This window comes from Phenylobacterium sp., from assembly GCF_036563385.1.
Lineage (GTDB): Bacteria > Pseudomonadota > Alphaproteobacteria > Caulobacterales > Caulobacteraceae > Phenylobacterium.
Map to the genome: position 1 here is coordinate 661,353 of NZ_DATCML010000004.1, position 220,752 is coordinate 882,104.

A 220,752-nucleotide genomic window follows, 5' to 3' on the forward strand; every position below is an offset into this window, starting at 1 on the left:
GAACAGCAGGACGGCGATCAGCAGGGCCAGCGGCATGGCCGCGCGGCGCCCGACCCCTGGCAGCCGGTGCTCGAGCACCCGGGCCAGGCCGTCGATCATCACCGCCAGGAACATGGCCAGCGCCAGCGGCGTGAGGATCGGCGCCAGCCACTTCAGCGCGGCGCCCACAACCACCGCGGCGATGATCGCCAGTGAGATGCGGACGAGGGGGGAGTCGACGGCGCGTTCGGGCATCAGGGAGGCTTTCGCGGAGGCGGAGGCGTGACTGTCCCCGGCGGGGGACCCGCCGTCAATGCAGGCGACCTCTACCCGGCTTCACCGTTGAGTGGGAGTTTTTTTGCCCTGCCGACCACAATTTTCAGCACGAACATGGCTTCCCCGGCCGGGCGAGTCGCCGCTGGCGCGCCACGCGGGGCCTCGCTAGCTTGCCGTTCCCCTGATCGCGAGGAGTCCCCGATGGGTGAGAACGGCGTCCTGATCGGCCTGGCCGACGAACCGCAGGCCCTGAGGCTCGACCGGGCCAACCGGCACGGCCTGGTGGCCGGCGCCACCGGCACCGGCAAGACCGTCACCCTGCAGGTGCTGGCCCAGGGTCTGTCCGACGCCGGCGTCCCGGTGTTCGCGGCCGACGTGAAGGGCGACCTGGCCGGCATCTCCCAGCCCGGCGCGCCGTCCGAGAAGATGCTGGCCCGGGCCGGAGCCATGGGCCTCACTCTGCAGCCCTTGGGGGCGCCCACCATCTTCTGGGACCTGTTCGGCGAGCAGGGCCACCCGATCCGCGCCACCGTCTCCGAGATGGGGCCCCTGCTGATCGCCCGAATGCTCGAGCTCAACGACGTGCAGGAGGGCGTGCTGACGGTTGTGTTCCGGGCCGCCGACGAGGAAGGCCTGCTGCTGCTCGACCTCAAGGACCTGCAGGCGGCGCTCACCTACGCCGCCGAGAACGCCAAGGCCCTGGGCGCCCGGTTCGGCAACATTTCGCCGGCCACCGTCGCCACCATCCAGCGCAAGCTCCTGGTGCTGGAGGAGCAGGGCGGCGCAAACCTCTTCGGCGAGCCGGCCCTGCAGCTCTCCGACCTCATGCGCACCGACGGCTCCGGCCGCGGCTACGTCTCCCTGCTGGCCGCCGACAAGCTGATCGCGGCGCCCCGGCTCTACGCCACCTTCCTGCTGTGGCTGCTCAGCGAGCTTTTCGAGGAGCTGCCCGAGGTGGGCGACCCCGAGAAGCCGCGGCTGGCCTTCTTCTTCGACGAGGCGCACCTGCTGTTCCGCGACGCGCCCAAGGCCCTGCTGGAGAAGGTGGAGCAGGTGGTCCGCCTCATCCGCTCCAAGGGCGTCGGCGTCTACTTCGTCACCCAGAACCCGGCGGACATTCCCGAGACGGTCCTGGGCCAGCTCGGCAACCGGGTGCAGCATGCGTTGCGCGCCTACACTCCGGTCGAGCAGCGCGGGCTGAGGGCGGCCGCCGAGAGCTTCCGGGCCAACCCGGCCTTCGACACCGCCGAGACCATCCAGCACCTCGGCGTGGGCGAGGCCCTGGTGTCGGTGCTCGACGAGCGCGGCGCGCCCACGGTCGTGGCCAAGACCACCGTGCGCCCGCCCGTGTCGCGCCTCGGCCCTGTCACGCCCGCCGAGCGCCAGGCCCTGATGGCCTCCAGCCCGGTGCGCGGCCTCTACGATCAGGCCCGCGACCGCGAGAGCGCCTATGAGATGCTGAGGGCCAAGGCCGAGGCGGCGGTAGCCGCCCCCGCGGCGCCGGCGGCCAAGCCCAAAGCCGCGGCCAAGGAGAAGCCGTCCGAGCTGCAGTCCATGGGCGGGGCCTTCGCCAAGTCCATGCTGCGCACCATCGGCAACCAGGTCGGCCGCGAGATCATGCGCGGCCTGCTGGGCGGCGTCCGCCGTCGCCGGTAGCGGCGCTCCCGCGCCACACGAAAAGGGGCCTCGCGGCGATGCCGGAGGCCCCTCGTCGATCTGCGCCGGACTGGCTTGTGCTTAGCGCGGGGCCATCCGGATCGAGCCGTCCAGGCGCACGTCCTCGCCGTTGAAATAGCCGCACTCGATCATGGTCATGGCGAGCTGGGCGTATTCCTGCGGCTTGCCGAGCCGCTTGGGGAACGGCACCGAAGCGGCCAGGCCCTGCTTCACCGCCTCCGGCGCGAACTGCATCAGCGGGGTGTCGAAGATCCCCGGCAGGATCGTGTTCACGCGGATGCCGTCGCCCGACAGGTCGCGGGCGATCGGCAGGGTCATGCCCACCACGCCGCCCTTCGACGCCGAGTAGGCCGCCTGGCCCATCTGGCCGTCCTCGGCCGCCACCGAGGCGGTGTTGATGATCACCCCGCGCTCGCCGTCTTCCAGCGGCTCGAGGTCCAGCATGCCCTTCGCCGACTTGGCGATGCAGCGGAAGGTGCCCACCAGGTTGATCTGGATGATGAAGTTGAACGCATCCAGCGGGAAGTGCTTGGTCTCGCCGGTGTTCTTGTCACGGCTGGCCGTCTTGATGGCGTTGCCGGTGCCGGCGCAGTTCACCAGGATCCGCTCCTGGCCGTGCGCCTCGCGCGCCCTCGCGAAGCCGGCGTCGACGTCTTCTTCCGAGGTGACGTTGACCTTGCAGAACACGCCCCCCACGTCGGCGGCGACCTTTTGGCCCTTCTCCTCGTTCATGTCGAAGATGGCGACCTTCACGCCCTTGGCGGCCAGGGCCCGCACCGTGGCCTCGCCCAGGCCGGAGGCTCCGCCCGTGACGACCGCTGCGACGGATGAATTGAGTTCCATGGACGCTTTGCTCCCGCTCCCGTTAGATGGTGGCTTCCAAAAGGCATTAGCCCGATGAGCGCAGGCGCAAAAGACTCACCCGACGTCACCTTCGATCCGCGCACGCCGATCGATCCCAGCCGGGCGCTGGTGCCCTCGGTCATCAAGCTGAACGAAGAGCGGGTGAACCGCGGCTTCTGGCCGAAGATCCGCCGCGTGGCCGCCAAGGTGCCGTTCGCCGCCGAGGCGCTCAGCGTCTGGTACTGCGCCAAGGACGACGAGACCCCCACCGCCGCGAAGGGGATGATGCTGGCGGCGCTCGCCTATTTCGTCCTGCCGACCGACGTCCTGCCCGACTTCATCGCGGGCCTCGGCTACACGGACGACGCGGCGGTGTTCGCGACGCTGATGTCCCTCGTCGGCAAGAACCTGAAGCCGCGCCATCGGGAAGCGGCGCGCCGCTCGATACGCCGGCTCAGGCTCGAGGACTGACCTTCGACATCTGGTGCTCGCGCCAGGTGATCAACAGGGTCGAGGCCACGACCACCGCGGCGCCCGCCAGCGTCCAGACCGTCGGGAGCTCAGCGAACAGTACGAAGCCGGCGGCCGCCGTGAACACCAGCCGGATGTAGTCGATGGGCGCCATCGCGGCCGCATCGCCCACCTGCATCCCCTTGATGTAGCAGGCCTGCGTGATGGTCCCGAGTACGCCCATCAGGCACAGCAGGACGAGGTCCACCGGCTCGGGCCAGCGCCACGTCAGGAAGGCGCCCGGCAGCGAGAAGATCAGCCCGAGCGTCATGGCCCAGACCAGCAGCACGGTGGGCGAGTGGTCGCGGGTCATCACCTTCATCCCGGTGATGGTCAGGGCGAACAGGAACGAGGCCGCCAGCATGGCCAGCGCCGGCAGGCCGAGCGCGAAGTCGCCCCCGGCGCCCGGCCGCAGCATCAGCAGCACGCCGCCGAACCCCACCACAGCCGCCGCGATCCGGAGCGGCCCCACCTTCTCGCGCACCACGAAGGCGGCGAGCGGCACCAGCCACAGGGTGCGGGTGAACGACAGTGCGTTGGCGTCGGCCAGCGGCATCTTCTGGAAGGCGTAGAACGACAGGATCATCGCCACCGTCCCGGCCGCCGAGCGGAAGAACAGGATGCCCGGCCGCGTGGTGGCGTAGGCCGCCCGGCCCTGCCGCAGGATCACCGGCAGCAGCACCGCGAACCCGGCCGCCTGGCGGTAGAAGGTCTGCAGCGCCGCCGGATAGTCGTCGCCGAGGAACTTGATCAGCGTCGTCATGGCCGTGAAGCCCAGCGCCGACCCCAGCATCCACAAGGCGCCGCGGACATTCGGCGTCAGCCCGCCGCGGGACTCCGGCCGGACGAGCGCCGGCTCGTCGGTCATGACCCCGCGCTGTCGGCGGGCGCTGCGAACATGTCGCCGAACATCTCGGTGAACGGGCTCGGCGCCGCCTGGTCCCAGGAATGCCGGCTGCCCACGGTGATCCCGCCATCAACCACCAGGTGCGTGCCGGTGACGAAGGCTGAGGCGTCCGAGGCCAGGTAGAGGGCCGCCTGGGCGATGTCCTCCGGCATGCCCGCCTTGGGGACCGGCTGCACCTTGTCGGCGTGGGTGGCGACCAGAGCCGCCAGCTGGTCGGCGCCCTGCCTGGGCATGCCCAGCGAGGCGCCGAAGATCGAGGTGGCGATCAGGCCGGGGCAGATGGCGTTCACCCGGATCCGCTGCGGCGACAGCTGGGCGGCGGCGACCTTGCTCATGTGGATCACCGCGGCCTTGGCCGAGGAGTAGGCGATCGGCCCCCAGCCCGCCTGCAGGCCAGCGATGGAGGCGGTGTTGACGATGGATCCGCCGCCGCGCTCCAGCATCAGCGGCACGGCGTGCTTCATTCCTAGCGCTGGCCCGCGCACCAGCACGTTGTAGATCCAGGCCCAGCGCTCGGCGTCGATCTCGGGGATGGTCCGCATGGCGTCGGAGATCCCGGCGTTGTTGAACAGGATGTCCAGCCCGCCGAACTCGCTCTTCGCCAGCTGCGCAGCGGCGGCGATCTCGTCCTCGAGCGTCACGTCGCAGTGGGCGTAGCGCACCGTGACTGGGAAGCGCTGCTCCAGCATCGCCCCCTTCTCGTCCTGGATGTCGGCGGCGACCACCTTCGCCCCCTCGGCGACGAACAGCTCAACGGTCCCCAGGCCGATGCCCGAAACCCCGCCGGTGATGACGGCGACCTTGCCTTCCAGACGTCCGGCCATGCGGCCCTCCCCGTGTTCTTGGTTATCAGCGATCAGATACACGGGTCCTCCCCCGTGGCAACCGGGGGAGGATCTGGGCTCCGTCAGTCGACCGTGACCACCACCTTGCCCATGGCCTTGCGGCTGGCCAGGTGCTTGATCGCGTCGGCGGCGCGCTCGAGCGGGAAGCGCTCGGAGACGTGCGGCTTGATCTTGCCCTCGGCGTACATCTGCAGGAGCTCCTGCACGCTCTGCTGGTGCCGCTGCGGGTTCTTGCCCACCCACGAGCCCCAGAACACGCCGACGATGTCGCAGCCCTTCAGCAGCGCCAGGTTCAGCGGGATCTTCGGGATCTCGCCCGCGGCGAAGCCCACCACGAGATACTTGCCCTCCCAGGCGATCGATCGCAGCGCCGGCTCGGCATAGGCGTCGCCGATGGCGTCGTAGATCACGTCGGCGCCGTTCGGCCCGGTGGCGTCCTTGAAGATCTGGCCCAGCGCCTTCTGGCCGTCGCGGTCGAACGGCCCCTTCGGATAGACCACGCCCGACGCCGCCCCGCGGCTCAGGCACAGGTCGACCTTCTCCTGGCTGGACGCTGCGGCGATCACCTTGGCGCCCATCACCTTGCCGAGCTCGACCGCGGCCAGGCCCACGCCGCCGGCGGCCCCCAGCACCAGTAGGCTCTGGCCGGGCTGCAGGTTCGCCCGGTCCTTCAGCGCGTGGTAGCTGGTGCCGTAGGTCATGATGAAGGCCGCCGCGTCGTCGAACGGCATGGCGTCGGGGATCTTCACCAGCCGGGCGGCTTCCAGGGCCAGCTCCTCGGCCATGCCGCCCCAGCCCGTGTTGCCCAGCACCCGGTCGCCCGGCTTCACGTGGGTGACGCCCTCGCCGACGCTCTTCACCACGCCGGCGATCTCGCCGCCCGGCGAGAACGGCCGCTGCGGCTTGAACTGGTACTTGTCCTCGATGATCAGCACGTCGGGGAAGTTCACCCCGATGGCCTTCACCTCGACCACGGCGAAGCCGGGCTTGGCTTCCGGCGAGGGCATGTCCTCCAGCACCAGGCTGTCGGGCCCTCCGACTTCCTTGCTGAGCAGCGCTTTCATGGGACGTCCCTCGTGGTCGTGTTGGATCAGAGGCGGCGACGCTAGCCCAGTCGAACAGCTGTTTGAAGAGGCTCCCCGACGACAGGGCGACGCGATTTGGTAACCGGCGGTCCGTCACCTATATTCCGCGGCCTCCTTGGAAGGACCTGCCACTTGGGCGTGACCCTCGACCTCAGCCGTGCGCCGGCGCAACCGCTCGCGACCCACGCGCTCGCGCCGGTGAAGCCGAACCTCTCGGGCCTGACCCGCGGGGAGCTGCAGGCTGCGCTGGTGGAGGCCGGCGTCGTCCGGCCCGAGAAGGCCCGCATGCGCGCCAGTCAGCTGTGGCGCTGGATCCACCACTACGGGGTCACCGACTTCGCCGCCATGAGCGACGTGGCCAAGGAGACCCGCGCCGCGCTGGCCGAGGCCTTCACCCTGGCCCGCCCCGAGGTGGTGGAGCGGCAGGTGTCCAAGGACGGCACCCGCAAGTGGCTGATCCGCATGGCCCCAGGGATCGAGGTGGAGACGGTCTACATCCCGGACGTCGGCCGCGCGGGCGCCCTGTGCGTGTCGAGCCAGGTCGGCTGCACCCTGAACTGCACCTTCTGCCACACCGGCACCCAGGCGCTGGTGCGCAACCTGACGACGGCCGAGATCGTCGCCCAGGTGCAGGTGGCCCGCGACGACCTCGCCGAGTGGCCCTCGCCCAAGGAAGACCGCCGGCTCTCGAACATCGTCTTCATGGGCATGGGCGAGCCGCTCTACAATCTCGACCACGTGGCCGCCGCCATGGACATCATCTCGGACAACGAGGGGATCGCCATCTCGCGCCGGCGGATCACCGTCTCCACGTCCGGCGTGGTCCCGCAACTGGCGGCGCTCGGCGAGCGCACCCAGGCCATGCTGGCCATCTCGCTGCACGCCACCAACGACGAGCTGCGCGACCGGCTGGTGCCGCTCAACAAGAAGTACCCGATCGCCGAGCTGATGGCCGCCATCCGCGCCTACCCCGGCCTGTCGAATTCCAAGCGGGTGACCTTCGAGTACGTGATGCTGAAGGGCGTCAACGACAGCCCCGCCGAGGCCAAGGCCCTGGTCCAGCTGCTCAAGGGGATCCCGGCCAAGATCAACCTGATCCCGTTCAACAAGTGGCCCGGCTCCGAGTACGAATGCTCGGACTGGAAGACCATCGAGGCCTTCGCCGCCATCCTGAACCGCGCCGGCTACGCCTCGCCCATCCGCACGCCGCGCGGCCGCGACATCCTCGCCGCCTGCGGCCAGCTGAAGAGCGAGAGCGAGAAGCTGCGCGCCAGCGCGCGGCGCAAGCTGGACGCTCCCCAAGCCTGACGACCGGGCGGCCCAGTGTGCGGCCGCCCGGCCCCCGTGCTATGTGACCGGCAGTTTCCGAGGGCCGGCGTCACACATGCCTACACCAGTCCAGTCGCCTGAGATCCAGGCGTTCGCCCAGGGCTTTCCGATCACCCTGCTGCACGGCGGGGTGACCGTCCTGATCCTGCTGGCGGCGGCGGCGCTCTACGTGCTGCTCACCCCGCACAAGGAGATCAGCCTGATCCGCGAGGGCAACACCGCGGCGGCCGTGTCGATGGGCGGCGTCCTCGTCGGCCTCGCCATTCCGCTCGCCGTCTCGCTGCACGCCTCCACGAACCTGATCGAGATCGGGCTCTGGGGCGCGGCTACGGTGGTGGTCCAGCTGCTCGTCTTCCGGCTGGTGGACATCGTGCTGCGCGGCCTGCCCCGGCGCATCCAGGACGGCGAGATGAGCGCCGCGGCCATGCTGGTGGGCGCCAAGCTTTCCACGGCCATCATCATCGGAGCGGCCGTCTCCGGCTGACCCATGCACTTCCCGCGGCTCCCGGACTGGCTGATCTACGCCTGCGTGGTGGTGGCCCTGCTGGTCGCCGCCATCGGCCGGCAGGAGCGCGCCGACGCGCCCGAGCCGCCGCCGCCCGCCCCGGAGGTGGAAGGCGAGGTGTTGGGCCCGTCATCCCCGTTCGATCCTTCGGTCGTTGTGGACGTGCCCGACGCCGCCGGGCCAGCCACCGGCACCGCCTTCTCGGTCGCCGAGAGCGGCGTGTGGCTGACCGCCCGCCACGTGGTCGACGGCTGCCGCACCGCGGCCATCGTGGTCGGCGCCGGCGAGGGGGTGGCCGCCCGCGTCACCATCGATCCGCGTGGCGAGGCGGCCATCCTGACCACCGACGGCGGCGCGCCGGCCCTGCCGCTTGCGCTGGCCGAGAACCTCCGCCGCGGCGAGCGGGCCTACCATCCGGGCTTCCCGCAGGGGGAGCCGGGGGAGGCGACGTCCAAGCTGATCGGCCGCGAGAACCTCGTGGTGCGGGGCCGTGGCGCGCGCAGCGAGCCGGTGCTGGTCTGGGCCGAGACCGGCCGCACCGAGGGGCTCGAGGGGTCCCTGGGCGGCCTCTCCGGCGCGCCGGCGCTCGACGACCAGGGTCGGGTCGTCGGCGTCACCATCGCAGAGAGCCCGCGCCGCGGCCGGATCTACACCACCGCGCCGGAGACGGTGCAGGCGACCCTGGCCTCGACCCGCCGTCGCTACGTGGCGCCGCCGCTCAACGCCAACCTCACTCCAGACAACTATTTCCGCGTCGCCGACAGCCTGCGCCGCGACCTGCGGGTCGCCCAGGTGGTCTGCCTGACCGCCTGATCCCCTCTACCGCAAGGCGGGTGAGGGCGGCGCCGGATCATCCCCACCGTTGGACCTGCGCGCCCGGGTCCAACCTCTTGCCCACCGTTCCCCCGGAGCCGCCCTCACCCAGCCTCTCCCGCGCCTACGGCGCTGGAGAGGAGCCTTCTCCCTCTCCCGCAAGGCGGGAGAGGGCCGGGGTGAGGGCGGCGCCGCGATCCGATCATCCGAGGCGTTGGACCCGTAGCTCTCGGCTAACCCGCGGGCGAGACGCTCTTCGGCTGCCGCGCCGCCACCACGAAGGCCAGCACGATGGCGACGATGCCCACCGCGGCCGAATAGAGGAAGAAGACGATGTAGCCCGAGCCCAGCGCGGCCGGCGTGACGCCGGACTTGGCCGCGCCGTCCACATAGGCGTCGGCCGGCAGCCGGCCGAACAGGCCCATCAGCGGGGCGAACGCGCCGCCCCCTTGCGCGGCGGCGGCCGAGCCTTCGACGATCCGCCCCGACTGCGAGGCGATCAGCTTGCCGGGCAGGGCGTAGAGCGAGGAGAAGAGCGCGTATTGCGTGGCCGTGAAGCCGGCCGAGGTCAGGCTCGACATGTAGGCGATCAGGCAGGTTCCGGAGAAGCCCGAGGCCACGTTGTCGACGCCGATGGCGATGAACAGCGCCGTCAGGTCCGACCCCTGCAGGGCCAGCCACGCGAACACCAGGTTCGACAGCGGTCCCGCGAAGGCGCCGATGACCAGGGCGCGCATCAGGCCCAGCTGCGCCACGGCCCAGCCGCCGAGCCCGACCCCGAACACGGTCATGATCACGCCGAACACCTTCCGCACCTCGGCGATCTCGGTCTTGGTGTAGCCGAGGTCCGCGTAGAACGGGTTCATGATGTTCAGGACGAAGTCCGACAGCCGGTAGACGCAGATCAGCGCCAGGATCAGGCCGGCGACGCCCCGATAGCGGACAAAGAAGTCCCGGAGCGGCTCACCCAGCGCGGCGCTCAGGTAGACGCCGGGTCGCGTCCGCACCCGCGGGATCGGACAGGCGGCCAGTACGATCACCGCCAGGCCGACAATCACCGCGGCGAGCTGGGCGTACACCCCTTCGGGCTTCTTTTCCCAGATGGCGGTTACGGCCTCGCCGGCGCCCGGCAGACCGATCCCGCTGAACGCGGAGGCGAGCAGCGAGGCGTTGGCCGCGAGGCCCGACCCCAGCACCACCGCGCCGAGCGCGAACAGCACGAGCCGCGCCAGCCACTCGGGAAATTCGAGCGCCGGGCGGGAGGGCGTCCCTTCGGCATGGATCGGCCGGATGACGTGCTCCTTCTCCTTCGGCGCAGCCAGCGCCCCGCCGATGCCGACCAACATCAGGGCGGCCATGACGGCGTAGGAGAGGTTCCAGTTGAACTGATCCGCCAGCACCAGCGGTGCGGCGCCGGCGGTGATCATCGCGATCCGATAGCCCCACTGATAGGCGGCCGCCATCGCGCCCTGCTTCTCCACCTCCGCCGCCTCGATCCTCCAGGCGTCGATGACGATGTCTTGGGTGGCGGCTGTGAAGCCGACGAACACCGCGAACGCCGCCATCAGCCCAAGGCTGGCGGCGGGGTTGGTCCCCGAGATCAGCCATAAGCCCAGCATCACCAGCAGTTGGGTTGCGACCATCCAGGACCGCCGATGGCCCAGCCAGCGCGTGAGCAGCGGCACGCGCGTGCGGTCCACCAGCGGCGCCCACAGGAACTTCATGGAGTAGGCGAGGGTCGCCAGGGCGAAGACCGAGATCACGCTGAGCGACAGCCCCGCGTCCCGCAGCCACAGCGACAGGGTGTCGAAGATCAGCAGGTTCGGAAGGCCCGAGGCGAAGCCCAGCGCCAGCATCACCAGGGCGCGTCGCTCGAAGAAGACCCGGACGCCCGCGAGGGCTCCGCGTCTCGGCTCGGCGGCGTCGGCGCTCATTCAGGTCTCCGCGGTTCGGGGGCCCCCCGGCCTCAGCGGACCTTGGCGCGCGCCGCGAATTCCGTCCAGTCGCCGCGGGTCCAGCGCGTCAAGGCGGCGCGCAGCGCGTCGGGCGAGAGCGGCTTGACCAGGAAGTCGTCCATGCCCGCGGCCAGGCACGCCTGGCGGTCGTCGTCGAAGGCGTTGGCGGTCAGCGCCACGATCGGGGTGCGCAGGCCCGCGGCCCGCAGCTCCCGCGCGGTGTCCTCGCCGGACAGGCCGGGCATGCGCATGTCCATGAGGATGAGGTCGTAGGCGGCCACCTTCACCGCGGCGATCGCCTCCCCGCCGTCGTTGGCGTGGTCCACCTCGCAGCCCTCCCGCGCGAGCAGAGCTTTGGCGAGCAGGGCGTTGATGGGGTTGTCCTCGACCAGCAGCACCCGGGCGCCCGGCGCGGCCGCCGCGGCGATGCGCTCGTCGTCGGGCGCGGCGGCGGACTCCGCGCCCGCCCCTGCGGCGATCAGCACCCGCTCGGCCAGGGAGGCGCGGCGCAGCGGCTTGATCAGGTAACCGGCGAAGCCAGCCCGCTTGTAGCGCTCCATCCGCTCGCGCTCCTCGGGGGCGAGCAGGATGATCGACGGGCGCTTGTCGCCCTTCCGGACGATGCCGCCTTCCGGCGCCAGGGCGTGGTCGAGCAGCAGCACGTCCCCCGGTCGCGTGCGGGCGATGACGCCATCGATATCGGGGGCGGTCACCGGCACGCCGCCACAGGCCTCGATCTGCCGCCGGGCGGCGTCACGAACGATCGGGTTGGGCGAGGCGACCGCAACGGTGCGTCCCTCGAGGGCTGCGCTGGTCGCCGGGGCGGGGAGCTGTGGGAACGCGGCTTCGAACCAGAACACCGCGCCCCCGGTGCGGCCGGCGTCGACGCCCACGTCACCGCTCATGGCTTGCGCCAGGCGGCGCGCGATGGCCAGGCCGAGGCCCGCGCCGCCCACGTCCGCGTGGCCGATCTCCGTCTGGGTGAAGGCCTCGAAGATGCGCTCCCGGTCGGCGGCCGGCACGCCCGGACCCGTATCCTCGACCGTGAAGCGCAGTCGACCCGGCTCGGTCTCGGCGACGCTCAGCAATACGCCGCCCGAGCGGGTGAACTTGACCGCGTTGCCGGCGAAATTGAGCAGCACCTGGCGCACGCGGCTCTCGTCGGCGCGGATGCGGCCGGCGCGCTGGGGCGCCGCCCAGGCGATCTCCAGCCCCTTCTCCCGGGCGCGAGGCGAGAGCAGTTCGCACACGCCCTGCAGCAGCGCCTCCACGTCGGTAGGCTGCGGGTGCAGCTCGATCGCCCCTTCGCCAAGCTTGGCGAAGTCGAGCACGTCGTTGACCAGGTTCAGCAGGTGTTCGCCGCTCTCGCGCAAGGCCAGGGCGTAGGCCCGCTGTTCGGCTGTGAGGCGCGTGCCCTCCAGCAGCCGGGCCATGCCCAGCACCCCGTTCAGGGGCGTGCGGAACTCGTGGCTCAGCGAGGCGAGCTGCTCGGCGCTGATCTGGGTCCGCTTGGGACGGCGGGTCGAGAGAGGTCGAGGCGGTCGGCGCATGGAGGCGCGATCATGCCGGGAACCCTTTAACGCGAGGTCAAACCGCCGCTCAACGTCCGGTAACCATCTCCTTGGCGAGGGCGACCAGGGCCGCCCGCGCCCGGCCGTCGGCGATCCCGTCGAACGCTTGCAGCAGCTCGAGGGCGCCCGGCTTGGCCAGGGCGCGGAAGATCTCGTCGTCCTCGGCGCGTCCGTTCGCCTCCTCCCCCACCAACGCGCCGACCGTGGTGCCGAGCGCCTGGGCGGTCATCACCAGAGTCGAGGCCGCGACCCGGTTCGCCCCGCGCTCGTATTTCTGCACCTGCTGAAACGAGACGCCGAGCTTCTCGGCCAGGTCGGACTGCGAGAGGCCGAGCTGGCGCCGGCGCGTGCGGATGCGGGCTCCGATCGCCAGCTCGAGCGAGACCGTCCGTCCAGCGTCCTTGGCCTGCATGGCGCATCTCCCTGCGCGGAGAATAACCTTAACGGCAAAAGGGTTTCGCCTTAAAGTAGACGAAGGGATCAACAGCACGTTTACTGCTTCAGCCATGCCGCCGCGCGCCGAAATCGCCAACGATCCGGTCGAGCTGCTCACCCAGCGTGAGCGCGAATGCCTGCGGCTGGTGGACCAGCACCCCAGCTCCAAGCAGATCGCGCGCGAGCTTGGGATGTCCAAGACGTCGGTCGACACCTACTGCGACCGCGCCCGCCGCAAGCTCGGCGTGCCCGACCGCTACGAGGCCGCGCGGCTGCTCCGTACGCGGGACGTTAACCCTGTCCCGATTGGATCAGGACACGACACGATCAGGACAGACGCCCGCCCCGCAGACTGGCTCGATGAGCCGGCAACTCGGGAGGAGCTGAGCCATGGGCGACTGGCAGAACTTCGACAACCGCGCGGTGATCGGCAGGGCGCTGCGCCTGCGCCGGGAGATCGACGACTTCGAGGCCCGCTGGCCGACCCCGGCCCAGAGGGACGAGGCGATCCCGCTTTTCACCTGGGATCAGCTCGAGCGGCAGCTGACCGACTTGGCGGCTACGCCCCAGCAGGCTTCGATGGCGAAGCACCTGGTTTCCGCGACCCGGAAGCTGGCGCCTTTCAAGCCTTCGGAAATGGTGCTCCGGGAAATCCTCTGCATGACCTGGGTGCTGCTGGACGAGAACTTCAAGCCCGATCCGGATGGCTCGGCCGAAATGATCTGAGCCCCGCCGCCCGGCTGGGGGCGATCGTGGGGGTCGCGATCATCACCGCCCTGGCGTTCGGGGCGATGCTGGCGGGCCTCCACGCGCTCCAGGACCTGGCGCGGAATTTCTCCGGGGCCTGAACGGTCCCGAAACCATAACCCTGATATCCAATCGGCAGGCGGCCCACAGAAGGCGCCTGCAGGAGAGACCTCATGCTCAAGCAACGTCGTATGGTGGCGGAACAAATCGCCGGGGCGCTGTTCGAGGCCGAAGCGGCCATCGACGCAGCCATCACCAAGACTGCGACCCTCACGGGGGTAATGCCGGCGCTTCGCAGGGAAGCCGGGGCCTCGGCCCTGATCGGCCAGGACGCCGTGGAGCGCGCCAGCCAGGCCATCATGGCCCTGGCCGAAGCCCGCCGGGCCATTGTCGAGACCCACAAGGAGCTCAGCGTCGCCCAGGAGCAGATCGGGCTCGGCGCGGTGATGGTGGGCGATCCGGGCGGCGACAAGCCTGCGCCTGTGGCGGCCTCCCTCACTCGCGGTCGCCGGCTCCGGGCGGTGAGCGCCGCCTGAGGCGACGTTGCACAACCAGGCAATCGTTCGGCATTGTAGGCCCCTGGTAAGACCGGGGGCCTTTTGCTTTGGAGCTGCCTGCCTTTCTCTGGCCTGCGACCGTACTGGTCGTCAGCGCGCTGGCTGTATGGCGAGGCGGCCCGGATGAGCGGCTGAGCGCAGGCGGACTGCTCGCCGGCTGGGCATTCACGATGGCCGTCTACCGCACCGGTTTCAGGGAGACGGAATGGGGCATCTTCGCGGTCGACGCGGCGCTCCTGGCTCTGCTTTGCTGGATCGCACTCAGGAGCCCGAGGTACTGGCCACTGCTCGCCGCCGGCTTCCATCTTCTCGCTGTCGTCACCCACCTGGCAAAGAGCGTCGATCGTCAGGTGGGGGCCTGGGCCTACATCACGGCAGAGATCATCTGGGGGTATCTCCTGGCGCTTACGATCGGCTACGCCGCGTGGACGGCCCCGCGTCAGCTGGCGTTGGCGAACGCCGACGCCGCAGCCACCCGCCGGTAGATCAGCGCCTCGGCCACATGCACCCGGCGCACGGCGTCCGCGCCTTCCAGGTCGGCGATCGTGCGGGCCAGCCGCAGCGTGCGCGTCCAGCCGCGCGCCGTCAGCCCGCCGGCCTCCGCGGCCCGTGACAGCAGGGCCCGCGCCGGGGCGTCCAGGGCGGCGATCTCCTCAAGCCAGTCGCCGTCAGCCTGGGCGTTGAGCACCGGTGCGTCACGACCCTGCGCCCGCTCCTGCTGGCGCTGGCGGGCGCGCAGCACCCGGGCCGAAGCCTCCGCGGTGCCCTCGGCTGGCGGCGGCAGCGCGAGGTCGGCGGGCGTCACCGGCGGGACCTCCACCTGCAGGTCGATGCGGTCCATCAGCGGTCCCGACACCTTGGCCTGGTAGTCGGTCTGGCACCGCGGCGCGCGACCGCAGGCGCCGCGGCCCGCGCCGCCGTGACCGCAACGGCAGGGGTTCATGGCCGCCACCAGCTGAACCCGGGCGGGATAGCGCACGTGGGCGTTGGCCCGGGCGACGATCACCTCGCCGGTCTCCAGCGGCTGGCGCAGGCTGTCCAGCGCCTGGGCGCCGAACTCCGGCAGCTCATCCAGGAACAGCACCCCGTTGTGCGCGAGGCTGACCTCGCCGGGCTTGGCCTTGTGGCCGCCGCCGGTCAGGGCCGCCATGCTGGCCGAGTGGTGCGGCGCGCGGAACGGCCGGGCCCGGCGCAGCTCGCCCCGGGCGATCAGCCCCGCCACTGAGTGAACCATCGAGGTCTCCAGCAGCTCCTCTGACGTGAGCGGCGGCAGCAGGCCCGGCAGCCGCTGGGCCATCATCGACTTGCCTGAGCCCGGCGGTCCGACGAACAGCAGGTTGTGGCCCCCGGCCGCCGCGATCTCCAGCGCCCGCTTGGCGTTCTCCTGCCCCTTCACGTCGCGCAGGTCGGGGACCCGCTCGCCGTCAAGCATGGGCCCCGGCTTGGGGGGCGACAGCATCTGCGTCCCGCGGAAGTGGTTCACCAGGGCGATCAGAGACGGGGCTGCGAGGATCCGCGTGTCGCCGGCCCAGGCCGCCTCGGCGCCGCAGGCTTCCGGGCAGATCAGGCCCAGCCCCAGGCCGCCCGCCGCCACGGCCGCCGGCAGGGCGCCCGCGACCGCGGTGATCCGCCCGTCCAGCGACAGTTCGCCCACCGCCGCCCAGTCCGCCAGCGCGTCGGGCGGGATCACCCCCATGCCGGCCATGATCGCCAGCGCGATCGGCAGGTCGTAGTGGCTGCCCTCCTTGGGCAGGTCGGCCGGGGCCAGGTTGGCGATGATCCGGCGGGCCGGCAGGGCCAGCCCCAACCCCGCGAACGCCGCCCGCACCCGCTCCCGGCTCTCCGAGATGGCCTTGTCGCCCATGCCGACCAGGAAGAACTTCGCCTCCCCGCCGGTGAACTGCACCTGGACGTCGACGCGCACCGCTTCCACGCCCCGGAACGCCACCGTCACCACCCGTGCGGACATGCTCAGCCCCTGGATAACGCCGTGATCCTGCGGCTAAGCCGTGGCACAAGCCGGACGGGCGATCAAGAACATTCCGGGAACGTGAGTGCGGCGGACAAGCCGCTACCCGGCGCGGATCGCCTCGATCCGGTCCCACAGCGCCTCGGTGGCGTCGATCCGGGTGAACGCCTTCAGCGCGACCGCTCCGGTCGGCGAGGTCACGTTGATCTCGGTCAGCCACTCGCCGATCACGTCGATGCCGACGAACAGCAGGCCGCGCGCCTTCAGCTCCGGCCCGATGGTGGCGCAGATCTCGCGGTCGCGGGCGGTCAGCTCCACCGGCTCGGCCTTGCCGCCCACCGCCAGGTTCGACCGGATCTGGCCCTTGGACGGCACCCGGTTGATGGCCCCCACCGGCTCGCCGTCCACCAGCAGGATGCGCTTGTCGCCCTTCACCACGCCCGGCAGGAACTTCTGGACGATCACCGGCTCGCGATCGATCTGGGCGTGCAGCTCCAGCATGGCGTCGATGTTGGGGTCGTCGGCCAGATGGCGGGTGACGCCGGAGCCGCCGCGGCCGTTCAGAGGCTTCATCACGATGTCCCCGTGCCGGGCCCTGAAGTCGTAGATCGCCTCGCGGTCGGCGGTGATCAGGGTCGGCGGCTGCAGGCCGGGGAAGCGGGTGACGAACAGCTTCTCGGGCGCATTGCGCACCTCGCGGGGGTTGTTCACCACGAGGGTCTGCGGATGCACCGCCTCCAGGAAGAAGGTGGTGTCGATGTAGTGCATGTCGAACGGCGGGTCCTGGCGCAGCAGGACCACGTCGAACGCGGTCAGCTCGGTCTTGCGGTAGTCCGACAGGGTGGCGTGGGCGCCCTTCACCCGCTGGACCGTGACGTCGCGGCCGCGGACGAAGACGCGGCCGTCCTCCATGGCCAGGGTGTCGGTGGTGTAGACGAAGAGGCTGTGGCCGCGGGCCTGGGCGCTCTCCATCATCAGGAAGGTGGTGTCGCCCTCGATGTTGATCCCCTCGATGGGATCCATCTGCACCGCGACCTTGAGGGCCATCCGTCCGCTCCCGACTGCTCAGTTGAGCGACATAGGCGACAGGAGAGGCCGGCGCTAGTTCAGGCGGAGTCGGACGCGTTCCCTCTGGGCGCGGGCGGCGAGCGCGGCGCCGCCGTCGAGCGTCGTCGCTCGCGCCAGGGCTTCGAGGGCGCCGGCGAGCGCGCCCTGGCCCTCGCGGGCGGCGGCGACGTCCAGCCAGGGGCGGTGGTCGGTGGGGTCCAGCAGGGCGCGGCGCAAGGCGGCGCGCTCGGCCCGGGGGAAGTCGCGGACGGCGGAGGCCCGGGCGTAGATGGTGTTCTGCAGGCGCACGAGCACCGCGCGGTCGCTGACCGGGGCCATCAGCCGGTCGAGGCGGTCGGCGACGTTGGGGGTGAGGCCGGCGTGCAGGGCGCGGCGGGTCAGCTCGGAGGGCAGCACCACCCGGCCTTCGGAGAACGGGTCGAGCGCCAGGGGCCCTTCCTCGGTCTCGATGCGCAGCAGGAAGTGGCCCGGGAAGTCGACGCCCTGGACGGTCAGGCCGCACTTGCGGGCCACGTGGAGGTAGTAGACGCCGAGCGCCACGGCGATGCCCTTGCGCCGCTCGCAGACGGAGATGACGTCGGCGTTCTCGGGATCCTCGTGGGTGAACAGGTCGCCCTGCAGGCGCAGGTCCCCGGCCAGGGCCTCGGCCAGGGCCTCCTCGGCGCTCTCGCGCTTCAGCCGCTGGGCCAGGCGCTCGACGCCGGCGGAGCCCAGGTCGCGCGCCACCTGCGGGTCGCGGCTGGGGTCCTCGTGGATGGCGCAGGCGATCGCCGCCTCGAGCAGCGGAAATTCGCCGTCCGTGGCCGACCCGGCCTCCAGCAGGAAATCCTCTGCGTCTTCGCGCGTCATCGAAGGTCCCAAACCGCGCGCCGTCAGGCGCCCTTCCAAGCGTCGGGAATATGCACAGGAAGCCTGCGGGGTGCGAGCGCCACCAGATCGAGGCGAACCGTCGCATCCCTCAGCGCCGGGCGGCGCGCCGCGAGCAGTGCGCCGGCGCGTCGCAGGCGATCGCGCTGGTCGAAGGTGACTGTCTCCAGCGCGTCGGCGAGGCTCGCCCGGCGCTTGACCTCGACCACCACGAGCGTCCGGCCGCGGAGCGCCACGAGGTCGATCTCGGCGATCCGGGTGCGCAGGCGGAAGCCGAGGATGCGGTAGCCCTTCAGCATCAGCCAGACGGCCGCCAGCACCTCGCTGCGCCGGCCCGCCCGCCGGGCGGCTGCGCCCCGCGCCGAGCGAGCCTGGCTCACTTGCCGGCCCTCAGCTCCATGGCCCGGCGGTAGAGGTCGCGGCGCGGCAGGCCGAGCGCCTTGGCCACCTCGGCCGCCGCGTCGGCCGGCTTCAGGCGGGTGAGCGCGTCGGCCAGGGCGGCGTCGACGTCGGCGGCGGTCGCCTCGGTCTCGCGGCCAGGGCCGACCAGCACCACCAACTCCCCCTTGGGGGCTTCAAACTGCGGGTCTGCGGCGAGCGCCGACAGCGGCCCGCGCACCACCGTCTCGTAGAGCTTGGTCAGCTCGCGGCAGACCACGGCCTCGCGGTCGCCGAGCACCGCGGCCATGTCGGCCAGGCTGTCGGCCAGCCGCGAGCCGCCCTCGAAGAACACCAGGGTGGCGCGGATGCCGGCCAGCTCCGCCAGGAAGGTGCGCCGCGCGGCGCCCTTCGGCGGCGGGAACCCCGCGAACAGGAACCGGTCGGTGGGCAGGCCGGCGACGGACAGGCCGGCCAGCAGGGCCGAAGCCCCTGGGATGGGGAAGACCGGATGCCCGAGCTGCGCGGCCTCGCGGACCAGCCGGTAGCCGGGATCCGACACCAGCGGAGTCCCGGCGTCCGAGATCAGCGCCACCCGCTGGCCCTCGGCGAGCGCCGCCATGACCCGCGGCCGGGTCTGCTCGGCGGCGTGCTCGTCGTACCGGGCCAGCTTGGCGGACAGGCCGTAGGCCGAGAGCAGCTTGCCGGCCACCCGCGTATCCTCGGCCAGCACCAGGTCGGCCGCGTTCAGGACGTCGAGGGCGCGCAGGGTGATGTCCCGCAGGTTGCCGATCGGGGTGGCCACCACATAGAGGCCCGGGGCCAGCGGCGCGTCGTCGAGGGCGGGGGTGGGCAGCAGCCGAGCCATGCGGCGAGGGTTCGCCGCTCGCGCGCCGAAAGGCAAGGCGCCAAGATCGGCGGCAAGGGAACGAGACGGAGGACGACATGCGCACGCCGCTGCCGCAGACGGGCCGGGACTGGCCGACCGTGAAGGGCGAGATGCTGGCCTATGCCGAGGGCGACGTGCGCTGGCGCGAGGGCAAGACCGCGGTCTACGTGTTCAACGCCGGGGCCGAGGTGGAGCAGGTGCAGAAGGAGGCCTACGCCCTCTTCATGTCCGAGAACGGCCTGGGGCCGGCGGCCTTCCCCAGCCTGAAGCGGATGGAAGACGAGGTGGTCGGATTCGGCCTGCAGCTGTTCAACGCGCCGGAGGGCGCGCGCGGCGCCATCACCTCGGGCGGCACGGACTCCATCACCATGGCCATTAAGGCGGCCCGCGACCACGCCCGGAAGGCAAGGGGCGTGACCGGGCCCCTGAACCTGGTCCTGCCGCGCTCGGCCCACCCCGCCTTCGACAAGGCCTGCGCGGTCATGGAGATCGAGGTCCGCCGCACGCCGCTGAAGGCGTTCCTGGCGGATCCCGAGGCCATGGCGGCTGCGGCCGACGCCGCTACCGTGATGATCGTCGGCTCGGCGCCGAACTTCCCCTACGGCCTGATCGACCCGATCGCGGCGCTGTCCGAGCTGGCGGTCGCGCGGGACCTTTGGCTGCATGTGGACGCCTGCGTGGGCGGCTACATCGCGCCCTTCGTGCGGATGAACGGCGTCGACATCCCGGCGTTCGACTTCAGCCTCCCCGGCGTGCGCTCGATGTCGGCCGACCTGCACAAGTACGGCTACTGCGCCAAGGGCGCCTCGACGGTGTTCTTCCGCTCGGAGGACCTGCACCAGCTGATGGCCTTCGACTTCCGCGACTGGCCGGGCGGGCGGATGGTGACGCCGACCCTCGCCGGGACCCGCCCGGGCGGCGCCATCGCCTCCGCCTGGGCGGTGATGAACTTCCTGGGCGTGGACGGCTACCGCCGCAAGCACGCCCAGGTGACCGAGGCGCGCGAGCGCATCGCCGAGGGCGCCACGCAGATGGGTTTCCGGGTGCTGGGCGACCCGCAGCTCGGCCTCTTGGCGTTCACCCGTGAAGACGTGGACTGCGTGGCCGTCTGGGCGAAGCTGCGCGAGCGCGGCTGGTTCACCGGCGTCACGACCGAGCCCAAGAGCCTGCACCTGATGCTGTCGCCCGTGCACGCGCAGGTCGCCGACCAGTATCTCGCGGACCTGGAATGGGCGCTGGGCGCCGCGGGCGGGCCGGCCACCGCCGAGCCTCGCTACGCCTAGGCGAGCAGCTCGCGGGTGACGGCGTCGAGCACCAGCCGGCCGGGCCGGGTGGCGCGAAGGCGCGCCGGGTCCTCGGCGAGCAGGCCGAGCTCCACGAGGCGGCCGACCCGGGCGGCGTCAATGGCCAGGGCGGCGATCTCGCGGTAGGCGACGCCCTCGTCGATGCGCAGCCCCGCCAGCAGCCGCTCCTCCGCGGCCTCGACGGGCGACAGGGTCTCGCGTGTCTCGAACCCGACGCCGGTCCGGTCCACGGCGGCGACGTAGTCGGACGGTCGCGGGGCTGCGAAGGTGGCCTCCCGGCCGGCGGCGGTGGTGATCCGGCCATGGGCCCCTGGGCCGACGCCCACGTAGTCCCAGCCCCGCCAGTAGACGAGGTTGTGGCGCGAGCGAGCCGCATCTCCGCGCGCATGGTTCGACACCTCGTAGGCCTCGAACCCCTCGCGCTCCAGGACGGCCTGGGTGGTCTCGAAGAGCGCGGCGCCGGCGTCGGGATCGACGGGGGTTATCCTGCCGCGACGGACCGCGCGGTCGAAGGCGGTGCCGCCCTCGATGGTCAGCTGGTACGGCGAGACGTGCTCGGCGCCGAGCGCCACCGCCTGCGACAGCTCCTGGCCCCAGAGCTGCGGCGTCTGCGCCGGCCGCGCGTAGATCATGTCCACGGAAAGCCGCGGGAAGACCCGGGCGGCGGTCTCCGCGGCCCGGATCGCCTGGGCCGCGTCGTGGTTGCGGCCGAGGAAGGCCAGGGCCGCATCGTCAAGCGCCTGCAGGCCCAGCGACAGGCGATCGACCCCGGCCTCGGCGAAGCCGGCGAACCGCGCGGCCTCCGCATCGGTCGGATTGGCCTCGAGGCTGACTTCCAGGTCGGGGGCCGCGGTCCAGAGGCGGCGGGCCGCCGCCACGACCTCGGCGGCCCAGGACGGGTCCATCAAGGACGGGGTGCCGCCGCCGAAGAACACCGAGACCAGGCCACGGGGCCCGGTCAGCGCCCGCTGCGCCTCCAGGTCCGCCACGATGGCCCGGGCGAGCGCCGCCTGCTCGTCCGTTCGGCCGCGGTCGCGGAAGACGTTGAAGTCGCAGTACGGGCAGATCCGCGCGCAGTAGGGCCAGTGGACGTAGACGCCCAGCGGCGGGAGGTCAGTCATGGCGCGGCAGGTGGGGAGGGCGCCGGCTCAGAGCAACGCCGCCTTCAGCTTGGCGAAGGCTCGGGCCCGGTGGCTCATGGCGTCCTTCTGCGCCGGGTCGAGCTCGCCGAAGGTGCGGTCGTGGCCCTCCGGCACGAAGATCGGGTCGTAGCCGAAGCCCCGGTCGCCACGCGGCGGGAAGGTCAGGGTCCCGTCGATACGCCCTTCGACCACCACGGCGGGTCCATTCGGCCAGGCCACGGCGAGCGCGCTGGTGAACCAGGCGGAGAAGTCCTCGGCGCCGGCCTCCTCCAGCCGCTGCTCCACCTTCCGCATGGCGACCATGAAGTCCTTGCCAGGACCCGCCCAGCGCGCCGAGTAGATGCCGGGTTGCCCGTCGAGCGCCGCCACCGACAGGCCGGAGTCGTCGGCGATGGCCACCAGGCCCGTGGCGTCGGCCGCCGCGCGGGCCTTCAGCAGGGCGTTGCCGACGAAGGTCGATTCGGTCTCGTCCGGTTCGCCCAGCCCCAGTTCGCCGGCGGTGACCAGCTCGAAGCGGTTCTCCAGGATCTCGGCGAGCTCGCGGGCCTTGCCGGGGTTGTGGGTGGCGACGACCAGCCGGGCGCCGGGCTCCAGGGTCAGGGGCATGGGTCACTCCTTCAGCGGCGGGCGACCATAGCGCCAGCGCGCGGTGTTGCATTGCGAAAGTTTAATATCGTTACTCGATATTAATTTGATCGACTTTCAATGCGGGCATATCGTTTTTCACATCGGGGAGGGGTTCGCCGCCCCACCAAACGCTGCAGTGCAGCAGACAAATGGAGATGTGAGATGTTCGCTTCGATGATGTCCGCCATGGACCGCTACGCCCTGGTCTTCTTCATGGCCCTGGCCGCGACCCCGCTCGCCGCGGTCGCCGCCGGCGTCGCGATCTAATAGGCTTCGCCTGTATGGGGGTCGCCCGACCCGCGCCGGCGCCTGCGGCCCGGCCGGGTCCAGGCGTCGGAGGGGTGAAGATGCGCGCGCTCGGGCCAGGCTCGGTTTCCAGCTTCCTGAAGGTCATCCTGGACGTCGTTTACTACGCGCTGTGGATCGGCCTCGCCGTCGTCGTGGTGCTGATCTTCCTGGCCCTGCTGATGGGCTTCAACCCCGAGTTCCTGCAGAGCCTCAAGCTGTCCGGCGACTTCGGCGAGATCCAGGAGCCGGTGCCTGTGGTGGCCGGCGGGCTGGCCGCCGGCGGGCTCTACCTGGGCGGCATCCTGGCGATCGTCTGGTCCCTGCGGCGCATCTTCGCGACGCTGACCGCCGGCGATCCCTTCCACCCGGACAATGTCCAGCGGCTGCGTTTCATCGGCCTGATCCTGGCCGGGCTGGAGCTCGGCCGCTACGCCGTGTGGGGCGCCTCCCAGTGGCTGCTGTCGGACGTGATCCGCAACGAACCCAATTTCAGCCTGACCGCCTGGTTCTCGGTCCTGGTGGTCTTCGTGCTCGCCGAGGTGTTCCGCGAGGGCGCGCGCCTGCGCCGCGAAGCCGAGCTGACGATCTAGGACCCCTGCATGCCGATCCGCGTACACCTGGACCGCGTCCTGCTCGAGCGGCGCATGTCGCTCACGGAGCTTGCCGACCGCGTCGGCGTGACCATCGCCAACCTGTCCATCCTGAAGACCGGCAAGGCCCGCGCCGTGCGTTTCACCACCCTGGCCGCCCTTTGCCGCGAACTCGACTGCCAGCCCGGCGACCTGCTGCTCTACGAGCCAGGTCCTGACGACGACGCGGCAGCGGACGAGGAGGAATAGGGCGCCCCAGCGGATGCGGTGATAGCTCAAAAGCGCCGCGCCGCCGCGTATGGTAACCGGTTGAACACCAGCTGCATGGCAACGCTTCGGCTGGAGGCGCCATGTCGGAATCCCTGTCAGCCAGCTCGCCAGCCGCCCTGCGCGGCCTGGTGGTCGACGACAACCAGGGGCATCGCCAGGCCTTGGGCGCCATCCTGACCGCCCTCGGGATCGAGGCCGAAACCGCCGAAGACGGGCTGGAGGCGTTCGAAAAGCTTCAGATCCGGGCCTACGACATCGTGCTGATGGACATCTCCATGCCCCGCATGGACGGGCTGACGGCGCTCAGGAACTTCCGCTCCTGGGAAACGGACCACGCCATCGTCCGGACGCCGGTGGTCATGGTGACCAGCCATGACAGCCTGGATGATCGACTGGCCTCGATCGGCGCAGGCGCCGACCAGCACATCGGCAAGCCGGTCGGCCTTGCGCCCATGCTGGCGGCCCTGGAGCAGGTCCTGAACGCCTGACGCCGGCGATGCGATTGGCGGCCAGCGCCTCCGTACGCCGCCGGGCTGATGGGCGACCGCGTTCAGGCGCCGGCCGGGACCCTGCGGATGTTGCGCTGCACACACACCGGTGCGCCATTGTGACGCCGTTGCAGCCCAAGGAGCTGCAATTCCTTGATCCGTGAATTCGGCGCTCCTATATGCGCTGCAGCAACGCGATGTTCGCAGTTGCAGCAGAGGAGTGTCGAGCCATGATGGCCAAGATCGAACGCTTCCTGGACGCCATGTTCGCGCCCCTGGCGCGCGAGCTCGGCCGCCTCCCGCCCCAGGCGGTCCGCGGCCTGTTCGGCGGCTTCTAAGGAACAGTTGGACGCGGGCGGCCTAATCCGCCGCCCGCCGCCCTGCTCCGCAGCTCGACGTCAGCCGCCCGCCGCCTGCCTCTGCAGGTCGCACAGCTCGCGGATGCCCTTGCGGGCCAGGCTGAACAGCGCCTCGAACTCGGCCTCGGAGAAGCCGCGCTTCTCGCCGGTGGCCTGGATCTCCACGATGTCGCCCTTGCCGGTCAGCACGAAGTTGGCGTCGGCCTCCGCGTTGGAGTCTTCCTCGTAGTCCAGGTCGAGCACCGGCGTGCCCGAGAACACCCCGCAGCTGATGGCGGCCACCTGGTCGAGGATCGGATCCTTGGCGATCACGCCTTCGTCCAGAAGGTAGCGCGTGGCCATGCGCAGGGCGACCCAGGCGCCGGTGATCGCCGCGGTGCGGGTGCCGCCGTCGGCCTGGATGACGTCGCAGTCGAGGGTGATCTGCCGCTCGCCCAGGGCCTTCATGTCGATGACGGCGCGCATGGAGCGGCCGATCAGCCGCTGGATCTCCTGGGTGCGCCCGGACTGCTTGCCTTGCGCGGCCTCCCGGCGGCCGCGGGTGTGGGTGGCGCGGGGCAGCATGCCGTACTCGGCGGTGACCCAGCCCTGGCCGCGGCCGCGCAGGAAGGGCGGCACGCTCTCTTCCACGCTGGCGGTGATCAGCACCCGGGTGTGGCCGAAGCTCGCCAGGCAGGAGCCCTCGGCGTAGCGGTTCACGCCAGTTTCGAGGCGGACGGGGCGGAGCAGGTCGGGGGTGCGTTCGGACGGCCGCATGGGTGGAACTCCAAGGTGCGTACGGGCGTCTTGCGCCAACGAAGGTCGCGCTTATCCTAGATCGAACAGGTCCAGTCCATGGGCGCAGTCAGAGCACAGCACGAAGCCCAAGTGAGCAGTCCCTTCCTGGCCCGCGGGCCGTCGCTCGCCGAACTCGACGAACGCGCGAGGGACATCTTCCGCCGCATCGTGGAAAGCTACCTCGAGACCGGCGAGCCGGTGGGGTCGCGCACGCTCTCCAAGAGCGGGATCACCCTGTCCCCGGCCTCCATCCGCAACACCATGCAGGACCTGACGCAGCTCGGCCTGTTGGGCGCGCCGCACGTCAGCGCCGGGCGGCTGCCGACGCACGCGGGGCTCAGGCTGTTCGTGGACGGCCTGCTGGAGGTGGGCGACGTGGGCGAGGACGAGCGGCGCTCCATCGAGGCCAGGCTCCGGGCCCACGGCCGCAACTTCGAGGAGGCGCTGAACGAGGCCACCGCCATCCTGTCGGGCCTGGCCGGCGGGGCGGGGGTGGTGGTCACCCCGATCCGCGACGCCGGCGTCAAGCACGTGGAGTTCGTCTCGCTGGGCGTGGAGCGGACCCTGGCGATCATGGTCTTCGAGGACGGCACGGTGGAGAACCGGCTGATCCGGCTGCCGGCCGGGGTCACGCCCTCGGCCCTGACCGAGGCGGCCAACTTCCTGAACGCGCGCCTGCGCGGCCGCACCCTGGCCGAGGCCAAGGCCGACCTGCGCTCGGACCTCGACCGCGCCAAGCGCGAGCTCGACGAGACCGCGGCGCGGCTGGTGGAGGACGGGCTGGCCGCCTGGGGCGGCGGCGGCGACGACGACCGGGCGCTGATCGTTCGCGGCCGGGCCAATCTGCTGGAGAGCCGCGAGGCGGTGGAGGACCTGGAGCGGGTCCGCTCCCTGTTCGAGGACCTTGAGCACAAGGAGCAGCTGATCCAGCTGCTCGACGGGGTCCGCGACGGCCAGGGGGTGCGGATCTTCATCGGGGCGGAGACCCGGCTGTTCTCGCTTTCGGGTTCCGCGGTGATCGCCGCACCCTATATGACGGGCTCGCAGCGGGTGCTGGGCGCCATCGGCGTGATCGGGCCCGCGCGACTGAACTATGCCCGGGTCATTCCGTTGGTGGACTACACCGCCCGCGTGCTTGGCCAGGTGATGAACGCTCAATAGGAAGCCGAAGAGACACATGTCCGAAGACAAGACGCCCGCCGACGACGCCGAGGCCTTCGACTTCGCCGACGAGGACGCCGGCCAGCTCGCCGCCCTGAAGGCCGAAGCCGCGGGCCTGCGCGAGCAGGTGCTCCGCTATGCGGCCGACATGGAGAACACCCGTCGCCGCGCCGAGCGCGAGGCGAACGACGCGCGCGCCTACGCCATCCAGAAGTTCGCCAAGGACCTGCTGGCGGCCGCCGACTACCTGGCCATGGCCACGGCGCACGCCCCGGCCGACCACCCGGACAGCGTGGTGAAGAACTTTGTCGTGGGCGTGCAGATGACCGAGAAGGAGCTGCAGACCGCCTTCGAGCGCAACGGGCTGAAGAAGATCGCCCCGAAGCCGGGCGACAAGTTCGACCCGCACCAGCACCAGGCCATGGCCGAGCAGCCGGCCGAGGGCGGCGTGGCGCCGGGCGCCGTGCTGCAGCTGATGCAGCCGGGCTACGAGCTGCTGGGCCGGCTGGTGCGGCCGGCCACCGTGGTCGTGGCGGCCAAGGCCGCCGGGGCCGCGCCGTCGCCCGCCGACGGGGCCGGAAACCCCTACGCCGCCAACGACGAGCAGCCCGCGGGCGGCGGCTCGGTGGACACCCGGGCCTAGGGCGGCGCGCGCCGTCGCTTCCTCTCCCACGCCTGCGGCGCGGGAGAGGAGTCGCCGAGCGGCGCTGCCTGTGGAGCAGATGGCGCAGAGCGGCTTCGCCTTACGTTCCGCCTCTTCCCCGGACACGGAAAATGGCTAATGTCGCAGGTCCCTTCCTGTCGGGGGCGCGAGGGCGGTTCGCCCCTGCGCATATGAGGTCCGGGACCAAGGTATGAAGCTGACGATCGAGCGCGCGGCGCTCCTGAAGGCGCTGGGGCACGTGCAGAGCGCCGTGGAGCGGCGCAACACCATCCCCATCCTGTCGAACGTCCTGCTGTCGGCCGAGCGCGACCGGCTGACTTTCTCGGCCACCGACCTCGACATGGAGATCATCGACGAGGCGATGGCCCAGGTGGACCAGCCGGGCCAGATCACCGCGCCCGCCCACACCCTCTACGAGATCGTCCGCAAGCTGCCGGAAGGCGCCGACGTGGTGCTGTCGTTCACCGGCGAGGACCCGCGGCTGACGGTGGCGGCCGGCCGCTCGCGCTTCAACCTGCCGGTGCTGCCGGCCGGCGACTTCCCGGTGATGAGCTCGGACGGCCTCTCCGGCCAGATGACTGTCGACGTCACCGATCTGATCCGGCTGATCGACAAGACCCGCTTCGCCATCTCGGCGGAGGAGACCCGCTACTACCTGAACGGCCTCTACCTGCACACGGTGAGCGACGGCGGAGCGCCGAAGCTGCGCGCCGTGGCCACCGACGGCTCGCGACTGGCGCTCGCCGAGATGCCGGCGCCGGAGGGCGCCGTGGGCGCGCCCGGCGTGATCGTGCCGCGCAAGACCATCAGCGAGGCGCGCCGCCTGCTGGATGACGCCGGCGAGAACGCTGAGCTGCAGATCAGCCCGCAGAAGATCCGCTTCGAGCTAAACGGCGCGGCGCTCACCTCCAAGGTGATCGACGGCAACTTCCCGGACTACGCCCGGGTCATCCCCAAGGGCAACGACCGCATCGTCATCGTCGACGCCCAGCTGTTCGCCAAGGCCGTCGACCGGGTGGCCACCATCTCGGCGGAGAAGAGCCGCTCGGTGCGGATGGCCATCGAGCCCGGCCGGGTGGTGCTGACCGTGCGCAACATGGAGGCCGGCCAGGCCGTCGAGGAGCTGGAGATCGAGTACGACGGCGAGCCCTTCGAGCTCTCCTTCAACGCCCGCTACCTGCTGGACATCACCGACCAGATCTCCGGCGACACCGCCGAGCTCCGGTTCGGCGGCCCCAACGACCCGGCCCTGGTGCTCGACCCGGCGGACGCCGACGTCCAGTACATCCTGATGCCGCTGCGCGTCTGACGCGGAGGGATCGGTGGCGAGCGTCCTGGTCGTCACCCACCCGGAGGTGAACATCGACCCCGCCACGCCGGTCCCGCAGTGGGGGCTGTCGGAGGTCGGCGCCGACCGCATGCAGACCTTCGCCGGCTCGCCGGCGGTGGCGAAGCTGGCGGCCATCTGGAGCAGCGCCGAGACCAAGGCCGTGGAGGCGGCGGGCATCCTGTCGGCGACGCTGTCGCTCTCCGCCCGCGTGGAGCCCGACCTGCACGAGAACGACCGCAGCGCCACCGGCTACCTGGTGGAGGCCGAGTTCCAGAAGATGGCCGACGCCTTCTTCGCCAATCCCGAGCAGAGCGTCCGCGGCTGGGAGCGGGCGGTGGACGCGCAGGCCCGCATGGCGGCGGCGGTGGACCGCTGCCTGGCCGCCTCGTCGCCCGGCGACGTGGCCATCGTCGGCCACGGCGGGGTCAGCGCGCTGCTGCTCTGCAAGCTGCTGGGCGAGCCGATCGCGCGCGCCTTCGACCAGCCCTTCGCCGGCTGCTACTGGACCTTCGACCGGGAGACCCGCGAGGTCACCGCGCGCTGGAAGCCGATCGCCCCGCGCTGAGGCCTAGTGCCCGTGCGGGCCTTCGTAGACGCCGGGAGCCAGGCGCTCGTCCTCGACGCCCTCGCCGGCGTCCTTGGCGAGGACGAAGCGGCGGTCGCAGTAGGGGCACTCCACGAAGCTGGCCTCGCCCATCTCCAGCCAGACGCGCGGGTGGCCGAGCGCGCCGCCGACGCCGTCGCAGGCCACCCGGCCCGAGCGGACGGTGATGACCTCGGGGGCCGGCAGGTCGGCGGCGATGGCCGGGCGGGCCGGCATCGGCTCGGGACGGGCCTGGGCTTCGACACCCTTGTTGCGGACGCGGCGGGCCATGGCTTCAGAAACCTCTTCATTGCCGCGGGCGCGGCGCGCGCCTAGGTACGGGATCGCGGCTTTCGCCGTCAACGACTGGACGGGGCATGGACCTACCCGAGTACGCGATCGAGGCCACGGGCCTCGTGAAGACCTACGCCGCTACCAAGACCACGCCCGAGATGCGGGCGCTGAAGGGCCTCGACCTGGCGATCCCGCGGGGCTCGATCTTCGGCCTGCTGGGGCCGAACGGGGCGGGGAAGTCCACGTTCATCAACATCCTGGCCGGACTGACCAAGAAGACCTCGGGCACCGTGCGCATCTGGGGCCGCGACATCGACGAGCGGCCGAGAGACGCCCGCGCCGCCATCGGGGTGGTGCCGCAGGAGATCGCCGCCGACCCGTTCTTCACGCCGCGTGAGGCGCTGGAGGTGGCCGCCGGCATGTACGCCGTGCCGCCGAAGGAGCGCCGGACCACCGAGCTGCTCACGGCGCTCGGCCTGGCCGACAAGGAGAAGGCCTATGTCCGCCAGCTGTCCGGCGGCATGAAGCGCCGGCTGATGGTCGCCAAGGCCATGGTCCACAACCCGCCGGTGCTGATCCTCGACGAGCCCACCGCCGGCGTCGACGTGGAGCTGCGCCGGCAGCTCTGGAACTACGTGGTCGAGCTGAACCGCAAGGGGGTGACCATCGTGCTCACCACCCACTACCTGGAAGAGGCCCAGGAGCTCTGCGACCAGATCGCCATCGTCAACCGCGGCCAGGTGGTGGCCTGCGAGCCCACCGCCACCCTGCTCAGCCGCATGGACACCCGCAACGTCCTGGTGACGCCGGAGGAGCCGCTCGCCGCCGCCCCCAGCCTGCCCGGCTTCGAGACCAAGCTGCTGAAGTCCGGCGGCTTCTCGGTGAGCTACCGAACCGGCCAGTCGAGCGTCGAGCAGGTGCTGGCGGCGATCCGCGCGTCCGGCCTGCACATCCGCGACATCTCCACCGAGGACCCCGACCTCGAGGACGTCTTCGTCAGCCTGACCTATGCGGCGCCGGAGGCGGCGGAGATCTAGGCGGCGCCTAGCCGCTCACGCGCCGGATGTCCGGCCAGCGGTAGGCCACCTCCCACAGCAGGCCGCCGCCCGGGCCGGGCTCGCGGCGGGCCGGCTCGGCGACGCCGCCCAGGCGCTCGTAGAAGCCCCGGGCGCGGGTGTTGTCGCGCAGGACGGAGATCACCAGCGAGCCGAAGCCCTGGTCGCGCAGGGCGCGCGCCGTGCGGGCGAGCAGCTGACGGCCGACGCCCTGGCCCTGCGCCCGCCTGAGCACATAGAGCACCGCGATCTCGGCCTCGTTGGGGAGGCCTCGGCGCGAGGGGCCGCCGCTGGCGTAGCCCACGAGCCCGCCGCGGTCCGCGGCGGCCAGGGTGACAGGGCCTTCAAGGCGCTGTAGTTCGCGGGCGAAGCGGCGGGCGAAGCCCGGCTCGCTCATCCGCGCCAGGAAGGCGTCCGGCAGCAGGCCCTGGTAGGTCTCGCGCCAGCTGGTCACGTGCACGTGGGCCAGGGCCTCCGCATCGGCGGGGCCGGGCGGGAAGATCACGGCGGCGGACGACGCTCCACGGGCCTGGGACATCCATCCACAGCTTGGGACCCTAGGGCGCAGGTTCAAGGCCTCCCGCGAAGCGATTCGTTAAGATAGCGTCGCCCGTTCCATGAACGCGCCGTCCCCCGCCGCCCAGCTCTCGGGCACGCCCGATCCCGCCGCCGGCGCCTCGCCGGTGATGGCGCAGTTCTTCGACGCCAAGGCCCGCCAGCCGGACGCGCTGATCTTCTTCCGGATGGGCGACTTCTACGAGCTGTTCTTCGAGGACGCCCAGAAGGGCGCCGCGGCGCTCGGCATCACGCTCACCGCCCGCGGCCAGCACCTGGGCCAGCCGATCCCCATGGCCGGCGTGCCGGTGCACGCCGCCGAGGCCTACATGGCCAAGCTCGTCCGCGCCGGCTTCAAGGTCGCCCTCTGTGAGCAGATGGAGGACCCCGCCGAGGCCAAGAAGCGCGGGTCGAAGTCGGTGGTGCGGCGCGACATCGTCCGGGTGGTCACCCCCGGCACCCTGACCGAGGACGGCCTGCTGGACGCCCGGGGCGCGAACCGCCTGGCCGCGGTGGCGATCCGGGCCGGCGCCGCAGCGGTGGCCTCCGTCGAGCTCTCCACCGGCGAGGTGGAGGTGCTGGCCACCTCGGTGTCCGGCCTCGCCTCGGCCCTGGCGGCGCTGGGCCCCTCCGAGGTGCTGGTCCCCGACCGCCTGTTCTCGGACGAGGCGGTCAACGCGGCCCTCAAGGTCTCCGGCGGCTTCGTCCAGCCCCTGCCGCAGGCGCTGGCCGAGCCCTCGGCCTCGGAAGCCAGGCTGAAGCGGCTTTACGGCGTCGACACCCTGGACGGCTTCGGCCAGCTGGGCGGCGCCGAGGTCTCGGCGCTCGGCCTGATCGCCGCCCACCTGGAGACCACCCAGGCCGGCCGCCTGCCGGCGCTGTCGCCGCCGCGCCGGGCGGGCGAGACCGACGTCATGGCCATCGATCCGGCCACGCGCGCCAGCCTGGAGATCGAGCGGTCCCAGGCGGGCGGCCGCGACGGCTCCCTGCTGGCCGCCATCGACCGCACCGTCACCGCGCCGGGCGCCCGCCTGCTGGCCGCCCGGCTGGCGCGCCCGCTGCTCGACCCAGCCGCCATCGACGCGCGGCTCGACGCAGTGGCCTGGTTCTGCGAGCAGCGCGGCCAGCGGCAGCGCCTGCGCGAGCAGCTGCGCAGCCTGGGCGACATGGCCCGCGCCCTGTCGCGCCTGGCGCTCGGCCGCGGCGGCCCGCGCGACCTCGGGACCCTGCGCGACGGCCTGGTGGCGGCCGAGGCGATCGTCGCCCTCTTCGCCCAGACCCGCGACCCGCTGGTCAACCCGCCGGCCGAGATCGCCCAGGCCCTGGCGGCCCTGAACCCCGACCTGCACGCCGACCTGCTGGCCTTCCGCGACCTGCTGGCGGCCGGCCTGGGCGCCGAGCTGCCGGCCCTGGCGCGCGACGGCGGCTATGTGGCCCCGGGCGTCCGGCCCGAGCTCGACCAGGCCCGGGCCCTGCGCGACGACAGCCGCCGGGTGGTCGCCCAGCTGGAGGCCCGGCTCGCCGAGGAAAGCGGCATCGCGCTGAAGGTCCGCCACAACGCGGTGCTGGGCTACTTCGTGGAGTGCACCGCCAAGGCGGCCGAGCCGCTGATGCAGGCGCCGCTGAACGCCACCTTCATCCACCGCCAGACGCTCGCCAACCAGGTGCGCTTCACGACGGTGGAGCTGGCCGAGCTGGACGCCAAGATCGCCCAGGCCGCCGAGCGGGCGCTGGCCATCGAGGTGGAGACCTTCGAGGCCTGGCGCGACGCCGCCTGCCGGATCGCCGCCGACATCCAGGCCGCCGCCGAGGCCGCCGCCCGGCTGGACGTGGCCGCAGCCATCGCCGAGTGGGCCGACGACGTGGGCGCCACCCGGCCGACGGTGGACCGCTCCACCGCCTTCGAGGCCGAGGCCGCGCGCCACCCGGTGGTGGAGACGGCGGTGCGCCGCGCCGGCGACGCCTTCACCCCCAACGACTGCCGGCTGGACGGGGCAGGGGCCGTGGCGCCCCGGCTGTCCATCGTCACCGGCCCGAACATGGCGGGTAAGTCGACCTTCCTGCGCCAGAACGCCATCCTGGCGGTGCTCGCCCAGGCCGGCTGCTTCGTGCCGGCCAAGCGGCTGCGGCTGGGCGTCGTGGACCGGCTGTTCAGCCGGGTGGGCGCGGGCGACGACCTGGCGCGCGGCCGCTCCACCTTCATGCTGGAGATGGTGGAGACCGCCGCCATCCTCACCCAGGCGACGCCGCGCAGCCTGGTGATCCTCGACGAGATCGGCCGCGGCACCGCCACCTACGACGGCCTGGCCATCGCCTGGGCCTGCGCCGAGGCCCTGCACGAGACCAACCGCTGCCGCGCCCTGTTCGCCACTCACTACCACGAGCTGGCGGTCCTCGAGGGCCGGCTGGCCTTCGTCTCCAACCTCAGCCTGAAGGCCAAGGAGTGGAACGGCGACCTGATCTTCCTGCACGAGGCCGGCCCTGGCCCGGCGGACCGCTCCTACGGGGTGCAGGTGGCCAAGCTGGCCGGGGTGCCGCCGACGGTGGTCGCCCGCGCGAAGGACGTGCTGGAGCGCCTCGAGCGCGAGGCCGCCGGCCCGGCCAAGCTCGACGACCTGCCGCTGTTCGCCGCCGTGGCGGAAGCGCCGGCCGACGGCCTGCGTGGCCCCAGCGAAGTGGAAGAGGCCCTCAAGACCCTCGACCTCGACGGCATGAGCCCCCGCGAAGCCATGGACGCCCTCTACCGCCTGAAGGGGATGCTGTAAGAGCTGGCGCGCTGTCCCCTTACTCCTCTTCCCGCTTGCGGGGAGAGGGTGGGGTGAGGGGCGGCTCGTGCAGGGGTGATCCGCCGTTGGCGGGCCAAGGGCCCTCGGCCTCGCCGCCGCAGGAGTCGAGGATGGCGTCACACACCGCGCCGCGATCCTCCAGCACCTGGAAGTTCCAGAACCGGATCACCCGCAGCCCCTGAGCCGCCAGCCACTCCGTCCGTCGCGCGTCGTACGCCTCGGTTTCGGAGTGGTGGCCGCCATCGAGCTCCACGACGAGCTGGGCCTCCGCACAATAGAAGTCGACGATGAACGGGCTGATCGGGACCTGTCGCTTCCACTTCCAGCCGCCGAGACGGCGATCCTGGAGCGCGCCCCAGAGCCGCGCCTCAGCCGAGGTGTCCTCGCGACGCAGCGCCCGGGCGCGGTCGCGTGGCGTCCTGTCCCTGAGGGTACGGATGCGGCCCATGGTGAGAGCTTAGCCGCAGGGGCTGCGGCGCCGGAAGAGGGCCCTCGGGCGGCCAGCGGCGGATCACGGTCGCACGCGCCGCCCCTCACCCAGCCTCTCCCCTCCCACTTCGTGTGGGGGGAGAGGAGTGGGTCCCAAAGGGAGAGGAGATGAGTGCGGAAATCGCGACACGCGTCCTATATGCTTCCCCCATGCCCCCCCGCCTTCGCCCGACCCGGATCGAGTACGTCGTCGACGGGGTGAAGCTCCGGTCGCAGCTGTCGGCGGCGGCGCTCGAGCAGCTGGGCAACGAGGCGGCGCAGCGCAAGGCGGCGCTGGAGATCCTGAAGGCGGCTCTGTTCCGTGGGCGGATGATCGCCAAGGAGCGGCTGGAGAACGGGGCGGGCGGCATCGAGACGGCGCGCCTGCTGTCCGGCGTCACCGACGAGGTGGTCTCCGCGCTGTGGGACTTCACCACCGTCCACGTGTTCCGGGCCCGCAACCCCACGGAGGGCGAGCGCCTGGCGCTGATGGCCGTGGGCGGCTACGGCCGGGGCACGCTCGCGCCCTTCTCCGACATCGATCTGCTGTTCGTGCGGCCCTACAAGCAGACGGCCCACGCCGAGAGCGTGATCGAGTACATGCTCTACGCCCTGTGGGACCTCGGCTTCAAAGTCGGCCACGCCTCGCGGACGATCGAGGAGTGCGTGCGGCTGGCGCGCGAGGATTTCACCATCCGCACCTCGATCCTCGAGGCCCGCCGCCTGGCCGGCGACGAGCAGCTGGCGGCCGAGCTGGTGCGGCGCTTCCAGGCCGACGTGGTTAAGGGCACGGGCGCCGAGTTCGTGGCCGCCAAGCTGAAGGAGCGGGACGACCGCCACGCCCGGGCCGGCGCCAGCCGCTACCTCGTCGAGCCGAACGTCAAGGAGGGCAAGGGCGGCCTCCGGGACCTCAACACCCTGTTCTGGATCGCCCAGTACCTGAACCCGGGCGAAAGCATCGAGCGCGTCCTGCAGCTGGAGATGTTCGAAGGCCGCGACGTGCGCACCTTCGTGCGGGCCTTCGACTTCCTGTGGGCGGTGCGCAGCCACATGCACTTCACCACCGGCCGGCCGGAAGAGCGGCTGACCTTCGACCTGCAGCCGGAGATCGCCCGGCGGATGGGCTATGGCGACCGCGGCGACAACCCCGCCGTGGAGCGCTTCATGCGGCGCTACTTCCTGATCGCCAAGGAGGTGGGGGCGCTGACCCGGGTGTTCGCCGCCAAGCTCGAGGCCGAGCAGGTGAAGAGCCGGCCCACCGGGATCTCGCGCCTGCTGCCGAACCGCAAGCCGAAGCGGAAGCCCCTCGACGAGCCGGGCTTCCACGAGGTCGGCGGGCGCCTGGCCATCGACGGGCCGGAAACCTTCGAGCGCGATCCGGTGAACCTGCTGCGGCTGTTCCGGATCGCCGACCAGCGCAACCTGGACCTCCACCCCGACGCCTTCACGGCCGCCTCCCGCTGCGCCGCCCTGATCACCTCGGCGGTGCGCCGCGACCGCCATGCCGCCAAGGTGTTCCTGGACATCCTCGCCCGCGGGCGTGACCCGCAGCGGACGCTCGGCCTGATGACCGAGGCCGGCGTGCTCGGCCGCTTCGTCCCGGAGTTCGGGCGCATCGTCGCCCAGATGCAGTTCAACATGTACCACTCGTACACGGTGGACGAGCACACCCTGCGCGCCGTGGGCGTGATCGCCGACATCGCCGACGGGCGCCTGGCCGACGACCATCCGCTGTCCGTCCAGGTGATGCCGCTGATCGCCGACCGCGAGGCGCTGTTCCTGGCCATGCTGCTGCACGACACCGGCAAGGGCGGGGTGGGCGGCCAGGAGAAGGCCGGCGCCCGGGCGGCGCGCCAGGCCTGCGAACGCCTGGGCCTGGAGCGCTCCAAGATCGAGCTGGTGGCCTGGCTGGTGGAGCATCACCTGGTGATGAGCGACTACGCCCAGAAGCGCGACGTCTCCGACCCGCGGACGGTGGCCGACTTCGCCCGCATCGTGGAGACGCCCGAGCGGCTGCGCCTTCTGCTGGTGCTGACCGTCGCCGACATCCGCGCCGTGGGCCCGGGCGTCTGGAACGGCTGGAAGGGCCAGCTGATGCGCGAGCTCTATGCGGCCACCGAGGCGGTCTTCCGCGGCGGCCGCGGCTCGGACGCCGCCGCCGCCCTGAAGCGCCACTACGAGAACGCCGCCTACGACGCCCGCGTGGCCCTGGCCAAGGACGATCCGCAGACCGAGCCCTGGGCCGACGCCATGGAGGACGCCTACTTCTCCGCCTTCGCCACCGAGGAGGTGCGGGCGCACGCGGCGCTGGCGCGGCGGGCGACCGGCGGGGCGGCGGCCGAGGGCCGGGTCCGCACCGACCGCAACGCCGCCGAGCTGGTGGTGGCCGCCGCCGACCGGCCCCGGCTGTTCGTCGACCTGGCCGAGGCGATCACCGCGGCGGGCGGCAATGTGGTGGGCGCCCGGGTCTTCACCTCGCGCACCGGCCAGGCGCTCGACGTCTTCTACATCCAGGACGTCACCGGCCAGCCGTTCGGCGACCAGAACCCCCGCGCCCTCGACCGCCTGGCCGACGCCCTGGCGGCGGCGGCGCGCGGCGAGCCGGTGCGCGGCGAGGCGGCGCGCAAGACCGACCTCGGCCGCACCGCGGCCTTCGCCATCACGCCGACGGTGATGCTCGACAACGAGGCCTCCGAGACCTCGACGGTGGTGGAGGCCTCCGGGCGCGACCGGCCGGGCCTGCTGGCGGCGCTCGCCCGCACCCTGGCGGACGCCGGCTGCTCGATCGTCTCGGCGCACATCGACAGCTACGGCGAGCGCGCGGTGGACGCCTTCTATGTGGTGGACGCCAACGGCCGGAAGCTCGCCGACGCCCGCAAGCGCAACGCCCTGAAGACCGCCCTGCTCGCCGCCCTGACCGCCGGCGAAGAGGACGGCGCCGGCCGCCGGGCCCACCTGCAGAAGGCCCGGGCGAGCGTCGCGCGCTAGGCCCTCTCCTTGCCCTCTCCGCCGAACCTCCACCCCCGCGGCGCCCGGGCCGCTTGACGCCGGCGGCCACTCAGCCGACCAACGGCGCCGTGACCGACAATCCCGCCACCAATCCCACGCCCAAGCGCGGCGGCCTGATCCGGTCCTCCGCCATCTTCGCGGCCCTGACCCTGGTCAGCCGGATCATGGGCCTGGCCCGCGACCTGGTGATCACCGCCCGGCTGGGCGCCAGCCAAACCATCGCGGCGGACGCCTACTACACGGCGCTCGCGTTCCCGAACCTGTTCCGGCGGATCTTCGCCGAGGGCGCCTTCGCGGCGGCCTTCGTGCCCAGCTACTCGCGCAGGCTGGCGGCCGACGGCGACGGCGACGCCAACCGCTACGCGGCCGACGCCCTGGCTACCGTCGCCGCGGCGACGGTGGCTCTGTGCATCGCCTGCCAGCTGGCCATGCCGTGGCTGATGTACCTGATCAATCCGGGCTTCGCCGACGATCCGGCCAAGTTCAAGCTGGCCATCATCCTCACCCAGATCACCATGCCCTACCTGCCGTGCATGGCCATCGCCGCCCTGTTCTCGGGCGTGCTGAACGCGCGGGGCCGGTTCATCGTCTCGGGCTTCTACCCGACGATCCTCAACGTGGTGATGCTGGCGGTCGTGATCCCGCAGAAGGATCCCGTCGACGCCGCCTACGCCGCGTCCTACGGGGTGATCATCGCCGGGATCGGCCAGGCGGCGCTTTGCTGGTGGGGGGCGCGCAAGGCCGGCGGCCGCATCCGCCTGGTCCGCCCGAAACTGACCCCCGAGATGAAGGCGATGATCCGGCTGGCGGTGCCCGCGGCCATCGCCAACAGCGCCACCCAGATCAACATCTTCATCTCCGGCATCCTGGCCTCGCAGGTGGACGGGCTGCGGGTGTGGATGAATGTCGCCGACCGGCTCTACCAGCTGCCTATGAGCCTGGTGGGCGTGGCGATCGGCGTCGCCCTGCTGCCGCGCCTGTCCGCCGCCCTCCAGAAGGACGACCACGGCGACGCCCAGCAGGCCATGGATCAGGGCCTCGTCTGGGCCCTCGCGCTCAGCCTGCCCGCGGCGGCGGCCCTGATGGCCATGCCCGTCTATCTGATCGACGGCTTCTTCACCCGGGCCGAGTTCGTCAAGGCCGACGCGGTGGCCACCGGCCAGCTGCTGTTCCACTACGGCTGGGGCGTGCCGGCCTTCGTCCTCCTGCGGATCCTCCAGCCCGCTTTCTTCGCGCGCCAGGACACCAAGACGCCGATGCGGTTCTCGCTGATCAGCGTGGCGGTAAACATCGTCCTCGGCGTCGCCCTGTTCTATCTGGTGGGCTTCTGGGGGATCGCCGCGGCGACCTCCATCGCCGCCTGGATCACCGTCGTCCAGATGTGGTTCGCGCTGCAGAAGCGCGGCGTCTACCGGCCTTCGGCCACGGCCCTGTTCAAGATCGGCCGCGTCGCCGCGGCCAGCCTGGTGCTGGGCGGCCTGCTGGCGCTGGCGAACCACTTCCGCCCTGAGCTGGAGGCGCCGGTGACGGCCGCCGGCCTGCCGGCCAAGGAGATCATGATCTTCGTGCTGAGCGGGATCGGGCTCGGCCTGTACCCGGTCCTGCTCTTCGCCTTCGGCGGCGTCACGCCGGCCGAAGCCAAGGCCCTGCTCCGCCGGCGTAAGGGCGACCCGGCCCCGCCCGTGGACATGCTTTGACCAATACCTCTCCCGCTTGCGGGAGAGGGTAGGGTGAGGGCCGGCTCGTGCGGCGCTCTCGCGCCGGATGGGGAGTCGAGGGCCCTCGGTCGGCATCCGGAGCGGCAGACCGATCCCAGCCGGCCCTCACCCTACCCTCTCCCACGCCTGCGGCGCGGGAGAGGGGGAGTTGCCCTAGGTAGCGCCACGCACTATCCACCCGCCTATGGCGACGAACACGGCCAAGATCGCTGGGCGATGGCGCTGACCCGCTGACCCGCTGACCCGCCGAACGCGGGCGCGACCCCTTGCGCCCCACCGTCCGTTCCGTCCAGAAGCCCACATCATGACCGATCAAGCTCCTGCCCCCTATGCGGGCCCCCAGCGCGTGCTCTCCGGCGTGCAGCCCTCCGGCGACCTGCACCTGGGCAACTACCTCGGCGCCCTGGTGAAGTTCGCGCGCCTGCAGCACGAGACGCCGACCTTCATCTTCGTGGCCGACATGCACGCGATCACCGTGTGGCAGGACCCGAAGAAGCTGAAGGACCAGGTGCGCGAGATCGCCGCCGCCTACCTGGCCACGGGCCTCGACCCGAAGGTCGCCACCATTTTCCCGCAGTCGGCGGTGCCCGAGCACGCCGACCTGGCCTGGGTGTTCAACTGCGTCGCGCGGGTCGGCTGGCTCGACCGGATGACCCAGTTCAAGGAGAAGAGCGGCAAGCACAAGGAGCGCGCCAGCGTCGGCCTCTACACCTACCCGGTGCTGCAGGCCGCCGACATCCTGCTCTACAAGGCCACCCGCGTGCCGGTGGGCGAGGACCAGAGGCAGCACCTGGAGCTGACCCGGGACATCGCCGGCAAGTTCAACCACGACTACGAGGCGCCGGGCTTCTTCCCCCTGCCCGAGCCGCTGACCCAGGGGCCCGGCGCGCGGGTCATGAGCCTGCGCGACGGGACGGCGAAGATGTCCAAGTCGGACCCGTCGGACAATTCGCGGATCAATCTGACCGACGACGCGGACGCCATCGCCCAGAAGATCCGCAAGGCGAAGACCGACCCCGAGCCCCTGCCGGAGACCCTGGACGAGCTGGCCGGCCGGCCCGAGGCGAAGAACCTGGTGGCGATCTATGCGGCCCTGGCCAACCGGCCGGAAACCGAGGTGCTGGCCGAGTTCGCCGGCCAGGGCTTCGGGGCCTTCAAGCCGAAGCTGGCCGACCTCGCCGTGGCGGTGATGGGCCCGATCGGCGGCGAGATGCGCCGGCTGCTGTCCGACCCGGCCGAGATCGACCGCATCCTGGCGGACGGCGCCGTCCGGGCGCGGGCGCTTGCCGCGCCGACGGTCGCCGAGGTCAAGGCGCTGGTCGGCTACTGGGCCGGCTGACGGGCTTGCGCGGCGGCCCCGGCCGCCGCACCGTCCTCGCATGAGCACCACCAGCCAGCGCAAGTTCCTGGTCGTCTCGGACGACACGCCGGAGTTCCAGGCGGCGCTCCGCTTCGCCTGCCGGCGCGCCCGTTCCACCGGCGGCCACGTGGCCATCCTGCGGGTGATCGAGCCGGCGGAGTTCGAGCACTGGAGCGGCGTGCGCGCCGAGATCCAGCGCCAGGCCCGCGACGAGGCCGAGGCCGTGCTGCAGGAGGCCGCCGGCCTGGTGCAGCAGGAGACCGGCTTCCCGCCCGAGTTCCTGATCGTCGACGCCGAGAACGTCCGCGCCGGGCTGAAGAAGGCCATCGCCCAGGACCCCGACATCAAGATCCTGGTGCTCGCCGCCGCCGTCGGCGGCCGCGGGCCCGGCCCCCTGGTGGCGGCTCTGGCCAAGGACGGCGTGAGGTGGGGCGACCGCAAGCTGCCGGTGACCCTGGTCCCTGGCGACCTCACCGACGCCGAGATCGCCGAACTGGCCTAGGGCTTGCCGCGGCCGGGGTTCAGCGCCACATCTGGCGCATGTTCATCCAGACCGAGCCCACCCCGAACCCCGAGGTGCTGAAGTTCCTCCCCGGCCGCACGGTGACAGGCGAGGGCACGCGCGACTTCCGCGACGCCGAGGAGGCGCAGGCCTCGCCGCTGGCCGCGGACCTGTTCGACATCGAGGGCGTCGCCCGGGTGTTCTTCGGGCCGGACTTCATCACGGTGGGCAAGCATCCGTCCTCGGACTGGCCGCACCTGAAGGCGCCGGTCCTGGCGGCCATCATGGACCACTTCACCTCCGGCCGGCCGCTGTTCGCCGGCGCGGGCGAGCAGGCGTCGGGCGGCCACGACGAGGGCGTCTACGAGGGCGAGACCGCCCAGATCGTCGCCGAGATCAAGGACCTGCTGGACACCCGCATCCGCCCGGCCGTGGCGCAGGACGGCGGCGACATCCTGTTCGCCAGGTTCGAGCCCGACACCGGCGTGGTCTGGCTGAACATGCGCGGCGCCTGTTCGGGCTGCCCGTCCTCCACCGCCACCCTCAAGGCCGGGGTGGAGAACATGCTGAAGCACTACGTCCCCGAGGTGACCCGCGTCGAGCAGACGCTGGGCTGACCCTTTCCGCGGCGCGCCGGATCGTCTAACCGCGGCCGGTGATCGTCCTTGGCCTCGACACCTGCCTGAACGCCTGCTCCGTCGCCGTGCTCGATGGCGGCCGCGTCCGGGCGCATGCGTCCGAGCTGATGGCCCGCGGCCACCAGGAGCGGCTGGCGCCCATGACGCAGCGGGTGATGGCCGAAGCCGGCCTGCCGTTTTCGGCGCTGCAGCGGATCGGGGTGACGGTGGGCCCGGGCTCGTTCACCGGCCTGCGGGTCGGCGTCGCCTTCGCCAAGGGTCTGTCCGCGGCGCTGGCGATCCCCGCCGCGGGGGTCGGCGCGCTGGAGGCCCTGGCCGCCGAGGCCCAGGGCCTGGTGTTCGCCGCCATCGACGCCCGCCGCGACCAGCTCTACCTGCAGGCCTTCGAGGACGGCCGGCCGCTGATGGCGGCCGCCGTCCTGCCGCTGGGCGTCGCCGCCGCCCGGCTGGCCGAGCTGGCCCAAGGGCGGCCGCTGACCCTGGTGGGCTCGGGCGGGCCGCTGCTGGCCGACGCCGCGCCCGGCGCCCGGCTGGTGGCCGCCGAGGGCTGCGACGCCCGCCAGGTCGCCCGCCTGGCCGCCGCCCGCGACCCCGCCCCCCTTCGGCCGCTCTACCTGCGCGCCCCCGACGCGCGCCTGCCGTCGTGACCCTCAGCTGGGCCACGGCCGGGGACGCCGAGGCGCTGGCGCAGGTCCACGCCGCCGGCTTCGACCCGCCCTGGGACGCCGCCGCCTTCCGTGACCTGTTCGCCGGCCCGGGCGTGTTCGGCCTGCTGGCGCGCGACGGCGACCGGCCGGCGGGCATGGGCCTGTTCCGGGTCGTCGCCGGCGAGATGGAGGTGCTGACGCTGGCCGTCGATCCCGCCGCCCGCCGGCAGGGGCTGGCCCGCGCCGTGATGACCGCGGCGCTGGGCGCGGCGCGCGCGGCCGGGGCCGAGGCCGCCTTCCTGGAGGTGGCCGCCGACAACGCCCCCGCCGCCGCCCTCTACGCCGCCCTGGGCTTCCGGCGCGAAGGCCTGCGCCGCGGCTACTACGACCGGGGGCCGGCCGGGCGGATGGACGCCGTCGTCATGCGCCTCGACCTTACATCTCGCGCCCCTTAGACCTATCCTCCACCACGAACGGGAGAGCTGGAGCCTTGGACGTGCCCGACCGCATCGAGAAGCTGTGCATCGACAAGGGCATGCGCATGACCGAGCAGCGCCGGATCATCGCGCGCGTGCTGTCCCAGGCGCATGACCACCCCGACGTGGAGGAGCTGCACCGGCGGGCCCACGCCATCGACCCGCACATCTCCATCGCCACCGTCTACCGCACCGTCCGCCTGTTCGAGGAAGCCGGCATCATCCAGCGCCACGACTTCCGCGACGGCCGCTCCCGCTACGAGGAGCACCAGGACGAGCACCACGACCACCTGATCGACATGAAGACCGGCAAGGTGGTGGAGTTCATGGACCCGGAGATCGAGGCCCTGCAGGAGGCCATCGCCCGCAAGCTCGGCTACAAGCTCGTCGCCCACCGCCTCGAACTCTACGGCATGCCGATCGAGGAGTAGCCGGGCCGCGCTTGCACCGCGCCGTCGCGAGCACCATAACCCCCGCATGACCGGGACCGCGCCGCTCAAGCGCCTCTACATCAAGACCTACGGCTGTCAGATGAACGTCTACGACAGCGAGCGCATGGCCGACGTGCTGGCGCCGCTGGGCTATGGCGTCACCGACCAGCCCGAGGGCGCCGATCTGGTGGTGCTGAACACCTGCCACATCCGCGAGAAGGCCACCGAGAAGGTCTATTCCGAGCTCGGCCAGATCAAGCGCCTGAAGCAGGAGAAGGCCAGCGCCGGGGGCCAGATGACCATCGCCGTGGCCGGCTGCGTCGCCCAGGCCGAGGGCGAGGAGATCATGCGCCGGCAGCCGGCGGTGGACCTGGTGGTCGGGCCGCAGGCCTACCACCAGCTGCCCGAGCTGATCGCCCGCGCCCACCGCGCCCGCGGCGAGCGGCTGGCCGCCGACTTCGCCCCCGACGAGAAGTTCGACCGCCTGTCCACGGAGCGCCGGCCGTCCGGCGTCACCGCCTTCCTCACCGTCCAGGAGGGCTGCGACAAGTTCTGCACCTTCTGCGTGGTGCCCTACACCCGCGGCGGCGAGTGGAGCCGCCCCGCCGAGGCCATCGAGGCCGAGGCCCGGGCGCTCGCCGAAAAGGGCGTGCGCGAGGTCACCCTGCTGGGCCAGAACGTCAACGCCTACGCCGATCCCAAGGGCGAGCTGGCGGGCGGGCTGGCGGGCCTGGTGCGGCGGCTGGCGAAGATCCCCGGCCTTGACCGCATCCGCTACACCACCAGCCACCCGCGCGACATGGACGAGGCCCTGATCGCCGCCCACGGCGAGGTGCCGGAGCTGATGCCCTACCTGCACCTGCCGGTGCAGGCGGGCTCGGACAAGGTGCTGAAGGCCATGAACCGGGCCCACACCGCCGAAAGCTACCTGCGGCTGATCGAGAGGATCCGCCAGGCCCGCCCCGACATCGCCATCAGCGGCGACTTCATCGTCGGCTTCCCCGGCGAGCGCGACGCCGACTTCGAGGCCACCCTGCAGCTGGTCCGCGAGGTGGGCTACGCCAGCGCCTTCTCGTTCAAGTACTCCCGCCGGCCGGGCACGCCGGCCTCGGCCATGCCCGGCCAGGTCGCGGAAGAGGTGAAGGACGAGCGGCTGGCCCGCCTGCAGGCCCTGCTGGACGCCCAGCAGCGGGCCTTCAACGCCGCCCAGTGCGGCCGCGAGCTGCCGGTGCTGTTCGAGAAGCCCGGCCGCCATCCCGGCCAGCTGATCGGCCGCAGCCCCTATCTCCAGGGCGTGCACGTGAGCGCGCCGGATCGTCTGCTCGGCCAGATCGTTACGGTGAAGATCGGGGACGCCAGCCGCAACAGCCTGGCCGGCGTCCTGACGTCTGGGGAACTGGAGCCCGTTTGAGCCGCGCGCCTGAATTCATCACCCTGTCCGACATCGCCTCCCGGGCGGTGGCGGGCGCCAACTCACGCCACGCGGCCCTGATCGAGGACGCCTTCGGGGTGCTGGTCGAGACCCCCGGCGGCGGGGTCCAGCTGTCCGGCGACGCCAAGGGCCGCGCCCAGGCCAAGAAGGCGGTGCAGGCGATCGCCGCGCGCGCCGACCAGGGCCTGGAGATCTCGGAGGCCGACGTCCGCGTGGCCATCGGCCAGGCGCGCACCGGCGCCGGCGGCGCCCCGGGCTCGCTGCCCGTGGGCCGACGCGGCCAGGTGGCGCCCAAGACCGCGACCCAGGCCGAGTACCTGCAGGCCCTGGGCAGCTGCGAACTGGTCTTCGGCCTGGGCCCCGCCGGCACGGGCAAGACCTTCCTGGCCGTGGCGCACGGCGCGGGCCTGCTGCTGCGCGGCGAGGTGGACCGGCTGATCGTCTCGCGCCCGGCCGTCGAGGCCGGCGAGCGCCTGGGCTTCCTGCCCGGCGACATGAACGAGAAGGTCGACCCCTACATGGCGCCGGTCTGGGAGGCCCTGACCGACATCCTCGGCGCCGAGCAGCTGCGCCGCCGCCGCGAGAAGGGCGAGATCGAGGTTGCGCCCATCGCCTTCCTGCGCGGCCGCACGCTGTCCCACGCCTACGTCATCGTCGACGAGGCGCAGAACGCCACCCGCCTGCAGATGAAGATGGTGCTGACCCGCCTGGGCGAAGGCGCCCGGATGGTGGTCACTGGCGACCCCTCCCAGGTGGACCTGGTCAACGCCCGCGACAGCGGCCTGGCCCATGCGGTCAGCCTGCTGGACGGGGTGAAGGGCATCGGGGTGGTGCGCTTCTCCACGGCCGACGTGGTGCGCCATCCGCTGGTGGAGCGGATCGTGCGCGCCTACGACGCCGACGCCGCCCGCAGCCGCGGGGATCGGGGCGCCGACGACCGGTGATCGATATCGAGGTCGAGGATCCGGCCTGGACGGCGGCGCAGGCCGACGTCGAGGCCCTGGCCCTGCGCGCGGCCGAGGCGGTGTTGCTGTCCGAGGGCGCGGACGGCGAACACGTCACCCTGCTGCTCACCGACGATGAGGCCGTGCGCGAGCTGAACGCCCGCTTCCGGCGCAAGGACAGCGCCACCAACGTGCTCAGCTTTCCGGCGCCGCCGAACCCCGAGAAGCACCTGGGCGACGTGGCCCTGGCCTATGGCGTCTGCGCGCGCGAGGCTGTCGAACAGGGCAAGCCGCTGTCGCACCACCTGCAGCATCTGGTGGCGCACGGCGTCCTGCACCTACTAGGATACGACCACATGACCGACGAAGAGGCCGAAGCCATGGAAGGCCTCGAGCGCGTCGTCCTGGCCGGATTGGGGATCCCCGATCCCTATGCGGCCGGCGAGGGAGACCATGACCGACCCTGACCCTCCGAGTAGTCCCGCGCCCGGCGCCCACGGCCTGTTCGGATTCCTCAATCTGTTCCGCAAGCCGCAACCGGCCGCCGAGGCGGCGCCCTCCCAGGTCGCGGAGGCCACCGGGGAGCTGGTCAGCCAGGCCCGCGCCTTCCAGGATCTTCGGGTCGAAGACGTGATGAAGCCGCGGGCCGACATCATCGCCATCGACCGCGAGTGCACCTTCGCAGAGCTCGTCGCCCGCTTCGTCGAGGCCGAGCACAGCCGCATGCCGGTCTACAAGGAGACGCTGGACGAGCCGGCGGGCGTCGTCCACGTGAAGGACGTCTTCAAGCTGCTGGCTCGCAAGACCCGCAAGCCCAAGCCCGAGGACCAGATCCTCATGGGCCGCTACAACCTGGTCCGCCCGGCGCTCTACGTGCCCGCCTCCATGCGCGCGGCCGAGCTGCTCACCCTCATGCGCGCCCGGCACAGCCACATGGCCCTGGTGATCGACGAATTCGGCGGCACCGACGGCCTGGTCACCCTCGAGGACCTGCTGGAGACCCTGGTCGGCGAGATCGAGGACGAGCACGACGAGGAGGGCGACGAAGGCTTCGCCCCCATCGTCCATGACGAGCAGGGCTGGGTCGTCGACGCCCGCACGCCCCTCGAGGAGCTGGAGGCGGCCATCGGCGACGGCGTGGACCTGGCCCCCGAGGAGGTGGACGAGGAGATCGACACCGTGGCCGGCCTGGTGAACACCCTCACCGGGCGGGTGCCGCAACGGGGCGAGCGGATCGAGCATCCCGGCGGCTTCCTCATCGACGTGCTCTCGGCCGATCCCCGCCGGGTGAAGCGCCTGCGCGTGCGCCGCGCCGCCGCGCCAACGGCGCCCGAGACGGAGTCCCCGTGATCGGCCGGGGCGCCTGGGCGCTGCGGCTTTGGGCGCTCTGCGCGGGCCTGGCCGCCGGCCTCGCCCATCCGCCCTTCGGCGTGCTCCCGGGTCTCCTGGGCTACGCCCTGCTGCTGGCGCTGCTGGACCGGCCGTCCGAGCGGCCCCTGCGCTCGGCCTTCCTGCGCGGCTGGCTGGCCGGGCTCGGCTACTTCGCGATCGGCGTCTGGTGGGTGGTCGAGGCCTTCTTGGTGGACGTCGCCGCCCACGGCTGGATGGCGCCCTTCGCCCTGGTCCTGCTGGCCGGCGGCTTGGCCCTGTTCTGGGGGCTGGCCGCCGTGCTCTATCGGCTGGCCGGCGTCTCCAACATGGCCCGGGTGCTGGTGTTCGCCGGCGCCTTCGGGCTCCTGGAGTGGATCCGCGGGCACATCTTCACCGGCTTCCCCTGGAACCTGCCGGGCGAGACCTGGGCGGCCGGCTCGGCCCCCTCGCAGGCGGCCGCCGTGCTGGGCTCCTACGGCCTCACCTGGGTGACCCTGGCGCTGGCCGCGGGGCCGGCGGTCCTGTTCGACCCGGTGGACCGGCGCTACCGGGCCCTGGCCGCGGCGCTCGGGGTGGGCGCGCTGGCCAGCCTCTACGCCTTCGGACTGGGACGGCTGTCGCACGCGGCGCGGCCCGCCCCCGACGCGCCCAGCCTGCGCATCGTCCAGGCGATGATCGACCAGAAGGAGAAATGGCGGCCCGAGAACCTGCGCCTGATCTTCCAGACCTATGTGGGCCTCTCCCAGCGCCCCAGCAGCAAGCCGCCGAGCCTGGTGATCTGGCCGGAGGGGGCCCTGCCGGCCGTCATCGACGACCTGCTGGGCCCGGGATCGCCCTACGGCCCAGCCCTGGTGGCCGCCCTCGTGGACGGCCAGACCCTGCTGATGGGGGCCAACCGTGTCGAGCTCGCCCCCTCCGGCGACGTCCGCTACTTCAACAGCCTGGTGGCCATGCGCCGCGAGGCCGAGGGCCTGCGGGTCACCGGAGTCTACGACAAGCACCGGCTGGTGCCGTTCGGCGAGTTCCTGCCGTTCGGCAAGGTGGCGACGAAGATCGGGGTGCGCAGCCTGGTCCACATGCCGGAGGACTTCACCGCCGGCCCCCCGCCCGCCGCCATCGCGCCCTGGGGCGTCCCGGCCGTCCAGCCGCTGATCTGCTACGAGGCCCTGTTCCCCGGCTTCACCCGCGCGGCGGTGAAGCGCACGGGCATCCGGCCGGCCTGGATCCTCAATGTCTCGAACGACGCCTGGTTCGGGCAAACCAGCGGCCCGTTGCAGCACCTTAACCTCGCCAGCTACCGGGCGATCGAGGAGGGTCTGCCCATCGTCCGCTCGACGCCGACCGGCGTGTCCGCGGTGATCGACGCCTATGGGCGGGTGCTTCCGGAGGCCCGGCTCGGCCTCGGCCAGCTGGGCGTGATCGACGCGGTCCTGCCCCCGGCCCTGAAACCAACCGTCTACGGAAGGGTTGGAGACTTGCCTTTCGGCCTGCTGTTGTTAGCTTCCGCGCTCCCGGCTTTGGCGTATCGCGTTCGTCGAACCCGGTAGAGTTGCGGTCCCTGCGTTCCCCGTCAGCAACCCGGGTATGAAGCCTTGATGGACAAGCTCGCTGATCTCGACCGCGACGGCCCCAATCCGATCGACCGGCATGTGGGCCTTCGCATCCGGCTCCGGCGCAAGGAGCTGGGGGTCAGCCAGGAGCGGCTGGCGGAGTCCATCGGCCTCACCTTCCAGCAGGTCCAGAAATACGAGCGGGCGGCCAACCGGGTCAGCGCGTCCAAGCTGTGGGAGATGGCGAAGGCCCTGAACACGTCCGTCGCCTACTTCTACGAAGGGCTCGGCGGCGCCGGTGCGGCGGCCTCCAACCTCCCCAAGGAGACGGTGCAGGACTTCCTGCTGACCCCGGAGGGCCTCGAGCTCGCCTCCTCCTTCCCGCGCATCCGCGAGCCGCGCGTGCGGCGCAAGATCCTGGAGCTCGTCCGCGCCATGGGCGGCGACGACTCCGGGACGTGACGCCGCGCCCGCGACGGCGCGCTTGGCGGGACATAAAGATTTCTTTATAGGCTTCCGGACTTTCAGAGCCGGGCGCCTGCCGGGGGGCGGCGCCTTCAGTCCATCCGGAGCCCGCCCTTGAGCCGTTCCAACTACATCTTCACGTCCGAAAGCGTCTCCGAAGGCCATCCGGACAAGGTCGCGGACCGGATCTCCGACACCGTCGTCGACGCCTTCCTGAGCGTGGAGCCGGAGGCGCGCGTCGCCTGCGAGACCCTGGTCACCACCAACCGCATCGTGCTGGCCGGCGAAGTGCGCGCCGGGCGTCCGGGCGGCTCCAAGGTCGAGAACAAGGCCCTGACCAAGGAGATCGTCCGCAGCCTCGAGCCCAAGGTGCGCCAGGCGGTGAAGGACATTGGCTACGAGCAGAAGGGCTTCCACTGGCAGAAGGCGAAGTTCGCCTGCCACCTGCACGAACAGTCGGCCCACATCGCCCAGGGCGTGGACGCCTCCGAGAAGAAGGAGGAAGGCGCCGGCGACCAGGGCATCATGTTCGGCTACGCCTGCGACGAGACGCCGGAGCTGATGCCGGCCACCCTGCAGTTTTCGCACAACATCCTGCGCCGCCTGGCCGAGGTCCGCCATTCGGGCGAGTGCCCGGTGCTGGAGCCGGACGCCAAGAGCCAGGTGACCCTGCGCTACGAGAACGGGCGTCCGGTCGAGGTGCTGAAGATCGTCGTCTCCACCCAGCACAAGAAGCGCCTGGGGCTGCAGTCGGCGACGCCGAAGCGCATCCAGGACGCCATCAAGCCCTACATCGACAGCGTCTTCCCGGAAGGCCTGCTGACCAAGAAAACCAAGTACCTGGTGAACCCCACCGGCCGCTTTGAGATCGGCGGGCCGGACGGAGACGCGGGCCTCACCGGCCGCAAGATCATCGTCGACACCTACGGCGGCGCGGCCCCGCACGGCGGCGGCGCCTTCTCCGGCAAGGATCCCACCAAGGTGGACCGGTCGGCGGCCTACGCCTGCCGCTACCTGGCCAAGAACGTGGTGGCCGCGGGCCTGGCGCGCCGGTGCACCATCCAGATCAGCTACGCCATCGGCGTGGCCGAGCCGCTCAGCTTCTACGTGGACCTGCACGAGACCGGGGAAATCGATCCGGCCAAGCTGGAGCTCGCCCTACCCGAGCTGATCGGCGGCGCCACCCCGCGTGCGATCCGCGAGCACCTGGGCCTCAACAAGCCGATCTACGCCCGCACCGCGGCCTACGGCCACTTCGGCCGCACGCCGGACAACGAGGGCGGCTTCTCCTGGGAACGCACCGACCTCGTCGACCAGCTGAAGGGCCTGGCCTAGTCATCCCGTTGCCCTCCCCGTTTACGGGGAGGGGGGACCATCGGCCGAAGAGCCGATGGTGGGCGGGGCGAGCCCCTGCACCGCGCCTGCCACTCGCCCCCTCCACCACGCGCTCTTCGGCGCGCGGTCCCCCTCCCCCATAAATGGGGGAGGCAAGGAGTCACGCATGCCCCACCCGCCCCTCCGCTCCTTCGGCCGGATCAAGTCCCGGGTCATCAAGCCCCGGCAGGCGGCCCTCATGGACAGCCTGCTGCCGCAGATCCGCGTCCCCGCGGAGCCGTTCGAGCCCCGGACCCTGATGCCCGAGGCCGCCGAGGTCTGGCTGGAGATCGGCTTCGGCGGCGGCGAGCACATGGCCGCCCAGGCGGCGCGCCGGCCGGACGTGCTGATCCTGGGCGCCGAGCCCTTCCAGAACGGGGTGGCCAGCGCGCTCCGTCACCTGGACGAACAGCAGCTCACCAACGTACGCCTCAAGGACGGCGACGCCCGCGAGCTGGTGGGCCATCTGCCCGATGGCGGCCTGGAGCGGGTGTTCATCCTGTTTCCCGACCCCTGGCCCAAGGCGCGGCACCACAAGCGCCGGCTGGTGCAGGCCGACCTGGTGGCCGAGCTGGCTCGCGTGCTGAAGCCCGGCGGAACCCTGCGCTTCGCAAGCGACTGGGCCGACTACGTGGACTGGAGCCTCGAGCGGTTCACCGCCAGCCCCGACTTTCGCTGGACGGCCGACCGCGCCGACGACTGGCGCACGCCCCCCGCCGACCACGTCACCACCCGCTACGAGGAAAAGCGCCTCGGCGACTGCGCCCCGGTGTTCCTCGATTTCGTGAGGGCCTGAACCTCACACGGGAGCCTGCCTCCCACGTGAGCGGCAGCGAACGGGGGAGGGGGACCGTCGGCCGAGGCCGCAGGCCGAAGAGCCGATGGTGGAGGGGGCGAGCCCCACGCACTGCCGGCCGTTCGCCCCCTCCACCATTTGCTCTGCGGTCAGCTGGCGCTGACCTCGGCGGACAGTCCCCCTCCCCCGCTGCGCAGGGGAGGCAGGTCGCGAGGGAGGGTTTCTCTCAGCCCTGCTTGGCCGCGTAGGCGTCGATGGAGGCCTTGATCAGCTCGGCGGCCTCGGCGGCGTCGGCCCAGCGGACGATCTCGACGCTCTTGCCCTTCTCCAGGTCCTTGTAGTGCTGGAAGAAGTGGGCGATCTGCTCGGTCAGGATGGTGGGCAGGGCCCGCCAGCTGTCCACGCCCAGGTAGAACGGGTGCAGCTTGTCCACCGGCACAGCGAGGATCTTCTCGTCGCCGCCGGCCTCGTCGCGCATGATCAGCGCGCCCACGGGACGGCAGCGGATGATGGCGCCCGGCACCACCGGCGTCGGACCCACCACGATCACGTCCATCGGGTCGCCGTCGTCGGCCAGGGTGTGCGGGATGAAGCCGTAGTTGCCCGGGTAGTACATGGCCGTGTGCAGGAAGCGGTCGACGAAGATCGCGCCGGACTCCTTGTCCAGCTCGTACTTCACCGGCTCGCCGCCCTGCGGGATCTCGATGACGGCGTTGACGTCGTACGGCGGGTTTTCGCCGACGGGGATCTTGGAGAGGTCCATGGGGAGGATGCCTTTGTCAGAGCGACACACAAAGTCGGGGCGCTCTCTGCGGCATGGCCCGCGCTGAGTAAAGGCCGTGCGGACGGTTCCGCGAAGGATGAGGCCGGATTGTCGGGGCGCCGGGCCTACTGCGCGCCGGTGCTGCCAAAGCCGCCGGCGCCGCGCGCGGTGTCGTCCAGGCTCGCCACCTCGGCCCAGGTCGCCTGAACGACCGGGGCCACCACCAGCTGGGCGACGCGGTCGCCGCGGCGGATGACGACCTCCTCCTGGCCGAGGTTGATCAGGATGACCTTCACCTCGCCCCGGTAGTCGGCGTCGATGGTGCCCGGCGTGTTCAGGCAGGTGATCCCCTGCTTCAGCGCCAGCCCCGAGCGCGGCCGAACCTGGCCCTCGAACCCGGCAGGCAGGGCGAAGGCCAGCCCGGTGGGCACCGCGTAGCGGGCGCCCGGCGGCAAGGTCACCGGCGCCTCGTCGGGGACGGCGGCCCGCAGGTCCATCCCGGCCGCCTGGTCGCTCTCGTAGGCGGGCAGGGGCAGGCCCTCGCCGTGCGGCAGGCGGACGATGGGGATCACGGGCGGCTGGGTCACGTCAGGTCCTCGGCGATGCGGGCGGCGAGCCTTTGGGCCACCTCGCCCTTGGGCATGCGCTCCCATCGCTCGATTCCGCCGGTGCTGACGATGGCCACGGCGTTGTCGTCGCCGCCCATGGTGCCTTCGACGCTGACGTCGTTGGCGACGATCCAGTCGCAGCCCTTGCGGGCCAGCTTGGCGCGGGCGTGGGCCTCCACGTCGTTGGTCTCGGCGGCGAAGCCGACCACCAGCCGCGGCCGCCGGGCCGCCCTGGACAGGGTCGCCAGGATGTCGGGGTTCTCCACCAGGCTGATCGGCGGCGGCCCGCCTTCGCCCTTCTTGATCTTCTGGGTCCCCAGGCTCTCGGGCCGCCAGTCGGCCACCGCGGCCACGCAGACGGCGATGTCGGCCGGCAGGGCCTGCTCGCAGGCGGCCAGCATCTCGCGGGCGGTCTCCACGTCGACCCGCCGCACGCCGGCTGGGGCGGGCAGGGCGGTGGGCCCGCTCACCAGGGTGACGTCGCAGCCCAGGTCCGCCAGGGCCTTGGCGATGGCGTAGCCCTGCTTGCCGCTCGAGCGGTTGGTGATCAGCCGCACCGGATCGATGGGCTCGGCGGTGGGGCCGGCGGTGACGATCGCCCGCCGGCCGGCCAGCGGGCGCGGCGCGCCGTCCAGCGCCCGCATGGCGGCCTCGAAGATCGCCGCCGGCTCGGCCATGCGGCCGAAGCCGAACTCGCCGCAGGCCATGGCGCCTTCGTCGGGGCCGACGAACAGCACCCCGTCGGCCTGGAGCTGGGCCAGGTTCCGCTTGGTGGCCGGGTGCTCCCACATCCGCACGTTCATGGCCGGCGCCATCAGCACCCGCTTGTCGGTGGCCAGCAGGGTCGTCGAGGCCAGGTCGTTGGCCAGGCCGTGGGCCGCCTTGGCCATCAGGTCGGCGGTGGCGGGGGCGACGACCACGAGGTCGGCCGAGCGGGAGAGCTCGATGTGGCCCATCTCCGCCTCGTCGGTCAGGGAGAAGAGCTCGCCATAGACCTTGTCCTCGGCCAGGGCCGACAGCGACAGCGGCGTGACGAACTGGGCGCCGGCCTGGGTGAGGACGGGCCGCACCGCCACCCCCGCTTTGCGGAACAGCCGGGTCAGCTCCAGCGCCTTGTAGGCCGCGATGCCGCCGCCGACGATCAGCAGGATTCTCTTGCCGTCCAAGGCTCCTACGCCCCCGTGAATGGAAGCTCCGATGTAGGCCATGGCGGGGGACTCGACAAACTCGCGGACCTGTGTTCTTTCTTTGTTCCAGCTGAGCCTTTCGAGGAGGACGAAGAATGGCCGGGTTGAAGTGGGCGCTGACGCCGGCGCTTGGGATGACCGCGGTGCTGGCCCTGCTGGCGGCGTGCGACAACGGCCCCTCGGCCGTGGCCGACCACCCCCAGGCCGCCGGGACCCAGATGGCGCAAAACGCCGGGTCAGTTGCGCCGTCGGAGCGCACAGATGGCGGAGTCGCGCGCCGTGAACAGTCGGCGAAGCTGGTGGACGGCAAGCCCATGTGGTCCGCCAGCCGCCGCTACACCGCCGAGGAGAACGCCCGGCGCGCCTTCGAGCGCAACGGCGAGGCCTTCGGGGCCCGCTCCCTCGACCAGTTCGTGGAGAAGGCCCACGCCTTCGTGGACCACCCGCCGGCCGGCGCCCAGACCCTGAAGCGGGCCAACGGCGACATCCTGATCTACGACCCCAAGGGCAACGTCTTCGCGGTCGCCAACAAGGACGGCGCGCCGCGGACGATGTTCAAGCCCGACGAGGGCCTGGCCTACTGGGAGGAGCAGAAGTCCCGCGAAGCCCGCCGCACCGCCAGCCGCGACCGCCGCGCCGCCGACGACGAGGCCTAGCGCAGCGCCAGGCCGCCGAGGAAGGCCGCGCCTGAGGCCAGCGCCCCCAGGGCGAACCACAGGAGCCGCCCGCCGTCGCCGCGCTGCTCGACCACCGCCACCGCGCTCGGGACCGGCGGGTTCTCGGCCAGCCGGGCCAGGTTGCGCACCGCCAGCTCCGCCTCCCCCATCAGCCGCTTCGCGCGGGTGGCGGGGGAGAGCTCGCGGGCCATGAAGCGGCGGACCACCGGCTCGGCCGCGGCCCAGATGTCGTGGTCGGGGTCGATCCGCCGGGCGACGCCCTCGACGGTCATCATGGTCTTCTGCAGCAGGACCAGCTCGGGCCGCAGCCGCATCTCGAAGAGGGCGGTGATCTCGAAGAGCTGGGTCAGCACCCGGCTCATGGGCACGTCGGCCGCCGCCCGCCCGAAGATCGGCTCGCCCACCGCCCGCAGCGCCTGGGCGAAGGCCGCGACGCTGTGGTGGGCGGGCACATAGCCGGCGTCGAAGTGCACCCGGGCCACCTGGTCGTAGTCGCGCTGGAGGAAGCCCCACAGGATCTGCGCCAGGTAGCGCCGCTCCGGGGCCCCAAGCCGGCCGATGATCCCGTAGTCCACCGCGGTCAGCTGGCCGGGGGCGGCGGCGAACAGATTGCCCTCGTGGAGGTCGGCGTGGAACACCCCGTGGTCCAGGGCCTGGGCGAGGAACGCCCGGATCAGGTTGTCGGCCAGGAGCTTGCGGTCGAGGTCCGGCTGGGTCAGGGCGCCCGCCTCCGACAGCGGCCAGCCCGGGGCCCACTCCAGGGTCAGAACCCGCTTGCCCACGCCCTCCCAGATCACCGCCGGGGCGCGCATGTAGCCATCCTTGGCCATCACCTCGCCCAGCTCGTCCGCGCCGGCGGCCTCCAGCCGCAGGTCCAGCTCCAGCTCGGTGGCCCGGATCACCGTCGCGGCGAAGCCCCGCGGCTCGAGGCGCCGCGCGGGCGGGACCCACCGGTCCACCAGCCGCGCCGCCAGCGCCAGCACCTCGGCGTCCTCGTAGATCCGCCGGGCGATGCCGGGCCGCAGCACCTTCACCGCGACGCGCCGGCCGTCCAGCAGAACCGCCTCGTGGGCCTGGGCCAGCGAGGCGGCGGCCACGGCGTGCCCGAAGCTGGCGAACAGGGTCTCGATCGGCCGGCCGAGCGCATACTCCACTTCGGCCCGGGCGAGGTCGGTGGGGAAGGGCGGCAGCCGGTCCTTGAGGCGCGAGAGGTCCTCGGCGAACTCCCGGCCAAAGATGTCGGCGCGGGTGGAGAGCAGCTGGCCCAGCTTGATCGCGACGGGCCCCAGCCGCTCCAGCGAGCGCGCCAGCCGCTCGCCCGGTCGGCCCTGCCGCGCCGCGCGGCCGGCGAACAGCCGCAGCACCCTCGACAGGGTGCGGACGCTGCCGCCGTACAGCAGGTCGAGTTCGCGCGGCAGCAGGGCGTCGTTGCGCACCAGCATCCAGGCCGCACCGATCAGCCGCCCGAAGGCCGCGGGTCCGCTCATCGGCTAGATCGCCCGGCCCGTGTGCAGGGCCGCCACCCCGCCGGTGAAGTTGGTGTACTCCACGCGGCTGAAGCCGGCGTCGCCGATCATGGCCGCGAAGCGCTTCTGGTCGGGGAAGCGCCGGATGCTCTCCACCAGGTACTGGTAGGAGGCGCGATCCTTGGCCACCAGTTCGCCGATCCCGGGGATCACCTTGAAGGAGTAGGCGTCGTAGGCCTTCCGCAGGGCCTCGGTCACCGGCCGTGAGAACTCGAGGCAGAGGAAGCGCCCGCCGGGCTTCAGCACCCGCCGCGCCTCGCGAAGCGCCTGCGAGACGTCGGTCACGTTGCGGATGCCAAAGGAGATCACATAGGCGTCGGCTGAGCGGTCCGGCAGCGGCAGCCGCTGGGCGTCGCCCACGGCCCAGGCGATCTCCGGCTCGAAACCGCGTTCGCGCCCCGCGGCGATCATCTCGGCGTTGTAGTCGATGACGAAGACCTTCGCGTCCGCGCCTCCGCGCCGCTCCTGGGCCCGCCGGGCCATGCGGGCGAAGCGCCGCGCCATGTCGCCGGTGCCGCCCGCGCAGTCGACGATGACCTCGCCCGGCTGCGGATTGAGCCGGGCGGCGGTCGCGTCCTTCCACAGCCGGTGGACGCCGCCGCTCATCAGGTCGTTCATCAGGTCGTAGCGGCGAGCCACGCGGTCGAACACGCCCCGGACGAGGCCCGGCTTGGCGCTGGGGTCGACGTCCTTGAAGCCGAAGGTGGCGGAGGGTCCGGTCATGGCCTGCCTCTTAGCGTCCAAGCCCTTGGCGCGCCATCCCGCCCGTGCCAAGCCTGCGCCATGCCTGAACTTCCCGAGGTCGAGACGGTGCGCGGCGGGCTGGCGCCGGTGCTCGAGGGCCAGCGTCTCGCCCGTGTGGAGGCCCGACGCCCCGACCTGCGCTTCCCCCTCCCTGAGAACTTCGTCCAGCAGCTCACCGGCGCGACCATCGTGAGCCTGCGCCGGCGGGCCAAGTACCTGATGGCCACGCTCGACCGCGAGGACACCCTGGTTATGCACCTGGGCATGAGCGGCCGCTTCGAGATCGCGCGGCCAGAGGGCGCGGTGCGGCCCGGCGAGTTCCACTACGCGGTCGACCCGGATCCCAAGCACGCCCACATCGTCTTCGAGACGGAGGGCGGAGACCGCGTCACCTATTACGATCCCCGACGCTTCGGCTACATGGGCCTGGTCAACACCGCCCTGCTGGACGTCCATCCCTGGTTTGCGGGGCTCGGCCCGGAGCCCCTGTCGGACGCCTTCGACGCCGCCCACCTGAAGGCCGCCTTCGCCGGGCGCAAGCAGGGGCCAAAGACCCTGCTGCTCGACCAGCGGATCGTGGCCGGCCTGGGCAACATCTACGTCTGCGAGGCGCTGCACCGCTCCCGGATTTCGCCGTTCAAGCCCGCCGGACGCGTCTCGCGGCCGCGGCTGGAGACCCTGGTGGCGGCGGTGAAGGCGGTGCTCGCCGAAGCCATCGAGGCGGGCGGATCCTCGCTGAAGGACTTCGCCAGCACCGACGGCGCGCTCGGCTACTTCCAGCACCGCTTCCGGGTTTACGACCGGGAGGGCCGCCCCTGTCCCAACGAAGGCTGCGCCGGCGTGGTTCAACGTCAGGTTCAGGCCGGCCGCTCCACCTTTTACTGCCCGGTCTGCCAGCGGTGAGGCGGCTCGCCGGGTTCGCGCTCGCCGTCGCCACGAGCGTCGCGGCGGGCTGCGTGGAGGCGAAGCCGCCGGTCTGGGTGGTTCGAGACGGCGACTCCGAGATGGTGCTGTTCGGGTCGATTCACGTCCTGCCGCCCGGCGTGGACTGGCGGTCCAAGGCGTTGATGCGCGCGGTGAAGCGGGCCCAAGATGTCTGGTTCGAGCTGCCGGTTGATCCCGCCGTGGCGGACGAGAGTTCGCGTCTCGCGCTGCGTTCGGGCCTGCTGCCGCAAGGCCAGAGCCTTTCGAAGCTGCTGGCGCCCGACGACGCCCGGCGCATGGCGAAGGTGGCGATCGACTACGGCGTCGACCCCGCCATGCTCGAGGCCTTTCAGCCGTGGCTGGCCGAGCAGGCGCTGGCAGGCGCCGTCTACCGGCGCGCCGGCGCGTCGGATGATCACGGCGTGGAGGAAACCCTCTCGGCCGCCGCCCCGCGCCGGGCGGCGCGGCGCGCCTTCGAGACGGCCGCCGAGCAGATCGGCTTCTTCGCCCAGGCTCCCCGGGCGGAGCAGGTCGCCTCGTTGAACCAGACGGTGCGCGACATGGAAGGGGCGCCCGACGAGTTCGCCCTGCTGGTCCAAGCCTGGATCGCCGGCGACTTGGCCGCCATCGACCGGCTGGCGCTGGACCCCCTCGAGGCCGCCGCTCCCACCCTGTTCCGTCGCCTGGTCGTCGAGCGCAACACACGCTGGGCCGCGGCCCTCGACCAGCGCCTGAAGGGGCGAGGCCGCACCGTGGTGGTTGTCGGGATCGGACATCTGGTTGGTCCCGAGGGCCTGCCGGCGCGGCTGCGGGCGCTTGGCTATTCGGTGAAGGGGCCTTAAGCGCGGAGCCGGACCGGAGGAGACCTGCGATGAGCTACGAGACCCTGATCGTCGAGACCAAGGACGGCGTGAGCCTCGTCCGCCTGAACCGGCCTGAGGCGCTGAACGCGCTGAACTCCGTCCTGCTGGGCGAGCTGGCCCGCGCGCTCGACGCCGCGGAGGCGGACGAGGCTGTCCGCTGCGTGGTGATCACCGGCTCAGAGCGCGCCTTCGCGGCCGGCGCGGACATCAAGGAGATGAGCGACAAGTCCTATGCGGAGATGTTCAGCCAGAACTTCTTCGCGGCCGCCACGCGCCGGATCGAGACGTTCCGGAAGCCGATCGTCGCCGCAGTGGCCGGCTACGCCCTGGGCGGCGGCTGCGAGCTCGCCATGCTCTGCGACTTCATCATCGCCGCCGATACGGCCAAGTTCGGTCAGCCGGAGATCAACCTGGGCGTCGTGCCCGGCATCGGCGGCACCCAGCGCCTGACCCGCTTCGTGGGCAAGTCCAAGGCCATGGACATGATCCTGACGGCCCGCATGATGGACGCCGCCGAGGCCGAACGCGCCGGCCTGGTCAGCCGGGTGGTCCCTGCCGACAAGCTGGTGGAGGAGGCCATGGCCGCCGCGGCCAAGATCGCGTCGCAGTCGCCGCTGGCGGTGGCCATGGCGAAGGAACTGGTCGACGCCGCCTACGAAACGACGCTCACGGCCGGCGTGGCCCTCGAGCGTCGGCTGTTCCACTCCCTGTTCGCCTTCGAGGACCAGAAGGAGGGCATGGCCGCCTTCGTCGAGAAGCGGAAGCCGAACTTCACGGGGCGCTGAGCGCATGCGGCTGCTGGCGTTCGGCGACAGCTTCGTCCTCGGCCAGGGGGATCCGGACCACCTGGGCTGGATCGGCCGCGCGGTGCGGGCGCGGCCTGAGGTGACGCTCTACAACCTCGGAATCCGCGGCGAGACGAGCGTGGAGGTGGCCCGGCGCTGGCGGGCGGAAGCCGCGCCACGGTTGCGGGCGGGCGAGAGCGGGATCCTGTTCTCGTTCGGGGCGAACGACTGCCAGCTGGAGGGCGGCGCCCCGCGGGTCCCCACCGCCGAGACCCTGCTGGCGGCGCGGCAGGCGCTCACCGAGGCTCGCCAGCTGGCGCCCATCCTGATGGTGGGCCCGCCGCCCATGCCGGACCCGGGAGTGGCGGCCCGGCTAGAGACGCTCAACGAGCACCTCAAGACCCTCGGCGGCCGGATCCAGGCGCCCTTCATTGACGTCTTCCGGCCGCTGTTCGCCGACGGCCTGTGGAACCGCGAGGCGGAAATGCTGGACGGCGCCCACCCGGGCGCCGGCGGCTACCAGCGGATGGCGGACCTCGTCGCCGCCCATCCCGCGTGGCGCGCCTTCCTCGACGGAGGCTAGATTCCTCCGCGTCGGCATTGACCGCGGAGGCCCGCTTGCGTATATCCGCGCCTCCAATTTGCCCGCCCGGCTGCCGGCCGGGTGCGATCCGTATTGAAGAGCATTCAGAATGGCCAACACGCCCGGCGCCAAGAAGGCGGTCCGCAAGATCGCCCGCCGCACCGAAGTCAACAAGGCTCGCCGCTCGCGCGTGCGCACCTACCTGCGCAAGTTCGAAGAGGCCGTGACCTCGGGCGATGCGACCGCCGCCAAGGACGCCTTCGTCCAGGCGCAGTCCGAGCTGATGCGCGCCGTCACCAAGGGCGTGGTCCACAAGAACACCGGCTCGCGGAAGGTCTCGCGCCTGGCCGCCCAGCTGAAGAAGCTGTCGGCCTCGGCCTGACGCTTTCGCTGAGGGCCGAGAGGCCCTTAGCAGACCCATCTTTCCGATCGGGATATGACCAGCAGCGCTCGTTTCGGGCGCTGCTTTTTCATGCCCAATTATTCGTCGGGTATGCGACTCCTGCGGCAGATTTGCGCACGGCTTGGCCGTCAAAAACGGGTTTCCCTAGGCCCTTCAGCGGGTCCCCGGGAGTCAACGAAAATATCGCTTTCGGGGGCGAAGAATCGGCGTTGACCCCCCGGTGCCCCCGACTAATCTCAATCTCCTTACAGGCGTCTTCCACTTGATCTCGGTTTCAACGAGACGCCGGCGGGGCACATGTGTTCGCCGGGTAAGACCTTGTGCGTGTTGAAGAAATGGGCCGGCCAAGGCGTGGGGCCTGGGCCGAGAGGGCGGGGTAAATGAGGATGATGAGCGGGGGGGCTGCGGGAGCTATGGCTGAAGCGCCGGTCGGTGCCGTCTGGTTGAAGACCTGCCAGGTTCTCAAGCGCGAACTCGGTGAAGCGACCTTTGGTTCGTGGCTGGGCCAAGCCGCCCTCCGCGAGACCGGGGACGAGGTCTATCTCGTCGCCGCCACGGGCGTGGCGCGGGATTGGATCCGCCGTCATGCTTGGCGCCGCATCGGCGAGCTGTGGGCGCAGAACGATCCGCTGGGCCGCCGCCTCGACCTCAAGTCGCGCATGGAGGTGGAGTCCGCCGGCGCCGTCGCTCCCCCGCCAGCGGCCCCTCCGGTGGCGGCGAACGCCCCCGTCGCGCCTGACGTGTTCGAGGTGGAGGCCGAGGTGCCCCCCGTCGCGGCCCGGCAGGGCCGGCTGCAGGGCCTTCAGGAGCGCTTCTCGTTCGAGAACTTCGTGCCGGGCCCGGCCAACGAATTCGCCTTCGCCGTGGCTCGCCGCGTGGCGTCCTGGGCCGACGGCCACTTCAATCCTGTGGTCTTCCATGGTCCCTATGGGTTCGGGAAGACCCACCTGCTGAACGCGCTCGCCTGGGAAGCCATGCGCAGCGACCCGAGCAAGCGCGTGGTCTATCTGACGGCCGAGCGGTTCACGACGACCTTCGTCAAGGCGCTGCAGGACCGCCAGACGCAGGCGTTCAAGGACGAGCTGCGCAACGCCGACCTGCTGCTGATCGACGACGTCCACTTCGTGGCCGGCAAGCCGACGACGCAGGAAGAGCTGTTCCACACCCTGATCGCGCTGGTGGAGGACGGGCGCCGGGTGGTGATGACGGCGGACCGCTCGCCCAACGAGCTCAGCGAGATGGAGCCGCGGCTTCGCTCGCACCTGCAGGCCGGGCTGGTCTGCGGCATCGAGCCGGCGGACCGCGCTCTGCGCATGGGGATCCTCGAGCGCAAGCTCGCCACCCTGGCGGCCCAGGGCCGGTTCGTGCCCTCCGCCCGACCCGAGGTGCTGCAGTTCCTGGCGGACCGCTTCACCGACAGCGTGCGCGAGCTGGAAGGCGCCCTGAACACCCTGGTCGCGCGGGTGGGGGCGGACGTTGCGCGCCTGACCCTGGACGAGGCCCAGTCGATCCTGCGCCCGCACCTGTCCTGCAACGAGCGCAAGGTCACGGTGGACATGATCCAGAAGACCGTCGCCGAGCACTACAATCTGAAGCAGGCCGACCTGATCAGTGAGCGGCGGGCCCGCGCCGTGGCGCGCCCGCGCCAGGTCGCCATGTGGCTGGCCAAGCAGATCACCACCCGGTCGCTGCCCGACATCGGCCGGCGCTTCGGCGGCCGCGACCACACCACCGTGCTGCACGCGGTGCGGCGCATCGAGGCCCTGAAGGGCGAGGACGCCGCCATCGCGCGCGACCTGGATGTCCTGCTGCGCAAGCTGCGCGGCTAGGCGGTCTCCAGGAGAGCCGAGGCTCGGAAGGCCCGCTGCGAGGCGGGCCTTTTCCTTTGGGTGGCCCGACGCCGTTGACGGGGCGCGAGGCGCTGTGGTCTGAAGATCGGCAGGGGCGGCTGCGGGCGGCGATCCTTCCTGAGGAGCGCGCTTTGAAACGCATCCTGGCCCTGAGCCTCACCCTCCTGGCGGCCGCGTCTGGAAGCGCCCGGGCGCAGGACGTGTGGGGCTGGAGCGTGCTCGTCCCCTCCTACACGCAGACGGACATCCTGGGCACAGCGCTGCGCGAAAGCACCGAGAGGCCGGCCGCGTCCGCCCGGCCCGTGGCGCCCAGCCCTGCCGCCAGTCCGGCGAACCTGCGCTTCGCACCCTCGCCCGAGCGCCGCCGGGCGAATTTCGCCCGCTTCCTGGCGGAACGCCGTGGGCAGGATGCGGCGTCGCTGAAGCAGGCGGAGGCGCTCCTCGCCAGGCCGGACCTGATGGCGCGGATCGACGCCGAGCTCGGGCGATACGGGCTGCGGGCCGACAATGTGGCGGACGCCTATGCGATCTGGTGGATCACGCTCTGGCAGACCGCCAACGGGCGGACGGAGGACCCGGGCGCCAAGCCCGCCCAGGCCGTCAAGGCGCAGGTGGAGCGCGCCCTGCTCGCGACGCCGGGCCTGGCCACGGCGGACGACGCGGCGAAGCAGGCCTTCGCCGAAGGCCTGCTGGTCCAGGCGATGTTCCTGGACGCGGCGCTCCAGCAGTCCAAGGCCGATCCCGCCGCGCTCCGCACTCTGGGCGCCGCCGCGCGCCGCAACGCCGGCGCGACAGGTGTGCTGGTGGATGGCGTCACCCTGTCGGACCAGGGCTTCACCACCGTCAGGGGCTGACGTCGGCCGCCGCAGGCGGCTCCCCGGCCTGGTCGGGCGTCCACACGCACGTCCCGCTGCGCCAGGCCCAGGCGCCGAGGAACTGCAGCTGGTCTCCGTGGCCCCGCGCAATGGCGATGCTCGGCTGATGGGCCGACAGCAGGTGGCGCACGTCGGCGATGGTGGTGTCGTCGTCGCGGTAATCGGTCAGCGTCGTCTGCTGCCGACCGTCCGGGCCGGTGATCACGAGCGTGTAGGTCATGTCGGGGAAACGACGGAGGGTCCGCGATCCATTCCGAGGCGCCGCCGAAAACGGGCGCCGCGAACTTGGGCGGTCATCGGCGTGAGGCGGCGCGGGCATGGCTCGGTCGTTGCCGCCGGTGACGCGCGGCGGCATGACGGCGCCCGTAGAGAGGGGGAAGCTCATGCTGCAGATCCGCGAGGACGACCTCAGCGCCCCGCCCGTGCGCGCGCTCCTGGCGCTGCACCTGGCGGGCATGCACGCCAACTCGCCGGCGGGCCATGTCTTCGCCCTCGATCTATCGGGCCTGCAGCGGCCGGAGGTCACCGTCTGGACCGCCTGGGTGGATGCGGAGGTCGCCGGTCTCGGCGCCCTGAAGGCGCTCAGCGACGGGAGGGGGGAGGTGAAGTCCATGCGCACCCACCCCGACCACCTGCGCAAGGGTGTGGCCGCCGCTATCCTGGAGCGGATCATAGACGAGGCCCGGGCGCGGGGCCTCGCCCGGCTGAGCCTCGAGACCGGCCGCGGCCCCGCCTTGGGTCCCGCGTTGGCCCTTTACCGCAAGCGCGGCTTCAGCGACGGCGGCCCGTTCGGCGAGTACGTCGCCTCCGACTTCAACCAGTTCCTCCACCTCGACCTATGACCCCTCTCTCGAGGGTCGCGGGGCCGTGCGCAGGATCAGCCTAACCCTTGCAACTCCCGCGCTCGCGCTGTGAGGGTCGAGAGCTCGTCGAACAGCGCCTCATCGGAACGGGTGAAGTTGAAGCAGGTCTTGCCCTGGCGGCGCCGGGATAGGCCCGCGGAAAGCCCGTCCAGCATCTCCGGACGGCCGTAGAGCGGCATCAGGTGATAGGCCACATAGCTGCGCTTGAGGCTCACAGTCCCGAACCAGCCCCGCTCGCCGGTGCGCGGGTCGATGTCCAGCGTCCGCACGACCAGGTCGCCGGGCTCGTCCTTCGCCACCACCAGCCCATTGGCGTGCCGCAGCATCAGCTCGCGCAGCTTCGCGTAGGTCTCCTGGAAGGCCGCGCTCATGCCCGGCTCCGAGCCGGCAGGAAGCGGCTGTTGCGCAGCAGCCCGGCGCTGACGACGGCGACCACCAGCCCGACCGGGAAGATCTCGGCGAAGGTCATCGGCAGCCGGAACAAGGGCGACTGGTACTGCCGGGCCATCTCCCGCAGCTCCGCCTCCAGCCTGCGGTAGGCTTCGCCCGAGACGCCTTCAGCGCGGCGCGCCTCCAGGGTGGCCGCCACGTACTGGTCCATGAACGCGTAGTCGGTCAGCGCCAGGTAAGCCTCCCAGACCGCCACATAGGCCAGGGAGGCGACAGCGGCGATAGCCAGGCCGACGCCCAAGGCCGGCAGGAACCGGATCACGCCGCCGCCCAGCTGGTCGCGGTACTGTTTCACCCCTAGGAGCACCGCCGAGAGGCCCAGCAGCATGATCAGGTAGCCCAGCCAGACGTCGCCGTGAGGTTCGTCGCCGCCCACGACGACGGTGGCGATGATGCCGGAGACGATGATCAGGCCGGCGATGAGCCCGTGGATGATGACGATGCGGACCATGCCGCGCCCTCCTATAGGTGATCGAGGGGGTTAGCCTCGCTGGGTCAGGGCGCAGCGCCTATCACCCGAACGGGTGAATTCGACCCGCTCAGCCGTTCGGGCGGGGAGCTCACGGGATCAGCTCCAGGTCGCGGGCGCGGCTGATGGCCTCCGTGCGCCGGCTCACCTGCAGCTTGGCGAACAGGTTGGCCAGGTGGGTCTTCACCGTGTTCGGCGACAGCCCGAGGCTGCGGCCGATCTCCTTGTTGGACTGGCCGGCGGCGAGCTTCTCCAGCACCCGCACTTCCTGCAGGGTGAGGCGCAGCGCGCGCAGCGCCGCCTCGTTGCGCGCGAACCCCGGCCCGCGGCTCCGCGCCGCCACGCGCCAGCCCAGCCACACCCCGCCGGCGGCGAATCCGGCCGCCACCAGCGCCACATAGAACTCGAGCGCCATGGACCGGCTAAGCCGCTGATAGTCGAGCCACTGGAGAGCGAAGGCGCCCAGCGCAAGAACCACGGCGTACGGCGCGACGAAGCGGACCATCCCCGATGATGCTGGCCCCGCCGCCTCGCCGTCAATCACACCGCGACCACACGCAGGGCAGCTGCAGGCCGGCTACGCCGTCGCCGCCAGGGCGCGCCGGCTCCAGGCCAGGAAGGCGTCGACCGGCCCGCGCGGCGCGGCGTCGGCCACGATCGCCGCCAGGCCGTCGGGAAAGGGTGTGAACCCGTAAGGGGCGATCAGCCGGCCTTCGGCGAGCTCCCGCGCCACGAGCCGCTTCTCCACCAGGACCACGCCCATCCCCGACAGGGCGGCCTCGATGCCGAGGTGGGTGTGAGGGAAGGCGATCGTCTCCCGGGCCGCCAGCGCCACCCCCGACGCCGCCTGCCAGACGTCCCACGCCCGCCGGGTGACCTCGTGGGTGATCAGCACCGGAGTGGTCAGCACGTCGCCGGCCGCGTCGATCGGGTGCTCCGGCCGGCAGACCGGCCCGAAGGCAACCTCGGCGATACGTTCGGCCCGCGCCTGGTCGGCGGGGCCGAAAGAGCGCCAGTCCCAGCTGATCACCAGATCCGCCCCCTCCAGGCGCAGGCGGTCGGCGCTGGTCATGGAGAGGCGCACGCGGACCTGCGGGTGTTCGCGGGAGAAGTCGGCGAGGTTCGGCGCCAGCCACCGGGTGGCGAAGGTGACGCTGCAGGCGATGTGCAGGCGCGGCGCGTGGACCTCCTGGGCCGCCTCCCGGTAGCTGGCATAGATCCGGGCGAACCCGTCCCCGAGCGCCGCGGCGAGGCGCAGGGCGGCGGGCGTCGGCGCGAGGCCGGCTCCGGCCCTTTCGAACAGGCTGGCGCCGAGGTGCGCCCGCAGGCTTCTGAGCTGCTTGCTCACGGCGCCGTGGGTGCGCCCCAGCTCCTGCGCGGCCCGCGTGACCGACCCGAGCCGCACGACCGCCTCGAAAGCGCGCAGGCTCGAGAGCGGAGGTGTATCGGAGCCGGACATGCCTGTGAGATTAGCTCACCTACTGCGGGAATACTCCTCGATTTCCTGTCGGCGCAGCTTGGGCCACCCTGCGCCGGAACTCACAGAGCGAGCCGCCATGTCCTTCATCGAAACGATCGCCGAACTCGAGGCGCTGTACGGCCCGACCAATGAGGCCTCGACCGTGAAGGTCGCCGACCATGTCACGGAGCTGTACCGGCCCTTCGTGGAGGCCTCGCCCTTCGTGGCGCTGGCGACCTGCGGTCCGGAGGGGCTGGACTGCTCACCGCGGGGCGACCAGCCCGGGTTCGTGCGCATCCAGACGCCCCGGCAGCTGGTCATGCCCGATCGCCGGGGCAACAACCGCTGCGACAGCCTGCGGAACATCGTCCGCGACCCGCGCACGGCGTTCCTCTTCCTCGTGCCCGGTTCGGGCACCTGTCTGCGGGTGAACGGGACCGCGCGCCTGTCGATCGAACCCGGCCTGCTCGACAGCCTGGCCGTGGAGGGCAAGCCGCCCCGCTGCGCCATCGTGCTCGAGACGCAGGCGGTCTACTTCCAGTGCGCTAGGGCCATCGTCCGGTCCCACCTTTGGGATCCGGCGCGCCACGTCGACCCTGCAAGCCTCCCGACACCGGGGGCGATCCTGGCGGGGATGTCCGGAGCCCGGGTGGGCGGCGAGGCCTACGACAAGGCGTGGCCTGAGCGGGCGCGCGCCACGCTCTGGTGACGGCGGGCGCAGCCTGCGCGCCCACGAAAAAGGGCGGCCGGATCGCTCCGGCCGCCCCCTTCTTGTCAGCCTCTCGGCCGCCGCGCCTAGGCGTCGGCGGCTTCCTCGGCCTTTTCGTTCTTCGACAGGTCCTCGCCGGTCTCCTGGTCGACAACCTTCATGGAGAGACGGGTCTTGCCGCGGTCGTCGAAGCCCAGGAGCTTGACCTTCACGGTCTGGCCTTCCTGCAGCACGTCCGAGACCTTGTTCACGCGCTCGCTGGAGATCTGGCTCACGTGAACAAGGCCGTCCTTGGCGCCGAAGAAGTTCACGAAGGCGCCGAAGTCGACGATCTTCACGACCTTGCCGTTGTAGATCTGGCCGACTTCCGGCTCGGACGCGATCGACTTGATCCAGTCCTTGGCCGCCTCGATCTTGGCCGCTTCCGCCGCCGCGATCTTGATCGTGCCATCCTCGCCGATGTCGATCTTGGCGCCGGTCTTCTCGACGATCTCGCGGATCACCTTGCCGCCCGAGCCGATCACTTCCCGGATCTTGTCGACCGGGATTTTGATGGTCTCGATCTTCGGCGCGAACTCGCCCAGCTCCTGGCGCGGAGCCTCCATGGCCTTGTTCATCTCGGCCAGGATGTGGTCACGGCCGCCCTTCGCCTGTTCGAGGGCCTTGCGCATGATCTCTTCGGTGATGCCGGCGATCTTGATGTCCATCTGCAGGGACGTGATGCCGTCGGCGGTGCCCGCCACCTTGAAGTCCATGTCGCCGAGGTGGTCCTCGTCGCCCAGGATGTCGGAAAGCACGGCGAAGCCGTCAGACTCCAGGATCAGGCCCATGGCGATCCCGGAGACCGGCTTCTTCAGGGGCACGCCCGCGTCCATCAGCGCCAGCGACGAGCCGCAGACCGAGGCCATCGACGACGAGCCGTTGGACTCGAAGATCTCCGACACCAGGCGGATCGTGTAGGGGAACTCTTCCGCGCTCGGCAGCATCGGGCGGATCGCCCGCCACGCCAGCTTGCCGTGGCCGACTTCACGACGGCCCGGCGCGCCCATGCGGCCGGTTTCGCCGACCGAGAAGGGCGGGAAGTTGTAGTGCAGCATGAACTTCTCGAAGTACTTGCCTTCGAGGGCGTCGATCAGCTGCTCGTCGTCGCCGGTGCCGAGCGTGGCGACCACCAGGGCCTGGGTCTCGCCGCGGGTGAACAGCGCCGAGCCGTGGGCCCGGGGCAGCACGCCCACTTCCGAGACGATCGGGCGGACCTGGTCCACCGAACGGCCGTCGATGCGCTTGCCGGTCTCCAGGATCGCGCGGCGGACGATGTCAGCCTCGAGCTCCTTGAACACGCCGCCCAGCTTGTTGGCGTCATAGCCGTCCGGGTTGGCGTCCGACTTGGCGAACTGGCTCATGGCCTTGTCCTTGGCCGCGCTCAGAGCCGCGTGGCGTTCGGACTTCTTGGTCAGCTCGTAGGCGGCCCGCAGGTCGCCGCCGATGACCGCCTTCACCTTCTCCTTGATGGCGTCGGTGTCGTCCGCCGCGAATTCGAAAGGCTCCTTGGCCGCGTGCTCGGCGAGCTCGATGATCGCGTCGATCACCGGCTGCATGCCCTTGTGGGCGAAGGTGACGCCGCCCAGGACCTGCTCTTCGGAGAGCTCCTGGATCTCGGACTCCACCATCATCACCGCGTCGTGCGTGCCCGCCACGACGAGGTCCATCTTGCTTTCCTTCATCTCGTCGAGAGTCGGGTTCAGCACGTACTCGCCGTTGACGAAGCCCACGCGGGCGGCGCCGATCGGGCCCATGAACGGGGCGCCGGAGATCACCAGGGCGGCGGAGGCGCCGACCATGGCGACGATGTCGGGATCGTTCTCGAGGTCATGGGCCAGCACGGTGGTGACCACCTGGACCTCGTTCTTGAAGCCCTTCACGAACAGCGGGCGGATCGGACGGTCGATCAGGCGGCTGGTGAGGGTTTCCTTCTGCGAGGGCGCGCCCTCGCGACGGGGGAAGCTGCCCGGGATCTTGCCCGCGGCGTAGAACTTCTCCTGATAGTTCACCGTCAGCGGGAAGAAGTCCTGGCCCGGCTTCGGGCTCTTGGCGAACACCGCGGTGGCCAGCACCATGGTCTCGCCGTAGGTGACCAGCACCGCGCCGTCGGCCTGACGGGCCATGCGGCCGGTCTCGAGCGTGAGCGTCTTGCCGCCCCACTCGATCGTCTTTCTCTTGATGTCGAACATTTTCGCTTCTTTCTCATCCCGCGGGCGTATTCCCAGGCGGGGGCGGACAGGGGCTCGGCTTTCCGAAATCCTCTCCATTCGAACAGGCGGGGTGAGGATTTCTGTCGAACCCTCGGCGTAGCGGTGGAGCGCTTGGCGCTCCGGGCGCCGCATGCGTCCCCCGGCCTGTTACGGAGGAGCGGCTTAAAGGTTTAAGACCCGCGCGCCCGGCTTTCGCAACCGGGCGGCGGGGCAACTTGGCGTGAGCCTAGCGGCGCAGGCCCAGGGTCTCGATCAGCTTCTGATAGCGAGCAGGATCGGACTTCTTCAGGTGGTCCAGGAGCGACCGGCGCGCGGACACGAGCTTCAGAAGCCCGCGGCGCGAGTGGTTGTCCTTTTTGTGGGTCTTGAAGTGTTCGGTCAGGTTCGCGATCCGCTCGGACATGATCGCCACCTGGACTTCAGCGCTGCCCGTGTCCGCTTCAGCGCGGGCGTGGGTCTTGATCACTTCTGCCTTACGTTCGGCCGTAATCGACATCGGTCAGTCTCCGCTCTTTTCAAGATGGAAGACCCGCGAGGGTTCGAGCCGGCCCGCGCGCATCTCGCAGAGCGCCACGATCGCATCGCCCGACATGGCGGAAACGGTGCGCGAGCCCGGCTTGAGCCTGGCCTTCACAGCTTCCACCTGTCGGGGAACGAGAACGATCGGTCGTCCCTGCTTAAGCCGGAAGGCGTCTTCATCGGTCACGGCCAGCACCGGGATGTCGTCCAGTGCGGTCTCGACCGGAAGCAAGGCCTCCAGCTGGCGGGCCTTATGCCCCAAATCCTCAAGCAATTCCAGCGCCACCGAAGATTGTTCGGTAAACGAGCCCACGCGCGTCCGGCGAAGCTCGCTTACATGGCCGCAGGCGCCGAGCGCTTCGGCGAGGTCCCGGACGATGGCCCGGACATAGGTGCCCTTGCCGCATTCCATCTCCAGCGTCACGTGATCGGGATCGGCGGCGTCCACGACGCGCAGGTCGTGGACCGTCACCGGGCGGGCCTTCAGCTCCACGATCTCGCCGGCGCGGGCGAGGTCGTAGGCGCGCTCCCCGTCCACTTTCACGGCCGAATAGGCGGGCGGGACCTGCTCGATCTCACCCACGAAGCGGGTCAGCACCGCCTCCACCTGGGCCAGCGTCGGGCGCACGTCCGAGCTCTCCAAGGTCTCGCCCTCCCGGTCGTAGGTGGCGGTCGTCCGCCCCCAGGCGATGGTGAAGCGGTAGGCCTTGTCGGCGTCCACGAGGAAAGGAACCGTCTTGGTCGCCTCGCCGAGCGCGATCGGCAGGATCCCGGTGGCGAGCGGGTCAAGCGTGCCCGCGTGGCCCGCCTTTTGGGCGTTGAAGATCCGGCGGATGCGGCTCACCGCATGGGTCGACGTCAGGTCGTAGGGCTTGTCCAGGCAGATCCAGCCCGAGACGGCGTCACCCTTGCGGCGGCGGCCCATCAGTCCTCGTCCTTCCAGCCGTCGGACGGCGGCTGCGGCCGCAGGTCCTGCGCCACCCGCGGATCCTCGAACAGCCGGTTCATCCGGGCCGCCTCGTTGAAGCTTTCGTCGTGCAGGAAGCGCAGGTCGGGCGTGAACTTCAGCTCGATATGGCGGCCCAGCCGGCCGCGCAGGAACTTGGCATGGCGGTTCAGGCCGGCGACCACGTCTTCGGCGTGGCCGCCGCCCAGCGGCTCCACGAAGCAGGTGGCGTGCCGCAGGTCCGGGCTCATGCGCACCTCGGTGACCGTCACCGACACGCCTTCCAGGGCGGCGTCGGTGATGTCCTCCTCGCGGAGGATCTCGACCAGGGCGTGGCGGACGAGCTCGCCCGCGCGCAGCTGGCGCTGGGTCGGCCCCTGGCCGCCCCCGCGGTTGTGATGGGATTGTCGGGACATCGTCTTCAGTCTTGCCTTTGCGCGCCTGGGACGCGGATCGGACGCGCCGCCTCAGGGAAGCGGGGGTAACTAGGGCCGGCCCGCTTGCGGCGCAAGGGCGGTTCGCGGGATGGTCGCGCGCCCGCCGGAGGGACCCGCCCTGAACAGACGCCGCCTCGCCGCTGTCGCCGCCGCCGTCGCGGGGCTCGTGCTCCTGGCCGCCGTCGGCTGGGCGTTGGTCGACCGGCAGGGCGCCTGGGACTTCGTGCGCGGCTATGCGGCCGCGCCTGCAGGAGCCAGTTCGGGCCGGGAGGACGAGGTCGCCCGCGGAGCCCGGCTGTTCGCCTGGGGCGACTTCGGCGCGCTCAACACCGACGCTATGCAGAGCGTCGCCGTGCCGTGGAAGGTGGCCTCCACGGCCCTGCTGATGGCCCACACGCCGCCCGGCGAGCCGCTCTCCGCCGGCCAGCTGCCGGCCATCCTGCAGCGCTACGGGTTCCTGCATCCCACGCGCCTGGTGGGGCTGGAAGCCACCGCGCCCGGCGACACCCTCGGGCTCGTGCGCGGGACCGCCGTCCGCCACGTGCCGCCGCTCGCCGTCGAGATCGCCAACACCGGCTGCGCGGCCTGCCACGCCGGCGTCGGCTACGACGCGCAAGGGCTGCCGAAGACGGACGAGGCCTGGCTGGGCTCCCCCAACACCTCGATCCATCTGCAGGCCTATTCGGAGGACGTGTACGCGGCGCTCCGCCAGGCCATGCGCGACGAGCCCGCCCTGCTCGCCGCGGTGCGCGAGGTCTGGCCGCAGACCACCGCACGCGAGGCGGCCACCCTGCGGGCGGTCATCCTGCCGCTGGCTCGCCGTCGCATCGCCGAGCTGGAAGCCGCCGGCCGTGGCCCACTGCCCTTCGCCAACGGCCCCCCGGGGATCACCAATGGTGTGGCCGCCCTGAAGCTGCAGACCAAGGGCCTCGCCTCGCCCGAGCTGGAGCATGGCCACACTGCGATCCCGGAGCTCGCCGACCGCACCTGGCGAAGCGCCCTGCTCTACGACGGGGCCTACGCGCCGCCGCAGGGCGCCCGCTTCCGGCCGATGCGCCCGGTCGACCTGACCTCAGGACACCGCGACCAGCTCGCCGCCATCACCACCTTCTTCACTGTGCCGACCATGGGCCAGTCGCCCGAGCGCGCCCGCGCCGCGGTCCCCGACGGGCGCGCGGTGATGGCCTTCCTCGCCACCCGCCGCCCTCAACCGTTCCCGGGCGACTTGGACGAGGCCGCCGCCGCTCGCGGCCGGCGCGTCTACGATGCAGGGTGCGCCGCCTGCCACGGGACCTACGACGCCGCTCCCCGGCCGCGGCTGACCGGCTTTCCCAACTGGTGCGGCGACGTGGGCACGGACCGCGCCCGGCTCGACGCCATGTCCCCCGACCTGGTTCGCCGTATCAAGGCCTCCGTCTATTCCGGCCTCCTGTCTGCGGCGCACACCGCCTGCTACGCGGCCCCGCCGCTCACCGGCCTGTGGTCCAGCGCGCCCTACCTGCACAACGGCTCGGTGCCGACCCTGACCCAGCTGTTTGGCTTGGAGCCGCGCGCCACGCGGTTCACCGTTGGCGGCCACGCCCTGGACCTCCAGCGGGTGGGGATCAGCTATCCGCAGGGCTACCGCCCCTGGTCTGCGCCCGGCGAGATCGACACGGCGAAGCCCGGCTTCGGCAATGTGGGGCATGAGCGCGAGTTCGCAGGCCTCACGCCTGCCCAGAAGCGCGACCTGCTGGAATTCCTGAAGACCCTCTGAGGCTCAGACGATCAGCTCGTCCACCGGCAGCCGGGCGGGCGCTGCTGGCTCGCCGTCCGGAACGCCCATCCGCATCACGGTGACCACCCGCTCGTGCGGGGGGAGGCCGATCAGTTGGGCCACCTCCGCGGCGGCCTGCGGGTCGTCGCCGAGCACGGTCATTGGCGCGGCCGCGAGGCCCAACCGGGTGATCTCCAGCCAGGCCCGGTGCCAGCGCCGGCCCATGGCGAAGGGGGGTTCGTCCCGCGCCGCCGTCAGCACGCCCAGCGCGCAGGCCGAGCGCACGACCGCCGCCTCGCCCGCCAGCGCTGGGCCGAGGCCCAGCCGGTCCAGGGCCTCGAAGACGCCCGGACGCAGGGCCACCGCGGCTCCGGCGGCTGCGAGCGGCGACATCGACATCGCCTCGGCGTTCAGCCCGTCGCGGCTCCAGTCCGGATGCCGCCGCGACAGGCGCATCCAGGCCAGCAGCTCCGCGCGGAAATCCCGCCGCCGGAAGCTCCTCAGGCTGGCGGCGTCGTTCAGCCGGGCGAGGTGGGCGATGCGTCCCGGGTCGGTCACCAGCATAAGGCCGGCGAGCGCCGCCGGCGGCGGGGTCGGGCGGAAGCCGCCACGCCAGGTGCGCCGCGTGGTCAGGAAGGCGGCCAGGGGGTCGGGTTCGGCGCCCGGGCGGACCGTCAGCCGAGCCACCGCGTCGGGCGGATGGTCCACGTCCACCGCCAGCCCGTGCAGCGACGCCGCCAAGGCGAAGCCCTCCACCGCCGCTCCGTGGCTCGCCAGGGCGTCGCGCCCGGTCGGGTCGCCGGCGGGCAGCCGCCGATCGGCGGCGTCAAGGACCGAGACCGCGCCATCCGGCTCCAACCGCCAGCGGGTGGGCTGGACGTTGTGGACGTTGGGCGAGAAGCGCGCAGCGGCCACCAGCTCTCGCAAGAGCACCGGCGTCATGCCACGTCCTTCCGGTAGAGGTGCAGCCGGTGCAGCCGGCGGGCCCCTAGCTTCTCCACCTGCCTAAGGCTGGCGGCGTTCACGTCGCCGATCCAGGTGATCCCGCAGGTGCGGTAGCCCCGCTGCTTCAGGGCCCAGACCACCCGCTCCAGCATGGCGGCGTTGATCCCCTGGCCATGCAGGGCCCGCTTCACCGAATAGAGGATGATCACGGCGCGGTCGCGGCGCAGCCGATGGCGCAGGAAGTGGATCGGCGCCGTCCAGCCCATCCGGCCGCCTGTGGCCTTCACGAACGGGTTGAGGTCGGGGATGCAGATAATCACCCCGACCGGCTCCCCGCGCCGGTGGACGACGGCGGCGACCTCGGGATCGAGGATCCACATCATCTCGCCGGCCTGGAAGGCGAACTCCTCGGCGCTCAGCGGCACGAACATGGGATTGTCCATGAAGCCGTCGTTGAGGCACGCGCGGGCCTCCTCGAAGCGCCGGGCGAAGTCGCGGCGGCGGATCGGGGCGAAGGACCAGTCGCCGCCGGCCAGCACCTCGCCCGACCGGTCGTTCCGCAGGGCCGCCGGGTCCGCGCTGGCGACGTCGAACTCCCAGGTGGACATCGGGAAGAACGGCGCGAAGCCGCAGGCCTCCAGCAGCCGAGGCGTGTGCGGCGGGTTCCAGACCATGTCGGTATAGGGCGCGCGGTCGAAGCCGCCGGTCACCACGCCGATCTGCTGCATGGCCGTCAGGTTGAAGGCGCCGGCCAGCTCGGCGCAGCCCTGGTCGCGGGCGAAGCCTTCCGCGCGGTCCAGGAGCGCGCGGGCCGCTTCGAGGTCGTCGGCCACGTCGAAGTAGCCGAAGTAACCCCGGGACAGGCCGTGGCGGACGTTGGACGCCGGATGGACGTGGGCGGTGATCCGGCCGACAGGCCGGCCGTCGCGGTGGGCGGTGAAGAAGCGTAGGGCGCCGCCGCCGGTGAGGAGCGGGTTCTTCTGCGGGTCGAGGTAGCGGGCGAGGTCCGACCGCATGGGGGTGACATAGGGGCTGGCCTCGCCGTAGGCCTCGAACGGGGCGCGGAAGAAGGCGTCGAAGTCGCCCTCGCGGATCGTCAGGGTCATGGGCCGCTCCGCGCGGCCCGGGCGGCCAGGCGCTGGAAGACCAGCAGCTCGGCCTCGTCGTCGCCGGCTCGGGTGGCGCCGGTGGCGATCAGGGCCAGGCGCAGGGGGGCGGCGGAGACCAGGGCCGCGTGGGTGGCCGCGTGGCGGGTCATGAGGTCGAGAAGCTGTTCGCGGGCGTCAGCGTCGAGGTCGGGCAGGCGGGCGGCGGCGACGACGGGGAATCTGGCGAAGGCGCGGCGCAGGGCCTCGGCGTCGTACTCACCCAGCGCGTCGCCCTCGAGGAGGGCGAGGTCGGCCAGGGCCGGGTGGCGGGCGGCGTCGGCGACGAAGGCGGCGAGGCCTGCGTCAGACGCGGACGCAAGGGTGCGCAGCAGGGTCTGGCGGCGGTCCTCGCGGCCGCCGGCCTGCAGGCGCAGGAGGACGGCCAACGCCCCCAGGGCCGAGAGGCAGATGGCGAGGCGGGGGAGGTCGGGCGCGCCGGCGGCGAGGCCCGCGGCCAGGAGGAGGGCGACGCCGAGCACGGCGGCCATGCCGGCGGGGCGGGCGCCGGCCGCGGCGTAGGCGAGAGCCAGCGCGCCCAGGCCGCTCAGGCCCACGGGGGCGAGGTCGCCGAAGTCGGTGGCGGCGAGCAGGGCGACGGCGAGGAGCGCGCCGGAGATGGCGTCGAGGGTGGCGTTCTCGGCGGCGGCCAGACTGCGCCGATCGCGGGTGAGGACCAGCAGCCAGATGGCCGCGAAGGCGCCCACCACATAGGCCATCAGGGCGAGCCCCCGCCAGTCGCCGCCCGGCAGCAGCGGGGCGACAGTGGCGACGCCGGCGCCCACGAGCACAGCGAGTTTCAGGAGCTTCGGCGCGTGGCGGCGCAGCAAGGCCTCCGCCAGGACCAGGGCGCCCAGCGGCAGCACGCCCGCGATCATCAGGCTCGCCGTCTCGTAGTGCGGTTGCAACGTCGCGTACCACAGGGCGCGGACGGCGTAGAACAGCCCCGCCAGCAGGAAGACGAAGCGCAGTCGCGCCCGGACCGGGCTGCGGCCGGGGCCGACCCGCAGGGCGTAGGCCAGCAGGGCAAGGGCCGCGAAGCCGTCCACCAGGGCCTGGGCGAGGCGTGGGTCCATCAGGCGAGCAGCTTGGCCATGTAGCGGCGGACCATAGCCGCCCGCGCCGCAGCCAGCGGCGCCGGCAGGGGGCGCTCCACCTTCAGTTCGTAGGGATTGAAGAACCAGCCGCGGCAGTCGGTGCGGCTCTTGCGCTCCATGGCCAGGGACAGCGCCTCATAGGCCATCAGGCAGCCGGTGGTGATCACCATCGGCGCAAAGCTCATCCGCTTGCGGGTCCCAGCCGCCATCTCCGCCGCCATCTGCACGTCCACGTGGCGGTGAGAGGAGGAGTGGGTGAGGACGTATTCGATCTCCCTCATGAAGGCCGCGCGGGCCTCCTCGTCGGTCACCTCGCGCCAGCCCTTGTGGCGGGTGGGATAGCCCAGGCGTTCTTCGGGCCGCGGGTCCTTCGGCGAGACGCGGGTGACGCTGGGCAGGGGCGCGGCGTAGGCGTCGATGACGGTGGCGCCGGCGGCCCGAGCGGTCCGGTAGAGGTGAAGGGTGGCGGGGATGTCGTCGCAGCCGTTGACGATGATCTTGCAGCGGGCCGCGATGTCCGGCAGCCGCTCGGTCCAGTCGCCGCCCAGCACCTCCAGCTCGATCTCGGGATTGATCCGCCGCAGCGCCTCGGCGGTGGCTTCGGCCTTGCCACGGCCCACGGTCGTCAGGTCGGCGAACACCTGCCGGTTCAGGTTCGACACCTCGAAGGCGTCGATGTCGGCGATGATCAGCCGGCCGACGCCGGCCCGCGCCAGGGCCTGCACGCACGCCCCGCCCATGCCGCCGACGCCGGCGACGAACACCTGGGCGGCGCGCAGCTTCGCCTGCTCCGCCTCGCTGACGAAGCCCAGGTTGCGGGTGGTGAACTCGCGGTAGTCGAAGACGGGCGGGAAGGTCATTTGGCGCGCCAGGGCCTCAGGATTCCGTAGGGCTGGTCGTCGGCCAGCCAGTGGACCACCGGCAGGACGGCGGTGCGGACGAGGCTCAGGCCGGCCATGGCCGCCAGTCCCAGGCCGGTGGCGGGCGGCGCCACCCGGGCGGCGTAGCGGGCGGCCGCCTGCATGTCGATCCGGCCGATCTGCAGCACGTCGTCTCCGCGGCCGTAGTCGAGTTCGCGGGCGCAGAAGTCGTTGAACTGGCCGCGGCGATGCTTGGGCGCGGCCTCGAAGCTCTTCTTCAGGGCGTCCGAGCCGCCGGTGTAGGCGTCGGTGATCACGAAGCGCTGCTCGTCGAAACCAGCCTCGGCGCCCACTCCGAACACATGCCGGTGGCGCGCCATGATCTGGCGGGCGAGCAGCAGGTGGTCGAAGGAGCGGCGCGCGCCGCCAGCCGGGAAGACGTCGGAGAAGGTCTCGGCGACCATGCCCACAACGGCCGGCACCTGGGTCACGCTGGAGAGCCACAGGGGGCGCCCCTGGCGCTCGAGGAAGAGCAGCATGCAGGTGAGGCCGTAGAGGGTGGCGGACAGGCCCCGGCTGCGCACCGTGGGGTCGACCATGACGAGGCCCAGGTGCAGCACCTCCAGGGGCTGGCCACGCAGCTCGGCGTCCATAAGGGTCAACACGTTGAAGGCGATGGGCCGCCTGGTGCGCCGCTCGTAGACGACGGTCACCACCGTGTCCTGCAGCCGGGCGGGATCGCCGCCGAGGACGCCGTAGTCCAGTTCGCCGGCCGGTAGGGTGGCGGCGGCGACGGCCCGCAGGTCGGCCATCAGGGCGGACGCCTCGGCCGGCGGCAGGGTGCGGCCGGGGCGCTCGACGATCCGCGTCGCAAGCCCCCGCCCCACGGCCATCCTCACGTCGAGCATCGCGCCTCCCGTGGGGGAGCTTAGCGGCGGAATTGTTAAATGCGGAGTTCCGACAGCCCGCCCTCGAAGCCGGTGAGCTTCCAGGTCCCTTCCACCTTGGTGAAGGTGAGCAGGCAGGGCCCGCCCTTGCTGCGCGTGGCGCAGACGCGGCCGTCGGGCAGCGGCTTCAGGGCCTGGGAGATCACCACCGGATTGGGGATCTTGGTCTGCGGCGTGTAGCCGTAGCGCTCGGCCACCAAGCGGAAGACCTGCGGCTGGACCAGGGTCTCGCCGGCCAGCTCGGCCAGGCCCGGGGCGAGCGCCGCCGCGATGCCGGAGAAGCGCGGGTCGCGCCGGCCCTCGGCGACCAGGCGGGCCTGGATCTCCCGCTTCAGGGCGCGGCGGTCCACGTGGGCGTCGAAGGTCGCCGTGTCGTTGTCGCGGATCGACACCAGCAGGGCGTGCACGTCGTTGGCGGCGTCCAGCTTCTCGACGGTGGCGCAGGCGGAGAGCGCCAGGGCGGCGGCGGCGAGGACGGCGATGCGCATGGGCGGCTCCGTGGGCGTTGCGGGGCTAGATAGTGGAGAAACGCGGCGGCGGCGAGGCTGGCCCCTGCCTCCCCTGCGCCCGCACATGATCGTCATGGCCGGGCTTGTCCCGGCCACCCATGAACACCGGATCGTGCCGGCAAAGCGCGAGCGGCGCGGCAGCGCCCATCCGGCGGCGCCGAGATCCATGGGTCCCCGGGACAAGCCCGGGGATGACGTTCACTGGGGGCGACGGAGGCGGGCTTGACCGCAGGCCGCGCGCGTTGGCGATTCTGGGAGCGCACTGCGTGGGGCTGCCCCCTCCACCCTCGGCTCTACGGCCTGCGGCCTCGGCCGACGGTCCCCCTCCCCCGTTCGCTGCCGCTCACGTGGGAGGCAGGCAAAGAAAAAGCCCTCCGCGGTTTCCCGGGGAGGGCTCGTTCCTGTGGGGCCTTGGCGGCGCTAGAGCGTGCGCTTGACCTCTTCGAGGGTGAAGCACTCGATGACGTCGCCGGCCTTGATGTCCTGGAAGCCGAAGTGCATGCCGCACTCCTGGCCCACCGGCACCTCGTTGACCTCGTCCTTGAAGCGCTTGAGCGTCTGCAGGGTGCCGAGTTCGAGGACCACCACGTCCTGGCGGATGATCCGGACCCGGGCGCCCTTGCGGACCACGCCCTCGGTGACCCGGCAACCGGCCACGCGGCCCACCTTGGTGATGTCGAAGACCTGAAGGACTTCGGCGTTGCCCAGGAAGGTTTCGCGCTGGATCGGCGCCAGCATGCCCGAGAGCACGCCTTTGATGTCGTCGATCAGGTCGTAGATGATCGCGTAATACCTGATTTCGACGCCTTCGCGTTCCGCCAGGTCCCGCGCCTGCTTGGACGCACGGACGTTGAAGCCGAGGATCGGGGCGCCTGCGCCCTTGGCCAGCAGCACGTCGCTTTCGCTGATCGCGCCGGCGCCCGACAGGATGATCCGCGCGCGGACCTCGTCGGTGCCGAGCTTGTCCAGCGAGCCCACGATCGCTTCCGCCGAGCCCTGCACGTCGGCCTTGATGATGACCGGCAGCTCGGAGACCTTCTTGTCCGCGAGCCGGGCCATCATGTCGGCCAGCGAGGCGCCGGCGATCGGCGAGCCCGTCTTCTCGCGCTTCACGCGGACACGGTACTCGGTCAGCTCGCGGGCGCGGGCCTCGTTCTCCACCACCGCGAACGGCTCGCCCGGATCGGGCGTGCCGTCGAGGCCCAGGATCTCCACCGGGGTGGAGGGGGTGGCCGCGGTCAGCTGCTCGTTGCGTTCGTTCAGCAGGGCGCGCACCCGGCCCCAGTTGGAGCCCGCCACGACGATGTCGCCGCGCTTGAGCGTGCCGCGCTTGACCAGCACGGTGGCCACGGCGCCGCGGCCCTTGTCGAGCTTGGACTCGATGACCACGCCGTCGGCGGTGCGATCCGGGTTGGCCTTCAGGTCGAGGATTTCGGCCTGCACCAGCACGTTCTCGATCAGGTCGTCGAGGCCCATCTTCTGGGTCGCGGAGACCTCCACCGCCTGGGTTTCGCCGCCCAGGCTTTCCACGACGATCTCGTGCTGCAGCAGCTCGTTGATCACGCGGGTCGGGTTGGCGTCCGGCTTGTCGATCTTGTTGATCGCCACGATGATCGGCGCGCCGGCCGCCTTGGCGTGGTGGATCGCCTCGATCGTCTGGGGCATCACGCCGTCGTCGGCCGCCACCACCAGGATGACGATGTCGGTGATGTTGGCGCCGCGGGCGCGCATCGCCGAGAACGCGGCGTGGCCGGGCGTGTCGAGGAAGGTGACCCGCTGGCCGTTCTCCAGGCGGACCTGGTAGGCGCCGATGTGCTGGGTGATGCCGCCGTGCTCTCCGGCCACCACGTCCGTGGCGCGCAGCGCGTCGAGCAGCGAGGTCTTGCCGTGGTCGACGTGGCCCATGACCGTGACCACCGGGGGCCGCGGCTCCAGGTGATCGTCCACGTCCTCGCCGCCGATGAAGCCCTCTTCGACGTCGGCTTCGGACACGCGCTTCACGGTGTGGCCGAACTCGGTGGCCACCAGCTCGGCGGTGTCGTTGTCGATGACGTCGTTGATCTTCAGCATCACGCCCTGACGCATCAGGAACTTGATGACCTCGACCCCGCGGGTCGCCATCCGGTTGGCGAGCTCGCCGACGGTGATGACGTCGGGGATGACCACTTCGCGGGCCACGCGGGCCTGCTCCTGGACGCCGCCGCGGCGCTTCTCGCGCTCACGTTCGCGGGCCCGGCGCACCGAGGCCAGCGAGCGCATCCGCTCGGCGCCATCGGCGTCCCCGGCCACGGCCTGGATGGTCAGGCGGCCTTCGCGGCGGTTCGGCGCGCCCTTGGCGCGGCTGATCGCCTTGCCCGGGCCGGCGTCGCGGCGACGGTCGTCCTCGTCCGGGCGCCGGTCCATGCTGGCCGCGCCGGGGCGCGGGGCCTGACGGGCGGCGCGCTGGATCTCGGGGGTCGGCGGCGGCGCAGCCGGGCCGATGCGAGGACCGCGCGGGCCGCCGGGGCCACGGGCCCCGTCGCGGGGGCCGGCCGGGCGCGGCGCGAGCGCCGAATAGCGGACCGTGCCGCCTTCCGGACGCGGGGCGCCGCCCTGCGGGCGGTCGCCACGCGGCGGACCGCGGTCGTCGTCCCGGCGCGGCGGGCGCGGGCCACGGTCGTCGTCACGACGCGGGGCGCGCTGGTTGAAGGTCGCGCCTTCGTAGCGGCTGCCGGCGGCGGGACGCTCGGGGCGGTAGGTGGTGGTGCTGGCCCGGTCGTCACGGCGATCCGGCGACGGCTGGTAGGTGCGGGTCTGGCCGGACATCGGCCGGCCGGCGTCGCCGGTCGGGCGCGGCGGCTGGGCCGGGGCGGCCGGGCGCGGGGCCTGGGCGGCCGCAGGCGGCGCAGACGGGGCCGGTGCGGCCGGACGGGGCGCGGCGGGCGTCGGGGCCACGGGCGCGGCGGCGGTGGGCTCGGCCGGCGCGGCGGGCGGAGCCGCAGGCTGGGCCGGCGCGGCCGGCTGGGCCTGGGCGGCCTGAGCCGCGGCCTGGGCGGCCTGTTCGGCGGCCCGGGCGCGGGCGGCGGCTTCCTGTTCGGCGCGGGCGCGCTCCTCGCGGGCGCGGCGCTCGGCTTCCTGACGGGCCTGCTGCTGGCGGGCCAGCTCGATGGCCCGGGCGCGCGCGGCGCGCTCCTCGGCCGACAGGCCGTCGCCGGCGCCGCCGGACGGACCCTGCGGACGCGGCGCGGACGGGCCGCCCTGCGGTCCGCGGTTGTCGAACACCCGCTTCTCGGCGGACGACGGCGCGGCCAGGTTGCCGCCGCCCGGCGCGTGGGTGCGCGGGCGCTTGGTCTCGACGACCACCGTCTTGGAACGGCCGTGGCTGAAGCTCTGCTTCACCGTGCCGGCGCTGACCGATCCGGCCCCGCGGGGCTTAAGGGTCAGGGGCTGGCGTCCGCCCGGGGCGGAGGGTCGGCCGTTGTTGTTCTCGTCGCTCATGCGCTCGCTTTACTCACCGGCCGGCGGATCCGGCCTATCGGATAATCGAATAGAGGCGCCCGGGGCTGTCGCCGGCCCCGTTCACCTCAAGGCTCCTCGCGCCAACTCTCAGGAAGGAGCGGACTGAAACCCGCCAGCCGGTGGACATCCTGGGCCCAACGATCGGCGGCTCGCCCCGCAAGGAAGGCGGTGTGTATCACATTCTCCAGCCCCAAGGCCAAACCCAATTCGGCCGAGGTGAAGAGGCCGAGCACGCCAGGGGGCGGAGACTGCCTGCGGGCTTGCGCCCAGATCTTGCGCCGGCCGTCGTGGGCGCCGTCGGACGCCTCGATAAGCCAGGCGGCCTTGCCGGACGAAATCGCGGACACGACCTTCTCGAACCCCGAGGTAAGGTCGCCGGCCTTCCGCGCAAGGCCCAGGGCGGCGAGAATCCGCCGCCTGAGGAGGATTTCCACCTGGTCGGCGAGGTCGGGCGGCGCCTGCAGCTTGGCCTTGGCGGCCCGGGAGAAGAGGCCCTTGCGGGCGGCCGTCTCGACCGACGCGCGATCGGCGGCGACCCACAGGCCACGGCCGGGCAGCTTGCGCGCCAGATCCGGGACCACCAGCCCGTCCGGCCCGGCCACGAACCGGATCAGCCCCGCCTCGTCCCGCACCTCGCCCGACACGATGTCCCGCCGCTCACGCGACGCCTGGGCGTGGGTCTTGGCTTCACTCATGACCGCTCCGCCAATCGGCGATGAACCACGGAATACACGGACGACACGGAAAGGCTTGGACCTGACGTTGTGTGGCCGGGACCTCTCTCTCCGTGTCTTCCGTGGTTGTCATCCGATGCCGCTCCGCGGCGGCTTAGGCGTCGCGGGACTCGCCGAGCATTTCGGCTTCGGCGACGGCTTCGGGGCTGGGCTCCTCGCCGTCGGCGAAGGCTTCGCCCTCGAGGGACTCGGCGCCTTCGGCGTCTTCCTCGGCCTCTTCCACCGGCGGGGCCTCGACCCAGCCCATGGCGACGCGCGCGCGCATGATCAGCGTCTCGGCGTCCTGCGGGTCCAGGCCGAAGGACTCGAGGATGCCCGCCTCGCGGACCCGCTCGCCGTTGCGGGTCTCGAACCAGCCGCGCAGGTCGTCAGGCACCAGGCCGGCGAAGTCCTCGACGGTCTTGATGCCGCCCTCGCCGAGGGCCACCGCCATGGGCAGGGTGACGCCCTCGATTTCCAGCACCGCGTCCTCGACGCCGAGTTCGCGGCGCTTGCCGTCGTATTCCGCGGCTTCCTTCTCGAGGTAGTCGCGGGCGCGGGCCTGGATCTCCTCGGCGGTGTCCTCGTCGAAGCCTTCGATGGCGGCCACTTCGGAGGAGTCCACGTAGGCCACGTCCTCGACGGTGGCGAAGCCCTCGGTGACCAGCAGCTGGGCGATGACCTCGTCCACGTCCAGGGCTTCCTGGAACAGGGCCGTGCGCTCGGTGAACTCGCGCTGGCGGCGCTCGCTCTCCTGGCTCTCGGTCATGATGTCGATCTGCCAGCCGGACAGCTGGGAGGCCAGGCGGACGTTCTGGCCGCGGCGGCCGATGGCCAGCGACAGCTGCTCGTCGGGCACCACCACCTCGACGCGCTCGTCCTCCTCGTCCATCACCACCTTGGACACTTCCGCCGGGGCCAGGGCGTTGACGATGAAGGTCGCCTCGTCCGGGCTCCACTGGATGATGTCGATCTTCTCGCCCTGCAGCTCGGCGACGACGGCCTGAACCCGGCTGCCGCGCATGCCCACGCAGGCGCCGACCGGGTCGATGGAGCTGTCGTTGGAGACCACCGCCATCTTGGCGCGGCTGCCCGGGTCGCGGGCCACGGCGCGGATCTCGATGACGCCATCGTAGACCTCCGGCACTTCCTGGGCGAACAGCTTGGCCATGAAGCCGCCGTGGGCCCGCGAAAGCAGGATCTGCGGCCCCTTGGTCTCGCGGCGGACGTCGTAGATGTAGCAGCGGATCCGGTCGCCGATGTTGAAGTTCTCGCGCGGGATCGACTGGTCGCGGCGCATGATGCCCTCGCCGCGGCCCAGGTCGACGACGACGTTGCCGTATTCGACGCGCTTGACCGTGCCGTTGACGATCTCGCCGACGCGGTCCTTGTACTCCTCGTACTGGCGCTCGCGCTCGGCCTCGCGGACCTTCCCGGTGACCACCTGGCGGGCCATCTGGGTCTGCACCCGGCCGAACTCGAAGGGCGGCAGGACCTCCTCGTAAGTCTTGCCCACGAAGGCGTCCTTGTCGGTGCGAAGCGCATCGCGCAGGCGCATGATGCCGGCCGGCTCTTCGGCCGGGACCTCCGCGCCGTCCTCGCCCTCGACCATGCCGAAGGTGGCGTCGTCGGCCACGACGGTGACCACGCGCTTGACGACCGTCTCGCCGGTCTTGGGGTCGATGCGCACGCGGATGTCGTGCTCGGCCCCGTAGCGGGCGCGGGCGCCCTTCTGGATGGCTTCCTCGATCGCCTCGATGACGATCTCCTTGTCGATCGACTTCTCGCGGGCGACCGCCTCGGCGATCTGGAGGAGTTCAAGCCGGTTGGCGGAAATACCGGTCAGGCTCATTCGTGCGAGTCCTTCTACTCGGAAGTCTGTTGGTCAGTGTCTTGTTCGGCGGCGAGGCGCGCGGCGCGGATCTCCGCGCCCCGCTTCATCAGCTCGTCGCTGAGCACCAGCTTGGCCTCGATGATCCAGGCGAAGGGCACCAGCGCCGTCTCTTCCTCGCCGTCCAGGTCGATGGCGACGTTGTCGCCCTCCACCCCGGCCAGGATGCCGCGGAAACGCTTGCGGCCCTCGGCCAGGCGATCGAGCTCGAGGCGGGCCTCGTAGCCTTCGAAGGTCTCGAAGTCCTTCATCCGGGTGAGCGGGCGGTCGACGCCGGGGGAGGAGACCTCCAGCAGGTATTCGCCGGAGATCGGGTCGGCGGCGTCCATGACCTCGGAGATGGCGCGCGACAGCCGGGCGCAGTCCTCGACGTTCATGTCCCCGTCGGAGGGGCGCTCGGCCATGATCTGCAGGCGGCGCTGCTCCTTGCCGCTCATCAGCCGCAGGCGCACGATGTCGTAGCCCGCCGCCTCGGCCACGGGGTCGAGCAGCTCCAGGAGCCTTGCGTCTTCGGCGGTCTTCCCGCGCATCTCTTCCGCCGTCCTCCGGCAAACAAAAAAGCGGCCGGGCCGGAGCCCGCCGCTTGAAAGCGCCATCCAGCGCGATCAGCGATGTGTTCTGACGGGGAATATAGGGGAAGACGGAAGTGTTGTCAGCCCCCTTGGCGAGGCCGGGCCGACGCGCGCCGGGCGGCTAGGTGGCCTTGGGGAAGCCCAGGACGTCCTGCATGTCGTAGTGGCCAGGCGGACGGCCGGCGACCCACTTGGCGGCCGCAAGCGCCCCTCGGGCGAAGAGGGTCCGGTCGCGCGCCGAGTGCGACAGGGTGAGGATCTCGTCCTCGGCGGCGAAGGTCACCGCGTGCTCGCCGACGATGCCGCCGCCGCGGGCGACCGCGAAGCCGATTTCGCCGTCCGGGCGAGGTCCGGTGAGGCCGTCGCGGGCGCGGCGGGCGGCCTCCGACAGCCTGACGCCGCGACCCTGCGCCGCGGCCTCGCCGAGCATCAGCGCGGTGCCGGAGGGGGCGTCCACCTTGCGGCGGTGGTGGGCCTCGAACACCTCGATGTCCCAGTCGGCGGCGGGCAAGGCGGCGGCGGCCTGGCGGACCAGACCCATCAGCATGTTGACGCCCAGGGAGAAGTTGCCGGCCCGTACGATGGCGATTCGACACGCCGCCTCGTCGATCTGGCGCAGCTCCTCGTCGGAAAAGCCGGTCGAGCCGATCACCAGGGCGGGGCCGCCGCGCGCCGCGCAGGCGGCGGCGAGCTCCGCCGAGGCGGCGGGGGCGGTGAAGTCGATCGCCGCCTGGGCGGCGGCCAGCGCCTGCGCCCGGGGGACGATCCCCTCGCCGGCCACCCCCTCGCGCTCGAAGCGGGCGGCGAGCGCGACGGCCGGGTCGGCCTCAGCCACGGCGGCCACGGCGCGGCCCATGCGGCCGTTGGCGCCGGCGATGGCGATGCGGAGCGGCTCGGTCAGGGCGATCTCTCCCGCGGGCGAAGCAAGGGGGCGCAGTCTCCCCACGCGGCGGGCGCGGTCAATGGGCGGCGCCCGAACGCCGAAAACGGGCGCGGACGCCGTCGAGAACGACGTCTGCGGGCGCAGGGCGGCGCTAAGCTGGCCGGCAAGGGGCGTCTACCGGAGACTTCGATGCGCAAGACGATGCTGGCGGCGGCCGCCGCCCTGAGCCTGCTGGCCTGTGCGGCTGAGGCCGCCGAGCCGCGGGCGGTGGTGGACAAGGTGGCCGAGCAGATCGCCGCGAACTTCTACGATCCGGCCCGGGGCGCGCAGATCGCCGCCGAGCTGAAGGCGGAGGCCCGCAAGGGCGTCTACGACCGCCACCGCGAGCCGCTGGCCCTGGCGGAGGCGCTGACGGCGCGGCTGAAGCCGCTGGACGGGCACTTCGAGGTGCAATGGCAGGCGCCGCAGGCCGGAGGCCCGGGGGCCGGCGGTGCGTCGGCCCGGCCGAGGCTGAACGATCCCGACGCCGACCGGCGGGCCAACTACGGCTTCCGCGCGGCCGAGGTGCTGCCGGGCAACATCGGCCTGATCGACCTGCGCTACTTCGCGGGCATCGGGGGCGAGGACGATCCGGCGCGGGCGCGGGCCGACGCGGCCATGGCGCTGATCGCCGGCGCCGACGCGGTGATCGTCGACCTGCGCGACAACGGCGGCGGGTCGCCGGCCATGGTGGGCTACCTGGCGAGCTACTTCGTCCCGAAGGGCGCGGAGATCTACAACACCTTCAAGAGCCGGGGCCCGGACGCCTACGAGCGGCCGCCGTTCGAGGTGCGCGGGGCGCGCCGGCCGGACACGCCGCTCTTCGTGCTCACCAGCGCGCGCACCGGCTCGGCGGCGGAGAGCTTCGCCTACACGCTGAAGGCGGCGAAGCGGGCGGTGATCGTCGGGGAAGCGAGCGGCGGCGCGGCCAACCCGGGCGGCTTCGTCCCCGCCGGCGACGGCTTCCGGGTGTTCGTCGCCCAGGGACGGCCGGTGAACCCGATCACCCAGGGAAACTGGGAGGGGACCGGGGTCACCCCCGACGTGGCGGTGCCGGCCGGCGAGGCGCTGAACCGGGCGCAGGCCCTGGCGCTGGGCGAGATCCGCAAGCGGGCGAGCGGGGTGGCCGCGGTGGAGGCCGAATGGGCGCTGGCGGCGCTGCGCCCGGCCGCCGTGGAGGCTGCGGCCCTGGCGGGCTACGCGGGGACCTACGGCTCGCGCAGCGTGGCGGTGGAAGGCGGCCGGCTGGTGCTGCGCACAGGCCGCCGGCCGGCGGTCACCCTGCTGCCGCTGGAGCCGGACCTGTTCGCTGTGGCGGGCGCGGCGACGCCCATGCGGGTGCGCTTCGAGCGCGACGCCGGCGGCAAGGTCAGCGGGCTGCTGACCCTGACGCCGGATGGCCAGGCAAGCCGTTACGGCCGGGTGGGATAGGCCAGACGCTAAGCCGCCTGGTAGAGGGCGAACTCCTCGCCGAGCGCGCGGGCGACGGCGGGGCGGGCGCGGACCCGGTCGCGGTAGGCGACGACGTTCGGCCACCGCGCGAGGTCGAGCTTCACGGCCTGCGCCCAGTTCAGCACCACGGCGAGGTAGGCGTCGGCGACGGTGAAGCGGTCGAGCAGGTGCTCGCGGCCGGCCAGTTCGTCGTCAAGGTAGGCGAAACGCTCGGCCGCGGCCTCCAGCGCCAAGGCCTTGGCGGCGGCGTCGAACTTCGGGCTGAGCAGGGGCGTGAAGACGAACTTGTGCAGCTCGGACCCGATGAACGAGAGCCAGGACGCCAGCCGGTAGCGCTCGAAGCCCTCTGGGTTCAAGCCGAGGCGGTCGCCCAGGTAGGTGAGGATGGCGGCGTTCTCGGTCAGCACCTCGCCCTCGTCGGTGCGCAGCGCCGGCACCAGGCCCTTGGGGTTGATGCGGCGGTAATCGGCGCCGCCGGCGGTGCGGCCGGCCTTGGTGTCCACGCGGTGGAAATTCGCCTCGGCGCCGGCCTCGTAGATGACGATCCGGCTGGCCAGGGAACAGGCGAGCGGCGAGAAGTAGAGGTCCATGGGGTCAGCTCCCTTGTTGATATTCGTACCGTCTCGCACAAAATTGGGGCGGTCAAGGATTGTTTGCGGAATGGTACAGAAAGAGGAGCGCCGGCGCGGAAGGCCCAGGAGCTTCGACGAGGGCGAGGTGCTGGAGAAGGCCCGGGCCGTCTTCTGGAACCTCGGCTATGCGGCCACCTCGCTCGACGACCTCGCCCGCGCCACGGGGCTGAACCGGCCGAGCCTCTACGGCGCGTTCGGCGACAAGCATGCGCTGTACCTCGCGGCCCTGACCCGGACGCGGGACGAGGCGCTGGCCTCTCTGGGGGCGGCGCTCTCCACGGAGGCCCCGCTGAAGGCGGTGCTGACCGGACTCTACGGGCGGGCCGGCGCGGTCTACCGCGCGGGCGACGCCGGGCCGCGGGGCTGCTTCATCATCGGCACGGCGGTCACCCAGGCCTTGGACGACCCCGAGGCGCGCGCGGTGACGGCGGGTTTCCTGGCCGAGATGGACCGGCTGTTTCGAGAGCGGTTCGAGCGCTCCGCGGGCGAGCTGGCCAAGGGCCTGGCGCCCGAGACCGCCGCGCCGATGGCCAGCGCGGCCCTGCACACCCTGGCGATCCGGGCCCGCGCCGGCGCCGACGAGGCGGAGATGGCGGCGGTGGCGAAAGCCGCGGTGGCGGCGCTGTGCGGGTGAGGGCGCAGCGCCTGCCGTGACGGCAAAGGTTGTGGCGGCAACCCTCCCTCTGTAGGTTCCGGCGCTCCACGCCGCCCAGGGACCTGCCGCACCAATGAGCGACGATCGCCGCACCTTCACGGACGAGGAGGCGCTGAGCTTCCACCGCGAGCCCCGGCCGGGGAAGATCGCCATCGCCGCCACCAAGCCGATGGCGACCCAGCGGGACCTGAGCCTCGCCTATTCGCCGGGCGTGGCGGTGCCGGTGCTGAAGATCGCCGAGGATCCGGAGAGCGCCTACGACTACACGTCCAAGGGCAACCTGGTGGCGGTGATCTCCAACGGCACCGCGATCCTGGGGCTTGGCGACCTGGGGGCGCTGGCCTCCAAGCCGGTGATGGAGGGCAAGGGCGTCCTCTTCAAGCGCTTCGCCGACGTGGACGCCATCGACGTGGAGGTGGCCTCCAAGGACGCCGACGAGATCATCACGGTCGTCAAGAACATCGGCCTGACCTACGGGGGCATCAACCTCGAGGACATCAAGAGCCCCGAGTGCTTCCGCATCGAGACCGAGCTGCAAGAGCTGCTCGACATCCCGGTGTTCCACGACGACCAGCACGGCACGGCGATCATCACCGCGGCGGGCCTGATCAACGCCTGCGAGATCACCGGGCGTGACATCAAGGACGTCAAGGTGGTGCTGAACGGCCCGGGCGCGGCGGGGATCGCTACGCTCGAGCTGATCAAGGCCATGGGCGTGCGGCACGACAACGTCATCGCCGTCGACCGTAAGGGCGTGCTGTGGCGCGGCCGCGCCGAGGACATGAACCAGTGGAAGTCGGCCCACGCGGTGGACACGCCCCACCGGACGCTGGCCGAGGCCATGGTGGGCGCCGACGTCTTCATCGGCCTGTCGGTGAAGGGGGCGCTGACGCCGGACCTGGTGCGCCAGATGGCGCCGAAGCCGATCATCTTCGCCATGGCCAACCCGGACCCGGAGATCACCCCGGAGGAGGTCTACAAGGTCCGTCCCGACGCCATCGTCGCCACCGGCCGCTCCGACTATCCGAACCAGGTGAACAACGTCCTGGGCTTCCCCTACATCTTCCGCGGCGCCCTGGACGTGCGGGCGCGACGGGTCAACATGGAGATGAAGATCGCCTGCGCCCGGGCGCTGGCCGAGCTCGCGCGCGAGGACGTGCCCGACGAGGTGGCGGCCGCCTACCACGGGACCCAGCTGAAGTTCGGGCCCGAGTACATCATCCCGACGCCGTTCGACCCGCGGCTGATCTGGTACGTGCCGCCGTTCGTGGCCCAGGCGGCCATGGACACCGGCGTGGCGCGCAAGCCCATCGAGGACATGGACGCCTACCGTGCGGCGCTCGCCCAGCGGCTCGATCCCACGGCGGCCTTCCTGCAGAAGTTGCAGGGCGCGGTGCTGGCCCAGCCGCAGAAGAAGATCGTCTTTGCCGAGGGCGAGGAGCCCAGCGTGATCCGCGCCGCCTACGCCTTCCAGTCGGGGGGCCTGGGCGAGGCCATCCTGGTGGGCCGCGAAGAGCTGGTGCACGAGAACATGCGGCTGGTGGGCCTCGACCCCACGGACGTGAAGCTGTCGATCGTCAACGCCCGCTCGAGCCACTGGAACACCGAGTTCGTCGACTACCTCTACGAGCGGCTGCAGCGGGAGGGCTACCTCCGGCGGGACGTGCAGCGGCTGATCAACCAGGACCGCAACTCCTTCGCCGCCTCGATGGTGGCGCTGGGCTACGCCGACGGCATGGTCACGGGCGTCACCCGCAACTTCGACCAGGCGCTGGAGGAGGTGCTCCGCGTCGTCGACCCTGCGGACGGCGGGCGGGTGATGGGCATGAGCGTGGTGCTGGCCAAGGGCCGCACGCTGTTCATCGCCGACACCAACGTCACGGAAATGCCCGAGGCGGAGGACCTGGTGGAGATCGCCGTCGAGGCGGCCCGCGCCGTGCGCACCCTGGGCTACACGCCGCGCGTGGCCTTCATGAGCTACTCCACCTTCGGCAACCCCATGGGCGAGCGGTCCCAGCGGGTCCGCGAGGCGGTGGCCATGCTGGACGAATACGACGGCGTCGACTTCGAGTACGAGGGCGAGATGCCGCCCGAAATCGCCCTGGAGCCGGCGCGGCGCGGCAACTACCCGTTCATGCGCCTGACCGGACCGGCCAATGTGCTGATCATGCCAGCCATCCACTCAGCGGCGATCTCCACCCAGCTGCTGAAGTCCTTGGGCGGGGCCACGGTGATCGGGCCGATCCTGCTGGGCCTCTCGCGCTCGGTGCAGATCACTCCGCTGTCGGCCTCGGTGAGCCGGATCCTCCACATGGCCACGGTGGCGGCGTACGACCGCGCGCTCGACGAGGTGGACGTGTAGGGGGCGGCGGTCGGACGACGTCCGGGCTTCGCGCCACCTTCCCTAACGGGGAGGAACCTTGGGTCGGCGCCCACTTGCGCCGTCTGCGCCGGCTTGGTGCGCACACCACCACCCAACCCTCCTCCATCGAGGAGGAGGGCTTCACAAGCCCCTCCCGTGCTTGAACCTCATGGCAGCCAGTCTGCCGGTCTCTCCAGCTTGCTCAAGGACGGCCCGCAGGGCCGCCGCCGCGCGGGGCGTCCGCAGGACGCGTCCTTGACCAAGCTGGAGAGACCGGCTCGCATTCACCATGAGGTTGAAGCCCACCTCTCCTCCTGTTGGAGGGATGACGGGAAAGCTCCGCCCCCCTTCCCGGCCTCGCACACCGGTGCTATCTCCCGCGCCCCCCAACCTGCGGCGGAACGACGGAGCGCGTGCGATGACGGCCGCCTTTACGCTGGGCATCGACTTCGGGACCACCAACACGGTGGTGGCCATGGCCGGGCCGGACGGGGCGGCCGAGCTGGTCAGGTTTCCGGCGCCGGAAGGCGAGCTGTTCGCATTCCGCTCCTGCCTGTCCTTCCATGCGCCGCCGGAGGCACCGAGCGAGCGGACCATTGCGGCCGGCCCCTGGGCCATCGAGGCCTATGTGGAAGACCCGGCCGAGACCCGGTTCATCCAGTCGTTCAAGAGCTTCGCCGCCCAGGAGAGCTTCACAGAGACGCAGGTGCTCGGCCGCCGGTACCGGTTCGAAGACCTGCTCTCCACCTTCCTGCTGAAGGTGCGCGACTATGCCGGCGCCGCCATGTCCGAGCTGCCGGCGCGGGTGATCGTCGGGCGGCCGGTGACGTTTGCGGGCGCTAGTCCGAGCGAGCCGCTGGCGCTCTCGCGCTACGAAACCGCCTTCAAGCGGATGGGCTTCTCCGAGATCCTCTACGCCTATGAGCCCGTGGGGGCGGCGTTCTTCTTCGCCCGCGAGCTGGACCACGACGCCACCGTGCTGGTGGGGGACTTCGGCGGCGGCACTTCGGACTTCTCCATCATCCGCTTCGAGCGTGAGGCCGGCGAGATGCGCTCCATCCCCTTGGGTCGGTCGGGGGTCGGCGTGGCGGGCGACGCCTTCGACTACCGGATCATCGACCAGCTGGTGTCGCCAGAGCTGGGCAAGGGCTCCAGTTACGAGAGCTTCGGCAAGGTGCTGCCGGTGCCGAACCGCTACTATTCGGCCTTCGCTCGCTGGGACCAGCTGGCCTTGATGCGGGCCAGCCGCGAGATGCGCGAGATCCGCAAGCTGGTGCGCGAGGCGGTCGAGCCGGAGAAGATCGAGCGGCTGATCGAGGTCCTCGACGAGAACTACGGCTACCGGCTCTACCGGGCGGTGTCGGACCTGAAGGTGGCGCTGTCATCGGCCGAGCGAGCCGAGTTCCGCTTCGAGGCGGGCTCCATCGCGATCCGGCGCGAGGTGGCGCGCGCGGAGTTCGAGAGCTGGATCGCCCCGGAGCTCGGCCTGATCGAGCGGGCGGTGGACGAGGCTCTGGCTGCGGCGGGGCTCACGGCGGACGGCGTCGACCGGATCTTCCTCACCGGCGGCTCGTCGCTGGTGCCGGCGGTGCGCGAGATCTTCCATCGCCGCTTCCCGCGCGAGCGCATCGAGACGGGCGCCGAGCTGGAGTCCATCGCGTCGGGCCTGGCGCTGATCGGCCGGGAGCGCGAGCTCGCGCGGTGGACGGGGCGGGCGCAATCCCCACTCCCTTAGGGAGAGGGTTAGGGTGAGGGCGGCGCGGAACTGGGCGGCCGCGCTCCGGTTGGACCCGAAGCACGCTGCCATCTAATCCGGAGCAGCCTCGGAGCCGCCCTCACCCTGCCCTCTCCCGCAAAGCGGGAGAGGGATTAGCGCCCCTTGCGCAGCGTCTGGCTGTCGAGGTCTAGCTGCGTCGCCGGGATCACCTCGAGGTTCGGCAGCTTGGCCTTCAGACCCGCCTGGAAGGCCTTGGCGTCGCCGGCGACGATGACGCTGGCCTGGGCCGGGTCGAGCCGGCGGCGGGCGAAGTCCTGGACCTGGCCCGCCTGCACCGCCTCCACCTTGGCGGTGTAGGCGCCGATCTCGTCGAGCGGCAGGCCGTAGAGGGCCAGGTTGCCGAGGATGTCGGCCAGGCCGCCTGACGTGGCCAGCTCACGGCCGAAGCCGCCCACCAGCACCGACTTCCGGGCCTTGAGCTCGTCGGCCGACGCGGGCTCGGCGGCGAGCTTGGTCATCTCGGCGTTGATCAGGTCGAGCACCTCGGGCGCGGACTCGTTCTTGGTCTGGGCGCTGGCCCGGAACGAGCCTGTGGTGCGGGCCGCGGAGAGGCTGGCGCGGGCGCCATAGGAGAGGCCGCGCTTGATGCGGATCTCCTGGTTCAGCCTCGCCGAGTAGCCGCCGCCGAGCACGGTGGTGGCCACGACGCCCGGATAGTAGTCGGCGTCGGTCCGGGCGATGGCGGGCTTCACCACATTGACCGACGCCTGGCCCGTGCCGGGCACATCGATGGCGATCGCGCGCGGCTTCGGCTGCGGCCGGATCTCGGGGGCCGGCGGCGGGTTGGCCCCGCGGGCCCAGCCGCCGAAGGCCTGCTCCGCCATCGCGAAACCCTGTTCGGGCGTGATGTCGCCGGTCAGCACCAGGACGGCGTTCTGCGGCTGGAAGTGGCGGGCGTGGATGGCGGCCAGGTGCTCGCGTTTGAGCTTCGGCAGGGACTCCGGCGTGCCGTTCGGGGCATGGCCAAAGGCGGTGCCGCCGTAGACCACGGGGGCCACCGCCATGCCCGCCAGCTGGCCCGGCTGCTGGTAGGCCACCTGCAGGCCGTCCAGCGCCTGCTGGCGCTGGCGTTCCAGCTCCTCGTCGGCGAACGCCGGGTTGATGGCGACATCGGCCATGATGGCCATGGCCTGGGGCAGCTTGTCGGGCATGACGTTGAGGGTCACCGACGAGGCCTCGAGACCACCGCCGGAGGAGAGGTCGGCGCCGAGCGCCTCCACCTCGCTGGCGATCTGCTGGGCCGAGCGGGTCTTGGTGCCCTCGGTAAGCATGCCGGCGGTCATGGCCGCGGCGCCGGACAGGCCCTCCGGGTCCGCCCACGCGCCGGTGCGAACGGTCAGGTCGGCCGTGACCAGGGGCAGGTCGGACGAGCGGGCGACGATCACCCGCAGGCCGTTCGCCAGCGTCCGCTCGGCCGGCTTCGGCAACACGGGCGCCACAGGCGGGGCGAGCGGCGGCGGGGCGACGCGCTGGCCTTCCGGGGCGAGGGTGAAGACGGGTCCCGTGTACCTGGCCACCGTCTTCGGCGGCAGCGGCTTGGCGGGGTCCTTCTGGCCAGCCGGCCGCTCGCTCTCGGCTCGGTACCGGATGGTCATGCGGCCGTTGTCCGTGAGGTACTTGCGCGCCACGCGCTGGACATCGGCCGCGGTGACCGCCTGCAGGTCGGCGAGTTCGGTGTTGGCGCGCGCGGCGTCGCCGGTGAGCTGGAGGGCGTAGCCGAGGGCGAAGCCGCGGCCGTCGATGGTCTCGCGCTCGCGCAGCTTGCCGGCCACCAGCTCGTTCTTGGCCTCGGCCAGTTCGGCCGCGGTGGGCGGGGCGTCGCGCAGGCCCTTCACCTCGGCCAGCAGGGCGGCCTCGCCCTCCTGGATCGTGTGGCCGCTGGCCATCACCGCGCCCACCATGAACATGCCGGCGTCCTGGGGCATGTCGGCGTTGGACATGGCTTCGGCGGCGATCTGCTTCTCGTACACCAGGCTGTTGTAGAGCCTCGACGATTTGCCGCCGGAGAGGATGGCGTCCAGCACGGTGAGCGCCGGGGCGTCCGGGTGGGCGGCGTTGACGCCCTTCCAGGTGATCGCCAGGGCCGGCAGCGGCACGTTGGGGCCGTAGCCGTCGAACACCCCCGGCTTCGTGCGCGGCGGCTCCTTGGCGGTGACCCGCGGCATGGCCTTGGCCGGCCGCTTCAGCGGGCCGAAGTACCGGTCCACCCAGGCGTTCAGCTGGGCCTCGTCGAAGTTGCCGACCACGATCAGGGCGGCGTTGTCGGGCCGGTACCAGGTCTGGTGGAAGGCGCGCACGTCGTCGATGGTGGCGGCGTCCAGCTCCTCGATGTTGCCGATGCCGGGCCGCTTGTAGGGATGGACGTCGTAGCTGGCCTGCGGGACGTAGAGGCCGAACAGCCGACCGTAGGGCTGGGCGAGGTAGTTCTGGCGGAACTCCTCCTTCACCACGTCGCGCTCGGACTTGAACACCGCCTCGTCGACGACCAGCGACCCCATCCGCTCGGCCTCGACCCAGAGCAGGCGCTCCAGGTGATTGGCGGGCACCACCTCGTAGTAGTTGGTGAAGTCGTCCCAGGTGGAGGCGTTGTTGAAACCGCCCACGTCCTCGGTCATCCGGTCGATGGTCTCGGCCGGCAGGTTCCGGGTGGCCTTGAACATCATGTGCTCGAAGAGGTGGGCGAAGCCCGAGCGGCCCTGCGGATCGTCCTTCGAGCCGACCCCGTACCACACCTGCACCGAGACGTTGGGCGTGGTCCGGTCGAGCGAGGTGAACACCTTCATGCCGTTCGGCAGGGTGCGCTGCTTGAAGGCGATCGGCGGGACCTGGGCCTGAGCCGAGGCGGCGGGCTGAGCCACGGCCGCGGGCGCGAGGGCGGAGGTGGCGAGCAGGACGGCGAGGCCGGCGGCCCTGGAGATGCGCAGCATGGAGCTTCCCGAAGAGGACTGTCGGGAAGGTGTAGCACCGGGGCGCGCCGCGGGAAGCTTACGGGAATGTCATGGAGCGCCTAGGCCGCGGCGCGGCGGTCGCCGGTGAGCAGGTCCAGCAGGTCCAGCAGGTCGAGCTGGAGAAGGCGCACCAGGCCGGCGCGGTCCAGGTCGTCGGCCGCCTCGGCGGCGCAGATCAGGGCTTCGACCCTCAGGAGGTCCTCGGAGGCCCCGGCCTCCGCCTCGACGGCCTCGAGCTGCTCGCGGAGATCGGCAAGCAGGGCGGCGAGCTCGAGCGGGTCGGCCAGGTCCACGCCGTCCAGGCGCACGAGCAGGCGCGCCAGGGCGGCGCGCGGCTCGCGGGCGGCGGACAGGGCGACGGCGGGCATTCAGCGGCTCCTTGCGGACGGCGGAAGGGCGGCGATCGTAGGCCCCCGGACCGCCCGAAGGCGTGACCGCGGTCACCCGGTCTCAGGCCGCGGCGGCCTTCGACTGCCGCAGGAAGCTCACCAGCCCTGCAAATCCGGCGAAGGTCACCGGGAAGGCGGGGCGCTCGCGCATGCGCGCGATCCAGGCGGTGACGTTCGGGTAGGGGCTGAAGTCGTAGTCGGCGAGTTCGCCCAGCAGGACGTAGGAGATCCCCAGGTAGTCGGCGAGGCTGATCTCGTCGCCGCAGACGAACCGGCGGCCGGCCAGCATGTGCTCGTCGAGCACCTTCAGCCAGCGCGGCGCGTGCTCGCGCCCGTAGGCCATGATCTCGCGGCTCACCTCGACCGGCATGCCGTGCGGCACGCCCATGTTGGGGTAGCAGACGAACAGGCAGAAGTACTCGTGGAAGTTGGTGTTGAACCAGTCGAGCGCCTCGTTGACCCGGGCGCGGGCGCGCAGCTCCGTAGGGTAGGTCGCAGAGCCCACCTTCTCGGCCAGGTACTTGAGGATCGCCGAGGACTCGCCGAGGCCGAAGTCGCCGTCCACCAGGAAGGGGACGACGCCGTTGGGGTTCAAGGCGAGGTAGGCGGGATCGCGGTGCCCGCCGGCCATGAGGTCCACGTGGACGATCTCCAGGTCCAGGCCATGCTCGGCGCTGAACAGCATCACCGGGCGGGAGGTGGTGGAGATGGGATCGCAATAGAGCTTCATGGGGTCTCGGCTGTGAGGGGCCGGCGGAGTGGCCGGCGGCACGGTGGGGCGCCGCCTGGATAGGGGAAGAAGCGTGGCTTCAGCAATCACTGCTCTTGCAGCAAGGTTCTGCATAACTGCAGAATGAGAACCATGTTCGACTGGAACGACCTGAAGCCCTTCCTGGCCGTGGCCCGCGGCGGCTCCACCCTGGCCGCCTCGCGGGCCCTGGGGGTCAACCAGACGACCGTGGCGCGCCGGGTGGAGGCGCTGGAGGCCGCGCTGGACCTGAAGCTGTTCGACCGCGGGCAGACCGGCAGCCGGCTGACCGAAGCCGGGCGCGACCTGCTGGTGCAGGCCGAGCAGGTGGAGCGCACGGCGGAGACCTTCGCCAGTCGGGCGGCGGCGCACCGTCGCGGCCTGGCCGGCGCGGTCCGGCTGACGGCGACGGAGATCATCGCCAACACCACCCTGATGCCCGCCCTGGCCGAGTTCCGCCGGCTCTATCCCGACGTGCAGGTGGACCTGCTGATCAGCGACAAGACCCTGGACCTGCACGCGGGCGAGGCCGACGTGGCGATCCGCTCGGGCGCGGTGCTGACCGACTCGGACCTGATCGCGCGCAAGCTGCACGACTACGACTTCGCCCTCTACTGCAGCCGCGACTACGCGGCCCGGCGGGGCGCGCCGGCCACGCTGGAGGAGCTGGCCAGGCACGACCTGATCGGCGGCGACGCCGAGCTCGCCGGCTGGGCGGGCATGGTCTGGCTGTTCGAGAAGGCCGGCGGCGCGACGCCGGCGGCGCGCTCCAACACCATGGGCAACCTGTACCATGCGGTGAAGGCGGGGCTGGGCATCGCGCCGCTGGCCACCCTGCTGGGGGACGGCGACCGCAGCCTGGTGCGCTGCTCGGACGTCATCCCGGAGGCCAGCGGCTCCTCCTGGCTGGTGACGCGCAAGGAGCTGCGGGACACGCCGCGGATGCGCGCCTTCATCGACTTCCTGGTTCCCCACTTCCAGGGCCAGATGCGCCAGATGGAGGCGGCCGCCCGGGCGATCCGCGAGGAGGCGACGGTAGAGGCCTGATCTCGTCCTGCGCGCGGGAACGACAAGAAAAACGGCCGGGGATCGCTCCCCGGCCGTTCTCGTGTCAGGTCGCTGGACCTCTTACTTGGCGAAGAGGTCGGCCCAGCGGCGCTTGGTGCGGGCCTTGTGGGCGCCATGGTGCCAGGCGTTGGATGCGATCAGCGGGACCACGGTGGTGGCTTCCGCAAACACCATCTGCTCCCAGGTCACGTCCACCTTGCCCCAGGAGCAGGCCTCCTTGAGCGTCGAGGACGAGCAGGCGCCGTCACGCACGTCGGCCACCGTGATCTGGATGGCGTACTTGTGCATGTCGACCTCGTGGCCGAGGATTTCAGCGCACACCACGGTGTCCTGGGCGAAGTTCTTCGGCACGCCGCCGCCGACCATGAACAGGCCCGTGGCGCCGGCCTTCAGCTTGATCTCGGTGAGCTCGCGGAAGTCGGCCACGGAGTCGATGGTCAGGTAGGGCTTGCCTTCCTTCATCCGCTCCACCTGGTGCTTCACGAGGCCGAAGCCCGCGGAGCTGTCGGTGAAGGCCGGGCAGAAGATCGGCACGCCCTCGCGGTAGGCCACCTCGATCAGCGAGTTCGGCTTCTTGGCGTTGCCGGCCGCCAGCCACTTGCCCATCTCGTGGATGAACTCGCGGCTGGAGTAGGGGCGCGGCTCCAGCATGTTGCAGATCTCGTAGATCGTGCCGTCGCAGTTCTGGAGCTCTTCCTCGTCGATGTAGGTGTCGTAGATGCGGTCGATGTACATCTCCCGCAGCTCGCGGTCGTCGACGCTCGAGTCGGCCTGGTAGTGCTTGAAGCCGAGGGCCTCGAAGAAGTCCATGTCGACGATCGAGGCGCCGGTGGCGACGATCGCGTCGATCATGTTGTTCTGCACCATGTCGCGGTAGATGTGCATGCAGCCGGCCGCGCTGGTCGAGCCCGCGAGGGTCAGCCAGGTGGAGCAGTCGGCGTCTTCCAGGCTCATCTTCCAGATGTCGGCCGCACGCGCCGTGTCGCGGCTCGTGAAGCTCATCTTGCGCATGGAATCGATGATCGGCCGGGCGTCGTACTGGTCGATCGCCACGTGCTCGACGGTGTTGGCCAGCAGTTGGGCCTTGCGGTTGGTGTTCTGAACGGGAGCGTTCATCGTCGGAAGTTCCCTTCTGAGGGTGATCGCCCGTCCATAGGAAGAGCGCGACCGGGACGGAGCGACCGGCCGCGCCTGAACTCGAGACGTGTCGGTTTCTAGCGCCGACGACCCTTCTTGCCCGCCGCGCCCTTGGGACGCGACAGGCGGACCACCTTGCGTTCCTCGGCCTGCTGCTCGCGCGGCAGGCGGATCACGCGGCCCGCGAGGCCATACATGGAGGCCATGGGCGCGTCTTCAACTGCGACAGTTTCGGCGTCGCCGAAGCCGTTGAAGCGCGTGTTCATGGCGATCCCGTAGGCGCCCAGCATGCCGATCTCCACGTAGTCGCCTTCGCGGATGTCGTCCGGCAGCCAGAACGGGCCCGGCATCTGGTCGATGGAGTCGCAGGTCGGGCCGTAGAAGCGAAAGGGCCGCAGGGCGCCTTCCAGCTCGGCCGGCTCGCCGTTATCCGCGCCGCGGTAGGCCTTCACGGGGAAGGGCCACTTGGCGTGGGCCGCATCGAACAGGCTGCCGTAGCTGCCGTCGTTGAGGTACAGCGCGTCGCCCTTCTTCAGCTCGACCTTGGTCAGCACGGAGGAGGCTTCCGCCACCAGCGCCCGGCCAGGCTCCGCCCACAGCTCGGTGTCCTTGTGGACGCTCATCTCCGCGAAGCCGCGGTGGATCGAGTCCACGTAGTCCGCCAGGTCCGGCGGCACCATGCCCGGGTAGACCGACGGGAAGCCGCCGCCCACGTCCACCACGTCCACCATGACGCCGGCGCGCAGGATGGCGCGGTTGGCCTGGGCCATGGCCGCCTGGAAGGCGGTCGGCCGCATGCACTGGCTGCCCACGTGGAAGGAGACGCCCATCCGGTCCTCGGTCGCGCGACGCGCGGCCAGCAGCAGGGCCGGAGCCTCGTGGCTCTGGACGCCGAACTTGCCCGACAGCGAGTAGGCTGCGCCTTCCGCCGAGACGCCCAGGCGTACGATCAGCGACAGGTCGCTGGCGTTGCCGGTCGCCTCGAGGATCTTCTGCAGCTCCTCGTGGGTGTCGAACGAGAACGTCTTCACGCCGTGGTCGAAGTAGGCCTGGGCGATGGCGCGGCGGCTCTTGACCGGGTGCATGAAGGCCATGCGGGAGCCCGGCGCGTGCTGCGCGACCAGCTCGATCTCGGGGATCGAGGCCACATCGAAGGACGCCACACCGTTCGCAGCGAGGGTTTCAATCACCCACGGCGAAGGGTTCGCTTTGACAGCGTAGAAGACGTCGCCTTGAAAACTGTCCTGGAACCAGCGCGCCGCTACGGCCACCACGCCCGGCCGCGCAAAGGCGACAGGACGCTCCGGGGACCGCTCGCGGACCAGGTCCAGGGGCGTATGGTACGTATGCACCTCACGCAACCCCCAACGGATTGTTGAACCCAGACCGGCGTTAGCAGCGCTTTTTAGGACTTCGGGTCCGCCGGAAGCCGCGCAAATAGGGGTATTGGTCGGGGATGTAAAGCGGCAATGGTCCCCCGTGTGCGGAACGACGGGTGCGGCGGCTTCGCGCCCGTAAAACGAAGAACGCCTCCGGCTTGCGCCGAAGGCGTTCGGGACGACTGGAGGATCGAGTTCGTTTAGGCGCCGGGGAAGCGCACAGGCACCTTCACTTCGCCGGTCTTGCCGCCCATCGGCAGCGCCTCGGCCACGCAGAGCGCCGCCTTGTCGAAGCCCTTGCCCGGGGCGCTATCGGAGACCACCGAGCAGCTGGTGAGCTTACCGCCGTTGGCGATGCAGGCGAGCATCACGGTCGCGGAGTCCTTGGCGTTCGCGTTCTTGATGAGGCACTTGTCCAGCGTCTGCTGAAAAGAGGCAGCCGACGCCGCGCCGCCGAGAAGAAGAGTGCAGGAAACGCCGGCAATGATCGCGAGATAATTCTTCATCTTGAGAAGCCCCTTCTGGACAAACGATGGCGATCAACATGGCCGACGTTCGTTAAAACAACGGTCAACGGCAAAAGCCCCTTGGTTAACTGGCGTAAATTGGAGACTTCCTAGCTAACAGTTATCAGGGTAACTAGCTCAATGAACGGCGTTAGAGCCTGTTAGTTATTTGGCGCAAGTATTCCGGCCGACATTGCTGGAGATCTGCCCGTGAAGCGGCTTCGCCTGGAAGACCTGCCCCTCATCGTGAAGATTGGGCTCGCGCCTGCATTCGCGATTGTCATGCTCGCCCTGATGTCCGCGGGTTCGATCCTGCTCCAGCGGGGGCAAGGGGCCGAGCTGCACCGGGTGGTCAGCGAGGACATGCCCCACAGCGTACGGATGCAGGAGATCTCCACGCGCATCACCGAGGTGCACGGCACCCTCTATCTGCTGCTGGCCCACCAGGGCGCGCAGATCGAGCCGGAGAAGATCGCCGGCCAGACCGCTGACCTGCTTCTCGAGGTGGACGCCATCAAGGCGGAGCTCGGGAAGGCCAAGCAGTCGGCGCCGGCGGCCCAGAAGCCGGAATTCGATGCGCTTATCAAGGAGCTGCAGGAAACGCGCGAGGCGCTCGACGTCATCGCGGCCATGATGAGCGCCGACTTCGTCACCGCCGCCGGCTTTGCGGCGCCCTTCGAGGAACAATATTCGGAGATGACCCAGCGCCTGGACCGCATCGTCGCCGGGGCGCAGGAACAGACCCGGGCGCAGGCGCTCCGCGCCGAGGAACGCTCGAAGACAGGGGAGATGGCGACCATCGTGGCCGCCCTGCTGACGCTGCTCATCGCCGGCGGCCTCAGCATCTTCCTGGTCCTCAATATCCGCCGCGCGGTCAGCACGATCGCCGGCGCGACCGAACGGCTGGCGCGCGGCGACAACGAGGTCGACCTTGACGCCCTGCAGCGGAAGGACGAGCTGGGCGCGATCATCACCTCGCTGGGCGTGTTCCGCGACAACCAGCTCCACCTGGAGCAGCTGCGACAGGATCAGGAGGCCAGCCAGGCCACCACCGAAGCGGAGCGTCGACGTGCGGAGGAGATCGCCCGGGCGCGTGCGGAGGAGCAGGCCACGGTGGTGTCATCCCTGGCCACCGCGCTGGAAGGCCTGGCCGCCGGCGACCTGACGGTCCAGATCGAGACGGCCTTCCCGGGCGAGTACGAGAAGCTACGCGCCGACTTCAACGGCGCCGTCCAGTCGCTCAACCGCGCCATGGTCGCCATCTCCGGCGCCACCGCCTCCATGCGCTCGGGCACGGGCGAGATCTCGAACGGCGCGGACGATCTCTCCCGCCGCACGGAGCAACAGGCGGCGAGCCTGGAGGAGACGGCGGCCGCCCTGGACCAGATCACCGCCACCGTGCGGCAGACGTCGGAGAGCGCCTCACTGAGCCGCGAGGCCGTCACCGCCGCGCGGCTCGAGGCCGAATCCTCGGGCGAGGTGGTCGGCCGGGCGGTGGTCGCCATGAGCGAAATCGAGCGTTCGGCACAGGAGATCAGCCAGATCATCGGCGTGGTCGACGAGATCGCCTTCCAGACCAACCTCCTGGCGCTCAACGCCGGGGTCGAGGCCGCCCGCGCCGGGGACGCCGGCAAAGGGTTCGCCGTCGTGGCCTCGGAGGTGCGCGCGCTGGCCCAGCGGTCGGCCGACTCGGCGAAGGAGATCAAGCGACTCATCTCCGCATCGACGACGCAGGTCGCCGAGGGCGTGTCGCTGGTCGGCGAGGCGGGAGAGGCCCTCCATCGGATCGTCGACCACGTGGGCAAGGTGTCGGAGCTCGTCACCCGCATCGCCACCTCGGCCCAGGAGGAGGCGTCCGGTCTGGACCAGGTGAACTCCGCCGTGAACCAGATGGATCAGGTCACCCAGCAGAACGCCGCCATGGTGGAGCAGACCACCGCCGCCAGCCGGGTGCTGGCGCAGGAAGCCCGCGAGCTGGAGGTCCTGGTGGAACGGTTCACGCTGAGCGGGGCCGCGCCCGCCAAACCGGCTGCTGCGCCCGAAGCGCCGCGCCAGGAGCCTCGCACCGCCCTGCGGCCGAGAACCGCGGGGGCGACCGCCTTGGCGACGGACAGCTGGCAGGAGTTCTAGCCCGCGTGCTGCGATCCCGCTAAGGGCGCTGCGGCGCTTAGGCGCCTGAGGCCGCTGGACCTTTTGGCGGGGTCCGTGTCATGAAGCCGTCGCAAGGCAAGGCGAAATTCGCCCGCTTGCGCGTGCAACTGGGGAAAATTCGCCGTCCATGCCTGACGCCGCCGTTCTGTCCATACGGAACGTGTCCAAGACCTTTGGCGCCAGGCGCGCCCTGGACAAGGTTTCCCTCGAAGTCGCCAAGGGCGAGATGATCGCCCTGATCGGACCCTCGGGTTCGGGCAAGTCGACGCTGCTGCGTTCGATCAGCGCGCTGCAGACGATCGATGGCGGCGAAGGCCGCATCGAGGCGTTCGGCGGGCCGGTACAGGAGAACGGGCGTATCGCCCGCGACGTGCGCAAGACCCGCACGCGCATCGGCATGATCTTCCAGCAGTTCAACCTGGTCGGCCGGCTGTCGCTGTTCTCCAACGTGGCGCTGGGCTCGCTCGGGCGCATCGATTCGGCCCGCGGCCTGTTCGGCGCCTGGCCGGCGGAGACCAAGACCGCCGCCATGGCCGCCCTGGCCCGAATGGGCGTCGCCGACTACGCCGCCCAGCGGGCGAACACGCTTTCGGGCGGCCAGCAGCAGCGCGGCGCCATCGCGCGCGCCCTGGTGCAGAAGGCCAAGATCATCCTCGCCGACGAGCCGGTGGCCTCGCTGGACCCGGTCTCCGCCCGCCGGGTGATGGAAAGCCTGCGCGAACTCAACAAGCAGGACGGCCTGACCGTCGTCGTCACCTTGCACCAGGTGGATTACGCCCTGCGCTACTGCGACCGCGTGGTGGCCCTGAAGGCCGGCAAGATCGTCTACGACGGACCCTCCGGCGGCCTTCAGCGCGAGCAGCTCATCGATATCTACGGGCCGGAGTTCGAGGACGTGTTCTGGGAAGGAGCCCCGCAATGATCGGACGCCGTGTCCTGACCGGCCTCTCGCTGGCTGCGCTGGTGGGCCTTTCCGCCTGCGGCGGCGAGCCCAGCACCCAGGCGGGGGCGACGCCCAAGCAGCTGACCTTCTCGATCCTGTCGGCCGAGAACCAGCAGTCCATGGGCCCGCTTTGGCAGCCGCTGCTGGACGACATGTCGAAGCAGATCGGCGTGCCGGTGAAGCCCTACTTCGCCACCAACTACACCTCCCTAATCGAGGCGATGCGCTTCAACCAGGTGCAGGTGGGCTGGTTCTCGGCCCTGCCGGCGCTGGAGGCTACGCGCCGCGCGGACGCCCAGGTGCTGGGCCGGGTGGTCGACGCCGGCGGCGAGGACTCCTACCGCTCGGTGCTGATCGTGCGGAAGGGCTCGGGCGTCACGCTCGACAAGGTGCTGGCCTGCGACAAGAGCCTGACCTTCGGCCTGGGCGACGCCAAGTCGACCTCGGGCACGCTGGCGCCCATGACCTACCTGTTCACGCCGCGCAACTTCGAGCCGGCGCAGTGCTTCAAGGCGGTCCGCTCGGCCAATCACCAGGCGAACGTCTTTTCGGTGGCGAACGGCCTGGTGGACGTGGCGACCAACAACACCGTGGGCCTGCTGTTCGCGGGCCGGCAGAACCCCGAGATCGCCGCCAAGGTCGAGGTGATCTGGCGCTCGCCGCCGATCCCGGAATCCTCGATCGTGGCCCGCAAGGACCTCGACCCGGCGATCAAGGAGAAGATGCGCCAGTTCTTCCTGACCTACGGCACGGGCACGGGCCCGGAAGCCGACCGCCAGCGACAGGTGCTCAAGGGCCTGGCCTATGGCGGCTTCCGCGCCGCCGACGACAGCTACCTGGACCCGATCCGCGAGATGGAGGCCGGCCAGGTGCTGGCCGACGCCCGCAAGAAGGGCGACCAGGCTGCGATCCAGAAGGCCCAGGCCGAGTTCGACCGCATCCGCGCGGCCGCGGCCCAGAAGCGCGCGGTGGAGCCGGACGTCTGATGAGCCCGGTCGATCCCGTCCCGCCGGCGGCGCACCTGACGCCGCCCACCCGCTCGTTCGCCCAGCGCGCGCCGGACTTCCTGGTCTGGGGCGCGGTGATCGCGCTGCTGATCCTGGCCTTCGGGCCGGTGGAGATGCGCAACTTCAGCCGGCTGTTCACCAACGCCGAGAACATGCGCGTCTACGGCCGCCAGCTGCTGCAGCCGGAGTGGGGCAACCTCGGCATCTACATCCAGCAGATGTGGCTGACGATCCAGATCGCCATCTGGGGCACCTTCCTGGCGATCATCGTGGCGATCCCGTTCGGCCTGGCCTGCTCGCGCAACATCGCGCCGGCCTGGCTGCAGCAGCCCATGCGGCTGCTGATGAACCTGCTGCGCTCGATCCCCGACCTGGTGATCGGCACCATCTTCCTGGTGGCCGTGGGCCTGGGGCCGTTCGCCGGCGTCATGGCCCTGGCCATCGCCACGACGGGCGTGCTTGCCAAGCTGTTCTCCGAGGCCGTGGAGTCCATCGACAAGGGCCCGGTGGAGGGCGTCCGCGCCACGGGCGCCAGTCGGCTGCAGGAAATCGTCTGGGGCGTGATCCCGCAGGTGGCGCCGCTGTGGACCAGCTATGCGCTGTACCGCTTCGAGTCGAACTCGCGCTCGGCCACGGTGCTGGGCCTGATCGGGGCGGGCGGCATCGGCCAGGTGCTGTTCGAGAGCCTCAACGCCTTCAACTACGGCGAGCTCTCGGCCATCGTGGTGGTCATCGTCGTGGCCGTGTCGCTGATCGACCTGCTCAGCCAGGCGATGCGCAGCCGCTTGCTGTAGCGGCTGCCGTTCCCTTCCTCCGAGGGCGGGTAAACACTGTCATAGGAGCTTCACGGGATCGCCGTGAGGCTGTCGCGGAACCTTAGCTGTCCTGTCTTGGAGGCTCGGTAAGCCCCGGTCCAGCGCCCTTCGGGACGCCCGGGGACATCGAGACAAGGATCCAACGACAATGACAACCAGGACCTCGCTGATCGGCGGGGCCGCCGCGGGCGTATTGCTCGTGCTGGCGGCCGGCCAGGCCCAGGCCCAGGACACCACGGTCCAGTGGCGCGGGGCGCCGCAATGGGCCAACGACAGCCTGACCTTCAAGGTCCGCGGCCGGGTGTACCAAGACTATATCTATCAGGACGTGGACCGCGCGGTGGGCGCGGACTTCACCGCCAGCAACACCCGCCTGCGGACCGCGCGGCTTGGGGTCGAGGGCACCTGGAACACCAACTGGTCCTACAAGGCCGAGGCCAGCATCGCGTCGGCCGGCGGCTCCACCCAGTGGGAGGACCTGATCCTCGAGTACCGGCCCAACGATTTCACCAGCCTGAGCGTCGGCAACTTCAAAACGGTGAGCCTCGAGAACATCACCTCGTCGCGCTACATCGTGTTCATGGAGCGCGGGCCGTTCAACGACGTGCTCGATATCGGCCGGGTGATGAACGTCCAGGCCAAGCTCAACGGCCAGAACTGGACCGCCGCGGTGGCGGTCTCCGGCGACAGCGTCAACAACGCCGACGTGGCCACCAACGCCGGGACCGGCTCCAAGGAGGTCTTCGGCTTCAACGGTCGCGTCACCTACGCGCCGATCCTCACCGACACCCAGGCGCTGCACCTGGGCGTCTGGGCGCGCCAGCGCAACCGCGAGGACCAGGCCAACTTCACCTACCAAACGCGCAACAACACCAACTACGGCGCTCGCTACGTTTCCACCGGCGCCATTGGCGTGAAGGACCAGATGCTCGGCGTCGAGGGCGCCTGGGTCTACCGGAACTTCTCCGTGCAGGGCGAATGGGCCAAGGTGAACGTCGAGCGCCTGGCCGACGCGGAAGCCGACCTCAGCGCGTGGTACGTGCAGGCCAGCTGGTTTCCGACCGGCGAGACGCGCCGCTACGAAGCCAACAAGGGCGAGTTCAACCGCACGCGGATCCTCAACCCTGTCACCAGCGGCGGCATGGGGGCGCTGGAACTCGGCGTCCGCTACGACAACGTCGACCTGACCGATGTCCGCGGTGTCGCCACGGCGGGCGAGTACCAGGCCGTCACCCTGGGGGCCAACTGGTACCCGCACCCGTACGTCCGGTTCATGGCCAACTACTCGGTAAGCGAGAACGACAACCCCGCCGTGGCGCAGGACGTGGACGTGAAGACCCTGCAGTTCCGCGCCCAGTTCGACTTCTGACCCCAAAGGCAGAGAGAATTCCCATGAAGACGATCCTGGGGTGCTGCGCCGCGCTTGCGCTGCTGGCGCCCGCCACCGCCGCCCACGCCGCCCGCGACCACGTCTGGGCCGCCGGCTCCTCCACCGTGTTCCCGTTCGCCACCCGGGTGGCCGAGCAGTTCGCCCGCAAGACCGGCAAGAAGGCGCCGAAGATCGAGAGCCTCGGCACGGGCGGCGGCATCAAGCTGTTCTGCGGCGGAGCCGGCGACAATTTCCCGGACATCGCGAACGCCTCGCGACCCATGCGCAAGAGCGAATGGGACCAGTGCGCCGCCAAGGGCGTGAAGGACATCGTGCAGATCAAGGTCGGCTTCGACGGCATCGTCGTGGCCACCGACAAGGACAGTCCCGACTACAACTTCCGCATCGAGCACCTGTACCAGGGTCTCTCGCAGACGGTGCTGAAGGGCGGCCGGTTCGTGCCTAACCCGCACCAGACCTGGGACGAGGTCGGCCAGGGCCTGCCGGGCACGCGCATCCTGGTCTATGGCCCGCCGCCCACCTCGGGCACCCGCGACGCCTTCCTCGAACTGGGCATCGAGGCTGGCGCGCGCCGGTTCCCGACCGCGGACGAACTGCGCTCGAACAACGAGGCGCGGTTCAAGCAGGTGGTGCATCCGCTGCGCAAGAACGGCTGGGTCGACGCCGGCGAGAACGACAACGCCATCGTCCAGACCCTGACCAAGACCCCCGGCTCCCTGGGCGTGTTCGGCTACTCGTTCCTGGAGGAGAACCCGGACAAGGTGAAGGCCGCCACCATCAACGGCGTGCGTCCGACGCCGGGGACCATCTCCGACGGCTCCTACCCCCTGTCTCGTTCGCTCTACATCTACGTGAAGAAGTCGCGGCTCGCGACGACACAGGGCCTGCGAGAGTATGTGGCGGAGTTCGTTTCCGACGCTGCGAGTGGCCGTGGTGGCTACCTGCAACAGCGGGGCCTGATCCCGCTGCCGGCCGGCCAGCACAACGCCATGAAGCAGGCCGCCCAGGCGATGCCGGTGATGGCCCGCCCCACCAGCTGAGGTCCCCCGGCTGGGGCTTCCCGGCCTTGCGCCGCGGCTACGGCCGCGGCGCTTTTTTTTGGTCAGACGGCTTCCGGCCGGCGGCGGCGCACCCTGGCCAGCCGGCGCAGGCGTCGCCAGAACCGGGTCTTCTCGGGCTCGGGGTAGGGCTGCAGGTTCTTCAGGAAGTCTTCCGCGCAGGCGCGCCAGGAGAACCGCTCGGCGAAGGCCCGCACTGCCTTGCGGTCGAGGTCAAGGCACGCCAGGCAGGCCTCGCGCAGCCCCTCGGTGGCGCTCTTGGCCAGCACGCCTGCGCCGGAGTCCGGGATGATGTCGATGGGGCCCGGGGCCGGATAGGCGGCCACCGGGGTGCCCGCGGCCATGGCCTCGAGGATCACCAGGCCGAAGGTGTCCGTGAGCGAAGGGAAGACGAAGACGTCGGCGCAGGCGTAGGCGTCGGCCAGGTCCTTGCCCGACTTGGAGCCGGTGAACACCGCCTGAGGGTACTTCACCTTCAGCTCTTCGAGCTGCGGCCCGGGGCCCACCACCACCTTCGTGCCCGGCAGGTCGAGGCCGAGGAAGGCCTCGATGTTCTTCTCGACGGCGACGCGGCCCACATAGAGGAAGATGGGGCGCGGCAGGCCCTCGAACACGTCAGGCTCGCCCGCCAGCCGCGGCCGGAAGACCTCGGTGTCCACGCCGCGGGACCACGCCGAGATGTTGCGGAAGCCGTGCTGGGTGAGCTCGTCGCGCATGGTGGGGGTGGCCACCATCAGCCGGCCGGACGGCTTGTGGAACCACTTCATGTAGGCGTAGCCGGCGGCCAGCGGCAAAGGCAGCCGCGCCGAGACGTATTCCGGGAAGCGGGTGTGGTAGCTGGTGGTGAAGGGCAGCTTCCACTCCACGCAGATCCGCCGGGCCGCCAGCCCGATCGGCCCTTCGGTGGCGATGTGGATGGCCTCCGGCTCGAAGGCCTTGAAGCGCTCCTGCACCGGCTCGTAGACGCCGATCGCCACCTTGATCTCGGAATAGGTGGGCAGGGGGAAGGTCTTGAACTGGTTGGGGTGGATGACCTCCACGGTGTGGCCCATCTCCCCCAGCTCCTTCACCACGCGGGTGAGGGTGCGGACCACGCCGTTGACCTGCGGCTCCCAGGCGTCGGTGGCCAACAGGATGCGCATGGGCCGCTGGGTGTCGCGCGCGGCGGTGATCGCCTCCCGCACGCGCGGCATCGCCCGGGGCCGGGGCTTCTCGGCGGGGGCGGCCGAGACCGCCTGGTTCTGCATCCAGGCCCAAAAGGCGCCGAGCAGCGCCTCCTTGGTGGGGAAGTAGCGGTAGACGGTGCGTTCGCCGAGTCCCGCGTCCCGAGCGATGTCGGCGAAGCTCAGGTCCTCGAGCGCGGCGCCGCTTTCCATCTGGCGCCCGACGGCGGCGAGGATCTGCTCGCGGGTCTCCGCCCGTTGCCGGTCGCGCAGGCTGGGGGGCAGGGGCGGTTTCATGGCAGCCGCACTGTCATCAATTCGGCGGCGCTGTCAAACGAACGGCGTTACGCCGCCAGCGGCTGCGGTGTCGCCCGGGGCGTCGGCTCCGGCAGGATGGATCCCCGGTCGAGCAGCGACCAGTGCCGCAGCTTGGCCCACTCCAGGATCTCCAGCCGGCCGTCCCAGTGCTCGACCAGCGCCGTGCAGCTCTCCACCCAGTCGCCGTCGTTGACGTAGGTGATCCCGTCGATGTCGCGCATCTCGGCCTTGTGGATGTGACCGCAGATGACGCCATCCACCCCGCGCCGGCGCGCCTCGTCCGCCACCGCCTGCTCGAAGTTCTCGATGAAGTGCAGCGCGTTCTTCACCCGGGTCTTCAGGAAGGCCGAGAAGCTCCAGTAGCCGAAGCCGAGCCTTCGCCGCAGGCGGTTGGTGAGCGTGTTGGCGGCCAGGAGCGCCCGGTAGGACCAGTCGCCCAGGAAGGCCAGCCAGCGGGCGTGCTGCACCACGCCGTCGAATTCGTCCCCGTGCGTGACCAGGAAGCGCCGGCCATCGGCCGTCTCGTGGATGGCGTCGCGCGCCACCACCACCCCGCCGAAGTGGACGCCGCAGAAGTCGCGCACCCGGTCGTCGTGATTGCCGGGGACGTAGATCACCTCGACGCCCTTGCGGGCCAGCCGCAGGATCTTCTGGACCACGTCGTTGTGCGATTGCGGCCAGTACCAGCCGCTCTTCATCTTCCACCCGTCGACGATATCGCCCACCAGGTAGAGCCGGTCGCATTCCACGTGCCGGATGAAGTCCAGGAGCAGCTCCGCCTGACAGCCGCGGGTGCCCAGGTGAATGTCCGAGAGGAACACGCTGCGATAACGCTGGATTCCGGGATCGCCCACTTTGCACCCCTCACCGCCTGGATTTTGACCAGTCGCTAGGGTGATTGCATGTCGGTTTCGTGAAACCTGCAGCTGCGCCCTTGAAGCTCTGGCCTGAACTCCCCTTGTGCTGGTAGGTATTCAGCTAGAGCAGACCCTCCCCAGGTCGCCCAACAATTGGTCCCGATGGACGCCAGAACCTACCCGGCCAAGGCGACGCCGAAGTCGCTGCGAACGCGCGCGCGTATTCTCGACGCGGCGATGCGGCTGTTTGCAGAAGTGGGCTACCACGCGGCGACGAACGCCATGATCGCCGACGCCGCCCGGCTGACCCGTGGCGCGATGCTCTACCACTTCGCCAGCCGCGAGGAGCTGGTGGAGGCGGCCGTCGCCCACATCGAGCTGGAGCGGGCGCGGCTGTTCGAGGAGGCCGGCTCCCGGCCCCATCCGCCGGGCGTCGACTCGGCCGAGCACGCCATCGACAGCTACTGGAGCCTGCTGCACGAGATCCCGTTCGTCGCCTTCGCCGAGCTGGAGGCCGCCGCCCGCACCGACCCGATGCTGCGCGAGCGTCTGGCCGCCGCCCAGAGCGCCTTCGACCACGCCCAGGTGGGCTCGCGCTTTGGGGCGATCGTGCAGGCCGGGGACGATCCCCGTTTCCAGACCAGCCGGGACCTCGGCCGCTTCCTGCTGGAGGGACTGGCCAAGGGCTCCATGACCTATGACGAGCAGGCCCGCCGAGAGCGTCTGCTGACGGTGGTGAAGCGCGCCGTGCGCATGCTGAACCGCAAGGGCGACATCCACGAGCTCTGGACGGAGTAGCCCGCGGCGCCGCCGCAGAGCCTATCCGGCCGTGACATCCTTCGGATCGGCCACGTTGAGCAGCGGCTCGCCGCGCGCGAAGCGTCCGAGGTTTTCCACGAACAGGGCGTCGTTGCGCACGTGCTGGCCATCGGTGATCCCCGAGGCGTGCGGGGTCAGCGTCACCCGGGGATGGTCCCAGAAGCGGCTGTCGGCGGGCAGGGGCTCGGTCTCGAAGACGTCGAGCACGGCGTGCTCGGGCCGGCCGGCGTCCAGCGCCGCGAGCAGGGCCGCCTCGTCCACCAGGCCGCCGCGGCCGACGTTGACCAGCACCGAGCCGTCCTTCATCCCGCCGAGGAAGTCCGCATCGACCAGATGGCGGCTCTCCGGCGTCAGTGGGATCGACAGGACCACCACGTCGGCCTCGGGCAGCAGGCGCGGCACGTCTTCCAGCGGCGCGATGGCGTCGGCGGCGGGATGCGGCGCGGGGTTGCGCCGCACCCCGGTGATCCGCGCCCCGAAGGCCCGCGCCCGCTCGGCGACGCCCTGTCCGATGGAGCCGTAGCCGATCACCAGCCAGTGCGAGCCGTTGATCTCGCGGAAGCGCAGTCGCTCCCAGGCGTGGCGCCCCTGGGCGGCTCGGCGCTCGCGGCCGCGCTGGAAGTGGTCGAGCACGCCCCACAGCACGTACTCCGCCATGCCCAGCGCCTGGCCGTGGCTGGTGGTGAGCGTCACGCCTTTCTGCACCAGCTGGCCGAAGATCGGCTGGTCGAAGCCCGCCGCGCCGCTCTGCACCCACCGCAGGTGGGGCGACTTCAGCAGGGCGACCATGTAGGGCCGCACCGCCGGACCAAAGAACACGTCGGCGTTGGCCCAGCCGGCGACGGCGCCGGCGTCCTCCGGCGTCACCTCCCGGCCCTCAAGCCGGAGGATCCCGTCCTCGCCCATGAGAACGGGCTCGATCCCGGATGGAATCGAGCCCGCCAGCCTCCGGAAGGAGGGTTCGTAGATCAGCAACCGCGTCATCGCGGCCAGTATGGCCGCAGCGCGGGGCGGCTGGCTAGCGCCGGCCGCCGGTGGCGCCCTGCGCCGGCGGCATGGCGGCGTTCTCGCCCCCGCTGCGCCGGCGGCCGCCCAGCATGCCCTGGATGGCCGCGAACTCGGTGCGGTCGATGCCGCCGTCCTTGTCCTTGTCCACCATGGCGAAATAGGGCTTCAGCCGGTCGCCCAGCTGACCCTTGAGCTCGGCCAGCTGCACCTTGCCGTCGATGTTGTCGTCCAGCATGCCCACCATGCGGGTCCGGTTCAGCTGCTCGTCGTGGGCCACCTCGCTCTTGGAGGTCTCGTCGACCCAGCGGTAGCGGATCGCCGTGTAGAACATCTCCTCGAACGACTGGTCGCCCCAGAGCACCGTCTTCGTCGGGTCGGGGTTGGCCGGGTTCCGCTTGGAGTTGTCATAGGTGTAGTGGGCGATCAGCTTCGAGCCCGCCGGCACCTTCACCGGCTCGGCGAAGGTGTAGTGCCGCTGCCAGTTGAAGTCGTACTTCGGCAGCGCCAGCAGCAGCTTGCGCTCGCCGTTCGGGTACTCGATCCACAGGTCCGAGGCGTGGCCACGGTAGTGCGCGTGCGGGAACGCCGAATAGAGCAGGGCGTCCTTCGGGAACTGGATGTAGGCCGTTTCCTTGTGCCGCGCCGCGCCGGCCGGGATGGTGATGGTGTTGTCCACGATCACCGAGTTGCGCATGACAAGGTCGGGCGTCTTGTCCTTGTCGTAGAAATAGAGCGCGATCTGGCTCTTATCGACGACCTCCTTGCCGAACGGGGTGTAGTGCGCCTGGATGCCGATGGCCCCGCCCGGCGGCAGGAAGACGCCGGCGTTGTCTGGCGCGATCTCCGACTCCGCGCCCACGGCGTAGCCGCCCACCGAGGAGCCCCACTGGGTCTCGTAAGCCGGGCCGTTGGGGATCTGCTTCATGTAGCCGGTCAGGATGTGGTGCACGCCCTGGCGCGCGCCGACCTTGACGGTGGAGGCGCGGATCCAGCGGCCTTCCTTCAGCGGGTTGACGATGTAGGGGCGCTGGTAGTCGACGATGCCGCTGGCCGGGATGGTGTACGCCGGCACGTCGAGGATCAGGTCGGGCTTGCCGAGCGGCCACTCCTCGGCCACTCGCCGCTTGGCGGCCAGCGGGTCGGGCCCGTCGCCGCGCGGGGCGCCGGCCTCGATCCAGTGGACGATCGTCTTGATCTCGCCGGCCGACAGGTTCTTGTTGTCCGAGAACTTGTTGACGTGCGGATCGGCGTTGTAGGGCGGCATCCGGTCGGTGCGCAGTACCTCGCGGATCATCGGCGAGAAGCCCTTAACCATCTCGTAGCTGGTCATGGCGAACGGCCCGATGGAGCCGGGCTGGTGGCAGCCGACGCAGTTCCGCTCCAGGATCGGCGCCACGTCGCGGGCGTAGGAGATCTTGGCGTGCTGCGCCTTCTTCGCCCGTTCGGGGAAGTCGATCAGGCAGCCGCGGGTGTTCATGCTGGCCTGCTGCACCGCGCGGCCGGCGATCAGCGCATCCAGGGCGTTGGCGGCGAAGGGCGTGGCGTTGGCCTTCTGGGCGCCGCCATAGTCGATCCGGTCGTCCAGCGGCCCGCGATAGACCACCTGCCAGGTCTTCGGGTTGATGATGTAGACCTCGGCCGTGCGGGTGACGCCCAGGCTCTCCCCGACCAGCTGGTTGGTGTCCATCAGGACAGGGATGTCGAGGCCGAAGTCCTTGGCCTCCTCGGCCACCCGCTCGCGGTTGTCCTGCAGGGCGGAGTTGAGCATCAGGAACTCGACGCCCTTGGCCTTGTAGGCGTCGCGAAGCTTCTTCAGCTCGGGGATCATCGCCCGGGCGATGGGGCAGCCGTTCATGGTGCTGACCAGCACGATCGCCTTGGCGTCGGCCATCCGGTAGAGCTCGTGGCTCTCCAGGTTCTGGTCGACCAGCATGAAGTTGTCGACCTGGCCGGGCAGGCCGGCGACGGCCGCCGTTTCGGTGGCCGCCACGTCGCTGGCGTTGGCCAGGGCGTTCGGCGCCGGACCATCGGTGGTGCAGCCGAAGAGGAGCGCCGAGCCCCCGATCGCCGCGAGCACGGAAAAGCGTGCAGCCTGCATGAAAAACCTCCCTGTCCCCTTGGCCCTGTCTCGCCGCCGGAGCGGGGCGGGCCTCGTCGTAACTTAACGCCGTTCAGGATCCCGTTCCAGCATGCTGACGTTGCGGCATTATTTCGATGACGCAGGCGTCATCGATTTCTGTTCGGCGGCGATCCAGGCGTCCACCCGCGACTCCAGCACGGCCATGGGCAGCGGGCCGGCCAGCAGCACCGCGTCGTGGAAGCGGCGGATGTCGAACTTGGCGCCCAGCGCGTCCCGGGCCTTCTGGCGCAGTTCCACGTACTTCCGCTCCCCGATCTTGTAGGCCAGCGCCTGCCCCGGCCATGACACGTAGCGGGCCAGCTCCACCTCGATGTTCAGCGGCGACAGGGCGGTGTTCTCGGTGAAACAGGCGCGGGCCTGGTCGAGGCTCCACCCCTTCCAGTGGAGGCCAGTGTCGGCCACCAGCCGGCAGGCGCGCCACATCTCGTAGGAGAGCTGGCCGAACCGTTCGTAAGGGGTCCGGTAGATGCCCATCTCGCCCGCCACTCGCTCGGAGTAGAGGCCCCAGCCCTCCACGAAGGCCGTGAAGGCGAAGGTCTCGCGGCGGAAGGCCGGCACGTCGGCCAGCTCCTGCGACAGCGCGATCTGCAGGTGGTGGCCTGGCACGGCCTCGTGGGCGGTGAGCGCCGGCAGCTCGTGCAGGCCGCGCTGATCGAGGGCGTAGGTGTTGACCATGTAGCCGCCGGCGACGCCCTGCTGGGGGCTGCCCTGCCAGTAGCGTCCCGTGGTGTAGGCGGCCTCCAGCTCCTTCGGCACCGGACGGACGCCGTAGGTCAGGCGCGGCAGGGTCCCGAACCAGCCCGGCAGCTTGTCGTCGATGCGCTTGGCGATCTCTGAGGCCTTCTCCATCAGGTCCTCGCGGCTGGCGGCGTAGAACCGCGGGTCCTTGCGCAGCATGGCGATGAAGCCCGCGCGGTCGCCGCTCCAGCCGGCCTGCTTCATGGCGACCTCCATCTCCGCCCGGATACGGGCGACTTCCCGCAGGCCGAGGTCGTGGATCTGGTCGGGGGTCAGGTCGGTGGTGGTGTGGTCGCGCACCACGTAGCGGTAGTAGGCCTCGCCGTTGGGCAGGCTGCGGGCGCCGAGCTGCGGACGGGCGGCCGGCGTGTACTCCGTCTCGAGGAAGGCGATGAACTCGCGCTGCACCACCCGCAGGGCTTCCACCGCGGCCCGGCCCCGGGCGCGCAGCTGCGCCTGCTCCGCGGCCGGCACGGTGTCGGGAAGCGCGGCCAGCGGCTGCAGCAGGGGGTCCTGGTCGGCCGGCACGGCGGCCGCCTCGCGCATCTGCTTCAGCACCACCTCGACGCTCGAGCGCGGCTGGGTGAAGCGGGTGCGCACCCCACGCCGGGCGTTCGCGATGTTGTCGCGCCAGTTCCGCGGCGTGGCTTCCAGCCGGGCCACCCAGGCCCGTGCGTCGGCCGCTGTGCGCATCGGCGTGGTCTGCGCCAGGTAGCCGATGGTGTCGTAGAACCCGCCGTCGCTGGAGAGCGGGATGCGGGCCACGTCGAAGGCGAGCGCCTGCAGCTGGCTGTCGACCACCCAGGCCAGCAGGTCGCGGTTGAGCTTCGCGTCGCCCGATAGCCCCGCGTCGGGGATCGCCCTCAGCCGCTGCTGGAAGCCGGAGAGCGCCTGCTTTCGCCGAGCGTCGGCGGCCGGCGTGACGTCGGGCAGCTTCGAGAGCGCCGCGGCGTCGCCGAGCCGGCCGGCGGTGATGGGGTCGTCCGCCAGCCACCAGGCCTCGTAGTCGGCCACGAGCTTGTGGACGGCGGCGTCCTGGGCGAGGGCCGGCCCGGCCAGCAGCACCAGGACGAAGGCCAGGATCAGGCGACGCATGCGGTGAACTCCCCCTCGGTTCGCGCGGCCAAGCTGGCGCAAGGCCGCCCCGGCGCCAAGGCTTGTCCGTCCGCGTGGAGCCGGGCAATGGTGGCGCTCGATCGGGAGAGGGCAGGTCATGAGTTTCGTCACGCGCCGCAAGCCAGTGGAAGCCGCCGCGCAGGCCGAGGGGACGCACCGGCTGAAGCCGACCCTGGGCTGGCCGCACCTGGTGGCCCTGGGCGTGGGCGCGATCATCGGCACGGGCATCTACACGCTCACCGGCGAGGCGGCGGGACTGGCCGGGCCGGCGGTGATCCTGTCCTTCGCCGTGGCCGGCGCGGTCTGCGCCTTCGCCGCGCTCTGCTACGCCGAGATGGCCAGCCTGACCCCGCAGGCGGGCAGCGCCTACACCTACACCTACGTCAGCCTTGGCGAGCTCGCCGCCTGGATCATCGGCTGGAGCCTGGTCCTCGAGTACACCCTGGTGTGCAGCGCCGTGGCCGTGGGCTGGGCGGGCTACGCCGGCGGACTGATCCAGCAGGCCGGCTGGCCGATCCCGCCCGCCTTGCTTTCCGGCCCGGAGGCGGGCGGCATCGTCAACCTGCCCGCGGTGTTCATCGCCCTCGTGGTCACCGGCCTGCTGCTGGTCGGCACCCGGGAGAGCGCGACCGTCAACTTCATCCTTGTGATCGTGAAGCTCGTGGCCCTGGCCGCCTTCGTGGCGCTCACCCTGCCCGCCTTCGACGCCGCCCACTTCAGCCCCTTCGCCCCGTTCGGCTATGGGGCGGTGACGGCGGAGGACGCCCGCAAGTACGGCGTGATGGGCGCGGCGGCGATCATCTTCTTCGCCTTCTACGGCTTCGACGCCATCTCCACGGCCGCCGAGGAGGCCAAGAACCCGAAGCGTGACCTGACTATCGGCATCGTCGGCTCCATGGCCCTTTGCACCCTGATCTACATGGTGGTGGCGGCCGCGGCGCTGGGCGCCATGCCCTTCTCCGACTTCGCCAAGAGCCCCGAGCCCCTGGCCCACGTGCTGCGCGAGATCGGCCACGACGGATCGGCCGCCCTGATCGCCGGCGCCGCGGTGGTGGCCATGCCCACGGTGATCATGGTCTTCATGTACGGCCAGAGCCGGGTGTTCTTCGCCATGGCGCGCGACGGCCTGCTGCCCCGCCAGCTGGCCACCGTCAGCGGCCGCGGCGTGCCGGCGGCGGTGACCCTGCTGACCGGCTTCATCGCGGCGCTCATAGCCGGCGCCATCCCGCTGGCCCACATCGCCTCGCTGGCCAACGCCGGCACCCTGGCCGCCTTCATCGCCACGGCCATCGCCGTCCTGGTGCTGCGCCGCCGCCGGCCCGAGCTGAACCGTCCGTTCCGCACCCCGGCCGTCTGGCTCGTGGCGCCCCTGGCGATCGCCGGCTGCCTCTACCTGTTCACCAGCCTGACCGAGAATACGATCAAGTTCTTCTTCCTCTGGAACGCCATCGGCGTGGTCGCCTACCTGCTCTACGGCCGGGTGAAGAGCCGGCTGGCCTAGCCAGCCGCCTACTCGCCCGCGTCGTCGAAGCCGGGCGGACGGTCCGCGAGTTCGCGGAGGTACTGGCCGTACTCGCTCTTGGCCATGCGGTCGGCCAGCCGCAGCAGCTGGTCGCGGTCGATCCAGCCCTGGTGGAAGGCGATCTCCTCCAGGCAGCCGATGCGCAGGCCCTGGCGCTGCTCGAAGGTGCGGATCAGCTCGCCGGCCTGGATCAGGCTGTCGTGGGTGCCGGCGTCCTCCCAGGCGAAGCCGCGGCCGAGCAGCTCCACGTGCAGCTCGCCGGCTTCCAGGTAGAGCTGGTTCAGGGCGGTGATCTCCAGCTCGCCGCGGGCCGAGCGGGTCAGGGTCTTGGCCAGCTCGCTGGCGCGGCCGTCGTAGAAGTAGAGGCCGGTGACCGCAAGGTTCGACTTGGGCGCGGCGGGCTTCTCCTCGATGGAGAGCGCGCGGCCTTCGGAGCTCATCTCGACGACGCCGTAGCGTTCCGGATCGTGCACCGGATAGCCGAACACGGTGGCCCCGTGCTCCCGGGCCCCGGCGTTCTTCAGCATGTGGCTGAAGCCCTGGCCGAAGAAGATGTTGTCGCCCAGGATCATCACGCTCGGTTCGCCGGCCACGAACTCTTCGCCCAGCAGATAGGCCTCGGCTAGGCCGCCGGGCGTGGGCTGGACCACGTACTCGAAGCGCACCCCCAGCTGGCTGCCGTCGCCCAGCAGGCGCTGGAAGCCGGCCTGATCCTCGGGCGTGGTGATCACCAGGATCTCGCGCACGCCGGCCAGCATCAGAACCGACAGCGGGTAATAGACCATCGGCTTGTCGTAGACCGGCAGCAGCTGCTTCGAGACCGCGATGGTCAGCGGATGCAGCCGGGTGCCGGCCCCGCCGGCGAGGATGATCCCGCGGCGGTTCATGCGGCGGCTCCCTGGTTCATCTGGGCGACAACCTCCTTCAGCGCCTCGCGCCAGGGCCTGAGCTCGACCCCGAACACCGCCTTCAGGCGGCTGGAGTCCAGCTCGGCGTTGAGCGCGCGGCGCGCGGGGGTCGGGAAGGCGCTGGTCGGCACCGGCTCGATCTGCGGGGCGAGGCCGGCGAGGTCGAACAAGGCCCGGGCCATTTCGGTCCGGGTGGCCACGGTCGGACCCACCAGGTGCAGCAGGCCCCACTCCGGCGCCCCGGCGGGGGCCCGGGCCAGGCGCTCCGCCTGCGCCAGGATGAAGGCCGCCACGTCGCCGCTGGCCGTCGCCCGGCCGCGCTGGTCGTCCACCACCTTCAGCACCGGCTGGCTCCTCGCCAGCCGCAGCATGACCTGCAGGAAGTTCTGGCCATAGGCCGAGAAGAGCCAGGTCACCCGGCCGACCAAGGCCCGGTCGCAATGCGCCAGCACCGCCTGCTCGCCGACCAGCTTCGAGGCCCCGTAGACATGCAGAGGGGCGGGCGCGTCGGTCTCCAGATAGGCTCCGGCCTTCGCGCCCGAGAACACCATGTCCGTGGAGATGTGCACCAGCGGCAGGCCCCGGGCCTGGCACGCCTTCGCCATCGCCTCGGGGGCGCGGGCGTTCACGGCGTAGGCCAGGTCCGGCTCGCTCTCGGCCTTGTCCACGGCGGTGTAGGCCGCGGCGTTGACCACCAGGTCCGTATCGCCGGCCTCGAGCACCGCGCGGCGGATCGCGTCGGCGTCAGTCAGGTCCACGTCGGCGCGCGACAGGGCGGTGACCTCGACGCCGCGCCCCGCCCGGTCGAGCACCTCGCGGGCCAGCTGCCCGGTGGCGCCGAACTGCAGGATGCGGATCGTCACGACGCCTTCACCAGCCCCAGCCGCTCGGAATGGAAGCCGCGCTGGCGGATGCCCTCGATCCAGTCGCGGTTCTCCACGTACCAGCGGACAGTCTGCTCCAGCCCGTCCTCCAGCGAGGTCTTCGCCTCCCAGCCCAGTTCCGCCTTCAGCTTCGACGCGTCGATGGCGTAGCGGAAGTCGTGGCCCGGCCGGTCGGCCACGAAGGCGATCTTCTCGGCGTGCGTGGTGTTGGCCGGCGCGTACTTGTCGAGGGCGGCGCAGAGGATCTGGATGATCTCCAGGTTGCGCCGGTTGGGCGTGCCGCCAATGCAGTAGGTCTCGTCCAGGCGGCCCTTCTGCAGGACGAGCAGCAGCGCCTCCGCGTGGTCGTCCACGTGCAGCCAGTCGCGGACCTGCCGGCCGTCGCCGTAGACCGGGATGGTCTTGCCCTCCAGCGCACGGGTGATCACCGTCGGGACCAGCTTCTCGGGAAACTGATACGGGCCGTAGTTGTTGGCGCAGTTGGTGATCACCACCGGCAGGCCATAGGTGCGGCCCCACACGCGCACCAAGTGGTCCGAGCCGGCCTTCGAGGCCGAATAGGGCGAGTTCGGGTCATAGGGCGTGGTCTCGCTGAACGCGCCTTCCTCGCCCAGCGCCCCGAACACCTCGTCGGTGGACACGTGGTGGAAGCGGAACTGCGACTTCGCGGGCTCGGAGAGTCCGTTCCAATGCTCGCGTGCGGCCTCCAGCAGGACCGCGGTGCCGACCACGTTGGTGCGCACGAAGTCCAGCGGCCCCTCGATGGCGCGGTCGTTGTGGCTCTCGGCGGCCAGGTGCATCACCGCATCGGGCCGATGCCTGGCGAAGATCTCGCGCACCCGCGCCTGGTCGCAGATGTCGGCTTGCTCGAAGGCGTAGCGGGGGTCGTTCGCGACGCTCTCGACGTTCTCCAGGTTGGCGGAATAGGTCAGCGCGTCGAGGTTCACCACCTCGTGGCCGTCGGCGATCGCCCGGCGCACAACAGCCGATCCGATGAAACCGGCCCCGCCCGTGATCAGGATCTTCATGCGGTCTTTCTGGTCTTCTCGAGCGGCCGCAGCCGCCCCGGCGGTCGACCGTCCCCCGCGCCGTCTTACAACGAAACGCCGCGGGCTCAACCCTGGCGGCCGGCCGCGCGTTTCGGCCGCACGGGTTGAAGCGGGGGCCTCGCGGCTCCTAGACTGGCTATGGCATCCCCGCTCGCCAATGCTGCGCGTGGGGCGAGGGGAGCAGCCGTGACGGCCACAGGAGACACCGCGGGCGGACGGCCCGCCGCCGGACCGCTGCGCAAGGGCCCGGACCTGACGACTGGCCCAATTGGCAAGACCCTGATCCTGTTCGCCCTGCCGGTGCTGGGCACCAACATCTTGCAGTCGCTGAACGGCTCGGCCAACGCCATCTGGGTCAGCCACGTGCTGGGCGAGGCGGCGCTCACCGCCACCTCCAACGCCAACCAGATCATGTTCCTGATGCTTGGGGCGGTGTTCGGCGTCTCGATGGCGTCGAACATCCTCATCGGCCAGGCGGTGGGCGGGGGCGACCTCGCCACGGCCAAGAAGGTAGTGGGCACCTCCACGGCCTTCTTCCTGGTGCTGTCCCTGTCGGTCGGCGTGCTCGGCGTGGTGCTCACGCCGCACATCCTGGAGGCCATGGGCACCCCGCCGGACGCCCGGCGCGACGCCATCGCCTACCTGCGGGTGATCTTCACGGCCATGCCGTTCATGTACTTCTTCTCGTACGTGATGATGGCCCAGCGAGGCACGGGCGACAGCCGCACGCCCTTCTACTTCTCGCTGATGACCGTCGGGCTGGACGTGGTCCTCAACCCGCTGCTGATCATCGGACCGGGGCCGCTGCCGACCCTCGGCATCGCGGGCTCCGCCGCGGCCACCCTGATCGCCCAGACGGTGACGCTGGCGGCCATGCTGATCCACCTCTACCGGAAGAACTCGATCCTGGTGATCCGGCCGTCCGAGGCCCGCCTGCTGATCCCGGACCTGGCGATCATCCGCGCCCTGGTGCTCAAGGGCCTCCCCATGGGCTTCCAGATGATCGTCGTCAGCCTGGCGGCGGTGACCATGATGGGCCTGGTCAACCAGTACGGCGTGCACACCTCGGCGGCCTATGGGGCGGCCGCCCAGCTCTGGACCTATGTGCAGATGCCGGCCATGGCGCTCGGCGCCGCCGTCTCGTCCATGGCGGCCCAGAACGTCGGGGCCGGAAAGATGGAGCGGGTGGAGCAGGTGGCCCGCACGGGCGCCCTCTTCGCCCTCGTGTTCACCGCCGTGCCGGTGCTGCTGCTCTACTTCGCCGACCCGTGGGTGCTGCGCGCCTTCCTGCCGGGCGACAGCCCGTCGCTTCCCATCGCCGTGCACATTAACTCGATCGTGCTCTGGGGCTTCATCGCCTTCGGCATCGCCTTCATCTTCTCGGGCGTGGTGCGCGCGACGGGCGCGGTGTGGCCGCCGCTGTTGGCCATGGTGATCTCGCTGTGGGGCGTGCGCATCCCGCTGGCCAACCTGATGGAGCCGCACCTGGGCGCCGACGCCGTCTGGCTGAGCTTCCCGATCGGCAGCTTCACCACCCTGCTGCTGGCGGGCGGCTACTACCTCTGGGGCGGCTGGCGGAAGTCCAAGATGCTGGACATCAAGCCCACCTCCGATGCGCCCGACACCGGCTTTGGCCAGCCGTCCGTCGAGGAGGCCGAGGGGATCGCCGACGGCCTCAGCCGTTCGTCTCCATCAGGGCCGCGTAGGTCAGGGTCCGGAGCTCTCGCCGAATAGGCCAGGTGGAGGACGGGATCAGCTGGGTCATGAAGACGGCGGTCACCTCCTCCACCGGATCCACCCAGAACGCCGTCGAGGCCATCCCGCCCCAGTAGAATTCGCCTTTGGACGAGGGCAGCAGGGTCTGCGGCGGGTCGAACACCACGGCGAAGCCGAGGCCGAAGCCGACGCCCGCGTTGGTGCTCTCGCTGAACAGCGAGCGGGACATCTGGGTCAGGTCCTGGCCGCCGGGCAGGTGGTTCGCGGCCATCAGCCGGATGGTCTTGGGCGCGAGGATCCGCGCGCCCTCTAGCTCGCCGCCGTTCACCAGCATGTTGGCGAAGCGCATGTAGTCGGCCGCCGTCGAAACCAGGCCGCCGCCGCCGGAGAGCAGGCTGGGCGGGGCGAGATAGGGGCTGGCCTGCGGGTCGTCCTGCAGCTTCGGCCGCCCGCCCGGGACCGCGTCGTAGCAGGCGGCGAAACGCGACCGCTGGTCCTCGCGCACATGGAAGCCGGTGTCGGCCATCTTCAGCGGCTGGAAGATGCGCTCGGCGAACACCTCGTCCAGCGGCTTGCCCGCCACCTTCTGCACCAGGTAGCCGACCACGTCGGTGGAGACGGAGTAGTTCCAGGCCTCGCCGGGCGAGAACTCCAGGGGGATCTTGGCCAACTGGCCGATCATGCCCTCCAGGTCGGTCCCGCCGTGCATCAGCTCGACCTTCGCCTTGCGGTAGGCGGCGTCGACGTTGGTGCGGTTCTGGAAACCGTAGGTCAGGCCCGAGGTGTGGCGCAGCAGGTCCACCACCTGCATGGGGCGCGCAGGCGGGGTGGTCAGGTAGGGGCCGATCCCGGCGGAGTAGACGCCCAGGTCGCGCCACTCCGGAATGTATTTCGCCACCGTGTCGTCGAGCGCGATCAGGCCCTCCTCGACCAGCGTCATCAGCGCCACCGAGGTGACGGGCTTGGTCATGGAATAGATGCGGAAGACGGTGTTCTCGGCGAGCGCGATCCCCCGCTCCGGATCCTGCTGCCCGACCACGCTCTGGTGGACGACCTGCCCCTGCCGGGCGAGGACGAACTGCGCCATGGGGAACTTGCCGGCGTCCACATAGCGCTTCAGGTGCGCGTCGATCCGGCCCAGCCGCTCCGCCGAGAAACCGAGTGTCTTGGCGCGGGTGATCTGGTCCATCGGTCGGCTCCTTGCTCGCCGGCATTTGCGCTCGCCTTCCGCCCGCCCGCAAGCGCCACCGCTCACCCAACCCTCTCCCCGCGCGGCGGGGAGAGGACTAGCGCCGGGCCAGCTCCGTGAAGCTCACGTTGCCGATGCCGTACTCGGGCCAGTCGCGGTAGTCGAAGTGCCACCATTCCTGCGGATAGACGGTGAAGCCCTCGGCCTCCATGGCGGTGCGCAGCAGGTCGCGGAGCGCGCGCTGGCGGGTGGTGCCGCCCACGAACTCCGGGTAGGACCGCAGGCTCATCTCGTCATAGCGGCCGGGCATCTCCACCACCTTGCCGGTCTTCAGGTCGTAGAGCGTCAGGTCCACCGCGCAGCCGCGGTTGTGGCGTGAGCCCTTCGAGGGGTCGGCGACGAAGTCCCGGCTGGCCGGCGGCACGGCCTCCCAGAACATCCAGGTGACGAACCACGGCCGGTAGGCGTCGTGGATCATCAGGCCGTAACCCTCGGCCCTGAGGCGTTGCGCGGCCCGCCCGAGCGCCTCGGCGGCCGGTCGCTGCAGCCAGGCCCCGGCGCGCTCGTAGAGGGGCACGCCCATGAAGTTGTTGGACCCGGCGTAGCGGATGTCGAGGCGGATCGAGGGGTCCACCGTGCGCAGGTCCACGAGGTCGGACGGCCGCTTGGGGCCCTCGGAGGGCGGCGTGGCCGCCAGGGCGGCGCGCCGCAGCGCGGCCGGATCGGCCTTCACCTTCGCGCGGATGGCCCGCTCAACCTCGGCCCCGAAGTCGCGCTTCGGCGCGCGGACGCCGCCCACCGTGGCGGCGTCGTCGAACAGGATGGCGCGGGGCTCTGGTCCGGGGGCGGCGTAGAGCCGCCCGGTGACGCGGCTTAGCGGCTGCGCCTTCAGCCCCAGGCCATCGGCGAACAGCCGCCCGTCCTTCTCATAGACCACCAGCGGCGCCTCGGGCGTCCCGTAGAGGCCGATCAGATCGCGGATCGCCCGCGGCGGCTCGGGCGGCAGGTCGAAGGCCCTCGCCGCGCGGGGCGCCAGGGCGGCCAGCCCCAGAAGGGCCACGAAGCGGCGTCTTTCCATAGGCCGAGCTTCCGGCGGGCCGCGCGCACTGACAAGGGCCGTTGCGCCGCCGGTGCGGAAGCTCGATAGTATCCAGCGTACCGGACATACGAAAAACAGATCCGGCGGGAGGACGACGATGGCCTGGGATTTCGAGACCGACCCCGAGTTCCAGAAGAAGCTGGACTGGATCGAGGACTTCATGCGCGAGGAGGTGGAGCCGGTCTCCCACCTGGGCCTCGCCGCCTATTCCTCGGTCGGCCGCGAGAAGCTGATCAAGCCGCTGCAGCAGAAGGTCAAGGACCAGGGCCTGTGGGCCTGCCACCTGGGTCCCGAGCTGGGGGGCCAGGGTTATGGCCAGCTGAAGCTCGCCCTGATGAACGAGAAGCTGGGGCGCAACAACCTTGCCCCCACCGTCTTCGGTTGCCAGGCGCCGGACAGCGGCAACGCCGAGATCATCGCCCACTACGGGACCGACAAGCAGAAGGAACAGTACCTCTGGCCGCTGCTGAACGGCGAGATCCGCTCGGCCTTCTCCATGAGCGAGCCCACCGGCGGCTCGGATCCCCTGACCTTCCGCACCACCGCGGTGCTCGACGGCAACGAGTGGGTGATCAACGGCGAGAAGTGGTTCTCCACAAACGCCAAGCACGCCAAGGTCCTGGTGCTCTATGCGGTCACCGATCCGGACGCCAAGGATCCCTACCGCCGGACCTCGATCTTCCTGGTGCCCACCGACACCCCCGGCGTGGAGATCGTCCGCAACGTGGCGGTCGGCGCCGGCGGCGAGATCGGCGGCGGCAACGAGGGCTATGTCCGCTACACCAACGTTCGCCTGCCCTACGACGCCCTGCTGGGCGACCGGGGCGCGGCCTTCGTCATCGCCCAGGTTCGGCTGGGCGGCGGGCGCGTGCACCACGCCATGCGGACCGTCGGCGCCTGCAAGAACGCGCTGGACCTGATGTGCAAGCGGGCCGTCTCGCGCACCACCCGCGACGGCCGGCTCTCCGACCTGCAGATGGTGCAGGAGCAGATCGCCGACAGCTGGATCCAGCTGGAGATGTTCCGCCTGCTGGTCCTGCGCACCGCCTGGCTGATCGACAAGCACAAGGACTACAACAAGGTCCGCAAGGACATCGCCGCCATCAAGGTGGCCATGCCCAAGGTCTACCACGACATCGCCACCAAGGCGGCGCACCTGCACGGAGCGCTGGGCGTCTCCAACGAGATGCCGTTCATGCACATGGTGACGTCGAGCCTGGTGATGGGCATCGCCGACGGGCCCACCGAGGTCCACAAGGTCACCGTCGCCAAGCAGGTCCTCAAGGACTACGCGCCGGACAACGACCTCTTCCCGGCCTACCACATCCCCAAGCTGCGCGAGGAAGCCCACCGGCGGTTCGCCAAGGAGCTGGGCGAGATCCGCGACCACTACGCCGGCCGCCGCGAAAAGGCGGCGGAACCGGCCTAGAAACCCCTCTCCCGCCTAGCGGGAGAGGCAGGGTGAGGGCGGCGGAGGAGGTGCGGCCGCCGCTCCGGTTGGACCCGGGTCCAACCTCCTGCCACTGTCAACGCCGAGCCGCCCTCACCCTGGCCCTCTCCCGCAGGCGGGAGAGGGGTCTGATGCTGGAGTAACGCAGTGCCCGACACCTGGCCCGTCATGTCCATCGCCGAGGCGCATCGGCAGCTCACCCAGCCGGGCGCCCGGTTCGAGATCGAGGAGCTGACGATCCGCGGCATCCCGACCAAGGTCTGGAAGAACGCGCCGCCGACCCTGCGCGACGTCTTCCTGAACGCCCGCGCCTTCAAGGACCGCCAGTTCGTGGTCTACGAGGAGGACCGCGCCACCTATGAGGCCTTCGCCCGGGCGACGATCGCCCTGGCCCACCAGCTGCGCGCCGACGGCGTCGGCAAGGGCGACCGGGTGGCGGTGATCATGCGCAACCTGCCGGAGTGGCCGGTCGCCTTCTTCGCCGGCGTCCTGTGCGGGGCCATCGTCACGCCGCTGAACGCCTGGTGGACCGGCGCCGAGCTGGAGTACGGCCTGGCGGATTCCGGGACCAAGGTGGCCCTGGTGGACGACGAGCGCCTGGAGCGCATCACCCCGCACCTGGACGCCTGCCCGGAGCTGAAGCGGGTCTATGTGGCGCGGCTGGGATCAGAGCCCGCCGACCCGCGGGTCCGGCGCCTCGAGGACGTCGTCGGGCCGGTGAACGGCTGGAGCCAGCTGCCCGACCGGCCGCTGCCGGACGTGGAGATCGGGCCGGAGGACGACGCCACCATCCTCTACACCTCGGGCACCACCGGACGGCCGAAGGGCGCGCTGGGCACCCACCGCAACATGACGTCGAACATCGGCGCCGGCGGCGTCTCGGCGGCCCGCAACTTCCTGCGCGCCGGCGAGCCCCTGCCCGAGAGCGACCCGCACAAGCTGCCGCAGCGCTGCACGCTCCTGGTCGTGCCGCTGTTCCACGCCACCGGCCTGTCGGCGACGCTGGGCCCCACGATGAACGCCGGCGGCAAGCTGGTCTTCATGCGCAAGTGGGAGGCCGAGCCCGCCATGCGGATCATCGAGCGCGAGAAGGTCAACGCCACTGGCGGGGTGCCGACCATCGCCTGGCAGCTGATCGAACACCCGGCGCGGGAGAACTACGACCTCTCCTCCCTGCAGGCGGTGACCTACGGCGGCGCGCCGTCTGCGCCCGAGCTGGTCCGCAAGATCGCCGAGACCTTCCCGGGCTCGCAGCCGGGCAACGGCTGGGGCATGACCGAGACCACCGCCACCTTCACCTCCCACCTGGGCAAGGACTACGAGAACCGCCCCGACAGCGCCGGCCCGGCCGCGCCGGTGGGCGAGATGCAGATCCGCGACCCGTCGGACGGCAAGACGGTCCTGGCCGCCGGCGCGGTCGGCGAACTCTGGGTCAAGGGCCCGCAGGTGGTGAAGGGCTACTGGAACAAGCCCGAGGCCACCGCCGAGACTTTCGTGGAAGGCTGGCTCCGCACCGGCGACCTGGCCCGCATCGACGAGGAAGGCTTCCTGTTCATCATCGACCGGGCCAAGGACATGCTGATCCGCGGCGGGGAGAACATCTACTGCGTCGAGGTGGAGAACGTCCTCTACGAGCACCCTGACGTCATGGACGCCGCCATCGTCGGCGCGCCGCACCAGACGCTGGGCGAGGAGCCGGCCGCGGTGGTGCACCTGCGGCCCGGCGGCCAGGCCACCGAGCAGGAGCTGCGCGAACTGGTTCGGTCCAAGCTGGCGGCCTTCAAGGTCCCGGTGAAGGTGATCTTCTGGCCCGAGCCCCTGCCGCGCAACGCCAACGGCAAGATCCTTAAGACCGAGCTGAAGAAGGTCGTGGCCCCCGAACCCGCCGTCGCGTGAGGGCTGGCGCAGGCGCGCCCGCGCGCCTACAGCTTCGCCCATGACCGCGACCCGCCCGCTGATCGTGGGCCTGGGCGGAACGATCCGCCCGGGCTCCTCGACCGAGAAGGCCCTGGCCCATGCGCTGCGCGCCGCCGAGCAGGGCGGCGCGGAGACCCGCCTGCTGGGCGGCGAGTTCCTGGCCCGCCTCCCGGTCTTCGATCCGCGTCCGGGCGAGGCCAGCGAGCCGCAGCAGGAGCTCGCCGAGGCGATCCGCGCCGCCGACGGGGTGATCATCGCCTCGCCCGGCTATCACGGCTCGATGTCCGGCATCGTCAAGAACGCCCTCGACACCCTCGAGCTGACCCGCAACGACGCCGAGCCCTACTTCCAGGGCAAGCCGGTGGGCGTCATCGTCACCGCCGACGGCTGGCAGGCCGCCGGCACCACTTTGATGGCCGTCCGGTCGATCATACATGCCATGCGGGGCTGGCCGACGCCGTTCGGCGCCGCCCTGAACGCGACGTCCGGCCTGTTCGACGAGGCAGGCGCCTGCCGGGAGCCGAAGGACGCCTGGCAGCTCGCCACCGTCGCCGAGCAGGTGGTGGACTTCGCCCGAATGAAAGCCGCCGCCCGATGAAGCGCCCCTACCTCGTCCCGCCCACCGACGGTCCGAAGCAGGACGACAGCGTGTCTTCCGCCATCAGCCCCATCGAGGACATCATCGAGGACGCCCGCAACGGGCGGCCCTACATCCTGGTCGACGCCGAGGACCGCGAGAACGAGGGCGATGTCATCATCCCCGCCCAGTTCGCGACGCCCGAGCAGATCAACTTCATGGCCAAGCACGCCCGCGGCCTGATCTGCCTGTCGATCACCGCCGAGCGGGCCCGCCAGCTGCGCCTGCCGCCCATGGCCACCGACAACCAGTCCGGCCACGGCACCGCCTTCACCATCTCCATCGAGGCCCGCGAGGGCGTCACCACCGGCATCTCGGCCCACGACCGGGCGCACACCATCGCCGTGGCGGTGGACCCGACCAAGGGCGTCGAGGACATCGTCTCCCCGGGCCACGTCTTCCCGCTGGTGGCCAAGGACGGCGGCGTCCTCGTCCGCGCCGGCCACACCGAGGCCGCCGTCGACATCAGCCGCATGGCCGGCCTCAACCCCGCCGGCGTGATCTGCGAGATCATGAAGGACGACGGGTCCATGGCCCGCCTGCCGGACCTCGTAGCCTTCGCCCAGCTGCATGGGCTGAAGATCGGCACGATCGCCGACCTGATCGCCTACCGTCGCCGCACCGAGCGCCAGGTGGAGCGGGTGCTCGAGACTCCTTTCGAGAGCGCCTACGGCGGCCGCTTCCGCATGGTGATCTACCGCAACGTCCTCGACGGCACCGAGCACGTGGTGCTGACCAAGGGCCGCATCGACGCCGATAAGCCGACGCTCGTGCGCATGCACCGGGTCGACCTGGCCACCGACATGCTGGGCGCGGTGGAAACGCGGCGCGACTACGTGCCCAAGGCCCTGCAGGCGATCGCCGACTACGACGGCGCCGGCGTGGCGGTGTTCATCCGCGACAGCAATCCCCACTGGCTGTCCGAACGCTACGGCCAGCCGCAGGCCGACCACAGCCAGAACGTGCTGCGCGACTACGGCATCGGCGCCCAGATCCTGCTGGACCTCGGCGTCCGCGACATGCGCCTGCTGACGTCGTCGTCGACTGTCCTGCCCGGCTCCGGCGGCTACGGCCTGAAGATCGTCGGCCGCCAGCCGCTGGGGTAGGAATCCCCTTGAACCGCCTCTCCCCCGACGCGCAGCGCGGGGGGAGAGGGTAGGGTGAGGGGCGGCTGGGATCCCGCCGTCTCTCCCGCGGCGAGACCGAAGGCCCTGGGGCTCCCATCGGCGGATCACGTCTGCACGAGCCGGCCCTCACCCGACCCTCTCCCAGGCCTGGGGCGCGGGAGAGGCGGTGAACGCTTCGCGGCCTGCCGCATTCCCCGCCCATGAGCCAACTGCGCATCGGCTGCTCGGGGTGGGTCTACAAGGACTGGACGGGACCGTTCTATCCGGCCGGGACCAAGGACAAGGACCGGCTCGCCTACTACGCCACCCGGTTCGACACCGCCGAGATCAACGCCAGCTTCTACCGCCTGCCGTCCGAGAAGATGGTGGCCGGCTGGGCGGAGCGCGCGCCGGACGGCTTCCTCTACGCCTGGAAGGTCAGCCGCTTCATCACCCACAACAAGAAGCTCAACGACTGCGGCGACAGCGTCGCCCTGGTGTTCGGGCGCATGGCCCCGCTGGCCGAGCACTACGGGCCGGCGCTGATCCAGCTTCCGCCGCAGCTGCGCCGCAACGACGAGCGCCTGGCCGGTTTCCTGAAGCTGCTGCCCAAGGGTCGCCGCCACACGGTCGAGTTTCGCCACCCTTCCTGGTACGACCCGGCGGTCTTCGCGATCCTGTCGGACTTCGACGCCAGCCTCTGCATCTCGGACCACCACCATGCGCCCTCGCCCTGGGAGGTCACGGCCTCGTGGGTCTATGTCCGCGGGCACGGGCCCGGCGGGCGCTACTTCGGCCGCTACCCCGACGAGGAGCTGGCCATGTGGACGCGCCGCATCGAGGCCTTCCGCGCGCGCGGCCTCGACGTCTACGCCTACTTCGACAACGACATCAAAAGCGCCGCGCCCTTCGACGCCGAGACGCTCAAGGCGATGACGGGCGTCACGCCCTACAGCGCGGCCGCCTGATCCCGCGCCTGCGGCGAGCCGCCGCCGCGTAATTTCCCGAACGCCTCCCATGTGGGGTGCGCCCACGGGCCGCAAGGCCGCGCGGTTGCCGCCATTCACCCATTCCCTTAAGCAAATGAAGGGGATGGGTTCTTTAGAGTGCGCCCATCATGTCCCTGACGCCCTTCATCGACATGGCTTCCGTCGGCCTGGATTACGCCGGCCACGAGGCCCCGCAGGCCGCCGCCGAGCCCGCGCTCCGTTGCCAGTGCCCGGTCTGCGCCGGCCAGGCGGTGGTGTCCGAGGACGCCGCAACCCTCGAGCCGCAGGCCTATCTGAACGCCGACCAGCGGGACGGCTACGCCTCGAACGGCAAGGCCAGCTACTCCATCGACGAGGCCGCCTGGCAGATCATCCGCGGCGACGCGGGCTGGGGCGGCCGGCTCGGCCAGGGCTTCACGGTGACCTACGGATTCCGCTCCACGGCGCCTGGCGCGATGCCCGATGACTCGTCCGGCTTCCAACGGTTCAACGCCCAGCAGATCACCCAAACCGAACTCGCCCTGCAGGCCTGGTCCGACGTCGCCAACATCAGGTTCACGCGGGTCGGGACCGGAGCTTCCGGGGAAGGCGCCTACTCCAACAGCGCCGCCATGCTGTTCGGCAACTACACCTCGGGCGTCGACGGCGCCTCGGCCTTTGCCATGTTCCCAGGGTCGACCTCCTCCAACTCCCAGGCCGGGGACGTGTGGGTGAACGCCTCGATCGGCTACAACGTCGGCCCCACCGTGGGCAACTACGGCGGCATGGTGCTGGTGCACGAGATCGGCCACGCCATCGGCCTGGCCCACCCCTCCGAGTACAACGCGGACTCCGGCACGACCATCACCTACTCGGCCAACGCCGCCTATTACGAGGACAGCCGCCAGTACACGGTGATGAGCTACTTCAGCGAGTCCAACACCGGAGCGAACTTCGGCGGCGTCTTCTCGGCCGCGCCCCTGCTCGACGACATCGCCGCGGCTCAGCGCGAGTACGGCGCCAACCTGGCGACCCGGACCGGCGACACGGTGTACGGCTTCAACGCCACGGCCGACCGGCCGTGGTTCCAGGCCGGCTCCAGCGGCAGCCGCCTGGTGTTCGCCACCTGGGACGCCGGCGGCGCCGACACCTTCGACTTCTCCGGCTACAGCCAGAACCAGGTGATCGACCTTCGCGAGGGCTTCTTCTCGAACGTCGGCGGGCTCACCGGCAACGTGGCCGTCGCCAAGGGTGCGGTGATCGAGAACGCAAAGGGCGGCCTGGGGGCTGACCGGATCAACGGCAACGCCGCCGCCAACACCATCGCCGGCGGCTCCGGCAACGACACCATCGATGGCGGCGCGGGCGGGCGCGACTACCTGCGCGGCGACGCGGGCAATGACAGCCTCACCGGCGGGACCGAGTTCGATGACATCAACGGCAACACCGGCAACGACACCGCCTCCGGCGGCCTGGGCGACGACTGGGTGGTCGGCGGCCAGGACCAGGACCTGCTCTACGGCGACGACGGGGCCGACATCGTCTACGGCAACCTCGGCGCCGACACCCTCTGGGGCGGCGCGGGCGCGGACCTGATGCGCGGCGGCCAGGGCAATGACTACGTCCGCGGGGAGGACGGCAACGACTGGCTGTCCGGCGACCGCGGCGACGACACCCTGGACGGCGGCGCGGGGGCCGACATCTTCCACGGCTCGCAGGACATCGGCATCGACCGGATCCTGGATTTCGCGCCGTGGAGCGGCGATCGCATCCAGCTCGATGCGGGCACGGTCTACAGCGTGCGCACCGTGGGCTCGGACACCATCATCGACATGGGCGGCGGCCACCAGATGATCCTGGTGCAGGTCCCCCAGGCGATGCTGACTCCCGGCTGGCTGTTCGTGGCCTGAGGCTTCCGCGCCGCATTGCGGCGGCCGCCCGGCGGGCCTAACACTGCCCGGGGAGCGTGCGATGTCAGAGACTTGCCTGGAAGCCGGGCTGGACGGGGCGGTCGCGCCGCCGGCCCTCGTCAACGCCGACCAGCGCGGCGTCGGCGACATCGGCGGAAAGCCGAACTTCTCGGTCGAGCGGGCCGCGCTGCAGATGACCGGCTTCAACGAGGTCATCCAGCCGGACGGCTCGAAGGTGCTGGAGCCCGCGCCTGGCTGGTCCGGGAAAGCCGGACTTCCCTACACGGTCACCTACGCCTTCCGGGCGACGGCGCCTGAGAAGATGCCGGACGACACCGCCGGCTTCTCGCGGTTCAATGCCGCCCAGATCGCCCAGGCCGAGCTCGCCCTGCAGGGCTGGTCGGACGCGGCGAACATCACCTTCGTACGCGTGGGCTCCGGCCTCGGCGGGGAGGCGGCCTATTCGGACGAGGCCTCCATCTTGTTCGCCAACTACGCCACAGGCGCGGAAGGCGCCTCGGCGTTCGGCTTCTACCCGGGGCGGCCCGAGTTCAGCGCGTCGTCTGGCGACGTGTGGGTGAACGTCTCCATCGGCTACAACGCCAACCCCACGGCGGCCAACCGGGGCGGCCTGGTCCTGGTGCATGAGATCGGCCACGCCATCGGCATGGCCCACCCCGGGGACTACGACGCCGGCGACACCAAGGACCGCGGGCCGATCACCTATGACGAGGACGCCGAGTACTACCAGGACAGCACCCAGTACACGGTGATGAGCTACTTCCGCGAGACGAACACGGGCGCCAATTTCGGCGGCCGATGGGCCGCCTCGCCGCTGCTCGACGACATCGCGGCCATCCAGGTGGAGTACGGCGCCAATACGTCCACGCGGACCGGCGACACCGTCTACGGCTTCAACGCCACCGCTGGCCGGCCGTGGTTCGATGCCACCGCCTCGACGCCGCCGATCTTCGCCGCCTGGGACGCAGGCGGCACGGACACCTTCGACTTCTCCGGCTATGGCCAGGGCCAGCTGATCGACCTCAGGGAAGGCTTCTTCTCCAGCGTCGGCGGTCTGACCGGCAATGTCGCCGTCGCCGTGGGCGCCGTGATCGAGAACGCCCGTGGGGGGTCTGGCGCCGACCAGATCAACGGCAATGCGGCGGCCAACAACCTGGGCGGCGGCGCCGGGAACGACACCGTCCAGGGCTTCGCCGGGCGCGACTACCTGCGCGGCGACGACGGCGCGGACTCGATCTCGGGCGGCGGCGATTTCGACGACATCAACGGCAACAAGGGCGACGATACGGCGACCGGCGGGTCGGGCGACGACTGGGTGGTCGGCGGGCAGGACCAGGACCAGCTGCACGGCGAGGAGGGCGACGACATCGTCTACGGCAACCTCGGCGACGACCGCCTGTGGGGTGACGCGGGCCGCGACCTGATCCGCGGCGGCCAGGGTCAGGACGTGCTGCTCGGCGGCGAAGGCGACGACTGGCTGTCCGGCGACCGCGGCGACGACACCGTGACCGGCGGCGCGGGGGCCGACATCTTCCACGGTTCGCAGGACGCCGGCCTCGACCGGATCGTCGACTTCAGCCTGGCCGAGGGGGACCGGGTGCTGCTCGACCCCGGCACGACCTTCCAGCTCGGCCAGTGGGGCGACGACGCCGTGCTCGACTTCGGCGGGGGACACCGGATGGTGCTCGTGGGAGTCCAGGCCGCCAGTCTGACGGGGGGCTGGCTGCTCGGGGTCTGAGGCCGCGGGCCCGGGGCGCGGCAGGTCGTCGCCCGCGGATTCCCGTTCCCAGGACGGCAGAACCGGCCTATATGGAAACCCTCACCGCCCGGCCGAAAGGCCGGGCGCCTTCATTTCCGGACGACCCTCCAGGATAGCCAAATGACCACCGAAATCCTGATGCCGAAGGCGACAGCCGTCTGGCTGGTGGACAACACCTCGCTCACCTTCGACCAGATCGCCGACTTCTGCGGCCTTCACCCGCTGGAGGTGAAGGGCATCGCCGATGGCGAGGTGGCGCGCGACATCCGCGGCGCTGATCCGATCGCCAACGGCCAGCTGTCGCGCGACGAACTGGATCGCGCCGAGAAGAACGAGAAGTACCGCATGGTGGCGCAGAAGAGCCGCCACGCCGAGCTGCTGAAGCCCGTCAAGAAGGCCCCGCGCTACACCCCGGTGTCGCGCCGCCAGGACCGGCCCGACGCCATCGCCTGGTTCATCCGCAACCACCCGGAAGTGCCGGACAGCCAGGTCGCCCGCCTGCTGGGCACCACCAAGGCGACCATCGAGCAGGTGCGCAACCGCCAGCACTGGAACTCGGCCAACATCAAGCCGGTGGACCCGGTGACTCTCGGCCTCGCCACCCAGCTGGAGCTGGACGCGGTGGTGAAGAAGGCGGCCGAGAAGAAGGCCAAGGACGACGCGCGTCGCGGTGTGGTCGACCCCGATGGCCCGACCCTGCGTCCGGCCTCGGAAACCGGCGTTCTGGAGGCTGTTGTCGACGAGGACGAGGACGACGCGCCGATGAGCACGTCGCACACCGCGGCTGACGTGTGGCCGGACCGCGACGGCGGCGTCGACCACGACGACGAGGATTGAGGAAAAGCAGAGGCCGCTCCGCCGGCGTGCGGCCGGGGAGCGGCGCTGAGGAAGCCTAGTGCATGCGCTCGCGGAGGGCTTCCATCTCCTCCTTGAGCCTGAGCTTCTGTCGTTTCAGCTCTTTGAGCTTGGTGTCGTCGGCGGCGGGCCTGCGCAGCTCTTCCTGGATCGCGAGCTCCAGGGACTGGTGGCGAGATCCGAGTTCACGGATCCTGGCTTCCACGGCCATGACGTTAAGTCTCCTCGCTGCTGATGCAGGGAAGTGAACACCCGCTGCGCGCGGCTGTCAGATCACATATGTTTGCTGCCAGCTGAGCCGCATCCCGGCGGCGGATCGGGGCGTTGGGAACCTTCTGCATGTCAAATGATGGGCCGCCGCGGCTGGTCGTCGGGATCTCCGGCGCCTCGGGCGTCGTCTACGGCCTGCGGGCGCTGGACGCCTGCCGGGAGCTCGGCGTCGAGAGCCACCTTGTGGTGTCGAAGTCCGCCGCCCTCACCCTTGCCCAGGAGACGGACGTCAGCCTCGCCGAGGCCCAGGGCCGGGCCAGCGTGGTCTACAAGGCGTCGGACGTGGGCGCGGCGATCGCTTCCGGCTCGTTCCCGACCCTGGGCATGATCGTCGCCCCGTGCTCGGTTCGGACCATGAGCGAGATCGCCACCGGGGTGACCTCCTCCCTGCTCACCCGCGCCGCCGACGTGGTGCTGAAGGAGCGTCGGCCGCTGGTGCTGATGGTCCGCGAAACCCCGCTGCACCTGGGCCATCTGCGCACCATGGTGCGGCTGGCTGAGATGGGGGCGGTGATCGCGCCGCCGATGCCCGCCTTCTACGCCCGCCCGGCGAGCCTGGAGGCGATGGTGGACCAATCCGTCGGCCGCGCTCTCGATCTCTTCGGCCTGTCGTGGACGCCCGTGAAGCGCTGGGGCCGCGACGTTGGCCCCGCGCCCGGAGAGGCCTGAGCATGGCGATCTGGGACTGGGCGCTGGAGGCCTATGGCCGTCCGGGCGTGTCCGAGGCCTGCCTCGCCCTGCAGGACCAGCACGGCCAGAACGTGCCCCTCCTGCTTTGGGCTGTGTGGGCCGAGGCCGACGACGCCGCCTTGCTGGCGCGCGCCGCCGAGACGGCGCGGCGTTGGAGCGCCCTGGCCGTCGAGCCGCTGCGCACCGTCCGTCGTGAGCTCAAGGCCGCCTGTCCGCCGGTGGACGACGGCGCCCGCGAGGCCCTTCGCGAGGACGTGAAGGCCGCGGAACTGCGCGCCGAACGATTGCTTTTGGAAACCCTCGCTGGATTATCCAGGGGGCATGGCGGCGCTCCGGCGCTCGCCGCGCTGCAGGCCGCGTCTGTCGCCTGGGGCCGCCCCGCGCCGGCGCGGGACCTGGCGGTCCTGGCGCAGGCCCTGGGATAGGATCGGACGCCGCATGAACGACGATGAGCTCCCGTCCGAGGAGGCGCTGCAGGCGAAGCTCACCGAGCTGCGCCAGGACCACGCCGATTTCGACGCGGCGATCACCGCGCTCGCCGCCTCGCCCTTGCCGGACATGATGCTCATCGGCCGCCTCAAGCGGAAGAAGCTCGCCCTGAAGGACGAGATCGCCCGGCTCGAGGACCTCCTGACCCCCGACATCATCGCCTGACGTTTGAGGGCTCCTCCGCAGGGGGAGACGCGAACCTCACCGCGCCGCGCGCTTGCGGGCGTACATCGCCGCGTCCGCCCGGGCGAGGATGGCCTCGGGCTCCTCGTCGCCGGTGATCTCGCACACGCCCCAGGCCAGGCGCAGGGGCGTCGCGCCCCCCGGAAAGTCGGCGGGTCGGGACTGCACCGCCTCGGCCAGCGCCTTCGCCTTGGCTTCCGCCGTGCGCCGGTCGGCCTGCACCAGCACGACCGCGAACTCGTCGCCGCCCAGCCGGCCGACGATGTCGCTCTCGCGGACGTTGTCCGCCAGCCGCTCGGCCACCGCCTTCAGCACGGCGTCCCGGCCGGATGGCCGTAGCGGTCGTTCACCCCCTTCAGCCCGTCCAGGTCGAAGTAGACCAGGCTCGCGGCCGCGCCATAGCGCTGCACGAAGGTCTGGATGCGTCCCAGCTCGCGCAACAGGGCGCGGCGGTTCAGCACCGGCGTCAGCGCGTCCCGGTCGGCCAGGCCCTCCGCCTCGGCGAGCCGGGCCTTCAGCCGGCCGATCTCGGCGCGCAGGTCGTCGATCTCGGAGAGCAGGACGCCCATCGCCGCCTGCACCTGAGGCGTCAGGTCGGCTTCGGTCAGGCCGAGGAAGCTGGTGGAGTCGGCCGCCCGCGCGCCGGCGGCCGCGCGGCCCTTGCCGGCCTCGCCAGCCTTCTGGACGCCGCGTCGGGTCGCGGCGGGCGGCGGCTCGGGGCGAGCGCCGAAGATCTTCATCGCTGGCTCCGCCGAAACCGTCGCCCGGACAGGGACTTGGCGGAAACCTAAGCCACTCGGTTGCGGGCGCAAGGCCGGCGCCTATACTCCGCCGCCTTCCGGGCCGGGGCCCGCAACGGAAATCGCCAGCATCATGAGCGTCACGCCGCCCGTCGCCATCATCATGGGCAGCCGGTCCGACTGGCCGGTGCTGAAGCACGCCGCCGAGATCCTGGACGGCCTGGGCGTCGCCTACGAGGCCAAGGTGGTCTCCGCCCACCGCACCCCCGACCGGATGTACAGCTTCGCCAAGGGCGCCAAGGCCCAGGGCTTCAAGGTGATCATCGCCGCCGCAGGGGGCGCCGCCCACCTGCCCGGCATGACCGCGTCCCTCACCGAGCTGCCGGTCCTGGGCGTGCCCATCGAGTCCAAGGCGCTGAAGGGCATGGATTCCCTGCTCTCCATCGTCCAGATGCCGGCCGGCATCCCGGTCGGGACCCTGGCCATCGGCGAGGCGGGCGCCAAGAACGCCGGCCTGATGGCCGCCAAGATCCTGGCGCTCTCCGATGAAGGCCTGGCCGGCCGGCTGGAAGCCTTCACCGCCCGCCAGACGGAAAGCGTCGCCGAGACCGTCGAGTAGATTGAGGCCTGCCGCATGCCCAGCTTCCCCCTCGCTCCCGGCTCCACCATCGGCATCCTGGGCGGCGGCCAGCTCGGGCGCATGCTGGCGCTCGCCGCCGCCCGGCTCGGCTTCGACGTGGCCATCCTGGAGCGCGACGCCGACAGCCCGGCCGGCCGGTCGGCCACCCACCTGATCGTCGGCGCCTATGACGACGAGGCCGCGCTCGCCCGCCTGGCCGAGCTCACCGACGTGGTCACCTACGAGTTCGAGAACGTGCCCGCCAAGTCGGTGGAGTGGCTGGTCTCGAAAGGCCTCGACGTGGCCCCCGGCGCCCGCGCCCTGGCCGTCGCCCAGGACCGTGTCAACGAGAAGACCTTCCTGAACGGCCGCGGGGTGGCCACGGTGGCCTTCGCCGCCGCCGACAATCCGACGGCCGCCGTCGAGGCGGTGGAGCGGATCGGCGCGCCGGCCCTCATGAAGACCCGCCGCGAGGGCTACGACGGCAAGGGCCAGCGCTGGGTCGAGCACGCCGCCGACGCCGCGCGCATCTTCGCCGAGCTGGGCTCCGTCCCGGTGATCGTCGAGGCCCCCGCCGACTTCGTGCGCGAGCTGTCGGTGATCGCCGCCCGCGGCCGGGATGGCGAGATCGCCGTCTATCCGCTGGGCGAGAACCACCACGAACACGGCATCCTGCGGCGCACCCTCGCGCCGGCCCAGGCCAGCCAGGCCACCGCCGACCAGGCCGAGAAGATCGCCCGCCAGGTGCTGGACGGGCTGCAGTACGTGGGCGTGATCGGCATCGAGCTGTTCGAGATGAAGGACGGCCGGCTGCTGGTGAACGAGATCGCGCCCAGGGTGCACAACACCGGCCATTGGACCCAGGACGGCTGCGAAGTGGACCAGTTCGAGCAGCACATCCGCGCCGTCGCCGGCTGGCCGCTGGGACCCACCGCCGCTCGCGCTCGCGTGGAGATGCTCAACCTGCTGGGCGACGAGGCCGACCAGTGGAAGAAGCTCGCCGCCGAGCCCGACACCCGCATCCACCTCTACGGCAAGCGCGACGCCAAGCCGGGCCGCAAGATGGGCCATGTGAACCGGGTCAAGCCGCTGCGCTGACTGTCAGGTTGACCTGACATGCGCCAGGTGTAAGGTTATCCTGACATTCTGTCGGGAGAGCCTCTCATGGCGATGGACAGCGCAGGCCGCACCTACGTTACCCGCACGATCATCTTCATGGCCGTCTATTCGGCCCTGAACGTGGGCGTCCTGCTGGACGTGTTCGACAGCGTGGAGCCGCCCGGAACCTGGCTGCTCGCCCTGGCCGTCTCGATCAACATCGCCGGCCAGATCTGGGCCACCCTGGCCTTCATCCGCGACAGCGACGAGTTCGTCCGCGCCCTCACCGCCAAGCGCTTCATCGTCGCGGCCGGCCTGACCTTCACCCTCGCGACGTTCTGGGGTTTCCTGGAGCTCTATGCCGGCGCGCCGCACGTCACCGGAGCCATGGTCTATCCGCTGTTCTGGATGGCGTACGGCCTGGTCACGCCTCTCATCCGCACCAGCCGTGCATGAAGAACCGCCTTCGTGAATTGCGCGCCGCCCGCGGCTGGACGCAGGAGGAGCTGGGCAAGCGGCTCGGGGTCTCCCGCCAGGCGGTGATCGCCATCGAGAGCGACAAGCACGATCCCTCGCTCGACCTCGCCTACCGGATCGCGGCCCTGTTCGAGGCGCCGGTAGAGGCGATCTTCGAGAACCCGCACACGGGCGGCGCGTCGGCCTAGGGGATGTCGGTGATCGGCGGCTGTTCGGCGGGCGCGGTTCTGTAGCGCAGGCGGCCGAGGTGTTGGGCGACGCCGCTGACCAGGTCGCCCGGCCGCAGACGGGTCGTCGCCTTCCACTTTTCGAACCGCATGACGTCCTCGATCCGGCGGTCGACGTAGGTCAGGGTGGCGGCCCGGCCCTCCGCCATGCGGATCGCCAGCGCCGAGGTCAGGATGCCGGCCAGGATGGCGCGCTTGGAGTAGTGGTTCTCGTCGGTGGCCACGTCGCCGGCCCAGCGCCACAGGACGTCGGCGCTCTCCCAGGCGAGCCTGCCGCCCAGGTGCAGGTTCTGCGGCAGGACGAGGTGGCCGGCCCAGCGGCGGGTGGCGGACTCGTCGGCGGCCGCGGCGTCCAGGCGGGCTTCCACCGCCCGGCGGATCCGCTCGCGGATCTTCAGCGCCAGCGGATCGACGTCCTTGAGGATCAGCATGGCGCGCGCATCGTGCCGCCGGGAGAACAGCGCCGCCAGGTCCGCGGGCCCGTGCGGGATCAGGAGCTCGGTCTCCCCCTCTGAGAAGCCGCAGGCCTTCCCGGCCGCCACGGCCATTCGCCGGGTCCAGCCGAACTTCGGCGCGATCCGGATGGCCTGCTCCAGGAGCTGCTGCTCGGCCTCAGCGGCCCAGTCGTCGGCGGGGGCGGTCATGGGCGTCAGCTTTACTCTCCCGGAGGCCGTCTGCCCACGGCCGTATTCCCAAGAATGCGGAGCGGTCCTTGAATTCCACGGCTGCAGCGAAGCTCCGCCGGTTTCGCAGCTCAAGGACGGCCCGCAGGGCCGCCGCGGAGCGGCCGCGCCGCAGGCGCGGTCCTTGACCTGCGGAGACGCCGGAGCAGACTGGCTGCCGGGAAATCAAGGCGAGGCGTGGCCACGGCCACCCTATGACGACGCCAGAGCCGTTTCGGCCCGGCACTCGCGGCTGGAAGCCTCCTTCCCAAAGTCCGAATCCACCTGCGCAGCGTGGACAGCCGTTATGCGTTCTGGTATCTGCCCGCGCTCAAACCCGTAGGCCTCCACGCCTCCGGGCCCAATGTTTTTTGTTCGCTCGCCGCCGCCCCATGCCGGGTCACGGGCGCCGGGCGGTGTAGCGACCGACAGGAGAGAGACCCCTGGTTCAGATTTTCGTCCGCGACAACAACGTCGATCAGGCCCTCAAGGCGCTGAAGAAAAAGATGCAGCGCGAGGGCTCGTTCCGCGAAATGAAGCGGCACGTGCACTACGAAAAGCCCTCCGAGAAGCGCGCCCGCCAGAAGGCGGAAGCCGTGCGCCGGGCCCGCAAGCTGGCCCGCAAGCGCGCCCAGCGCGAAGGCCTGATCGCTGCGCCGAAGAAGCCCTCCCGGTAAGGGCTAAAAGTCGACCACTTCGGTCACTATGTTGAAGGCCGCGCCAACCGGGCGCGGCCTTTTGCATTTACGGTCAAGGCGAGGCCTTCGGTCGCGCCAGGAATGGCCTCGCTGGTGGAACGGCGGTCGCCAACCTATCTTGAACGTACCTGCCGAATTCCTCTGCGAGACGGTCCTTAGTCCATGAACCTGCGCAATCTCGTCATCTGGGGCGTCATCGTCGTCGTCCTCGTCGGTCTCTACAGCATGATGACCGGGGGCGGTCGCGCCGCCGGCCAGAGCGAGATCACCTACTCGCAGCTGCTCAGCAAGGTGAACGCCGGCGAGGTGAAGCAGGCGGTCATCCAGGGCGCTGCGGTCCAGATCAAGGACCAGAGCAACAAGACCTTCACGGCCGTGACGCCGTCCAGCCAGGAAGACCTGATCAAGCGGCTCGAGGCGCAAGGCGCCGACATCGCGGTCAAGCCGGCCGGCGGCTTCACCCTCCTGGGCTTCCTGCTGAACTCCCTGCCGATCCTGCTGCTGATCGGGGTCTGGATCTTCTTCATGCGCCAGATGCAGGGCGGCGCCCGCGGCGCCATGGGCTTCGGCAAGTCCAAGGCCCGCCTGCTCACCGAGAACAAGAACCGCGTCACCTTCGACGACGTGGCCGGCGTGGACGAGGCCAAGGAAGAGCTGCAGGAGGTCGTCGACTTCCTGAAGGATCCGCAGAAGTTCCAGCGCCTGGGCGGCAAGATCCCCAAGGGCGCCCTGCTGATCGGCCCGCCCGGCACGGGTAAGACCCTGATCGCCCGCGCCGTCGCGGGTGAGGCGGGCGTGCCCTTCTTCACCATCTCCGGCTCGGACTTCGTCGAGATGTTCGTCGGCGTCGGCGCCAGCCGCGTGCGCGACATGTTCGAGCAGGCCAAGAAGAACGCGCCCTGCATCATCTTCATCGACGAAATCGACGCCGTCGGCCGCCATCGTGGCGCCGGTCTCGGCGGCGGCAACGACGAGCGCGAGCAGACGCTGAACCAGCTTCTGGTCGAGATGGACGGCTTCGAGGCGAACGAGGGGATCATCCTGATCGCCGCCACCAACCGTCCCGACGTGCTGGACCCGGCCCTGCTGCGTCCCGGCCGGTTCGACCGCCAGGTCGTGGTGCCGAACCCGGACATCAACGGCCGCGAGCGGATCCTGCGCGTGCACATGAAGAACGTGCCCCTGGCCGCCGACGTCGAGGTCAAGATCATCGCCCGCGGCACGCCCGGCTTCTCGGGCGCGGACCTCGCCAACCTGGTCAACGAAGCCGCCCTGATGGCCGCGCGAAAGAACCGCCGCATGGTGACCATGCGCGACTTCGAGGACGCCAAGGACAAGGTCATGATGGGCGCCGAGCGCCGGTCCATGGTCATGACCGAGGAGGAAAAGAAGCTCACCGCCTACCACGAAGGCGGCCACGCCCTCGTGGCCCTGAACGTTCCGGCCACCGACCCGGTGCACAAGGCGACCATCATCCCGCGGGGCCGCGCGCTCGGCATGGTGATGCAGCTGCCGGAACGCGACCGCTTCTCCATGTCCTTCGAGCAGATGACCTCGCGGATCGCCATCCTGTTCGGCGGCCGCGTCGCCGAGGAGATCATCTTCGGCAAGGAGAAGGTCACCTCGGGCGCCTCCTCGGACATCAGCCAGGCGACCAAGCTCGCCCGGGCGATGGTCACCAAGTGGGGCTTCTCGGACAAGCTGGGCTCGGTGGAGTACGGCGAGAACCAGGAGGAGGTCTTCCTGGGCCACTCCGTCGCCCGCAACCAGAACGTCTCGGAAGAGACCGCCAAGATCATCGACGAGGAGGTCAAGCGCCTCGTCACCGCCGGCGAGAACGAGGCGCGGCGGATCCTGACCGAAAAGCTCGAGGACCTGCACGTCCTGGCCAAGGCCCTGCTCGAGTACGAGACACTGACCGGCGACGAGATCGTCAATGCGCTGAAGGGCGTTCCCCCGAAGCGCGACGAGGCCGAGGCCAAGCGCCCGACCGGTCCGGCCGTGGCCGTGCCGATCTCGCCGCGCCCCGATCCCGAGCCGGCGTGAGCTGAGCCTCAGCTTCGAACGAACCAGGGCGGTCGCTGCCAAGCGGCCGCCCTTTTCCTTTCCCTCTCTCGCGGCGAAGCCGTGGGAGAGGGTAGGGTGAGGGCCGGCTGGGCTCCCTCCACCGCACCGGATGCGGGCCCTCGACATGGCTCGGCGGAACACCGTCGCCCGCACCCAACCTCTGTCGCAAGCGGACCCGCGGCGGCTCAGGCCCCGAAGATCCAGTCGCCGGTCAACGAGCTCATCTGCACGCCCACCAGCAGCATGCGGCCGCCACCCGGCATGTCGATGGCGACCCCGTCGCCGGTCTGGTTCACCACATAGGTCTGGCCGGGCAGCAGCTGCACCCGGTCGCCCTGGGCGCGGCTGAAGTCGGTCACCCGGTCGAGCCCGGCCTCGCCGAAGGTGTGGAAGGTGTCGGCCCCGGCGCCGCCCGAAACCGTGTCGTCGCCGCGGTCGCCGCTGATCCAGTCGTTCCCGTCCTGGCCCGTCAGCACGTCGTCCGCCTGGCCGCCGCGCATCAGGTCGGCGCCGGCGCCGCCCTCCAGGGTGTCGAAGCCCAGGTTGCCGTAGACGATGTCGTCGCCCTCGTCGCCCCAGAGCCGGTCGCTCCCCTGGCCCCCGACCACCCAGTCATTGCCCTGGCCGCCATGCACCGAGTCCTGGCCCGTGTTGCCGTGCACGTCGTCAAAGGCCAGGCCGCCATAGATCAGGTCGTCGCCGTCCTCGCCGCGGATGTAGTCCGAGGCGTCGCCGGCCCCGGCGCGCGGCGTCAGCCGGTGGATGTCGCCATCCAGGCCGACCACATAGAGCCGGCCGCGCCCGTCCACGGCGAAGGAGGCGATCTGGTCGAGGTCGCCGCCGCCGGACAGCACGATCTGCCCGTTGCGGTTCAGGAAGTCCTGCGCCGCGCCGCCGCGCGCGCTGACGCTCCAGATGTTGCCGCTGGCGAAGTCTCCGAACCAGTAGAGGCCCTGCCCGCCGCCCGGGCCGTGGTAGACGTAGCCGCCCGTCACCGCGACGCCGGAATAGAGCGGGGTGGTTCGGTCGTAGTCCAGCAAGGGCGGGGTGAGGCCGGCGGGCGCCGTCCCGCTGTAGGGCTGGTTTCCCTCCATGAACCGCCAGCCGAGGTTCAGCCCGCCCTGGCCCGCCGGGATCAGGTTCACCTCCTCGCGCTGGCCCTGGCCCACGTCGCCGATCCACAGGTCGCCGGTCGCGGAATCAAAACTGCCGCGCCACGGATTGCGCAGGCCGTAGAGCCACACCTCGTCGGCCCCCTGGACGGCGCCTGCGAACGGGTTGCCGGCCGGGATGGCGTAGTTGCGGCTGGCGTCCGCCGGGAAGGCGTCGCCGTCGACATCGATGCGCAGGACCTTGCCCAGCAGGCTGTCGCGGTTCTGGGCGTTATTGCCGGGATCCCCGGAGCCGCCGCCGTCGCCGGTGGCGACGTAGAGCATCCGGTCCGGCCCGAACGCCATCCAGCCGCCGTTGTGGTTGGTGGGCGGCGGGTGATCGATGGTCAGGACGAGCCGGCCGGACCCCGCGTCCGCGTGGTCGGCGTCGGCCCGGCGGTACTCGCGCAGCTCGATGTCGCCGGCGGGGTTGGTCAGGTAGACGTAGAACCGCCCGTTGCTGGCGTAGTCCGGGTGGAAGGCCAGGCCGAGGAGGCCCTGCTCGCCGCCGCCCGCCAGCGCATTGTCCGGCAGGTCGAGAAAGGCGTCGGCCTGGGTCTGGCCCGAGTTCAGGTCGAGGATGCGGATACGGCCGGTGTGCTGCTCCACCACGAACAGGCGGTCCGGCTCGCCCGGCGGAGACGCGGCGAACAGCGGCGAGGATAGGCCGGACGCCACGCGCACGGCGTCGATCTGGCCGTTCGCCGGGTCGGTGTCGGATGATCCCTGGCCATAGAGGATGTCGTCGCCCGCGCCGCCCATCAGGGTGTCGGCGCCGTCCCCGCCCGCCAGGACATCCGCTCCGCCCGTGCCAGTCAGGGTGTCGCGCGCGCTCGTGCCGGTGATCTCGGCCATGGCCTGCCCCTTTGGCGTGAAGCTCACAACCAGAACGCGCGGCGCAGGCGCGCGTTCAGCCTTCAGTCCTCAGAATCCGGATCGCCCGGCGCAGGACGGCGCGGCCCCAGCTCGTGACGTCGGCGCGCCGGAGCTTGGCGCGGGCGGCGGCCACCGCGTCGTCTCCGAAGCGACGGCGCAGGAACTGCGCCTCGTCGGCGGCCTCGCGGCGGAGGCGGCGGTATCGACGCCACATGCGCAGCGGGTTCACCCTCATCCACGTCCTCGCGAATGCTGGCGCTCTCCCCACCAGGGCCGCGCGCCTGCTAAGCAACACCCCGATCATGGCGACACATCCCCCATCCGGCTCCGACGCGTCAACGACCAGGATAACGGCGGTACGTGTAATGGGCGTGACGAACGTCACGCCCGACAGCTTCTCGGATGGCGGGCGCCACCCAGACCCTTCCACGGCCCTGGCTCACGCCCGGCGGCTGATCGCCGACGGAGCCGACATCCTGGACGTCGGCGGCGAGTCCACCCGGCCGGGCGCCGAGCCGGTGCCGGAGGCCGAGGAGATCGCCCGTGTCATCCCGCTGATCCGGGCCATTCGCGCCGAAAGCGCCGCGCCGATCTCCATCGACACCATGAAGCCGGCGGTGGCCCGCGCGGCGGTCGCCGCCGGCGCGACCATGTGGAACGACGTCGCCGCCCTGCGCTACGCGCCCGACGCGCTGGACACGGCGGCCGAGCTAGGCTGCGACGTGGTGCTGATGCACATGCAGGGCGAGCCTCGGACCATGCAGGCCGAGCCGCGCTACGAGGACGTGGTGGAGGAGGTCGCCGCCTTCCTGCTGGACCGGGCCGAAGCCGCCTTGGCGGCGGGCGTGCGTCGGGAGCGGATCTGGCTCGACCCCGGCATCGGCTTTGGCAAGCACATGATCCGCCACAACCTGCCGCTGCTCGCCCGCCTCGACCGGCTGGTCGGCCTGGGTTTCCCCGTGCTGCTGGGCGCAAGCCGCAAGAGCTTCATCGGCGCGGTGGACGGCGGGGGGCGCGGCCCGAGCGAGCGGCTGGGCGGCTCGCTCGCGGCGGCGCTCGCCGGCGCGGCCGCCGGCGTGGCGGCCGTTCGTGTGCACGACGTACGCGAGACGGTGCAGGCGCTGCGTGTCTGGGCGGCGATCCGCGCGGCGGCTAGGTGAGTGCGGCCCGCAGGAGGGGATGGTCGCGCCAGGCGGGCAGGGTGGCCACGCTGGCGCGGCGCCGGTCCTTCGTAAATCCCGATGCATTCGGCCGCCCGGCGCGGTATCGCCAGTCGATGCAGTCCCTCGGCCGAGTCCTGATCGTCGCCGGCTCCGATTCCGGAGGCGGGGCGGGCATCCAGGCGGACATCAAGACCGTCACCGCGCTCGGCGGCTATGCGGCCACGGCGGTGACCGCGATCACGGTCCAGAACACCCTCGGCGTCACCGGCGTGCATCCGATCCCGCTGGAGATCGTCGAAGCCCAGGCCCGGGCCGTGCTCGACGACATCGGCGCCGACGCCCTGAAGACAGGCATGCTCGGCGACACCGCCGCGGTGGAGGCTGTGGCGCGCATTCTCGACAGTGCGCCCCGCGTCCCCGCGGTGGTCGATCCCGTCATGATCGCGAAGGGCGGCGCCCCGCTGCTGGCCGCCGACGCCGTCGAGGCCGTGAAGCGGCTGATGGTCCCGCGCGCCGCCCTGCTGACGCCGAACGCCCCCGAGGCTGAAGCGCTGACCGGCCTGCCGGTTCGGTCGGCGGACGACCTGCGCCGTGCGGGCGCGGCGCTGCTCGCCATGGGGGCCCGGGCCGTGCTGATGAAGGGCGGCCACGTGCCCGCCGAGCGGGTGACCGACATCCTCATGACGTCAGCGGGCGAGACCCTGTTCGAGGCCGACCGGCAAGAGACCCGGCACACGCACGGGACCGGCTGCACCCTGGCGTCGGCGTGCGCTACGGGCCTGGCCCAGGGCCTGCCGCTCACCGACGCCGTCGCTCGCGCCTGGGCCTATGTGCAGGAGGCGATGCAACGCGCTCCGGGACTGGGTCGCGGGCATGGCCCCCTGGATCACGGCTGGACCCTGCGATGAGCCTGGAGGATCGCCTGGAGGGCATCGTCCGCGCGACGCCCGGCCTGATGCACGTGCTCGCCGTCGCCCGCGAACTCGACCTGCCGGACTGGCTGGTGTTCTCGGGCGCGGTCTACCAGCCGGTGCTGAACCACCTCACGGGGCGACCGCCGGAGTACGGCATCAAGGACTACGACCTCGGCTACTTCGACGCCTCCGACATCTCCTACGAGGCCGAGGACGTGGTGATCCGGCGCGTGGCGCAAGCCTTCCGGGCGCCCTTCGACGAGATGGTCGAGGTTCGAAACCAAGCTCGCGTGCACGTCTGGTTCGAGGGCAAGTTCGGCGAGGCCTATACGCCGCTCCCGGACACGCCCACGGCGCTCCGCCGCTTCGTCAGCCCGCTGTTCGCCGTCGGCGTGCGGCTGGAGGCCGACGACCGCCTGACGGTGGTCGCGCCGTTCGGGCTGGAGGACCTCTTCGCCCTGCGCCTGTGCCCGAACCCGGAGCGCCCGAACAACACCGGCTTCGCCCGCGCTTCGGCCTCGGCCAAGGCGCGCTGGCCCGAGCTCGAGATCCTCGCCTAGCCGGCCGGGGCCCGCAGCCCTATCTGAAGCTTCGCCTCAAGGAGATCCCACCGATGCGCCAGTGGACCGTCGACGCCTTCGCGCCCGAGCCCTTCAAGGGAAATCCGGCCTGCGTGGTGGAGCCGTTCGCCGCCTGGCCGGACGCGGGGTGGATGCAGCGGCTGGCGGCGGAGAACAACCAGGCAGAAACCGCCTTCCTGCTGAAGACGGACGACCCTGCGCGCTTCGGCCTGCGCTGGTTCACGCCGGCGCTGGAGGTGCCGCTCTGCGGTCATGCGACCCTGGCCTCGGCCCATGTGCTGTTCGCCGAGCTCGGCTTGGCCGCCGCAGAGGTGACCTTCGACACCCAGTCCGGCCCACTGGTGGTGCGACACACAGGCGACCTCTACGAGATGGACTTCCCGGCCCAGCCGCCGCGGCGCTGCGAGGTCGCTGGGCTTGCGGAAGCCCTCGGCGTGCAGCCGGTGGAGGTCTGGGCGTCCAACTATGTGATCGCGGTGTTGGCCGACGAGGCGGCGGTGCGCGCCTGCGCGCCGGACCTCGTCGCCCTGGAGAAGGTGGCTGGCGAGCACACCGGCAGCCGCGGCAACGTCGGGGTGGCGGCCCTGGCCGAGGGCAAGGCCTATGACGTGGTCGACCGCTTCTTCGCCCCCGGCTCGGGCATTCCGGAAGATCCGGCCACGGGCTCCCTGCACTGCATCCTGACGCCCCTGTTCGCGGACAAGCTCGGCCGGCCTCGGGTCACCTTCCACCAAGCCTACCCGGGCCGCGGCGGCGACCTGGACTGCGAGCATCGCGGCGAGCGCGTCCTCCTGCGCGGCCGCGCCACCACCGTGGTCGACGGCGCGCTCAGGATCCTCCCCTAGACGTGCGAACGCCGCCCCGCGGGGACGGGGCGGCGTCGCTGGCTTCGGGCCTGGCGCGTGGGGGCTCGTTAGCGCCGGTAGCCGTCGCCGTAGCCGTAGCCGTAGTCGCGGTCGCGCCGCTCCAGGCGGATCTCGGCGGCCAGCCGGTCGAAGCGCCGGTCGAGGTCGGCGCGCTCCCAGCGGGTCAGGCCGTTCACCCGGTACCGGGATTCCAGCCGCGACAGCTGGCGGAACTCCCGGTGCAGGCGGGTGGCCTCGGCGCGGGTCAGGTCGCCGCGTTGCACGCCGCGGTCGATCCGACGCTCCAACTGCGCCTGCCGCTGGTTGATCGACTGCCAGCCGTCATACGGCTGGGCCGAGGCGGCGGTGGCGGACACGGCCAGCGCGGCGGCCGCGCCGGTCAGGGTCAGGGTGACGAGCTTCTTCATGGTCGTGCTCCTTCGGTCTTCGGCTTGCGGGGAGGGATCAGCGGCGCCAGTCGCGGCGCTCGGCGTAGCCGTACTCATCGTCGCGGTCGTAGCGGCTGTAGCGTTGCGACCGCTCCAGGGCCCGCTCGATGCGGTTCATGGTGGTCAGCACCCGCTGCCGCTCCCAGCCGCTGGCGCGGCCGGTCTCCACGCGCCAGGCGAGAGGCTGGTTCGTGCGCCACATGTCGAGCAGTTCGCGCGCCTCGCCCCAGGACAGCCGGCGCTCGCGCGCGGCGCTGTTGATCTGCCATTCCAGGGCGTCGTAGCGGCCGGTGAACCGCTGGCCTTCGTAGCGGTCGCTGCGGTCGTAGTCGCCGCGCCAGGGCTGGGCGGCGGCGGGGACGGCGGCGGCGCCCAGGGCGGCGACGGCGGCCATCGAGAGCAGGATCTTCTTCATGGGGTCCTCCAGAACCATCCGTGGGGCCGGTCGCCCGGCCTTCGATGACTGGAGAAAACCACACCGCATCTGACGCCCGTCTGAGCCGGGCGTTGTGTTGCGTTCAGGTAGCTGAGCGGCGGTTCAGGCGGCCTGCGGCTGGCCCGCGGTTCCCAGGGTACCGCCGGTGGCGGCGGCGTTCAGCGCGGCGCTGATCGCCTCGTAGAGCTTGGCGATCTCGATGGGCTTGGCCACGTGTCCGTCCATGCCGGCGGCCATGTACTCGGCCACCTGGTGGCTCAGGGCGTTGGCGGTGAGCGCCACGATGGGGATCCGCGGCCGGCCCGCCGCCCGCTCCGCCGCCCGGATCGCCCGCGCCGCCTCGATGCCGTCCATCACCGGCATCTGGATGTCCATCAGGATCAGGTCGTAGCGGCCGAGCTTCCAAGCCTCCACGGCCTCCTTGCCGTCCGGCACGATGTCGATGTCGATGCCCAGCGAGTTCATCACCGCCGTCAGCACCTGGCGGTTGGTGGGGTTGTCCTCGGCGGCGAGCAGGCGGATGCCGGAATCGTGCGACGGCCCGACGGCGGCGCCCGGATCCGTCGCCTCGCCGTGCTCGAGCGGCAGTTCGACGGTGAACACCGACCCCTTGCCCTCGCGGCTCTCCACCACGATCGAGCCGCCCATCATCTGGGTCAGCTCGCGGCAGATGGCGAGGCCCAGCCCCGTCCCGCCGAACCGGCGGGTGGCGGAGTTGTCGGCCTGGGTGAACTTCTCGAACAGGCTGGGCAGCTTCTCCGGCGGGATGCCCACGCCAGTGTCGCGCACCACCATGCGTAGAGCGCCGCTGTCCGGGTTGACGTCGATGGCCGCCGCGACCTCGCCGGCCGGCGTGAACTTCACGGCGTTGGACAGCAGGTTGCCCAGGATCTGGCGCATGCGGTCGGCGTCGCCGCGCCACCAGCCGCTGGCGGCCGCGTCCACCTGCAGCGAGAACGCCAGCCCCTTGGCCTGGGCCTGAGCGGCGTAGCTGTCGCGCGTGGCGGCGAGCGCCGGCTCCAGCTCGAAGTCCTCGGTCACCAGGGTCAGCTTGCCGGCCTCGATCTTGGACAGGTCCAGCACGTCGTTGAGCACGGCCAGCAGCAGGGCGCCGGATTGGCGGATCACGTCCAGCCGCTCGCGCTGGCTCTTGGCCAGCTCGCCCATGGCCATCACCTCGGCCATGGCCAGCACGCCGTTCAGCGGCGTGCGGATCTCGTGGCTCATATTGGCCAGGAACTGGGTCTTCAGCACATTGGCGGCGTTGGCCGCGTCGCGCGCCTGCTCCAGCTCGCGCATGGCCCGCTTCAGGTCCTCCTCGCGCTCGCCGAGCTTGCCGAGCAGGTGGTTGAAGCTGTCGTTCAGGCTCTGGAACAGCTCGTCCTGCGCCGCCACCTCCACGGGCGCGAAGCTGCCGCCGGCCGCCACCTCGTGCATGGCGTCCGACAGGCTCTGAACGGGCGCGATCACCCGCTTGGCCAGGCTCCGGGCCAGAAACAGCGCCACGCCGATGCCGCCGAACAGCAGGGCGAAGGTGAGCGCGATGAACTGCGGCAGCATCGGCCTGAGCGACGGGGCTTCCACCGTGATCGAGAGTTCGCCCACGCGGCGCCCCTGGTGCACCACGTCGGCGCGGATCACCTCCCTCGCGGCCTCGGGCGCCCCCGGCGGCCGGCGATAGGCCGCCAGGGTGCGCCCCTGGGGGTCGACCAGGGTCGCGGAGACCACGCGCTGGCTGGCCGACAGCGCCGTCAGCGGGGCGCGCACGTCCGTGAGGTCGCCGTCAGCGACCGCGGCGGCGGCGGTCTGGGCGGTGATGTGCGCCAGGGACTGGTGGATCTGGTGCGACTGGGTCTTCGCCACCGCCCACTGCTGCAGCATGAAGGTCAGGCAGGCGGCGACCAGCACGACGAGGGTCGTGACAAGGCCGACGCTCGCCACGCGGGCGTGGAAGCTGGCGACGGGGGCCCGGTCGTTCTGGCCGGCGGCTTGGGTCATGGCGCTCGCTGGGGGCGTCAGGGGAGACCCTGCAATAGCCCGATAATCCTAACGGAACGCTTCCGAGGCGCGGTCGCACCCCTGAGTTGTTCGTCCTTCGGGGCGAAACGGCACACGCGGCGCGCGAAACTGTGCCTGCGGGGCCACGTCAGAACCACCGGACCGCGAAAAACATGGTCAATGAACCATGAAGCTGCTGGCCCAAGCTTCACCTTTGATTTACCCTGCTACCGTGGGTTTCCTCACTGGAGGGGTGTTATGGAAAAGGTGTTTGTGGCGCAGAAGGTGGCGAAGAAGCTCTTCGCGACCGAAGCCGCCGTCGACAGTGCGCTGTCGGAAGCTGCCGAGCTGATGAGCGTCATGCTCGCCGCGCGGAAGGACGTGAACACGTCGCTCGTGTTCGCCGACGACTGCCAGGTGAAGCTGATGGAAGCCATGAAGGCCCTCAGCGAAGCGCGCACGGCCATGGTCGGCGTGCACAACGAGCTGAACGAAGCCAAGCTGCGCCTTGGCGTCCGCATCAAGATGGAAGTCGAGAAGCCGGCGATCAGCCGCGTGGAGGCCGAGCAGGTCACCATGCGCAACGCGGGCTGACGCAAGGTTTCCGGACTTTAACTGTTGTTGCACCCCTTGGTCGCACTAAGGGGTGCAACACATGACCGCCTACGCGCTCGCCACACTCCTGCTCGTCTTCATCCTCGGGACCTGCCTCTTCGGGCTTGTGAAGGGCGGTGCGGCGGAGCGGCTCAGCGCGGCGATCATCCTGGCGAACCATCTCGTCGGCATGATCAACCAGGCTTACGGGCCAAACTCCATCGTCACGCTCGCCAACAATGGCGTCACCGCGCTGGTGCTGCTCGGCGTGGCGGTCCGCTTCGCCAGCCCCTGGCTTGGCGGGGTGATGCTGCTGTTCGGCCTGCAGTTCACGCTGCACGCCGCCTACATCGTGCTGCAGCGCGAACGTGACATGCTCTACGTCGCCCTCAGCAATATCAACATCTTCGCGATTAGCCTCTGCCTGCTGGCCGGCGTCCTCAGCGCCATGCGCGGCCGGCGCGCCGCCGCCGTCGCCTAGCCCCGCCGTCCGGCGAAGCTCGCCAGGCCGACGCCGCCCAGGATCAGCGCCAGGGCCACGAAGGCGCTCCAGCCCGGCCGCTCGCCCAGCACCAGCACCCCCAGCGCCGTCGCCCAGATCGGCGCGAGATAGATGCCCATGCTGGTGAACAGCGGCCCTCGGCGCTGGATCAGGAAGACGTAGCCGATGGTCGCCAGGCCCGTGGAGAACACGCCCAGCGCCGCCATGGCGACCAGCGCGTCGGCCGGCGCGGCTGGCGGGGGCCCGTTCATGGCGAAGGCGGCCGGCAGGGCGAACACCAGGGCGCACAGGCACATCATCAGCGCCCCCACCGCGGAGGGCACCGGCGGCGCCCGCTTGGTCACCACATTGGCCACCGCGTAGAGCACGGCCCCGAACAGGGCGGCGGCCAGGCCGGCGGTCTCCAGGGTGAACCCCTGCTGCAGGCGCGGGGCCACCAGGATCACCAGGCCGCTGAAGCCGGTCAGCACGCCAAGCCCCTTGCGCAGGGTGAGGCGGTCCGACGCCACGAAGGCGTGGGCCAGCAGGGCGGTGAAGATCGGCGAGGCCCCGTTGCAGATGGCGTTGACGGCGCTCGGCAGGCGCTGGGCGGCGAAGGCGTAGAGCGCGAAGGGCGCCGCCTGGCCGATGAAGCCGATGGCCAGGTAGAACCGCCAGGCCGGGTGCGACGCGGCCGGCAGGGCCTCGCGCCGGACCGCCAGCACCGGGGCGAGCGTCAGCGCGGCCACGGCCAGCCGCCCAGCCGTGTTCCACATGGGCGGGATGTGCGCCGTGGCGATCTTCAGGGCGGCGAAGGCCGAGCCCCAGCAGACCACCAGAAAGGCCATCACCAGCCAGTCGAACGCCTCGCCGCCCCGCTTCATGCCGCCCTTGGAGCACAGCCTGCGGCCCAGCGCCGCTGAAAACCCGTTTCAGAAAGTTTCTCTTGCGCCGGCGGGGGAACGCTGGCTTTTGGCCGGCGGGCCACGCCCTCCCAACGGGGCGCTGCCCATCTGCAAGGATGGGAGACATCGCAGTGACTACGACTCCGCCGAAGCCGGCCATGCGCCCGGCTCGTCCCGAATTTTCGTCCGGCCCGTGCGCCAAGCGCCCCGGATGGACCCCCGAAAACCTCTCCAGCGCGGTGCTGGGCCGGTCGCACCGGTCCAAGCTCGGCAAGGCGCGCCTGAAGGAAGCCATCGACCGCACCCGCGAGGTGCTGGAGGTGCCGGACGACTTCCTGATCGGCATCGTCCCCGGCTCCGACACCGGCGCCGTCGAGATGGCCATGTGGTCGATGCTGGGCGCCCGCCCGGTGCAGCTGCTGGCCTTCGAGGCCTTCGGCAAGGACTGGGTCACCGATGTCACCAAGCAGCTGAAGATCGAAGCCGAGGTGCTCTCGGCCGACTACGGCCAGCTGCCGGACCTGACCAAGGTGCGCAAGGACGCCGACCTGGTGTTCACCTGGAACGGCACCACCTCTGGCGTGCGCGTGCCGAACGCCGACTTCATCGCCGCCGACCGCGAAGGCATCGTGATCTGCGACGCCACCTCGGCGGCCTTCGCCCAGACGCTCGACTGGGCCAAGCTCGATGTGGTGACCTTCTCCTGGCAGAAGGCGCTGGGCGGCGAGGGCGCGCACGGCGTGCTGATCCTCGGCCCCCGCGCCGTGGCCCGGCTGGAAAGCTACAGCCCGCCCTGGCCGATGCCGAAGCTCTTCCGCATGACCAAGGGCGGCAAGGTGAACCTCGAGATCTTCGAGGGCTCCACCATCAACACGCCGTCCATGCTCTGCGTGGAGGACTACCTCGACGCCCTGAAGTGGGCGGCCAACATCGGCGGCCTTCCTGAGATGAAGCGCCGCGCCGACGCCAACCTCGCCGTGCTCGAGGCCTGGACCCAGCGCGCCCCCTGGGCCGCCTTCCTCGCCGAGGATCCGGAGACCCGGTCCAACACCTCGGTGTGCCTGAAGGTCATCGACCCGCGGGTCACCGCGCTTTCCGCCGACGCCCAGGCCGACTTCGCCAAGAAGCTGGCCTCGGCGCTGGAGAAGGAAGGCGTGGCCCTCGACGTCGGCGGCTACCGCGACGCCCCTCCGGGCCTGCGGATCTGGTGCGGCGCCACGGTGGACACGTCCGACCTGGACGCGCTCACCCCCTGGCTCGACTGGGCCTTCGCCACCGTCTCGGCCGACCTGCAGCCGGCCGCCTAGCTCTCACGGGCCTGCGCCCGGCCATCCCAACGACAGATCCTCCCGTGACCGCACGGGAGGACTCCCTCTCCTGAAGGAGATACCCAATGCCCCGCGTGCTCATCGCCGACAGCCTCTCGCCCGCCGCCGTCGCCATCTTCAAGGAGCGCGGCGTCGACGCCGACGTGAAGACCGGCCTGCCCAAGGACGAGCTCCTCAACATCATCGGCGACTACGATGGCCTCGCCGTCCGCTCGGCCACCAAGGCCGACAAGGACGTGATCGCCGCCGCCAAGAACCTCAAGGTCATCGGCCGCGCCGGCATCGGCGTGGACAACGTCGACATCCCTGCCGCCACGGCCGCCGGCGTGGTGGTCATGAACACCCCGTTCGGCAACTCCATCACCACGGCCGAGCACGCCATCGCCATGATGTTCGCGCTGGCCCGCCAGCTGCCCGCCGCCGACGCCTCCACCCAGGCCGGCAAGTGGGAGAAGAACCGCTTCATGGGCGTCGAGCTCTACGGCAAGACGCTGGGTCTGATCGGGGCGGGCAACATCGGCGGCATCGTCGCCGACCGCGCCAACGGCTTGAAGATGCACGTGGTCGCCTACGACCCGTTCCTCTCGCCCGAGCGGGCGATCGAGATCGGCGTCGAGAAGGTCGAGCTCGATGAGCTGCTGAAGCGCGCCGACATCATCACCCTGCACACCCCGCTCACCGAGAAGACCAAGAACATCCTCTCGGAAGAGAACCTGAGGAAGACCAAGAAGGGCGTGATGATCGTCAACTGCGCCCGCGGCGGCCTGGTGGACGAGGTCGCCCTGCGCAAGCTGCTGGACGAGGGCCATGTGGGCGGCGCCGCCTTCGACGTCTTCGTGCAGGAGCCGGCGAAGGAAAACCCGCTGTTCGGCGCGCCGAACTTCATCGCCACCCCGCACCTGGGCGCCTCGACCAACGAGGCCCAGGAGAACGTCGCCCTGCAGGTGGCCGAGCAGATGAGCGACTACCTGCTCACCGGCGCCGTCACCAACGCCCTGAACAGCCCCTCGGTCACCGCCGAGGAAGCCCCGCGCCTGAAGCCCTTCGTGGCCCTGGCCGAGAAGCTGGGCGCGCTGGCCGGCCAGATGGTCGACTACGGCATCAAGGGCATCGACATCGCCTACGAGGGCCAGGTCGCCAACCTCAACACCAAGCCGCTGACGGCCGCCGCCCTGGCGGGCGTCATGCGCCCGATGCTGGCCGAGGTGAACATGGTCTCGGCCCCGGCCATCGCCAAGGAACGCGGCATCTCGGTCTCGGAGTCCAAGCAGGAGGACAGCCCGATCTACGAGAGCCTGATGCGCATCGTGATCGAGACCGAGAAGGGCCGCCGCGGCTTCGCCGGCTCGGTGCTCGCCGGCGCCCCGCGCATCGTCGAGGTGAAGGGCATGGACCTGGATGCGCCGTTCTCGCCGCGCATGCTCTACGTCAACAACGCCGACAAGCCGGGCTTCATCGGCGCGCTGGGCAACCTGCTGGCCGAGGCTGGGGTGAACATCGCCACCTTCAACCTCGGCCGCGTGACGGTGGGCCAGGACGCCATCGCCATGGTCGGCGTCGACCAGGACGCCTCCCAGGACCTGCTCAAGAAGATCCAGGCTCTCCCCCACGTGAAGGAAGCCCGCCTGCTGAAGTTCTGACCCGCCAGAGCCCTCTCCCACGGCGCAGCCGTGGGAGAGGGTAGGGTGAGGGCCGGCTGGGTTCTGTCCGCCACTCCGGATGCGGAGCCGAGGGCCCTCGACCTCTCATCCAGCGGATGACGCCCTTACGAGCCGGCCCTCACCCTGCCTCTCCCGCAGGCGGGAGAGGGGGTGTCATCACCCCCCGCTCAGCGCCCCGAAGATCAGCAGCTCGTCGCGTTCGCCGAGCGGACGCCTGACGTCCCGCGTCTCCTCCATCCCGACGAACAGCCGCATGTGCTTGCGCACCCGGTCCTGCTCGTCGACGACCCGGAACTTGAGGCCCGGGAAGCGGCGGTCCACATCGTCCAACACCGCGTCCACGGTCGCGCCCGACGCCTCCAGCCGCGTCTCGCCGCCGGTATAGGCGGTCAGCTGCGAAGGGATCAGCACCCGGACCATCAGAGCGGCGCCGCCACGACCGAGTAGATCTCCGGCAGGTGGGCGGCGATCTGGCGCCAGCTCTCCCCCTCATCGCCGCTCATCCACAGCTCGCCGCCGGTGGTGCCGAGATAGAGCCCTTGCGGGTCGTGGCCGTCGGCGCAGAACGCCTGCCGCTTCACCGTGAACCAGCCCTGTTCGGCCGGGAAGCCGCGGTCCTGCCGCGTCCAGCTCGCCCCGCCGTCGCGGGTCCGGTACACCGCCGGCCGGCCGCCCGGGCTGACCCTGGGCCACACGTCCGTGCCGTCCATCGGGAACACCCAGGCGGTGTCGGCGCAGCGGGCGTGCGGCACGATGGAGAAGCCGATGTCGCCCACCTCCGGCGGCATGGCTCGGCCGATCCGCACCCACTCCTCCCCTGGCCGGTCGAGCCGGTAGATGCCGCAGTGGTTCTGCTGCCAGATGCGGTCGGGGTTGGTGGGCGCCAGCGCGATCTGGTGGCTGTCCTGGCCGTACTCGGGATAGGGGTCCGGCAGGAAGTTGGCTTCCACGTTCCGGTTTAGCGGGCGCCAGCTCGCCCCGTAGTCGGTGGTCTCCAGCACGCCCGCCGAGCAGGTGGCCAGGTACATGTGGCGGGCGTCGCGCGGATCGATGCAGATGCCGGCGACGATCGCCCCGTCGGGCGTCCCGCCGTCCGGGGGCAGCCAGTCCATGATCTTCGGGTGTTCGTTGAGCCCGGCGACGCTCTCCCAGGTCTCGCCGCCATCCTCGGAGCGGAACAGCGCCGGCGGAGAGGTGGCCGCCCACCACACCCCCGGCTCGTCGGCATGGCCGGGCTCCAGCCAGAAGGTGTGGTTCACCGAGCGGGCGTGCGGGTCGGTCTTCGGGAAGGCCGGCGGGCGGGCCGCCTCCGCCCAGGTCTCGCCCCCGTCCGTGGAGCGGAAGATGGTGGGTCCGAGGTGGCCCGTGGACGCCGCCATCAACAGGGTGCGGCCGTCCCGCGGGTCGAGCACCAGGTGGTGGACGATCGTGCCCAGGAACACCGGCCCCTGCGGCCGCCATGCGTCTCGTCCGGGGTCGCTGCGGTAGATCCAGGCGCCCTTGCGGGTGCCGATGAGCAGTTGGGTCGCTTGCGTCATGAGATGAACCTCCCGTCCCAGGACGTTCCAAGCTGCGCCCATCCGACACCCGCCGGCTCAGGATGTCACCCCCTGGGGCCGGGGGCGGGCGGATTGGCGTCCCACCAGGCGCGGATCTCGGCGCGCGGGTTGTTCACCAGCCGCGTTTCGGTGTCGAACACCATCACCGGGCGGGTGCGATCGTCGTAGGGCGTCCACCGCGGGATCTTCGGGTTGTTGGGGTCCCCGGTCTTGGCGAAGGCGACCCAGGCCGAGGCGAACTCGCCCGCCACCTTCCGGGCGGGGGCCATGCCCGCAAAGAAGCCGTCGCGCAGCGAGTGGAACGAGGCCGACACGTCGATGCCGTGCACTGCGCCGAACTTCCCGTCGTAGGCCGGCGTCCGCCAGTCCCACTGGTACATGTAGGCGGGGGCCCGCCCCTGGGCCGCCTTGCGCCGGGCCATCTCGTAGGCCGCCCGGCGGCCGCCCGCGTCGGTGAAGGCCTGGGCCTGCAGCAGGAAGGGCGAGGCCTTGGGATCGGCCTTGCGGTAGAGCGCCGCCAGCTCGGCGCCCTTGCCCGGCCAGCGCTGGTCCAGCACCCGCACCAGCCCCGCCTCGTCGAGGTTGAAATTGGTCAGCCCCAGCGCCGCGTCCTCCAGCGTCGTGGAGACGATGATCGGCACGTCCGCCGAAACCTCCGGTGCGGCCGGGTCGAAGGGGTGGTTCGGCAGGGCGTCGGCGCCGATGACCGGCGAGAAATTCCCGCCCACCGCCGTCTGCGCCTCGAGGATCTGCTGCCAGGGCAGCTTCTGGATGTCGGCGATGTTGGCCCGGGTGAGGCCCAGCTGGCGGACCAGCTTCTCGGCCTGGGCGGCGCCGGCCTCGGGCGTCATCAGCCTGAGCGCAGAGCCGGACTGCACCCCGGCGCGATGGAACAGCCCCTTGGCGCCGGGCATGGCCAGGACGGTGGACGTCTTCGCGCCGCCGCCCGACTGGCCGAAGATCATCACCCGGTTCGGATCGCCGCCGAAGGCCTCGATGTTCTCGCGCACCCACTGCAGCGACGCCACCATGTCCATGGCCCCGCAGACGCCCGCGTACTTGAACTCTTCCGGCGCGCCGGCCCCCACCAGGTTGGCGTAGCCGAAGCTCGCCAGCCGGTGGTTGATGGTCACCACCACCACGTCGCCGAACAAGGCTAGGTTCTTGCCGTCGAAGCCCGGCGCGTTCCCGGAGCCGGTGGCGAAGCCGCCGCCGTGGAAGGAGACCATCACCGCCTTCTTGGCGCTGCGGTCGGTGGAGGTCGTCCAGACATTGAGGACCAGGCAGTCCTCGCCCATGCCGCCCACCTGGCGATCCCACATGATCAGCTGGCCGTAGTCGCCCCGCAGGTCGGACTGGGTCTGCGGGTTCACTTGGCCGAAGGCGAAGCACTCGCGCACGCCCGTCCAGGCGGCGGGCCGCTTGGGCGGCATCCAGCGGTTCCGGCCGCCGGTGGGCGCGCCGTAAGGGATGCCCTTGAACTCCCACACCGGCCCGTTGGCGATGCCCTGCACCTTGCCGGTGCGGGTCTCGGTGACGGTGAAGATGCTGCGGGCGCCGGCGCCGGTCCCCAGCCCGGTCGGCGTCTGGGCGAAGGTCCGGGTGGCGCTCAGCGTCGCGCCGGCCGCGGCCGCGGTCAGCAGGGTGCGTCGCGCGACGCCGCGCTGGGTGTTGTCCATGGTCGCTCCTCCCGGCCCGCGCTGCGGCGGGTCCATACCGAAGCTTGGAATAGCCGGGCCTTGCCGTCAAACCTGACGGTTGTGCTGGCTGGCGTGCGGGAGAGCTGTCGCGGGGTCCGTCAGGCTGGGGTGCTGACCTGGGTCACCGGCTGGATGTTGGTGAACTTGGCCACGTCGGCGAACACCTCGCCGGCGCGGGGGCTGGTCATCGAGGCCTGCAGGGCGGCGGCGTCGGCGAAGGTCAGATGGGCCATCGCCACATAGGGCGCCTGGCTTCCGTCGGGGGCCGAGAGGCCCTTGAACACCTGGACGCCGGTCAGGCCGGTGGGGCCGAAGGCCTCCTTCACCAGCGGGATGTGGTGGCTGTCGTAGTACGCCTGGTCGAAGCTCTTCCCGTCCGCGGCGGGATAGAGGACGCTGAGGATCACGGCCATGACGGGCTCCCTTTTCGGCCGCCCGTCTGCCGGGGCGGCGTTCCGCGCGAGCTTAGCCCACGGCTCGCAGAGGGCTACGGCCGAGTGGGCCTGCGCTTCCGGGGCGTCATCCGTCGCAGGCTGTGGAACTTGACTCCGTTCTCCGTGCGTTCCAGAACAAAGCTGGAACGAAAGGAGTCCGCAAAGCCATGTCCGGATCTCGCTCAAGGGAGCTTGCGGCTCTCAAGGCGAAGGTCGCCGCTCTCGAGGCGGGCGGGCGGGCGGAGTCCGAGTCCCTGCCCTTCGGCGCGCCGGAGATCGACGCCTGCCTGCCCGGCGGCGGCCTGCCGCTGGCGCGCTGGCACGAACTGGTCTCCGACGGCATGGAGGCCGAGACCGCCGCCGCTCCGGCCGCCGTCGCCGCCCTGATGGCTATGCCCCTGGCCCGCCGGGGCGAGGCGGTCTGGATTGTCCGCCGCGACGACCTTTGGGCGCCGGGGCTCGTGGGCCTGGGCTTCCCGGCGGCGCGGCTGATCCAGGTCTGCGCCCGGGACGAGGCCGAGGCCCTGTCGATCATGGAAGACGCGCTGGCGACGGTGGGGGTCTCGGCCGTGTTCGGCGAGGTGGACGAGGTCGACCTCACCGCCGGCCGCCGCCTGCAGCTGGCCTGCGAGAGGATGGGCGCCACCGGCTTCCTGATCCGCCGCCGCCCCTATGGCGGCGGGCCCAGGCGCGAGGCTGCGGGTTCCGCCGCCGCCACCCGCTGGCGTGTGGCGTCTGCGCCGTCCGAGCCCGCGCCGGACGAGTTTGGCCTGGGGGCGCCGCGCTTCCGCCTGGCGCTGGAGCGCTGCCGCGGCGGCCGCACCGGCGCCTGGGTCGTCGAGGCCGCGGGGGCCTATTCTGAGGAGGCAGGAGATGTCGCGCATCCTCTGCGCCTGGTCGCCGACCTGGGCGATCTCGGCGTGGCGCCGGCGCCGTCCGAGCGCCGCGTCGCCGCCTGACCCGGCGGCGCCCGCCCCGCCCTTCGCCCTGCTGGAGAACGTCCGCGGCGCACGCCGCCTGGCCGCCGTCGACGAGGCGGGGCTGCGGCTCGGCCTGCGCCCCGGCCAGAAGGCCACCGACGCCATGGCCCTGGTCCCCGGGCTCGCCACCGCCGACGCGGAGCCCGAGGCCGACGCCGCCGCGCTCACCGCCCTCGTGGACTGGTGCGTCCGCTTCTCCCCGGCGGTGGCCCCCGACCGCCCCGACGGCCTGTTCGTCGACATCTCCGGCGTGGACCACCTGTGGGGCGGCGAGGCGGAGATGATGGCCGACTTCCAGGCCCGGCTCGCCGCCGGCGGCCTGCCGTTCCGCTGCGCCGTCGCCGACACGCCCGGGGCCGCCTGGGCGCTCGCCCACTACGCTGAGGACGGGGTGATCGCTCCGCCCGGCGGCCAGCGCGCCCTGCTCGCGCCGCTGCCGCCCGCCGCCCTTCGCCTGGAGGCCGAGGTCGCCGCCCAAATCGAGCGCCTGGGTCTGCGCAACCTGGGCCAGATGATGGACCTGCCCCGCGGCCCCTTCGCCCGCCGGTTCGGCCAGGCCGCCATGATGCGCCTGGACCAGGCGCTGGGCCGGACCAGGGAGGCGCTGCCGTTCCGTCGGCCGCCCAGCCCTTGGTTCGCCAGGCTGGCCTTCTTCGAGCCGATCAGCGCGCCCGAGGACATGGCCCGGGTGACCCAGGACGTGACCGCCCGGCTCTGCGCCCGCCTCGAGCAGGAGGGCCAGGGCGCCCGCCGGTTCGAGGTCTGCTTCCACCGCGTCGACGGCAAGGCCCTGCCGGTGGCCGTCGGCCTGTCGCTGCCCGGCCGCGACCCGGTCCGCATCGCCAAGCTGGTGGTCCCCAAGCTCGACACCGTCGACCCGGGCTTCGGCGTCGAGGTGGTGACCATCGCCGCCTGGGAGGTGGAGCCGGTCTCCGGCCGGCAGGTGAAGCTCGACGCCCGCCGCGACGCCGCCGTGGAGGACGGCCTGGGCCCGCTGGTCGACAGGCTGGTGAACCGCCTGGGCGAGGACCGCGTCTGGCGCCCGGCGCCGGTGGAGAGCCATGTGCCCGAGCTGTCGGCGGCCCGCGGCAAGCCCCTGGGCGCCCCCTCGCCGGCCCGCCCCTGGGACCCGGAGGCGCCCCGGCCGGTGCGCCTGTTCCGCCGCCCCGAGCCGCTGGACGGCGTCATCGCGCTCACCCCCGACGATCCGCCGAACCAGTTCCGCTGGCGCGGCCGCCTCCACCGCGTCCGCCGCGCCGAGGGCCCGGAACGGGTCGCCGAGGAGTGGTGGAAGCCGGACATCCTCGATGTCTCCAGCGACCACATTCGTGACTACTATCGCGTGGAAGACCAGGACGGCGCCCGCTTCTGGGTGTTTCGCGCCGGCCTCTACGCCCCCGGCCAGCCGGCGCAGTGGTGGATGCACGGGCTGTTCGGATGACCCGCTACGCCGAGCTGCAGGCCGCCACCAACTTCTCCTTCCTCCGCGGGGCGTCGCACCCGCACGAGCTGGTGGCGGGCGCCGACGCCCTGGGGATGGAGGCGGTCGGCGTCTGCGACCGCAACACCCTGGCCGGCGTGGTGCGGGCCTGGTCGGCCATGGAGAAGCTGCGGCAGGGCGGCTCGAAGATCCGCGCTCTCACCGGCTGCCGGCTCGACTTCGCCGACCAGACTCCCAGCCTGCTGGTCTATCCCTCCGACCGCGAGGCCTACGGCCGCCTGACCCGCCTGCTCACCGTCGGCCAGCGCCGGGCGGACAAGGGCGAGTGCGTCCTCGAGTGGGACGACTTCCTGCAGCACGCCGAGGGCCAGCTGGTGCTGGTGGTCCCGCCCGAGCGGCTGGACGGCCCCTTCGAGGCGGACCTGCGGCGCATCGCCGGCGAGCTGCCGGACGTCTGGCTGGCGGCGGCGCGGCGCTACGGCGCCCGGGACCTGAAGCGGCTCTCCCACCTGCAGGCCCTGGCTCGTCGGCACGGCGCGCCGATGGTCGCCACCAACGACGTCCTCTACCACGGCCCCGAGCGGCGGCCGCTGCAGGACGTGCTCACCTGCATCCGCGAAGGCTGCACCATCCAGGAGGCGGGGCTCCGGCTGGAGGCCAACGCCGAGCGCCACCTGAAGTGGCCCGACGAGATGGCCCGCCTGTTCGCCAAGTTTCCGGGCGCAGTGGAACGAAGCGTCGAGATCGCCGGCCGCATCAATTTCGACCTCTCGCAGCTGCGCTACGAGTACCCGGACGAGCCTGTGCCGCCGGGCAAGACCGCGATCCAGCACCTGCGCGACCTGACCTGGCAGGGCGCCGCCTGGCGGTTTCCGGACGGCGTGGCGGAGAAGGAGCGGAGGGTCATCGAGCACGAGCTCGAGCTGATCGAGAAGCTCGACTTCCCGAACTACTTCCTCACCGTGCACGACATCGTCCGCTGGGCCCGTGAGCAGGGCATCCTTTGCCAGGGCCGCGGTTCGGCGGCGAACTCCTGCGTCTGCTTCTGCCTGGGGATCACCGCGGTGGATCCGACCAAGCCCGACCAGGACCTGCTGTTCTCGCGCTTCATCTCGGAAAAGCGCGGCGAGCCGCCCGACATCGACGTCGACTTCGAGCACGAGCGGCGCGAGGAGGTGATGCAGTACGTCTACCACCGCTACGGCCGCGAGAAGGCGGCGATCGTCGCCACGGTCATCCACTACCGGCCGAGAATGGCGATCCGCCAGGTGGGCAAGGCGCTGGGGCTGACCGAGGACATCACCGCCGCGCTCGCCGGCACCGTCTGGGGCTCCTATGGCGACGGGGTGCCCGACGCCCACATCCGCCAGGCGGGGCTGGACCCCGACGCGCCCGAGATCCGCCGCGCCACGGCCCTGGCCCAGGCGCTGCTGGGTTTTCCCCGCCACCTGTCCCAGCACGTGGGCGGCTATGTGCTCACCAAGCGCCGGCTGGACGAGACCGTGCCCATCGGCAACGCCGCCATGGAGGACCGCACCTTCATCGAGTGGGACAAGGACGACATCGACGCCCTGGGCCTGATGAAGGTCGACGTGCTGGCGCTGGGCATGCTGACCGCGCTGAAGAAGAGCTTCGACCTGCTGCCGCCGCTTCCGGACGGCACGGTGATCTCCGACATCGCCCACATCCCGCAGGAGGAGCCTGGGGTTTACGAGATGCTCAGCCGCGCGGACTCGGTGGGCGTCTTCCAGGTCGAGAGCCGGGCGCAGATGTCCATGCTGCCGCGGATGAAGCCGCGGAAGTTCTATGACCTCGTGATCGAAGTGGCGATCGTCCGCCCCGGCCCGATCCAGGGGGACATGGTCCACCCCTACCTGCGCCGGCGGGAGGGCAAGGACCCGGTGTCCTACCCGGCCCCGGCCCCGGAGCACGGGCCGCCCGACGAGCTGGAGAACATCCTCAAGAAGACCCTGGGCGTGCCGCTCTTCCAAGAGCAGGCCATGCGCATCGCCATCGAGGCGGCGAAGTTCTCGGAGTCCGACGCCGACGGCCTGCGCAGGTCCATGGCCACCTTCCGCCACTACGGCAACGTCGGCGAATACGGGGTGAAGTTCGTCGAGGGCATGGTGTCCCGGGGCTACGACCCCGAGTTCGCCCAGCGCTGCTTCCACCAGATCGAGGGCTTCGGCTCCTACGGCTTCCCTGAGAGCCACGCCATCAGCTTCGCCCTGCTGGTCTATGCCTCTGCCTGGGTGAAGTGGAAGCACCCCGACGCGTTCTGCGCCGCCCTGCTGAACGCCCAGCCTATGGGCTTCTACCAGCCGGCCCAGCTGGTCCGCGACGCGCGCGAGCACGGGGTGGAGGTCCGCGCGCCAGACATCCTGTTCTCCGACTGGGACTGCACGCTGGAGGAGAAGGACGATCCGCGAACGCCTCATCGTCCGGTGCGGCTCGGCTTCCGCCAGATCAAGGGGCTGAAGAAGGAGGAGGCTGACCGCATCCCGCTGGCGCGGGCCGCCGGGGCGCGCACCCTGCAGGACTTCGCCCTGCGCGCCGGACTGTCCCGGCGAACGCTGGAGCTGCTCGCCGAGGCCGACGCCTTCCGCTCCCTGGGGATCGACCGGCGGGCGGCGCTCTGGGCCGTGAAAGGGCTGGCCGACGAGATCGGCGCGGAAGCCAACGCGCCCCTGCTGAAGACCGCCTCGCTGAAGGAGCAGCAGGTGCAGCTGCCCTTCATGACCCTGCCCAAGCAGGTGGCCGAGGACTACCGCACCACCAGCCTCTCCCTCCGCGCCCATCCGGTCGCCTTTTTCCGACCCGAACTGGACCAGTTGAGTGCGGTGCGTTGCCAGGCGCTCCAGACCATGCCCGACCGCCGTCGCACCGCCGTCGGCGGTCTGGTGCTGGTCCGCCAGCGGCCGGGCACGGCCAAGGGCGTGGTGTTCCTGACCCTCGAGGACGAGACCGGCATCGCCAACATCGTCGTCTGGAAGGACGCCTTCGAGGCCAACCGCCGCCTGGTGATGGGCGCCTCCTTCCTGCTGATCGAGGGCCAGCTGCAGAAGGAGGGCGGCGTCGTGCACCTGGTGGCGCACAGGTTCACCGACCTGTCGCACAAGCTCGGGGCCATGCGGGAGGACGAGGGACCGCCGCCCGAGGTGCGCAGCCGGGTCTCCGGTCGGCTGATCCGCAGCCGGGATTTCCATTGACCCTGGCCACCTGCCGCCGAATTCTCGGCCCGACCACAAGGGGAGGGACGCCCATGTTCCGGATCGCCGCAGCCTTCGCCGCCCTGCTGTTCGCCCAATCCGTCTACGCCCAGTCCGTCTACGCCCAGTCCGCCCACGCCCAGCCGGTGAAGGCCAAGGTCGAGACCGGGGTGCTCGTGGGCGAGGCGAACGACCGGGCCAACGTCTTCCGGAACATCCCTTTCGCCGCCCCGCCTGTGGGGCCGCTGCGCTGGGCGCCCCCCAGGCCCGCCGCCGCCTGGTCCGGCGAGCGGGACGCCGCCAAGCCTGGACCGTCGTGCCCGCAGCCGATGAACGCCGACGGGTCGCCCAACTCCGGCGGGGCCAACGGGCCCACGTCTGAAGACTGCCTGCAGCTGAACGTCTTCGCGCCCAAGGGCGCCAAGAAGGCCCCGGTGATGGTCTGGCTGCACGGCGGCGCCCACCGCACAGGCGCGGGCTGGATCTACGACGGCTCCAACTTCGCCCGCGACGGCGTGGTGCTGGTGTCCGTCAACTACCGCCTTGGCGCGCTGGGCTACTTCGCCCACCCGGCGCTCACCCGCGCCGCCGGCGCCGAGCCGGTGGGCAACTATGGCCTCATGGACCAGATCGCCGCCCTGCAGTGGGTGAAGCGCAACATCGCGGCGTTCGGCGGCGACCCCGACAACGTGACCGTCTTCGGGGAGAGCGCCGGGGGAATGTCCACGCTGGCCCTGCTCGCCACGCCCAAGGCCAAGGGCCTGTACCACAAGGCCATCGTGCAGTCGGGCCTGGGCTGGTTCGAGCCGACGACGCTCGCCAAGGAAGAGCAGAAGGGTCTTGAGGCGCTGCAGAAGGCCGGGGTCACTGCGGCCACGGCGGCCGAGCTTCGCGCCTTGCCGGCCGACAAGCTGGTGGCGGTGAACATGAGCTTCGCGCCCTTCCCCGACGGCCGGCTGATGACCGAGACCGCCACCCAGGCTCTGGCCGCGGGCCGTTTCGCCGACGTGCCGCTGATCATCGGCTCCAATTCCGGCGAGGACTCGCTGATGGGACCGGCGCCCTTGCCGGCGTCCCGCCTTGGCCAGATCCCGGCCGCCGCCCGCGCCATCTACCAGGAAGAGGCGGCGGCCGGGGACGAGCGGCTTGCCCGCGCCATCTTCACGGACCGTGTGTTCACCGCGCCGGCCCGCTGGGTGGCCGCCAAGGCTGCGCCGGGACGGCCCGCCTGGCTCTACCACTTCTCCTACGTCGCCACCCGGATGCGGCCGGCCGTGACCACAGCGGCCCACGCCGCCGAGATCCCCTACGTCTTCGAGTACTGGGGCCGGCGCACGCCCATGAGCATGGTGTCGGAGGAGGATCGCAGGATCGCAGCCCTGATGCACGCCTGCTGGGTGAGCTTCGCGAAGGCCGGCGCGCCCAGCTGCGGCGGCGGTTGGCCGGCCTACCAGCCCCAGTCCGACCAGCTGATGGAGTTCGGGGCGCAGAGCGGCGTCAGGACCAACTTCCGCAAGTCGCGGCTGGACGCCCAGCAGATGGTCGCCATCCCTACCTTGGGGCTCGGTGGACCGTCGCCGACGAACGGCACGAACTGATTCGCCCGGCGGCGCGTTCTCGGAATCTCGACCTTGGGGATGCGGAGACCGGCATGGCCACCCGACCGACTTGGCAGGGCTACCTGCGCCTTAGCCTCGTGAGCTGCCCGGTGGCGCTCTACACCGCCACCACGCGCACCGGCGAGGTGCACTTCAACATGCTGCACAAGGACACCCACAACCGGATCAAGATGATCCCGACCGACCCGGAGACCGGGCCCGTCGACCGCTCCGAGATCGTTAAGGGCTACGAGATCGAGAAGGGCCGTTACGTCGTCATCACCGACGAGGAGATCAAGGCGGTGCGGCTGTCCACGACGCGCACCCTGGATATCGAGCGGTTCGTCGGCGAGGACGAGATCGACCGGCTCTACTGGAACGACCCCTATTTCCTGGCGCCGGACGGCGACATGGCGGTGGAGGCCTTCGCCGTGATCCGCGAGGCGATGCGCAAGGAGGGCCGGGTGGCGCTGGGCCGGCTGGTCATGCACCAGCGCGAGCGGCTGATGGCGCTGGAGCCGCGCGACCGCGGCATCCTTGCCTACACCATCCGCAACAACCGCGAGGTGAAGGCGCCGGCGGACGTCTTCGGCTCAATCCCGGACGCCAAGCCGCCGGCGGCGATGATCGATATCGCCGCCAAGATCATCGACCAGCTGGAAGGGCCCTTCGACCCGAGCCAGTTCACCGACCGCTACGAGGACGCGCTTCGGGCCCTTATCAAGGAGAAGGAGAAGGGGGCCACGGTGTCGGCGCCGCAGCCGACCCAGGAGGCCGAGGTCATCGACCTCATGGAAGCCCTGCGCCGCAGCCTCGGCCAGACCGCCGGCGCGGGCGCAGGCGACCGCCGCAAGCCCGCGGCCAAGAGCTCCGCCGGCCGCACCGCGGCCAAGAAGACCGCCGCCAAGCCTGCGGCCAAGAAGGCGCCGGCCAAGAAGCGCGCCTGACCTGACCTCTGTCGAAACGGGAGATGCGAAGATGAGGAAGACCCTGTTCACCACCGCGGCCGCGCTCGTGCTGGCCGGCGCCCTGACGGCCTGCGATCGCTCGCCCCAGAACGCCGACGGAGCCACCGCGGCGGGTGACCCCGGCACGGCGGCTGCGCCTGGCACGGTTGGCGGCGCGGACACCGGTCGCGACACCGGCGCCGGCGGCGAGGCCGGTGGCGCCGGCGAGGTGGGGGTCGCCGCCGAGACCGGATCGCTTGGCCCCGGCTCCACCGGCGCGAACGCCAACGACGGGGCCGCCAGCGGCGCCGGGAACACCCAGAACGACACGCCGGCGGGCGCCGGGACGACCACCCAGCCCTAGGTCCCCTCGGGCTGGGCGCGGCGGTCGTGGATCCGGCCCAGGCGGAAGCCCAGGGCCGCCCAGGCCGCCGCGATCGCGGCTCCCAGCAGCGCCACAGCGGCGCCCGAGCCCACCGCGGCGACAGCGGTGTTCAGCCACGCGCTCAGCACGTCGCCGCCGCGGTAGACCACCGTGTCGATGGCGTTCTTGGCCTTGTACTTGGTCTCATTGTCGACGCTGGTGAACAGCATCTCCCGCCCGGGTCGCACCAGGGCGTACTCGCCGACCCGGCGCAGGATCATCACCCCTGCGAGAACCGGGAAGGCCGCGGCCGCCGCCAGCAGGCCGAAGCCGGCCACCATCAGCACCGGGACCAGGGTCAGGAGCACGGTGACGCCGAGCCTGCGGGTCAGGTGACCGGTCAGGAAGATCTGGATGAAGATGGTCAGGCTCTGCACCGCCACGTCTATGGCCGCGAAGACCTGGGTCTGGCGCGTCTCGTCAGGGAAGGTCGCCTCCACCAGCCGCGCCTGCTCGAAGTAGAGGAAGGTGGTCACCGAGGTCAGCAACAGGACGAAGACGGACACGCCGATCAGGTAGGGCGAACGGGCGATCAAGGTGAGGCCGGCGAGGACCCCGCCGCCGATCGGTCTGGAGGCCGCCCGCGCTTCGCCTTCGGCCCGCGGTTGTCGCGCGCGCCACTGCAGGAGCAGGCGGACGGGGACGAGGCAGCCGATCAGCAGGGCGGCCGAGATCAGCAGCAGGCCCGCATGACCGACGTGCGCCACCAGCAGCCCGCTCACCAGCGGTCCGGCGAGGCCGCCCAGGCTGGCTCCCGCGGCCACCTGGCCGAAGAGCCGCTTGGCCTGGCCCGGCCGCATGACGTCGGCCATGAAGCTCCAGCCGATGGACACCACGAACAGGGTGAACATCGAAAGCCAGACGTAGAAGCCGCGCCCAAGCCACACGTCGTCCGCGGCGCGCCAGATGCCTAAGGCGAACGCCACGAAGCTGGCCGCGAAGAAGAGGTAGCAGACCGGCAGCAGCCGCTCGCGAGGGACGGCGCGGGCCACCCAGCCGTAGATCGGCGTCACCAGCAGAGTTACAACGAACGTTCCGGTGAACAGCCACTGCAGATTGTCCACGCCGCCCGCCACGCCCATGGTCTCGCGGACCGGGCGCAGCATGAAATAGCCGGTGAACAGCAGGAAGAAGAGCAGGAAGCCCGCCAGCACGGCGGGGACCTCCTCCGGCTCGGCCGCCACCAGGCGGGACAGCGCAGCGGGCAGGCCGCGGCGCGGCCGCGCCTCAGACGCCGTCAATGAACTGCTCCATCCGCTTGCGCAGCGCCGCGTCCGGCAGCCGCCCGCGAGCGGCGCCGAGGTTGTCATCCACATACTTCGCCTGGGCCATGCCGGGCACGGCGCAGGTCACCGCCGGGTGCGAGACCACGTACTTGAGGAAGACCTGGGCCCAGGTGGTGCAGTCGATCTCCTTCGCCCAGTCCGGCAGCGGCTTGCCCTGGGTGGCTTGGAAAAGACGCCCGCGCCCGAACGGCAGGTTCACCCAGACCGCCATCCCTCGGTCCCGCGCCAGCGGCAGGATCCGGTCGGCCGACCCGCGGTTGTCGAGGGCGTAGTCCACCTGCACCACGTCCAGCGTCTCGCGACGCATCCTGGCTTCGAAGTCGGCGTACTGGTTGTCGGACGAGGTGGTCGCCCCGACGTAGCGGATGCGTCCGGCCTGCTTCATGCCGCGAAGCGTCGCCAGCTGGTTGGTGATGTCCCGCAGGTTGTGGACGGCGATCAGGTCGATCCGCTCGGTCCGTAGCTTCTGGAAGGAGGCCTCGATCTGCGCGCGCCCGGCCTCCGGGCTGTCGGCGCCGACCTTGGTGGCCAGGAAGAGGCCCGGCCGGATCTTCAGCTCGGAAACCAGGTCGCCCACGACGGACTCGGCCTGGCCGTAGGAGGGGGCGGTGTCGATCACCTTGCCCCCCAGTTCGTGGAAGCGTTTCAGCGTCCCCCGCAGGGGCGCCTTCTCGGCCTCCGAGGGCGCGGCTTCATAGCGGCGCGCCGTGCCGATCCCGATAACCGGCAGCTGTTCGCCGCTTGATGGGATCGGCTTGGTGATAAGGCGCTCTTGGGCCGCGGCTGCGGCGGGCAGGGCGGCGGCCGCGAGGGCCCCTGCGACGAAACGGCGTCGATCGGTCTGCATGGCTCTGGCTCCAGGCTCGAGAGCTGGAGCATCGGCGACCGCGGCTCAGGCCGGCAAGCGCCGTTTCATGACTTTCGTTTAATGAAAGTCTGCACTGCCAGGACGCCCACCAGCACCACGACGGCCGCCCACGCGATCACCCGGATCGCGTCGATCAGGAATCCGGCCACCACGCAGGCGACAATGACCGCCAGCAGGAGTGCGATCCACTTGCCCATCAGCCCCTCAGCTTCCTGATCGCCGGCTCCAGCGGCCGCTCGCTGTCGAAATAGTCAGCCCAGGCTTTGGTCTTCTTCAAGAGGGCGGGGGCGGTGCGGATCGTCCACTTCTTCGGGTCCAGGCCTGGCTTGACCTGATCCCAGGTCAGCGGGAAGGACACCGGCGCGCCCGGGCGCCCGCGGGGGGAAAGCGGCGCCACGGCCGTGCTCATGCGGTCGTTACGCAGATAGTCGAGGAAGATCCGCCCGACCCGCTTGGCCTTGGCCATGTTGACCACGTACTTCTGCGGCTCTTCGGCAGCGAGGGCGAGGCAGACGTCCTGGGCGAACTTCTTTGCGGTGGGCCAGTCCATCTTGCCCTTCCCGTCCTGCAGCGGGGTGACCACGTGCAGGCCCTTGCCGCCGGTGGTCTTGCAGAAGGCCACGAGGCCGAGCTCTTCCAGCTTCTCCTTCACCCTCAGCGCGCCTTCGATCACCCGCGTGAAGGGGATGTCCTCGTCGGGATCGAGGTCGAAGACCAGGCGGCCCGGCGTCTCGGGGGAGAAGGGCTGATTGTTCCAGGGGTGGTATTCCACCGCCCCGATCTGGGCCATGGCGGCCAGCGCCTCGATGCGGTCCAGCTGGAGGTACGGCTTGTGGTCGCCGAACACCTGCACCTCGGTGATCAGGGCGGACGAGCCCTTGCCGGCGTGCCGCTGGAAGAAGCGCTGGTCGCCGTTGATCCCGTCCGGCATGCGGATGATCGAACACGGTCGACCCTTGATGTGCGGCATCATCCACGGGCCGACGGTCTCGAGGTAGCGAGCCAGGTCGAGCTTGGTCACCGGCTGGCCGTCGCCGCCGTCTGGCCACAGCGCCTTTTGCGGGTTGGACAGCAGGACGCCCATCACCACGGGGTCGGCCTTGGCCGCCGGCTTCGTGGCCGCCTTGGGCCGGGGGGCGGCCTTGGCTGGCCCCGGTTCAGGCAGTTCCGTGGTGAGCGGGGCGGGGGTCTCGGCCTCCACCTCCTGGGCGGGCTTGTCCTCCCGTAGGGCCTTGAAAGCGCCCTGACGGACCATGCCCCCGCCGGTGAAGCCGGCAAACTCGATCTCGGCGACCAGCTCGGGCCGGGCCCAGTGGACGTTGGGCTCCTTGCGCGGGGCGCCGGGGCTGGCGAAGGGGTTCTTGTCGCTTTCCACCGCCTGGAGGCGGGGCAGGACACGAGCGACCTTTTCCCGCCCGAAGCCGGTGCCGACCCGCCCCACATAGACCAGCTTGTCGTCGCGATAGACGCCGACCAGCAGGGAGCGGAGCTGGCCGGCTTCGCCTGTCCAGCCGCCGATCACCACCTCGTGGCCAGCCCGGCACTTGGACTTGACCCAGTCCTCGCCACGGCCGGACCGGTAGGGGCTATCGAGCTTCTTGGATACGATGCCTTCGAGGGACATCCGGCAGGCGGATTGGAGCACGGCGTCGCCGGCCGTCTCGAAGTGGTCCACATAGCGGAGACGCCGCTCCACCTTCTTGCCGGCCGCCTGCAGGGCTTGCTGGAGGCGGGCCTTGCGCTCGCGCAGGGGCAGGTTGCGGAGGTCCTGGCCGTCGAGGAACAGGGCGTCGAAGACGAAGTAGATCAGGTTGGCGGTCTTGCCGTCCGACAGTGCCGCCTGCAGGGCGGGGAAGTCGGGAGAGCCGTTGTGGTCGAGCGCGCAGGCCTCGCCGTCGTAGAGGCCATCCGGCAGGTGGGCGCCGTCGGATGCGATCTCCTTGAACTTGGCCGTCCAATCGAGCCCGGAGCGGGTCTTGAGCTGCGCCTTTCCGTTCTCCACGCGCAGCTGGAGGCGATATCCGTCGAACTTGATCTCATGGCCCCAGCCGGTGCCCGGCGGCGGGCGGTCGACGGACTTGGCCAGGACGGGCGCCACAAAGCCGGGCAGCGCGGCGGCCTTGAGCTTGGGCGGCGGCGCAGCCTTGAGAGCGGCGGCCTTCGCGGCAGGCTTGCCCGCAGGCGCCTTCGCGGCGTCCGTCTCGGCGCGGTTGGATTGCCAGACGTCCTTGGCCGACGCCCGCGCCCGCCCGGCTTTCATGAAGGGGGTGGGGCCCTTTCCCTTGCCAGCCGCGATCTCTTCCATGCTGCGGCCCGAGGCCACCGACGTCAGCTCGCTCTCCACCGGGCCCGCGGTGTCGCGCTCATGTTCGTCATGGTGCTTGATGAGGAGCCAGTTCTCCTTCTTCTCGAAGTCGCGCTTCTTCATCCGGACCAGGACGAAGCTGCCCTTCAGGCGCTCGCCTTCGAGGCGGAACTTGAAATCCCCCTTCTTGAGCATGGCGTGCGGGTCGCCCTCGGGCTCCCAGTAGCCGCGGTCGAACAGCATCACTGTACCGCCGCCGTACTGCCCCTTGGGGATGGTGCCCTCGAAGTCGCCGTAATCGAGGGGGTGGTCCTCCACCTCTACCGCCAGCCGCCGGTCGGCAGGGTTCAATGAGGGGCCCTTCGTCACGGCCCAGGACTTGAAGACGCCATCCAGCTCCAGCCGGAAGTCGAAGTGAAGGCGGGTGGCTGCGTGCTTCTGGATGACGAAGCGCAGGCGGTTCGAGGGTTTGACGGGGGTCTCCCCGCTGGGCTCCTCGGTCTTGGAGAAGTCCCGCATGGACTGGTAGCGGGCGAGCTTCTTGTCGGCCAACGGCGGCTCCTCAGCTGGCCAGCGCGGTCCGCCTGGGTTCCACTCCGGCAAGCTCGTTGACGAACGCGTCCCGCCAGGCGGTGACGTCCTCGCGCTGGACGTTCTCGAAAAGAGCGCGCCAGCGGCGGATTCGCTCCGGCTTCTCCATGGCCAAGGCGCGCTTCATGGCGTCGGCCAGCTCTTCCGGGCTGTTCGGATTGACCAGCAGGGCTTCCTTCAGCTGGCGCGCCGCGCCGGCGAAGCGCGACAGGATCAGCACCCCGGGGTCGTCCGGGTTCTGGGCGGCCACGAATTCCTTGGCCACCAGGTTCATGCCGTCGCGCAACGGGGTGACCAGGCCCACCTTTGCGGCCGAGTAGATGCCGGCCAGCTCGTCGCGGCGGTAGTTCTTGTTCACGTAGCGGAACGGCTGCCAGTCTACGTCGGCGAACTCGCCGTTGATGCGGCCCGACAGGGCGTCCAGTCGCCCGCGGATCTCCTGGTAGGCCTCGACGCCCTCGCGGCTTACGGGGGCGATCTGCAGCATCAGCACCTCACGGCGCAGGTCCGGATTGTCGGCCAGCAGCCGCTCGAAGCCGAGGAACCGCTCCTCCAGGCCTTTGGAGTAGTCCAGTCGGTCGACGCCCACGACGAGGCGGCGGAAGACGGTGCAGGCGGTCATGATGTCCCGCATGCGGCGGGCCTTCGGCGTGTCCAGCATCCGGCCGAAGTCGGCCGCGTCGATGCCGATCGGGAAGGAGCCGACCCGGAGCGTCCGCCCGAAGGCCTTGAGGCAGCCCGGGGCAACCTGCTCGCCGCCGGCCTCGGCCAGCACGTACTCCTCGAAGGCCTGTTGGTACTCGGCCACCTGGAAGCCGACGAGGTCGTAATCGAACATCGCCTGCACCAGCTGGCGGTGCCCGGGCAGGGTGGTGACCAGCTGGTGGGCCGGCCAGGGGATGTGCAGGAAGAAGCCCATCCGATTCTTAAGGCCGAGGCGTCGCAGTTCCCGGGCCAGCGGGATCAGGTGGTAGTCGTGGACCCAGATCAGGTCGTCCGGCTCCACCAGCGGCCGCAGGGTCTCTGCGAACCGGCAGTTCACCCGCTCATAGCCCTCGCCGTAGGCGCGGTCGTAGGCGGTCAGGTCGCTACGGTAGTGGAACAGCGGCCACAGGGTCTTGTTGGCGTAGCCGTTGTAGTACTCGTCGTAGTCGACCTCCTCGAGGTCGATGGTCGCCACGGTGACGCCGTCGATCTTCTGCATCGACAGCTGGCCGGTGAACTGGGGCGTCGTCTTGCCGCTCCAGCCGAACCACAGGCCGGAGTATTCCCGCAAGGCGGCCGCCAGGGCCATGGCCAGGCCGCCGACGCTCTCGTCGCCCTTGCCCGTGGGGGGCTGGACGCGGTTGGAGATGACGATCAGCCGGCTCACAGCGCGGCCTCGAGCCAGTCCAGGACCTCCTCGACGCCCAGCAGGCGGAAGGTGGCGGCGCTCTCGCGGGAAGCTCCCACCAGTACGCCCACCCCGCCGGCCTGCTGGACCGCCTGGAAACCGTGTTCGTCGGTGGCGTCGTCGCCGACGAACACCGGCTGGAAGCCGCGGAAGGGCGCCTGGCTGAGGAAGCTCATCACGCTGTCGCCCTTCGTGGGGCCGGGGGTGCGGAGCTCCTCGACCATGTCGCCGTGCTGCAGGGTAAGGCCCGTCTGCTCGGCGATCTCGTCGGCCAGCCGCCGTGCGGCGGCCGCGTGCGGCTTCGCCAGGCGGTAGTGCAGGGCGACGCTGAGGCCCTTCTCTTCGACGATGAAGCCGGAGTCGCGGGCCGCGAAATCTCGGAAGCGTTCGGCGGCCAGGGGCAGGTCTGGGTGCGGGGCCGACTCATGGACCGTGCCGTCCGGTTCGCGGCGCACGAGCCCGTGGACCGCCGCCACCGAAGTGACGCGGCCCTCGAGGATACGGTCCACGTCGGCCAGGGTCCGGCCGCTGACCACGGCGAGCCGGCCGTCCAACGCCGCGTTCAGCTGCTCCACCAGGCGGGTCCGCCGGGCGTCCGGGCGGACGTCCTGCGGGCGGGCGGCGATCGGGGCCAGGGTGCCGTCAAGGTCCAGGAACAGCGCTGCTTCGCTCAGCACGACGGGCTTGGGCGCAGGCAGTGCGATGGTGAGGTCCTCGAAGGTCATGAAAGCGGCCACCCCCGTTGGCCAAGAGAACGCGCGACGGCGCCGCCCGATCCGCCGGGGGCGCCACATCAACAAAGTTCAACTCCCGAGCGGCCTTGACGTTTCCTTCGTCTATCGACGCTATGCGCGCCGACGACGACTCCCTTCCCCTACGAGAGGTGATGCCGATGGCTGGAACGCCGCAGGCCGACGTGATCGTGCTGTTCGGCGGCGCGGGCGATCTCGCCCGGCGCATGCTCCTGCCCTCGCTCTATTTCCTCGATTCTGACGGCTTCCTCCCGGAGGGCTTCAAGGTTGTGGCCACGGCCCGCACCGAGATGACCCGGGACGGCTTCCTGGACATGGTGCGCGCTGACCTGGAGGCGAGGCCCGAGGGGCTGGACGCGGCGGTTTGGAAGCGGTTCGCCGGGCGCGTGGACTATGTGGCCGCCGACGCCACCACCGAACAGGGCGCGGCGCTGCTGAAGCCGCACATCGAGGGCGCGCAGGCGCCGATCTTCTACCTGGCCCTCTCGCCCAGCCTCTACGGCCGGGTCTGCGTGGCGCTCGCCGCCACGGGCCTCGCCACGGACGAGAGCCGGATCGTGCTGGAGAAGCCGATCGGCCGGGACCTGGACTCGTCGCGGATCATCAACGTCTCGGTGGGCGCGGTCTTCGACGAGCCCCGGATCTTCCGGATCGACCACTACCTGGGCAAGGAGACCGTCCAGAACCTCATCGCGCTCAGGTTCGCCAACACCCTCTTCGAACCCCTCTGGAACAACCTCACCGTCGACCACGTGCAGATCACGGTCGCTGAGACGGAAGGGGTGGGGGAGCGCTGGCCCTACTACGACGAATACGGGGCGCTGCGGGACATGCTGCAGAACCACATGCTGCAGCTGCTCTGCCTGGTGGCCATGGAGCCGCCCGCCGACCTGGACCCGGAGTCGGTGCGCAACGAGAAGGTGAAGGTGCTGCGCTCGCTGCGTCGGTTCACCCGCGCCGACGCCCAGGCCGCCTCGATCCGCGGCCAGTACACGCCGGGCGTGGTGGGCGGAAAGCAGGTCGGCGGATACGAACAGGAGCGCGGCGAGCCTTCCGACACCGAAACCTTTGTGGCGCTCCGGGCGGACATCGACAACTGGCGCTGGGCGGGGGTGCCGTTCTTCCTGCGGACGGGCAAGCGCCTGCCCGAGCGGCGCACCCAGATCGCCATCCAGTTCAAGGGCGTCCCGCACTCGATCTTCGGCGGGGCGGCGCGCGACGACCTCACCGCCAACCGGCTGATCATCGACCTGCAGCCCGATGAGGACATCGAACTGCTGCTGATGAACAAGGCGCCGGGCATCGACCAGGGCGGCATCCGCCTGCAGTCCCTGCCGCTGTCGCTGTCGCTGATGAGGGCCTACCAGGGCCCCGGCGCACGGCGGCGTATCGCCTACGAGCGCCTGCTGCTGGACGTCATCGGCGGCAATTCCACGCTGTTCGTCCGCCGCGACGAGGTCGAAGAGGCCTGGCGGTGGGTGGACGGCGTGGCCGACGCCTGGAAGGAGGCGGGGCTGACGCCGAAGCCGTACGCCGCCGGGTCCTGGGGTCCGGCCGGAGCCTTCGCGCTGATCGAGCGCGCCGGGCGGGCCTGGTACGACTAGGGCGTCTGTGCGGCGGGCTGGTCAGCCGGTGTTGTCTCCAGCCGCCACGGGGGTGGGGTCGCCGAAGCGGTGGGGGTCCTGGCCCAGAGCCATCCGCAGCTTGGTGATCTCCTGGGAGGTCTCCAGCATCTCGACGATCTCGTAGAAGGCCTCCTTCTCGTCGATCTCGCCGGTCTTCGACAGGTAGTCGGCGACGCGATCCTGGATGCGGCTGATCAGGGCGTCGGCGGCCTCGGCCGCCGCGCGCAGCTCCTCGGGGCTCCCGTGGCCCTTGGAATAGTCCTCGGTCATGCTTCAGTGGACGCGGAACGGGCGGCGAAGGTTCCCTACCGCACGCTGGTCCAGGGTCGGGAGAGCAGGGTGGCGCAGTTGATGAGGCCGACCAGGGAGTAGGTCTGCGGGTAGTTTCCCCAGAGCTCGTCGCCGGCGAAGGAAATGTCCTCCGAAAGGAGCCCGGCGGCGGTGCGGCGGCCGAGCATCTCCTCGAACAGTTCGCGCGCCTCATCCGAGCGGCCGGAGAGGTGCAGGGCCTCGATCAGCCAGAAGGTGCAGAAGTTGAAGGCGGTCTTCGGCTCGCCGAAGTCGTCCGGGATGGCGTAGCGCAGCATGAAGGGCCCGCGACGCAGGCCCGCCTCCACCGCCTGCATGGTGGCCTGCATCCGCGGGTCGTCCGGCGAGGTGAAGCGGACGTCGATCAGCTGCAGCAGGCTGGCGTCCAGCTCGTCGCCGCCGAAGGTGGCGGCGTAGCGGCCGAGCTCGGCGTTCCAGGCGCGGCTCTCGATGGTCGCCCGCACCTTGGCCGCGCATCCGTTCCAGTAGGCGGCGCGATCGGCCAGCCCGAGCTTCTCGGCGGCGTTCCCGAGGCGGTCGCAGGCGGCCCAGCACATCACGGACGAATAGGTGTGAACCGCCTCGCGCCCGCGAAACTCCCAGAGGCTCGCGTCCGGCTTGTCGTGCAGCTCGAAGGCGCGCTGGCCGATCGGCTCGAGCGCCTGGAAGTCCTCCACGGTCGCCGGCCGGAACAGGCGCTCGTCGAAGAAGGCCTGCACGGTCGACAGGATGATCTGGCCATAGACGTCGTGCTGCAGGTGTTCGTGCGCCTGGTTGCCGACGCGCACCGGTCCCATGCCGCGGTAGCCCGGCAGGTGCGGCGCGATCCATTCGGTCAGCACGGGCTCCAGCCCGACCCCATAGACCGGCTGCACGTGGCTGGCCTTGCTGGTGTCCGAGACCACGGCCGAGCCGAGGCCGCCCTGGCCCACCGCGCCATAGACCGGCGCCTGGTCGCCCTTGCGGGCCTGGTCCACCAAGTTGCGCAGGTAGACGAGGTAGTTCTCCAGCATGTCGGCGGCGCCCAGGCGGTTGAGGGCCTGGACCACGTAGTAGGCGTCGCGCAGCCAGCAGTAGCGGTAGTCCCAGTTCCGGGCCTTGCCGTCGTCGTCGGCGTGCTCGGGGATCGAGGTGGTCAGGGCCGCGACGATCGCGCCGGTCTCCTCATAGGCGCAGAGCTTCAGGGTGATGGCCGAGCGGATCACCACGTCCTGCCATTCCAGGGGCACGGAGAGCGTCCGCACCCAGGTCCGCCAGTAGTCGGTGGTCTCGCGCAGCATGCGCGCGGTGGTCGTGGCGACGTCGGAGTCGAAGCCCTCGTCGGGGCCCAGGAACATGGCGATCGGCTCTTCCAGCCGGAACGTCCGCTCCTCCTTGATGTGGCTGATGGGCGCGTCGGTGGTGAGCCGAAGCGTCGCCTCCGGGCCGATGAAGCGCATGTGGTTCGAGCCGACGGTGACCGGCGTGTCGTGCTCGCCGTAGTTGCCGGTGGGCCGAAGGCGAATCCGGATGCGCGGCGTGCCCCACAGCGGCCGCACCAGCCGGATAAAGGCGAGCGGACGGTAGACCCGGCCCATTTGCCGGTAGCGGGGACAGAAGTCGATGATCTCGAAACGGGCGCCCGAGCGATCGGACACCTCGGTGCGCAGGATGGGGGTGTTGCGCAGGTACCCCTGGCGCACCTCCGCCTGGTCTTCCGCCTGGATGTCCCAGACGCCGCGGGCGTTCTCGGCGTTGGGGTCGCGGCCGCCCAGCAGGGCCGAAAAGAACGGATCGCCGTCCACCCGGGGCACGCAGGCCCAGACGAAGCGGCCGGCGCGGTCGATCAGCGCGCTGGCGGTGCAGTTGCCGATCGGGAACAGGTCAAGGTTCTGGGCCAAGCCGTGAGGTCCCCTCTACTTCTCGTTGGTGCGCGTTTGGCGGGCGGAGCGCCCCGGTTTCCGCTCGACGCGGGCTAAACGTGCCTTGATAAGCTTGGCTCCGGAAGCTGTGCGAGTCGGTTGTGCGTTCTCGCCGGCAGATCCCAACGAGAGCAGACGGAAGAAGAGAGCCGGATGATCCGCGCCCGCCGAGCCCGCATCGTCGCGACCCTGGGTCCCGCCAGCCGAAACCGCATCGCCGAACTGGCCCGCGCCGGGGCCGACGTCTTCCGGGTGAACTTCAGCCACGGGGCCCACGCCGACCACGCCCGGACCATCGAGGCCGTCCGGCGGGCCGAGGCCGAAGTGGGGCGGCCCATCGCGGTGCTCGCCGACCTGCAGGGCCCGAAGCTCAGGCTGGGCAAGTTCGCGGACGGCGTGGTGCGGCTGAAGGTCGGGCAGGACTTCCGCCTGGACCTCGACAACGCGCCGGGGGACGCCAGCCGCGTGCAGGTCCCGCACCCCGAAATCTTCGCCGCGCTTCGCACAGGGGCCGCCGTGCTGCTGGACGACGGCAAGGTGCGGCTTCGGGTGACCAAGCACGGCCCGGACTTCGCCCAGACCACCGTCGAGGCCGGCGAGCAGCTGTCCGACAACAAGGGCCTGAACCTGCCGGGCTCGGCGATCCCGATCCCGGCGCTCACCGACAAGGACCGCCGCGACCTCGCCTTCGCCCTCGACCAGGGGGTGGACTGGGTGGCCCTGTCCTTCGTGCAGCGCGCCTCGGACATGGCCGAGCTGCGCCGTCTGGTGGACGGGCGGGCCTCGGTGCTCGCCAAGATCGAGAAGCCGGCGGCCTTGGACGTGCTGGACGAGATCCTCGACCTGTCGGAAGCCATCATGGTGGCCCGGGGCGACCTGGGCGTGGAGCTGAACCCGGAGGAGGTGCCGGTCGCCCAGAAGCGGCTGATCCGCGCCGCGCGGCTGCGCGGCCTGCCCGTCATCGTCGCCACCCAGATGCTGGAGAGCATGATCCACTCTCCGACGCCCACCCGCGCCGAGGCTTCGGACGTGGCCGGGGCGGTCTACGAGGGCGCCGACGCGGTGATGCTGTCGGCGGAGAGCGCGGTGGGCGACTACCCGCTGGAGGCCGTGTCGATCATGGACCGCATCATCACCCGGGTGGAGAACGATCCGCGCTGGCCGGAACTGATGCGCGCCGAGTATCCGGTGGACGACGCCGACGCCGACGCCCTGGTGGCGGCCGCGCGCCGCGCCGCCGAGGCGGCGTCGACCGCCTGCCTGGTGGCCTTCACGACCACCGGCCAGACGGCGCTAAGGCTGTCGCGGGAGCGGCCGCTGCAGCCGACCCTGGCTCTGACGCCGAAGCTCTCGACCGCACGCAAGCTGGCGCTGTCCTGGGGCGTCGAGAGCCGCGTGATCCCGGAGCTGTTCGACCCCGAGGACCTGGCGCGGGTGGCCACCACCCATGCCGCCGAAATGGAGCTCGCCCCCCCAGGCCACCGGGTGCTGATCCTTGCCGGCCTGCCCATGGGCTCGCCCGGGGCGGCGAACATCCTGCGGCTGGCGCACACGCCCAGGCGCTAGGCGAGACGCACACCCTCTCCCTGAGGGAGACGGAGTAGGTCACCGCCGCTTCACCCTGATGTCGACGTCGCGGGTGTCGGTCTTGACGGCCACCCGGCGGCCCTGGCGGTCGAATTGGAGGGTGATCTTCGAGGCGCCCACGGCAAGGTTGTCGATCCGCAGGTGGTCGATGCCCACTGGCAGGCGCGGGTCGCGGATCTTCACCTCCCGCGCGGCGGCGTCGATTGAAAGGCCGAGGCAGGCCTGCAGCAGCATGAAGACGGAGCCCGCCGCCCAGGCCTGCGGCATGCAGGCGACTGGGTAGGGCACCGGCGGCTCGCCGGCGCTGCGCGGGAAGCCGCAGAACAGCTCGGGCAGGCGCATGTCCATCTGCACGGCGGCTTCGAACAGGGCCGCGGTGACCCGGGCTGCGCCCTCCCGGTCCCCGTAGCGTGACAGGCCCATGGCGCAGAGCGCGGTGTCGTGCGGCCACACCGAGCCGTTGTGGTAGCTCATCGGGTTATAGCGGGCCTGGCCGGTGGCGAGCGTGCGGATCCCCCAGCCGGAGAAGAAGTCCGGCGACATCAGGCGCTGGGCGACGCGGCGGGCGCGGTCGGGCGCCGGCAGGCCGCTGAACAGCAGGTGGCCCGGGTTGGAGGCGCGGACCCGGCAGAGTTGGCCCTCGCCGTCGAGGGCGATGGCGTAGAAGCCCTCGTCCTCCATCCAGAACAGCTGCTCGACGGTGGCGCGGATCTTCTCCGCCCGGTACGTCCAGTGGTCGATCGCCTCGAGGTCGCGCCGCTCGGCGGCGAAGCCGGCCATGGCGCGGTAGGCGGCGTAGGCGTAGCCCTGCACCTCCACCAGGCTGATCGGCCCCTTCGGGAAACGGCCGTCGGCGTGGAAGACGCTGTCGCCGCTGTCCTTCCAGCCCTGGTTGGAGAGGCCGCTCTCGGCCCCGCGGGCGTAGTCCAGCAGGCCCCAGGGGTTCGCATCGGCGCAGCGCGCCACCCAGGCGGCGGCGCGCTCCAGGGCCGGCCAAAGGCTGCGGATCAGGTCGATATCGCCGGTGCGCTCGAAATAGGCTCCTGCCAGCGCCACGAACAGCGGGGTGGTGTCGACGCCGCCGTAGTAGCGGCCGAAGGGCACCTCGCCGAGGGCCGACATCTCGCCGCGGCGGGTCTCATGCATGATCTTGCCGGGCTGGCTGTCGCGGAAGGCCGAGACCGTCTCCGCCTGGTGGGTGGCCAAGTAGGTGAGCACGCCGCGGGCGAGCGAGGGGTCGAGCCACAGCGCCTGCCAGGCGGTGAGGATGCCGTCGCGGCCAAAGGCCGTCGAGAACCACGGGATCCCGGCGTACGGGTAGGGGCCGGTCTCCATCGGCGTGGTGAGGAGCGCCAGGTCGGCGCGGCTTTTGTCGATCCAGCTGTTGAACAGCCGCCCGGCGGTGCGCACGCGGGCGCCTCGGCGGCGGCGGGCGCGCATGGCGAAGCGAGCACGGGCGGCGGCGGCCCGGTACCGTTCGCGGCTCGGCGGCAGAGCGGGCGTGGCCCCGATCTCCAGATACAGCTCGATCCGGCCCTCGCCGCGCAGGGCGTACATGAACTCGGCCCGCCGTTCCGTCAGCCGGGCCGGCGGGTCGGAGAAGGCCACCACGCTGGTGCGCTCCACCCTGTCGAGGCCCTCGTAGCGGAAGCGGACCGAGCGCTCGCCCACCTCCGGCAGGTGGAAGCGCCCGCGCTTCGCCCGGCGTGCGCCGCGCACCTCGAACATGTCCCGGAAGTCGGCGTCGAACTCGAACACCAGCGGCAGGATCACCACCGACTGGCTGTAGTTGACCACGCTGACCCGCTCGTACAGCCGGTCCTCCCAGAGGAAGTGGCTGCGCTCGATGTGCAGCACGCCGGGCGGGCCGGCGGGGCCGGGCGCCGGCATGGCCTTGTTCAGGCCGTGGAAGGTGAAGACCACGTTGTCCTGCGTGATCGCCCCCGACAGCAGGGTCGGCGGCCGGGCGCCCAGGAGCAGCCGCCACAGCGAAAGGATACGGGTGTCGTCGTGGAACAGCCCGTCGCCGGAGCCCAGGATGTCGCCGTAGACATCGGCGACCAGGAAGGTGTCGCGATCTTTCAGCGGGAACAGCCGCTGCGGGACGCGGGGCTCCTCCACCTCGCCCCATTCCAACGGAGCTTCGAGGTCGGGCGCGAGATCGTCCGCCGACATCAGGCCATGGCCCCCACGACCGCCGGCGCAGGCGCCTTGGCCAGCAGCGTTGCGTAGAGGTCGAGATAGCGGCGGGCCATGGCGTGGGCCGAAAACCGCTGCTCGAAGCGGGCGCGAATGGCGGCGCGGTCCAACCCGCCGATGTAGCCCACCGCGTCGATGGCCTCGGCGTCGCTCTTGACGATGAAGCCTGTGAGACCGTCCTCCACCACCTCCCGCACCGAGCCGCAGTCGTAGGCGAGGACGGGCGTCCCGCAAGCCATGGCCTCGATCATCACCAGGCCGAAGGGCTCAGGCCAGTCGATGGGGAACAGCAGGGCCTCGGCGCCGCCGAGGAACCCGGATTTCTCCGCGTCGCCGATCTCGCCGACGAACTCCACCAGCGGGTGGTGCAGGAGGGGCTCGATCTTCTCGTCGAAATAGGCCTGGTCGACGCGGTCCACCTTGGCGGCGATCTTCAGCGGACGGCCGGCGGCGATGGCGATCTGGATCGCCCGGTCAGGCCGCTTCTCGGGCGAGATGCGGCCGAGGAATGCGAGGTAGCCGCGGCTCTTCCGGCTGAAGCGGTAGAGATCGGCTGTCAGGCCGTGATGGACCGTGGCCGCCCAGTTGGCGAACGGCAGCGGCCGCCGCTGAGCGTCGCTGATCGAGACCAGCGGGAACTGCGGCCAGCGGGCGTAGGCCTCGGGCAGGTCCTTAAGGTCGAGTCGGCCGTGCAGGGTGGTGACGGTTCGCGGCGCGACGTCCTCGAAGAACGGGAAGTGGACCATGTCCGTATGGAAGTGGATGACGTCGAACTCGGCGGCCCGGCGGCGGACCTCGGCCAGCTGCGACAGGTGCGCGGCGAGATCGGACTTCAGCGGCGCCGGATCGAGCCGGATCGCCTGGTCGCGCACGGGCGCCAGCCGGCCCTTGGTCTGCGCCTCGGCGCTGGCGAAGAGGGTGACCTCGTGGCCCAGTTCCACCAGGGCGTCGGTGAGATGGGCGACCACACGTTCCGTACCGCCATACAGGCGCGGCGGCACGGCCTCGTACAAGGGAGAGACCTGCGCAATCCTCATGACCCACACTGTCCAGTGCGCGCCGGTTTTGAGTCCGGCGTCGCGGGGCCCCGACCCGGACGCAGCGGCATAGGTGGCGCTTGTTCAGCAACCGGTCAATCCCGCTGACGGGCTCCGACGTAACCGTGATCGCCGAGGCTCGCGCGGTAGGGCTTGAGCGCGAGCCCCGCTCCGAGGTTTAACCCGGCATGATCGAGACCTACCCGACGTCAGCCGCGCTCGCCGAAGCCGCCGCCCACGGCGTGGAGGCCTGCCTGGCTCATGGCCTGAAGACCCGCGGCCGGGCGGGCCTGGTGGGCACCGGCGGTCGCTCCCCCGGCGAGACTTACGACCGCTTGCGCGCGGCGAAGGTCGACTGGGCGCGGGTGATCGTCACGCTGTCGGACGAGCGCTGCGTGGAGCCCGACGCTCCGGAGGCGAACGTGCGCCAGCTGCGCGAGCGTCTGCTGCACGGCGAGCCCGCCAAGGCGCACCTCGTCCCGCTGTGGCCGGAGCCGGAAGACGCCGTGCTCCGCGCCCTCCTGCCGTTCGACGCCGTGCTGCTGGGCATGGGCGAGGACGGTCACGTGGCTTCGCTGATCCCAGGCGACCCGGGACTGGCCGAGGGGATGAATCCGGCGGGCCAGCGCCTTACATTGGCTGTGCCGGCAGGCGTCGGGTCGCCGCCCGTGCCTCGGGTCACGCTCACCCTCCCGGCGCTCCTGCAGGCGCGCGCCATCTTCCTCTTGATCGCCGGGGAGGCTAAGCGCGAGGTGATCGCCCGCGCCCAGGCCGGAGCCGACCTGCCCGTGCGGGCCCTGCTCGCCCAGGACCAGGTCCCCGTCCGCGTCCTCTGGGCGCCGAGCTTCTGAGGTTCAGCATGCATCCCGTCACGGCCGAGGTCACCCAGCGCATCGTCGAGCGCAGCCGCGCGACGCGGGCCGACTACCTGGAGCGGATGAAGGCGGCCCGCTCCGCCGGCGTGGGCCGGGCCAAGCTCTCCTGCGCCAACTTCGCCCATGCCTTCGCGGCCGTCGGCGAGGGCGACAAGCAGCGGATGCGGGATCCGACCGCGCCCAACGTGGCGATCGTCTCCAGCTACAACGACATGCTGAGCGCCCATCAGCCGCTGGAGCGCTTCCCCGCGATCATCAAGCATGCGGCCCGCGAGGTGGGGGCGACGGCGCAGTTCGCCGGCGGGGTTCCCGCCATGTGCGACGGGGTCACCCAGGGCCGCCCGGGCATGGAGCTCAGCCTGTTCTCGCGGGACGTGATCGCAATGTCGACGGCGGTGGCTCTGACCCACGACGCCTTCGACGCGGCGCTGATGCTGGGGATTTGCGACAAGATCGTGCCAGGCCTGACCATGGGCGCGCTCGCCTTCGGGCACCTGCCGGTGATTTTCGTGCCCGGCGGGCCGATGACCTCGGGCATCTCGAACTCGGAAAAGGCCCGCGTGCGGGCGCTCTACGCCGAGGGGAAGGCGACCCGTGAGGAGCTGCTGGACTCAGAGATGAAGTCCTACCATGGCCCGGGGACCTGCACCTTCTACGGCACGGCCAACTCCAACCAGATGATGATGGAGATGACCGGCCTGCACCTGCCGAACTCCGCCTTCATCACCCCGAACACGCCGCTGCGCGACGCCTTGGTCGCCGCCGCCGCCCGCCGGGCTGTCGAGATCCGCGACGGGACCAATGACTACATTCCCATGGCGGCGGTGTTCGACGAGAAGAGCGTGGTCAACGCCCTGGCCGGCCTGTTGGCCACCGGCGGCTCGACCAACCACACCCTGCACCTGGTGGCCATGGCCATGGCCGCGGGCATCCGCATCACCTGGGAGGATTTCGACGACCTGTCCCGGGTCACGCCCTTGATCGCCCGGGTCTATCCGAACGGCAGCGAGGACGTGAACGCCTTCCACGCCGCGGGGGGCATGGCCTTCGTGATCCGGCAGCTGCTCGCCGCCGGCCTCGCCCACGACGACGTCATGACCGTGGCCGGGCCCGGCCTGCGCCGCTACACGGCCGAGCCGTTCCTCGACGGCGACAAGCTGGTCTGGCGCGAAGGCGCGGCGACGTCGCTCGATCGTGAGCTGCTGCGGCCGGTGGACGACGCGTTCCAGTCGGAAGGCGGCCTGCGCCTGCTGAAGGGCCCGCTTGGCCGGGCGGTCATCAAGACCTCGGCGGTGAAGCCTCAGCACCTCGTGATCGAGGCGCCGGCGCTGGTGTTCGACGACCAGGACCAGCTGCTGGCCGCCCACAAGCGGGGCGAGCTCAATCGCGACTTCGTCGCGGTGGTGCGATTCCAGGGGCCACGCGCCAATGGCATGCCCGAGTTGCACTCGCTCACGCCGGCTCTGGGCGTGCAGCTGGACAAGGGGTATCAGGTGGCGCTGGTCACCGACGGGCGCATGTCCGGGGCCTCGGGCAAGGTGCCGGCCGCCATCCACGTGACGCCGGAGGCCGCCGACGGCGGCCCATTGGCCTATGTGCGAGACGGGGACATCATCCGGCTGGACGCCGTGACGGGGGAGCTCGCCATCAAGGTGGGGACAAACGAACTGATGAGCCGTACGCCGGCCACGGCCCCGCCGTCGGGCTTCGGCTACGGACGCGAGATGTATGGCTGGATGCGCCGCGCCGCGGGTCCGGCCGACGCGGGCGCCTGCGCGCTCTTCGAGGCCGCCTAGGTGAAGCCGCAATACGTGGGCCTCGTGGGCGATGTGGGCGGCACCAACGCCCGCTTCGCCGTGGTCGACTCCCAGGGGCACGTCCGCAACCCGCGGATCTTCCCGGCCAAGAACTATTCCACCATCACCGAGGTGATCTCTGAATACCTGGAGACCACGGTCGGCCGGAAGCGGCCGCCGAGGGCGGTGATCGCGGTGGCGGGGCCGGTGGTCGATGGCGAGATCGAGTTCACCAACCTGGACTGGCAGATCTCCGAAGGCGAGCTGATCGCCGACTTCGGCTTCGAGGCGGTGAAGCTGCTGAATGACTTCGCGGCCCAGGCGCTGGCCTGCCCGAGGCTTGATCCCGAAGAGCTGCGCCCCCTGGGGCCGAAGCTGAAGGGCGGCTCGGACTGTCCCATGGTGGTGCTGGGCGCTGGAACCGGCTTCGGGGTGGCCGGCCTTGCCCGGGCCGACCGCGGCGATGTCTCGGTGGCCACCGAGGGCGGCCACGCCGCCTTCGCACCGCTCGACGAGGTGGAGGTTGAGGTCTGGCGCCGGCTCAACGCCCGCTACGGCCGCGTCTCGGTGGAGCGCATCCTCTCAGGGCCGGGCATGTTCGATCTCTACCGGGCCCTGGCCGACGTGCGGGGCAGCATCGCCCCGCTGGAGGACCAGCGGGCGGTCTACGAGGCCGCGGCCAGCGGTGACGCCCTGGCCGGCGAGACCCTCGACCGCTTCTGCGCCATCATGGGCTCGGTGGCCGGCGACCTGGCGCTCACCTTCGGCGCCCGCGGCGGGGTGTTCATCTCCGGCGGCATCGCGCCCAAGCTGGCGGATCGGCTCGCCTCCGGCGGCTTCCGCGCGCGGTTCGAGGACAAGGGCCGCCTGTCCGACTACGTGAAGCAGATCCCCACCTCGCTCGTGCTGCACCCCTACCCGGCGATCGTCGGCGCGGCGCGCGAGCTGGAGCAGATGGAGCGCCTATGAAGATCCAGGACATCCTCACCCGCGCGCCGGTGATCCCCGTCCTGATCATCGACGATGTGGCCGACGCCGTGCCGCTGGGCCGCGCCCTGGTGGAAGGCGGTCTGTCCGTCTTGGAAATCACCCTGCGCACGCCCGTGGCGATGGAGTGCATCCGGCGGATGGCCGGAGAGATCGAAGGCGCCGTGGTCGGCGCCGGCACCGCGCTCACGCCGGCCCTGCGCCAGGCCGCGGCGGACGCGGGCGCGCAGTTTGTGGTCAGTCCCGGCCTGATCGAAGGCGAGGGGCCGGACGGCGCCGCGCCCCTGCTGCCCGGCATCGCCACGGCCACGGAGCTGATGGCGGGCCTCGCTGCGGGCTTCGAGTGCTTCAAGCTGTTCCCAGCCAACATCGTCGGCGGCGCGGGCGCGCTGAAGGCCTACGCCAGCCCCTTTCCGCAGGCGAAGTTCTGTCCCACCGGCGGCGTCAGCGCCGCAAACGCCCCTGAGTACCTCGCGCTGCCCAACGTGCTCTGCGTCGGCGGCAGCTGGGTCGCGCCGACCGACGCCGTGAAGGCTGGCGATTGGGTGCGGATCACGGCGCTCGCCCGCGAAGCCGCGGCGCTGGGCCAGCGTGCCCCGGCGCCTGTCGAAGGCTGATGCCGAACTCCAACGAACAGCTGCGCTGGCTGGTGACCGCCCGGGCTAGGCCAGGTGACCCCGGCTCGGCCACGGTCAGCGTGCTCGCCCGGAACGCCATGGTGCCGGAGCTGGCCTTCGACATGATGGTCGACTGGCACCCCGGAGCCGAGGCCCCCGACGTCGAGGGGCGGGCGCTCGTCATCCTGTCGCTGCTGTTCAAGGAGCTCGCGGCGGAGTGCGAGCGCGTGGCCGGGAGCCGGTTCAGCGAGGGATAGGCGGCGGGCCGCTACCGGCCCGTGAAGTTCCCCGCGCGGCGCTCGTTCACGGCGCGGACGCCCTCGGCGAAATCCTCCGTAGCGCGCAGGATGGTCTGCTGTTCGTGCTCATGCGCCATCTGCGCGCGGGCCGCTTCCAGCAGGCCGCGGCGAGAGGTCTTGCGCGTCGCAATCACCGCCAGGGGCGCGTTCTCGGCGATCTCGCGGGCCAGGGCCAGGGCGGCGCCGCGAAGCTCGTCGGCGGCCACGACCTGATCCACGAGCCCCCAGTCCAGCGCCTCCTCCGCCTTGATCCGCCGCCCCGTGAGGAACATCAGGTGCGCTCGCTGCTCGCCGATCAGTCGGGGCAGGGTGTGGGTCAGGGCGAAGCCTGGATGGAAGCCAAGCTTCACGAAATTGGCGGCGAACCGCGCCTCGGGCGAGGCGATACGGAAGTCGCAGGCCACCGCCAGGCCGAGACCCGCGCCGACGGCTGCCCCCTGCACGGCGGCGATGATGGGCGTGTCCACCGCGAACAGCCGCGCCGCCTGCTGGTAGAGGGCCGAGACGCCGTCCATGCCGGACGCCACCCGGTCGTCCGGGCGCGCGAGGTCGGCCCCCGCGCAGAACGCCTTGCCCTCGGACTGCAAGACAACGCAGCGCACGTCTCGCTCGCCGTCCGCCGTTTCCAGTGCGTCGGCGAGGTCGTGGATCAGCTCCACGGAGACGAAGTTGGTGGGCGGTCGGTCGATGGTGACGACGGCCACGTGTCCGTCCATGGCCGCGCTGATGTGGTCGCCGTAGCCCGACTTCATTTCCTGGTCCCCAGAAGGTTGCGGGCCACCACCCACTTATGGATCTCGGTGGGGCCATCGTAGATGCGCATCGTGCGGAGCTTCGCCTGCATCAGCTGCAGCGGCAGCTCCTTGGTCATGCCCATGGCGCCGAAGGCCTGCATGGCCCGGTCAACCGTCTCATAGGCCATTTCGGTGGCGAACCACTTGATCATGCTGATCTCGTTGCGCACGTCGCGGCCCTGGTCGAGCTTCGCGGCGCAGTCGTAGGTCATCAGCCGCGTCGCGTGGATTTTGGTGGCGGCCTCGGCGATCCAGAACTGGATGGCCTGGCGTTCAGACAGCGCCGCGCCGAATGTCCGACGCTGGGGTGCGAACTCGATCATCATGTCGAGCGCCCGCTGGGCCATGCCCACCGACCAGGCGGCCATCTGGATCCGGCGGGTGCCGAGCCGCGTCTGCATGGGGGCGAAGCCCTGGCCTTCCTGGCCGAGCAGCTTCCACCCCTCCACGCGGCAGTCCTCCAGCGCGATCTCGTAAGTGTATTGGCCGCCCAGCATGGGTATGCGGCGGAGCACGTTGAAGCCGGGCGTCCCCTTGTCCACGAGGAAGGCGCTGATCCCGCCGCGCGCCTTCTTCTCGGGGTCCGTGACCGCCATCAGGATCGTGAAGTCGGCGTTCTCGGCCCGCGTGATCCAGATTTTTCGGCCGTTGATGATCCAGTCGTCGCCATCCCGCACGGCGCGGGTGGTCATGCCTTGCGGGTCCGACCCGGCGCCCGGCTCGGAGATGCCGATGGCCGAGACCGTCTTGCCGGCCACGTAGGGGGCCAGATAGGCCTCGCGCTGCCGCTCGTTCACCGTCTGCATCAGCATGCGCAGGTTCGGGCTGTCCGGCGGCAGGGTGTAGGGCGTGACGGTGCGGCCGATCTCCTCCTCAACGCCCACCATGGCGACCATGGGCAGGTCGGAGCCGCCCACGTCCTCCGGCGCGTCCAGGCCGAAGAGGCCGAGTTCGCCCGAGACCTTGTCGAGCCTCGCCTGCTCTTCCGCCGAGAGGTAGGCGCCCTTGCCTTCGGCCTCCCGCTGCATGACGGCGCCTTCCAGCGGCATCAGCTCGTCGCGGACGAAGCGGGACACCAGGTCCCGCAGCATGCGGTGCTCTTCGGAGAGTTCGAAGTCCACTGGCGTTCCCCCGCGTCGGTCTGTTCTTATCGCCGATCATAACCGGCAAAGACCGCGAGGGGAGACTGGACGTGGCGGAAACCAAGCAGCTGGAGAGCAAGGCGACCGGACCCTTGGCCGGGATCCGCGTGCTCGACCTGACCAGCGTGGTCAACGGCGCCTACGCCACCCAGATCCTGGCCGATCAGGGCGCGGACGTGATCAAGCTTGAGGATCCCGGCTCCGGCCGGGGCTCGGGCGGCGACATCATGCGCTGGGCCGGCCACGTGCCCGAAGGGGCGCCGCGGGACATGGGCCCCATCTTCCTGACCATCAACCGCAACAAGCGTTCGGTGGTGCTGGACCTGAAGCAGGAGAGCGCCAAGCGCGCCATCCGCCGCCTGATCAAGTCCTGCGACGTGTTCGCCGCCTCCGTACGCTACGACGGCCTCAAGCGCCTGGGCTTGGGCTACGAGGACGTGGCGGCGATCAAGCCCGACATCGTCTATGTCCACGCGGCAGGGTACGGTTCGGACGGCCCCTATGCCGGCGAGCCGGCGTACGACGACCTGATCCAGTCGGCGTCCGGCCTGGCCGACGTCCTGCCCCGTACAGATGGCAACCCGACCCCGCGCATCCTGCCGACCCTGGTCGCCGACAAGGTCTCCGGCCTGTTCATGGCCCAGGCGGTCACCGCGGCCCTGCTGCACAAGGCGCGCACCGGCGAGGGGCAGTTCGTCGAGGTGCCGATGCTGGAGTGCGTCACCAGCTTCCTTCTGGTGGAGCACCTCTACGACCACACCTGGGAGCCGCCGATCGGCCAATGGGGCTACCAGAGGGTGATCAACCCGTACCGCAAGCCGTTCGCCACCAAGGACGGCTACATCGGCCTGCTGCCCTACACCGACAAGCAGTGGGATCAGTTCTTCGACGCGGCCGGCTTCGGCGAGCAGATCAAGTCGGATCCGCGCTTCGCCGACTACGCCATGCGCGCCAAGCACACCCACGAACTCTACGCCCTGGTGGAAGAGGCGGCCGCCACCAAGACCACCCAGGAGTGGCTGGACCTGCTGAAGCCGCTGTCCATCCCCGTGGTGAAGACCAACAGGATGGACGACCTGCACGAGGAGCCGCACCTGCAGGCCGTGGGCTTCTTCCGCGAGTACGAGCACCCGGAGGCCGGCCGCTACCGGGCGATCAAGCCGCCCGTGAAGTTCTCGAAGACCCCCGCCAACATCCGCCGCCACCCGCCCAGGCTCGGCGAGCACACGGACGAGGTGCTGGCCGAGCTCGCCGAGGTTCAGGGGGCGTGAGGTGCGCATCTCGATCATCGGTTCGTCGGGATCGGGAAAGTCGACGCTGGGCCGGCGGCTGGCTCTGGAGCTCGGCCTGGAACGCGTCGAACTCGATGCGTTGAACTGGGAGCCGGGCTGGCGCGGCCTGCACCAGGCGGATCCGGACGCGTTCCTGGGGAAGATCAGGGCTGCGATCGCCCGTGAGCGCTGGGTCACCGACGGCAACTATGGCGTGGCCCAGGACGTCATCCTGCCCAAGGCCACCGACCTGGTCTGGCTCGACTATGAGCGGCCGCTGGTGATGCGCCGGGTGATCCGTCGCTCGTTTCTGCGCGCCGTGAGCAAGACGGAGCTGTGGCCGGGCACCGGCAACAAGGAGCTGTTCCGCCGCTGGATGGACAAGGAGCATCCAATCCGCTGGGCCTGGGACACGTTCCACCGCCGTCGGACCCAATACGAGGCGCTGTTCGCGGATCCGCGAACGGCGCACCTCAACAAGCACCGTCTGAGGCATCCGCGCGAGGCCGACGAGCTGGTCGTCACGCTCAAGGCGCGTGCTGCGCCATTGGCGGAGCCGGCCTGACTGGCCTATGCTCGCCGAACACCGGTCAAGAAGAACCGGTATGGGAGGATCAGATGGGCTCACGGGCTCTCGTGCTGGCGCTGCTCGCGTCGGCTCTCGCGCACGGCGCGGCCGCGCAGGCCTACAAGGCGCCCAGGACCGCCTTTGGTCAGCCGGACCTGCAGGGCATCTGGTCCAACGCCACCATCACCCCCCTGACCCGGGACGCGAAGTTCGGCACGCGCAATGTGCTGACCAAGGCCGAAGCCGAGGCCCTGGAGCAGGCGACCCGCGAGCAGGTGGCCCGGGCGGATGCGCCGACCCGGCCCGAGGCCACCGTGGCGGACCTGAAGAACGCCGACTGCGGACCCGACGGCATCTCCGGCTTCAACTGCGGCTACAACCAGGGCTGGAAGGACCCGGGCACCGAGGTCATCGACCTCGGAGGCGAGAAGCGGGCCTCGATCCTCACTTCGCCGGCCAACGGCCAGTTCCCCGCGCGCAAGGCGGCCGCCATGCGGCGGACGGGCGGCCGGACAGATAATCCCGAGAGCTTCAGCCTGGGCGAACGGTGCCTGCTGTCGTTCGGCTCGAGCGCCGGCCCGCCGATGCTGCCGCTGATGTACAACAACACGTACAGCATCATTCAGACGAAGGACGAAGTCGCCATCCAGGTGGAGATGGTCCACGACGTCCGTCACGTGCGGCTGGGCGGCAAGCACCCGCCGGCCCACATCAAGACCTGGATGGGCGACTCCATCGGCTGGTGGGAGGGCGACACCCTGGTGATCGAGACCACCAACTTCCGGCCCGAGCAGGGGCTGCGGGGCGGCAACGCCAACCAGAAGGTGATCGAGCGGCTGACCCGCATCGCGCCTGGCAAGATCGCCTACAAGTTCCGCATCGAGGATCCGGATCTCTATGCCGAGCCGATCGAGGGCGAGGTGGCGATGAACGCCACCAAGGGGCCGATCTACGAGTACGCCTGCCATGAGGGCAATTACGGCCTGGAGAACATGCTGGCCGGCGCCCGGGCCGAGGAGAAGGCCGCGCGCACGGCCGCCGCCGGCGGCGGGGCGAAGGACGGCGGGGGACGCTGAGGCGCTCCTCTCCCGCGTGCGGGAGAGGTCGGGTGAGGGCGGTGCAGGATGCTGGGCTGCTACTCCGGTGGGACCTGTGCACGCGGGTCCAACGCCTTGCGCGCTCGAGCCGCCGAGCCGCCCTCACCCTAGCCCTCTCCCGCGGGGCGGGAGAGGGAACGCGGCCGCCTAGACCGGCGCGAACACCGGGACCGGCGGGCCGCCTTCAGTGTCCTGGAAGCGCACCTTGACCCGCATGCCGATGGCCAGGTCGTCCGGCCCGACATCGACGAAGTTGGTCAGCACGGCCGGGCCCTCGTCCAGGGTGACATAGCCGATGGCGTAGGGGCCGCTCGGCGACTTTCGCATCACCGAGAAGGCGTAGATCACCCCTTCGCCGGGGCTCTCCTCCCACTTGGTCTCGCTGGAGAGGCAGAACGGGCAGACGGCGCGCGGGTACCAGTGGGCCTTGCCGCAGGGTTCACAGCGCTTGATCAGAAAGCGGCCTTCCTTGGCGGCTTCCCAGAACGGCTGGCTCTCGACGGTCACCGGCGGCGCCGGGATCGGGCGGGTCATGACGTTGGATGTCGTGTCTGGGGACATTCTCAGGCCTCCCGCTCGAGGATGACGGTGGCGGCGCCGTGGCGGATGCCGAGCGAGCCGCCGGTGCCGTGCGCGATCGCGAGGTCGCAGTTGGGGACCTGCACCTTCTCGTGCGCCTCGCCGCGCAGCTGGCGCACGGCTTCGATCACCTTGGTGATGCCGCCGCGGTTGGTGGGGTGGTTGTTGCAGAGGCCGCCGCCGTCGGTGTTGAACGGCAGCTTACCGACGCCCGAGATCAGGTTGCCGTCGGCGACGAACTTGCCGCCCTCGCCCTTCTTGCAGAAGCCCAGGTCCTCCAGCTGCATCAGGACCGTGATGGTGAAGCTGTCGTAGATCGAGGCGTACTTGATGTCGGCCGGAGTGACGCCGGCCTCCTCGAAGGCGCGCGGGCCCGACCAGACGGCGCCCGAGTGGGTGAGGTCGAGGTCGTGCCCGCCCATCAGCCCCTTGGGACTCTCGCCCGCGCCCAGCACGCGGACCCTGGGGCGGTTCAGGCTGCGGGCCACCTCGGGCGAGGTGACGATCAGGGCGCCGCCGCCGTCGGTGACCACGCAGCAGTCCAGCATGTGCAGCGGATCGGAGATCATCCTGGAGTTCACCACCTCTTCGACGGTGACCACCTTCTTCAGGTAGGCGTGCTCGTTCCACTGGGCGTGGTGGCTGGCGGCCACCTTGATCCAGGCCAGCTGTTCGGACGTGGTGCCGTACTCGTACATGTGGCGCATGGCGCACATGCCGTAGGTGTTGTGGGTCGAGCCGCCGTAGATCTGCTCGTAGCCCGCCTCCGGCGCCCCGTCGGTGAGGCCGCCGCCGGACGGACCGCCGCGCATCGAGGCGCCCGGGCGGTTGCCGCCGTTCCGCGGCCGGCCCGCGAGGGTGATCAGCGCCACCTGGCACTTGCCCGCCGCGATCGCCTGGGCGGCGTGGCCCACGTGGGCGATGTAGGACGAGCCGCCAAGCTCCGTGGAGTCCACGTGCCGGACGTTCCTGAGGCCCATGTAGTCGACCATGGAGAGCGGGCCGAAGCCCGGCGCGTCGCCGGCGCAGAAGTAGCCGTCCACGTCCTCAGGGCTGAGGCCGGCGTCCTTCAGGGCGCCGGCGGCCGACTCCGCATGCAGCTGCGGTGTCGACTTGTCCGGCGCATCGCGCGTGGGGTGCTCGTAGGCCCCCATGACGTAGGCCTTGCCCTTGATGCTCATCGACCCTCCCCAAACGACTGTTCGAATTTATGCAGGCCCGCTTAGCAGGCGTGACGTGGCGGCGGGAAGCCCCGCATCAATGGCCGTGAGCGCTGCCGTTAAGCCGGCTGGGCGGCCTTCTTCAGCCGGGCATCCCGCAGAGCGGAGCGGCGGACCTTGCCGGCATCGTCGCGCAGGGCCTCGTCGACGAACTCATAGCTGCGCGGCTGCTTGTAGGTGACCAGGCGGTCCTTCAGGTGGGCCCGCAGCTCGTCCTCGCGCACGGGGGCGCGGAGCTGGACGATGGCGTGGACCAGGTTGCCGAGGTCCTCGTCGGGCAGGCCGATCACCGCCACCGACTGCACGGCCGGATGCTCCTCCAGCGCCGCCTCGATCTCGGCCGGATAGACGTTGGAGCCGCCCACCAGGATCATGTCAGCCCGGCGGTCGGCCAGGTAGAGGTAGCCGTCGTCGTCGAACCAGCCGAGGTCGCCCAGGCTCTCCCAGCCGCCGGGGAGGGTCTTGGGCGTGGCGCCCAGGTATCTGTAGGTGGGCGGCGAGCCGGGCGGGCGGCGCATGTAGATCTCGCCGGTCTGGCCGGGGGGCAGCGGCTGGCCGTCCTCGCCGAAGATCGCCATCTCGCCCACGGTCACTCGGCCCACCGAGCCGCGGTGCTCCAGCCATTCCGAGCCGGTGATGATGGTCACCGCCTGCGCCTCGGTGCCGGCGTAGAGCTCCATCACCTCGCCGGGCGCGATCCAGTGGATGAAGGCCTCCTTCAGCCAGGCGGGGCAGGGCGCCGCCATGTGCCAGAGCGTCTCCACCGAGGAGAGGTCGTAGGCCGCGCGCACCGTCTCGGGCAGCCGCCAGATGCGGCTCATCATGGTCGGCACGAGGTAGACCCAGGTGGCGCGGCGCTTCTGGATCTCGGCCAGGGTCGCCTCGGGATCGAAGCGCGGCATGACCACCACGTGGGCGCCGAGCGCCGTGGCCTGCATCATCATGCCGAAGGGGGCGTTGTGATACATGGGCGCCGGGATCAGCGCCGTCTCCGACGGCCGCAGGCGGAAGCCGCCGGCCTCCGGCGTCTCGCGGGCCGTCAGCCCCGGCTGGCCGGAGAGGATCAGCTTAGGCCGTCCCGTGGAGCCCCCGCTGGTGGGCGCCTTGGAGATCGGCGGGATCGCGTCGGGCAGATCGCTGTCGTCGTCGCTGGCCGTCAGCAGGGCGTCGGCGTCGAGGATTGGGCGACCGATCTCATGTGTGAACTGGGCGATCACCAGCGGCGTCTCGGCCAGGTCGGCGATCGCCTTCAGCTCGCCCTGCGGCAGGCGGAACGAGATCGGCTGGGGCGTGGCGCCCAGTTTCCAGATGGCGTGCGCGGCGGCCACGAAGCCCACGCCGTTGGGCATGCCGAGGGTGACGAGGTCGCCCTGCTTGACGCCATGGGCCTGCAGGGCGCGGGCCATGCGGTTCGAGCGACGGTTCAGCTCGGCGTAGGTGATCGTCTCCTCGCCGCAGGTGACCGCCGGCTTGTCAGGCTGGGTGCGCGCATGCTGGCGCAGCTTCTCCCCGAAGGAGATCATGCCGTCGTCGGCCATTTGGGTCCTCCCGCCGGCGGTTCGTCCGCCCTGTGCTTGCCGATACTGAACCCGCCTGACGCAGCGTCCGCAAGGCGCTATGACGGCGGTTGAAACGATTGTTTGAGGGAGCGCCGCCCGATGCCCGCCGACCTGTCCGTCGAAGAGCTGCTGAGCCAGGATTTCGGCACGATCGCCGACGTGGTGAGGGCCCAGGCCCGCGGGCTCAAGGACAAGCCGGCCCTGGTCGACGCCCGGCGGGTGATCTCCTACGCGGAACTGGACGCCCTGATGGACCGCATCGCCGCGGCCCTGCAGCGGGACGGCGTGGGCAGGGCGGACGTGGCGGCGATCTGCGCCTCGTCGAGCGTCGAATATGGCGCGGCCTTCCTGGGCGTCCTGCGGGCGGCCGCCACCGTGGCGCCGCTGGCGCCCTCCTCGACGCCGGAGAGCCTGATCGTCCAGCTGAACGACAGCGGGGCGAAGGTCTTCTTCCTCGACAAGCAGCTGGCCGAGCACATGGCCGGCGTCATGGACCAGGTGACCGCCAAGCGCGTGAGCCTGGACGGCTCAGACGCCGGCACGCCCTTTGAGCAGTGGCTGGCGCCGGAAGGCGCGAAGCCCGAGCTGCACGAGGTCGACCCCGACCAGGGCTTCAACATCATCTATTCGTCCGGGACGACCGGGGCGCCGAAGGGGATCGTGCAGCCGCACCGCATGCGCTGGGGCCAGATCCGCCGGGGCGTCTACCCGGCCGACGCGGTGACCATGGTCTCCACGCCCCTCTATTCGAACACCACGCTGGTGTCGTTCCTGCCGACCATCTCCAATGGCGGCACCGCGGTGCTGATGCCGAAGTTCGACGTGAAGTCGTTCCTGGAGCTGTCCGAGAAGCACCGCGCCACCCACGCCATGCTGGTGCCGGTGCAGTACCGGCGGCTGATGGAGCATCCCGACTTCGACCGATACGACCTCTCCTCGTACCAGATGAAGTTCTCCACCTCGGCGCCCTTCTCGGCCGAGCTGAAGCGCCAGGTGCTGGACCGCTGGCCGGGCGGGCTCGTCGAGTACTACGGCATGACCGAGGGCGGCGGGTCCTGCGGCCTGCAGTGCCACGAGTTCCCCGACAAGCTGCACACTGTCGGCCGGCCGCTGCCGGGCCACGACATCCGCCTCATCGACGAGGACGGCAAGGAGGTCCCGCAGGGCGAGATCGGCGAGGTGGTCGGCCGCTCCGGGGCGATGATGGTCGGCTACCACAACCAGCCGGGCAAGACCTCGGAGGCCGAATGGTGGAGCCCGGAAGGGCTGCGCTACATCCGCACCGGCGACGTGGGCCGCTTCGACGAGGACGGCTTCCTCACGCTCATGGACCGCAAGAAGGACATGATCATCTCGGGCGGCTTCAACATCTACCCGAGCGACCTGGAGGCCGAGCTGGTCAAGCACGAGGCGGTGCTGGAGGCGGCCGTGGTCGGCGTGCCGTCCAAGGCCTGGGGGGAGACGCCGGTGGCCTATGTCGCGCTGAAGCCTGGCCAGGCCGTCGCGCCCGAGGCGCTCCGCCAGTGGCTGAACGAACGGGTCGGCAAGACCCAGCGGCTGGCCGACCTGCAGCTGGTGGACAGCCTGCCCCGCAGCCACATCGGCAAGATCCTGAAGCGCGAGCTGCGCGACGCCTACCAGGGGCCGGCCACCACGGCTTGACCTTGTCTTCCCTTGCGGCGCCTACCCACCTGCCAAGTTTCAGTCGGAGGGCATGAGCCATGATGGAAGGCAACCAGGCGGCGGCGTTCGCCGAGCGGCAGCAGGGGACGCTGCCCGGAAACCTGGCCATCGAATGGGAGGAGGTGGCCAACGGCTCGGCGCGCGGGCGCTTCAGGGTGGCCAAGGGGCACATGGCCCCGAACGGCTTCGTGCACGCCGCCTCCGTCGTGGCGCTGGCCGACTCGGCCTGTGGCTACGCCTGCGTGGCCTCCTTGCCGGAGGGGGCGAGCGGTTTCACCACCATCGAGCTGAAGTCCAACTTCCTCGGCACGGCGAAGATCGGCGAGGTGGTCGCCACCCGGGCCTGGCTGGTCCACGGGGGCCGTATGACCCAGGTCTGGGACGCCGAGGTGACCAACGAGACCACCGGCAAGCTGATGGCGACCTTCCGCTGCACCCAGATGGTCCTCTATCCGCGCTGACGGGGCCTTGCGCGACCGGGGGCGGATGAGTAGGTTCCGCGCCTTCGCTCAGCGGACCCCTTCGGGCGGTCCGGATCCGGCCTGGAGAGGTGGCTGAGTGGTTGAAAGCACCGCACTCGAAATGCGGCATACTCGCAAGGGTATCGAGGGTTCGAATCCCTCCCTCTCCGCCATGGCCCACGTGATCTGAGCGCGCTCCTGCGCTGGCGGGCGAAGGAACCACGGAAGACACGGACCACACGGAACGGCGCTGGCGCTGGCGCATGGCGCGATTGCCCCGCGGCTGTCATCCCGGTTTCGGCGAAGCCGAAGACCGGGACCTCTGTACGCGGCGGCCGGCGGTTGGGGCTGCGGCGGGTCGTTGGCGCAAAGGGTGGTGGACGCGGGCTGGAGGTCCCGGTCTTCGCGTCCCGCCAAACCGGGATGACAGTCGGGGGCGGCGGACGCGTGCGTCAGCGACGGCGGCGGCCGAGGTCGGATTCGGTGTGGCTGAGGCCGACAGTGAGGCTGCCGCACTTGCCCAGCGGCTGGGTGACCACGCCGCCGATGGAGCGGTAGCCGCGGGTGCCGACGCCGGCCCAGACCTCGCCGTGCGGCTTGCCGTCATGGGCGTGGCAGCGCGTGCGCTCGCCTGGCGACGGCGCCTCGGCCGAGGGCTGGCCCGCGAGGACCCGGTTGGCCCAGTCGCCGATAGCGCGGGCTTCCACGGCGTCACTATCCTGCGTCGCAATCGGCGCGGGGGCTTCGGCGGCAGGCGGCGCGCCCGAGGCGCCGGCGGTGGCCATCGGCTCCTGGGCGCTCACGGGGGCGGCAAGGGCGAGGCAAAGGCCGACGCCAAGCAGGGGGATACGCATGGGGAACTCCGATCGGCAGGCAAGCTGAGCGCCAACCTCGGCCAGAACATGGCCGTTCCGGCTCGCCGTCGCCACCCGCCGGCCCGTCAGCGGCTTGGCGCCCGGGGCGCGGCCTGAGCGATACCTGCCCGGGCGCGGGCGAAAACCTCGTCCCAGGCGCCCGGGGCCGGCTGGCGCAGCAGGCGGACCGAGCGGTACCAGGGCAGGCTCTCCCCCGCCTCGCCGTAGCGCCACTCGGCGGCGTCGGGCAGCAGGGCGAGGCAGGGCGCGCCGAGCGCGCCGGCCAGGTGGACGTTGGTGTTCTGCACGGACACCACCAGGTCGAGGTTGGCGATCAGGGCGGCGAGGTCGGCGAGGTCGTGCGTCTCGGCGGGTTCGAAGCGGCGGATCGGGGGGTCGCCGCGGGCGTCGGCGGCCGCCAGTTCGTCGGCCACCGGGCCATGCTGCAGGCTGACGAGATCGCAGCCGTCGAGCCCGAGGCCGGCGACGAAGCGCTCGAGGGGAACGGAGCGGGCGTGGGCGTGGCTTTCGGCCACGCCGCCGCGCCAGGAGAGACCGATCCGGAGCCGCCCCTGCCGCGGTCCCAGCCGCTCCGCCCAGCGGGCGAGATCGGCGGCCGGCGGCCGCAGGTAGGCCTCGCCCGGGAAGTCCGTCACGTGCCGGCGCAGGGCCGCGCCCAGGCTGCCGGCCGCCACCAGCAGGTCGGCGTCGATCGCCAGGCCGCTGGGGTCGGGCACGGCCACCTCGGGGAAGGAGGCGCGGAACAGGCGCTGGAGCCGGGGATTGGCCACCAGGGTGACGTGGCTCGCCAGCCTGGCCAGGTCGGGGATCATGCTGGCGAACATGACCTCGTCGCCCACCGCCTGCTCGCCCACCACCAGCACCCGCCGGTCGGCCAGATCCGCACGGCTGGGGGCGGGATGCAGGTGCGGGACCATGGCCTCGGGCGCCATGCCGCGCGAGCCGCGCAGAAAGGCCGGCAGCCGCCAGCGCGCCTCGTAGTCCGCCCAGCCGGCGGCGAAGTCCTGCGCCGCAAGCCGCAGCAGGCCGCGCCGGTAGGTGGGCTCCGGCGCGCCCGGCGCCCGCCGGGCCGCCGCGTCGAAAGCCGCCAAGGCGCCTGGGCTGTCGCCGGCGGTGCGGCGGGCCTGGCCGAGCCGGAGCCAGGCCGCGGCGCACCAGTCCTCCGCCTCCGCCAGGCGGCCGTAGACCTCCAGGGCGGCGGCGACGTGCCCGTCGTTCAGATAGGCGTCGCCCTTCAGGAGCCGGGCGGCGACGTTGCGCGGATCGCGCGCAAGCGCCGCCTCCGCCAGAGCCAGCGCCTCGTCGTACCGGCCCTGAAGCTGGAGGATGGCGCCGAGAGTCTCCAGCGCCGTGGTGTGGGCGGGATCCCCTTCCAGCGCCCGCCGGGCGGCGACTTCCGCGTCGTGGTCGCGGCCGGCCTCGCGGTAGGCGGCCGCCAGGTCCGCCAGGGCTTGCAGGTCGCCCGGCGCGCGGGCGAGCCGCTGCTGCAGGGCGGCGAGTCGGCTCTGCTGGGGGTCCACGGGCGCGCTCCGATCGGGGTCCGCCGGCTATAGGACAGGGCTCCGCCCGCCGGCCAGGGCCAAGTGCGCCGGCGCCGGCGGTCAGCCGGGGCCGTCGAGCTCGGCATGGCTGCGGCCGCGGGTTTCCCGGGCCACCAGCGCGGCGAGAACGCTGATGGCGCCCGCCGCCGCCACGTAGATGGCCACCGGCGTGGCCGAGCCCGTCGCCTGGAGCAGGGCGACGGCGATGATCGGGGCGAGCGATCCCGCGAAGATCGAGGTCCCCTGATAGGCCAGGCTGACCGCCGAGTAGCGGATGCGGGTCGGGAAGAGCTCCGAGAGGAAGGCGGCTTGTGGGCCGTACATGGCCGCGTGGAAGACCAGGCCCACCACCACGGCGGTGACAATGGCCGGCGTCGCCCCCGTGTCCAGCAGGCGGAAGAAGGCGAAGGCCCACACCGCCGTGCCCGCCGCGCCGAGGGCGTAGACCGGCCGGCGGCCAACCCGGTCGGAGAGCGCGCCGAACAGCGGGATGCAGACGGCCTGGACCGCGGCCCCGATCATCAGGGCCTGAAGCGCCAGCTGCCGGCTCGCCCCCACCTCGGTGGTCAGGTAGGTGATGGAGAAGGTGGTGATCACATAGTAGCCGATGTTCTCGGCCACCCGCAGGCCGGCTCCGACCAGGAGCCCGCCGGGACGGGTGCGGATCGCCTCGAGAATCGGGGCCGAGGCGGCCGGCTGGCGGGCCTGGGCGTCGCGGAAGACGGGGCTCTCCTCCACGGTGCTGCGCACGTACCAGCCCACCCCGATCAGCACGACGGAGAGCAGGAAGGGCACGCGCCAGCCCCAGTCCAGGAACTCGGCCTCGCTGAGCGTTGCGGCCATGATCGCCAGAACCGCGGCGGCGGCCAGGTTGCCCAGCGCCACGCCGGCCTGCGGCCAGCTGGTCCAGAAGCCGCGCCGGCGGGCGTCGCCGTGCTCGGAAACGATCAGCACCGCGCCGCCCCACTCGCCGCCAACGGCGAAGCCCTGGACCAGGCGAAGCACGATGAGCAGGGCGGGCGCGAGGGCGCCCACCTGACCGTAGGTGGGCAGCAGGCCGATCAGCACGGTGGCCCCGCCCATCAGCATCAGGCTGAGCATGAGCAGCTTCTTGCGGCCGAGCCGGTCGCCGAAGTGACCGAAGACGAAGCCGCCGAGGGGGCGCGCCACGAAGCCCAGGGCATACGTGGCGAAGGCCAGCAGGGTGCCGGTGAGCGGATCGGCCTTGGGGAAGAACAGCTGGTTGAACACCAGGGCCGCGGCCGTGCCGTAGAGGAAGAAGTCGTACCACTCGATCGTCGTGCCGATCAGGCTGGCGACCACGACCTTGCGGAGCGCCGCGGGCGAGGTGGCGGGCTCCGCCATCTAACGACGGCCCGCCCAGGCCTTGGCCTGGTCGGAGGCGAGCTCGACAAGGCTGCCCATGGCGACCGGCACGTCCAGCGAGTGCAGACCCCAGTCGGGCTGGACCACGCCGTTGGCCAGGTGGTCGCCGGTGATCTCGTCGGTGCGCGGGTCGCGCGGATCGCCGTCGACGCGGATGGCCAGGTAGCTGCCGTTGCTGTCGGTCACGCACTGGCCGCTGATCAGGCCCGGGACCTTGACGAAGGTGGTGTCGACCGGACGCTCAGGCGTGACCCATGGCTTCGGCGGGGCGGCGGTGGGATGCATGCTCTTTGCGCCGAACACTGACGACAGGGTCGCGCGGCCGCCGCCCAGGGCCGCCGGGTTGGTGCAGGCCACCTGCATGCCCGGAGCGGTCGTGCGGCCGAAGCGGCTGTTGGCTGGCGGCGGGGCGCGCTCGCGGAATGTCACCCAGCTGACCACGCAGCCGGTCTGGGCTCGCGTGCGGCAGAGCGGCATGGACTTGAAGTCGCCGCCCACGTCCTTGCCCTTGGGCACGAGCACATTGGTCCCCGCGAGATAGGCGGCGACGATGCGCGCCTGAGCCGGCTTGCCCTCGATCTCCTCCTGGATCAGCCGCTTGAGCACGCCCGCGCCCTGGCTGTGGCCGAACAGGATCACGCCCCGGCCGCTGTTGTCGCGGGCGAGGTAGTCGCGCCAGGCGTCGCGCACGTCGCCATAGGCGAGGTCACGGTCGACCGCGACCTGCTCGCCAGCGGTCATCCGGCGCAGCGCCGGGATGGTGATCTGGCGGTAGAGGGGCGCAAAGATCCGGCAGACCTGGCCAAAGCGGGCGAGCTGGCGCGAGACCGTGGCGCGCTCCTCCGGGCCTGGCGACATGTCAGAGTTGGGCGTCGTGTCGGCAGACGCCGTCGGATAGACGTAGAAGCAGTCGACCGTGGGGGACGGGTTGCGGGTCCAGGCCTCGCGCCGGAACGTCCCGTTGGCTTCGATCACGGTGGCGGTCAGGTCGATGTCGCAGGCGTCGCCCGCCCGGCCGGGGCGGCAGAGCCAGGCGTCCTCGCGCGTGTAATCATTGGGGGCGGGCCTGGCCGTCGCCGGCTGCGTCCCCGCAGGCTGGGCGGGCTGGGCGGAAGCGGAGCCGGCGGCCAGCAGGCCAAGGGCCAGGCCGCCCGCGATCAGGGCGCTGCGCATCATCATTCGTCCTCCCCTGGCTCCTCGGCGGGAGCCTTGGCGGCATGGAGCACGCCGCGGCGCAGCTCCGCAAGGGCGGGGCTGGCCAGATGGCGCAAAGCGGCGTCTGCTGCGCTGAATAGACTGGCGAAACGGCGTCGCAATACGCTAGACACTTTTCGCAAGAACGGTATGGCGGCCGCGAGAAGACGGCCGTGTCGTCCTGGGGGGAGGGCCGAGGTTGATACGTGACTTCCTGGTCTGGCTGCAGACCGAGCTGGGCAAGGGGCCCGGCGAGTACCCGATGTCGTGGAGCGAGGCGCTCCTCGGCTCGCTCAACTTCTGGGGCCTGCTCGAGGGCACCCACCTGCTCGCCCTGATGCTGTTCGCCGGCACGATTTTCGTCGTGGACCTGCGGCTGCTGGGCGTCACCTTCAAGCGCACGCCGGTGTCGGTGCTGAGCGACAAGGTGCTGCCGCTGACCGTCTTCGGCTTCGTCATCGTCCTACTGACGGGCCTGGCGCTCTTCTACGCCAAGCCGTTGGTTTACTACCACAATATCTGGTTCCGCGCGAAGCTGGTGTTCATCGTCCTGGCGCTGCTGAACATCGTGATCTTCCACCGCCGGGTGCAGCGGAACATCAGCGACTGGGACGGGCTGGCGAAGCCTCCGGGCGCCGCGCGGGCCTCGGCGGCGATCTCCCTGGCCGCCTGGGTGATCGTGATCATGCTGGGCCGCTTTATCGCCTACGACTGGTTCGAGTGCGGCAAGCCGCTCCCCGACTGGGCCAACGCCCTGCAGGAGTGCGCCGCGTCGGAGAAGGGCGCCCAGACCCTCGCGGAGCTCGCCCAATGACCCCCGCCGACGTCTTCCCCGAACTCCGCCCCTGGGTGGAGAACCTGGTCAACGTCTGGCCGGCCTACATCATCAAGCCGCAGTTCGCGCAGTGGCAGGTGCTGCACATCCTGTCGATGGTGATCCTGGGCGGGACCAGCATCCTCATCAACCTGCGCCTGATCGGCGTCGGCGTGACCAACGAGAGCCCGTCGGAGGTCTATCGCAACCTCAGGGCCTGGCTGCACGTGGGCGTGGTCGGCATCGTGGTCTCGGGCGTGCTGATCGGCATGGCCAACGCCGAGCGCCTCTACGACTCCGCGGCCTTCACGGTGAAGATGCTGGCGCTGCTCGCGGGTGTGATCCTGACCTATGGCGCGAGCGCGCTCGCCGCCAAGGCGGATGGCCGGGTGGGCGGCGCGGCGAAGGTGTTCTTCCTGCTCGGCCTGGCGGTGTTCGCCGTGGCGCTGTGGGTGTTCAGCACCGGCGACCTCATCAATCCGGGCATGTTCCACGCCATCACGGCGGCGGCCCTGGTGGTGCTGTTCGTCACGCGCGGGCCGATCCGCTGGATCTACCTCGTCGGGCTGACCGCCCTTCTGGTGGCGCAGTACGTGGCCACGCACATCGTCATCAAGGCCGACGACTACGAGCGGCTGGACCCGGTGAACATCGCGTTCGCCTGGATCTTCGCGGCCTGGATCCTGGGCGTGGCGGCCTTCCAGACGGTGGTCGCCGGCCGCAGCGCGGAAGGCGGGCCCATAGCCAAGGCGATCGGCTACGCCACCATCCTGGTGTGGGTTGTGGCCTCGGCCGCCGGCCGCTGGATCGCCTTCGCCTGAGGCGGGCCGGCCGCAAGACGGCCGGGCTCAGCGCCTAGAGGATCGGCTTGCCCCCGGTCACGGCCACCGTGGCGCCTGAGACGTAGGAGGCCTCGTCCGAGGCCAGCATGACGTAGACCGGCGCGAGCTCCTTCGGCTGGCCGGGGCGCTGCATCGGCACCTGCTTGCCGAACTCCTTGACCTTCTCCATCGGCATGGTGGCCGGGATCAGCGGAGTCCAGATTGGCCCCGGGGCGACGCAGTTCACGCGGATCCCCTTCTCGGCCAGCATCTGGGCGAGGCCGGCGGTGAAGTTCTGGATGGCCCCCTTGGTGGTGGCGTAGGCGAGCAGGTTGGGCGAGGGCGTGTCCGCCTGGACCGACGTGGTGTTGATGATCGCCGCGCCCTTCGGCATGTGCGGGACCGCCGCCTTGGTCAGCCAGAACATCGCGTAGATGTTGGTCTTGAAGGTGTAGTCCCACTCCTCGTCCGAGAACTCGTCGATCTCGTCGAAGGTCATCTGGTGGGCGGCGTTGTTCACCAGGATGTCCACCTTCCCGAACGCCTGGACCGCCTGCTGGATGATGGCGCGGCAGTGCTCGGGCGCCGAGATGTCGCCCGCTACCACCACGGCCTTGCGGCCCGCCTGCTCCACCAGGCGGCGGGTCTCCTCCGCGTCCTCGTGCTCGTCGAGGTAGCTGATCAGCACGTCGGCGCCTTCGCGGGCGTAGGCGATGGCGACCGCGCGGCCGATGCCGGAGTCGGCGCCGGTGATGATCGCCGCCTTGCCCTCCAGCCGGCCGGATCCGCGATAGGTCTCCTCGCCATGGTCGGGGCGGGGGTTCATGTCGCGGGTGAGGCCCGGGGGGCGGGTCTCCTGCTGCTGCTCGAAGGGCGGCTCGGGGAAGCTCTTGTCGTCAGCCATCGTCGTCCTCGTCTTGGTCCTCGGCAGCGGTGAAGCGCTCGGCGTCCGGCTCGGCCTCGCCGTCGTGCGCGACGCGGGGACCATCGGTGGAGGAGCCCGTGCGGCGGCCGTCCGGGGTCACGCCAGGCGCGTCCCAGGATCGCGTGTTCTGCATCGCCTCGCCGCCGTGGGCGCGGTCGCCGCCGGATCCCAGCCCGCCTGCGCCATAGCCGGAGCCTAGCGCGGCGCCGTCGCCCGAAGCTTGGCGTGGCCCCTCGGGGTCCTGCGTCTTGCGGATGTCCTCGCCCATGGCGGTCTCCCTCTCCTCGGGAGGGCAACCGGTCAGACCGCGCGTGGTTCCGGGCGGCGTCATCACGAAAAAGGCCCCGTCCATCGGGCGGGGCCTTTCGCTCTCCTCAGGTCCGGCCGAAGCCGGCGGTGGGGCGCTACATCATCCGCCGACGGCCAGCGATGGCGTGGTAGATGAACAGCACGATCACCGCGCCGATGGTGGCGACGAGCAGCGAGTACAGGTTGAAGCCCGTCACGCCGGCCGCGCCGAAGCGGGTGAACAGGAAGCCGCCGACGAACGCGCCGACGACGCCCAGGACAAGGTCGAGCACGAGGTTGCCGCCGGACCGGTTCACCAGCTTGCTGGCGATGAACCCGGCGATCAGCCCCAGCACGATCCACGCGAGAATGGACATAGGGGTGTCTCCAAAGCGCCGGCTTTCAACGTGAGCCGCCGGCGAGCGCCGCGAAAAAGCCTGCAACAGGCCATCAGGTTCCCAGCGGGGCTGTTCGGGGGCGCGGGCAACCTCGAGCGTCGGTCGGGGTTATGCCCTCCGCGTGTCGCCGAAGGATTGAAGGAGAGACCGTTGCGCAACAAGCTTTTCGCCGCCGCCGTCATGGGTGCGTCGGCCCTTTCGCTGGCCGCCGTCCCCGTCACCGTGGAGGCCCAGAGCAAGCGCGTGCTCGTCTGCGACAAGAGCGTGAAGAAGAAGGCAAACAACGGCACCCTGGTGGGCGCCGTGGCCGGCGGCGTGCTGGGCAATGTGGTGGCCGGCAACGGCGCCAAGACCGAAGGCACGGTGCTGGGCGCCGGCGTGGGCGCCGTGGTGGGTCACCAAGTGGCCAAGAAGAACGCCAAGAAGAAGCAGAACTGCCACTACGAGTACGTGCGGCGCTGAGCGCCTAGCGTTTCACGCACATCCAGCGCGCCCGGTGGAAGTTGAGCGCGTTGTCCACGAAGCCCGTGACCCGGGGATTCACCAGGGCGCGGGTGACCTGGAAGAAGAGGGGCGCAGTCCCCTCTTCCGCCAGCATGAGCTGTTCGGCCCGTGACAGCAGGGCCGCCCGCTTCGCAAGGTCCGGCTCCTCGTCCGCCTGGGCGAGCAGGGCGTCATAGGCCGGGTTCTTGTAATCCCCATAGTTCTGCGCGCCGGTTGTCGACTGCATGAGCGCCAGGAAGCTGACCGGGTCGTTGTAGTCGGCGTACCAGCTCATCGAACCCACCTCGAAGTCGCGGTTGCGGTAGGCGGCGAAGGCGATCTGGCCCTCGTTTTGCTGCAGCCGCACGTTCACGCCGATGGCGCGCCAGTCCGCCTGGACCGCCTCCATCAGGAGCAGTGAGTCGGTGTTGTTGGCCGTCTTGATCTCGATCTTCAGCGGCCGCTCGGGCGTGTAGCCGGCCTGCGCCAGCAGCGCGCGGGCCTCGGCTTGACGCTCGGCGAGACTCCTGCCGGCCCAGACGGTCTTCGGTCCTGGTGCGTAGCCGGCGGTGATCGGCGGCACGAAGCCGTAGGCGGGCTGCTGGCCCGCGCGCAGCAGCTTCCTGGTGATGAACTCCCGGTCCACCGACATGGACAGCGCCCGGCGCACGCGAACGTCCTTGAGGGGCGCCACGTCGCGGGTGTTGAACGACAGGTAGGAGGTGGCTAGCGACACGTGGGTGCGAGCGTAGCCCGGCAGGGTGCGTTTCAGCCGCTCGTAGCGGTTGGACTGGAAGGTGGTGTTGAGGTCGAGCTCGCCGCGCTCGATGCGCCGTTCGGCGGCCACCGCATCCGGCGTCGGGTAGTAGTTGATGCGGTCGACGCAGACCTTGTCCGCCTCGAAGAAGTTTGGGTTCTTCACCACCTGGATGCGGTCGCCGAGCCGCCAGGAGACCAGCTTGTAGGGCCCGTTGGAGACGTAGTTGGCCGGCTGCACCCAGGCGTCGCCATGCCTTTCCACCACATGCTTCGGAGCCGGGTAGAAGCTCTGGTGCATCAGCAGCTGGGGCAGGTACGGGGCCGGATGCTCGAGCGTGAGCTCCAGGGTTTTCGGATCGAGCGCCCGGGCGCCCACGGCGGTGAGCGGCGCCTTGCCTTCGTTGGCCGGCTCGCCGTTCTTCAGGATGTAGACCAGGTAGGCGTAGATCGACGCCGTCTTCGGATCGAGGATCCGGCGGTACGCGTAGACGAAGTCGTCGGCGGTGACCGGCCGGCCGTCGGACCACTTCGCCTCGCGCAGGCGGAAGGTCCAGGTCAGGCCATCGGCCGACGTGGTCCAGCTCTGCGCCATGCCTGGCATGGGCTGGGCGTCGGGCGTCTCGGTGGTGAGGCCCATCATCAGGTCGCCCAGCACCCGGCTCTCGGAGACCAGGTTGGCCTTCTGCGGGTCGAGCGTCAGGGGCTCGATCTCGATGCCGTACTCCAGGCACGTCTGGCCGTGCGGGCAGGCGGGGCGCGTCGCCCCGCCCTGGCAGGCGGCCAGAGACAGCGCCGCGGCGGCGAGCAGCGCGGGGGCGAGCAGCGGGGCGGGCGATGGCCTCAAGCGGTCCTCCGGATCAGGAGGCCGCATCACGCATGCCGCGCCGGTCGTTGTCGAGCCGTCGGACCGCTGGGCGGGATCAGTGCAGCTTGAACTCGCCCGCGACGGCCTTCAGCTCGGCCGGCTTGATCAGCTTGCAGTGGCCGATGGTCACCTTGAACAGCGGCCCATCGAGCGTGCGCTCCCAGAAGTCGAGGAACTTCTTCAGCACCGGGAACTCCGGGAAGACGTCGTAGTCCTGCCAGATGTAGCTCTGCAGCAGAGCGGGGTGGTCGGGCATCCGGTAAAGGATCTCGGCCGTGGTCAGGCTGTAGCCTTCCAGCTGCTTGCGGAACTCCGGCGACGCCAACATGTGCAACCTCGTACCTGTGGGTCCAGGCGCGGCGGGCGCTGCGCGAGCGTCACCGCGCATGGAAGGCTACGCACGATTCGAAGAAATGTTCCGTAAAACCCGTACCTTAGCACTCGCCTGAGGCGGGTGCTGCCAAGCTGTTCAGAAGGGGTAGTGCTTCGGGTGCAGCCGGATCGGGATCGGCTCGGCGAATGGGCGCCAGCCGTGCTCGCGGATGACGTCGTTGCTCTCCTTCGCCTTGCGTCCCGCCCCCAGGGACCAGGTGATGTGGTAGGTGGAGCCGTCGGGCCGGTCGGTCGTGCCGCCGATGCGCACCACCATCGCCTGGACCCCCGCGCCGTCGTCGGCCTCGCCGACGATCTCGCCGGACCGCTCGGTGGGCAGCTTCACCTTGTCGGGCCGGAACTTGAGGGTGACGTGGTGGGCGACGGCCTCCGGATAGCGGGCGGGGAAGCGCACGAGCAGGCGCTCGCGGTCCTGCCGGTCCAGCTCCCAGCCGGTGAAGCCATTGGCCATCTCAGACCTCCACGTCGCGACGAACCTGGCCGACGACGCCGAAGACGCGCCGATAGCGCGCCACCTCGGCCGGGTCGCCTGTCGCCTTTTCGGGATTGTCGGAGAGCTTCACCGCGGGGCGGCCGCCCGCCTCCGTCACCTTGCAGACCAGCGAGATGGGGTGGAGGCCGGGCGCCTCGGCGCAGCCCTCCAGGTCGTTGGTCAGCTTGGTGCCCCAGCCGAAGCTGAAGCCGACCTTGCCTTGGAAGTGGCGGTGGATGTGCTCGATGGAGTCGATGTCGAGCGCGTCGGAGAAGACCAGGGTCTTGGAGCGCGGGTCCTGGCCGCGGCTCTTCCACCACGCGATCACGGCCTCGCCCCCTTCGATCGGCGGCGAGGAGTCGGGGCGAAGGGCGGGCCATTCCGCCACCCAGGCCGGCGCGTCACGGAGAAAGGCGGCCGTCCCGAAGGTGTCCGGCAGGATGACGCGCAGGCCGCCGTCGTAGAGATCCTGCCACTCCTGCAGGACTTGGTACTGGGCCTGCTTCAGCCCGGCGTCGTGGGTCGCCAGCGCGGCCAGGACCATGGGCAGTTCGTGACCGTTGGTGCCGACCGGCGGCAGGTCGAGCTCGCGGGCGAGCAGGAGGTTGCTGGTGCCGCGGAACGCGGGGCCGAGCCGGTCGCGCATGGTGCGGACGACCAGCCGCTGCCAGGGCAGGCTGTGGCGGCGCCGGGTCCCGAAGTCGGTGAGGGCGAGGCCGTCCAGCGCCTGCAGCCGGCGGGCCTTCTCCTCCAGGCGCCCGATGGCACAGCCGTAGAGGACGTCCCTCTCCTGGGCGCTCATGCTGGAGACCGCCCGGCGGGCGCGCAGCCCGGTGACGACGGTGAGCGCCGGGATCTCCCACAGGGTCACCTCCGCCCAGGGGCCGGAGAACTCGAGCTCCAGCTGGCCGGCGGCGAACGTCAGCCGGTAGGGCGGCAGGCGCAGGTCCTCCAGCCAGTCCAGGAACTCCGGCGCAAACCGCCCCGGCCGGCCATAGATGCTGGCGCTCTCTAGCCAGCGTCGCTCGTCGGGCTGCAGCCGCAAGGTCCGCACCTCGTCCAGGGCCGCGCGCAGGTCCGCCTCGGCGACCTCGTCGGCCAGCCGGACGGCCCTGGTGCGGTTCACCAGGCTGAAGGTCACCGGCGTGTCGCGATGCCGGCGCCAGATCAGCTGCAGCATCAGGAGCTTGTAGAGGTCGGTGTCCAGCAGGCTGGGGACCAGGGGCTCGCCGCGTCCGGAGTAGTCCAGGCTCATGCTGGGAACAGCTCCGGCCGGCGGACCCGGAGCGCCAGCACCAGGGCCAGGGTCTTGAGGTCCTCGATGCGGCGGCTCGTGACCCAGTCCCACACCTGGGCCAGGGGAGCCTCCATGACGGTGATGTTCTCCCGCTCGCCTTCGACCCCGCCGCCGGCTTCGATCCGGTCCGCGGCGCGGTACTCGGCCAGGAACAGGTCGATCCGCTCGCTGGACACGCCGGGGGTCGAGAAGGGCGAGCCCACATGATCGAGGCGGTCGAGGCGCACCCCCGCCTCCTCCAGCGCCTCTCGGCGTGCGGTGTCCTCGGGGTCCTCGTCCTCCACCATGCCCGCCGGGGCCTCGGCCAGCTCAGGCGGACCTCCGGCCCAGATCACCGGCGGCCGCGGGAGGGAGACCAGCAGGGCCACCTTTCGCTCCGGATCGTAGGGCAGCACCGCCACGGCGCGGCCGTGATGCTCGATCTCGCGCTGGAAGGTCTCGCCGTTGTCGTCGGCCAGCGTCGCCACCATCAGCGTCGCATAGCCCTGATAGACCGTCTCCACCTTCCGCAGCTCGACCGGCATCGATCCTCCTTCGCCTCACTCACCACAGGAACCGCTACCCCGCACCCCCGGTTCAGCCGGCAAGCAAAGGAGCAGGGCATGGCCTCCGAATGGCTGGGCGAGACGCCCCGACGCAAGGGCGGAACGCCGACCGCGCGCGAGGCGCGCACCTTCGACGAGACGCGCGAGATCGCCCGATTGGTGGCGGAGGCGGCGACGCCGCTGCCCGAGCTCGACGATCCCGCCTTCGGGCGCTGCTTCGACGGGTTCGCGGACGCCCGGGTGGTGCTGCTCGGCGAGGCGAGCCACGGAACGTCCGAGTTCTACCGGGCGCGTGCGGCCGTCACCCGCCACCTGATCGAGCACCATGGCTTCAACATCGTGGCGGTTGAGGCCGACTGGCCGGACGCCGCGGTGATCGACCGCCATGTGCGTTACCGCGGGAAGGCGAAGAACGCGCGCGAGGCGTTCAACCGCTTCCCCACCTGGATGTGGAAGAACCGCGAGGTCGAGCAGTTCACCGACTGGCTCCGCGACCACAACCGCTTCCGGGCCGACGGCGAGCGGGCCGGCTTCTACGGCCTGGACCTCTACAATCTCCAGGGCTCGATCCGGGCGGTGATCGACTACCTTGACCGGGTGGACCCGGAGGCCGCCAAGGTGGCGCGCGCCCGCTACGGCTGCATCCTGCCCTGGAGCGAGGAGCCGGCGGTCTATGGCCGCGTGGCCCTCACCCGCGGCTATGCGCCTTGCGAGGACGAGGTGGCGGCCATGCTGAAGGAGATGCTGGAACGCGACTTCGTCGGCCGGGACGGCGAGGACGACTTCGTGGACGCCGCCATGAACGCCCGCCTGGTGCAGGACGCCGAGGCCTACTACCGCGTGATGTACTACGGCTCGGAGGAGAGCTGGAATCTGCGTGACACCCACATGTTCGACACGCTGGAGGCGCTGCTCGAGGCGCGCGGGCCGGGGTCGAAGGCGGTGGTCTGGGCGCACAACTCGCACATCGGCGATGCGCGGGCCACGGACATGGGCAAGGCGCGTGGCGAGCTGAACCTGGGGCAGCTGTGCCGCCAGCGTTGGGGCGCAGACGCGCGGCTGATCGGCTTCGGCACGCACACGGGCGAGGTGGCCTGCGCGTCGGACTGGGACGAACCCATGGAGATCAAGCGGGTGCGGCCGTCCAGGCCCGACAGCTATGAGGCGATCGCCCACGAGGCCGGCGGCGCGCGCTGGCTGCTCGACCTGCGGGAGGGCGCGCACACGGAGCTGCGCGAGCGGCTGATGGCGCCGCGCCTGGAGCGGTTCATCGGGGTGATCTACCGGCCGGAGACCGAGCGCTGGAGCCACTACGTGGAATGCGTCCTGCCCGAGCAGTTCGACGGCTTCGTCTGGTTCGACGAGACGAGCGCCGTAACGCCGCTCGACGTCCGCCAGACAGGGGATCACGAGAGCGGGCGGGAGGAGACCTGGCCGTTCGGGTTATGATTGCGCAGGCCGCACCGGGCGTCGGCTCTTGATCGCGCAGGAGGGCAGACCATCTCTCGCGGCCATGTCTTCGCAGCTCGGTCTCTTCGAACAGCCGCCGCCGGCGCCGGACCTGCCGCCGGGGTTCGTCTATCGGCCCGACTTCCTGTCGGCGGCGGAGGAGGCGCAGATCGCCGCCGAGCTGGCCAAGCTGCCGTTCGAGCCCTTCCAGTTCCGCGGCTTCGAGGCCCGCCGGCGCGTGCATTCGTTCGGCTATCGCTACGACTTCGATCGCGGCCGGCTGGAGCATGCGGACCCGATACCGGACTGGCTTGAGGCGGCGCGCGCCCGGGCGGAGGCCTTCGCCGGCCTGCCGGAGGGCGGACTGCAGCAGCTGCTGATCAACGAGTACCTCCCGGGCGCGCCGATCGGTTGGCATCGGGACCGGCCGCAGTTCGAGAAGGTGGTGGGGATATCGGTCGGCGCCCCGTGCACGTTCCGCCTGCGCCGACGCGTCTCCGGAGGCTTCGAGCGCAAGTCCCTGACCTTGGCGCCGCGCTCGGCCTACCTCGTCGCCGGCGAGGCGCGGGAGGCGTGGGAGCACTCGATCCCGCCCGTGGCGGAGCACCGCTACTCGGTGACCTTCCGCAGCTTCCGGCAGGGCCGTGACCCTGGAACGCATGCTGCATAGAGCCGCCCTATATCGAACATAGGATAATCCGATTTGCCGCCGCGCCCCGGCCAGCGCACGGTGCCGGTCCGAGCGGAAGCTCGCCCCGAGCTCAAGGCCGCCGTCTTCACCGATGGCGGCCCTTTTTTTGGCCGCTGCAGCGGGCGGCGGCCGTTGCCTCATTGCTGAACAGCGTTCACCCTGCCGGAAACGGGGAGGAACGCGAAAGATGATCCGGCTTGCCCTTCTGGCCGCGGCGGCGCTTGCGGTGGCCGGCGCCGCCCAGGCCAAGACGCTCAAGGTGGCCGCTGGCGCTGACGCGCAAGAGCGCCTGCAGACCGCCCTGCTCGACGCCAAGCCGGGCGACGTCGTGGAGATCGCCGCCGGCCGCTTCGAGCTCGCCGACGGCCTGTCGCTCGACGTGGACGACGTGGTGGTGAAGGGCGCCGGCCCGGATCGAACCGTCCTGTCGTTCAAGGCGCAGGCCGGCGCCGGCGAGGGGCTGCTGATCACCTCCGACCGGGTGACGGTGCGCGACCTCGGCGTCGAGGACACCCGCGGCGACGGCATCAAGGCCAAGGGCGCCGACCAGATCAGCTTCATCAACCTGCGTGTCGAGTGGACCGGCGGGCCGAAGGAGACCAACGGCGCCTACGGGGTCTACCCCGTGAGCTCCACCAACGTGCTGATCGACAAGGTGGTGGTGAAGGGGGCCTCCGACGCCGGCATCTACGTCGGCCAGTCCAAGAACATCGTGGTCAAGCGAAGCCGCGCCGAGTTCAACGTGGCCGGGATCGAGATCGAGAACTCCTACAACGCCGACGTCTTCGACAATGTGGCGACCCGCAACACCGGCGGCATCCTGGTCTTCGACCTGCCGAACCTGCCGCAGATGGGCGGCCACTCGCACCGCATCTATCGCAACAAGATCGTCCGCAACGACACGCCCAACTTCGCACCGAAGGGCAACATCGTCGCCAACGTGCCGGTGGGCACGGGCGTCATGGTGATGGCCAACAAGAACGTGCACATCTTCGACAACGAGATCGACGGCAACCAGTCGACGGGCGTGACCCTGGTGAGCTTCACCCAGAAGTTCGACGACAAGACCTACAACCCGCTGCCGCGCGATGTGGTGGTGCGCAACAACCGCTTCGGCCGCAACGGCTTCGATCCGAAGTTCCCGGGCGCCGAGATCCTGGCCAAGGCCGCCGGCGGGACCATCCCGCCGGTGATGTGGGACGGGGTGACGGCGCATCCGCAGAACGCCGACGCGGTTCGGGTGCGGCTGGAGGATGGGCCGGTGCTGAACCTGCAGCTGGCCGGGCCGGGGCAGCTGATGACCGCCAAGCCAACGGTGACGCCGAAGGCCGGCGACGCGGCCATCGCCGAGCCGAAGCCGGTGGTGCTGCCGAAGCGACAGGCCGACCTTGCGACCTGACCGGCTCCTGGCGAGGCTGGCGGCGGCCGTCTGCGCCCTCGTCAGCGTCTCGGCCGCGCCGGCGCCCCAGGGGCCGGCCCTCGACGTCCTCCTGGCCGAGGCGCCCGCGCCGCGGCTCTCCGACTATCGGCTGTTCGCCGACGGAAGGCCGGACCCGTTGCTGACGCCCTATACGCTGAACACGCCCCTCTTCAGCGACTATGCCGGGAAGGACCGGTTCCTCTACCTGCCGCCCGGGACCAAGGCGCAGTACCGGGCGGACGGGGTCTTCGACTTCCCTGTGGGCGCGACGCTGGTGAAGACCTTCGCCTACCCCGCCGACCTGCGCCGGCCGACCGAGGATGTGCGCTGGATCGAGACCCGGCTGCTGATCCGCAAGGCGGGCGGCTGGACGGCGTTGGCCTATGTGTGGGACGCCGAGCGCAAGGACGCAGTCCTGAAGCGGGCGGGCGCCCGGGTCCCGGTGCGGTTCGTGGACGGCCAGGGCCGAGCGCGTGACCTGACCTACGCCGTGCCGAACCAGAACCAGTGCAAGGAGTGCCACCAGGTCGACAAGACGCTGGTCCCGGTGGGCCCCAAGGCGCGCAACCTGAACGGCGATTTCGCCTATGCGGACGGCCGCGAGAACCAGCTGGCGCGCTGGACGCGCATGGGCCTGCTGGCCGGCGCGCCGCCGCCGGCCCAAGCCCCCCGCACCGCTCGCTGGGACGACCCCGCCGAACCGCTGGAGGCCCGCGCCCGGGCGTATCTCGACGCCAACTGCGCCCACTGCCACGAGCCGCGGGCCATCGCGTCGAACTCCGGGCTCTACCTAAACCTGGAGGAGACCCGGCCGGCGCACCTGGGCGTGGGAAAGGGACCGGTGGCCGCGGGCCGGGGCTCGGGCGGCTTGGCGGTGTCCATCGAGCCCGGCCATCCCGAGCGCTCGATCCTGGTGCACCGGATGGCCTCTTCGGAGCCCGGGGTGATGATGCCGGAGCTGGGCCGCAGCCTGGTGCACGACGAGGGCGTGGCGCTGATACGGCAGTACGTGGCGGCGATGAAGCCCTAGTGGGCGGCCTGCGCCACCTCGACAGGCGGCGCGTAGCCCAGCTCGGCCAGCAGGGGCGCGTCGCGGCCATAGATGTCTTCGCGGCGGACGAGGCCGCCCGGCGCCGGCATAGCAGTGAAGTAGGTGATGTAGACCGGGATCGGGGTCTCGAGCTCCACCTGCTGTTCGATCGCCCCGCTGGCGGCGGTCGCCTCCGCGGTGTCGCCGAACAACTGGCCGGCCAGGGCCATGGCGTCCTCCAGGCGCACGCAGCCCGAACTGACGTAGCGGGCCTCCTCGCCGAACACCGCCTTGTTCGGGGTGTCGTGCAGGTAGATGCCGAGGGGATTGGGCAGCATCAGCTTGACCTTGCCCATCATGTTGCGCGGGCCGGGCTTCTGCCGGACCCGGACCTCGGTCTTCCCATCGTAGACCGCCTGCCAGTCGACCGTGGCCGGATCCAGTTCGGCGGCGCCCTCCTCGTAGCCGGCGTAGACCACCATGCCTTCCGCCTGCAGGTAGCCCAGGCCCTGGTCGAGCACGCTGCGGGCGACGGTGGTGCGGACAAGGTCCTCGGGGACGTTCCAGTAGGGGTTGAAGATGGCGTGCCTGACGAGGCCGGCCATCAGCGGGGTGGGCAGGCTGGGCTTGCCCACGGCCACCTTCATGGCGGCGCGGGGCTCGCCCTGCTCATAGAGCCAGAGCTGGCGCGCGGCGGCGTCCACCAGGATGAAGCGGTCGCCGAAGTCGGCGGGCAGGGCGCGGGCGCGCTCGAGGTTGGCGAGGATCAGGGCCTCGTCCGCCGGGTCGCCGCCGCGGGCCCGGTGGGCGACGAGAGCGCGGCGGAAGCCATCGTAGACGGGGTTCATCCGCAGGGCGGCGGAGAGGTCCGGCGCGTCGCCGCGGCCGGCGAGTTCGAGGATGGCGCGGGCGTCGGGAGGCTCCGCCTTCAGCCCCGGGTCGACAAAGGCCAGTCTGGCGGGGCCGCGCGCCTGGCGCAGGTCGCCGGCGAAACGGACCAGGGTGCGGGACAGCAGGAGGTCGGCCTCTGCGATCCGGGCCGGGTCGCCCGTGGCCGCCGCGTCCAGCGCCGCAGCCAGGTCTTCGGGGGCGTAGCCCTCGGGCCGCAGCCCGTCGGCGGCGGCGTCGCGGATCCGGTCAAGAAGATGGCCCGCCTCGGGCTTGAGCTGGCCGTCGAACCAGAGCGGCGCGTGGTCCCGGCGCGCGTAGAAGCCCGCGAGATCCGCCTCGGCGGACGTCGCGCCCAGCAGGCGGTAGCGGATCTCGGCGCGCAGCACGGTGTCGGCCGCCGCCGATCCGGACCAGGGGTCCGGCAGCAGCTGGGCCTGGGCCGGCGCGGCGGCGCCGGCGAAGCTGAGCGCCGCGAGACATGTGGCGGCGAGAAGCGCGCCCGGCTTGCGGCCGGGCGCGCCTGACGAACGGGCTATGGCTTAGCCCCGCTCGCCGGTGCGGGTGTCGGGCGCGGGCGTGCTGGTGGTCGCGCCCGTGGTCGCGCCGGTGTCGGCCGGCATGGTCGACGCGCTGTCGGACGTGGTGGCGGAGACGGAGCTGGCCGTGCCGGTGTCGGCCGCCATCTCGTCATTGTTGCTGGCGCAGGCGGTCAGCAGGCCCGCCGCGGCGACCGCGCAAACGATGAAGCGCATGTTCTTCTCCTCTGTCGTGAAAGCGACGCCGACTAATTTTCCGCGGCCGGGCTTGGTTCCAGGCGGCGGTGAAATGAGGCGGCGCATCCCGCAGAGGTGATGGGGCCTACTCCGTATACGGCGCGCGGGTGGTCATGGGCGCGTCGGGATCGGTCGGCGGCGGCGTGGCCGGCCGGACCAGCGGCTCGGCCGGAGCGGCGACCGGCGGCGGCACAGCCAGGGGCGCCGGCGGCTCCACCGCGGGCGGCGCGGACTCGGCGGCTGCGGCCGGCGGCGGCGGCTCTGCAGCCGCGGCCGGGCGGGACGGCCGCCGTGGGCCGGCGGCGGCCGTGCGGAACGGGGGCGGCGAGGTCGGCGCGGCCGCCGGCGCCTGGGCCTCGGCAGGTCCGCGGAGACCGGCGGGGGCGGCGTCGAGCGCGGCCGTATCGGGGCCCGGCTGCGGCTGCGGCGCGGCTGCGGCCGCGACCTCGGGCGGGACGGCGGCCGGCGGAGCCGGGCGCAGCAGGACGGCCGCGGTGGCGGCGAGGCCGAGCGCGCCCACGGCCAGGCTGGCGGCGAGCGGCAGGCGGGACCCGCGCTTGCGCGCGGCGGGGCGGCGAACGGGCGGGGCCGCCATGGCGATCGGCTCAGGCTCAGGCGCACGCGCGACGGGTGCGGGCGCGAGCTCGGGCGCGGGCTGCATCTCGGGCGCGGGCGGGCGGGCGGCCTCGGCGGCCGGCGGCGGCGCGGCCGCGGCCTCCGGCGCCGGAGGCTCGGCGACGGAAGGCAGGGGCGCCGGCGCTGGCGCGGGGCGGGCCTGCGGCAGGCCCATGGGCACGGCCGAACCCGAGAAGATCGAGGTGCTGCGCGTCGGCGCCGGCGGCGCGGCCGTGCGGGCAGGCTGAGGCTGAGGCTGAGGCTGCGGGCGCGGCGGCGGGGCGGCGGCCGCCTTGGGCAGGGGACCGACGCGGAACGGCTCCTGCGGCATGGCGGGCCAGGCGCTCGGCCGGGCGTAGGGATTGGACGGGCGGTCCCGTTCGGACATTCGCGAACTCTCCAGCGCTGCCGCCACCTTGCCAAGGAGTTCGGCGCTTGTGTGACGCCATGTGAAAAGGGCCGCCCCGACTGGGACGGCCCTGATCGTTTACGCTGACGCGCGGTCTCTTAGAAGATTTCGAAGAGGCCGGCCGCGCCCATGCCGCCGCCGACGCACATGGTGACGACGCCGTACTTCGCGCCGCGGCGCTTGCCTTCGTACAGCAGGTGGGCGGTGCAGCGGGCGCCGGTCATGCCGTAGGGGTGGCCGATGGAGATCGAGCCGCCCGACACGTTCAGCTTCTCGTTGGGGATGCCCAGCGTGTCACGGCAGTAGAGCACCTGCGAGGCGAAGGCCTCGTTCAGCTCCCAGATGTCGATGTCGTCGATGGTCAGGCCGTTGCGCTCGAGCAGCTTGGGGATCGCGAACACCGGGCCGATGCCCATCTCCTCCGGGCCGCAGCCGGCCACGGCCATGCCGCGGTAGGCGCCCAGCGCCTCGAGGCCACGGCGCTCGGCCTCCTTGCGCTCCATCAGCACCACAGCCGCGGCGCCGTCCGACAGCTGCGAGGCGTTGCCGGCGGTGATGAACTTGCCCTCGGGGACGTAGCGGCCGCCCTTGAAGACCGGGCTCAGCTTCTTCAAGTCATCGATGGTGGTCTGCGGGCGGTTGCCCTCGTCGGCGGAGATGGTGATCTCCTTGTCCGCCGTCTCGCCCGTCTCCTTGTTGACCAGCACCTTCATGACGGTGGTGACCGAGACGATCTCGTTGTCGAAGCGGC

Annotated in this window: 213 protein-coding genes, 1 tRNA gene and 3 pseudogenes (2 of these 217 running past the window's edge); 111 read left to right on the forward strand and 106 right to left on the reverse strand. The window is 70.9% G+C overall.

The window, feature by feature from the left end; all coding sequences use genetic code 11:
- On the reverse strand, window positions 1-234 hold the start of the coding sequence (locus VIL67_RS04145) for an AI-2E family transporter (protein ID WP_332047576.1). It extends 879 nt beyond the left edge of the window; 234 of the gene's 1,113 nt are visible here — the first part of the coding sequence; it begins with the start codon at window positions 232-234; the stop codon falls past the left edge of the window.
- Window positions 235-456: 222 nt separating this feature from the next.
- Between VIL67_RS04145 and VIL67_RS04150 the strand changes: the two genes are divergently transcribed.
- Window positions 457-1,911, forward strand: a complete 1,455-nt coding sequence (locus VIL67_RS04150; RefSeq protein ID WP_332047577.1) for a helicase HerA-like domain-containing protein — start codon at window positions 457-459, stop codon at window positions 1,909-1,911.
- Between the two features lie 81 nt (window positions 1,912-1,992).
- Here the strand turns inward: VIL67_RS04150 and VIL67_RS04155 are convergent, their stop codons facing one another.
- Window positions 1,993-2,775 carry an SDR family NAD(P)-dependent oxidoreductase gene (locus tag VIL67_RS04155; RefSeq protein ID WP_332047578.1) on the reverse strand — a complete coding sequence of 261 codons (783 nt, stop codon included), beginning with the start codon at window positions 2,773-2,775 and terminating at the stop codon, window positions 1,993-1,995.
- A 54-nt stretch (window positions 2,776-2,829) separates the two neighbouring features.
- Here VIL67_RS04155 and VIL67_RS04160 point away from each other — a divergent pair, with 54 nt between their 5' ends.
- Window positions 2,830-3,246 carry a YkvA family protein gene (locus VIL67_RS04160; protein ID WP_332047579.1) on the forward strand — a complete coding sequence of 139 codons (417 nt, stop codon included), beginning with the start codon at window positions 2,830-2,832 and terminating at the stop codon, window positions 3,244-3,246.
- Here VIL67_RS04160 and VIL67_RS04165 read toward each other — a convergent pair.
- The 3 genes from VIL67_RS04165 to VIL67_RS04175 form a co-directional block, all read right to left on the reverse strand.
- Window positions 3,230-4,153 (reverse strand): DMT family transporter, encoded by a 924-nt coding sequence (locus VIL67_RS04165; RefSeq protein WP_332047580.1) that lies wholly within the window; start codon window positions 4,151-4,153, stop codon window positions 3,230-3,232. The two genes, VIL67_RS04160 and VIL67_RS04165, sit on opposite strands and share 17 nt — an antisense overlap.
- Complete coding sequence (locus VIL67_RS04170) at window positions 4,150-5,016, reverse strand: SDR family oxidoreductase (RefSeq protein WP_332047581.1); 867 nt, start codon at window positions 5,014-5,016, stop codon at window positions 4,150-4,152. The genes VIL67_RS04165 and VIL67_RS04170 overlap by 4 nt, the downstream gene beginning before the upstream one ends.
- Window positions 5,017-5,099: 83 nt before the next feature.
- Window positions 5,100-6,101, reverse strand: a complete 1,002-nt coding sequence (locus VIL67_RS04175; protein WP_332047582.1) for an NADPH:quinone oxidoreductase family protein — start codon at window positions 6,099-6,101, stop codon at window positions 5,100-5,102.
- A gap of 153 nt (window positions 6,102-6,254) precedes the next feature.
- Here VIL67_RS04175 and rlmN point away from each other — a divergent pair, with 153 nt between their 5' ends.
- The 3 genes from rlmN (at window position 6,255) to VIL67_RS04190 (ending at window position 8,769) form a co-directional block, all read left to right on the forward strand.
- Window positions 6,255-7,430 (forward strand): dual-specificity RNA methyltransferase RlmN, encoded by a 1,176-nt coding sequence (rlmN, locus tag VIL67_RS04180; protein ID WP_414696181.1) that lies wholly within the window; start codon window positions 6,255-6,257, stop codon window positions 7,428-7,430.
- Between the two features lie 76 nt (window positions 7,431-7,506).
- Window positions 7,507-7,935: a DUF350 domain-containing protein gene (locus VIL67_RS04185; RefSeq protein WP_332047583.1), complete on the forward strand. Its 429-nt coding sequence runs from the start codon at window positions 7,507-7,509 to the stop codon at window positions 7,933-7,935.
- A 3-nt stretch (window positions 7,936-7,938) separates the two neighbouring features.
- Window positions 7,939-8,769, forward strand: a complete 831-nt coding sequence (locus VIL67_RS04190; protein ID WP_332047584.1) for a S1 family peptidase — start codon at window positions 7,939-7,941, stop codon at window positions 8,767-8,769.
- Window positions 8,770-9,002: 233 nt separating this feature from the next.
- Here the strand turns inward: VIL67_RS04190 and VIL67_RS04195 are convergent, their stop codons facing one another.
- Genes VIL67_RS04195 through VIL67_RS04205 form a run of 3 tightly spaced genes read right to left on the reverse strand, consistent with a single transcriptional unit; the run spans window position 9,003 to window position 12,707 of the window.
- Window positions 9,003-10,703: an AmpG family muropeptide MFS transporter gene (locus VIL67_RS04195; RefSeq protein WP_332047585.1), complete on the reverse strand. Its 1,701-nt coding sequence runs from the start codon at window positions 10,701-10,703 to the stop codon at window positions 9,003-9,005.
- 32 nt (window positions 10,704-10,735) lie between these two features.
- Window positions 10,736-12,274: a response regulator gene (locus VIL67_RS04200; RefSeq protein WP_332047586.1), complete on the reverse strand. Its 1,539-nt coding sequence runs from the start codon at window positions 12,272-12,274 to the stop codon at window positions 10,736-10,738.
- A gap of 49 nt (window positions 12,275-12,323) precedes the next feature.
- Window positions 12,324-12,707 (reverse strand): helix-turn-helix domain-containing protein, encoded by a 384-nt coding sequence (locus VIL67_RS04205; protein WP_332047587.1) that lies wholly within the window; start codon window positions 12,705-12,707, stop codon window positions 12,324-12,326.
- Window positions 12,708-12,876: 169 nt separating this feature from the next.
- Here VIL67_RS04205 and VIL67_RS19620 point away from each other — a divergent pair.
- The 4 genes and pseudogenes from VIL67_RS19620 to VIL67_RS04220 all read left to right on the forward strand — a co-directional run.
- A pseudogene (locus tag VIL67_RS19620) lies at window positions 12,877-12,945 on the forward strand (hypothetical protein); the annotation flags it as partial.
- A gap of 175 nt (window positions 12,946-13,120) precedes the next feature.
- Complete coding sequence (locus VIL67_RS04210; RefSeq protein ID WP_332047588.1) at window positions 13,121-13,456, forward strand: hypothetical protein; 336 nt, start codon at window positions 13,121-13,123, stop codon at window positions 13,454-13,456.
- 194 nt (window positions 13,457-13,650) lie between these two features.
- Window positions 13,651-14,013 (forward strand): hypothetical protein, encoded by a 363-nt coding sequence (locus VIL67_RS04215; protein WP_332047589.1) that lies wholly within the window; start codon window positions 13,651-13,653, stop codon window positions 14,011-14,013.
- A 68-nt stretch (window positions 14,014-14,081) separates the two neighbouring features.
- Window positions 14,082-14,519 (forward strand): hypothetical protein, encoded by a 438-nt coding sequence (locus tag VIL67_RS04220; RefSeq protein ID WP_332047590.1) that lies wholly within the window; start codon window positions 14,082-14,084, stop codon window positions 14,517-14,519.
- Here VIL67_RS04220 and VIL67_RS04225 read toward each other — a convergent pair.
- The 5 genes from VIL67_RS04225 to rsmI all read right to left on the reverse strand — a co-directional run bounded on the left by VIL67_RS04225 (window position 14,474) and on the right by rsmI (window position 19,184).
- Entirely contained in the window at window positions 14,474-16,003 is a 1,530-nt protein-coding gene (locus VIL67_RS04225; protein WP_332047591.1) for a YifB family Mg chelatase-like AAA ATPase, read from the reverse strand. The genes VIL67_RS04220 and VIL67_RS04225 overlap by 46 nt on opposite strands.
- A 102-nt stretch (window positions 16,004-16,105) precedes the next feature.
- Window positions 16,106-17,050: a glutathione synthase gene (gshB, locus tag VIL67_RS04230; RefSeq protein WP_332047592.1), complete on the reverse strand. Its 945-nt coding sequence runs from the start codon at window positions 17,048-17,050 to the stop codon at window positions 16,106-16,108.
- A 54-nt stretch (window positions 17,051-17,104) separates the two neighbouring features.
- Window positions 17,105-17,920 (reverse strand): transglutaminase family protein, encoded by an 816-nt coding sequence (locus VIL67_RS04235; protein ID WP_332047593.1) that lies wholly within the window; start codon window positions 17,918-17,920, stop codon window positions 17,105-17,107.
- A 23-nt stretch (window positions 17,921-17,943) separates the two neighbouring features.
- Window positions 17,944-18,318 carry a YraN family protein gene (locus VIL67_RS04240; protein ID WP_332047594.1) on the reverse strand — a complete coding sequence of 125 codons (375 nt, stop codon included), beginning with the start codon at window positions 18,316-18,318 and terminating at the stop codon, window positions 17,944-17,946.
- Complete coding sequence (gene rsmI / locus VIL67_RS04245; RefSeq protein ID WP_332047595.1) at window positions 18,315-19,184, reverse strand: 16S rRNA (cytidine(1402)-2'-O)-methyltransferase; 870 nt, start codon at window positions 19,182-19,184, stop codon at window positions 18,315-18,317. The genes VIL67_RS04240 and rsmI overlap by 4 nt, the downstream gene beginning before the upstream one ends.
- A 77-nt stretch (window positions 19,185-19,261) precedes the next feature.
- On the opposite strand from rsmI, the gene VIL67_RS04250 reads away from it, so the two are divergent.
- A complete protein-coding gene (locus VIL67_RS04250) occupies window positions 19,262-20,488 on the forward strand; it encodes a pyridoxal phosphate-dependent decarboxylase family protein (protein ID WP_332047596.1) in 1,227 nt (408 codons plus the stop codon).
- On the opposite strand, the gene hemW is transcribed toward VIL67_RS04250, so the two are convergent.
- Window positions 20,485-21,630, reverse strand: coding sequence for a radical SAM family heme chaperone HemW (hemW, locus tag VIL67_RS04255; protein WP_332047597.1), 1,146 nt, complete (start codon window positions 21,628-21,630; stop codon window positions 20,485-20,487). The genes VIL67_RS04250 and hemW overlap by 4 nt on opposite strands.
- Before the next feature lie 27 nt (window positions 21,631-21,657).
- Window positions 21,658-22,257, reverse strand: a complete 600-nt coding sequence (rdgB, locus tag VIL67_RS04260; RefSeq protein WP_332047598.1) for an RdgB/HAM1 family non-canonical purine NTP pyrophosphatase — start codon at window positions 22,255-22,257, stop codon at window positions 21,658-21,660.
- Between the two features lie 368 nt (window positions 22,258-22,625).
- Here rdgB and VIL67_RS04265 point away from each other — a divergent pair, with 368 nt between their 5' ends.
- The 3 genes from VIL67_RS04265 (at window position 22,626) to VIL67_RS04275 (ending at window position 23,914) form a co-directional block, all read left to right on the forward strand.
- A complete protein-coding gene (locus tag VIL67_RS04265; RefSeq protein ID WP_332047599.1) occupies window positions 22,626-23,156 on the forward strand; it encodes a DUF2975 domain-containing protein in 531 nt (176 codons plus the stop codon).
- Between the two features lie 9 nt (window positions 23,157-23,165).
- A complete protein-coding gene (locus tag VIL67_RS04270; protein ID WP_332047600.1) occupies window positions 23,166-23,405 on the forward strand; it encodes a helix-turn-helix domain-containing protein in 240 nt (79 codons plus the stop codon).
- A 101-nt stretch (window positions 23,406-23,506) separates the two neighbouring features.
- Window positions 23,507-23,914: a response regulator gene (locus tag VIL67_RS04275; protein ID WP_332047601.1), complete on the forward strand. Its 408-nt coding sequence runs from the start codon at window positions 23,507-23,509 to the stop codon at window positions 23,912-23,914.
- Window positions 23,915-24,312: 398 nt separating this feature from the next.
- On the opposite strand, the gene rph is transcribed toward VIL67_RS04275, so the two are convergent.
- The gene (gene rph / locus VIL67_RS04280) at window positions 24,313-25,029 is read right to left on the reverse strand and encodes a ribonuclease PH (RefSeq protein WP_332047602.1); all 717 of its coding nucleotides are present in this window, start codon (window positions 25,027-25,029) and stop codon (window positions 24,313-24,315) included.
- A gap of 111 nt (window positions 25,030-25,140) precedes the next feature.
- Between rph and hrcA the strand changes: the two genes are divergently transcribed.
- The 4 genes from hrcA to VIL67_RS04300 all read left to right on the forward strand — a co-directional run bounded on the left by hrcA (window position 25,141) and on the right by VIL67_RS04300 (window position 28,770).
- Complete coding sequence (hrcA, locus tag VIL67_RS04285) at window positions 25,141-26,211, forward strand: heat-inducible transcriptional repressor HrcA (protein ID WP_414696182.1); 1,071 nt, start codon at window positions 25,141-25,143, stop codon at window positions 26,209-26,211.
- 16 nt (window positions 26,212-26,227) lie between these two features.
- The gene (gene grpE, locus VIL67_RS04290) at window positions 26,228-26,854 is read left to right on the forward strand and encodes a nucleotide exchange factor GrpE (RefSeq protein WP_332047604.1); all 627 of its coding nucleotides are present in this window, start codon (window positions 26,228-26,230) and stop codon (window positions 26,852-26,854) included.
- A 211-nt stretch (window positions 26,855-27,065) separates the two neighbouring features.
- Entirely contained in the window at window positions 27,066-28,184 is a 1,119-nt protein-coding gene (gene dnaN / locus VIL67_RS04295; RefSeq protein WP_332047605.1) for a DNA polymerase III subunit beta, read from the forward strand.
- 13 nt (window positions 28,185-28,197) lie between these two features.
- A complete protein-coding gene (locus VIL67_RS04300) occupies window positions 28,198-28,770 on the forward strand; it encodes a histidine phosphatase family protein (RefSeq protein WP_332047606.1) in 573 nt (190 codons plus the stop codon).
- Window positions 28,771-28,773: 3 nt separating this feature from the next.
- On the opposite strand, the gene VIL67_RS04305 is transcribed toward VIL67_RS04300, so the two are convergent.
- Entirely contained in the window at window positions 28,774-29,079 is a 306-nt protein-coding gene (locus tag VIL67_RS04305; protein ID WP_414696183.1) for a zinc-finger domain-containing protein, read from the reverse strand.
- Between the two features lie 86 nt (window positions 29,080-29,165).
- On the opposite strand from VIL67_RS04305, the gene VIL67_RS04310 reads away from it, so the two are divergent.
- Window positions 29,166-30,119 carry an ABC transporter ATP-binding protein gene (locus VIL67_RS04310; protein ID WP_332047607.1) on the forward strand — a complete coding sequence of 318 codons (954 nt, stop codon included), beginning with the start codon at window positions 29,166-29,168 and terminating at the stop codon, window positions 30,117-30,119.
- Between the two features lie 7 nt (window positions 30,120-30,126).
- Here VIL67_RS04310 and VIL67_RS04315 read toward each other — a convergent pair whose 3' ends face one another.
- Window positions 30,127-30,675, reverse strand: a complete 549-nt coding sequence (locus VIL67_RS04315; RefSeq protein WP_332047608.1) for a GNAT family N-acetyltransferase — start codon at window positions 30,673-30,675, stop codon at window positions 30,127-30,129.
- A 79-nt stretch (window positions 30,676-30,754) separates the two neighbouring features.
- Here VIL67_RS04315 and mutS point away from each other — a divergent pair, with 79 nt between their 5' ends.
- Window positions 30,755-33,457, forward strand: coding sequence for a DNA mismatch repair protein MutS (gene mutS, locus VIL67_RS04320; protein ID WP_332047609.1), 2,703 nt, complete (start codon window positions 30,755-30,757; stop codon window positions 33,455-33,457).
- 19 nt (window positions 33,458-33,476) lie between these two features.
- Here the strand turns inward: mutS and VIL67_RS04325 are convergent, their stop codons facing one another.
- Entirely contained in the window at window positions 33,477-33,926 is a 450-nt protein-coding gene (locus VIL67_RS04325) for an endonuclease domain-containing protein (RefSeq protein ID WP_332047610.1), read from the reverse strand.
- 191 nt (window positions 33,927-34,117) lie between these two features.
- On the opposite strand from VIL67_RS04325, the gene VIL67_RS04330 reads away from it, so the two are divergent.
- The 16 genes from VIL67_RS04330 (at window position 34,118) to trmB (ending at window position 50,659) form a co-directional block, all read left to right on the forward strand.
- Window positions 34,118-36,934, forward strand: a complete 2,817-nt coding sequence (locus VIL67_RS04330; RefSeq protein ID WP_332047611.1) for a [protein-PII] uridylyltransferase — start codon at window positions 34,118-34,120, stop codon at window positions 36,932-36,934.
- Between the two features lie 89 nt (window positions 36,935-37,023).
- Window positions 37,024-38,652, forward strand: a complete 1,629-nt coding sequence (murJ, locus tag VIL67_RS04335; RefSeq protein WP_332047612.1) for a murein biosynthesis integral membrane protein MurJ — start codon at window positions 37,024-37,026, stop codon at window positions 38,650-38,652.
- Window positions 38,653-38,977: 325 nt separating this feature from the next.
- Window positions 38,978-40,012, forward strand: coding sequence for a tryptophan--tRNA ligase (gene trpS / locus VIL67_RS04340; protein WP_332047613.1), 1,035 nt, complete (start codon window positions 38,978-38,980; stop codon window positions 40,010-40,012).
- 40 nt (window positions 40,013-40,052) lie between these two features.
- Entirely contained in the window at window positions 40,053-40,535 is a 483-nt protein-coding gene (locus tag VIL67_RS04345; protein WP_332047614.1) for a universal stress protein, read from the forward strand.
- 38 nt (window positions 40,536-40,573) lie between these two features.
- Window positions 40,574-41,152, forward strand: a complete 579-nt coding sequence (locus tag VIL67_RS04350) for a NifU family protein (protein ID WP_332047615.1) — start codon at window positions 40,574-40,576, stop codon at window positions 41,150-41,152.
- Between the two features lie 41 nt (window positions 41,153-41,193).
- A complete protein-coding gene (gene tsaB, locus VIL67_RS04355) occupies window positions 41,194-41,820 on the forward strand; it encodes a tRNA (adenosine(37)-N6)-threonylcarbamoyltransferase complex dimerization subunit type 1 TsaB (RefSeq protein WP_332047986.1) in 627 nt (208 codons plus the stop codon).
- Window positions 41,817-42,275: a GNAT family N-acetyltransferase gene (locus VIL67_RS04360; RefSeq protein ID WP_332047616.1), complete on the forward strand. Its 459-nt coding sequence runs from the start codon at window positions 41,817-41,819 to the stop codon at window positions 42,273-42,275. Before tsaB ends, VIL67_RS04360 begins: the two co-directional genes overlap by 4 nt.
- A gap of 80 nt (window positions 42,276-42,355) precedes the next feature.
- Window positions 42,356-42,727, forward strand: a complete 372-nt coding sequence (locus VIL67_RS04365; protein ID WP_332047987.1) for a Fur family transcriptional regulator — start codon at window positions 42,356-42,358, stop codon at window positions 42,725-42,727.
- A 46-nt stretch (window positions 42,728-42,773) separates the two neighbouring features.
- The gene (gene miaB / locus VIL67_RS04370; protein WP_332047617.1) at window positions 42,774-44,138 is read left to right on the forward strand and encodes a tRNA (N6-isopentenyl adenosine(37)-C2)-methylthiotransferase MiaB; all 1,365 of its coding nucleotides are present in this window, start codon (window positions 42,774-42,776) and stop codon (window positions 44,136-44,138) included.
- On the forward strand, window positions 44,135-45,103 hold the full coding sequence (locus tag VIL67_RS04375; protein ID WP_332047618.1) for a PhoH family protein: 969 nt from the start codon (window positions 44,135-44,137) through the stop codon (window positions 45,101-45,103). Before miaB ends, VIL67_RS04375 begins: the two co-directional genes overlap by 4 nt.
- The gene (gene ybeY, locus VIL67_RS04380; RefSeq protein WP_332047619.1) at window positions 45,100-45,570 is read left to right on the forward strand and encodes an rRNA maturation RNase YbeY; all 471 of its coding nucleotides are present in this window, start codon (window positions 45,100-45,102) and stop codon (window positions 45,568-45,570) included. Before VIL67_RS04375 ends, ybeY begins: the two co-directional genes overlap by 4 nt.
- Complete coding sequence (locus tag VIL67_RS04385) at window positions 45,557-46,453, forward strand: CBS domain-containing protein (protein WP_332047620.1); 897 nt, start codon at window positions 45,557-45,559, stop codon at window positions 46,451-46,453. The genes ybeY and VIL67_RS04385 overlap by 14 nt, the downstream gene beginning before the upstream one ends.
- The gene (gene lnt / locus VIL67_RS04390; protein WP_332047621.1) at window positions 46,450-48,021 is read left to right on the forward strand and encodes an apolipoprotein N-acyltransferase; all 1,572 of its coding nucleotides are present in this window, start codon (window positions 46,450-46,452) and stop codon (window positions 48,019-48,021) included. The genes VIL67_RS04385 and lnt overlap by 4 nt, the downstream gene beginning before the upstream one ends.
- A 48-nt stretch (window positions 48,022-48,069) precedes the next feature.
- Window positions 48,070-48,486 (forward strand): helix-turn-helix domain-containing protein, encoded by a 417-nt coding sequence (locus tag VIL67_RS04395; RefSeq protein WP_332047622.1) that lies wholly within the window; start codon window positions 48,070-48,072, stop codon window positions 48,484-48,486.
- A 117-nt stretch (window positions 48,487-48,603) separates the two neighbouring features.
- On the forward strand, window positions 48,604-49,824 hold the full coding sequence (gene metK / locus VIL67_RS04400) for a methionine adenosyltransferase (RefSeq protein WP_332047623.1): 1,221 nt from the start codon (window positions 48,604-48,606) through the stop codon (window positions 49,822-49,824).
- A gap of 166 nt (window positions 49,825-49,990) precedes the next feature.
- Window positions 49,991-50,659, forward strand: a complete 669-nt coding sequence (gene trmB, locus VIL67_RS04405; protein ID WP_332047624.1) for a tRNA (guanosine(46)-N7)-methyltransferase TrmB — start codon at window positions 49,991-49,993, stop codon at window positions 50,657-50,659.
- 226 nt (window positions 50,660-50,885) lie between these two features.
- Here trmB and ppa read toward each other — a convergent pair whose 3' ends face one another.
- The 3 genes from ppa to coaBC all read right to left on the reverse strand — a co-directional run bounded on the left by ppa (window position 50,886) and on the right by coaBC (window position 53,238).
- Window positions 50,886-51,422, reverse strand: coding sequence for an inorganic diphosphatase (gene ppa / locus VIL67_RS04410; RefSeq protein ID WP_332047625.1), 537 nt, complete (start codon window positions 51,420-51,422; stop codon window positions 50,886-50,888).
- A 125-nt stretch (window positions 51,423-51,547) separates the two neighbouring features.
- Window positions 51,548-52,009, reverse strand: a complete 462-nt coding sequence (gene dut, locus VIL67_RS04415) for a dUTP diphosphatase (protein ID WP_332047626.1) — start codon at window positions 52,007-52,009, stop codon at window positions 51,548-51,550.
- Complete coding sequence (coaBC, locus tag VIL67_RS04420) at window positions 52,006-53,238, reverse strand: bifunctional phosphopantothenoylcysteine decarboxylase/phosphopantothenate--cysteine ligase CoaBC (RefSeq protein WP_414696184.1); 1,233 nt, start codon at window positions 53,236-53,238, stop codon at window positions 52,006-52,008. The genes dut and coaBC overlap by 4 nt, the downstream gene beginning before the upstream one ends.
- Before the next feature lie 74 nt (window positions 53,239-53,312).
- On the opposite strand from coaBC, the gene VIL67_RS04425 reads away from it, so the two are divergent.
- Window positions 53,313-53,873 carry a hypothetical protein gene (locus VIL67_RS04425; RefSeq protein ID WP_332047628.1) on the forward strand — a complete coding sequence of 187 codons (561 nt, stop codon included), beginning with the start codon at window positions 53,313-53,315 and terminating at the stop codon, window positions 53,871-53,873.
- On the opposite strand, the gene ubiB is transcribed toward VIL67_RS04425, so the two are convergent.
- Both ubiB and VIL67_RS04435 read right to left on the reverse strand, forming a co-directional pair.
- On the reverse strand, window positions 53,870-55,381 hold the full coding sequence (gene ubiB, locus VIL67_RS04430; protein WP_332047629.1) for a 2-polyprenylphenol 6-hydroxylase: 1,512 nt from the start codon (window positions 55,379-55,381) through the stop codon (window positions 53,870-53,872). The two genes, VIL67_RS04425 and ubiB, sit on opposite strands and share 4 nt — an antisense overlap.
- 3 nt (window positions 55,382-55,384) lie before the next feature.
- Entirely contained in the window at window positions 55,385-56,143 is a 759-nt protein-coding gene (locus VIL67_RS04435; RefSeq protein WP_332047630.1) for a class I SAM-dependent methyltransferase, read from the reverse strand.
- A gap of 60 nt (window positions 56,144-56,203) precedes the next feature.
- On the opposite strand from VIL67_RS04435, the gene mutM reads away from it, so the two are divergent.
- The 7 genes from mutM (at window position 56,204) to VIL67_RS04470 (ending at window position 62,426) form a co-directional block, all read left to right on the forward strand.
- A complete protein-coding gene (mutM, locus tag VIL67_RS04440; RefSeq protein ID WP_332047631.1) occupies window positions 56,204-57,067 on the forward strand; it encodes a bifunctional DNA-formamidopyrimidine glycosylase/DNA-(apurinic or apyrimidinic site) lyase in 864 nt (287 codons plus the stop codon).
- On the forward strand, window positions 57,064-57,930 hold the full coding sequence (locus VIL67_RS04445; RefSeq protein WP_332047632.1) for a TraB/GumN family protein: 867 nt from the start codon (window positions 57,064-57,066) through the stop codon (window positions 57,928-57,930). The genes mutM and VIL67_RS04445 overlap by 4 nt, the downstream gene beginning before the upstream one ends.
- Window positions 57,931-57,959: 29 nt before the next feature.
- The gene (locus VIL67_RS04450; protein WP_332047633.1) at window positions 57,960-58,736 is read left to right on the forward strand and encodes an enoyl-CoA hydratase; all 777 of its coding nucleotides are present in this window, start codon (window positions 57,960-57,962) and stop codon (window positions 58,734-58,736) included.
- A 4-nt stretch (window positions 58,737-58,740) separates the two neighbouring features.
- Window positions 58,741-59,319, forward strand: coding sequence for a GDSL-type esterase/lipase family protein (locus tag VIL67_RS04455; protein ID WP_332047634.1), 579 nt, complete (start codon window positions 58,741-58,743; stop codon window positions 59,317-59,319).
- A gap of 109 nt (window positions 59,320-59,428) precedes the next feature.
- A complete protein-coding gene (rpsT, locus tag VIL67_RS04460; RefSeq protein ID WP_332047635.1) occupies window positions 59,429-59,701 on the forward strand; it encodes a 30S ribosomal protein S20 in 273 nt (90 codons plus the stop codon).
- A gap of 401 nt (window positions 59,702-60,102) precedes the next feature.
- The gene (gene dnaA, locus VIL67_RS04465) at window positions 60,103-61,551 is read left to right on the forward strand and encodes a chromosomal replication initiator protein DnaA (RefSeq protein WP_332047636.1); all 1,449 of its coding nucleotides are present in this window, start codon (window positions 60,103-60,105) and stop codon (window positions 61,549-61,551) included.
- A 152-nt stretch (window positions 61,552-61,703) separates the two neighbouring features.
- The gene (locus tag VIL67_RS04470) at window positions 61,704-62,426 is read left to right on the forward strand and encodes a DUF6683 family protein (RefSeq protein ID WP_332047637.1); all 723 of its coding nucleotides are present in this window, start codon (window positions 61,704-61,706) and stop codon (window positions 62,424-62,426) included.
- Here VIL67_RS04470 and VIL67_RS04475 read toward each other — a convergent pair.
- Window positions 62,416-62,667, reverse strand: coding sequence for a hypothetical protein (locus VIL67_RS04475; protein ID WP_332047638.1), 252 nt, complete (start codon window positions 62,665-62,667; stop codon window positions 62,416-62,418). The two genes, VIL67_RS04470 and VIL67_RS04475, sit on opposite strands and share 11 nt — an antisense overlap.
- Window positions 62,668-62,830: 163 nt before the next feature.
- On the opposite strand from VIL67_RS04475, the gene VIL67_RS04480 reads away from it, so the two are divergent.
- Window positions 62,831-63,289, forward strand: coding sequence for a GNAT family N-acetyltransferase (locus VIL67_RS04480; protein WP_332047639.1), 459 nt, complete (start codon window positions 62,831-62,833; stop codon window positions 63,287-63,289).
- 35 nt (window positions 63,290-63,324) lie between these two features.
- Here VIL67_RS04480 and VIL67_RS04485 read toward each other — a convergent pair whose 3' ends face one another.
- From VIL67_RS04485 to VIL67_RS04500, 4 genes are all read right to left on the reverse strand, one after another.
- Complete coding sequence (locus tag VIL67_RS04485) at window positions 63,325-63,681, reverse strand: hypothetical protein (protein WP_332047640.1); 357 nt, start codon at window positions 63,679-63,681, stop codon at window positions 63,325-63,327.
- A complete protein-coding gene (locus tag VIL67_RS04490) occupies window positions 63,678-64,211 on the reverse strand; it encodes a DUF4199 domain-containing protein (protein ID WP_332047641.1) in 534 nt (177 codons plus the stop codon). Before VIL67_RS04490 ends, VIL67_RS04485 begins: the two co-directional genes overlap by 4 nt.
- 109 nt (window positions 64,212-64,320) lie before the next feature.
- Window positions 64,321-64,734, reverse strand: a complete 414-nt coding sequence (locus tag VIL67_RS04495) for a response regulator transcription factor (protein WP_332047642.1) — start codon at window positions 64,732-64,734, stop codon at window positions 64,321-64,323.
- 72 nt (window positions 64,735-64,806) lie between these two features.
- Window positions 64,807-65,688, reverse strand: a complete 882-nt coding sequence (locus VIL67_RS04500; RefSeq protein ID WP_332047643.1) for a LysR substrate-binding domain-containing protein — start codon at window positions 65,686-65,688, stop codon at window positions 64,807-64,809.
- 97 nt (window positions 65,689-65,785) lie between these two features.
- Here VIL67_RS04500 and VIL67_RS04505 point away from each other — a divergent pair, with 97 nt between their 5' ends.
- Window positions 65,786-66,397: a pyridoxamine 5'-phosphate oxidase family protein gene (locus VIL67_RS04505; RefSeq protein WP_332047644.1), complete on the forward strand. Its 612-nt coding sequence runs from the start codon at window positions 65,786-65,788 to the stop codon at window positions 66,395-66,397.
- Window positions 66,398-66,483: 86 nt separating this feature from the next.
- Here VIL67_RS04505 and pnp read toward each other — a convergent pair whose 3' ends face one another.
- The 4 genes from pnp to rbfA form a co-directional block, all read right to left on the reverse strand.
- Window positions 66,484-68,628 (reverse strand): polyribonucleotide nucleotidyltransferase, encoded by a 2,145-nt coding sequence (gene pnp, locus VIL67_RS04510; RefSeq protein ID WP_332047645.1) that lies wholly within the window; start codon window positions 68,626-68,628, stop codon window positions 66,484-66,486.
- A gap of 247 nt (window positions 68,629-68,875) precedes the next feature.
- The gene (gene rpsO / locus VIL67_RS04515; protein ID WP_332047646.1) at window positions 68,876-69,145 is read right to left on the reverse strand and encodes a 30S ribosomal protein S15; all 270 of its coding nucleotides are present in this window, start codon (window positions 69,143-69,145) and stop codon (window positions 68,876-68,878) included.
- 3 nt (window positions 69,146-69,148) lie between these two features.
- Window positions 69,149-70,093, reverse strand: a complete 945-nt coding sequence (truB, locus tag VIL67_RS04520; protein ID WP_332047647.1) for a tRNA pseudouridine(55) synthase TruB — start codon at window positions 70,091-70,093, stop codon at window positions 69,149-69,151.
- Window positions 70,093-70,530: a 30S ribosome-binding factor RbfA gene (gene rbfA, locus VIL67_RS04525; RefSeq protein WP_332047648.1), complete on the reverse strand. Its 438-nt coding sequence runs from the start codon at window positions 70,528-70,530 to the stop codon at window positions 70,093-70,095. Before rbfA ends, truB begins: the two co-directional genes overlap by 1 nt.
- Before the next feature lie 109 nt (window positions 70,531-70,639).
- On the opposite strand from rbfA, the gene VIL67_RS04530 reads away from it, so the two are divergent.
- Window positions 70,640-72,307: a c-type cytochrome gene (locus VIL67_RS04530; protein ID WP_332047649.1), complete on the forward strand. Its 1,668-nt coding sequence runs from the start codon at window positions 70,640-70,642 to the stop codon at window positions 72,305-72,307.
- Window positions 72,308-72,310: 3 nt separating this feature from the next.
- Here the strand turns inward: VIL67_RS04530 and VIL67_RS04535 are convergent, their stop codons facing one another.
- The 11 genes from VIL67_RS04535 to dapB all read right to left on the reverse strand — a co-directional run bounded on the left by VIL67_RS04535 (window position 72,311) and on the right by dapB (window position 85,385).
- Window positions 72,311-73,249: a nitroreductase family protein gene (locus tag VIL67_RS04535; protein WP_332047650.1), complete on the reverse strand. Its 939-nt coding sequence runs from the start codon at window positions 73,247-73,249 to the stop codon at window positions 72,311-72,313.
- Window positions 73,246-74,358, reverse strand: coding sequence for a GNAT family N-acetyltransferase (locus VIL67_RS04540; protein WP_332047651.1), 1,113 nt, complete (start codon window positions 74,356-74,358; stop codon window positions 73,246-73,248). Before VIL67_RS04540 ends, VIL67_RS04535 begins: the two co-directional genes overlap by 4 nt.
- A complete protein-coding gene (locus VIL67_RS04545; protein WP_332047652.1) occupies window positions 74,355-75,473 on the reverse strand; it encodes a hypothetical protein in 1,119 nt (372 codons plus the stop codon). Before VIL67_RS04545 ends, VIL67_RS04540 begins: the two co-directional genes overlap by 4 nt.
- On the reverse strand, window positions 75,473-76,354 hold the full coding sequence (locus VIL67_RS04550) for a HesA/MoeB/ThiF family protein (RefSeq protein WP_332047653.1): 882 nt from the start codon (window positions 76,352-76,354) through the stop codon (window positions 75,473-75,475). Before VIL67_RS04550 ends, VIL67_RS04545 begins: the two co-directional genes overlap by 1 nt.
- Window positions 76,351-77,262, reverse strand: coding sequence for a hypothetical protein (locus tag VIL67_RS04555; protein ID WP_332047654.1), 912 nt, complete (start codon window positions 77,260-77,262; stop codon window positions 76,351-76,353). The genes VIL67_RS04550 and VIL67_RS04555 overlap by 4 nt, the downstream gene beginning before the upstream one ends.
- A gap of 35 nt (window positions 77,263-77,297) precedes the next feature.
- Window positions 77,298-77,789 carry a DUF2939 domain-containing protein gene (locus VIL67_RS04560; RefSeq protein WP_332047655.1) on the reverse strand — a complete coding sequence of 164 codons (492 nt, stop codon included), beginning with the start codon at window positions 77,787-77,789 and terminating at the stop codon, window positions 77,298-77,300.
- Between the two features lie 441 nt (window positions 77,790-78,230).
- Entirely contained in the window at window positions 78,231-81,287 is a 3,057-nt protein-coding gene (infB, locus tag VIL67_RS04565; protein WP_332047656.1) for a translation initiation factor IF-2, read from the reverse strand.
- An 86-nt stretch (window positions 81,288-81,373) separates the two neighbouring features.
- The gene (locus VIL67_RS04570; protein WP_332047657.1) at window positions 81,374-82,003 is read right to left on the reverse strand and encodes an RNA-binding protein; all 630 of its coding nucleotides are present in this window, start codon (window positions 82,001-82,003) and stop codon (window positions 81,374-81,376) included.
- 133 nt (window positions 82,004-82,136) lie between these two features.
- On the reverse strand, window positions 82,137-83,873 hold the full coding sequence (gene nusA, locus VIL67_RS04575; protein ID WP_332047658.1) for a transcription termination factor NusA: 1,737 nt from the start codon (window positions 83,871-83,873) through the stop codon (window positions 82,137-82,139).
- Between the two features lie 14 nt (window positions 83,874-83,887).
- Window positions 83,888-84,442 carry a ribosome maturation factor RimP gene (rimP, locus tag VIL67_RS04580; protein ID WP_332047659.1) on the reverse strand — a complete coding sequence of 185 codons (555 nt, stop codon included), beginning with the start codon at window positions 84,440-84,442 and terminating at the stop codon, window positions 83,888-83,890.
- Between the two features lie 163 nt (window positions 84,443-84,605).
- The gene (dapB, locus tag VIL67_RS04585; protein ID WP_332047988.1) at window positions 84,606-85,385 is read right to left on the reverse strand and encodes a 4-hydroxy-tetrahydrodipicolinate reductase; all 780 of its coding nucleotides are present in this window, start codon (window positions 85,383-85,385) and stop codon (window positions 84,606-84,608) included.
- A gap of 171 nt (window positions 85,386-85,556) precedes the next feature.
- On the opposite strand from dapB, the gene VIL67_RS04590 reads away from it, so the two are divergent.
- A complete protein-coding gene (locus VIL67_RS04590) occupies window positions 85,557-86,837 on the forward strand; it encodes a S41 family peptidase (RefSeq protein ID WP_332047660.1) in 1,281 nt (426 codons plus the stop codon).
- Between the two features lie 8 nt (window positions 86,838-86,845).
- Here the strand turns inward: VIL67_RS04590 and VIL67_RS04595 are convergent, their stop codons facing one another.
- Entirely contained in the window at window positions 86,846-87,448 is a 603-nt protein-coding gene (locus tag VIL67_RS04595; RefSeq protein ID WP_332047661.1) for a glutathione binding-like protein, read from the reverse strand.
- A 70-nt stretch (window positions 87,449-87,518) separates the two neighbouring features.
- On the opposite strand from VIL67_RS04595, the gene VIL67_RS04600 reads away from it, so the two are divergent.
- The 3 genes from VIL67_RS04600 (at window position 87,519) to VIL67_RS04610 (ending at window position 92,242) form a co-directional block, all read left to right on the forward strand.
- On the forward strand, window positions 87,519-88,124 hold the full coding sequence (locus VIL67_RS04600) for a TetR/AcrR family transcriptional regulator (protein ID WP_332047662.1): 606 nt from the start codon (window positions 87,519-87,521) through the stop codon (window positions 88,122-88,124).
- Between the two features lie 94 nt (window positions 88,125-88,218).
- Complete coding sequence (locus VIL67_RS04605; RefSeq protein ID WP_332047663.1) at window positions 88,219-90,507, forward strand: NADP-dependent malic enzyme; 2,289 nt, start codon at window positions 88,219-88,221, stop codon at window positions 90,505-90,507.
- Window positions 90,508-90,925: 418 nt separating this feature from the next.
- Window positions 90,926-92,242, forward strand: a complete 1,317-nt coding sequence (locus VIL67_RS04610) for an Hsp70 family protein (RefSeq protein WP_332047664.1) — start codon at window positions 90,926-90,928, stop codon at window positions 92,240-92,242.
- A gap of 134 nt (window positions 92,243-92,376) precedes the next feature.
- Here the strand turns inward: VIL67_RS04610 and VIL67_RS04615 are convergent, their stop codons facing one another.
- From VIL67_RS04615 to VIL67_RS04625, 3 genes are all read right to left on the reverse strand, one after another.
- A complete protein-coding gene (locus VIL67_RS04615) occupies window positions 92,377-95,211 on the reverse strand; it encodes a M16 family metallopeptidase (protein ID WP_332047665.1) in 2,835 nt (944 codons plus the stop codon).
- Window positions 95,212-95,291: 80 nt separating this feature from the next.
- On the reverse strand, window positions 95,292-95,600 hold the full coding sequence (locus tag VIL67_RS04620) for a hypothetical protein (protein WP_332047666.1): 309 nt from the start codon (window positions 95,598-95,600) through the stop codon (window positions 95,292-95,294).
- An 82-nt stretch (window positions 95,601-95,682) separates the two neighbouring features.
- On the reverse strand, window positions 95,683-96,351 hold the full coding sequence (locus tag VIL67_RS04625; protein WP_332047667.1) for a glutathione S-transferase family protein: 669 nt from the start codon (window positions 96,349-96,351) through the stop codon (window positions 95,683-95,685).
- 132 nt (window positions 96,352-96,483) lie between these two features.
- Between VIL67_RS04625 and VIL67_RS04630 the strand changes: the two genes are divergently transcribed.
- On the forward strand, window positions 96,484-97,416 hold the full coding sequence (locus VIL67_RS04630) for a LysR family transcriptional regulator (RefSeq protein ID WP_332047668.1): 933 nt from the start codon (window positions 96,484-96,486) through the stop codon (window positions 97,414-97,416).
- Between the two features lie 81 nt (window positions 97,417-97,497).
- On the opposite strand, the gene VIL67_RS04635 is transcribed toward VIL67_RS04630, so the two are convergent.
- The 3 genes from VIL67_RS04635 to VIL67_RS04645 form a co-directional block, all read right to left on the reverse strand.
- The gene (locus tag VIL67_RS04635) at window positions 97,498-98,553 is read right to left on the reverse strand and encodes a 1,9-bis(guanidino)-5-aza-nonane synthase (RefSeq protein ID WP_332047669.1); all 1,056 of its coding nucleotides are present in this window, start codon (window positions 98,551-98,553) and stop codon (window positions 97,498-97,500) included.
- Window positions 98,554-98,651: 98 nt separating this feature from the next.
- Window positions 98,652-99,926 (reverse strand): type III PLP-dependent enzyme, encoded by a 1,275-nt coding sequence (locus VIL67_RS04640; RefSeq protein ID WP_332047670.1) that lies wholly within the window; start codon window positions 99,924-99,926, stop codon window positions 98,652-98,654.
- A 227-nt stretch (window positions 99,927-100,153) separates the two neighbouring features.
- Window positions 100,154-100,459, reverse strand: a complete 306-nt coding sequence (locus VIL67_RS04645) for an energy transducer TonB family protein (protein WP_332047671.1) — start codon at window positions 100,457-100,459, stop codon at window positions 100,154-100,156.
- A 210-nt stretch (window positions 100,460-100,669) separates the two neighbouring features.
- Between VIL67_RS04645 and VIL67_RS04650 the strand changes: the two genes are divergently transcribed.
- The 6 genes from VIL67_RS04650 to VIL67_RS04675 all read left to right on the forward strand — a co-directional run bounded on the left by VIL67_RS04650 (window position 100,670) and on the right by VIL67_RS04675 (window position 107,805).
- Window positions 100,670-102,589: a methyl-accepting chemotaxis protein gene (locus VIL67_RS04650; RefSeq protein WP_332047672.1), complete on the forward strand. Its 1,920-nt coding sequence runs from the start codon at window positions 100,670-100,672 to the stop codon at window positions 102,587-102,589.
- A gap of 148 nt (window positions 102,590-102,737) precedes the next feature.
- Window positions 102,738-103,532: a phosphonate ABC transporter ATP-binding protein gene (gene phnC / locus VIL67_RS04655; protein ID WP_332047673.1), complete on the forward strand. Its 795-nt coding sequence runs from the start codon at window positions 102,738-102,740 to the stop codon at window positions 103,530-103,532.
- The gene (gene phnD / locus VIL67_RS04660; protein ID WP_332047674.1) at window positions 103,529-104,539 is read left to right on the forward strand and encodes a phosphate/phosphite/phosphonate ABC transporter substrate-binding protein; all 1,011 of its coding nucleotides are present in this window, start codon (window positions 103,529-103,531) and stop codon (window positions 104,537-104,539) included. The genes phnC and phnD overlap by 4 nt, the downstream gene beginning before the upstream one ends.
- A complete protein-coding gene (gene phnE, locus VIL67_RS04665; RefSeq protein ID WP_332047675.1) occupies window positions 104,539-105,354 on the forward strand; it encodes a phosphonate ABC transporter, permease protein PhnE in 816 nt (271 codons plus the stop codon). The genes phnD and phnE overlap by 1 nt, the downstream gene beginning before the upstream one ends.
- A 169-nt stretch (window positions 105,355-105,523) precedes the next feature.
- Window positions 105,524-106,744 (forward strand): OprO/OprP family phosphate-selective porin, encoded by a 1,221-nt coding sequence (locus VIL67_RS04670; RefSeq protein ID WP_332047676.1) that lies wholly within the window; start codon window positions 105,524-105,526, stop codon window positions 106,742-106,744.
- 23 nt (window positions 106,745-106,767) lie between these two features.
- A complete protein-coding gene (locus VIL67_RS04675) occupies window positions 106,768-107,805 on the forward strand; it encodes a substrate-binding domain-containing protein (protein ID WP_332047677.1) in 1,038 nt (345 codons plus the stop codon).
- 62 nt (window positions 107,806-107,867) lie between these two features.
- Here the strand turns inward: VIL67_RS04675 and VIL67_RS04680 are convergent, their stop codons facing one another.
- The 3 genes and pseudogenes from VIL67_RS04680 to VIL67_RS04690 all read right to left on the reverse strand — a co-directional run bounded on the left by VIL67_RS04680 (window position 107,868) and on the right by VIL67_RS04690 (window position 110,158).
- Window positions 107,868-108,965, reverse strand: coding sequence for a glycosyltransferase family 4 protein (locus VIL67_RS04680; RefSeq protein WP_332047989.1), 1,098 nt, complete (start codon window positions 108,963-108,965; stop codon window positions 107,868-107,870).
- Between the two features lie 129 nt (window positions 108,966-109,094).
- Window positions 109,095-109,283: pseudogene (locus VIL67_RS04685) on the reverse strand (TetR/AcrR family transcriptional regulator); the annotation flags it as partial.
- 47 nt (window positions 109,284-109,330) lie between these two features.
- A complete protein-coding gene (locus VIL67_RS04690; RefSeq protein ID WP_332047678.1) occupies window positions 109,331-110,158 on the reverse strand; it encodes a UDP-2,3-diacylglucosamine diphosphatase in 828 nt (275 codons plus the stop codon).
- Window positions 110,159-110,323: 165 nt separating this feature from the next.
- Here VIL67_RS04690 and VIL67_RS04695 point away from each other — a divergent pair, with 165 nt between their 5' ends.
- Entirely contained in the window at window positions 110,324-110,959 is a 636-nt protein-coding gene (locus VIL67_RS04695) for a TetR/AcrR family transcriptional regulator (RefSeq protein ID WP_332047679.1), read from the forward strand.
- Window positions 110,960-110,980: 21 nt separating this feature from the next.
- Here the strand turns inward: VIL67_RS04695 and VIL67_RS04700 are convergent, their stop codons facing one another.
- From VIL67_RS04700 to VIL67_RS04710, 3 genes are all read right to left on the reverse strand, one after another.
- Entirely contained in the window at window positions 110,981-111,955 is a 975-nt protein-coding gene (locus VIL67_RS04700; protein WP_332047680.1) for a D-2-hydroxyacid dehydrogenase, read from the reverse strand.
- A gap of 43 nt (window positions 111,956-111,998) precedes the next feature.
- The gene (locus VIL67_RS04705; RefSeq protein WP_332047681.1) at window positions 111,999-114,086 is read right to left on the reverse strand and encodes a redoxin family protein; all 2,088 of its coding nucleotides are present in this window, start codon (window positions 114,084-114,086) and stop codon (window positions 111,999-112,001) included.
- A gap of 108 nt (window positions 114,087-114,194) precedes the next feature.
- On the reverse strand, window positions 114,195-115,961 hold the full coding sequence (locus VIL67_RS04710; RefSeq protein WP_332047682.1) for a DUF885 domain-containing protein: 1,767 nt from the start codon (window positions 115,959-115,961) through the stop codon (window positions 114,195-114,197).
- Window positions 115,962-116,079: 118 nt separating this feature from the next.
- Here VIL67_RS04710 and VIL67_RS04715 point away from each other — a divergent pair, with 118 nt between their 5' ends.
- Complete coding sequence (locus VIL67_RS04715; RefSeq protein WP_332047683.1) at window positions 116,080-117,483, forward strand: amino acid permease; 1,404 nt, start codon at window positions 116,080-116,082, stop codon at window positions 117,481-117,483.
- An 8-nt stretch (window positions 117,484-117,491) separates the two neighbouring features.
- Here VIL67_RS04715 and rfbA read toward each other — a convergent pair whose 3' ends face one another.
- From rfbA to rfbB, 3 genes are read right to left on the reverse strand one after another with little or no spacing between them, the layout of a single operon-like run.
- Window positions 117,492-118,391, reverse strand: a complete 900-nt coding sequence (gene rfbA, locus VIL67_RS04720; protein WP_332047684.1) for a glucose-1-phosphate thymidylyltransferase RfbA — start codon at window positions 118,389-118,391, stop codon at window positions 117,492-117,494.
- Entirely contained in the window at window positions 118,388-119,275 is an 888-nt protein-coding gene (rfbD, locus tag VIL67_RS04725) for a dTDP-4-dehydrorhamnose reductase (protein WP_332047685.1), read from the reverse strand. The genes rfbA and rfbD overlap by 4 nt, the downstream gene beginning before the upstream one ends.
- On the reverse strand, window positions 119,272-120,324 hold the full coding sequence (gene rfbB / locus VIL67_RS04730; protein ID WP_332047686.1) for a dTDP-glucose 4,6-dehydratase: 1,053 nt from the start codon (window positions 120,322-120,324) through the stop codon (window positions 119,272-119,274). The genes rfbD and rfbB overlap by 4 nt, the downstream gene beginning before the upstream one ends.
- Window positions 120,325-120,531: 207 nt before the next feature.
- Here rfbB and VIL67_RS04735 point away from each other — a divergent pair, with 207 nt between their 5' ends.
- Window positions 120,532-122,079, forward strand: coding sequence for an MATE family efflux transporter (locus VIL67_RS04735; RefSeq protein WP_332047687.1), 1,548 nt, complete (start codon window positions 120,532-120,534; stop codon window positions 122,077-122,079).
- On the opposite strand, the gene VIL67_RS04740 is transcribed toward VIL67_RS04735, so the two are convergent.
- Window positions 122,021-123,250: a serine hydrolase domain-containing protein gene (locus VIL67_RS04740; protein ID WP_332047688.1), complete on the reverse strand. Its 1,230-nt coding sequence runs from the start codon at window positions 123,248-123,250 to the stop codon at window positions 122,021-122,023. The genes VIL67_RS04735 and VIL67_RS04740 overlap by 59 nt on opposite strands.
- A 97-nt stretch (window positions 123,251-123,347) precedes the next feature.
- Window positions 123,348-124,328 (reverse strand): M15 family metallopeptidase, encoded by a 981-nt coding sequence (locus VIL67_RS04745; protein ID WP_332047689.1) that lies wholly within the window; start codon window positions 124,326-124,328, stop codon window positions 123,348-123,350.
- Between the two features lie 118 nt (window positions 124,329-124,446).
- On the opposite strand from VIL67_RS04745, the gene VIL67_RS04750 reads away from it, so the two are divergent.
- The 8 genes from VIL67_RS04750 (at window position 124,447) to VIL67_RS04785 (ending at window position 134,954) form a co-directional block, all read left to right on the forward strand.
- Window positions 124,447-125,778: an acyl-CoA dehydrogenase family protein gene (locus VIL67_RS04750; RefSeq protein WP_332047690.1), complete on the forward strand. Its 1,332-nt coding sequence runs from the start codon at window positions 124,447-124,449 to the stop codon at window positions 125,776-125,778.
- A gap of 189 nt (window positions 125,779-125,967) precedes the next feature.
- Window positions 125,968-127,695 carry a class I adenylate-forming enzyme family protein gene (locus VIL67_RS04755; protein WP_332047990.1) on the forward strand — a complete coding sequence of 576 codons (1,728 nt, stop codon included), beginning with the start codon at window positions 125,968-125,970 and terminating at the stop codon, window positions 127,693-127,695.
- Window positions 127,696-127,735: 40 nt separating this feature from the next.
- Entirely contained in the window at window positions 127,736-128,314 is a 579-nt protein-coding gene (locus VIL67_RS04760) for an NADPH-dependent FMN reductase (RefSeq protein WP_332047691.1), read from the forward strand.
- The gene (ribB, locus tag VIL67_RS04765; protein ID WP_332047692.1) at window positions 128,311-129,459 is read left to right on the forward strand and encodes a 3,4-dihydroxy-2-butanone-4-phosphate synthase; all 1,149 of its coding nucleotides are present in this window, start codon (window positions 128,311-128,313) and stop codon (window positions 129,457-129,459) included. Before VIL67_RS04760 ends, ribB begins: the two co-directional genes overlap by 4 nt.
- Window positions 129,460-129,680: 221 nt before the next feature.
- The gene (locus tag VIL67_RS04770; protein ID WP_332047693.1) at window positions 129,681-130,427 is read left to right on the forward strand and encodes a DUF72 domain-containing protein; all 747 of its coding nucleotides are present in this window, start codon (window positions 129,681-129,683) and stop codon (window positions 130,425-130,427) included.
- 149 nt (window positions 130,428-130,576) lie between these two features.
- Window positions 130,577-132,337 carry a M10 family metallopeptidase C-terminal domain-containing protein gene (locus VIL67_RS04775; protein WP_332047694.1) on the forward strand — a complete coding sequence of 587 codons (1,761 nt, stop codon included), beginning with the start codon at window positions 130,577-130,579 and terminating at the stop codon, window positions 132,335-132,337.
- Between the two features lie 61 nt (window positions 132,338-132,398).
- Window positions 132,399-134,096 (forward strand): M10 family metallopeptidase C-terminal domain-containing protein, encoded by a 1,698-nt coding sequence (locus tag VIL67_RS04780; protein ID WP_332047695.1) that lies wholly within the window; start codon window positions 132,399-132,401, stop codon window positions 134,094-134,096.
- Between the two features lie 141 nt (window positions 134,097-134,237).
- Window positions 134,238-134,954 carry a DUF1013 domain-containing protein gene (locus tag VIL67_RS04785; RefSeq protein WP_332047696.1) on the forward strand — a complete coding sequence of 239 codons (717 nt, stop codon included), beginning with the start codon at window positions 134,238-134,240 and terminating at the stop codon, window positions 134,952-134,954.
- A gap of 55 nt (window positions 134,955-135,009) precedes the next feature.
- Here the strand turns inward: VIL67_RS04785 and VIL67_RS04790 are convergent, their stop codons facing one another.
- Window positions 135,010-135,183 carry a YdcH family protein gene (locus VIL67_RS04790; protein ID WP_332047697.1) on the reverse strand — a complete coding sequence of 58 codons (174 nt, stop codon included), beginning with the start codon at window positions 135,181-135,183 and terminating at the stop codon, window positions 135,010-135,012.
- A 128-nt stretch (window positions 135,184-135,311) separates the two neighbouring features.
- Here VIL67_RS04790 and VIL67_RS04795 point away from each other — a divergent pair, with 128 nt between their 5' ends.
- Genes VIL67_RS04795 through VIL67_RS04805 form a run of 3 tightly spaced genes read left to right on the forward strand, consistent with a single transcriptional unit; the run spans window position 135,312 to window position 136,586 of the window.
- Window positions 135,312-135,911 (forward strand): UbiX family flavin prenyltransferase, encoded by a 600-nt coding sequence (locus VIL67_RS04795; protein WP_332047698.1) that lies wholly within the window; start codon window positions 135,312-135,314, stop codon window positions 135,909-135,911.
- A 2-nt stretch (window positions 135,912-135,913) separates the two neighbouring features.
- Window positions 135,914-136,357: a TIGR02444 family protein gene (locus tag VIL67_RS04800; RefSeq protein WP_332047699.1), complete on the forward strand. Its 444-nt coding sequence runs from the start codon at window positions 135,914-135,916 to the stop codon at window positions 136,355-136,357.
- 13 nt (window positions 136,358-136,370) lie between these two features.
- Window positions 136,371-136,586, forward strand: a complete 216-nt coding sequence (locus VIL67_RS04805; protein WP_332047700.1) for a YdcH family protein — start codon at window positions 136,371-136,373, stop codon at window positions 136,584-136,586.
- A gap of 36 nt (window positions 136,587-136,622) precedes the next feature.
- Here VIL67_RS04805 and VIL67_RS04810 read toward each other — a convergent pair.
- Window positions 136,623-137,344 (reverse strand): annotated as a pseudogene (locus tag VIL67_RS04810) (GGDEF domain-containing protein).
- 130 nt (window positions 137,345-137,474) lie between these two features.
- On the opposite strand from VIL67_RS04810, the gene purE reads away from it, so the two are divergent.
- The 4 genes from purE (at window position 137,475) to VIL67_RS04830 (ending at window position 139,726) form a co-directional block, all read left to right on the forward strand.
- Window positions 137,475-137,963, forward strand: a complete 489-nt coding sequence (gene purE / locus VIL67_RS04815; protein WP_332047991.1) for a 5-(carboxyamino)imidazole ribonucleotide mutase — start codon at window positions 137,475-137,477, stop codon at window positions 137,961-137,963.
- A gap of 15 nt (window positions 137,964-137,978) precedes the next feature.
- Window positions 137,979-139,061: a 5-(carboxyamino)imidazole ribonucleotide synthase gene (locus VIL67_RS04820; protein ID WP_332047701.1), complete on the forward strand. Its 1,083-nt coding sequence runs from the start codon at window positions 137,979-137,981 to the stop codon at window positions 139,059-139,061.
- A gap of 66 nt (window positions 139,062-139,127) precedes the next feature.
- Window positions 139,128-139,517 carry a hypothetical protein gene (locus VIL67_RS04825; protein WP_332047702.1) on the forward strand — a complete coding sequence of 130 codons (390 nt, stop codon included), beginning with the start codon at window positions 139,128-139,130 and terminating at the stop codon, window positions 139,515-139,517.
- A complete protein-coding gene (locus tag VIL67_RS04830) occupies window positions 139,514-139,726 on the forward strand; it encodes a helix-turn-helix transcriptional regulator (protein ID WP_332047703.1) in 213 nt (70 codons plus the stop codon). Before VIL67_RS04825 ends, VIL67_RS04830 begins: the two co-directional genes overlap by 4 nt.
- Here the strand turns inward: VIL67_RS04830 and VIL67_RS04835 are convergent.
- Window positions 139,723-140,409, reverse strand: a complete 687-nt coding sequence (locus tag VIL67_RS04835) for a COQ9 family protein (RefSeq protein WP_332047704.1) — start codon at window positions 140,407-140,409, stop codon at window positions 139,723-139,725. The genes VIL67_RS04830 and VIL67_RS04835 overlap by 4 nt on opposite strands.
- A gap of 461 nt (window positions 140,410-140,870) precedes the next feature.
- Here VIL67_RS04835 and rpsU point away from each other — a divergent pair, with 461 nt between their 5' ends.
- Both rpsU and ftsH read left to right on the forward strand, forming a co-directional pair.
- The gene (rpsU, locus tag VIL67_RS04840) at window positions 140,871-141,104 is read left to right on the forward strand and encodes a 30S ribosomal protein S21 (protein ID WP_111275467.1); all 234 of its coding nucleotides are present in this window, start codon (window positions 140,871-140,873) and stop codon (window positions 141,102-141,104) included.
- A gap of 183 nt (window positions 141,105-141,287) precedes the next feature.
- A complete protein-coding gene (gene ftsH, locus VIL67_RS04845; protein WP_332047705.1) occupies window positions 141,288-143,171 on the forward strand; it encodes an ATP-dependent zinc metalloprotease FtsH in 1,884 nt (627 codons plus the stop codon).
- Between the two features lie 206 nt (window positions 143,172-143,377).
- On the opposite strand, the gene VIL67_RS04850 is transcribed toward ftsH, so the two are convergent.
- Together VIL67_RS04850 and VIL67_RS04855 are read right to left on the reverse strand one after the other, a co-directional pair.
- The gene (locus VIL67_RS04850) at window positions 143,378-145,198 is read right to left on the reverse strand and encodes a PQQ-dependent sugar dehydrogenase (RefSeq protein ID WP_332047706.1); all 1,821 of its coding nucleotides are present in this window, start codon (window positions 145,196-145,198) and stop codon (window positions 143,378-143,380) included.
- A 55-nt stretch (window positions 145,199-145,253) separates the two neighbouring features.
- Window positions 145,254-145,454 carry a hypothetical protein gene (locus VIL67_RS04855; protein WP_332047707.1) on the reverse strand — a complete coding sequence of 67 codons (201 nt, stop codon included), beginning with the start codon at window positions 145,452-145,454 and terminating at the stop codon, window positions 145,254-145,256.
- A gap of 130 nt (window positions 145,455-145,584) precedes the next feature.
- Between VIL67_RS04855 and folP the strand changes: the two genes are divergently transcribed.
- From folP to VIL67_RS04875, 4 genes are all read left to right on the forward strand, one after another.
- Entirely contained in the window at window positions 145,585-146,379 is a 795-nt protein-coding gene (folP, locus tag VIL67_RS04860) for a dihydropteroate synthase (RefSeq protein WP_332047708.1), read from the forward strand.
- Window positions 146,380-146,495: 116 nt separating this feature from the next.
- On the forward strand, window positions 146,496-147,290 hold the full coding sequence (thiD, locus tag VIL67_RS04865; RefSeq protein WP_332047992.1) for a bifunctional hydroxymethylpyrimidine kinase/phosphomethylpyrimidine kinase: 795 nt from the start codon (window positions 146,496-146,498) through the stop codon (window positions 147,288-147,290).
- Window positions 147,287-147,856: a nucleotidyltransferase family protein gene (locus VIL67_RS04870; protein WP_332047709.1), complete on the forward strand. Its 570-nt coding sequence runs from the start codon at window positions 147,287-147,289 to the stop codon at window positions 147,854-147,856. Before thiD ends, VIL67_RS04870 begins: the two co-directional genes overlap by 4 nt.
- Before the next feature lie 53 nt (window positions 147,857-147,909).
- Entirely contained in the window at window positions 147,910-148,722 is an 813-nt protein-coding gene (locus VIL67_RS04875; protein WP_332047710.1) for a PhzF family phenazine biosynthesis protein, read from the forward strand.
- A gap of 68 nt (window positions 148,723-148,790) precedes the next feature.
- Here VIL67_RS04875 and VIL67_RS04880 read toward each other — a convergent pair whose 3' ends face one another.
- From VIL67_RS04880 to VIL67_RS04890, 3 genes are all read right to left on the reverse strand, one after another.
- A complete protein-coding gene (locus tag VIL67_RS04880; protein ID WP_332047711.1) occupies window positions 148,791-149,150 on the reverse strand; it encodes a hypothetical protein in 360 nt (119 codons plus the stop codon).
- A 37-nt stretch (window positions 149,151-149,187) separates the two neighbouring features.
- A complete protein-coding gene (locus VIL67_RS04885; RefSeq protein WP_332047712.1) occupies window positions 149,188-149,586 on the reverse strand; it encodes a hypothetical protein in 399 nt (132 codons plus the stop codon).
- A 123-nt stretch (window positions 149,587-149,709) separates the two neighbouring features.
- Window positions 149,710-151,605 (reverse strand): ATP-binding protein, encoded by a 1,896-nt coding sequence (locus VIL67_RS04890; RefSeq protein WP_332047713.1) that lies wholly within the window; start codon window positions 151,603-151,605, stop codon window positions 149,710-149,712.
- Between the two features lie 258 nt (window positions 151,606-151,863).
- Here VIL67_RS04890 and VIL67_RS04895 point away from each other — a divergent pair, with 258 nt between their 5' ends.
- Window positions 151,864-152,199 carry a hypothetical protein gene (locus VIL67_RS04895; RefSeq protein WP_332047714.1) on the forward strand — a complete coding sequence of 112 codons (336 nt, stop codon included), beginning with the start codon at window positions 151,864-151,866 and terminating at the stop codon, window positions 152,197-152,199.
- Between the two features lie 61 nt (window positions 152,200-152,260).
- Window positions 152,261-152,680 carry a hypothetical protein gene (locus VIL67_RS04900; RefSeq protein WP_332047715.1) on the forward strand — a complete coding sequence of 140 codons (420 nt, stop codon included), beginning with the start codon at window positions 152,261-152,263 and terminating at the stop codon, window positions 152,678-152,680.
- Here VIL67_RS04900 and VIL67_RS04905 read toward each other — a convergent pair.
- The gene (locus VIL67_RS04905; protein ID WP_332047716.1) at window positions 152,677-153,564 is read right to left on the reverse strand and encodes a DMT family transporter; all 888 of its coding nucleotides are present in this window, start codon (window positions 153,562-153,564) and stop codon (window positions 152,677-152,679) included. The two genes, VIL67_RS04900 and VIL67_RS04905, sit on opposite strands and share 4 nt — an antisense overlap.
- Window positions 153,565-153,716: 152 nt before the next feature.
- Here VIL67_RS04905 and VIL67_RS04910 point away from each other — a divergent pair, with 152 nt between their 5' ends.
- Both VIL67_RS04910 and serA read left to right on the forward strand, forming a co-directional pair.
- Window positions 153,717-154,892, forward strand: coding sequence for a phosphoserine transaminase (locus VIL67_RS04910; RefSeq protein ID WP_332047717.1), 1,176 nt, complete (start codon window positions 153,717-153,719; stop codon window positions 154,890-154,892).
- Window positions 154,893-154,978: 86 nt separating this feature from the next.
- Complete coding sequence (gene serA, locus VIL67_RS04915) at window positions 154,979-156,553, forward strand: phosphoglycerate dehydrogenase (RefSeq protein WP_332047718.1); 1,575 nt, start codon at window positions 154,979-154,981, stop codon at window positions 156,551-156,553.
- A gap of 177 nt (window positions 156,554-156,730) precedes the next feature.
- Here the strand turns inward: serA and VIL67_RS04920 are convergent, their stop codons facing one another.
- The 4 genes from VIL67_RS04920 to VIL67_RS04935 form a co-directional block, all read right to left on the reverse strand.
- Complete coding sequence (locus tag VIL67_RS04920) at window positions 156,731-156,994, reverse strand: MoaD/ThiS family protein (RefSeq protein ID WP_332047719.1); 264 nt, start codon at window positions 156,992-156,994, stop codon at window positions 156,731-156,733.
- On the reverse strand, window positions 156,994-158,112 hold the full coding sequence (locus VIL67_RS04925) for a WD40/YVTN/BNR-like repeat-containing protein (RefSeq protein ID WP_332047720.1): 1,119 nt from the start codon (window positions 158,110-158,112) through the stop codon (window positions 156,994-156,996). The genes VIL67_RS04920 and VIL67_RS04925 overlap by 1 nt, the downstream gene beginning before the upstream one ends.
- Before the next feature lie 65 nt (window positions 158,113-158,177).
- A complete protein-coding gene (locus tag VIL67_RS04930) occupies window positions 158,178-159,812 on the reverse strand; it encodes a carboxylesterase/lipase family protein (protein WP_332047721.1) in 1,635 nt (544 codons plus the stop codon).
- A gap of 119 nt (window positions 159,813-159,931) precedes the next feature.
- Entirely contained in the window at window positions 159,932-160,246 is a 315-nt protein-coding gene (locus VIL67_RS04935; RefSeq protein ID WP_332047722.1) for an EthD family reductase, read from the reverse strand.
- A gap of 188 nt (window positions 160,247-160,434) precedes the next feature.
- Between VIL67_RS04935 and VIL67_RS04940 the strand changes: the two genes are divergently transcribed.
- From VIL67_RS04940 to VIL67_RS04965, 6 genes are read left to right on the forward strand one after another with little or no spacing between them, the layout of a single operon-like run.
- On the forward strand, window positions 160,435-161,226 hold the full coding sequence (locus tag VIL67_RS04940) for an ImuA family protein (RefSeq protein WP_332047723.1): 792 nt from the start codon (window positions 160,435-160,437) through the stop codon (window positions 161,224-161,226).
- Complete coding sequence (locus tag VIL67_RS04945) at window positions 161,141-162,688, forward strand: DNA polymerase Y family protein (RefSeq protein ID WP_332047724.1); 1,548 nt, start codon at window positions 161,141-161,143, stop codon at window positions 162,686-162,688. Before VIL67_RS04940 ends, VIL67_RS04945 begins: the two co-directional genes overlap by 86 nt.
- A complete protein-coding gene (locus VIL67_RS04950) occupies window positions 162,685-165,897 on the forward strand; it encodes an error-prone DNA polymerase (protein WP_332047725.1) in 3,213 nt (1,070 codons plus the stop codon). Before VIL67_RS04945 ends, VIL67_RS04950 begins: the two co-directional genes overlap by 4 nt.
- A 53-nt stretch (window positions 165,898-165,950) precedes the next feature.
- Window positions 165,951-167,495, forward strand: a complete 1,545-nt coding sequence (locus tag VIL67_RS04955) for a carboxylesterase/lipase family protein (protein WP_332047726.1) — start codon at window positions 165,951-165,953, stop codon at window positions 167,493-167,495.
- Window positions 167,496-167,548: 53 nt separating this feature from the next.
- Window positions 167,549-168,442, forward strand: a complete 894-nt coding sequence (gene ku, locus VIL67_RS04960; protein ID WP_332047727.1) for a non-homologous end joining protein Ku — start codon at window positions 167,549-167,551, stop codon at window positions 168,440-168,442.
- A gap of 31 nt (window positions 168,443-168,473) precedes the next feature.
- Window positions 168,474-168,806: a hypothetical protein gene (locus VIL67_RS04965; RefSeq protein ID WP_332047728.1), complete on the forward strand. Its 333-nt coding sequence runs from the start codon at window positions 168,474-168,476 to the stop codon at window positions 168,804-168,806.
- Here the strand turns inward: VIL67_RS04965 and VIL67_RS04970 are convergent.
- From VIL67_RS04970 to otsB, 6 genes are all read right to left on the reverse strand, one after another.
- Window positions 168,803-170,107 (reverse strand): NTP/NDP exchange transporter, encoded by a 1,305-nt coding sequence (locus tag VIL67_RS04970; protein ID WP_332047729.1) that lies wholly within the window; start codon window positions 170,105-170,107, stop codon window positions 168,803-168,805. The genes VIL67_RS04965 and VIL67_RS04970 overlap by 4 nt on opposite strands.
- Window positions 170,094-170,999: an aldo/keto reductase gene (locus VIL67_RS04975; RefSeq protein ID WP_332047730.1), complete on the reverse strand. Its 906-nt coding sequence runs from the start codon at window positions 170,997-170,999 to the stop codon at window positions 170,094-170,096. The genes VIL67_RS04970 and VIL67_RS04975 overlap by 14 nt, the downstream gene beginning before the upstream one ends.
- 65 nt (window positions 171,000-171,064) lie before the next feature.
- Window positions 171,065-171,217 carry a hypothetical protein gene (locus VIL67_RS04980; protein WP_332047731.1) on the reverse strand — a complete coding sequence of 51 codons (153 nt, stop codon included), beginning with the start codon at window positions 171,215-171,217 and terminating at the stop codon, window positions 171,065-171,067.
- Window positions 171,217-173,877 (reverse strand): DNA ligase D, encoded by a 2,661-nt coding sequence (ligD, locus tag VIL67_RS04985; RefSeq protein ID WP_332047732.1) that lies wholly within the window; start codon window positions 173,875-173,877, stop codon window positions 171,217-171,219. The genes VIL67_RS04980 and ligD overlap by 1 nt, the downstream gene beginning before the upstream one ends.
- 10 nt (window positions 173,878-173,887) lie before the next feature.
- The gene (locus tag VIL67_RS04990; protein WP_332047733.1) at window positions 173,888-175,288 is read right to left on the reverse strand and encodes an alpha,alpha-trehalose-phosphate synthase (UDP-forming); all 1,401 of its coding nucleotides are present in this window, start codon (window positions 175,286-175,288) and stop codon (window positions 173,888-173,890) included.
- The gene (gene otsB / locus VIL67_RS04995) at window positions 175,285-176,034 is read right to left on the reverse strand and encodes a trehalose-phosphatase (RefSeq protein ID WP_332047734.1); all 750 of its coding nucleotides are present in this window, start codon (window positions 176,032-176,034) and stop codon (window positions 175,285-175,287) included. The genes VIL67_RS04990 and otsB overlap by 4 nt, the downstream gene beginning before the upstream one ends.
- Window positions 176,035-176,201: 167 nt before the next feature.
- Here otsB and zwf point away from each other — a divergent pair, with 167 nt between their 5' ends.
- Window positions 176,202-177,665: a glucose-6-phosphate dehydrogenase gene (zwf, locus tag VIL67_RS05000; RefSeq protein ID WP_332047735.1), complete on the forward strand. Its 1,464-nt coding sequence runs from the start codon at window positions 176,202-176,204 to the stop codon at window positions 177,663-177,665.
- 21 nt (window positions 177,666-177,686) lie between these two features.
- Here zwf and VIL67_RS05005 read toward each other — a convergent pair whose 3' ends face one another.
- Both VIL67_RS05005 and VIL67_RS05010 read right to left on the reverse strand, forming a co-directional pair.
- A complete protein-coding gene (locus VIL67_RS05005; protein ID WP_332047736.1) occupies window positions 177,687-177,956 on the reverse strand; it encodes a hypothetical protein in 270 nt (89 codons plus the stop codon).
- Between the two features lie 35 nt (window positions 177,957-177,991).
- On the reverse strand, window positions 177,992-179,875 hold the full coding sequence (locus VIL67_RS05010; RefSeq protein WP_332047737.1) for a glycoside hydrolase family 15 protein: 1,884 nt from the start codon (window positions 179,873-179,875) through the stop codon (window positions 177,992-177,994).
- A 174-nt stretch (window positions 179,876-180,049) separates the two neighbouring features.
- Here VIL67_RS05010 and pyk point away from each other — a divergent pair, with 174 nt between their 5' ends.
- The gene (pyk, locus tag VIL67_RS05015; RefSeq protein ID WP_332047738.1) at window positions 180,050-181,462 is read left to right on the forward strand and encodes a pyruvate kinase; all 1,413 of its coding nucleotides are present in this window, start codon (window positions 180,050-180,052) and stop codon (window positions 181,460-181,462) included.
- 39 nt (window positions 181,463-181,501) lie between these two features.
- On the opposite strand, the gene VIL67_RS05020 is transcribed toward pyk, so the two are convergent.
- Together VIL67_RS05020 and VIL67_RS05025 are read right to left on the reverse strand one after the other, a co-directional pair.
- Window positions 181,502-183,658: an amylo-alpha-1,6-glucosidase gene (locus tag VIL67_RS05020; protein WP_332047739.1), complete on the reverse strand. Its 2,157-nt coding sequence runs from the start codon at window positions 183,656-183,658 to the stop codon at window positions 181,502-181,504.
- Window positions 183,658-184,719, reverse strand: coding sequence for a glycosyltransferase family 4 protein (locus tag VIL67_RS05025; RefSeq protein WP_332047740.1), 1,062 nt, complete (start codon window positions 184,717-184,719; stop codon window positions 183,658-183,660). The genes VIL67_RS05020 and VIL67_RS05025 overlap by 1 nt, the downstream gene beginning before the upstream one ends.
- Before the next feature lie 188 nt (window positions 184,720-184,907).
- On the opposite strand from VIL67_RS05025, the gene pgl reads away from it, so the two are divergent.
- From pgl to VIL67_RS05050, 5 genes are read left to right on the forward strand one after another with little or no spacing between them, the layout of a single operon-like run.
- On the forward strand, window positions 184,908-185,570 hold the full coding sequence (gene pgl / locus VIL67_RS05030) for a 6-phosphogluconolactonase (RefSeq protein WP_332047741.1): 663 nt from the start codon (window positions 184,908-184,910) through the stop codon (window positions 185,568-185,570).
- 8 nt (window positions 185,571-185,578) lie between these two features.
- Complete coding sequence (gene edd / locus VIL67_RS05035; protein ID WP_332047742.1) at window positions 185,579-187,390, forward strand: phosphogluconate dehydratase; 1,812 nt, start codon at window positions 185,579-185,581, stop codon at window positions 187,388-187,390.
- Window positions 187,391-188,359 carry a glucokinase gene (glk, locus tag VIL67_RS05040; RefSeq protein WP_332047743.1) on the forward strand — a complete coding sequence of 323 codons (969 nt, stop codon included), beginning with the start codon at window positions 187,391-187,393 and terminating at the stop codon, window positions 188,357-188,359.
- Window positions 188,356-188,994 carry a bifunctional 4-hydroxy-2-oxoglutarate aldolase/2-dehydro-3-deoxy-phosphogluconate aldolase gene (eda, locus tag VIL67_RS05045; RefSeq protein WP_332047744.1) on the forward strand — a complete coding sequence of 213 codons (639 nt, stop codon included), beginning with the start codon at window positions 188,356-188,358 and terminating at the stop codon, window positions 188,992-188,994. Before glk ends, eda begins: the two co-directional genes overlap by 4 nt.
- A complete protein-coding gene (locus VIL67_RS05050; RefSeq protein ID WP_332047745.1) occupies window positions 188,994-189,251 on the forward strand; it encodes a hypothetical protein in 258 nt (85 codons plus the stop codon). The genes eda and VIL67_RS05050 overlap by 1 nt, the downstream gene beginning before the upstream one ends.
- An 11-nt stretch (window positions 189,252-189,262) precedes the next feature.
- Here the strand turns inward: VIL67_RS05050 and VIL67_RS05055 are convergent, their stop codons facing one another.
- Together VIL67_RS05055 and VIL67_RS05060 are read right to left on the reverse strand one after the other, a co-directional pair.
- Complete coding sequence (locus VIL67_RS05055) at window positions 189,263-190,045, reverse strand: enoyl-CoA hydratase/isomerase family protein (RefSeq protein WP_332047746.1); 783 nt, start codon at window positions 190,043-190,045, stop codon at window positions 189,263-189,265.
- Window positions 190,042-191,208 carry an acyl-CoA dehydrogenase family protein gene (locus VIL67_RS05060; RefSeq protein ID WP_332047747.1) on the reverse strand — a complete coding sequence of 389 codons (1,167 nt, stop codon included), beginning with the start codon at window positions 191,206-191,208 and terminating at the stop codon, window positions 190,042-190,044. Before VIL67_RS05060 ends, VIL67_RS05055 begins: the two co-directional genes overlap by 4 nt.
- Window positions 191,209-191,279: 71 nt before the next feature.
- Between VIL67_RS05060 and VIL67_RS05065 the strand changes: the two genes are divergently transcribed.
- From VIL67_RS05065 to VIL67_RS05075, 3 genes are read left to right on the forward strand one after another with little or no spacing between them, the layout of a single operon-like run.
- Window positions 191,280-192,500, forward strand: a complete 1,221-nt coding sequence (locus VIL67_RS05065; RefSeq protein WP_332047748.1) for a CaiB/BaiF CoA transferase family protein — start codon at window positions 191,280-191,282, stop codon at window positions 192,498-192,500.
- A 1-nt stretch (window position 192,501) separates the two neighbouring features.
- Complete coding sequence (locus tag VIL67_RS05070) at window positions 192,502-193,065, forward strand: P-loop NTPase family protein (RefSeq protein WP_332047749.1); 564 nt, start codon at window positions 192,502-192,504, stop codon at window positions 193,063-193,065.
- Between the two features lie 53 nt (window positions 193,066-193,118).
- On the forward strand, window positions 193,119-194,144 hold the full coding sequence (locus tag VIL67_RS05075; RefSeq protein ID WP_332047750.1) for a hypothetical protein: 1,026 nt from the start codon (window positions 193,119-193,121) through the stop codon (window positions 194,142-194,144).
- Between the two features lie 168 nt (window positions 194,145-194,312).
- Here VIL67_RS05075 and VIL67_RS05080 read toward each other — a convergent pair whose 3' ends face one another.
- The 3 genes from VIL67_RS05080 to VIL67_RS05090 all read right to left on the reverse strand — a co-directional run bounded on the left by VIL67_RS05080 (window position 194,313) and on the right by VIL67_RS05090 (window position 197,502).
- Entirely contained in the window at window positions 194,313-194,726 is a 414-nt protein-coding gene (locus VIL67_RS05080; RefSeq protein ID WP_332047751.1) for a Zn-ribbon domain-containing OB-fold protein, read from the reverse strand.
- Window positions 194,727-194,728: 2 nt separating this feature from the next.
- Window positions 194,729-195,925, reverse strand: coding sequence for a thiolase domain-containing protein (locus tag VIL67_RS05085; RefSeq protein WP_332047752.1), 1,197 nt, complete (start codon window positions 195,923-195,925; stop codon window positions 194,729-194,731).
- A gap of 98 nt (window positions 195,926-196,023) precedes the next feature.
- Complete coding sequence (locus VIL67_RS05090; RefSeq protein ID WP_332047753.1) at window positions 196,024-197,502, reverse strand: AMP-binding protein; 1,479 nt, start codon at window positions 197,500-197,502, stop codon at window positions 196,024-196,026.
- Window positions 197,503-197,622: 120 nt separating this feature from the next.
- Between VIL67_RS05090 and VIL67_RS05095 the strand changes: the two genes are divergently transcribed.
- The 3 genes from VIL67_RS05095 (at window position 197,623) to VIL67_RS05105 (ending at window position 199,840) form a co-directional block, all read left to right on the forward strand.
- Complete coding sequence (locus VIL67_RS05095; RefSeq protein ID WP_332047754.1) at window positions 197,623-199,185, forward strand: class I adenylate-forming enzyme family protein; 1,563 nt, start codon at window positions 197,623-197,625, stop codon at window positions 199,183-199,185.
- Window positions 199,186-199,244: 59 nt separating this feature from the next.
- The gene (locus VIL67_RS05100; RefSeq protein WP_332047755.1) at window positions 199,245-199,667 is read left to right on the forward strand and encodes a PaaI family thioesterase; all 423 of its coding nucleotides are present in this window, start codon (window positions 199,245-199,247) and stop codon (window positions 199,665-199,667) included.
- Between the two features lie 83 nt (window positions 199,668-199,750).
- A tRNA-Ser gene (locus tag VIL67_RS05105) sits at window positions 199,751-199,840 on the forward strand.
- A gap of 279 nt (window positions 199,841-200,119) precedes the next feature.
- On the opposite strand, the gene VIL67_RS05110 is transcribed toward VIL67_RS05105, so the two are convergent.
- The 4 genes from VIL67_RS05110 to VIL67_RS05125 all read right to left on the reverse strand — a co-directional run bounded on the left by VIL67_RS05110 (window position 200,120) and on the right by VIL67_RS05125 (window position 204,648).
- Window positions 200,120-200,521: a hypothetical protein gene (locus VIL67_RS05110; protein ID WP_332047756.1), complete on the reverse strand. Its 402-nt coding sequence runs from the start codon at window positions 200,519-200,521 to the stop codon at window positions 200,120-200,122.
- A gap of 86 nt (window positions 200,522-200,607) precedes the next feature.
- Window positions 200,608-202,062: a tetratricopeptide repeat protein gene (locus VIL67_RS05115; RefSeq protein WP_332047757.1), complete on the reverse strand. Its 1,455-nt coding sequence runs from the start codon at window positions 202,060-202,062 to the stop codon at window positions 200,608-200,610.
- Window positions 202,063-202,143: 81 nt separating this feature from the next.
- Window positions 202,144-203,448 carry an MFS transporter gene (locus VIL67_RS05120; RefSeq protein WP_332047758.1) on the reverse strand — a complete coding sequence of 435 codons (1,305 nt, stop codon included), beginning with the start codon at window positions 203,446-203,448 and terminating at the stop codon, window positions 202,144-202,146.
- Entirely contained in the window at window positions 203,449-204,648 is a 1,200-nt protein-coding gene (locus tag VIL67_RS05125) for a DUF3089 domain-containing protein (protein WP_332047759.1), read from the reverse strand. It lies immediately after the preceding gene.
- Window positions 204,649-204,862: 214 nt separating this feature from the next.
- Here VIL67_RS05125 and VIL67_RS05130 point away from each other — a divergent pair, with 214 nt between their 5' ends.
- The gene (locus VIL67_RS05130; protein WP_332047760.1) at window positions 204,863-205,477 is read left to right on the forward strand and encodes a DUF6644 family protein; all 615 of its coding nucleotides are present in this window, start codon (window positions 204,863-204,865) and stop codon (window positions 205,475-205,477) included.
- Complete coding sequence (locus VIL67_RS05135) at window positions 205,474-206,298, forward strand: DUF6644 family protein (RefSeq protein WP_332047761.1); 825 nt, start codon at window positions 205,474-205,476, stop codon at window positions 206,296-206,298. Before VIL67_RS05130 ends, VIL67_RS05135 begins: the two co-directional genes overlap by 4 nt.
- Window positions 206,299-206,332: 34 nt before the next feature.
- Here the strand turns inward: VIL67_RS05135 and VIL67_RS05140 are convergent, their stop codons facing one another.
- From VIL67_RS05140 to VIL67_RS05150, 3 genes are all read right to left on the reverse strand, one after another.
- Complete coding sequence (locus tag VIL67_RS05140; RefSeq protein WP_332047762.1) at window positions 206,333-207,202, reverse strand: SDR family oxidoreductase; 870 nt, start codon at window positions 207,200-207,202, stop codon at window positions 206,333-206,335.
- Window positions 207,195-207,491 (reverse strand): hypothetical protein, encoded by a 297-nt coding sequence (locus VIL67_RS05145; protein ID WP_332047763.1) that lies wholly within the window; start codon window positions 207,489-207,491, stop codon window positions 207,195-207,197. Before VIL67_RS05145 ends, VIL67_RS05140 begins: the two co-directional genes overlap by 8 nt.
- A gap of 136 nt (window positions 207,492-207,627) precedes the next feature.
- Complete coding sequence (locus VIL67_RS05150; protein WP_332047764.1) at window positions 207,628-207,888, reverse strand: GlsB/YeaQ/YmgE family stress response membrane protein; 261 nt, start codon at window positions 207,886-207,888, stop codon at window positions 207,628-207,630.
- A gap of 171 nt (window positions 207,889-208,059) precedes the next feature.
- On the opposite strand from VIL67_RS05150, the gene VIL67_RS05155 reads away from it, so the two are divergent.
- The gene (locus VIL67_RS05155; RefSeq protein ID WP_332047765.1) at window positions 208,060-208,371 is read left to right on the forward strand and encodes a glycine zipper 2TM domain-containing protein; all 312 of its coding nucleotides are present in this window, start codon (window positions 208,060-208,062) and stop codon (window positions 208,369-208,371) included.
- A 4-nt stretch (window positions 208,372-208,375) separates the two neighbouring features.
- Here VIL67_RS05155 and VIL67_RS05160 read toward each other — a convergent pair whose 3' ends face one another.
- The 5 genes from VIL67_RS05160 to VIL67_RS05180 form a co-directional block, all read right to left on the reverse strand.
- Window positions 208,376-209,995, reverse strand: coding sequence for a peptide ABC transporter substrate-binding protein (locus tag VIL67_RS05160; protein ID WP_332047766.1), 1,620 nt, complete (start codon window positions 209,993-209,995; stop codon window positions 208,376-208,378).
- Between the two features lie 76 nt (window positions 209,996-210,071).
- A complete protein-coding gene (locus VIL67_RS05165) occupies window positions 210,072-210,344 on the reverse strand; it encodes an usg protein (RefSeq protein ID WP_332047767.1) in 273 nt (90 codons plus the stop codon).
- A 141-nt stretch (window positions 210,345-210,485) separates the two neighbouring features.
- Window positions 210,486-210,860: a hypothetical protein gene (locus VIL67_RS05170; protein ID WP_332047768.1), complete on the reverse strand. Its 375-nt coding sequence runs from the start codon at window positions 210,858-210,860 to the stop codon at window positions 210,486-210,488.
- Between the two features lies 1 nt (window position 210,861).
- Window positions 210,862-212,136 carry a nicotinate phosphoribosyltransferase gene (gene pncB, locus VIL67_RS05175; RefSeq protein ID WP_332047769.1) on the reverse strand — a complete coding sequence of 425 codons (1,275 nt, stop codon included), beginning with the start codon at window positions 212,134-212,136 and terminating at the stop codon, window positions 210,862-210,864.
- Window positions 212,133-212,702: an NUDIX domain-containing protein gene (locus VIL67_RS05180; RefSeq protein WP_332047770.1), complete on the reverse strand. Its 570-nt coding sequence runs from the start codon at window positions 212,700-212,702 to the stop codon at window positions 212,133-212,135. The genes pncB and VIL67_RS05180 overlap by 4 nt, the downstream gene beginning before the upstream one ends.
- A 78-nt stretch (window positions 212,703-212,780) precedes the next feature.
- Between VIL67_RS05180 and VIL67_RS05185 the strand changes: the two genes are divergently transcribed.
- The 4 genes from VIL67_RS05185 (at window position 212,781) to VIL67_RS05200 (ending at window position 217,313) form a co-directional block, all read left to right on the forward strand.
- On the forward strand, window positions 212,781-214,172 hold the full coding sequence (locus tag VIL67_RS05185) for an erythromycin esterase family protein (protein WP_332047771.1): 1,392 nt from the start codon (window positions 212,781-212,783) through the stop codon (window positions 214,170-214,172).
- 64 nt (window positions 214,173-214,236) lie between these two features.
- Window positions 214,237-214,842, forward strand: a complete 606-nt coding sequence (locus VIL67_RS05190) for an alpha-ketoglutarate-dependent dioxygenase AlkB (RefSeq protein WP_332047772.1) — start codon at window positions 214,237-214,239, stop codon at window positions 214,840-214,842.
- 208 nt (window positions 214,843-215,050) lie between these two features.
- On the forward strand, window positions 215,051-216,262 hold the full coding sequence (locus VIL67_RS05195) for a parallel beta-helix domain-containing protein (protein ID WP_332047773.1): 1,212 nt from the start codon (window positions 215,051-215,053) through the stop codon (window positions 216,260-216,262).
- Window positions 216,252-217,313, forward strand: a complete 1,062-nt coding sequence (locus VIL67_RS05200; protein WP_332047774.1) for an SO2930 family diheme c-type cytochrome — start codon at window positions 216,252-216,254, stop codon at window positions 217,311-217,313. Before VIL67_RS05195 ends, VIL67_RS05200 begins: the two co-directional genes overlap by 11 nt.
- On the opposite strand, the gene VIL67_RS05205 is transcribed toward VIL67_RS05200, so the two are convergent.
- The 4 genes from VIL67_RS05205 to VIL67_RS05220 form a co-directional block, all read right to left on the reverse strand.
- Window positions 217,310-218,590, reverse strand: a complete 1,281-nt coding sequence (locus tag VIL67_RS05205; protein ID WP_332047775.1) for a L,D-transpeptidase scaffold domain-containing protein — start codon at window positions 218,588-218,590, stop codon at window positions 217,310-217,312. The two genes, VIL67_RS05200 and VIL67_RS05205, sit on opposite strands and share 4 nt — an antisense overlap.
- A gap of 153 nt (window positions 218,591-218,743) precedes the next feature.
- Window positions 218,744-218,956 (reverse strand): hypothetical protein, encoded by a 213-nt coding sequence (locus VIL67_RS05210; RefSeq protein ID WP_332047776.1) that lies wholly within the window; start codon window positions 218,954-218,956, stop codon window positions 218,744-218,746.
- 106 nt (window positions 218,957-219,062) lie between these two features.
- Entirely contained in the window at window positions 219,063-219,980 is a 918-nt protein-coding gene (locus VIL67_RS05215; protein ID WP_332047777.1) for a hypothetical protein, read from the reverse strand.
- Between the two features lie 119 nt (window positions 219,981-220,099).
- Window positions 220,100-220,752 carry the 3' portion of an acetyl-CoA C-acyltransferase gene (locus VIL67_RS05220; protein ID WP_332047778.1) on the reverse strand. Its footprint extends 553 nt past the window's final position, so only the last 653 of its 1,206 coding nucleotides appear in the window; its start codon lies beyond the right edge, outside the window; the stop codon is at window positions 220,100-220,102.

Bases quoted from the DNA above. Each gene is read 5' to 3' on its own strand.
- VIL67_RS04150 (WP_332047577.1), top strand. From the start codon at position 457: ATGGGTGAGAACGGCGTCCTGATCGGCCTGGCCGACGAACCGCAGGCC.
- VIL67_RS04155 (WP_332047578.1), bottom strand. From the start codon at position 2,775: ATGGAACTCAATTCATCCGTCGCAGCGGTCGTCACGGGCGGAGCCTCC.
- VIL67_RS04160 (WP_332047579.1), top strand. From the start codon at position 2,830: ATGAGCGCAGGCGCAAAAGACTCACCCGACGTCACCTTCGATCCGCGC.
- VIL67_RS04165 (WP_332047580.1), bottom strand. From the start codon at position 4,153: ATGACCGACGAGCCGGCGCTCGTCCGGCCGGAGTCCCGCGGCGGGCTG.
- VIL67_RS04170 (WP_332047581.1), bottom strand. From the start codon at position 5,016: ATGGCCGGACGTCTGGAAGGCAAGGTCGCCGTCATCACCGGCGGGGTT.
- VIL67_RS04175 (WP_332047582.1), bottom strand. From the start codon at position 6,101: ATGAAAGCGCTGCTCAGCAAGGAAGTCGGAGGGCCCGACAGCCTGGTG.
- VIL67_RS04185 (WP_332047583.1), top strand. From the start codon at position 7,507: ATGCCTACACCAGTCCAGTCGCCTGAGATCCAGGCGTTCGCCCAGGGC.
- VIL67_RS04190 (WP_332047584.1), top strand. From the start codon at position 7,939: ATGCACTTCCCGCGGCTCCCGGACTGGCTGATCTACGCCTGCGTGGTG.
- VIL67_RS04195 (WP_332047585.1), bottom strand. From the start codon at position 10,703: ATGAGCGCCGACGCCGCCGAGCCGAGACGCGGAGCCCTCGCGGGCGTC.
- VIL67_RS04200 (WP_332047586.1), bottom strand. From the start codon at position 12,274: ATGCGCCGACCGCCTCGACCTCTCTCGACCCGCCGTCCCAAGCGGACC.
- VIL67_RS04205 (WP_332047587.1), bottom strand. From the start codon at position 12,707: ATGCAGGCCAAGGACGCTGGACGGACGGTCTCGCTCGAGCTGGCGATC.
- VIL67_RS04210 (WP_332047588.1), top strand. From the start codon at position 13,121: ATGGGCGACTGGCAGAACTTCGACAACCGCGCGGTGATCGGCAGGGCG.
- VIL67_RS04215 (WP_332047589.1), top strand. From the start codon at position 13,651: ATGCTCAAGCAACGTCGTATGGTGGCGGAACAAATCGCCGGGGCGCTG.
- VIL67_RS04225 (WP_332047591.1), bottom strand. From the start codon at position 16,003: ATGTCCGCACGGGTGGTGACGGTGGCGTTCCGGGGCGTGGAAGCGGTG.
- gshB (WP_332047592.1), bottom strand. From the start codon at position 17,050: ATGGCCCTCAAGGTCGCGGTGCAGATGGATCCCATCGAGGGGATCAAC.
- VIL67_RS04235 (WP_332047593.1), bottom strand. From the start codon at position 17,920: ATGACGCGCGAAGACGCAGAGGATTTCCTGCTGGAGGCCGGGTCGGCC.
- rsmI (WP_332047595.1), bottom strand. From the start codon at position 19,184: ATGGCTCGGCTGCTGCCCACCCCCGCCCTCGACGACGCGCCGCTGGCC.
- VIL67_RS04250 (WP_332047596.1), top strand. From the start codon at position 19,262: ATGCGCACGCCGCTGCCGCAGACGGGCCGGGACTGGCCGACCGTGAAG.
- hemW (WP_332047597.1), bottom strand. From the start codon at position 21,630: ATGACTGACCTCCCGCCGCTGGGCGTCTACGTCCACTGGCCCTACTGC.
- rdgB (WP_332047598.1), bottom strand. From the start codon at position 22,257: ATGCCCCTGACCCTGGAGCCCGGCGCCCGGCTGGTCGTCGCCACCCAC.
- VIL67_RS04265 (WP_332047599.1), top strand. From the start codon at position 22,626: ATGCGCGCGCTCGGGCCAGGCTCGGTTTCCAGCTTCCTGAAGGTCATC.
- VIL67_RS04270 (WP_332047600.1), top strand. From the start codon at position 23,166: ATGCCGATCCGCGTACACCTGGACCGCGTCCTGCTCGAGCGGCGCATG.
- VIL67_RS04275 (WP_332047601.1), top strand. From the start codon at position 23,507: ATGTCGGAATCCCTGTCAGCCAGCTCGCCAGCCGCCCTGCGCGGCCTG.
- rph (WP_332047602.1), bottom strand. From the start codon at position 25,029: ATGCGGCCGTCCGAACGCACCCCCGACCTGCTCCGCCCCGTCCGCCTC.
- grpE (WP_332047604.1), top strand. From the start codon at position 26,228: ATGTCCGAAGACAAGACGCCCGCCGACGACGCCGAGGCCTTCGACTTC.
- dnaN (WP_332047605.1), top strand. From the start codon at position 27,066: ATGAAGCTGACGATCGAGCGCGCGGCGCTCCTGAAGGCGCTGGGGCAC.
- VIL67_RS04305 (WP_414696183.1), bottom strand. From the start codon at position 29,079: ATGGCCCGCCGCGTCCGCAACAAGGGTGTCGAAGCCCAGGCCCGTCCC.
- VIL67_RS04310 (WP_332047607.1), top strand. From the start codon at position 29,166: ATGGACCTACCCGAGTACGCGATCGAGGCCACGGGCCTCGTGAAGACC.
- VIL67_RS04315 (WP_332047608.1), bottom strand. From the start codon at position 30,675: ATGTCCCAGGCCCGTGGAGCGTCGTCCGCCGCCGTGATCTTCCCGCCC.
- mutS (WP_332047609.1), top strand. From the start codon at position 30,755: ATGAACGCGCCGTCCCCCGCCGCCCAGCTCTCGGGCACGCCCGATCCC.
- VIL67_RS04325 (WP_332047610.1), bottom strand. From the start codon at position 33,926: ATGGGCCGCATCCGTACCCTCAGGGACAGGACGCCACGCGACCGCGCC.
- VIL67_RS04330 (WP_332047611.1), top strand. From the start codon at position 34,118: ATGCCCCCCCGCCTTCGCCCGACCCGGATCGAGTACGTCGTCGACGGG.
- trpS (WP_332047613.1), top strand. From the start codon at position 38,978: ATGACCGATCAAGCTCCTGCCCCCTATGCGGGCCCCCAGCGCGTGCTC.
- VIL67_RS04345 (WP_332047614.1), top strand. From the start codon at position 40,053: ATGAGCACCACCAGCCAGCGCAAGTTCCTGGTCGTCTCGGACGACACG.
- VIL67_RS04350 (WP_332047615.1), top strand. From the start codon at position 40,574: ATGTTCATCCAGACCGAGCCCACCCCGAACCCCGAGGTGCTGAAGTTC.
- VIL67_RS04365 (WP_332047987.1), top strand. From the start codon at position 42,356: ATGCGCATGACCGAGCAGCGCCGGATCATCGCGCGCGTGCTGTCCCAG.
- miaB (WP_332047617.1), top strand. From the start codon at position 42,774: ATGACCGGGACCGCGCCGCTCAAGCGCCTCTACATCAAGACCTACGGC.
- VIL67_RS04385 (WP_332047620.1), top strand. From the start codon at position 45,557: ATGACCGACCCTGACCCTCCGAGTAGTCCCGCGCCCGGCGCCCACGGC.
- VIL67_RS04395 (WP_332047622.1), top strand. From the start codon at position 48,070: ATGGACAAGCTCGCTGATCTCGACCGCGACGGCCCCAATCCGATCGAC.
- trmB (WP_332047624.1), top strand. From the start codon at position 49,991: ATGCCCCACCCGCCCCTCCGCTCCTTCGGCCGGATCAAGTCCCGGGTC.
- ppa (WP_332047625.1), bottom strand. From the start codon at position 51,422: ATGGACCTCTCCAAGATCCCCGTCGGCGAAAACCCGCCGTACGACGTC.
- coaBC (WP_414696184.1), bottom strand. From the start codon at position 53,238: ATGGCCTACATCGGAGCTTCCATTCACGGGGGCGTAGGAGCCTTGGAC.
- VIL67_RS04425 (WP_332047628.1), top strand. From the start codon at position 53,313: ATGGCCGGGTTGAAGTGGGCGCTGACGCCGGCGCTTGGGATGACCGCG.
- ubiB (WP_332047629.1), bottom strand. From the start codon at position 55,381: ATGAGCGGACCCGCGGCCTTCGGGCGGCTGATCGGTGCGGCCTGGATG.
- VIL67_RS04435 (WP_332047630.1), bottom strand. From the start codon at position 56,143: ATGACCGGACCCTCCGCCACCTTCGGCTTCAAGGACGTCGACCCCAGC.
- mutM (WP_332047631.1), top strand. From the start codon at position 56,204: ATGCCTGAACTTCCCGAGGTCGAGACGGTGCGCGGCGGGCTGGCGCCG.
- VIL67_RS04450 (WP_332047633.1), top strand. From the start codon at position 57,960: ATGAGCTACGAGACCCTGATCGTCGAGACCAAGGACGGCGTGAGCCTC.
- VIL67_RS04455 (WP_332047634.1), top strand. From the start codon at position 58,741: ATGCGGCTGCTGGCGTTCGGCGACAGCTTCGTCCTCGGCCAGGGGGAT.
- rpsT (WP_332047635.1), top strand. From the start codon at position 59,429: ATGGCCAACACGCCCGGCGCCAAGAAGGCGGTCCGCAAGATCGCCCGC.
- dnaA (WP_332047636.1), top strand. From the start codon at position 60,103: ATGAGGATGATGAGCGGGGGGGCTGCGGGAGCTATGGCTGAAGCGCCG.
- VIL67_RS04475 (WP_332047638.1), bottom strand. From the start codon at position 62,667: ATGACCTACACGCTCGTGATCACCGGCCCGGACGGTCGGCAGCAGACG.
- VIL67_RS04480 (WP_332047639.1), top strand. From the start codon at position 62,831: ATGCTGCAGATCCGCGAGGACGACCTCAGCGCCCCGCCCGTGCGCGCG.
- VIL67_RS04485 (WP_332047640.1), bottom strand. From the start codon at position 63,681: ATGAGCGCGGCCTTCCAGGAGACCTACGCGAAGCTGCGCGAGCTGATG.
- VIL67_RS04490 (WP_332047641.1), bottom strand. From the start codon at position 64,211: ATGGTCCGCATCGTCATCATCCACGGGCTCATCGCCGGCCTGATCATC.
- VIL67_RS04495 (WP_332047642.1), bottom strand. From the start codon at position 64,734: ATGGTCCGCTTCGTCGCGCCGTACGCCGTGGTTCTTGCGCTGGGCGCC.
- VIL67_RS04500 (WP_332047643.1), bottom strand. From the start codon at position 65,688: ATGTCCGGCTCCGATACACCTCCGCTCTCGAGCCTGCGCGCTTTCGAG.
- VIL67_RS04505 (WP_332047644.1), top strand. From the start codon at position 65,786: ATGTCCTTCATCGAAACGATCGCCGAACTCGAGGCGCTGTACGGCCCG.
- pnp (WP_332047645.1), bottom strand. From the start codon at position 68,628: ATGTTCGACATCAAGAGAAAGACGATCGAGTGGGGCGGCAAGACGCTC.
- rpsO (WP_332047646.1), bottom strand. From the start codon at position 69,145: ATGTCGATTACGGCCGAACGTAAGGCAGAAGTGATCAAGACCCACGCC.
- truB (WP_332047647.1), bottom strand. From the start codon at position 70,093: ATGGGCCGCCGCCGCAAGGGTGACGCCGTCTCGGGCTGGATCTGCCTG.
- rbfA (WP_332047648.1), bottom strand. From the start codon at position 70,530: ATGTCCCGACAATCCCATCACAACCGCGGGGGCGGCCAGGGGCCGACC.
- VIL67_RS04530 (WP_332047649.1), top strand. From the start codon at position 70,640: ATGGTCGCGCGCCCGCCGGAGGGACCCGCCCTGAACAGACGCCGCCTC.
- VIL67_RS04535 (WP_332047650.1), bottom strand. From the start codon at position 73,249: ATGACGCCGGTGCTCTTGCGAGAGCTGGTGGCCGCTGCGCGCTTCTCG.
- VIL67_RS04540 (WP_332047651.1), bottom strand. From the start codon at position 74,358: ATGACCCTGACGATCCGCGAGGGCGACTTCGACGCCTTCTTCCGCGCC.
- VIL67_RS04545 (WP_332047652.1), bottom strand. From the start codon at position 75,473: ATGGACCCACGCCTCGCCCAGGCCCTGGTGGACGGCTTCGCGGCCCTT.
- VIL67_RS04550 (WP_332047653.1), bottom strand. From the start codon at position 76,354: ATGACCTTCCCGCCCGTCTTCGACTACCGCGAGTTCACCACCCGCAAC.
- VIL67_RS04555 (WP_332047654.1), bottom strand. From the start codon at position 77,262: ATGCTCGACGTGAGGATGGCCGTGGGGCGGGGGCTTGCGACGCGGATC.
- VIL67_RS04560 (WP_332047655.1), bottom strand. From the start codon at position 77,789: ATGCGCATCGCCGTCCTCGCCGCCGCCGCCCTGGCGCTCTCCGCCTGC.
- infB (WP_332047656.1), bottom strand. From the start codon at position 81,287: ATGAGCGACGAGAACAACAACGGCCGACCCTCCGCCCCGGGCGGACGC.
- VIL67_RS04570 (WP_332047657.1), bottom strand. From the start codon at position 82,003: ATGAGTGAAGCCAAGACCCACGCCCAGGCGTCGCGTGAGCGGCGGGAC.
- nusA (WP_332047658.1), bottom strand. From the start codon at position 83,873: ATGAGCCTGACCGGTATTTCCGCCAACCGGCTTGAACTCCTCCAGATC.
- rimP (WP_332047659.1), bottom strand. From the start codon at position 84,442: ATGCGCGGGAAGACCGCCGAAGACGCAAGGCTCCTGGAGCTGCTCGAC.
- VIL67_RS04590 (WP_332047660.1), top strand. From the start codon at position 85,557: ATGCGCAAGACGATGCTGGCGGCGGCCGCCGCCCTGAGCCTGCTGGCC.
- VIL67_RS04595 (WP_332047661.1), bottom strand. From the start codon at position 87,448: ATGGACCTCTACTTCTCGCCGCTCGCCTGTTCCCTGGCCAGCCGGATC.
- VIL67_RS04600 (WP_332047662.1), top strand. From the start codon at position 87,519: ATGGTACAGAAAGAGGAGCGCCGGCGCGGAAGGCCCAGGAGCTTCGAC.
- VIL67_RS04605 (WP_332047663.1), top strand. From the start codon at position 88,219: ATGAGCGACGATCGCCGCACCTTCACGGACGAGGAGGCGCTGAGCTTC.
- VIL67_RS04610 (WP_332047664.1), top strand. From the start codon at position 90,926: ATGACGGCCGCCTTTACGCTGGGCATCGACTTCGGGACCACCAACACG.
- VIL67_RS04615 (WP_332047665.1), bottom strand. From the start codon at position 95,211: ATGCTGCGCATCTCCAGGGCCGCCGGCCTCGCCGTCCTGCTCGCCACC.
- VIL67_RS04620 (WP_332047666.1), bottom strand. From the start codon at position 95,600: ATGCCCGCCGTCGCCCTGTCCGCCGCCCGCGAGCCGCGCGCCGCCCTG.
- VIL67_RS04625 (WP_332047667.1), bottom strand. From the start codon at position 96,351: ATGAAGCTCTATTGCGATCCCATCTCCACCACCTCCCGCCCGGTGATG.
- VIL67_RS04630 (WP_332047668.1), top strand. From the start codon at position 96,484: ATGTTCGACTGGAACGACCTGAAGCCCTTCCTGGCCGTGGCCCGCGGC.
- VIL67_RS04635 (WP_332047669.1), bottom strand. From the start codon at position 98,553: ATGAACGCTCCCGTTCAGAACACCAACCGCAAGGCCCAACTGCTGGCC.
- VIL67_RS04645 (WP_332047671.1), bottom strand. From the start codon at position 100,459: ATGAAGAATTATCTCGCGATCATTGCCGGCGTTTCCTGCACTCTTCTT.
- phnC (WP_332047673.1), top strand. From the start codon at position 102,738: ATGCCTGACGCCGCCGTTCTGTCCATACGGAACGTGTCCAAGACCTTT.
- phnD (WP_332047674.1), top strand. From the start codon at position 103,529: ATGATCGGACGCCGTGTCCTGACCGGCCTCTCGCTGGCTGCGCTGGTG.
- phnE (WP_332047675.1), top strand. From the start codon at position 104,539: ATGAGCCCGGTCGATCCCGTCCCGCCGGCGGCGCACCTGACGCCGCCC.
- VIL67_RS04670 (WP_332047676.1), top strand. From the start codon at position 105,524: ATGACAACCAGGACCTCGCTGATCGGCGGGGCCGCCGCGGGCGTATTG.
- VIL67_RS04675 (WP_332047677.1), top strand. From the start codon at position 106,768: ATGAAGACGATCCTGGGGTGCTGCGCCGCGCTTGCGCTGCTGGCGCCC.
- VIL67_RS04680 (WP_332047989.1), bottom strand. From the start codon at position 108,965: ATGCGCATCCTGTTGGCCACCGACGCCTGGGAGCCGCAGGTCAACGGC.
- VIL67_RS04695 (WP_332047679.1), top strand. From the start codon at position 110,324: ATGGACGCCAGAACCTACCCGGCCAAGGCGACGCCGAAGTCGCTGCGA.
- VIL67_RS04705 (WP_332047681.1), bottom strand. From the start codon at position 114,086: ATGCAGGCTGCACGCTTTTCCGTGCTCGCGGCGATCGGGGGCTCGGCG.
- VIL67_RS04710 (WP_332047682.1), bottom strand. From the start codon at position 115,961: ATGCGTCGCCTGATCCTGGCCTTCGTCCTGGTGCTGCTGGCCGGGCCG.
- VIL67_RS04715 (WP_332047683.1), top strand. From the start codon at position 116,080: ATGAGTTTCGTCACGCGCCGCAAGCCAGTGGAAGCCGCCGCGCAGGCC.
- rfbA (WP_332047684.1), bottom strand. From the start codon at position 118,391: ATGAACCGCCGCGGGATCATCCTCGCCGGCGGGGCCGGCACCCGGCTG.
- rfbB (WP_332047686.1), bottom strand. From the start codon at position 120,324: ATGAAGATCCTGATCACGGGCGGGGCCGGTTTCATCGGATCGGCTGTT.
- VIL67_RS04740 (WP_332047688.1), bottom strand. From the start codon at position 123,250: ATGGACCAGATCACCCGCGCCAAGACACTCGGTTTCTCGGCGGAGCGG.
- VIL67_RS04745 (WP_332047689.1), bottom strand. From the start codon at position 124,328: ATGGAAAGACGCCGCTTCGTGGCCCTTCTGGGGCTGGCCGCCCTGGCG.
- VIL67_RS04750 (WP_332047690.1), top strand. From the start codon at position 124,447: ATGGCCTGGGATTTCGAGACCGACCCCGAGTTCCAGAAGAAGCTGGAC.
- VIL67_RS04755 (WP_332047990.1), top strand. From the start codon at position 125,968: ATGTCCATCGCCGAGGCGCATCGGCAGCTCACCCAGCCGGGCGCCCGG.
- VIL67_RS04760 (WP_332047691.1), top strand. From the start codon at position 127,736: ATGACCGCGACCCGCCCGCTGATCGTGGGCCTGGGCGGAACGATCCGC.
- ribB (WP_332047692.1), top strand. From the start codon at position 128,311: ATGAAGCGCCCCTACCTCGTCCCGCCCACCGACGGTCCGAAGCAGGAC.
- VIL67_RS04770 (WP_332047693.1), top strand. From the start codon at position 129,681: ATGAGCCAACTGCGCATCGGCTGCTCGGGGTGGGTCTACAAGGACTGG.
- VIL67_RS04775 (WP_332047694.1), top strand. From the start codon at position 130,577: ATGTCCCTGACGCCCTTCATCGACATGGCTTCCGTCGGCCTGGATTAC.
- VIL67_RS04780 (WP_332047695.1), top strand. From the start codon at position 132,399: ATGTCAGAGACTTGCCTGGAAGCCGGGCTGGACGGGGCGGTCGCGCCG.
- VIL67_RS04785 (WP_332047696.1), top strand. From the start codon at position 134,238: ATGACCACCGAAATCCTGATGCCGAAGGCGACAGCCGTCTGGCTGGTG.
- VIL67_RS04790 (WP_332047697.1), bottom strand. From the start codon at position 135,183: ATGGCCGTGGAAGCCAGGATCCGTGAACTCGGATCTCGCCACCAGTCC.
- VIL67_RS04795 (WP_332047698.1), top strand. From the start codon at position 135,312: ATGTCAAATGATGGGCCGCCGCGGCTGGTCGTCGGGATCTCCGGCGCC.
- VIL67_RS04800 (WP_332047699.1), top strand. From the start codon at position 135,914: ATGGCGATCTGGGACTGGGCGCTGGAGGCCTATGGCCGTCCGGGCGTG.
- VIL67_RS04805 (WP_332047700.1), top strand. From the start codon at position 136,371: ATGAACGACGATGAGCTCCCGTCCGAGGAGGCGCTGCAGGCGAAGCTC.
- VIL67_RS04820 (WP_332047701.1), top strand. From the start codon at position 137,979: ATGCCCAGCTTCCCCCTCGCTCCCGGCTCCACCATCGGCATCCTGGGC.
- VIL67_RS04825 (WP_332047702.1), top strand. From the start codon at position 139,128: ATGGCGATGGACAGCGCAGGCCGCACCTACGTTACCCGCACGATCATC.
- VIL67_RS04830 (WP_332047703.1), top strand. From the start codon at position 139,514: ATGAAGAACCGCCTTCGTGAATTGCGCGCCGCCCGCGGCTGGACGCAG.
- VIL67_RS04835 (WP_332047704.1), bottom strand. From the start codon at position 140,409: ATGACCGCCCCCGCCGACGACTGGGCCGCTGAGGCCGAGCAGCAGCTC.
- ftsH (WP_332047705.1), top strand. From the start codon at position 141,288: ATGAACCTGCGCAATCTCGTCATCTGGGGCGTCATCGTCGTCGTCCTC.
- VIL67_RS04850 (WP_332047706.1), bottom strand. From the start codon at position 145,198: ATGGCCGAGATCACCGGCACGAGCGCGCGCGACACCCTGACTGGCACG.
- VIL67_RS04855 (WP_332047707.1), bottom strand. From the start codon at position 145,454: ATGAGGGTGAACCCGCTGCGCATGTGGCGTCGATACCGCCGCCTCCGC.
- folP (WP_332047708.1), top strand. From the start codon at position 145,585: ATGGGCGTGACGAACGTCACGCCCGACAGCTTCTCGGATGGCGGGCGC.
- thiD (WP_332047992.1), top strand. From the start codon at position 146,496: ATGCAGTCCCTCGGCCGAGTCCTGATCGTCGCCGGCTCCGATTCCGGA.
- VIL67_RS04870 (WP_332047709.1), top strand. From the start codon at position 147,287: ATGAGCCTGGAGGATCGCCTGGAGGGCATCGTCCGCGCGACGCCCGGC.
- VIL67_RS04875 (WP_332047710.1), top strand. From the start codon at position 147,910: ATGCGCCAGTGGACCGTCGACGCCTTCGCGCCCGAGCCCTTCAAGGGA.
- VIL67_RS04880 (WP_332047711.1), bottom strand. From the start codon at position 149,150: ATGAAGAAGCTCGTCACCCTGACCCTGACCGGCGCGGCCGCCGCGCTG.
- VIL67_RS04885 (WP_332047712.1), bottom strand. From the start codon at position 149,586: ATGAAGAAGATCCTGCTCTCGATGGCCGCCGTCGCCGCCCTGGGCGCC.
- VIL67_RS04890 (WP_332047713.1), bottom strand. From the start codon at position 151,605: ATGACCCAAGCCGCCGGCCAGAACGACCGGGCCCCCGTCGCCAGCTTC.
- VIL67_RS04895 (WP_332047714.1), top strand. From the start codon at position 151,864: ATGGAAAAGGTGTTTGTGGCGCAGAAGGTGGCGAAGAAGCTCTTCGCG.
- VIL67_RS04900 (WP_332047715.1), top strand. From the start codon at position 152,261: ATGACCGCCTACGCGCTCGCCACACTCCTGCTCGTCTTCATCCTCGGG.
- VIL67_RS04905 (WP_332047716.1), bottom strand. From the start codon at position 153,564: ATGAAGCGGGGCGGCGAGGCGTTCGACTGGCTGGTGATGGCCTTTCTG.
- serA (WP_332047718.1), top strand. From the start codon at position 154,979: ATGCCCCGCGTGCTCATCGCCGACAGCCTCTCGCCCGCCGCCGTCGCC.
- VIL67_RS04920 (WP_332047719.1), bottom strand. From the start codon at position 156,994: ATGGTCCGGGTGCTGATCCCTTCGCAGCTGACCGCCTATACCGGCGGC.
- VIL67_RS04925 (WP_332047720.1), bottom strand. From the start codon at position 158,112: ATGACGCAAGCGACCCAACTGCTCATCGGCACCCGCAAGGGCGCCTGG.
- VIL67_RS04930 (WP_332047721.1), bottom strand. From the start codon at position 159,812: ATGGACAACACCCAGCGCGGCGTCGCGCGACGCACCCTGCTGACCGCG.
- VIL67_RS04935 (WP_332047722.1), bottom strand. From the start codon at position 160,246: ATGGCCGTGATCCTCAGCGTCCTCTATCCCGCCGCGGACGGGAAGAGC.
- VIL67_RS04940 (WP_332047723.1), top strand. From the start codon at position 160,435: ATGTCCGGATCTCGCTCAAGGGAGCTTGCGGCTCTCAAGGCGAAGGTC.
- VIL67_RS04945 (WP_332047724.1), top strand. From the start codon at position 161,141: ATGTCGCGCATCCTCTGCGCCTGGTCGCCGACCTGGGCGATCTCGGCG.
- VIL67_RS04950 (WP_332047725.1), top strand. From the start codon at position 162,685: ATGACCCGCTACGCCGAGCTGCAGGCCGCCACCAACTTCTCCTTCCTC.
- VIL67_RS04955 (WP_332047726.1), top strand. From the start codon at position 165,951: ATGTTCCGGATCGCCGCAGCCTTCGCCGCCCTGCTGTTCGCCCAATCC.
- ku (WP_332047727.1), top strand. From the start codon at position 167,549: ATGGCCACCCGACCGACTTGGCAGGGCTACCTGCGCCTTAGCCTCGTG.
- VIL67_RS04965 (WP_332047728.1), top strand. From the start codon at position 168,474: ATGAGGAAGACCCTGTTCACCACCGCGGCCGCGCTCGTGCTGGCCGGC.
- VIL67_RS04975 (WP_332047730.1), bottom strand. From the start codon at position 170,999: ATGCAGACCGATCGACGCCGTTTCGTCGCAGGGGCCCTCGCGGCCGCC.
- VIL67_RS04980 (WP_332047731.1), bottom strand. From the start codon at position 171,217: ATGGGCAAGTGGATCGCACTCCTGCTGGCGGTCATTGTCGCCTGCGTG.
- otsB (WP_332047734.1), bottom strand. From the start codon at position 176,034: ATGACCTTCGAGGACCTCACCATCGCACTGCCTGCGCCCAAGCCCGTC.
- zwf (WP_332047735.1), top strand. From the start codon at position 176,202: ATGGCTGGAACGCCGCAGGCCGACGTGATCGTGCTGTTCGGCGGCGCG.
- VIL67_RS05005 (WP_332047736.1), bottom strand. From the start codon at position 177,956: ATGACCGAGGACTATTCCAAGGGCCACGGGAGCCCCGAGGAGCTGCGC.
- pyk (WP_332047738.1), top strand. From the start codon at position 180,050: ATGATCCGCGCCCGCCGAGCCCGCATCGTCGCGACCCTGGGTCCCGCC.
- VIL67_RS05020 (WP_332047739.1), bottom strand. From the start codon at position 183,658: ATGTCGGCGGACGATCTCGCGCCCGACCTCGAAGCTCCGTTGGAATGG.
- VIL67_RS05025 (WP_332047740.1), bottom strand. From the start codon at position 184,719: ATGAGGATTGCGCAGGTCTCTCCCTTGTACGAGGCCGTGCCGCCGCGC.
- pgl (WP_332047741.1), top strand. From the start codon at position 184,908: ATGATCGAGACCTACCCGACGTCAGCCGCGCTCGCCGAAGCCGCCGCC.
- edd (WP_332047742.1), top strand. From the start codon at position 185,579: ATGCATCCCGTCACGGCCGAGGTCACCCAGCGCATCGTCGAGCGCAGC.
- eda (WP_332047744.1), top strand. From the start codon at position 188,356: ATGAAGATCCAGGACATCCTCACCCGCGCGCCGGTGATCCCCGTCCTG.
- VIL67_RS05050 (WP_332047745.1), top strand. From the start codon at position 188,994: ATGCCGAACTCCAACGAACAGCTGCGCTGGCTGGTGACCGCCCGGGCT.
- VIL67_RS05055 (WP_332047746.1), bottom strand. From the start codon at position 190,045: ATGAAGTCGGGCTACGGCGACCACATCAGCGCGGCCATGGACGGACAC.
- VIL67_RS05075 (WP_332047750.1), top strand. From the start codon at position 193,119: ATGGGCTCACGGGCTCTCGTGCTGGCGCTGCTCGCGTCGGCTCTCGCG.
- VIL67_RS05080 (WP_332047751.1), bottom strand. From the start codon at position 194,726: ATGTCCCCAGACACGACATCCAACGTCATGACCCGCCCGATCCCGGCG.
- VIL67_RS05085 (WP_332047752.1), bottom strand. From the start codon at position 195,925: ATGAGCATCAAGGGCAAGGCCTACGTCATGGGGGCCTACGAGCACCCC.
- VIL67_RS05090 (WP_332047753.1), bottom strand. From the start codon at position 197,502: ATGGCCGACGACGGCATGATCTCCTTCGGGGAGAAGCTGCGCCAGCAT.
- VIL67_RS05095 (WP_332047754.1), top strand. From the start codon at position 197,623: ATGCCCGCCGACCTGTCCGTCGAAGAGCTGCTGAGCCAGGATTTCGGC.
- VIL67_RS05100 (WP_332047755.1), top strand. From the start codon at position 199,245: ATGATGGAAGGCAACCAGGCGGCGGCGTTCGCCGAGCGGCAGCAGGGG.
- VIL67_RS05110 (WP_332047756.1), bottom strand. From the start codon at position 200,521: ATGCGTATCCCCCTGCTTGGCGTCGGCCTTTGCCTCGCCCTTGCCGCC.
- VIL67_RS05120 (WP_332047758.1), bottom strand. From the start codon at position 203,448: ATGGCGGAGCCCGCCACCTCGCCCGCGGCGCTCCGCAAGGTCGTGGTC.
- VIL67_RS05125 (WP_332047759.1), bottom strand. From the start codon at position 204,648: ATGATGATGCGCAGCGCCCTGATCGCGGGCGGCCTGGCCCTTGGCCTG.
- VIL67_RS05135 (WP_332047761.1), top strand. From the start codon at position 205,474: ATGACCCCCGCCGACGTCTTCCCCGAACTCCGCCCCTGGGTGGAGAAC.
- VIL67_RS05140 (WP_332047762.1), bottom strand. From the start codon at position 207,202: ATGGCTGACGACAAGAGCTTCCCCGAGCCGCCCTTCGAGCAGCAGCAG.
- VIL67_RS05145 (WP_332047763.1), bottom strand. From the start codon at position 207,491: ATGGGCGAGGACATCCGCAAGACGCAGGACCCCGAGGGGCCACGCCAA.
- VIL67_RS05150 (WP_332047764.1), bottom strand. From the start codon at position 207,888: ATGTCCATTCTCGCGTGGATCGTGCTGGGGCTGATCGCCGGGTTCATC.
- VIL67_RS05165 (WP_332047767.1), bottom strand. From the start codon at position 210,344: ATGTTGGCGTCGCCGGAGTTCCGCAAGCAGCTGGAAGGCTACAGCCTG.
- VIL67_RS05170 (WP_332047768.1), bottom strand. From the start codon at position 210,860: ATGGCCAATGGCTTCACCGGCTGGGAGCTGGACCGGCAGGACCGCGAG.
- pncB (WP_332047769.1), bottom strand. From the start codon at position 212,136: ATGAGCCTGGACTACTCCGGACGCGGCGAGCCCCTGGTCCCCAGCCTG.
- VIL67_RS05180 (WP_332047770.1), bottom strand. From the start codon at position 212,702: ATGCCGGTCGAGCTGCGGAAGGTGGAGACGGTCTATCAGGGCTATGCG.
- VIL67_RS05185 (WP_332047771.1), top strand. From the start codon at position 212,781: ATGGCCTCCGAATGGCTGGGCGAGACGCCCCGACGCAAGGGCGGAACG.
- VIL67_RS05190 (WP_332047772.1), top strand. From the start codon at position 214,237: ATGTCTTCGCAGCTCGGTCTCTTCGAACAGCCGCCGCCGGCGCCGGAC.
- VIL67_RS05195 (WP_332047773.1), top strand. From the start codon at position 215,051: ATGATCCGGCTTGCCCTTCTGGCCGCGGCGGCGCTTGCGGTGGCCGGC.
- VIL67_RS05210 (WP_332047776.1), bottom strand. From the start codon at position 218,956: ATGCGCTTCATCGTTTGCGCGGTCGCCGCGGCGGGCCTGCTGACCGCC.
- VIL67_RS05215 (WP_332047777.1), bottom strand. From the start codon at position 219,980: ATGTCCGAACGGGACCGCCCGTCCAATCCCTACGCCCGGCCGAGCGCC.